Source organism: Tomitella gaofuii, from assembly GCF_014126825.1.
Classification (GTDB): domain Bacteria; phylum Actinomycetota; class Actinomycetes; order Mycobacteriales; family Mycobacteriaceae; genus Tomitella; species Tomitella gaofuii.
In genome coordinates, this window is record NZ_CP059900.1 from 1,605,561 (window position 1) to 1,830,793 (window position 225,233).

215 protein-coding genes, 4 tRNA genes, 10 pseudogenes and 1 riboswitch (2 of these 230 cut by a window edge) are annotated in these 225,233 nt (G+C 70.9%); of the genes and pseudogenes, 135 read left to right on the top strand and 94 right to left on the bottom strand.

Annotated elements, in window-relative coordinates:
* On the top strand, positions 1-228 hold the 3' portion of the coding sequence (locus H4F70_RS07505) for a universal stress protein (protein WP_182359700.1). 705 nt of this gene lie to the left of the window's left edge; 228 of the gene's 933 nt are visible here — the last part of the coding sequence; its start codon lies off the left edge, out of view; the stop codon is at positions 226-228.
* Positions 229-274: 46 nt separating this feature from the next.
* Here H4F70_RS07505 and H4F70_RS07510 read toward each other — a convergent pair whose 3' ends face one another.
* Complete coding sequence (locus H4F70_RS07510; RefSeq protein WP_182359701.1) at positions 275-955, bottom strand: alpha-ketoglutarate-dependent dioxygenase AlkB; 681 nt, start codon at positions 953-955, stop codon at positions 275-277.
* A gap of 73 nt (positions 956-1,028) precedes the next feature.
* A complete protein-coding gene (locus H4F70_RS07515; RefSeq protein WP_182360242.1) occupies positions 1,029-1,847 on the bottom strand; it encodes a pirin family protein in 819 nt (272 codons plus the stop codon).
* A gap of 141 nt (positions 1,848-1,988) precedes the next feature.
* Here H4F70_RS07515 and H4F70_RS20810 point away from each other — a divergent pair, with 141 nt between their 5' ends.
* From H4F70_RS20810 to H4F70_RS07540, 7 genes and pseudogenes are all read left to right on the top strand, one after another.
* Entirely contained in the window at positions 1,989-3,296 is a 1,308-nt protein-coding gene (locus H4F70_RS20810; RefSeq protein WP_268968366.1) for a magnesium transporter CorA family protein, read from the top strand.
* A gap of 176 nt (positions 3,297-3,472) precedes the next feature.
* A pseudogene (locus H4F70_RS21125) lies at positions 3,473-3,658 on the top strand (2'-5' RNA ligase family protein); the annotation flags it as partial.
* A 70-nt stretch (positions 3,659-3,728) separates the two neighbouring features.
* Positions 3,729-3,923, top strand: coding sequence for a hypothetical protein (locus H4F70_RS20450; protein WP_235681392.1), 195 nt, complete (start codon positions 3,729-3,731; stop codon positions 3,921-3,923).
* Between the two features lie 95 nt (positions 3,924-4,018).
* A complete protein-coding gene (locus H4F70_RS20455) occupies positions 4,019-4,657 on the top strand; it encodes a hypothetical protein (RefSeq protein ID WP_235681393.1) in 639 nt (212 codons plus the stop codon).
* Between the two features lie 229 nt (positions 4,658-4,886).
* Positions 4,887-5,885, top strand: coding sequence for an SGNH/GDSL hydrolase family protein (locus H4F70_RS07530; RefSeq protein ID WP_182359703.1), 999 nt, complete (start codon positions 4,887-4,889; stop codon positions 5,883-5,885).
* 110 nt (positions 5,886-5,995) lie between these two features.
* The gene (locus H4F70_RS07535) at positions 5,996-6,661 is read left to right on the top strand and encodes a HEAT repeat domain-containing protein (protein WP_182359704.1); all 666 of its coding nucleotides are present in this window, start codon (positions 5,996-5,998) and stop codon (positions 6,659-6,661) included.
* Entirely contained in the window at positions 6,661-7,695 is a 1,035-nt protein-coding gene (locus tag H4F70_RS07540; protein ID WP_182359705.1) for a HEAT repeat domain-containing protein, read from the top strand. The genes H4F70_RS07535 and H4F70_RS07540 overlap by 1 nt, the downstream gene beginning before the upstream one ends.
* Before the next feature lie 21 nt (positions 7,696-7,716).
* Here H4F70_RS07540 and H4F70_RS07545 read toward each other — a convergent pair whose 3' ends face one another.
* Positions 7,717-8,169: a hypothetical protein gene (locus H4F70_RS07545; protein WP_182345723.1), complete on the bottom strand. Its 453-nt coding sequence runs from the start codon at positions 8,167-8,169 to the stop codon at positions 7,717-7,719.
* 200 nt (positions 8,170-8,369) lie between these two features.
* Here H4F70_RS07545 and H4F70_RS07550 point away from each other — a divergent pair, with 200 nt between their 5' ends.
* From H4F70_RS07550 to H4F70_RS07600, 11 genes are all read left to right on the top strand, one after another.
* On the top strand, positions 8,370-9,518 hold the full coding sequence (locus H4F70_RS07550; protein WP_182359706.1) for a tyrosine-type recombinase/integrase: 1,149 nt from the start codon (positions 8,370-8,372) through the stop codon (positions 9,516-9,518).
* A 286-nt stretch (positions 9,519-9,804) separates the two neighbouring features.
* On the top strand, positions 9,805-10,023 hold the full coding sequence (locus H4F70_RS07555) for a helix-turn-helix domain-containing protein (RefSeq protein ID WP_182359707.1): 219 nt from the start codon (positions 9,805-9,807) through the stop codon (positions 10,021-10,023).
* Positions 10,024-10,116: 93 nt separating this feature from the next.
* Complete coding sequence (locus H4F70_RS07560) at positions 10,117-10,419, top strand: hypothetical protein (RefSeq protein ID WP_182359708.1); 303 nt, start codon at positions 10,117-10,119, stop codon at positions 10,417-10,419.
* Entirely contained in the window at positions 10,416-11,687 is a 1,272-nt protein-coding gene (locus H4F70_RS07565; RefSeq protein ID WP_235681394.1) for a hypothetical protein, read from the top strand. Before H4F70_RS07560 ends, H4F70_RS07565 begins: the two co-directional genes overlap by 4 nt.
* A gap of 110 nt (positions 11,688-11,797) precedes the next feature.
* On the top strand, positions 11,798-12,070 hold the full coding sequence (locus H4F70_RS07570; RefSeq protein ID WP_182359709.1) for a hypothetical protein: 273 nt from the start codon (positions 11,798-11,800) through the stop codon (positions 12,068-12,070).
* Positions 12,067-12,306, top strand: coding sequence for a hypothetical protein (locus H4F70_RS07575; RefSeq protein WP_182359710.1), 240 nt, complete (start codon positions 12,067-12,069; stop codon positions 12,304-12,306). The genes H4F70_RS07570 and H4F70_RS07575 overlap by 4 nt, the downstream gene beginning before the upstream one ends.
* 147 nt (positions 12,307-12,453) lie before the next feature.
* The gene (locus H4F70_RS07580) at positions 12,454-12,786 is read left to right on the top strand and encodes a hypothetical protein (RefSeq protein WP_182359711.1); all 333 of its coding nucleotides are present in this window, start codon (positions 12,454-12,456) and stop codon (positions 12,784-12,786) included.
* Positions 12,787-12,789: 3 nt separating this feature from the next.
* On the top strand, positions 12,790-12,981 hold the full coding sequence (locus tag H4F70_RS07585; protein WP_182359712.1) for a hypothetical protein: 192 nt from the start codon (positions 12,790-12,792) through the stop codon (positions 12,979-12,981).
* Positions 12,981-13,712 (top strand): hypothetical protein, encoded by a 732-nt coding sequence (locus H4F70_RS07590; protein WP_182359713.1) that lies wholly within the window; start codon positions 12,981-12,983, stop codon positions 13,710-13,712. The genes H4F70_RS07585 and H4F70_RS07590 overlap by 1 nt, the downstream gene beginning before the upstream one ends.
* Before the next feature lie 76 nt (positions 13,713-13,788).
* Positions 13,789-14,280 (top strand): HNH endonuclease, encoded by a 492-nt coding sequence (locus tag H4F70_RS07595; RefSeq protein ID WP_182359714.1) that lies wholly within the window; start codon positions 13,789-13,791, stop codon positions 14,278-14,280.
* Positions 14,281-14,519: 239 nt separating this feature from the next.
* Positions 14,520-14,738 (top strand): hypothetical protein, encoded by a 219-nt coding sequence (locus H4F70_RS07600; RefSeq protein WP_182359715.1) that lies wholly within the window; start codon positions 14,520-14,522, stop codon positions 14,736-14,738.
* 513 nt (positions 14,739-15,251) lie between these two features.
* Here the strand turns inward: H4F70_RS07600 and H4F70_RS07605 are convergent.
* The 6 genes from H4F70_RS07605 to H4F70_RS07630 form a co-directional block, all read right to left on the bottom strand.
* Positions 15,252-15,683 carry an HNH endonuclease gene (locus H4F70_RS07605; protein WP_182359716.1) on the bottom strand — a complete coding sequence of 144 codons (432 nt, stop codon included), beginning with the start codon at positions 15,681-15,683 and terminating at the stop codon, positions 15,252-15,254.
* Positions 15,680-15,991 (bottom strand): hypothetical protein, encoded by a 312-nt coding sequence (locus H4F70_RS07610; protein WP_182359717.1) that lies wholly within the window; start codon positions 15,989-15,991, stop codon positions 15,680-15,682. Before H4F70_RS07610 ends, H4F70_RS07605 begins: the two co-directional genes overlap by 4 nt.
* The gene (locus H4F70_RS07615) at positions 15,988-16,437 is read right to left on the bottom strand and encodes a hypothetical protein (protein ID WP_182359718.1); all 450 of its coding nucleotides are present in this window, start codon (positions 16,435-16,437) and stop codon (positions 15,988-15,990) included. The genes H4F70_RS07610 and H4F70_RS07615 overlap by 4 nt, the downstream gene beginning before the upstream one ends.
* Positions 16,434-16,685 carry a hypothetical protein gene (locus H4F70_RS07620; protein WP_182359719.1) on the bottom strand — a complete coding sequence of 84 codons (252 nt, stop codon included), beginning with the start codon at positions 16,683-16,685 and terminating at the stop codon, positions 16,434-16,436. Before H4F70_RS07620 ends, H4F70_RS07615 begins: the two co-directional genes overlap by 4 nt.
* On the bottom strand, positions 16,682-16,846 hold the full coding sequence (locus H4F70_RS07625) for a hypothetical protein (RefSeq protein ID WP_182359720.1): 165 nt from the start codon (positions 16,844-16,846) through the stop codon (positions 16,682-16,684). Before H4F70_RS07625 ends, H4F70_RS07620 begins: the two co-directional genes overlap by 4 nt.
* Positions 16,847-16,995: 149 nt before the next feature.
* Positions 16,996-17,068, bottom strand: a tRNA-Arg gene (locus tag H4F70_RS07630).
* Positions 17,069-17,325: 257 nt separating this feature from the next.
* Between H4F70_RS07630 and H4F70_RS07635 the strand changes: the two genes are divergently transcribed.
* The 3 genes from H4F70_RS07635 to H4F70_RS07645 all read left to right on the top strand — a co-directional run bounded on the left by H4F70_RS07635 (position 17,326) and on the right by H4F70_RS07645 (position 19,407).
* The gene (locus H4F70_RS07635; RefSeq protein WP_182345721.1) at positions 17,326-17,877 is read left to right on the top strand and encodes a hypothetical protein; all 552 of its coding nucleotides are present in this window, start codon (positions 17,326-17,328) and stop codon (positions 17,875-17,877) included.
* A gap of 4 nt (positions 17,878-17,881) precedes the next feature.
* Complete coding sequence (locus tag H4F70_RS07640; protein ID WP_182359721.1) at positions 17,882-18,892, top strand: NAD(P)H-dependent glycerol-3-phosphate dehydrogenase; 1,011 nt, start codon at positions 17,882-17,884, stop codon at positions 18,890-18,892.
* Positions 18,893-18,993: 101 nt separating this feature from the next.
* Positions 18,994-19,407: a plastocyanin/azurin family copper-binding protein gene (locus H4F70_RS07645; protein ID WP_235681395.1), complete on the top strand. Its 414-nt coding sequence runs from the start codon at positions 18,994-18,996 to the stop codon at positions 19,405-19,407.
* Between the two features lie 38 nt (positions 19,408-19,445).
* Here H4F70_RS07645 and H4F70_RS07650 read toward each other — a convergent pair whose 3' ends face one another.
* The 4 genes from H4F70_RS07650 to H4F70_RS07665 are packed head-to-tail and all read right to left on the bottom strand — an operon-like array spanning position 19,446 to position 21,980.
* A complete protein-coding gene (locus H4F70_RS07650; RefSeq protein ID WP_182345715.1) occupies positions 19,446-20,243 on the bottom strand; it encodes a glycoside hydrolase family 25 protein in 798 nt (265 codons plus the stop codon).
* Positions 20,244-20,269: 26 nt separating this feature from the next.
* Positions 20,270-20,608 (bottom strand): VanZ family protein, encoded by a 339-nt coding sequence (locus H4F70_RS07655; protein WP_182345713.1) that lies wholly within the window; start codon positions 20,606-20,608, stop codon positions 20,270-20,272.
* A gap of 29 nt (positions 20,609-20,637) precedes the next feature.
* A complete protein-coding gene (locus tag H4F70_RS07660; RefSeq protein WP_276520650.1) occupies positions 20,638-21,174 on the bottom strand; it encodes a dihydrofolate reductase in 537 nt (178 codons plus the stop codon).
* Between the two features lie 11 nt (positions 21,175-21,185).
* Positions 21,186-21,980: a thymidylate synthase gene (locus tag H4F70_RS07665; RefSeq protein ID WP_372497551.1), complete on the bottom strand. Its 795-nt coding sequence runs from the start codon at positions 21,978-21,980 to the stop codon at positions 21,186-21,188.
* A 121-nt stretch (positions 21,981-22,101) separates the two neighbouring features.
* Here H4F70_RS07665 and H4F70_RS07670 point away from each other — a divergent pair, with 121 nt between their 5' ends.
* Complete coding sequence (locus tag H4F70_RS07670; RefSeq protein ID WP_182359725.1) at positions 22,102-23,001, top strand: DNA-formamidopyrimidine glycosylase family protein; 900 nt, start codon at positions 22,102-22,104, stop codon at positions 22,999-23,001.
* A gap of 54 nt (positions 23,002-23,055) precedes the next feature.
* On the opposite strand, the gene pgi is transcribed toward H4F70_RS07670, so the two are convergent.
* The 5 genes from pgi to H4F70_RS07695 all read right to left on the bottom strand — a co-directional run bounded on the left by pgi (position 23,056) and on the right by H4F70_RS07695 (position 27,232).
* Positions 23,056-24,741, bottom strand: coding sequence for a glucose-6-phosphate isomerase (gene pgi, locus H4F70_RS07675; RefSeq protein WP_182359726.1), 1,686 nt, complete (start codon positions 24,739-24,741; stop codon positions 23,056-23,058).
* Positions 24,742-24,863: 122 nt separating this feature from the next.
* Entirely contained in the window at positions 24,864-25,559 is a 696-nt protein-coding gene (locus H4F70_RS07680) for an Rv0361 family membrane protein (RefSeq protein WP_182359727.1), read from the bottom strand.
* Between the two features lie 168 nt (positions 25,560-25,727).
* On the bottom strand, positions 25,728-26,279 hold the full coding sequence (locus H4F70_RS07685) for an Rv0361 family membrane protein (RefSeq protein WP_182359728.1): 552 nt from the start codon (positions 26,277-26,279) through the stop codon (positions 25,728-25,730).
* A gap of 145 nt (positions 26,280-26,424) precedes the next feature.
* Entirely contained in the window at positions 26,425-26,889 is a 465-nt protein-coding gene (locus H4F70_RS07690; protein WP_182359729.1) for an Rv0361 family membrane protein, read from the bottom strand.
* A 46-nt stretch (positions 26,890-26,935) separates the two neighbouring features.
* Positions 26,936-27,232: a chorismate mutase gene (locus H4F70_RS07695; protein ID WP_182346167.1), complete on the bottom strand. Its 297-nt coding sequence runs from the start codon at positions 27,230-27,232 to the stop codon at positions 26,936-26,938.
* A gap of 213 nt (positions 27,233-27,445) precedes the next feature.
* On the opposite strand from H4F70_RS07695, the gene H4F70_RS07700 reads away from it, so the two are divergent.
* Positions 27,446-29,998 carry a UvrD-helicase domain-containing protein gene (locus tag H4F70_RS07700; protein ID WP_182359730.1) on the top strand — a complete coding sequence of 851 codons (2,553 nt, stop codon included), beginning with the start codon at positions 27,446-27,448 and terminating at the stop codon, positions 29,996-29,998.
* Between the two features lie 164 nt (positions 29,999-30,162).
* Here H4F70_RS07700 and H4F70_RS07705 read toward each other — a convergent pair whose 3' ends face one another.
* Entirely contained in the window at positions 30,163-31,059 is an 897-nt protein-coding gene (locus tag H4F70_RS07705) for a M23 family metallopeptidase (protein ID WP_235681511.1), read from the bottom strand.
* Positions 31,060-31,708: 649 nt separating this feature from the next.
* Here H4F70_RS07705 and sucC point away from each other — a divergent pair.
* The 9 genes from sucC to H4F70_RS07750 all read left to right on the top strand — a co-directional run bounded on the left by sucC (position 31,709) and on the right by H4F70_RS07750 (position 44,487).
* Positions 31,709-32,872 (top strand): ADP-forming succinate--CoA ligase subunit beta, encoded by a 1,164-nt coding sequence (gene sucC, locus H4F70_RS07710; RefSeq protein WP_182359731.1) that lies wholly within the window; start codon positions 31,709-31,711, stop codon positions 32,870-32,872.
* Between the two features lie 11 nt (positions 32,873-32,883).
* Complete coding sequence (gene sucD / locus H4F70_RS07715; RefSeq protein ID WP_182345694.1) at positions 32,884-33,786, top strand: succinate--CoA ligase subunit alpha; 903 nt, start codon at positions 32,884-32,886, stop codon at positions 33,784-33,786.
* Between the two features lie 317 nt (positions 33,787-34,103).
* Positions 34,104-35,048 (top strand): DUF5336 domain-containing protein, encoded by a 945-nt coding sequence (locus H4F70_RS07720; RefSeq protein WP_220471780.1) that lies wholly within the window; start codon positions 34,104-34,106, stop codon positions 35,046-35,048.
* A gap of 90 nt (positions 35,049-35,138) precedes the next feature.
* Positions 35,139-36,563 carry a cell division protein PerM gene (locus tag H4F70_RS07725; RefSeq protein ID WP_182359733.1) on the top strand — a complete coding sequence of 475 codons (1,425 nt, stop codon included), beginning with the start codon at positions 35,139-35,141 and terminating at the stop codon, positions 36,561-36,563.
* A 96-nt stretch (positions 36,564-36,659) separates the two neighbouring features.
* Entirely contained in the window at positions 36,660-37,247 is a 588-nt protein-coding gene (gene purN / locus H4F70_RS07730) for a phosphoribosylglycinamide formyltransferase (RefSeq protein WP_372497548.1), read from the top strand.
* Entirely contained in the window at positions 37,244-38,845 is a 1,602-nt protein-coding gene (gene purH, locus H4F70_RS07735) for a bifunctional phosphoribosylaminoimidazolecarboxamide formyltransferase/IMP cyclohydrolase (protein ID WP_372497549.1), read from the top strand. Before purN ends, purH begins: the two co-directional genes overlap by 4 nt.
* A gap of 71 nt (positions 38,846-38,916) precedes the next feature.
* Positions 38,917-41,040, top strand: a complete 2,124-nt coding sequence (locus H4F70_RS07740) for an MMPL family transporter (RefSeq protein WP_182359734.1) — start codon at positions 38,917-38,919, stop codon at positions 41,038-41,040.
* A 19-nt stretch (positions 41,041-41,059) separates the two neighbouring features.
* Positions 41,060-42,472, top strand: coding sequence for an ATP-binding protein (locus tag H4F70_RS07745; RefSeq protein ID WP_372497552.1), 1,413 nt, complete (start codon positions 41,060-41,062; stop codon positions 42,470-42,472).
* Positions 42,472-44,487, top strand: a complete 2,016-nt coding sequence (locus H4F70_RS07750) for a vWA domain-containing protein (RefSeq protein WP_235681398.1) — start codon at positions 42,472-42,474, stop codon at positions 44,485-44,487. Before H4F70_RS07745 ends, H4F70_RS07750 begins: the two co-directional genes overlap by 1 nt.
* Before the next feature lie 16 nt (positions 44,488-44,503).
* Here the strand turns inward: H4F70_RS07750 and H4F70_RS07755 are convergent, their stop codons facing one another.
* Both H4F70_RS07755 and rpsR read right to left on the bottom strand, forming a co-directional pair.
* Positions 44,504-44,989, bottom strand: a complete 486-nt coding sequence (locus H4F70_RS07755) for a nuclear transport factor 2 family protein (protein WP_235681399.1) — start codon at positions 44,987-44,989, stop codon at positions 44,504-44,506.
* Positions 44,990-45,146: 157 nt separating this feature from the next.
* A complete protein-coding gene (rpsR, locus tag H4F70_RS07760) occupies positions 45,147-45,407 on the bottom strand; it encodes a 30S ribosomal protein S18 (RefSeq protein WP_182345686.1) in 261 nt (86 codons plus the stop codon).
* A gap of 318 nt (positions 45,408-45,725) precedes the next feature.
* Here rpsR and H4F70_RS07765 point away from each other — a divergent pair, with 318 nt between their 5' ends.
* The 6 genes from H4F70_RS07765 to H4F70_RS07790 all read left to right on the top strand — a co-directional run bounded on the left by H4F70_RS07765 (position 45,726) and on the right by H4F70_RS07790 (position 51,045).
* Positions 45,726-46,355 carry a trimeric intracellular cation channel family protein gene (locus tag H4F70_RS07765; RefSeq protein WP_182345684.1) on the top strand — a complete coding sequence of 210 codons (630 nt, stop codon included), beginning with the start codon at positions 45,726-45,728 and terminating at the stop codon, positions 46,353-46,355.
* A 15-nt stretch (positions 46,356-46,370) separates the two neighbouring features.
* A complete protein-coding gene (locus H4F70_RS07770) occupies positions 46,371-47,066 on the top strand; it encodes a response regulator transcription factor (RefSeq protein WP_182346161.1) in 696 nt (231 codons plus the stop codon).
* Entirely contained in the window at positions 47,063-48,484 is a 1,422-nt protein-coding gene (locus H4F70_RS07775) for a HAMP domain-containing sensor histidine kinase (protein ID WP_235681400.1), read from the top strand. Before H4F70_RS07770 ends, H4F70_RS07775 begins: the two co-directional genes overlap by 4 nt.
* 216 nt (positions 48,485-48,700) lie before the next feature.
* On the top strand, positions 48,701-50,170 hold the full coding sequence (locus H4F70_RS07780; RefSeq protein WP_182359735.1) for a S1C family serine protease: 1,470 nt from the start codon (positions 48,701-48,703) through the stop codon (positions 50,168-50,170).
* Positions 50,171-50,318: 148 nt separating this feature from the next.
* Entirely contained in the window at positions 50,319-50,816 is a 498-nt protein-coding gene (locus H4F70_RS07785; protein ID WP_182346159.1) for a MogA/MoaB family molybdenum cofactor biosynthesis protein, read from the top strand.
* Positions 50,803-51,045 (top strand): hypothetical protein, encoded by a 243-nt coding sequence (locus H4F70_RS07790; protein WP_220471843.1) that lies wholly within the window; start codon positions 50,803-50,805, stop codon positions 51,043-51,045. Before H4F70_RS07785 ends, H4F70_RS07790 begins: the two co-directional genes overlap by 14 nt.
* 43 nt (positions 51,046-51,088) lie before the next feature.
* Here H4F70_RS07790 and H4F70_RS07795 read toward each other — a convergent pair whose 3' ends face one another.
* From H4F70_RS07795 to H4F70_RS07805, 3 genes are all read right to left on the bottom strand, one after another.
* On the bottom strand, positions 51,089-51,856 hold the full coding sequence (locus tag H4F70_RS07795; RefSeq protein ID WP_235681401.1) for an SAF domain-containing protein: 768 nt from the start codon (positions 51,854-51,856) through the stop codon (positions 51,089-51,091).
* Positions 51,857-52,005: 149 nt separating this feature from the next.
* Complete coding sequence (locus H4F70_RS07800; protein WP_182359736.1) at positions 52,006-52,356, bottom strand: FmdB family zinc ribbon protein; 351 nt, start codon at positions 52,354-52,356, stop codon at positions 52,006-52,008.
* 199 nt (positions 52,357-52,555) lie between these two features.
* Positions 52,556-53,230 (bottom strand): 5-formyltetrahydrofolate cyclo-ligase, encoded by a 675-nt coding sequence (locus tag H4F70_RS07805; RefSeq protein WP_182359737.1) that lies wholly within the window; start codon positions 53,228-53,230, stop codon positions 52,556-52,558.
* A gap of 148 nt (positions 53,231-53,378) precedes the next feature.
* Here H4F70_RS07805 and H4F70_RS07810 point away from each other — a divergent pair, with 148 nt between their 5' ends.
* From H4F70_RS07810 to H4F70_RS07835, 6 genes are all read left to right on the top strand, one after another.
* Positions 53,379-54,335, top strand: coding sequence for a UTP--glucose-1-phosphate uridylyltransferase (locus H4F70_RS07810; protein WP_182359738.1), 957 nt, complete (start codon positions 53,379-53,381; stop codon positions 54,333-54,335).
* A gap of 88 nt (positions 54,336-54,423) precedes the next feature.
* The gene (glp, locus tag H4F70_RS07815; RefSeq protein WP_182345674.1) at positions 54,424-55,683 is read left to right on the top strand and encodes a molybdotransferase-like divisome protein Glp; all 1,260 of its coding nucleotides are present in this window, start codon (positions 54,424-54,426) and stop codon (positions 55,681-55,683) included.
* An 8-nt stretch (positions 55,684-55,691) separates the two neighbouring features.
* Positions 55,692-56,363, top strand: coding sequence for a GNAT family N-acetyltransferase (locus tag H4F70_RS07820; RefSeq protein ID WP_235681402.1), 672 nt, complete (start codon positions 55,692-55,694; stop codon positions 56,361-56,363).
* A 140-nt stretch (positions 56,364-56,503) separates the two neighbouring features.
* Positions 56,504-57,526, top strand: coding sequence for a divisome protein SepX/GlpR (sepX, locus tag H4F70_RS07825; RefSeq protein WP_182359739.1), 1,023 nt, complete (start codon positions 56,504-56,506; stop codon positions 57,524-57,526).
* Positions 57,527-57,605: 79 nt separating this feature from the next.
* Positions 57,606-57,678: transfer RNA gene (locus H4F70_RS07830), tRNA-Ala, on the top strand.
* Between the two features lie 251 nt (positions 57,679-57,929).
* Entirely contained in the window at positions 57,930-58,535 is a 606-nt protein-coding gene (locus tag H4F70_RS07835; RefSeq protein ID WP_182359740.1) for a CueP family metal-binding protein, read from the top strand.
* Between the two features lie 5 nt (positions 58,536-58,540).
* Here H4F70_RS07835 and H4F70_RS20460 read toward each other — a convergent pair whose 3' ends face one another.
* The 3 genes and pseudogenes from H4F70_RS20460 to H4F70_RS07845 form a co-directional block, all read right to left on the bottom strand.
* Positions 58,541-58,705, bottom strand: a complete 165-nt coding sequence (locus H4F70_RS20460) for a hypothetical protein (protein ID WP_235681403.1) — start codon at positions 58,703-58,705, stop codon at positions 58,541-58,543.
* A gap of 22 nt (positions 58,706-58,727) precedes the next feature.
* Positions 58,728-59,552 (bottom strand): annotated as a pseudogene (locus H4F70_RS20965) (alpha/beta fold hydrolase); the annotation flags it as partial.
* A 73-nt stretch (positions 59,553-59,625) separates the two neighbouring features.
* The gene (locus tag H4F70_RS07845) at positions 59,626-59,994 is read right to left on the bottom strand and encodes a RidA family protein (protein WP_182360252.1); all 369 of its coding nucleotides are present in this window, start codon (positions 59,992-59,994) and stop codon (positions 59,626-59,628) included.
* Between the two features lie 200 nt (positions 59,995-60,194).
* On the opposite strand from H4F70_RS07845, the gene H4F70_RS07850 reads away from it, so the two are divergent.
* The 3 genes from H4F70_RS07850 to H4F70_RS20475 all read left to right on the top strand — a co-directional run bounded on the left by H4F70_RS07850 (position 60,195) and on the right by H4F70_RS20475 (position 62,005).
* The gene (locus H4F70_RS07850; protein WP_182359741.1) at positions 60,195-60,659 is read left to right on the top strand and encodes a nucleoside deaminase; all 465 of its coding nucleotides are present in this window, start codon (positions 60,195-60,197) and stop codon (positions 60,657-60,659) included.
* A 110-nt stretch (positions 60,660-60,769) separates the two neighbouring features.
* On the top strand, positions 60,770-61,609 hold the full coding sequence (locus H4F70_RS07855) for a hypothetical protein (protein WP_182359742.1): 840 nt from the start codon (positions 60,770-60,772) through the stop codon (positions 61,607-61,609).
* Between the two features lie 111 nt (positions 61,610-61,720).
* Complete coding sequence (locus H4F70_RS20475) at positions 61,721-62,005, top strand: hypothetical protein (RefSeq protein ID WP_308316609.1); 285 nt, start codon at positions 61,721-61,723, stop codon at positions 62,003-62,005.
* A 16-nt stretch (positions 62,006-62,021) separates the two neighbouring features.
* Here the strand turns inward: H4F70_RS20475 and H4F70_RS07865 are convergent, their stop codons facing one another.
* From H4F70_RS07865 to H4F70_RS07875, 3 genes are read right to left on the bottom strand one after another with little or no spacing between them, the layout of a single operon-like run.
* The gene (locus tag H4F70_RS07865) at positions 62,022-63,164 is read right to left on the bottom strand and encodes a sulfotransferase family protein (protein ID WP_182359743.1); all 1,143 of its coding nucleotides are present in this window, start codon (positions 63,162-63,164) and stop codon (positions 62,022-62,024) included.
* A gap of 35 nt (positions 63,165-63,199) precedes the next feature.
* Positions 63,200-64,003, bottom strand: a complete 804-nt coding sequence (locus H4F70_RS07870) for an SDR family oxidoreductase (RefSeq protein WP_182345658.1) — start codon at positions 64,001-64,003, stop codon at positions 63,200-63,202.
* Positions 64,000-65,133, bottom strand: a complete 1,134-nt coding sequence (locus H4F70_RS07875) for a hypothetical protein (RefSeq protein ID WP_182360253.1) — start codon at positions 65,131-65,133, stop codon at positions 64,000-64,002. The genes H4F70_RS07870 and H4F70_RS07875 overlap by 4 nt, the downstream gene beginning before the upstream one ends.
* Before the next feature lie 267 nt (positions 65,134-65,400).
* Between H4F70_RS07875 and H4F70_RS07880 the strand changes: the two genes are divergently transcribed.
* The 4 genes from H4F70_RS07880 (at position 65,401) to H4F70_RS07895 (ending at position 68,848) form a co-directional block, all read left to right on the top strand.
* Entirely contained in the window at positions 65,401-66,342 is a 942-nt protein-coding gene (locus H4F70_RS07880) for an IclR family transcriptional regulator (RefSeq protein ID WP_182359744.1), read from the top strand.
* 103 nt (positions 66,343-66,445) lie between these two features.
* Complete coding sequence (locus H4F70_RS07885; RefSeq protein WP_182359745.1) at positions 66,446-67,087, top strand: hypothetical protein; 642 nt, start codon at positions 66,446-66,448, stop codon at positions 67,085-67,087.
* A 140-nt stretch (positions 67,088-67,227) separates the two neighbouring features.
* Positions 67,228-67,710, top strand: coding sequence for a hypothetical protein (locus H4F70_RS07890; RefSeq protein ID WP_182345654.1), 483 nt, complete (start codon positions 67,228-67,230; stop codon positions 67,708-67,710).
* A gap of 184 nt (positions 67,711-67,894) precedes the next feature.
* A complete protein-coding gene (locus H4F70_RS07895) occupies positions 67,895-68,848 on the top strand; it encodes an SDR family NAD(P)-dependent oxidoreductase (protein ID WP_182359746.1) in 954 nt (317 codons plus the stop codon).
* Positions 68,849-68,894: 46 nt separating this feature from the next.
* On the opposite strand, the gene H4F70_RS07900 is transcribed toward H4F70_RS07895, so the two are convergent.
* The 3 genes from H4F70_RS07900 to H4F70_RS07910 all read right to left on the bottom strand — a co-directional run bounded on the left by H4F70_RS07900 (position 68,895) and on the right by H4F70_RS07910 (position 71,647).
* Positions 68,895-69,464, bottom strand: coding sequence for a DinB family protein (locus H4F70_RS07900; protein WP_220471781.1), 570 nt, complete (start codon positions 69,462-69,464; stop codon positions 68,895-68,897).
* Positions 69,465-69,543: 79 nt separating this feature from the next.
* Positions 69,544-69,909 carry a GntR family transcriptional regulator gene (locus tag H4F70_RS07905; RefSeq protein ID WP_182359747.1) on the bottom strand — a complete coding sequence of 122 codons (366 nt, stop codon included), beginning with the start codon at positions 69,907-69,909 and terminating at the stop codon, positions 69,544-69,546.
* A gap of 16 nt (positions 69,910-69,925) precedes the next feature.
* Positions 69,926-71,647, bottom strand: a complete 1,722-nt coding sequence (locus H4F70_RS07910) for a dolichyl-phosphate-mannose--protein mannosyltransferase (protein WP_182360255.1) — start codon at positions 71,645-71,647, stop codon at positions 69,926-69,928.
* Positions 71,648-71,662: 15 nt separating this feature from the next.
* Here H4F70_RS07910 and rsmI point away from each other — a divergent pair, with 15 nt between their 5' ends.
* Positions 71,663-72,661: a 16S rRNA (cytidine(1402)-2'-O)-methyltransferase gene (gene rsmI, locus H4F70_RS07915; RefSeq protein WP_182359748.1), complete on the top strand. Its 999-nt coding sequence runs from the start codon at positions 71,663-71,665 to the stop codon at positions 72,659-72,661.
* Here the strand turns inward: rsmI and H4F70_RS07920 are convergent.
* Together H4F70_RS07920 and H4F70_RS07925 are read right to left on the bottom strand one after the other, a co-directional pair.
* Complete coding sequence (locus tag H4F70_RS07920) at positions 72,645-73,952, bottom strand: aminodeoxychorismate synthase component I (RefSeq protein ID WP_182359749.1); 1,308 nt, start codon at positions 73,950-73,952, stop codon at positions 72,645-72,647. The two genes, rsmI and H4F70_RS07920, sit on opposite strands and share 17 nt — an antisense overlap.
* Positions 73,953-74,013: 61 nt before the next feature.
* Positions 74,014-75,258, bottom strand: a complete 1,245-nt coding sequence (locus tag H4F70_RS07925) for a DUF2786 domain-containing protein (RefSeq protein ID WP_182359750.1) — start codon at positions 75,256-75,258, stop codon at positions 74,014-74,016.
* Positions 75,259-75,631: 373 nt separating this feature from the next.
* Here H4F70_RS07925 and metG point away from each other — a divergent pair, with 373 nt between their 5' ends.
* The 7 genes and pseudogenes from metG (at position 75,632) to H4F70_RS07960 (ending at position 84,715) form a co-directional block, all read left to right on the top strand.
* A complete protein-coding gene (gene metG / locus H4F70_RS07930; protein ID WP_182359751.1) occupies positions 75,632-77,476 on the top strand; it encodes a methionine--tRNA ligase in 1,845 nt (614 codons plus the stop codon).
* The gene (locus H4F70_RS07935; protein ID WP_182359752.1) at positions 77,473-78,321 is read left to right on the top strand and encodes a TatD family hydrolase; all 849 of its coding nucleotides are present in this window, start codon (positions 77,473-77,475) and stop codon (positions 78,319-78,321) included. Before metG ends, H4F70_RS07935 begins: the two co-directional genes overlap by 4 nt.
* A 312-nt stretch (positions 78,322-78,633) precedes the next feature.
* Complete coding sequence (locus tag H4F70_RS07940; RefSeq protein ID WP_182359753.1) at positions 78,634-79,752, top strand: resuscitation-promoting factor; 1,119 nt, start codon at positions 78,634-78,636, stop codon at positions 79,750-79,752.
* Positions 79,753-79,761: 9 nt separating this feature from the next.
* Positions 79,762-80,687, top strand: a pseudogene (gene rsmA / locus H4F70_RS07945) (16S rRNA (adenine(1518)-N(6)/adenine(1519)-N(6))-dimethyltransferase RsmA).
* Between the two features lie 10 nt (positions 80,688-80,697).
* Positions 80,698-81,696 (top strand): 4-(cytidine 5'-diphospho)-2-C-methyl-D-erythritol kinase, encoded by a 999-nt coding sequence (locus H4F70_RS07950; RefSeq protein WP_182359754.1) that lies wholly within the window; start codon positions 80,698-80,700, stop codon positions 81,694-81,696.
* Positions 81,696-83,573: pseudogene (locus H4F70_RS07955) on the top strand (ABC-F family ATP-binding cassette domain-containing protein). Before H4F70_RS07950 ends, H4F70_RS07955 begins: the two are co-directional and overlap by 1 nt.
* Positions 83,574-83,695: 122 nt before the next feature.
* The gene (locus H4F70_RS07960; RefSeq protein WP_182359755.1) at positions 83,696-84,715 is read left to right on the top strand and encodes an enoyl-CoA hydratase/isomerase family protein; all 1,020 of its coding nucleotides are present in this window, start codon (positions 83,696-83,698) and stop codon (positions 84,713-84,715) included.
* A 39-nt stretch (positions 84,716-84,754) separates the two neighbouring features.
* On the opposite strand, the gene H4F70_RS07965 is transcribed toward H4F70_RS07960, so the two are convergent.
* From H4F70_RS07965 to H4F70_RS08005, 9 genes are all read right to left on the bottom strand, one after another.
* Positions 84,755-84,976, bottom strand: a complete 222-nt coding sequence (locus H4F70_RS07965; protein ID WP_182359756.1) for a hypothetical protein — start codon at positions 84,974-84,976, stop codon at positions 84,755-84,757.
* Positions 84,977-84,980: 4 nt separating this feature from the next.
* Positions 84,981-85,949 (bottom strand): non-homologous end joining protein Ku, encoded by a 969-nt coding sequence (gene ku / locus H4F70_RS07970; protein WP_182359757.1) that lies wholly within the window; start codon positions 85,947-85,949, stop codon positions 84,981-84,983.
* Between the two features lie 88 nt (positions 85,950-86,037).
* Entirely contained in the window at positions 86,038-88,542 is a 2,505-nt protein-coding gene (locus H4F70_RS07975; RefSeq protein WP_182359758.1) for an ATP-dependent DNA ligase, read from the bottom strand.
* Between the two features lie 120 nt (positions 88,543-88,662).
* Entirely contained in the window at positions 88,663-90,309 is a 1,647-nt protein-coding gene (locus tag H4F70_RS07980; protein ID WP_182359759.1) for a peptide chain release factor 3, read from the bottom strand.
* Between the two features lie 199 nt (positions 90,310-90,508).
* Entirely contained in the window at positions 90,509-91,117 is a 609-nt protein-coding gene (pth, locus tag H4F70_RS07985; protein WP_276520699.1) for an aminoacyl-tRNA hydrolase, read from the bottom strand.
* A gap of 134 nt (positions 91,118-91,251) precedes the next feature.
* Positions 91,252-91,854 (bottom strand): 50S ribosomal protein L25/general stress protein Ctc, encoded by a 603-nt coding sequence (locus tag H4F70_RS07990; protein WP_182359760.1) that lies wholly within the window; start codon positions 91,852-91,854, stop codon positions 91,252-91,254.
* Positions 91,855-92,070: 216 nt separating this feature from the next.
* Positions 92,071-93,012 carry an oxidoreductase gene (locus H4F70_RS07995; protein ID WP_182359761.1) on the bottom strand — a complete coding sequence of 314 codons (942 nt, stop codon included), beginning with the start codon at positions 93,010-93,012 and terminating at the stop codon, positions 92,071-92,073.
* Positions 93,009-93,368 (bottom strand): arsenate reductase (glutaredoxin), encoded by a 360-nt coding sequence (gene arsC / locus H4F70_RS08000; protein ID WP_182345614.1) that lies wholly within the window; start codon positions 93,366-93,368, stop codon positions 93,009-93,011. Before arsC ends, H4F70_RS07995 begins: the two co-directional genes overlap by 4 nt.
* Before the next feature lie 54 nt (positions 93,369-93,422).
* Entirely contained in the window at positions 93,423-94,946 is a 1,524-nt protein-coding gene (locus H4F70_RS08005) for an FAD-dependent oxidoreductase (RefSeq protein WP_235681406.1), read from the bottom strand.
* 204 nt (positions 94,947-95,150) lie between these two features.
* Between H4F70_RS08005 and H4F70_RS20480 the strand changes: the two genes are divergently transcribed.
* From H4F70_RS20480 to egtD, 5 genes are all read left to right on the top strand, one after another.
* Positions 95,151-96,074: a glutamate-cysteine ligase family protein gene (locus H4F70_RS20480; RefSeq protein ID WP_235681407.1), complete on the top strand. Its 924-nt coding sequence runs from the start codon at positions 95,151-95,153 to the stop codon at positions 96,072-96,074.
* A gap of 101 nt (positions 96,075-96,175) precedes the next feature.
* Positions 96,176-96,637: a hypothetical protein gene (locus tag H4F70_RS20485; RefSeq protein ID WP_235681408.1), complete on the top strand. Its 462-nt coding sequence runs from the start codon at positions 96,176-96,178 to the stop codon at positions 96,635-96,637.
* The gene (gene egtB, locus H4F70_RS08015; protein ID WP_182359762.1) at positions 96,546-98,066 is read left to right on the top strand and encodes an ergothioneine biosynthesis protein EgtB; all 1,521 of its coding nucleotides are present in this window, start codon (positions 96,546-96,548) and stop codon (positions 98,064-98,066) included. Before H4F70_RS20485 ends, egtB begins: the two co-directional genes overlap by 92 nt.
* On the top strand, positions 98,066-98,884 hold the full coding sequence (locus H4F70_RS08020; RefSeq protein WP_182359763.1) for a class II glutamine amidotransferase domain-containing protein: 819 nt from the start codon (positions 98,066-98,068) through the stop codon (positions 98,882-98,884). The genes egtB and H4F70_RS08020 overlap by 1 nt, the downstream gene beginning before the upstream one ends.
* Before the next feature lie 16 nt (positions 98,885-98,900).
* A complete protein-coding gene (egtD, locus tag H4F70_RS08025; protein WP_182359764.1) occupies positions 98,901-99,875 on the top strand; it encodes an L-histidine N(alpha)-methyltransferase in 975 nt (324 codons plus the stop codon).
* Positions 99,876-99,887: 12 nt separating this feature from the next.
* Here egtD and H4F70_RS20180 read toward each other — a convergent pair whose 3' ends face one another.
* The 3 genes from H4F70_RS20180 to H4F70_RS08040 form a co-directional block, all read right to left on the bottom strand.
* Entirely contained in the window at positions 99,888-100,361 is a 474-nt protein-coding gene (locus tag H4F70_RS20180) for a hypothetical protein (protein WP_220471783.1), read from the bottom strand.
* Entirely contained in the window at positions 100,361-101,158 is a 798-nt protein-coding gene (locus H4F70_RS08035; protein WP_182359765.1) for an AIM24 family protein, read from the bottom strand. Before H4F70_RS08035 ends, H4F70_RS20180 begins: the two co-directional genes overlap by 1 nt.
* 129 nt (positions 101,159-101,287) lie before the next feature.
* Entirely contained in the window at positions 101,288-102,082 is a 795-nt protein-coding gene (locus tag H4F70_RS08040; protein ID WP_182359766.1) for a cyclase family protein, read from the bottom strand.
* 198 nt (positions 102,083-102,280) lie between these two features.
* Here H4F70_RS08040 and H4F70_RS08045 point away from each other — a divergent pair, with 198 nt between their 5' ends.
* From H4F70_RS08045 to H4F70_RS08055, 3 genes are all read left to right on the top strand, one after another.
* Positions 102,281-103,153 carry a sulfite exporter TauE/SafE family protein gene (locus H4F70_RS08045; protein ID WP_182359767.1) on the top strand — a complete coding sequence of 291 codons (873 nt, stop codon included), beginning with the start codon at positions 102,281-102,283 and terminating at the stop codon, positions 103,151-103,153.
* 3 nt (positions 103,154-103,156) lie between these two features.
* A complete protein-coding gene (locus H4F70_RS08050) occupies positions 103,157-103,834 on the top strand; it encodes a FadR/GntR family transcriptional regulator (protein ID WP_182359768.1) in 678 nt (225 codons plus the stop codon).
* Between the two features lie 68 nt (positions 103,835-103,902).
* The gene (locus H4F70_RS08055) at positions 103,903-104,715 is read left to right on the top strand and encodes an ABC transporter ATP-binding protein (protein WP_182360258.1); all 813 of its coding nucleotides are present in this window, start codon (positions 103,903-103,905) and stop codon (positions 104,713-104,715) included.
* A gap of 11 nt (positions 104,716-104,726) precedes the next feature.
* Here H4F70_RS08055 and H4F70_RS08060 read toward each other — a convergent pair whose 3' ends face one another.
* The 5 genes from H4F70_RS08060 to H4F70_RS08080 form a co-directional block, all read right to left on the bottom strand.
* On the bottom strand, positions 104,727-105,461 hold the full coding sequence (locus H4F70_RS08060) for a hypothetical protein (RefSeq protein WP_235681409.1): 735 nt from the start codon (positions 105,459-105,461) through the stop codon (positions 104,727-104,729).
* Between the two features lie 118 nt (positions 105,462-105,579).
* Positions 105,580-106,257: a DUF2461 domain-containing protein gene (locus H4F70_RS08065; protein WP_182359769.1), complete on the bottom strand. Its 678-nt coding sequence runs from the start codon at positions 106,255-106,257 to the stop codon at positions 105,580-105,582.
* 29 nt (positions 106,258-106,286) lie between these two features.
* A complete protein-coding gene (locus tag H4F70_RS08070; protein ID WP_182345595.1) occupies positions 106,287-107,267 on the bottom strand; it encodes a ribose-phosphate diphosphokinase in 981 nt (326 codons plus the stop codon).
* A complete protein-coding gene (gene glmU / locus H4F70_RS08075; RefSeq protein ID WP_182359770.1) occupies positions 107,264-108,751 on the bottom strand; it encodes a bifunctional UDP-N-acetylglucosamine diphosphorylase/glucosamine-1-phosphate N-acetyltransferase GlmU in 1,488 nt (495 codons plus the stop codon). The genes H4F70_RS08070 and glmU overlap by 4 nt, the downstream gene beginning before the upstream one ends.
* A 145-nt stretch (positions 108,752-108,896) precedes the next feature.
* Positions 108,897-109,211 (bottom strand): DMT family transporter, encoded by a 315-nt coding sequence (locus H4F70_RS08080; RefSeq protein WP_182359771.1) that lies wholly within the window; start codon positions 109,209-109,211, stop codon positions 108,897-108,899.
* Positions 109,212-109,222: 11 nt separating this feature from the next.
* Positions 109,223-109,286, bottom strand: a riboswitch (guanidine-III (ykkC-III) riboswitch).
* A 175-nt stretch (positions 109,287-109,461) separates the two neighbouring features.
* Here H4F70_RS08080 and H4F70_RS08085 point away from each other — a divergent pair.
* A tRNA-Gln gene (locus H4F70_RS08085) sits at positions 109,462-109,532 on the top strand.
* Positions 109,533-109,578: 46 nt separating this feature from the next.
* Here H4F70_RS08085 and H4F70_RS08090 read toward each other — a convergent pair.
* Both H4F70_RS08090 and H4F70_RS08095 read right to left on the bottom strand, forming a co-directional pair.
* Positions 109,579-109,920 (bottom strand): DUF3703 domain-containing protein, encoded by a 342-nt coding sequence (locus H4F70_RS08090; protein WP_182359772.1) that lies wholly within the window; start codon positions 109,918-109,920, stop codon positions 109,579-109,581.
* A complete protein-coding gene (locus tag H4F70_RS08095) occupies positions 109,920-110,243 on the bottom strand; it encodes an ArsR/SmtB family transcription factor (RefSeq protein WP_182359773.1) in 324 nt (107 codons plus the stop codon). The genes H4F70_RS08090 and H4F70_RS08095 overlap by 1 nt, the downstream gene beginning before the upstream one ends.
* 196 nt (positions 110,244-110,439) lie before the next feature.
* On the opposite strand from H4F70_RS08095, the gene H4F70_RS08100 reads away from it, so the two are divergent.
* The 5 genes from H4F70_RS08100 (at position 110,440) to H4F70_RS08120 (ending at position 118,598) form a co-directional block, all read left to right on the top strand.
* Positions 110,440-111,165, top strand: a complete 726-nt coding sequence (locus tag H4F70_RS08100) for a TetR/AcrR family transcriptional regulator (RefSeq protein WP_235681410.1) — start codon at positions 110,440-110,442, stop codon at positions 111,163-111,165.
* Positions 111,166-111,575: 410 nt separating this feature from the next.
* The gene (gene mfd, locus H4F70_RS08105; protein WP_182360260.1) at positions 111,576-115,172 is read left to right on the top strand and encodes a transcription-repair coupling factor; all 3,597 of its coding nucleotides are present in this window, start codon (positions 111,576-111,578) and stop codon (positions 115,170-115,172) included.
* Positions 115,169-115,849, top strand: coding sequence for a MazG nucleotide pyrophosphohydrolase domain-containing protein (locus H4F70_RS08110; protein WP_182359774.1), 681 nt, complete (start codon positions 115,169-115,171; stop codon positions 115,847-115,849). Before mfd ends, H4F70_RS08110 begins: the two co-directional genes overlap by 4 nt.
* Positions 115,850-116,108: 259 nt before the next feature.
* Positions 116,109-116,834 carry a lytic transglycosylase domain-containing protein gene (locus tag H4F70_RS08115; protein WP_182360261.1) on the top strand — a complete coding sequence of 242 codons (726 nt, stop codon included), beginning with the start codon at positions 116,109-116,111 and terminating at the stop codon, positions 116,832-116,834.
* 1,017 nt (positions 116,835-117,851) lie between these two features.
* Positions 117,852-118,598 (top strand): hypothetical protein, encoded by a 747-nt coding sequence (locus H4F70_RS08120; RefSeq protein WP_182359775.1) that lies wholly within the window; start codon positions 117,852-117,854, stop codon positions 118,596-118,598.
* 87 nt (positions 118,599-118,685) lie between these two features.
* On the opposite strand, the gene H4F70_RS08125 is transcribed toward H4F70_RS08120, so the two are convergent.
* Together H4F70_RS08125 and H4F70_RS08130 are read right to left on the bottom strand one after the other, a co-directional pair.
* Positions 118,686-119,651: a TauD/TfdA dioxygenase family protein gene (locus H4F70_RS08125; protein ID WP_220471784.1), complete on the bottom strand. Its 966-nt coding sequence runs from the start codon at positions 119,649-119,651 to the stop codon at positions 118,686-118,688.
* Positions 119,648-120,427 carry a TetR/AcrR family transcriptional regulator gene (locus H4F70_RS08130; protein WP_182359776.1) on the bottom strand — a complete coding sequence of 260 codons (780 nt, stop codon included), beginning with the start codon at positions 120,425-120,427 and terminating at the stop codon, positions 119,648-119,650. The genes H4F70_RS08125 and H4F70_RS08130 overlap by 4 nt, the downstream gene beginning before the upstream one ends.
* 231 nt (positions 120,428-120,658) lie before the next feature.
* Here H4F70_RS08130 and eno point away from each other — a divergent pair, with 231 nt between their 5' ends.
* The 18 genes and pseudogenes from eno to H4F70_RS08210 form a co-directional block, all read left to right on the top strand.
* On the top strand, positions 120,659-121,951 hold the full coding sequence (gene eno / locus H4F70_RS08135) for a phosphopyruvate hydratase (protein WP_182359777.1): 1,293 nt from the start codon (positions 120,659-120,661) through the stop codon (positions 121,949-121,951).
* Positions 121,951-122,667 (top strand): septum formation initiator family protein, encoded by a 717-nt coding sequence (locus H4F70_RS08140; RefSeq protein ID WP_182359778.1) that lies wholly within the window; start codon positions 121,951-121,953, stop codon positions 122,665-122,667. Before eno ends, H4F70_RS08140 begins: the two co-directional genes overlap by 1 nt.
* Before the next feature lie 77 nt (positions 122,668-122,744).
* On the top strand, positions 122,745-123,332 hold the full coding sequence (locus H4F70_RS08145; RefSeq protein ID WP_235681411.1) for a DUF501 domain-containing protein: 588 nt from the start codon (positions 122,745-122,747) through the stop codon (positions 123,330-123,332).
* Positions 123,329-124,288 carry a Ppx/GppA phosphatase family protein gene (locus tag H4F70_RS08150; RefSeq protein ID WP_182359780.1) on the top strand — a complete coding sequence of 320 codons (960 nt, stop codon included), beginning with the start codon at positions 123,329-123,331 and terminating at the stop codon, positions 124,286-124,288. Before H4F70_RS08145 ends, H4F70_RS08150 begins: the two co-directional genes overlap by 4 nt.
* A gap of 482 nt (positions 124,289-124,770) precedes the next feature.
* Positions 124,771-124,847 (top strand) — tRNA-Leu (locus H4F70_RS08155).
* 175 nt (positions 124,848-125,022) lie between these two features.
* On the top strand, positions 125,023-125,430 hold the full coding sequence (locus H4F70_RS08160; RefSeq protein ID WP_182359781.1) for a DUF6788 family protein: 408 nt from the start codon (positions 125,023-125,025) through the stop codon (positions 125,428-125,430).
* Complete coding sequence (locus H4F70_RS08165; RefSeq protein WP_182359782.1) at positions 125,427-126,791, top strand: ISKra4 family transposase; 1,365 nt, start codon at positions 125,427-125,429, stop codon at positions 126,789-126,791. The genes H4F70_RS08160 and H4F70_RS08165 overlap by 4 nt, the downstream gene beginning before the upstream one ends.
* A 139-nt stretch (positions 126,792-126,930) precedes the next feature.
* Positions 126,931-127,338, top strand: a complete 408-nt coding sequence (locus tag H4F70_RS08170) for a DUF6788 family protein (RefSeq protein WP_182359781.1) — start codon at positions 126,931-126,933, stop codon at positions 127,336-127,338.
* Positions 127,335-128,552: an ISKra4 family transposase gene (locus tag H4F70_RS08175; RefSeq protein ID WP_182359783.1), complete on the top strand. Its 1,218-nt coding sequence runs from the start codon at positions 127,335-127,337 to the stop codon at positions 128,550-128,552. Before H4F70_RS08170 ends, H4F70_RS08175 begins: the two co-directional genes overlap by 4 nt.
* Positions 128,553-128,586: 34 nt before the next feature.
* Entirely contained in the window at positions 128,587-128,907 is a 321-nt protein-coding gene (locus H4F70_RS08180) for a transposase (protein ID WP_182359784.1), read from the top strand.
* Entirely contained in the window at positions 128,904-129,323 is a 420-nt protein-coding gene (locus tag H4F70_RS08185) for an IS3 family transposase (protein WP_182359785.1), read from the top strand. The genes H4F70_RS08180 and H4F70_RS08185 overlap by 4 nt, the downstream gene beginning before the upstream one ends.
* An 883-nt stretch (positions 129,324-130,206) precedes the next feature.
* Entirely contained in the window at positions 130,207-130,353 is a 147-nt protein-coding gene (locus tag H4F70_RS21130) for a tyrosine-type recombinase/integrase (protein WP_420883142.1), read from the top strand.
* A 614-nt stretch (positions 130,354-130,967) separates the two neighbouring features.
* Positions 130,968-131,276, top strand: a complete 309-nt coding sequence (locus H4F70_RS20190) for a tyrosine-type recombinase/integrase (RefSeq protein ID WP_220471786.1) — start codon at positions 130,968-130,970, stop codon at positions 131,274-131,276.
* Between the two features lie 372 nt (positions 131,277-131,648).
* Entirely contained in the window at positions 131,649-131,891 is a 243-nt protein-coding gene (locus tag H4F70_RS20495; protein WP_235681413.1) for a site-specific integrase, read from the top strand.
* A 79-nt stretch (positions 131,892-131,970) separates the two neighbouring features.
* Positions 131,971-132,312, top strand: a pseudogene (locus H4F70_RS20815) (tyrosine-type recombinase/integrase); the annotation flags it as partial.
* Between the two features lie 100 nt (positions 132,313-132,412).
* The gene (locus H4F70_RS20820; RefSeq protein WP_268968367.1) at positions 132,413-132,640 is read left to right on the top strand and encodes a tyrosine-type recombinase/integrase; all 228 of its coding nucleotides are present in this window, start codon (positions 132,413-132,415) and stop codon (positions 132,638-132,640) included.
* Positions 132,641-132,725: 85 nt separating this feature from the next.
* Positions 132,726-133,232, top strand: coding sequence for an IS3 family transposase (locus H4F70_RS08205; protein ID WP_372497577.1), 507 nt, complete (start codon positions 132,726-132,728; stop codon positions 133,230-133,232).
* A 260-nt stretch (positions 133,233-133,492) separates the two neighbouring features.
* Positions 133,493-133,801, top strand: a pseudogene (locus H4F70_RS08210) (transposase); the annotation flags it as partial.
* A 143-nt stretch (positions 133,802-133,944) separates the two neighbouring features.
* Here the strand turns inward: H4F70_RS08210 and H4F70_RS08215 are convergent.
* Positions 133,945-134,463 (bottom strand): annotated as a pseudogene (locus H4F70_RS08215) (helix-turn-helix domain-containing protein); the annotation flags it as partial.
* A 675-nt stretch (positions 134,464-135,138) separates the two neighbouring features.
* Positions 135,139-135,846: an SOS response-associated peptidase gene (locus tag H4F70_RS08220; RefSeq protein ID WP_182359786.1), complete on the bottom strand. Its 708-nt coding sequence runs from the start codon at positions 135,844-135,846 to the stop codon at positions 135,139-135,141.
* A 275-nt stretch (positions 135,847-136,121) separates the two neighbouring features.
* Between H4F70_RS08220 and H4F70_RS08225 the strand changes: the two genes are divergently transcribed.
* Positions 136,122-137,018: a Bax inhibitor-1/YccA family protein gene (locus H4F70_RS08225; protein ID WP_182348198.1), complete on the top strand. Its 897-nt coding sequence runs from the start codon at positions 136,122-136,124 to the stop codon at positions 137,016-137,018.
* A 403-nt stretch (positions 137,019-137,421) separates the two neighbouring features.
* Here the strand turns inward: H4F70_RS08225 and H4F70_RS08230 are convergent, their stop codons facing one another.
* A complete protein-coding gene (locus H4F70_RS08230; protein WP_182359787.1) occupies positions 137,422-138,639 on the bottom strand; it encodes an acetyl-CoA C-acetyltransferase in 1,218 nt (405 codons plus the stop codon).
* Between the two features lie 148 nt (positions 138,640-138,787).
* Positions 138,788-139,756, bottom strand: coding sequence for an SGNH/GDSL hydrolase family protein (locus tag H4F70_RS08235; RefSeq protein WP_372497578.1), 969 nt, complete (start codon positions 139,754-139,756; stop codon positions 138,788-138,790).
* 209 nt (positions 139,757-139,965) lie between these two features.
* Between H4F70_RS08235 and H4F70_RS08240 the strand changes: the two genes are divergently transcribed.
* Positions 139,966-142,581: a helix-turn-helix transcriptional regulator gene (locus H4F70_RS08240; RefSeq protein WP_182359788.1), complete on the top strand. Its 2,616-nt coding sequence runs from the start codon at positions 139,966-139,968 to the stop codon at positions 142,579-142,581.
* Positions 142,582-142,620: 39 nt separating this feature from the next.
* Here the strand turns inward: H4F70_RS08240 and H4F70_RS08245 are convergent, their stop codons facing one another.
* Positions 142,621-143,079, bottom strand: a complete 459-nt coding sequence (locus H4F70_RS08245; RefSeq protein WP_182359789.1) for a hypothetical protein — start codon at positions 143,077-143,079, stop codon at positions 142,621-142,623.
* Positions 143,080-143,260: 181 nt separating this feature from the next.
* Between H4F70_RS08245 and H4F70_RS08250 the strand changes: the two genes are divergently transcribed.
* The gene (locus H4F70_RS08250) at positions 143,261-144,643 is read left to right on the top strand and encodes a cystathionine beta-synthase (protein WP_182348202.1); all 1,383 of its coding nucleotides are present in this window, start codon (positions 143,261-143,263) and stop codon (positions 144,641-144,643) included.
* A 78-nt stretch (positions 144,644-144,721) separates the two neighbouring features.
* Positions 144,722-145,900, top strand: coding sequence for a cystathionine gamma-synthase (locus tag H4F70_RS08255; RefSeq protein ID WP_182359790.1), 1,179 nt, complete (start codon positions 144,722-144,724; stop codon positions 145,898-145,900).
* A 65-nt stretch (positions 145,901-145,965) separates the two neighbouring features.
* Here the strand turns inward: H4F70_RS08255 and H4F70_RS08260 are convergent, their stop codons facing one another.
* Positions 145,966-147,858, bottom strand: a complete 1,893-nt coding sequence (locus H4F70_RS08260; RefSeq protein WP_182359791.1) for a hypothetical protein — start codon at positions 147,856-147,858, stop codon at positions 145,966-145,968.
* 323 nt (positions 147,859-148,181) lie between these two features.
* On the opposite strand from H4F70_RS08260, the gene H4F70_RS08265 reads away from it, so the two are divergent.
* On the top strand, positions 148,182-149,717 hold the full coding sequence (locus H4F70_RS08265) for a flavin-containing monooxygenase (protein ID WP_182359792.1): 1,536 nt from the start codon (positions 148,182-148,184) through the stop codon (positions 149,715-149,717).
* Here the strand turns inward: H4F70_RS08265 and H4F70_RS08270 are convergent.
* Positions 149,678-150,238, bottom strand: coding sequence for a GbsR/MarR family transcriptional regulator (locus tag H4F70_RS08270; RefSeq protein WP_182359793.1), 561 nt, complete (start codon positions 150,236-150,238; stop codon positions 149,678-149,680). The genes H4F70_RS08265 and H4F70_RS08270 overlap by 40 nt on opposite strands.
* Before the next feature lie 140 nt (positions 150,239-150,378).
* On the opposite strand from H4F70_RS08270, the gene H4F70_RS08275 reads away from it, so the two are divergent.
* From H4F70_RS08275 to H4F70_RS08285, 3 genes are read left to right on the top strand one after another with little or no spacing between them, the layout of a single operon-like run.
* Entirely contained in the window at positions 150,379-151,347 is a 969-nt protein-coding gene (locus tag H4F70_RS08275; protein ID WP_182359794.1) for an ABC transporter ATP-binding protein, read from the top strand.
* A complete protein-coding gene (locus H4F70_RS08280; protein WP_182359795.1) occupies positions 151,344-153,005 on the top strand; it encodes an ABC transporter permease in 1,662 nt (553 codons plus the stop codon). Before H4F70_RS08275 ends, H4F70_RS08280 begins: the two co-directional genes overlap by 4 nt.
* A gap of 60 nt (positions 153,006-153,065) precedes the next feature.
* On the top strand, positions 153,066-154,415 hold the full coding sequence (locus tag H4F70_RS08285) for an outer membrane protein assembly factor BamB family protein (RefSeq protein ID WP_182359796.1): 1,350 nt from the start codon (positions 153,066-153,068) through the stop codon (positions 154,413-154,415).
* Here H4F70_RS08285 and H4F70_RS08290 read toward each other — a convergent pair.
* The gene (locus H4F70_RS08290) at positions 154,373-155,710 is read right to left on the bottom strand and encodes an MFS transporter (RefSeq protein WP_182359797.1); all 1,338 of its coding nucleotides are present in this window, start codon (positions 155,708-155,710) and stop codon (positions 154,373-154,375) included. The genes H4F70_RS08285 and H4F70_RS08290 overlap by 43 nt on opposite strands.
* A complete protein-coding gene (locus H4F70_RS08295) occupies positions 155,707-156,399 on the bottom strand; it encodes a GntR family transcriptional regulator (protein WP_235681415.1) in 693 nt (230 codons plus the stop codon). The genes H4F70_RS08290 and H4F70_RS08295 overlap by 4 nt, the downstream gene beginning before the upstream one ends.
* 199 nt (positions 156,400-156,598) lie before the next feature.
* On the opposite strand from H4F70_RS08295, the gene H4F70_RS08300 reads away from it, so the two are divergent.
* From H4F70_RS08300 to H4F70_RS08310, 3 genes are all read left to right on the top strand, one after another.
* Positions 156,599-158,284, top strand: coding sequence for an AMP-binding protein (locus H4F70_RS08300; RefSeq protein WP_182359799.1), 1,686 nt, complete (start codon positions 156,599-156,601; stop codon positions 158,282-158,284).
* 76 nt (positions 158,285-158,360) lie between these two features.
* Entirely contained in the window at positions 158,361-160,856 is a 2,496-nt protein-coding gene (locus H4F70_RS08305; RefSeq protein ID WP_182359800.1) for an SEC-C metal-binding domain-containing protein, read from the top strand.
* Between the two features lie 125 nt (positions 160,857-160,981).
* Positions 160,982-161,836 carry a hypothetical protein gene (locus H4F70_RS08310; protein WP_182359801.1) on the top strand — a complete coding sequence of 285 codons (855 nt, stop codon included), beginning with the start codon at positions 160,982-160,984 and terminating at the stop codon, positions 161,834-161,836.
* A 25-nt stretch (positions 161,837-161,861) separates the two neighbouring features.
* Here H4F70_RS08310 and H4F70_RS08315 read toward each other — a convergent pair whose 3' ends face one another.
* Positions 161,862-162,062: a hypothetical protein gene (locus H4F70_RS08315; protein WP_182359802.1), complete on the bottom strand. Its 201-nt coding sequence runs from the start codon at positions 162,060-162,062 to the stop codon at positions 161,862-161,864.
* Positions 162,063-162,106: 44 nt separating this feature from the next.
* Here H4F70_RS08315 and relB point away from each other — a divergent pair, with 44 nt between their 5' ends.
* Positions 162,107-162,322 carry a type II toxin-antitoxin system RelB family antitoxin gene (relB, locus tag H4F70_RS08320; RefSeq protein WP_220471787.1) on the top strand — a complete coding sequence of 72 codons (216 nt, stop codon included), beginning with the start codon at positions 162,107-162,109 and terminating at the stop codon, positions 162,320-162,322.
* A complete protein-coding gene (locus H4F70_RS08325) occupies positions 162,319-162,591 on the top strand; it encodes a type II toxin-antitoxin system RelE family toxin (protein WP_182359803.1) in 273 nt (90 codons plus the stop codon). The genes relB and H4F70_RS08325 overlap by 4 nt, the downstream gene beginning before the upstream one ends.
* Positions 162,592-162,597: 6 nt before the next feature.
* Here H4F70_RS08325 and H4F70_RS08330 read toward each other — a convergent pair whose 3' ends face one another.
* On the bottom strand, positions 162,598-163,092 hold the full coding sequence (locus H4F70_RS08330) for a protein NO VEIN domain-containing protein (RefSeq protein WP_268968369.1): 495 nt from the start codon (positions 163,090-163,092) through the stop codon (positions 162,598-162,600).
* A 44-nt stretch (positions 163,093-163,136) separates the two neighbouring features.
* On the opposite strand from H4F70_RS08330, the gene H4F70_RS08335 reads away from it, so the two are divergent.
* Together H4F70_RS08335 and H4F70_RS08340 are read left to right on the top strand one after the other, a co-directional pair.
* Positions 163,137-163,538, top strand: coding sequence for a helix-turn-helix transcriptional regulator (locus tag H4F70_RS08335; RefSeq protein WP_182359805.1), 402 nt, complete (start codon positions 163,137-163,139; stop codon positions 163,536-163,538).
* A 42-nt stretch (positions 163,539-163,580) separates the two neighbouring features.
* On the top strand, positions 163,581-163,727 hold the full coding sequence (locus H4F70_RS08340) for a hypothetical protein (protein ID WP_182359806.1): 147 nt from the start codon (positions 163,581-163,583) through the stop codon (positions 163,725-163,727).
* Here the strand turns inward: H4F70_RS08340 and H4F70_RS08345 are convergent.
* Positions 163,703-163,906, bottom strand: coding sequence for a hypothetical protein (locus H4F70_RS08345; RefSeq protein ID WP_182348219.1), 204 nt, complete (start codon positions 163,904-163,906; stop codon positions 163,703-163,705). The two genes, H4F70_RS08340 and H4F70_RS08345, sit on opposite strands and share 25 nt — an antisense overlap.
* A 223-nt stretch (positions 163,907-164,129) precedes the next feature.
* Here H4F70_RS08345 and H4F70_RS08350 point away from each other — a divergent pair, with 223 nt between their 5' ends.
* Positions 164,130-164,600: a cupin domain-containing protein gene (locus tag H4F70_RS08350; protein ID WP_182359807.1), complete on the top strand. Its 471-nt coding sequence runs from the start codon at positions 164,130-164,132 to the stop codon at positions 164,598-164,600.
* A 90-nt stretch (positions 164,601-164,690) separates the two neighbouring features.
* Here the strand turns inward: H4F70_RS08350 and greA are convergent, their stop codons facing one another.
* Positions 164,691-165,185 (bottom strand): transcription elongation factor GreA, encoded by a 495-nt coding sequence (gene greA / locus H4F70_RS08355; RefSeq protein WP_182348221.1) that lies wholly within the window; start codon positions 165,183-165,185, stop codon positions 164,691-164,693.
* A gap of 350 nt (positions 165,186-165,535) precedes the next feature.
* Positions 165,536-166,021 carry a DUF4307 domain-containing protein gene (locus H4F70_RS08360; protein ID WP_182359808.1) on the bottom strand — a complete coding sequence of 162 codons (486 nt, stop codon included), beginning with the start codon at positions 166,019-166,021 and terminating at the stop codon, positions 165,536-165,538.
* 270 nt (positions 166,022-166,291) lie between these two features.
* On the opposite strand from H4F70_RS08360, the gene mca reads away from it, so the two are divergent.
* Both mca and H4F70_RS21135 read left to right on the top strand, forming a co-directional pair.
* The gene (gene mca / locus H4F70_RS08365; protein WP_182360265.1) at positions 166,292-167,170 is read left to right on the top strand and encodes a mycothiol conjugate amidase Mca; all 879 of its coding nucleotides are present in this window, start codon (positions 166,292-166,294) and stop codon (positions 167,168-167,170) included.
* Positions 167,167-167,706, top strand: coding sequence for a DUF255 domain-containing protein (locus H4F70_RS21135; protein ID WP_182359809.1), 540 nt, complete (start codon positions 167,167-167,169; stop codon positions 167,704-167,706). Before mca ends, H4F70_RS21135 begins: the two co-directional genes overlap by 4 nt.
* A 176-nt stretch (positions 167,707-167,882) precedes the next feature.
* On the opposite strand, the gene H4F70_RS08375 is transcribed toward H4F70_RS21135, so the two are convergent.
* Together H4F70_RS08375 and H4F70_RS08380 are read right to left on the bottom strand one after the other, a co-directional pair.
* A complete protein-coding gene (locus H4F70_RS08375; protein ID WP_182359810.1) occupies positions 167,883-168,695 on the bottom strand; it encodes a GSU2403 family nucleotidyltransferase fold protein in 813 nt (270 codons plus the stop codon).
* A complete protein-coding gene (locus tag H4F70_RS08380; protein WP_182359811.1) occupies positions 168,667-169,815 on the bottom strand; it encodes a hypothetical protein in 1,149 nt (382 codons plus the stop codon). The genes H4F70_RS08375 and H4F70_RS08380 overlap by 29 nt, the downstream gene beginning before the upstream one ends.
* A gap of 376 nt (positions 169,816-170,191) precedes the next feature.
* Between H4F70_RS08380 and H4F70_RS08385 the strand changes: the two are divergent.
* A pseudogene (locus H4F70_RS08385) lies at positions 170,192-172,293 on the top strand (thioredoxin domain-containing protein); the annotation flags it as partial.
* 95 nt (positions 172,294-172,388) lie between these two features.
* Here H4F70_RS08385 and H4F70_RS08390 read toward each other — a convergent pair.
* Positions 172,389-173,519, bottom strand: a complete 1,131-nt coding sequence (locus H4F70_RS08390) for a 3-deoxy-7-phosphoheptulonate synthase (protein ID WP_182359812.1) — start codon at positions 173,517-173,519, stop codon at positions 172,389-172,391.
* Positions 173,520-173,921: 402 nt separating this feature from the next.
* On the opposite strand from H4F70_RS08390, the gene H4F70_RS08395 reads away from it, so the two are divergent.
* Positions 173,922-174,689, top strand: coding sequence for an isoprenyl transferase (locus H4F70_RS08395; RefSeq protein WP_182348226.1), 768 nt, complete (start codon positions 173,922-173,924; stop codon positions 174,687-174,689).
* 35 nt (positions 174,690-174,724) lie between these two features.
* Here H4F70_RS08395 and H4F70_RS08400 read toward each other — a convergent pair whose 3' ends face one another.
* From H4F70_RS08400 to H4F70_RS08410, 3 genes are read right to left on the bottom strand one after another with little or no spacing between them, the layout of a single operon-like run.
* Positions 174,725-175,762, bottom strand: coding sequence for an alcohol dehydrogenase catalytic domain-containing protein (locus tag H4F70_RS08400; RefSeq protein ID WP_182360266.1), 1,038 nt, complete (start codon positions 175,760-175,762; stop codon positions 174,725-174,727).
* Positions 175,763-175,791: 29 nt separating this feature from the next.
* A complete protein-coding gene (locus tag H4F70_RS08405) occupies positions 175,792-176,985 on the bottom strand; it encodes a serine hydrolase domain-containing protein (protein WP_235681416.1) in 1,194 nt (397 codons plus the stop codon).
* Entirely contained in the window at positions 176,982-178,349 is a 1,368-nt protein-coding gene (locus H4F70_RS08410) for a flavin-containing monooxygenase (protein ID WP_182359813.1), read from the bottom strand. Before H4F70_RS08410 ends, H4F70_RS08405 begins: the two co-directional genes overlap by 4 nt.
* Before the next feature lie 256 nt (positions 178,350-178,605).
* Between H4F70_RS08410 and H4F70_RS08415 the strand changes: the two genes are divergently transcribed.
* Positions 178,606-179,250 carry a TetR/AcrR family transcriptional regulator gene (locus H4F70_RS08415; protein WP_235681417.1) on the top strand — a complete coding sequence of 215 codons (645 nt, stop codon included), beginning with the start codon at positions 178,606-178,608 and terminating at the stop codon, positions 179,248-179,250.
* Positions 179,251-179,253: 3 nt separating this feature from the next.
* On the opposite strand, the gene coaA is transcribed toward H4F70_RS08415, so the two are convergent.
* Positions 179,254-180,186 carry a type I pantothenate kinase gene (gene coaA, locus H4F70_RS08420; RefSeq protein WP_182348229.1) on the bottom strand — a complete coding sequence of 311 codons (933 nt, stop codon included), beginning with the start codon at positions 180,184-180,186 and terminating at the stop codon, positions 179,254-179,256.
* 195 nt (positions 180,187-180,381) lie between these two features.
* Between coaA and H4F70_RS08425 the strand changes: the two genes are divergently transcribed.
* Entirely contained in the window at positions 180,382-181,593 is a 1,212-nt protein-coding gene (locus H4F70_RS08425) for a DUF885 domain-containing protein (RefSeq protein WP_182359814.1), read from the top strand.
* 65 nt (positions 181,594-181,658) lie between these two features.
* Positions 181,659-182,981 (top strand): serine hydroxymethyltransferase, encoded by a 1,323-nt coding sequence (glyA, locus tag H4F70_RS08430; RefSeq protein WP_372497573.1) that lies wholly within the window; start codon positions 181,659-181,661, stop codon positions 182,979-182,981.
* Between the two features lie 172 nt (positions 182,982-183,153).
* Here the strand turns inward: glyA and H4F70_RS08435 are convergent, their stop codons facing one another.
* Positions 183,154-183,876 (bottom strand): TetR/AcrR family transcriptional regulator, encoded by a 723-nt coding sequence (locus tag H4F70_RS08435; protein ID WP_182359815.1) that lies wholly within the window; start codon positions 183,874-183,876, stop codon positions 183,154-183,156.
* 156 nt (positions 183,877-184,032) lie between these two features.
* On the opposite strand from H4F70_RS08435, the gene H4F70_RS08440 reads away from it, so the two are divergent.
* On the top strand, positions 184,033-184,977 hold the full coding sequence (locus H4F70_RS08440; protein WP_182359816.1) for an NAD-dependent epimerase/dehydratase family protein: 945 nt from the start codon (positions 184,033-184,035) through the stop codon (positions 184,975-184,977).
* Positions 184,978-185,032: 55 nt separating this feature from the next.
* Here H4F70_RS08440 and H4F70_RS08445 read toward each other — a convergent pair whose 3' ends face one another.
* Positions 185,033-185,794 (bottom strand): hypothetical protein, encoded by a 762-nt coding sequence (locus H4F70_RS08445; protein WP_182359817.1) that lies wholly within the window; start codon positions 185,792-185,794, stop codon positions 185,033-185,035.
* 450 nt (positions 185,795-186,244) lie between these two features.
* Here H4F70_RS08445 and H4F70_RS08450 point away from each other — a divergent pair, with 450 nt between their 5' ends.
* The 3 genes from H4F70_RS08450 to H4F70_RS08460 all read left to right on the top strand — a co-directional run bounded on the left by H4F70_RS08450 (position 186,245) and on the right by H4F70_RS08460 (position 188,253).
* A complete protein-coding gene (locus H4F70_RS08450) occupies positions 186,245-187,555 on the top strand; it encodes a PhoH family protein (protein ID WP_182359818.1) in 1,311 nt (436 codons plus the stop codon).
* A gap of 66 nt (positions 187,556-187,621) precedes the next feature.
* The gene (locus tag H4F70_RS08455) at positions 187,622-187,858 is read left to right on the top strand and encodes a type II toxin-antitoxin system Phd/YefM family antitoxin (protein ID WP_182359819.1); all 237 of its coding nucleotides are present in this window, start codon (positions 187,622-187,624) and stop codon (positions 187,856-187,858) included.
* On the top strand, positions 187,855-188,253 hold the full coding sequence (locus tag H4F70_RS08460) for a type II toxin-antitoxin system VapC family toxin (RefSeq protein ID WP_182359820.1): 399 nt from the start codon (positions 187,855-187,857) through the stop codon (positions 188,251-188,253). The genes H4F70_RS08455 and H4F70_RS08460 overlap by 4 nt, the downstream gene beginning before the upstream one ends.
* A gap of 82 nt (positions 188,254-188,335) precedes the next feature.
* Here the strand turns inward: H4F70_RS08460 and H4F70_RS08465 are convergent, their stop codons facing one another.
* The 5 genes from H4F70_RS08465 to H4F70_RS08485 form a co-directional block, all read right to left on the bottom strand.
* Entirely contained in the window at positions 188,336-189,091 is a 756-nt protein-coding gene (locus tag H4F70_RS08465) for a 3'(2'),5'-bisphosphate nucleotidase CysQ (RefSeq protein ID WP_182348236.1), read from the bottom strand.
* A gap of 127 nt (positions 189,092-189,218) precedes the next feature.
* On the bottom strand, positions 189,219-190,937 hold the full coding sequence (locus H4F70_RS08470; protein ID WP_182359821.1) for a serine hydrolase domain-containing protein: 1,719 nt from the start codon (positions 190,935-190,937) through the stop codon (positions 189,219-189,221).
* Complete coding sequence (locus tag H4F70_RS08475) at positions 190,934-191,950, bottom strand: carbon-nitrogen hydrolase family protein (RefSeq protein ID WP_182359822.1); 1,017 nt, start codon at positions 191,948-191,950, stop codon at positions 190,934-190,936. The genes H4F70_RS08470 and H4F70_RS08475 overlap by 4 nt, the downstream gene beginning before the upstream one ends.
* Entirely contained in the window at positions 191,947-193,368 is a 1,422-nt protein-coding gene (locus H4F70_RS08480) for a class II fumarate hydratase (RefSeq protein WP_182359823.1), read from the bottom strand. The genes H4F70_RS08475 and H4F70_RS08480 overlap by 4 nt, the downstream gene beginning before the upstream one ends.
* Positions 193,369-193,445: 77 nt before the next feature.
* Positions 193,446-194,075, bottom strand: a complete 630-nt coding sequence (locus H4F70_RS08485) for a TetR/AcrR family transcriptional regulator (RefSeq protein ID WP_220471788.1) — start codon at positions 194,073-194,075, stop codon at positions 193,446-193,448.
* Positions 194,076-194,127: 52 nt separating this feature from the next.
* On the opposite strand from H4F70_RS08485, the gene H4F70_RS08490 reads away from it, so the two are divergent.
* Both H4F70_RS08490 and H4F70_RS08495 read left to right on the top strand, forming a co-directional pair.
* Positions 194,128-195,345, top strand: coding sequence for a cytochrome P450 (locus tag H4F70_RS08490; RefSeq protein ID WP_182348240.1), 1,218 nt, complete (start codon positions 194,128-194,130; stop codon positions 195,343-195,345).
* A 153-nt stretch (positions 195,346-195,498) separates the two neighbouring features.
* Entirely contained in the window at positions 195,499-196,035 is a 537-nt protein-coding gene (locus tag H4F70_RS08495; RefSeq protein WP_182359824.1) for a hypothetical protein, read from the top strand.
* 107 nt (positions 196,036-196,142) lie between these two features.
* Here the strand turns inward: H4F70_RS08495 and glpX are convergent, their stop codons facing one another.
* A complete protein-coding gene (gene glpX, locus H4F70_RS08500; RefSeq protein ID WP_182348242.1) occupies positions 196,143-197,156 on the bottom strand; it encodes a class II fructose-bisphosphatase in 1,014 nt (337 codons plus the stop codon).
* A 104-nt stretch (positions 197,157-197,260) separates the two neighbouring features.
* Between glpX and H4F70_RS08505 the strand changes: the two genes are divergently transcribed.
* The gene (locus tag H4F70_RS08505; protein WP_182359825.1) at positions 197,261-197,833 is read left to right on the top strand and encodes a DUF4245 domain-containing protein; all 573 of its coding nucleotides are present in this window, start codon (positions 197,261-197,263) and stop codon (positions 197,831-197,833) included.
* Positions 197,834-197,897: 64 nt separating this feature from the next.
* Here H4F70_RS08505 and H4F70_RS08510 read toward each other — a convergent pair whose 3' ends face one another.
* The 4 genes and pseudogenes from H4F70_RS08510 to H4F70_RS08525 form a co-directional block, all read right to left on the bottom strand.
* Complete coding sequence (locus H4F70_RS08510) at positions 197,898-198,485, bottom strand: TIGR03086 family metal-binding protein (protein WP_182359826.1); 588 nt, start codon at positions 198,483-198,485, stop codon at positions 197,898-197,900.
* 40 nt (positions 198,486-198,525) lie between these two features.
* Entirely contained in the window at positions 198,526-198,768 is a 243-nt protein-coding gene (locus H4F70_RS08515) for an exodeoxyribonuclease VII small subunit (protein ID WP_182348245.1), read from the bottom strand.
* An 82-nt stretch (positions 198,769-198,850) separates the two neighbouring features.
* Positions 198,851-200,043 (bottom strand): annotated as a pseudogene (gene xseA, locus H4F70_RS08520) (exodeoxyribonuclease VII large subunit).
* Positions 200,044-200,135: 92 nt separating this feature from the next.
* Complete coding sequence (locus tag H4F70_RS08525; protein WP_182359827.1) at positions 200,136-200,753, bottom strand: lipid droplet-associated protein; 618 nt, start codon at positions 200,751-200,753, stop codon at positions 200,136-200,138.
* Between the two features lie 77 nt (positions 200,754-200,830).
* Between H4F70_RS08525 and H4F70_RS08530 the strand changes: the two genes are divergently transcribed.
* A complete protein-coding gene (locus H4F70_RS08530) occupies positions 200,831-201,853 on the top strand; it encodes a 4-hydroxy-3-methylbut-2-enyl diphosphate reductase (RefSeq protein WP_182359828.1) in 1,023 nt (340 codons plus the stop codon).
* A gap of 116 nt (positions 201,854-201,969) precedes the next feature.
* Here H4F70_RS08530 and H4F70_RS08535 read toward each other — a convergent pair whose 3' ends face one another.
* Together H4F70_RS08535 and H4F70_RS08540 are read right to left on the bottom strand one after the other, a co-directional pair.
* The gene (locus H4F70_RS08535; RefSeq protein ID WP_182359829.1) at positions 201,970-202,968 is read right to left on the bottom strand and encodes a DUF6542 domain-containing protein; all 999 of its coding nucleotides are present in this window, start codon (positions 202,966-202,968) and stop codon (positions 201,970-201,972) included.
* Entirely contained in the window at positions 202,965-204,179 is a 1,215-nt protein-coding gene (locus tag H4F70_RS08540; RefSeq protein WP_182360270.1) for a DNA recombination protein RmuC, read from the bottom strand. The genes H4F70_RS08535 and H4F70_RS08540 overlap by 4 nt, the downstream gene beginning before the upstream one ends.
* Before the next feature lie 127 nt (positions 204,180-204,306).
* Here H4F70_RS08540 and H4F70_RS08545 point away from each other — a divergent pair, with 127 nt between their 5' ends.
* Positions 204,307-205,464 (top strand): exonuclease SbcCD subunit D, encoded by a 1,158-nt coding sequence (locus H4F70_RS08545; RefSeq protein ID WP_182359830.1) that lies wholly within the window; start codon positions 204,307-204,309, stop codon positions 205,462-205,464.
* Entirely contained in the window at positions 205,461-208,541 is a 3,081-nt protein-coding gene (locus H4F70_RS08550) for an AAA family ATPase (RefSeq protein WP_182359831.1), read from the top strand. Before H4F70_RS08545 ends, H4F70_RS08550 begins: the two co-directional genes overlap by 4 nt.
* 18 nt (positions 208,542-208,559) lie before the next feature.
* On the opposite strand, the gene H4F70_RS08555 is transcribed toward H4F70_RS08550, so the two are convergent.
* Positions 208,560-209,804 (bottom strand): AI-2E family transporter, encoded by a 1,245-nt coding sequence (locus H4F70_RS08555; protein ID WP_182359832.1) that lies wholly within the window; start codon positions 209,802-209,804, stop codon positions 208,560-208,562.
* Between the two features lie 162 nt (positions 209,805-209,966).
* Here H4F70_RS08555 and H4F70_RS08560 point away from each other — a divergent pair.
* The 4 genes and pseudogenes from H4F70_RS08560 to H4F70_RS08570 form a co-directional block, all read left to right on the top strand.
* Positions 209,967-211,385 (top strand): annotated as a pseudogene (locus tag H4F70_RS08560) (chloride channel protein); the annotation flags it as partial.
* Positions 211,386-211,436: 51 nt separating this feature from the next.
* The gene (locus H4F70_RS20970) at positions 211,437-212,081 is read left to right on the top strand and encodes a CBS domain-containing protein (protein WP_338064916.1); all 645 of its coding nucleotides are present in this window, start codon (positions 211,437-211,439) and stop codon (positions 212,079-212,081) included.
* Between the two features lie 12 nt (positions 212,082-212,093).
* Positions 212,094-213,173, top strand: coding sequence for a redox-regulated ATPase YchF (gene ychF, locus H4F70_RS08565; RefSeq protein ID WP_182359834.1), 1,080 nt, complete (start codon positions 212,094-212,096; stop codon positions 213,171-213,173).
* A 386-nt stretch (positions 213,174-213,559) separates the two neighbouring features.
* A complete protein-coding gene (locus H4F70_RS08570; RefSeq protein WP_182359835.1) occupies positions 213,560-214,675 on the top strand; it encodes an IS256 family transposase in 1,116 nt (371 codons plus the stop codon).
* Positions 214,676-214,795: 120 nt separating this feature from the next.
* Here H4F70_RS08570 and H4F70_RS08575 read toward each other — a convergent pair whose 3' ends face one another.
* Complete coding sequence (locus H4F70_RS08575) at positions 214,796-215,140, bottom strand: transposase (RefSeq protein WP_220471789.1); 345 nt, start codon at positions 215,138-215,140, stop codon at positions 214,796-214,798.
* A gap of 161 nt (positions 215,141-215,301) precedes the next feature.
* Here H4F70_RS08575 and istA point away from each other — a divergent pair, with 161 nt between their 5' ends.
* The 6 genes from istA (at position 215,302) to H4F70_RS08605 (ending at position 225,090) form a co-directional block, all read left to right on the top strand.
* Entirely contained in the window at positions 215,302-216,876 is a 1,575-nt protein-coding gene (istA, locus tag H4F70_RS08580) for an IS21 family transposase (RefSeq protein WP_182359837.1), read from the top strand.
* Complete coding sequence (istB, locus tag H4F70_RS08585) at positions 216,873-217,709, top strand: IS21-like element helper ATPase IstB (protein ID WP_182359838.1); 837 nt, start codon at positions 216,873-216,875, stop codon at positions 217,707-217,709. Before istA ends, istB begins: the two co-directional genes overlap by 4 nt.
* Before the next feature lie 738 nt (positions 217,710-218,447).
* Positions 218,448-218,663 carry a helix-turn-helix domain-containing protein gene (locus tag H4F70_RS08590; RefSeq protein WP_182359839.1) on the top strand — a complete coding sequence of 72 codons (216 nt, stop codon included), beginning with the start codon at positions 218,448-218,450 and terminating at the stop codon, positions 218,661-218,663.
* A gap of 198 nt (positions 218,664-218,861) precedes the next feature.
* Complete coding sequence (locus H4F70_RS08595) at positions 218,862-220,832, top strand: type I restriction-modification system subunit M (protein WP_182359840.1); 1,971 nt, start codon at positions 218,862-218,864, stop codon at positions 220,830-220,832.
* On the top strand, positions 220,832-222,154 hold the full coding sequence (locus H4F70_RS08600; protein WP_182359841.1) for a restriction endonuclease subunit S: 1,323 nt from the start codon (positions 220,832-220,834) through the stop codon (positions 222,152-222,154). Before H4F70_RS08595 ends, H4F70_RS08600 begins: the two co-directional genes overlap by 1 nt.
* Before the next feature lie 2 nt (positions 222,155-222,156).
* Positions 222,157-225,090 carry a type I restriction endonuclease subunit R gene (locus H4F70_RS08605; protein WP_182359842.1) on the top strand — a complete coding sequence of 978 codons (2,934 nt, stop codon included), beginning with the start codon at positions 222,157-222,159 and terminating at the stop codon, positions 225,088-225,090.
* A gap of 131 nt (positions 225,091-225,221) precedes the next feature.
* On the opposite strand, the gene H4F70_RS08610 is transcribed toward H4F70_RS08605, so the two are convergent.
* Positions 225,222-225,233, bottom strand: the 3' end of a protein-coding gene (locus H4F70_RS08610; protein WP_182359843.1) for a DUF4411 family protein. Its footprint extends 450 nt past the window's final position; the window shows 12 of its 462 coding nt (coding positions 451-462); the start codon falls outside the window, past its right edge; the stop codon is at positions 225,222-225,224.

The following is a 225,233-nucleotide window of genomic DNA, read 5'->3' on the forward strand; positions in this document are numbered from 1 at the left end:
CGCGGCCTGGTCGACGAGCGGGCCGCGCAGCATCCGGGGACATGGGTACGGCAGGTGGTCGAACGCGAGAACCCGGCGAAGATCCTCACCGAGTGGTCGGCGGACGCGCAGCTGGTCGTCACCGGCAGCAGGGGCCGCGGCGGGTTCGCGGGTCTGGTGCTCGGCTCCACCAGCCACGCTCTCCTGCACCGGACCAAGTGTCCGCTGGTCGTAGTACGGCCACGTTGACAGTGCGGTCCGGGCGGGCGCCGGGCCGCCGGGATTCAGTGGCCGGTCATCGCACGCCGCGCGGGCGGAACTGCACGCTGATCCGGGAGCCGCGCACGCGGGCCGACTTGGGTATGCAATGTTCCCAGGTGCGCTGGCAGCTGCCGCCCATGACGATGAGGTCGCCGTGCCCCAGCGGGAACCGCAGCGATGCCGAGCGGCCCGCGCCGTCGGCCCGCCGCCGCGGGCGGAGCAGGAGCGTCCGCGCTGTGCCCAGCGACAGGATAGCGACCATGGTGTCCTCGGTGCGGCCGCGGCCGATGTCGTCCCCGTGCCAGGCGACGCTGTCGGCCCCGTCGCGGTATCGGCACATCCCGACGGTGCGGAACGGCTCGCCGAGCTCCGCGCCGAAGTGGTCCGACAACAGTGACAGCCCCTGTGCGATGAGCGGGTGGGGGAGCGGCTCCCCCTCGCCGTAGAAACGGACCAGCCGCGGCACGTCCACCACGCGGTCGTACATCGTCCGTCGCTCCGCGCGCCAGTCCACCGTCTGCACTAGCCGGCCCGGGAGGGCCTGCGCGCCGCGCAGCCAGTTCGGGTGCAACTCCACCCACGCGCCGTCGGAGAGCGGTGTGCGCGTCCCGGCCCCGACGGAGTCGCCCGCGGCGGGGGCGGCCGGCGGCAGGGGGCGGAAGCAGGGGCGCTCCACTGCCGAGTCGAACAGTGTCGGTTGGAAGGCCGCCGTCATGATGCGAGCATACATTCGAATCGAACACCTGCGCTAGAACCGTGCCGGGCGGGTGTCGGCGGCGGCCGGACGCTCAGACGGGTCCGCCGAGTCCCGCGTGCATCTCCCAGACGATCACCTCGGCGTCGGGTCCGTCCGTGCCGGGAGCGGCCACCGGCGACAGGCGCACGCCACCGTCGCCGGTGATCCGCACGGCGTCGCCCTCGGCCAGCGGGCCCGCACCCTCGAGGTCGACCGGTCCGCGCGCCACGAACACGTGCAGCAGCGGGGCGTCGGGGAGCGTGACCGGTCGGGCGTCGGGCCGGAGCCTGACGACGTGCATCGCGGCGTGCCGGTTGTGGATGCGGATCGCCGCGTGGTCGCGGTACGCGTCCATACCGGAGGCGACGGTGACCATTCCGCCGCGCAGCAGCGCATCGTCGACCTCGAGCTGTTCGTAGCCCGGCGTGAGGCCCGGCTCGTCCGGCACCACCCACATCTGGATGAGGCGGACCGCCTCATCGTGCTCGCGCGAGAACTCCGCGGTGACGCCGTCGAGGCGCCACGCGTCGTTCTTCTCGGAGTGCAGAACGCCGGTGCCCGCGCTCATCCGCTGTGCGAGCCCCGGATAGATCACCCCGGAATTTCCCATGGAGTCCTGGTGCACCAGAGAACCGCGCAGAACCCAGGTGACGATCTCCATGTCGCGATGCGGATGGGTGTCGAAGCCCCGGCCCGACGCTACGACGTCGTCGTTGTTGACCATCAGCACCCCATGGTGGGTGTTGGCGGGGTCGTAGTGGTGGCCGAAGGAGAACGAATGGTGCGAATCGAGCCAGTCGATCCGCGTGGAGAAGCGGTCCGCTGCGCGGCGCACATCCATGCGCGGAACGCGGGCGCCCGAAGGGGGCATGGTCACTGGGGGCTCCTTCACGCTGTCGGCACCGCGGCCGAGCCCGTGCCGCGATGCCGGGCCCGGAACCGATTGTACGCAGCGGCATCCGGGTCCCGTGGTTCCAGGACGTGCGATGCCGCGCACCGGCACACTGTGGTCATGACGGACAGCTTTCCCACCGTGCCCGCCCCGACCGTTCCCGCCTCCGCCGCCCCGCCCGAGCCCCGCTTCCGTGGGATGCTGTGGCGTGCGGACGGGGGCGCCGTCGAGGGGCTGTCCGCGCGGGAACTGGCCGACGCGACGCGAGGCGGCGAGCGGGGCGCGACGTTCTGGATCGATGTGCTGTGGCCGGACGAGGAGGTGCTCGGCGAGCTCACGCAGACGTTCAACCTGGACACCAATGCGATCGAGGACACCATCGCCTACGACGAGCGGCCCAAGGCCACACGGCACGCCGGCCACCTGTTCGTCACCGCCTACGCGACAGGCATCGACGACGGGCTGGACGGACGTGCCGGCCCCGCCGGAGCACCCGCGGCGCCCGGGCGAACGGACATGGCGCTGCAGGAGGACGCGGCGGCGAATGCCGCGTTCGCGCAGTGGGCCGACACAGGCAACGGGGATCCCGCCGGCAACGGGGTTGCTCCGGGGGCGGGGCCGGGCGCCGGGGAGGCGGCCGGCGATGGGGCGGACGCGGCCGTGCGGCGCCGGCGTCGGCGCAGGCACCGGCGCCGGCGCGGCGAGGGCGCTGCGCCGACGAGCCTGCGCGCCAGCCGGGTCTCGATGTTCGTGCTCCCGCGCGGCGTCATCACGGTCCGGCGCGACGACCGCTTCGACGTCGATCGGGCCGTCGCACGGTGGCGGAACGGCACCGCCGGTGGGGCGGAGGGGCCGCTGGGGTTGCTGCACGCGATCCTCGACGTCATCGTCGACGGCCACCTGGACACGGCGGAGCAGTTCGACGACGCGCTGGAGGACATCGAGGACCGGCTGTTCGACGAGCGCATCCACGATCGTGCGGTGCAGCGGACCAACTACCGGTTACGCAAGGAGCTCGTGCACTTCCGGCGCCTGGTTCTGCCTATGCGCGACGTGGTCGGCGCGATCGTCCGGCACCGGGACGACCATGACGGCGACGCCTGGTCCAAGGAACTCAGCAGCGATTTCGCGGACCTGTTCGACCACGTGCTCCGCGTCGCCGAATGGACGGAGTCGCTGCGTGAGCTCGTGACGACGATCTTCGAGACCAATCTTTCGCTGCAGGACGCCCGGTTGAACACGGTGATGAAGAAGCTCACCGGCTGGGCGGCCATCATCGCCGTGCCCACCGCCATCACCGGGTGGTTCGGGCAGAACGTGCCCTACCCGGGCTCGGACCAGGTCTCCGGGCTCATCGCCAGCACGGTCGCCATCGCCACCCTGGCGCTGTTGCTGTTCGTGGTGTTCCGCCGCAAAGACTGGATCTGACGGTGAACGGCGTCGTGGACGATTCCGAAGACCCCGCGGCGGACGCTGTGGAGGCCGCGGCGGACAGGCGCTCACGCCGGCTGTTCACGGCGCTGGTCCCGCCTGTCGCCGTCCGGGCCGCTGTCGTCGCGGCGCTGCCCGGGGACCTGGGCGTGCGGTGGACGCGCGCAGAGCAGATGCACGTCACCCTCGCCTTCCACGGTGCCGTGCGCGACGTCGGGTCGCTGGTCGAGCGGATCTCCACGGCCGCCGCGGGGCATCCTCCGATCCGGCTGCGGATCGGCGGCGCAGGCAGCTTCGACCACCACGGCGGCAGCGTCGTCTGGCTCGGTGCGGACGGGGCCACGGCGGCGGACCGCGCGGAACTGCGCGCCCTCGCCGAGGGCTGCGGCGCGTCACGGCGGTTCACCCCCGCACCTCACGCTGGCCCGGGTGCGGCGCTCGCAGGCGGCGTCGGCGCTCACCGTCGCGGCGGCCGTCGAGCCCGTCGAGATCGCGGTGCACGAGGTGAGCATCGTCGAATCTCTGCTGGGGGCGGGGGAGGGCGGGCGTGCGCTGTACACGGTGGTGGCGCGGCCCGGGCTGAGCGGGTGCGCGGGCACGGAAGGGCCGCCGCGGCGGGAGTGACGGACAGGGGCACGGCCGCGACCCTGTGGCAGGAGGACGGCGGCGGGTGCCATACTTGCGCGGGCTCCGGGGGGAGCCTGCTTCAGGGGGGGATCATGCACACGACAGGTCATTCGACACCGGTGGACGCGGCGGGGGTGCCTGTGCACAGTCCGCGCTTCGCCGACCCGGGCCGAAGCTCCTGGTTCCACATCGTCACCGCGCTCGTCGCCGCGCTGCTGCCGCTCGCCGCGCTCGGAACCTTTCTCCCGGCGAGTTGGTGGGTCTCGGGGCTGTTCCTGTTCTTCACAGCCGTTCTCTGGGTGCCCGGCTACCTGACCGTTCTGTGGATCGCGTTCCGCATGGCGCAGTCCCGCAATTCCGGTCCGCGGTACTTCCACCGCGCGCCGCGCCTCGTGAAGTCGGTGACGGCCGCCGCATTGTGGGTGATGGCGTTGTCGTCACTCTTCTGCGCATTCATCATGCACCACGAGGAGTACGCGGGCACCGATGCGCACTCGCTCGCCGAGTACGTGGGCTTCAGTCGCGGTGAGACCGCCGAAGAGCTCTTCTACTCGGTTGCCGGGATTGGCGTTATCGGCGGATTCGTTGTCGCAGTCGTGGGGTACGTGAGCGCGATTCTGGTCGGATCCCACGCGCAGGGTCGGGCGAGGACGCAAGCGCTCGCCGCGCACGGCGTCGCCTTTCCCGTCCATTCCACGAAACGCGGGGTGAGCGAGCGGGAACGGCGTTAGTGTCGACGTGCCGCGCGGGACTGTGGGCCTGGCGAGGTGCGCGGTCGGTGCGCGCCGCTGCGCGGGTCGGCCTCCGCAGGGCACAGGCCCGGCACAATGCGCAATGGACTGTATCGGAGGCGGCCGCATGATCGGTGGAACGGCGACACGGCGGCACGAACACGGCTCGGCACCGCACACTGCGCACGGTGCAGGCACACAGGTTCGGCGTGCCGCGATCACGGTGGTGGTGGGGGCCCTCGTTGCCGCCGGGACGTTCCTGACCGCGGGCCCGGCGTCGGCAGCACCCGAGACCACCTACTACGTGTCGCTGGGGGATTCGCTGTCCACCGGTTACCAGCCGGACAGCGATACCGACGAGCCCATCGCCTACAGCGACCGGATCTTCGCGGCGCTCAGTGCCGACGAGCCGGGCCTCGAGCTCAAAAAGTTCGGCTGCGACGGCGAGACGTCGGTATCCATGGTGGAGGGCGGTCACTGCAGCCAGTACCAGCAGCAATCGCAGTTGGACGCGGCGGCTGAGTTCATCGAGGCGCATCCCGGCCAGATCGCCTACGTCACCAACGACATCGGCGCCAACGACATCTTCCCGTGTGTCTCGGGCGGGGCAGGGGGCGGCGGCTCGCTCTCTCCGTCGTCGGGCTCGGCGGGCTCAGGCTCGGCGGGGGCGTCGGTGCTGCCGATGGCGGGGTGCGTCGCGGAGAAGCTCGGCGTCATCCGGACCAACCTGGCCCGGATCGACGCCCGTATCCGCAATGCGGGCGGCGACGGCCCGGTGTACGTGGGAATGACCTACTACAACCCGATGCTCGCCGCGTGGCTGCAGGGCGGGATGCAACGGGCGCTCGCGGCGGCGACGGTCTCCGCGGACAACCTGCTCTCCGCGGTGATCACCAGCACCAACGCTCGGTACGGGTGGAAGACGGCCGACGTGACCGCCGCATTCGACACCAATGATTTCACCGGTGACATCGCGTTGCCCGGCGCCGGGACCGTGCCGACGAACGTCGCGCGGATCTGCACGTGGACGTGGATGTGCAGTCTCGGCGACATCCACGCGAACCCGGCCGGGCACCAGGTCATCGCGGACACCTTCCTGCCGCTGCTCACCGGTGAGAACGGTGCGGACGGCTCGCTCGGCTCCGCGGGCTCTGTCGCCGACGGACCCAGCGGGTCGTCGGGTTCGCTGGGATCGGTGCGGGCGCTCACCGGCATGGGCGGCTCGTGATCGTCGCTCGGCCCGCCGGTCGCTGACCCCGGGTGCGTGGCATTCGTGCCGCAGGCTTGACCCTTACACGGTGTCAGCCCCTTCGATGGGAGTCGAAGGAGGCACTCGCCATGACACAACGGAGAACGATCGACACCCGCCGCGCCGCGGATGCGCTGGCACACCCGGACCCGTCCGTCCGGCTGCGGGCCGCCATGGCGGCGGGCTCGCGGCCGGACGCATCCCTTGCGCAGAACCTGGTGGACCGCTGCGCGGTGGAACCCGACTTCTACGTCCGCGACATGCTCACCTGGGCGCTGACCCGTCTGCCGACGGAGGTGACGGTGCCGCTGCTGCTGGACGCGCTCGGGTCGGCCGCGCCGCAGCCGCGAAGCCAGGCGCTGCACACGTTGTCGAAGATCGGCGATATCACGGCATGGCCGGCGGTCGCCGAGCATCTCGGCGCGGAGGACGACGAGGTGGCGCGCGCGTCGTGGCGCGCCTCCGTGTCGCTCGTGCCGATCGGCGCGGAGGCCGACCTCGCCGCACGGCTGGCAGGGGAGCTGGGCAGGGGCGGCCGGGAGGTGCAGCGTTCGCTCAGCCGCGCGCTCGCGGCACTCGGAGAGCACGGCGCGGCCGCCGCGGAGTCCGCGGGACGGTCCGGCGACGCGGACGTGCGCGGGCACGTCCGCGATACGCTGGCGCTCATGGCGGATCCCGACGCGGCGGCCGATGCGCAGGTGGATGCGGCACGGCGCGTGCGCGCGCTCGGACAGCGGGCGGTGCAGGGCGACTGATGCTGATCGGTGAGCTGGCGCGGCGGTCGGGAGTCAGTGTGCGCATGCTGCGCCACTACGACTCGCTCGGTCTCGTCAGCCCCAGCGGGAGGACGGCCGCCGGCTACCGCGAGTACGCCTCCGCCGACCTCCGCCGGCTCGTGCACGTCGAAAGCCTCCGGTCGCTGGGCATGCCGCTCGCGGCAGTCAAGCGGGCCCTGGACGACGACGGGTTCTCGCCCGCCGGCCTGCTCGACGAGCTCCGGGAGTCGACCCGCCGGCGGATCGCGGCGGACACCGAGCTGCTGGACCGGCTCGACGAACTGCGGTCGGCCGAGCCCACGGGCTGGCAGGACGCGGTGCGGATCGTCATGTTGCTCACGGCGGTGCGGTCGGGCTCCGGCGCGCGCAGGCAGCAGGCGGTGCTGGCGCACGGCGACGGTGTCGCCGCCGTTCCGGGGGCCGCGCTGGCCGAGGCGCTGCTCGCCGAGGAGGACGCCAACGTGGCCGGGGCGTTGCGCTGGGCGCTGGCGAAGAGTCCCGCCGGAGCAATCGACGTGCTGGAGACGGGGTCGGTTGCGTCGGACCCGGCCGTGCGACGACGGGCGGTCTCCGCGTTGGCGGAGCTGGGCGGCCCCGACGCGATCGCGGTATTGCAGGGGGTGCTCGACGATGGCGACGCGGACGTGCGTGAGCGTGCCGCCGTCGCGGTGGGTGCCGCCGGGGGCGCCGTCGCGGCACCGGCCCTCGTGCGGATGGTGATCGACGGGCGGCGGGACGTGGAGGCCTCCGAGACGCTGGCGGGCCTGGTACGCGCAGGCACGGTCACCGCCGACGAGGTCGTCGCAGCGCTGACGAGCGCCGCCGAGGCCGGCGGCGAAGCGGGGGGACCCGGCCCGGTCGACGAGCTCGTGCGGGTGGCGCAGGCGATGGCCGAGCTGGGCGGGCGGGCGTCGCGGCGGGCCCTCGAGAGGCTGACGCACCACCCGGATCGTTTCGTGTCGCAGACCGCCGAAGTCAACCTTCGGCGGGCCCCGGACGACGGCGCGAGCTGAGCGGCGGCGGGATCCGCAGAGTCATTCCGCCACGGTGATCATGGTGAGCACCATGAGGACGATCGTCGCCACCGCGAGGGCGCCGTGCCCCACGACCAGGACGAACGGCAGATTGCGGCGCCGCGGCCGGTGCGGCCGGCGATGATGGCGGCCGCGTGGTGCGGGCGGAGTGCTGCGGTAGCCGGGGATCCAGCGCACGAACATCGTGATGCCGATGGCCGCCGTCATCGCGATCATGCCGAGGCCAGCCCAGGCGAAAGCGTTGCGGCCCCACAAGGCGAAGACACCCCACACGAGCAGTCCTGCGGCGGCGACGGAGAGGTGGCTGAGGACGAGGCTCGGCGGAAGCCGCCGGTGCCTGCCGCCGCGCGTGCGGGCCGTGCGCACGGACGGCGTCGTCAGCCAGGCGCCGAGCAGGGCGAGCCCGCTGAGCGCGGTCACCGCCCACGCCCAGAGCACGATCACAGCGAGCATGGGAGCGGCTCCGGGGTCGGCGGATACTGTGTGCCCCCGGCAGGATTCGAACCTGCGGTGACGCCACCTGTAGTTGTACTGTCCACCAGCGCGGATGATGCTCGATCGCTGGTAGCAGCAGAATCTACACGTAGACATAAACGGACACAAGGCCGCGTAGGATGTCACCAGTTCAGCACGCATTCTGCACGGGGAGCATCATGGCCAAGCGCACGAGGCGATCTTTCGGTGGTCTGCGCAAGCTGCCCAGCGGCCGCTGGCAGGCCAACTACACCGGACCGGACGGGCGGCTGCACAAGGCACCGCGTACGTACCCGTCAAAAGACGAGGCGATCGGATGGCTCAACCATGAGCGCCGCCTGATCGATCTCGACGCGTGGACGCCGCCCGCCCAGCGCGCCGCCGAGAATCGGCCGGCACCGCGCCTCACGCTCGCCGCCTACGGCACGCAGTGGATCGCTCAGCGGAAGCTCAAGGAGACGACGCGTGAGCTCTACAGCGGCATGTTCACCCGGTACGTCGAGCACGACGAGATCGCCACGGTGCCGCTGACCGAACTCACGCCCGAACGCATCCGGGTCTGGTACTCCGAGCTGGTGGCCCAGCCGGGGCCGAACAAGCGCGCCACGGGCAAGACTCGCAACGCCCGCGTGTATGCGCTGCTGAAGACGATTCTGGGCACGGCCGTGGACGACGGCATTATCGACGCGAACCCGTGCCGGATCCCGCGGGCCGGCCGCGCCGAGCGCAGCTCTGAGATTCGGTTGCTCACCACCGATGAGCTGGCCGCGCTCACCGCTGAGATGCCGGACCACCTACAGGTGCTCGTCACGGTCGGGGCGTGGTGCGGGATGCGTCGGGGCGAACTACTCGAGCTGCGCCGCGGCGACATCGAGCCGGACGCGTCCGTGATCCGTATCCGGCGGGCCGTGACATTCGTCGGTGGCGACGAGGTGGTGGGAAAGCCTAAGTCGTCGGCAGGCATCCGGGACGTCGTGACGCCGCCGCATATCCGTCCTGCCATCCTCGATCACCTCGACGCGCACGTGGGCAAGGGCGCGCGGGCGCTGGTGTTCACGCACAAGGGCGGCCGCGTGGACGAGTGGACGCTCAGGTTCTACTTCAAGCGCGCCGCCGAGCGCATCGGACGCGCGGACGTACGGCTACACGACCTGCGCCACCTTGGTGCGGTCATGGCCGCACAGGCGGGCGCGACCACGAAGGAACTCATGGCACGGCTTGGACACACGACCCCTGCAATGAGCATGAAGTACCAGCACGTGGCGCAAGGCCGCGACGCGCAGATCGCGGAACGGCTGAGCAAGCTCGCGGGTGGCGACACGCCGTAGCGTCGCAGGATGTGACGTAAATAACATCCCCACGGATTCTGGTTAACCGTGATGAACGGTGATGAACGGTGATGAACCGTGGTTAATCCCGCGCAACGGACTTCCTGCTGCACGGGCCGCGCAAGGACCACGGTGTCAAACGCGGACGTGCGTAGACGGATACCTTTATCTCAGTGCCACGGAAGCACAGGAGAACCGAACGGTTCACCGCACATAGAACGGGGCCGGACCCCCACTCGCCAAAGTTCAGGTCCGGCCCCACCACCGACACCTAAGAGGGGCATCGATGTCCGAATCCTCGCGCGCCGCCGCGCCCACGTCAAATACCACGGCCGTTGCCGCCGAGTACGTCTCGATCGCCACCGCCGCCGAGCTCACCGACTGCTCGATCCGCACCATGCGTCGCCTCATCGCCTCTGGCGAGCTCCGCGCCCGCCGAGTCGGGCCGCGGATGCTCCGCATCTCGCGCGCCGAGCTCGACCGCGTTTTCGCGCCCGCGTCCTGATCCCCCGCGCGGCATAGACCGCGCATCCCCCGCTGGACAACGAGGAAACCCCGGGCGGATAAGGCCCGGGGTTTCGGAAGAGGTTCGCACCCTGTGTCAGACCATACCACCCAACTCGCCCGCCGCCGCGCCGCGGCCCGGCGACTTCCCCCGCTCCCGTGTGGACGCCGTGACCCACTGATCCCCGACCGGTACGCCGACGTCGACCTGATCGACCCCTCCGGTCTCTGGCAGGCCCCGCCGCACGGCCGGTACGACCCGCCGCCGCAGCCGCCGAGCGCGCTCGATCATCTGCGCACCGCGCACGCGCTCGCCCTGGACGACGACGAACGGAAGTGCATCGCCGCCGCCGGCCGGTCGATTCAGAATCACCGGCGGAAGGGGGCGGGGGCATGACGACGATCGACCGCAGCGACGAAATGCAGGACCTGTTCAACCCCGACGGAACCGACCGCGAACCCGAGGACGACGACGACTTTTGGACCGTCCGCCCCGTCCTTGCCCACATCCGCACATCGGCCCGCGCCCGGCGCGTCGCACCGTGGGGACTGCTCGGAGTCTCACTGCTCCGGGTGCTCGCCACCGTGGAACCGTCCGTACATCTACCGGCCATCGTCGGCGGCACCGCCTCGCTCAACCTGTTCATCGGCCTCGTCGGCCGCAGCGGTGGCGGCAAAGGCGCCACCGAGGCCGCCGCACTCGACGCACTCGACATCACCGGGCCGATCATGGACGCGCCGAGCCTGCCCGTCGGCTCAGGGGAAGGCATCGGCCGCACCTACCGGCCGCACGGCACAGAGTCGGACGCACCGAACCCCGTGAGGTCCGCGATCTTCACCGCCGGGGAGGTGGACACGCTCGCCGCACTCGGCAGCCGCACCGGCTCAACGCTCATGGGGCAGCTCCGCCACATGTACATGGGCGAGACCCTCGGATTCAGCAACGCCGGTCAATCGACACGGATCACGGTCGCCAGGCACACCTACCGCGCCGGCCTCATCGTCGGTATCCAGCCGCTCAAAGCGGCGGTATTGCTCGACGACGCCGACGGCGGCACCCCGCAGCGGTTCGTCTGGCTCCCGGTCACCGATCCGCGAGCGCCGAGCACACGGCCGGACGCGCCACCACCCATGACGATCACGGTGCCACGCGCCGCCGCCACGCCGATGCCCGTAGCCGAGACGGCCCGCGCCGCCATCGATGCGCACCGTCTCGCCACGCTCAGGGGCGAGGACGTGGACCCGCTCGACGGACACAAGCTGCTGTGCCAACTCAAGGTTGCGGCGGCGCTCGCATTGCTCGACGAACGCGATGCCGTCGGCGAAGCCGATTGGTCGCTCGCCGCGGTCGTCATGGGCGTGTCCGCCATGACGCGGGAGGCGTGCCGGCGGGCCGTGGACGAACGCAGGCGGCGTGCCAACCGGGCGCGGGCGCACGACGATGCCGAACGGGCCGAGATCGTCGCCGAGAAGGAGGACGAACGTCTCGACCGTCGCGCCCGTGAAGGCATCATCCGGCACCTGGATCGGCACCCCGATTCGACGCGGGCACCGATCCGCAGATCGCTCAAGTTTGAGCTGCGAACCCGGTTCGATTCAGCGCTCGACGACCTCATTGCACAGGAGGTGGTCACCTCGATCGGCGACACCTTCCGATTGGCGTAGGGGGTGTACCCGTACACCCCCTGTACACCCCCATATCCGCAGGTCAAATGGGGTGGACCGAAGTACACCGGTACACCCCGCCCCAGCCGTACACCTATCCAGGAGATGACATGACGGACACCGCCACCGCTCGTGAGTACCCGACCGTCTATGCCGATCGAAGCGACGACGGATCGCAGCTCGTATTCCACTGCGAGCACTGCTACCGCGACCACACCCACGGCCGTCACAACCCCTACTCCGGGTGCGCCTACTCACCCCGCGGCGGCGGCGTGTGCACGTGCCCCACCGGTACCGGCGACGGGCATCGGGCCGCACATTGCCACGACCGCAGCGGCCCTTACCGGAACGGCTACATCGTCAAGGAGCGGCCGACCACATGACCGCCACCGATCCGCCCCGCACCCGCAACCCCCGCCGCCGACCCGGCGGAGAACTCGACCTGCTCGAGCAGATCCTCGACGGCCGGCCGAACCTCCCCGACGCCTTATGCATCGGCAAGCACGACCTCTACGACCGGGCCCGCGCCGGAGACGCCGACGCGCTCAGGGTGGCGGGCTGGCTATGCCGCCGATGCCCACATCGGGCCGAGTGCCCGGACCAGACCACGACCCCGTAGGAGAACCATGCAGGACCACATCGCCATCGCCCGCCGCACCCGTAAGCGCCCGCCGCGGCGATGCCGGCAGACCGGGTGCCCACACCTCACACGCCACCGCCAGCAGCTCTGCCCCGACCACCGCCACGGCGCGACCGGGCGAACGTCATGAAGCCCGTCACCCGCCACGCCGACCTCATCCTCGTAAGCGGGGAGGGACTGCGCACCCTCGACCGCATGATCGTCCAGACACGACTCACCGCCCGCCGCAACGGTGTTCCCCTCCCGGCCGCAGTGGCCGAGCTCGCGGTGCAGGTCACTGCCGCACTCGACGCCGCGCGGACATTGCGCGGACACGCCGAGGATGCGGACGGCAACACTTGGATTACCACCAGCGAATACGCCCGGCGCACAGGATGTTCCGAACGATCCGCCCGCCGCCACGCGCAGCGATGCGGACGCAGGGCGGGCAGCCGGTGGCAGATCCCGATCAAGGAGTAGGACATGGCCAAGACCGAACAGACCGACACGCAGCCCGTCGACCGCCGCACCGCGGCGCTTGAGTACGTCGCGGCCCTCGACGGCGACGCACTCCGCGACTTCCTCATCGAAGCACTCACCGGCACGGACCCTGCCGAGGGTGACCCCGAGAAGCTCGCAGACCGTATCCCGCGCGGCGGATTCCGGAGCCTGTGATGGCCACCAGCGCACACCGGGCTGGCCAGGCCCGCGACATCCTCGCCGCCGCAGTGGACCTCGGATACGACGCAAAGAGCCTCAAACCGGCAACGGACGTGCTCGACCGCGCCGAGGTCGTGTCGGCGACGGCCGGGAGCTTCGTCGCCGAGGATCAGGCCGCCGAGATCATCGCGCAGATCGTCGCCGGCAAGCTCTCACCCGGCGCGGGTGCCGCGCAGCTCGCAGACGCCCCCCGGCCCGACGAGCAGGCCGAGCGCGTGCGCGCCGGTCTCGACGCGGCGGTGGCCGAGCTGGAGACCCAGGGCATCGTCCGGCTCTCCGGGGCGGTGGGCGACGGGATCGCCCGATGGCTGGACGCCCAGGTTCGCACCGCCGCCGAGGAGGTCGTCGGGCACGCCGGGGCCATCGCCGGGATGGACGCGGCAAAGGCGATCAAGTCGCAGGGCACCAGGGCCGCATACGCCGCGGTCGCCGATGCCTACGACGTGGTGCAGGCGTGCTGGTCGCTGGCCAGGGACATGCGGGTCGCCGGAGTCGCCGGCAGCGGACAGCGGGGCGCCGTGGCGGAGCAGTTCCAGTTCGCCCACCCGGAGCGTCTGCGCCCCGGCGCACCGGGTGCGGATCGCGTCGGCCAGTTCGCCGCCGACGTGGCATCCGGCGCGCAGCCCGCGGTGAACCGCGTACCCGCCCCACTGCCCGACGGCGGCCGCGTGTCGCTGCCCGCCTAGACCGGGCTGGCTGTGCAGCCCCCGCGCCCCCGGTGATCTCGGCACCGGGGGCGCACCCCTTACCGGAAGGATCACCATGCCAGCAGCCCCACGCCGCGACGCCAACGGTGCGCAGTGGCGCAAGGCCCGCGCCCGCCTGAAGCGCACCGCCATGCGGAACGGGGACCCGTGTCATATCTGCGGAAACCTCATCGACTTCGACGCCCACCCTTCGACGCCGTGGTCGTTCAGCGCCGATCACATCGTCGCCACCGCCAGCACCGGCCGGGCAGACAACAGTGCGTCCAACCTCGCCCCGGCCCACCGCTGGTGCAATGGCTGGCGACAGCACCGGCCGCTCGAGCAGGCCCGCGCCGACGTCGGACGCGCACTTGCGGTCAAGCGGGCCGCCGACGAGTACGACGCCCACCGGCCCACCGGCGGCACCACCGCCACCGGCGACTACGCCGCGCCCGCCACCGCGTGCCGAACCTGTGACCGCGGGGAGACGCTGCCGATCAGCCGCGATTGGCTGGGCGACGCCACCGGGTGTGCCCGCGGGATGCTGCACCGCCCGGCCGAGGTATAACCGCAGGTCACGCAAGGGGTGGGGGGTGCCTCCGAACGGCTACACAGGGGCGCGGGCTCCGCCATAGCGCCGTCTCTCTCCCCACGCGATTTCAAACCGGACCCCGCCGCCGCATCACCCCCATGCGGCACCCCGGCGCGCCGAGCGTGGGCTGGGGGTTGCGATCCGGGAGGGGCAGGCGCGGGGGGGAGGTTGCGGGGATGGGAGGAGACCGGAGATCAAACGCATCGTCGATGCACTTGATCTCGCCTAACGAGCTGGTGCCGCGTAACGAGCTGGCAGGAAGAGGTCCAGACGGCATCTACTCCCTCACCGACAACGTCACCCCCGACGCCTTCGAGGCCGCGATCACCGAGGCGCGCGACGAGGGCAACCTGTCGCGGGGGCCGGCCTCATCCTCGACCACGCCCCGGCTCTCGCCCGCACGGGCCGCACGACTCGCTGTGACCTACTCGTAGGGGTGCCTGTCGGCTACCACCCCGCCCGCACGGGCCGCACCCTTCCCCACCAGCACCCCACCACCGCGCCCCCAGCGGATCGACACACCTTAGAGGGAGGGCAGCGGAGGGAGGGCAGGGCGTCCCCCGTCCGCGTGCGGACAGGGGACACCCGACAACGCACCTCGTCGGTCGGTTGCGTCGGTCGGTTGGTGTGTCCACGGCACCGGGTATTACTCGGCTGGCCGTCAGGACCGGGATGTTCACGCGGGTACTACGGCCACCACAGCCGTCCCCGTCCGGGTCTGCCTTCACCGGGTGCCCCTACGTGATCGGAGATTGGTGCTCTGGCCCCTCTGACGGGCGACGGCCACGCTGGTAAGGCGTGCCACCCGTGGGAGAGCTACGGGCGCAGAGCGTCGTGCTGGTGCGCGGCGGACGGTGACCGGAACGGGCCGTGCCGTGCGTGTGGGGGCTGTATGCCCACCGGCTCCGCTCAGGCCGCGTGCGTGGCGATGAGCGGGCCGGAATGGCCTACAGGCGGGAGTGTCGGCGGGTGCGCCGTTGGCGACGCAGTGACCGGCGGGCGTACTTCCGAATGTCGGTGCAGTTGCAGCGGGAGACGTCCGGGCATCGGTCGATGCGGGACACGTCCCCGTACTGCCGGCACTGGTAGCAGTACCCCCACCCCTCGACGGGCCGGTCCGGGTCGCAGTCGGCGCAGGAGGCGCCCACCGGCGGGCGGGTCGTGTGGTCGTCGGCGGTGGTGCTGGTGCCCCGTGTGAGGTTGCAGCGGGCGCACAGCGGCCGCAGGTTGGCCGTCGTGTCGTCGCCGCCCTGTGACCACGGCACGACGTGATCTAGGTGCAGCTCGCCGCGCGCACCGCAGAGCGCGCACGCCGCGCCGTCGCGGGCGTAGACGAGCCACCGGACGTGTCGGGGGAGGGTGCGGCGTGTGCGCGTCACGCGCCCGCCCCCTCGTGCCGTGCCAGCCATTCCCGGTGGTATTCGTCGTCCATCAGCAGCACGTCCTGCAGCTCGCCCGGCTTGCACCAGCCGGTGATGCCGCGCCGTAGTCCCGGTAGGTGCTGTTCGACCGCCACCGCGCCCGCCGGCCTGCCGTACGCGCCTACGGGATCGAAGTAGACGACGGTCCGCGCGCCGCACTGCCACCGGATCGTGGCGGCACCGCCGCGCTCGAGGGTGGTGGTGTGCACCAGGTCCCGGCGCTCAGTGGCGAGGCGTTCTACCGTCTGCCAGATGTCGAAGTTCACGACATCACCTCCGGGGTCTCGAATGCCGCCACCAGGACACGCCGTACGTCGTCGCCGTCGGTAGCGCCCTGCCACTTCCCGGCCTGCCAGGAATGCCCTACGGGCATGTTCCGGTGGTAGCGGCGGTTGACGATGAACACCTGGCCGTTCGGCAGCCACACCTGCACGGCCGCGCCCTTGTGATCCGCCGATGTCCACTCTGTGTCCTCTGGCAGCTCGCCCACCGCGACCATCGCTCTCACCAGCGCCACGGGCGGTGCGGGCGGGCCGGATGGGGCAGGCGCATCGGCGCGCCGGGAGTATCCGCAGTCGCACCTGTAGAGCACCGTCGACAGTCCGGGCGGCACGTGCACCGACGACCACCCGACGCCGGTAGGGGACGGTTCATGGCATTGCTTGCACACGTAGCCGGTGGGGCCGGTATCGGGGCGGATCGTGGGAATCATGCGGGTACCTCCGGGATCAGCGTTGCCACGTCCACACCCCGCTCTATGGCCGTGACGATCAGGTCCTCGACCAGCACCGCGCGGGCGTCCGGGATGATCCCCAGCTCGACGGCGCGGGCGTAGTAGGCGGCATAGACGCGCGGCGGGCCGTAGCGGGCGAACTGAGGCAGCAGCTCGCGCACGTCGGCGGCGGTGGGCGTGGTGGCCAGCACCGCGGGCGGCGCGGTTGGCAGCGGGTAGGTGCTCACGCGGACCACCCCCACGCGATCGCGGTGGCGACGATGCCGACGCACAGAAGGTAGGTGCCCACCAGGACGACGGCGAGGACGGCGAGCAGACGCGCCCATGCAAGGGCGGGGGAGACGCGCTGACGATGGCGCGCATGGGTAGTATCCGGGGAACGGTTCATCGGACTCACTTCCGGTAGCCGAGGCCCTGGAAGGTGTGGGAAGCACCGACCGGGGCCGTTCTTATGGCATCACCGGGAGGAATCTGCACGGTTTCTGCACCGGGCAGGCGATGAGGGGCTGAAACTAGCGTTTACCTGCGTAAACTCTGTGCCCCCGGCAGGATTCGAACCTGCGACACCCGCTTTAGGAGAGCGGTGCTCTATCCCCTGAGCTACGAGGGCATGGGACGCGGCCGGACGGAGTCGCGGTCACCGGGCTCCGGCCGTGATCGCGGTTGTGCGTCGCGTCGCCGTGCATGTGTTGTTGTGCGCGCCCGGGCCGGGCGCGTGTTCGTGCGTGTGTGAGTGTAGCGGCTCGCGGGTTCGCCTCACGCCGCGGCAGGAGTGCCGGTTTGTTCAATGTGGTGGACACCACTTCCGGGCGGTGAAAGACTCTGCTCGTGTCGACGAGGAAGAGGGGCGGAGTGCGGAGCAGTGTCATGACCAGGACCGGGGTTCTCGTGAGCGCCGTGCTCGTCGCCGGTGCTGTCCTCGCGGGGTGCTCGGATACGCCCGCCCCGCCCAGCGACGCCCAATTGGAGGCGATCACGCTGCCCAGTCCCGAGCTCCCTCCGAACTCGGACAGCGACTCCGGCCCGTGCGCACTGCTGACGGGCGACGAGATCACCCAGAAGACGGGCGTGGCCATCGTACGGACCAGCCAGGTGGCGGGCGGCTGCGTCTGGCAGGGGGATGCGGGCGGAACGCTGCCCGTGGTGGACCTCGAAGTGAAGAACGACGGCGACGGGGACATCATGCGCGTCTACGGCGAGGTGGAGCGGACCGCGCAACAGAGCGGCGAGGTGCAGGACATCGACGGTCTCGGCGAGCGGGCGTTCACCACCTCGGTGTCGGCTCCCACAGTGTGGTGGGTGCAGAACGGCAGCGTCTACGGGTTGTCGATGATGCTTCCGCCGGGGCAGGGGACCCACAGCGGCCCCACCGCCGCCTTGGACCTGGCACGGTTGGCGTCGAGCAGGATCGAGGGGTGATCGCATGTCCCGTCCGGTGCGGGTAGTGGTGTTGGGGTCCGGGTCGTGGGGGACGACCGTGGCGAGCCTGGCCGCGCACAACACGCGGACCACGCTCTGGTGCCGGCGTCCCGAGGTCGCCAAGGAGATCAACGGTGATCGCCGCAATCGGCAGTACCTGGGGGAGCGGCCGCTGCCGGACTCCCTCGACGCGACCGACGACATCGAGTTCGCCGCGTCTTCGGCCGACGTGCTCGTCGTGGGGGTGCCGTCGTCGGCGGTCCGAGCCACGCTCACCGAGGTGGCGCCGACCCTGCGCGCCTGGGTGCCCGTGCTCTCGCTGGTGAAGGGGCTCGAGGCCGGCAGCCGCATGCGTCCCACCCAGGTGGTGGGCGAGTGCCTGCGGGGACACCCTGTCGGTCTGCTGGCGGGCCCCAACATCGCGAGCGAGATCATCGACGGAATGGCCGCGGCGGCGGTCATCGCCACCCAGGACGAACACGTCGCCACCGCGCTGCAGCCGCTGTTCGCCGCGCCGCGTTTCCGCGTCTACCGCAATACGGATGTGCTCGGCTGCGAGCTCGGCGGGGTCCTCAAGAACATCGTCGCCATCGCTGCCGGGATGGCGGAGGGACTCAAGGTCGGCGACAACACCCGGGCGATGGTGCTGGCGCGGGGGCTGGCGGAGATGATGCGGCTCGGCGAGGCGATGGGCGCCGACCCGCGCACGTTCATGGGGCTCACAGGCATGGGCGATCTCATCGCGACATGCATGAGTCCGGCGTCGCGCAACCGCCGCATCGGCGAGGCGCTGGCGCGGGGACTGTCCGCGGCCGAGGCGGCGAAGGAGCTCGGCCAGGTGGCGGAAGGGGTGAAGACGGCGCCGATCGTGATGCAGCTTGCCGAGGAGTACGGGATAGACATGCCCATCGCCGCCGAGGTCGAAGCCGTCGTCGCCGGCCGCCACACGCCGGAACAGGCCTACGCGGGACTCGGGACCGTTCCGCCGGGCACCGACGAACACGAGAGCACCTAGAGCGCGGCTGAGCGGCCAGGGAGCGGCGCGGGGCAGAGGGGAGCGCCTGCACGTCCGGGTGCGGCGCCGGTGCACAATCGTCCCGTTGCACAATGGGGTGCGTGTACACCGAGACTCGTCCCGACCGTCCCCACGCCCGCCCGCGCACCGTCGCCGCGCTGCTGTGCGCGGTGCTCGCCTTCATCGCGCTCGCGGCCTGCTCGAGCGGTGGCGGTGCGACCGCATCGCTCGACGACGTGCCGCCGGGGACCGTCATCATCACCGGCATGCAGTTCACGCCTGCCGAGATCACCGTGCAGGTGGGGGACACCGTCACCTGGCAGTTCCGCGACAACGGCGTGCCCCACGACGTGACCAGCACGGACGACTCCGGTGCCGTCTCCGCGGATCCGGTTCTGGACAGCGGGCAGAAGAAGCGCGGCGAGTACACCCACACCTTCACCGAGCCCGGCCGCTACACCTACATGTGCACGCTGCACCCGGGCATGACCGGGGTGGTCACCGTGACGCCGTGACGGGTCTGTGCGCCGCCACGTGGCCGCCCCCGTGAGACCTAGGAACCCGCTCGGTTTCCGAGGATGCCGGCCACTCCGGCGGACGCCGCGGAGCCGAGGGACCCCAGCGAGCCGAGCGCGTCGCTGTTGGACAGCCGCGAGAACGGGCCGGCCGCGCCGCTGTAGTGGTTCACGTCCACATTGCCGCTGATCCCCGGGACGCTGCCGGCATCGGAGTACTGCCAGAAAGCCCAGTCCTGCCAGCCGCCCGGCAGCGGCAGGGTGGGGCCGTCGCCGCCGTTGTAGTCGGCGATCCACAGCGGATACTCGGAGAACTCCGTCGTGTTGGCCATGTGGGTCCGCCAGAACCATGCGCCGGTGTAGATCATCGGCTGGCGCCCGGTCAGCGCCTGGACGGTGTCCAGGTACGCGTGCAGCCAGCCGATGATGTGCTGTGCGGACTGGCCGCGCGCGTCCTCCAGGTCGATCACCGGCGGGAGGTCGAGCGGGCCGTTCTGTCCCAGGACGACGGTCGAATAGAAGGCCGCCTGCGCCACCGGGTCGGCCGTGACGTCCGCATAGTGGTAGGTGCCGCGCGCCAGGCCGGCGGCGCGGATGCCCAGGGAATCCTGCACGAAGAACGGGTTGACGTAGTACAGGCCCTCGGTGGCCTTGACCATGGCGAACTGCTGTCCGCTGCCACGCACCGAAAACCAGTTGATGCCCTGTCCTCCGGGATGCTGCCAGGACGAGACGTCCACGCCCTGCTCCGCTGCGGCGGTTCCGGGGGCGAGTGCCAGCAGCATCGCCGCGGCGGACAGCGGTACCAGTGAGCGACGCACCAGTTTCTTCAGCATGACGATGATCGTAGGTAACGAATCGGTCACTTGCCAAGGAAAGTGCGAAATCGGCGGACGAGGAACACGAGCGCGATCCCGCACGCGACCCCCACGGCGTCGGCGAGGAGATCGCGCAGATCACCGTTGCGGTGGATGGGCAGGACGTTTTGCAGCACCTCCGACACGGCCGCGTAGGCGAGAAGTGATGCGGCGGCGGTCCGCCATCCGGCGCCCGCGATGATCGCCGCGACCGCCAGTGCGGCGAACAGCCCCGCGTGTACGACTTTGTCCGAGTTCGGCGGGCCGCTGGGGACGGTCGAACCGGGGGAGAACAGCATCACGAGGCTGACGGGGATGAGCACCGCCAGCGGCAGAAACCGCATGCGACCGACGGGCACGGGCGGCGGCCGCCTCATCCGGCGTCGGCGCGGCCGGAGTCGGCCCCCACGGCAGAGGAGCCGGGCGCGTGCCGCCGCAGCGTCCGGAACCGGTAGCGCAGGCCGGACCGTGCGGACACCTGCCACTCTGCGGGTGCGACGTCGACCCACTGCGCGTCGAGTGCGGGGGCGAGGGTGTCGCCGTCGACGTCGACGTCGATATCCGTCACCGCGCAGAGATCCGCATGCGGAAGCAGCGCGGAATAGATCTGCGCGCCGCCCGTCACCCAGACCTCGCGCGCAGCGGCGGAACGTGCCTCTTCCAGCGCCTCCATGGTCGAGTGCACGGCCGTGGCGCCGTCGGCCCGCCAGCCGTGGTCGCGGGTGACCACGATGTTGCGGCGGCCCGGCAGGGGACGGAACCGCGGCGGAAGCGAATCCCACGTGGCGCGCCCCATGATCACAGGGTGCTCGGCGGTGACCGCTTTGAAGTGGGCCAGGTCCTCGGGAAGGTGCCACGGCATGGCCCCGCCCGCGCCGATCACGCCTCCGCGGGCCTGGGCCCAGATCATCCCCAGCACGGTCAGACCGCCACGGGGGCGGAAATCCGCGGATGGTGGCGGTAGTCGACCAGCTCGACGTCCTCGTAGGTGTACTCGGAGATCGAGGGGCGCTGCGTCAGACGCAGGGTGGGGAAGGGGTACGCCTCGCGCGCCAGCTGTGTGTGCACCTGCTCCACGTGATTGTCGTAGATGTGGCAGTCGCCGCCGGTCCAGATGAACTCGCCGGGCTCCAGGCCCGCCTGCTGCGCCACCATGTGGGTCAGCAGCGCATAGCTGGCGATGTTGAAGGGGACGCCCAGGAACAGGTCTGCGCTCCGCTGGTACAGCTGGCAGGAGAGTCGGCCGTCGGCGGCATAGAACTGGAAGAACGCGTGGCACGGGGGCAGGGCCATCTGCGGGATCTCCCCGACGTTCCACGCGGAGACGAGCATGCGGCGCGAATCGGGGTCGGACCTGAGCGTCTCGATGACCTGGGCGATCTGATCCACGTGCTCCCCGGACGGGGTGGGCCAGGAACGCCACTGCACGCCGTAGATGGGGCCCAGCGAGCCGTCGGGGCGGGCCCACTCGTCCCAGATGCGCACCCCGTGGTCCTGCAGGTACTGCACGTTGGAATCGCCGCGCAGGAACCACAGCAGTTCGTAGACGATGGACTTGAGATGCACGCGCTTGGTGGTGACCAGCGGGAAGCCGGCCTGCAGATCGAAACGCATCTGATGGCCGAACACCGAACGCGTGCCGGTGCCGGTGCGGTCGGACTTGGGGGTGCCGTGCTCGAGGACATGCCGCAGCAGGTCCTCGTAGGCCGTCGTGATCGCCACGCCGACGAGTCTAACCGTGCCCGGCCAGGCGCCGGCGCGGCCGCGTGCCCGTGCGCCGACGCGCTGTTCCGTCGCATCTGCTGCGCGGCGGCGGCCGCACAGGCACACTCGTGGCATGCCCGAACTTCCCGAGATCGAGGCGCTGGCGCATTTTCTGCGCGAGCACGCTGTGGGACGCAAGGTGGAGAGGGTCGACGTCGCCGCCCTCAGCGTGGTCAAGACGTTCGAGCCGCCGATCTCTGCGCTGCAGGGGCGCGTGATCGACCGGGCGGGGCGTGCGGGCAAGTACCTGATGCTCGACTGCGAAGGTCTGTTCCTGGTCCTGCACTTCGCCCGCGCCGGGTGGCTGCGGTGGTCCGATGAGCTGTCGCCTCGGCCCGTGCGGCCGGGGCGCGGCCCGTTGGCGCTGCGCGTGCACCTGGGCGCCGGGGCGGCGGACGGTGGCGCAGCGGATGGCGGTGCTGACGGGACAGCAGGTTTCGACGTCACCGAGGCCGGCACCCGAAAGTCGCTGGCGGCCTGGGTGGTGGCCGATCCGCTGGATGTCCCCGGGGTGGCCCGGATCGGCCCCGATGCCGCCGCCGTCGGACACGAGGAGCTGGCGGAGATCATCGCCGACGCAGAGGGCCGGCAGGTGCGCACCGTCCTCACCGACCAGCGGGCGCTGGCGGGGGTCGGCGGCGCCTACGCGGACGAGATCCTGCACCGTGCGCGGCTGTCGCCGTTCGCCCCCGCGGAGGGGCTGAGCACGCAGCAGGTGGCGGCGCTGCACGCGGCGATCGGAGACGTGCTGGGCGCAGCGCTGCGCGAGTGCGTCGACGCCGACGCCGCGCGCGTGAAATCGCACAAGCGCGCCGGGCTCGCGGTGCACGGCCGCGCCGGCGAGCAGTGCCCGGTGTGCGGGGATGTGATCCGCCAAGTGGTTTTCGAGGAACGTTCGCTCCAGTACTGTCCCGCCTGCCAGACCGGCGGCAGGGTCCTCGCCGACCGGCGGCTGTCGCGGTTGCTCAAGTAGGACTCGCGCAGACCGTCGCCCGGGCCGGTGCGTGCGGGCAGGGATGCTCTCCGCTCACCGTCCGCGTCCGGCGCGGTAACGCCGGACGAGCTCCGTGGTGGACGAATCGCCGAGGTCGGAAGGAGACTCGGATCCGGTCAGCGCCGGCATCAACTCGATCGCCTGCTGCTTGCCCAGCTCGACGCCCCACTGGTCGAACGAGTCGATCCCCCAGATGACGCCTTCGACGAACACCGTGTGCTCGTACAGCGCGATGAGCTGGCCGAGCACCGACGGCGTGAGACGCGGGGCGAGGATCGTCGTGGACGGCCTGTTTCCGGGCATCACCTTGTGCGGGACCAGGGCCTCGTCCGTGCCCTCCGCCCGGATCTCGTCGGCGGTCCTGCCGAACGCGAGCACCTTGGACTGGGCGAAAAGGTTCGACATGAGCAGGTCGTGCATCATCTCGGTGCCGTCGGCGGTCGGCAAGTCGTCATTGGGTTCGACGAACCCGATGAAGTCCACGGGGATGAGCCGCGTGCCCTGGTGCAGAAGCTGGTAGAACGCGTGCTGGCCGTTGGTGCCGGGTTCGCCCCAGTAGATCTCGCCGGTGGACGAGTGCACCGGCGTGCCGTCGGAGCGCACCGACTTGCCGTTGGACTCCATCGTGAGCTGCTGCAAATACGCCGGGAACCGCTTCAGATCATTGGAGTAGGGCAGGACGGCCCTGGACTCGCTGCCGAAGAAGTTGGTGTACCAGACACCCAGCAGCGCGGCGATCACCGGAGCATTGCGGTGCAGCGGGGCCGTCGCGAAGTGCTCGTCGACGGCGTGGAAGCCGGCGAGGAACCGGTGGAAGCCGTCCACGCCGATCGCGAGCATGAGCGACAGGCCCACAGCGGAATCCACCGAATAGCGTCCGCCCACCCAATCCCAGAAGCCGAACATGTTGGCCGGGTCGATGCCGAACCCGCGGACACGGCCCTCGTGGGTGGACACCGCGGCGAAGTGCTTCGACACCGCGGCCGCGGCTTCGTCTGTCAGGTGCTCGCCGGAGTCGATCCCCAGCCCGTCCAAGAGCCATCGCCGCGCCGCCGTCGCGTTGGTGAGGGTCTCGATCGTCGAGAACGTCTTGGAGACGACGATGACCAGAGTGGTCTCCGGGTCGAGTCCGTCCAAGCGGGCGACGGCGTCGGCCGGGTCGGCGTTGGAGATGAAGCGGATGTCGACGGTGTCCGCGTGGCTCCGCAGAGCACGGTAGGTCATGACGGGGCCGAGGTCCGAGCCGCCGATCCCGATGTTGACCACTGTCGCGATGCGCTTGCCGGTATGGCCGCGCCACGCGCCCGAGCGGACGTCGTCGGCGAAGCGGCCCATCGACCGCAGCACACCGTGCACCTCTGGCACGACGTCGACGCCGTCGACGACCAGCGAGGAGCCCTCGGGCAGCCGCAGCGCGGTGTGCAGTACGGAGCGGTCCTCGCTGGTATTGATGCGGTCGCCGCGCAGCATGGCGTCCCGGTGCTGTGCCACGCCACGTTCCTCGGCGAGGGCCACCAGCAGATCGAGCGTCTCGTCGTCCACCCGGTGCTTGCTGTAGTCGACGTGCAGGTCGGCCGCGTCCACCGTCAACCGTGCGCCACGCTCAGGATCATCCGCGAAGAGCGTGCGGATCGATACGTCGTGGATGTCCTCGTAATGGCTGCGCAGCGCCGCCCAGGCCGGTGTCTCGTCGGTGACGTGCGGTTGTCCGTTGGTCATGGGGCGACTGCCACTCCTTAGCCGGGTCCGGTGCTGCATCCGTGCCCACCCTAGCCGGGGCGTGGCGTGTCGCACCCTTGAAATCCCAGCGGCCGCGGACCCTTGTCCGCGGCCGCTGCGACTCAGTTGCCTTGTCCGGCGGGCGCTTGGTCGGCCGGCGCCTGCGGGGCGGGCGCTTGGTCGGCCGGCGCCTGCGGGGCGGGCGCCTGGTCGGCGGGGGCCTGCTGCGCGGGCGCCTGCTCGGGCGGCGCGAGCGACGGGCAGACCTTCCAGGCGTCGCCCTCCTTCTTGTACCCGAGGGTCAGGGTCTGCTGGTCGGGCTTGCCGTCCGCGGTCTTGGCCGACGCCGTGACCTCCGCGGTCGCCGTGGAGCCGTCGATGCTCACGCCGCCGACCCGCTCCACGGTGATCGGGTTGGTGCTGCCCTGGCCGTCCTTCAGGCCGTCCAACTGTTTCGCGTCGTCCTGGCAGATCGCGCCCCGGAGGTCATCGACCTTCTGGGAGTTGAATGCATTGACGTATTCCTTGGTGGCGGCTTCGATGTCCGCGTCGCCCGAGGAGTTGAACGGCGCGGTCCCGGTTCCGTAAAGCACCGCGAAGACCACGGCCACCACGACCGCGACCGCTGCGACACCGCCGCCGACGAAGAGTCCGGTGCGCTTGCGGGGGGTGTCCGCCGGCGTCCCGTCGGCATCGGGCCCGCCGTCCATCTCTGAGCCCTGTGCTGAATCGAAACCCCACTCCGGAGACTCGGAGCTCGGGGTGCGGCGGGGATCGTCGTCGGGTGTGGGGGACTGGGGGTCGTCGGGGGTGCTCATCTGCTGGCAGCTCCTCAAGGTCGTGATGGTCGGAGTAGGTGGTCGTATCGGTCGATGTGCGATCGGCCGGCATGCGATGCGCCGGACGGTCGTTCGGTAGGGGACTGCTGGCTTTTCGTCGGGTAGTGCATGTGCCGCCGGGCCATGGGCCTCAGCGGAGATGATCGGTCATCGGGGCGCTTGCGCGGTGCCCGCGGATTGGCAGACCTTCCAGGTGCCGGCCTCGTCCTTGTATCCCAGCGAGAAATCCTGGGTCTGCGTGTTCTGTCCTGTTCCCACGGATGCCGTCATCGTCGCCGTGGCGGTGGCGCCGGTGACGACCACGTCGTGCACCGAGTCGATGCGGACCGGCTCGGCCACCGGAGGCTTGTCCTGCGTGTCTGCGAACTTGGCCTGGTCTCCGGCGCACACGGAGTCGCGCATGCGCTGGACGTTCTGCGAGTTCATCGCGTCCACCCACGTCTGAGTTGCCTGCGTGATGGCGGCGTTCGGCGTCTGCCCCGGGTCGTCGAACGGTGCTGTTCCGGTCTCATAGAGCGCGCCGAACACGGCGGCGACGACGATACCGACACCGGCGAACGCCCCGCCGAGAATCAACGCCACCCGGCGCCCATCGGCCTTCGTCGGCCGGGAGGGAGACCGCACCTCGTCGGTCGCGGGGGCGCCGGAGCCGACGGGCCGCCCGATGGGGCGGTCCGTTCCGCTGTCGGGCTCTGTCATGCGGTCTCCTCGTCGATAGCGCAACCGGAAACGTGGGTCCGGAGTGCGGCGCGTCCGGCGTCAGGACTCTACCTGTACACGCCGGTAGGGTGAAGGAGTCGCAGCTCAGGGGATATTTCTTTGGTGATGAGGCCGTGTCGGACCGTCACGGGACCTGGCACAGCCGCCAGCCGTCGATGTTCCGGAAGTGGACCGTCTCCGTGTCGTCGTCGGCGCCCTCGCGGCGCACGGTCACCGACGCCGTGGCGGCGTCGCCGTCGACGGAGATGTCGCTGATCGCGACGGGCGTGACGGGGCTGTCCAACGGTTCCCGGTCGGCGATCCGGCCGAACGCCTCGGCCATGTCCGGGCAGATCGTCGTTCTGAACGCCGCAGCATCGCCGCTGTTGAGCGCGTCGAAGTAACTGTGGGTGACCTCGGTGATGGCGGACTGCTGCTGCGCGTCGGCGGGGTGCGGGCCGTCGTCGTCGAAAGGCGGCGCCCCGGTGGCGGCGAGGATCGCGAAGACGATCCCGATCACGACGGCGACGGCGACGAGCGCCGCGAGCGGCCACAGCCACGCGGGGCGCCCCCGGCCGACGGTGCTGTCTCCGGTGCGGGATCCGGGCATACTCGGCGTTCCTTTCCTCGGTGCGGCCGCGGCCGTGCCGGATCGTTCAGTGGCCGAGGCGCCCGCGCCCCAGGCGGAGCAGCAGCATCGCGAGCGTGTGCCCCTCCTGGCCGAGTTCGCTGTAGCGCTCGATGACGGCCATCTCACGGTTGTGCACGAGGCGCGTGCCGCCCTCCGCCATACGTGTGCGGCCGATGCGCTTCGACACCTCGGCGCGGCGTTTGACGGCGGCGAGGATCTCGGCGTCGAGCCGGTCGATCTCTTCGCGGAGCTCGGCGATGTCGACCTTGTCGGCGCCGGGAGGGTCGTGAACCTCGTCTCCGGACGATTCGCCGCCTGCCATCGTCGTCACCCGCCCTCTCGCCGCTGGGAATCGGTGCTTGCCGCACTCTTGGCCGCGTCCGAGGAACGGGCGGCCACAGCACATAGTGCCACGCCGGCAGGCCGTGCTGAGCGGGGCGCCGCCGGACGCGATCGGCGGCCGATCCCGCAGGCGTGTCGAGGAGCCCGCATCCGCGGCGGAGACGTCGGTCCCGGCCGGTACGGTTGACGTGCGATGAATACGATCTCCTCAGCCCCAGAGTCCGCCCGGTCCGGGCAGGTGTCCTCCCCTTCGGCGCGGGCTTCCGCCCGCCGCGGCCCGGCCGAGGAGCGTGACCCGGCCGAGCAGCTTCTGGAGGGCCTCAACCAGCCGCAGCGGCAGGCCGTGGTGCATGAGGGCGGCCCGCTGCTCATCGTCGCGGGAGCGGGGTCGGGCAAGACCACGGTGCTCACGAGGCGTATCGCCTACCTTCTCGCGGAGCGCGGGGTGCTGCCGGGGCAGGTGCTCGCGATCACGTTCACCAACAAGGCGGCAGCGGAGATGCGCGAGCGCGTCGCGGCGCTGGTAGGCCCGCGCGCCGGTGCCATGTGGGTGGCCACCTTCCACTCGACGTGCGTGCGGATCCTCCGCAGCCAGGCGGGACTGGTGGACGGAATCAACACCAACTTCTCCATCTACGACGCGGACGACTCGCGCAGGCTCGTGACGATGATCGCCAAGGACCTCGACATCGACGTCAAGAAGCACGCTCCGCGCGCGTTGACGGCCGCCATCTCGGCGTTGAAGAACGAACTCGTGGGTCCGGAGCAGGCGGCGGCCGATGCCGCGGCGTCCGGCGGCGGGCCCGGGCGGACGGGCTTCGCCGGGCTCGTCGCACAGGTCTACGCGTCCTACCAGCAGCGGCTGCGGGCGGCGAACGCGCTCGACTTCGACGACCTGATCGGTGAGACCGTCGCGATGTTCCGGAATCACCCGCAGGTCGCGGAATACTACCGTCGACGGTTCCGCCACGTGCTCGTGGACGAGTACCAGGACACCAACCACGCGCAGTACGTGCTGGTACGCGAGCTGGTCGGTGCGCACGCGGCCGACGCGCAGGACCCCGCAGGTGTGGGATCCGTTGGCCCGGGGCCGTCGGAGCTGTGCGTGGTGGGCGATGCGGACCAGTCCATCTACGCCTTCCGGGGCGCCACCATCCGCAACATCGTCGAGTTCGAGCGCGACTATCCCGATGCCAGAACTATCCTGCTGGAGCAGAACTACCGCTCTACGCAGAACATCCTGTCTGCCGCCAACGCGCTGATCTCCCGCAACAGCGGGCGGCGCGAGAAGAGCCTGTGGACGGACGAGGGCGACGGCGAACGCATCGTCGGCTATGTCGCGGACAACGAGCACGACGAGGCCTCGTTCATCGCCACCGAGATCGACCGGCTCGTCGACGCCGGCCAGGCCCGTTACAGCGACGTGGCGGTGTTCTACCGCACCAACAACGCCTCGCGGGCCATCGAAGAGGTCTTCATCAGGCTCGGCGTTCCGTACCGCGTGGTCGGGGGCGTGCGCTTCTACGAGCGCAAGGAGATCCGCGACGTCGTGGCCTACCTGCGCGTGCTGCTGAACGAGGAGGACACGGTCAGTGTGCGCCGCATCCTCAACACGCCGCGACGGGGTATCGGCGACCGCGCAGAGGCCTGCGTGTCGGTGCACGCGGAGTCCGCCGGGGTGGGCTTCGGCGGTGCACTGCGCGATGCCGCCGCCGGCGAGGTGGCGTTCCTCAACACCCGTGCGCGGAACGCGATCTCAGGGTTCGTCGAGCTCCTCGACGGGCTGCGTGCGTTCGCCGCCGGCGGGCAGGGCGACGGGACGGGCGCGGAGCCTCCCTCCGTCGGCGACATCGTCGAGGCGGTGCTGGACCGCACGGGGTACCGGGCGGAGCTCGAGGCCAGCAGCGACCCGCAGGACGGCGCCCGCCTCGACAACCTCAACGAGCTCGTCAGCGTCGCACACGAGTTCAGCGTGGACGCGGTCAACGCGGCGGCCGCCGCCGCCGACGATGAGCGCGAGGAGACCGCGGGCGATGAGCGCGAGGAGGCCGGGGACGACGACGGCCAGCCCGCCCCCGGATCGCTGGCGGCATTCCTGGAGCGTGTGTCTCTGGTCGCCGATGCCGACCAGATTCCCGACTCCGATGACGGCATGGTCACGCTCATGACCCTCCACACCGCGAAGGGCCTCGAGTTCCCTGTCGCATTTCTCACCGGATGGGAGGACGGCCAGTTCCCGCACATGCGGGCGCTCGGTGATCCGAAGGAACTCGCCGAGGAGCGCCGACTCGCCTACGTGGGCATCACCCGTGCGCGGCGGCGGCTCTACCTGAGCCGGGCGGTGCTGCGTTCGGCATGGGGCCAGCCCATCACCAACCCGGAATCCCGCTTCGTCCAGGAGATCCCGGTGGAGCTGCTCGAGTGGCGACGGGAGGATCCGGGCACCGGCGGGTCGGGCGGATTCGGATCGGGGGCCGGCGCGCGCGGCGGGGCGATGGGGGACAGGCTGCGCGGCGGGCGCGCCATCGGCGACGGCAGGCGGTCGGAAGGCTTCGGCAGCGCACGCCCCCGCAACACCGATCTTGTTCTGGCGGTGGGCGACCGGGTCAACCACGACAAGTACGGTCTCGGGACGGTCATCGCCTGCGACGGGGTGGGCAACCGGGCCACGGCGACGATCGACTTCGGCAGTGCCGGAAAAGTGCGGCTGATGCTCATCGGCGGGGTTCCGATGACCAAGTTGTGAGGACGCGGGGCCGGTCGGCAGGCGCCGGGCGGCCTACTCTGTGCGTGTGCGGAGGCTCCCGCGGGGAAGGGGCCGCCTGGCAGGTGGGGGGATTCTGCAGGCAGGGGCTTCGCGGCGTGAGTGGTCTCGGCACGGGCGGGGCGCCCGCGGGGGAGGCGGGGCTTCTAGCCCGCCACCGAGATGCCGCGCTGCGCGAGCCAGGGCTGCGGGTCGATCCGCTGGGTGCCGTTCTCCCACACCTCGAAGTGCAGGTGGGGACCGGTGGAGAAGCCCCGGTTGCCCATTTTCGCGATCTCGTCGCCGGCGAGCACGCGCTGGCCCTCGCTGACCTCGATGGTCTCGATGTGGCCGTAGACGGTGACGGTACCGTCGTCGGCCCGCACCCGGATCCACTGGCCGAACCCGCTGGCCGGCCCGGCGTCGATCACTTCGCCGTCGGTAGCGGCGTAGATGGGGGTGCCGATGGCGTTGGCGATGTCGATCCCGCCATGGATGGCGCCCCACCGATTGCCGTAGTGGGACGTCAGCTGCCCTGATGCCGGCTTGACGTACAGCGGCCGCCGCGCCATCGCCTCGGCGGCCGCGCGCTCTGCGGCGTACCGCGCGCCGGCGGCCAGCTGCCGGGCGGTCTCGGCCGCCTGCTCGACCTGCTCGGGCACCGCGAGCACCTGCGCGCTGCCGCCTACGCTGCCGGCTCCCGCGTTGGCGGGGGTGGCGGCGTCCTCCAGTGCGGTCGCGGCGTTGTCGGCGGCTTGAGCGGTGCCTGTCGCGATGTCCGAGAGGATCATGCTCGACCCGGAGGCGAGGGCGATCGCGTCGGAGGAATCGGCGGCCGGGGAGCCCGTCGCACCGTCGGTCAACGTCTGCCCGGCGGCGACCACTGCGCCGGCGGCGACGGCCACGACGGCCGCGCGGCCTTTGACGGCGTGCGGCGGCTGCGGAACGCGGTGCGCTCCGCCGCGCGGGGAACGGGAACCGGGAAGGGTGCGTAGATCGCGGAATGCAGGGACTTCGGCTGCGTCTGCGGCGGGGACGTCGCCTGCGGAGTTCTCGCGATGCACGGTCAAGAGTCAGGTCCTCGTATGTGGCGGATATCTGGCGGATCGGTTCGATCGAGGGCTCGGTCCGCGGCGTTACACACCGTCACAACTCGTGACCTGATCGTGATATTTACCTGGCTGACCGTAACGAAACGGTCGCGGAGGGGCAAGCGCCTCTCCGTGATCTATGACTGGACGATTGTTCCAGTCCGCGCGCCACCTGGAGCGACGCCGGTCACAAAGGCTTTGATTGTGTCCGTTGTCACACTGAAGCGGTGAAGTTCCAGCTTGTGGCGGGTGCGCAGACCGCCTGCGTGCGGCCCTGTAGGGCCGCCGGTCGGTCGTCGGGGGTAACAATAACGGCACTTCGCCGATGCGCGCGAAGCCGGCCTGCCGGGGCGTGTCCGACGACGGCCGCCGCCCGCGTGGGCGGCCGCGCCGATGTGATGGTGTCCGGCGTCTCAGTCCATGAGGCGGTCACCGCGCGCATCGCGCCGCGGGGTCTCGCTTAAGGTGGGTGGGCCCATGTTCGCGGCGCGGTGCGGCCTGTGATCGGCTGCACAAACCGCCAGGGCATGAGATCGACCACGCTGAATCGGCCGATATTGTCCCGAACACACCCGCTCGGACCCATGGGCGGGGCTCCAAACGTAGACGAGACGGTGAACACATGGATCTCTTCGAATACCAGGCGAAGGAACTCTTCGCCAAGCACGAAGTGCCGACGTCGCCCGGGCGTGTTACCGACACCCCCGCCGATGCGCGCACGATCGCCGAGGAAGTCGGCAAGCCGGTCATGGTCAAGGCCCAGGTGAAGGTCGGCGGCCGCGGCAAGGCGGGCGGCGTCAAGTACGCGGCCACGCCGGATGACGCCCAGAAGTACGCCCAGGACATCCTCGGGATGGACATCAAGGGGCACACCGTCAAGCGCCTGCTGGTCGCCGAGGCCAGCGAGATCGCGGAGGAGTACTACATCTCCTTCCTGCTCGATCGCGCGAACCGCACCTACCTGGCCATGTGCTCGGTCGAGGGCGGCATGGAGATCGAAGAGGTCGCCGCCACCAAGCCGGAGCGTCTCGCGAAGGTGCCGGTCGACGCCGTGAAGGGCGTCGATCTCGCGTTTGCGCGCAGCATCGCCGAGCAGGGCCACCTGCCCGCCGAGGTGCTCGACGCCGCAGCCGTGACGATCCAGAAGCTGTGGGAGGTCTTCATCAAGGAAGACGCCACGCTGGTCGAGGTCAACCCGCTGGTGCGCACGCCGGACGACCAGATCCTGGCGCTCGACGGCAAGGTGACCTTGGACGCCAACGCCGACTTCCGCCAGCCCGGCCATGCGGAGTTCGAGGACACCGCCGCCGCCGATCCGCTGGAGCTCAAGGCGAAGGAGAACGACCTCAACTACGTCAAGCTCGACGGCCAGGTCGGCGTCATCGGCAACGGCGCCGGGCTCGTCATGTCGACGCTCGACGTGGTGGCCTACGCGGGTGAGAAGCACGGCGGCGTCAAGCCGGCCAACTTCCTCGACATCGGTGGCGGAGCCTCGGCGACGATCATGGCGGCCGGGCTCGACGTCATCTTGGGCGACGAGCAGGTCAAGAGCGTGTTCGTCAACGTCTTCGGCGGCATCACCTCGTGCGTCGCCGTCGCCGAGGGCATCATCGAAGCCCTCAAGACCCTGGGCGATGCAGCGAACAAGCCGCTGGTCGTCCGCCTCGACGGCAACAGCGTCGAGGACGGGCGCCGCATCCTGGCCGAGGCGAACCACCCGCTCGTCACGGTCGTCGGAACCATGGACGAGGCGGCCGACAAGGCCGCCGAGCTCGCCGCAAAGTAAGGGACGCATACATGTCAATCTTCCTGAACAAGGACTCCAAGGTCATCGTCCAGGGCATCACCGGCGGCGAGGGAACCAAGCACACCGCGCTGATGCTCAAGGCGGGCACCAACATCGTCGGCGGCGTCAACGCGCGCAAGGCCGGTACCACGGTGGCCCACAAGGCCGCCGACGGAGCGGACGTCGAGCTTCCGGTGTTCGGATCGGTCTCCGAGGCGATGGAGAAGACCGGCGCCGACGTGTCCGTCGTTTTCGTGCCGCCGAAGTTCGCCAAGGACGCGATCATCGAGGCGATCGACGCCGGGATCGGCCTGCTGGTCGTCATCACTGAGGGCATCCCCGTGCAGGACAGCGCATTCGCGTGGGCCTACAACGTGGAGAAGGGCGAGAAGACCCGCATCGTCGGCCCGAACTGCCCCGGCATCATCACCCCGGGCGAGGCCCTCGCCGGCATCACCCCGGCCAACATCACCGGCAAGGGGCCGATCGGTCTCGTCTCGAAGTCCGGCACGCTGACCTACCAGCTCATGAACGAGCTCAACGACCTGGGCTTCTCCACCGCCATCGGCATCGGCGGCGACCCGGTCATCGGCACCACCCACATCGACGCCATCAAGGCGTTCGAGGAGGATCCGGAGACCAAGCTCATCGTCATGATCGGTGAGATCGGCGGCGACGCCGAGGAGCGCGCCGCGGAGTACGTCAAGGCCAACGTCACCAAGCCGGTCGTCGGCTACGTGGCGGGCTTCACCGCGCCGGAGGGCAAGACGATGGGCCACGCGGGCGCCATCGTGTCCGGCTCGTCGGGCACCGCGCAGGCCAAGAAGGAGGCCCTCGAGGCCGCGGGCGTCAAGGTCGGCAAGACGCCGTCCGAGACGGCCGAGCTGGCCCGTGAGCTCTACAAGGCGCTCTGACCGGGAACCCGTAGGAACTCCGCCCCGACACGCATCCGCGTGCCGTGGCGGAGTTCGCTTTCCGGTGGCCTTCCGTATCGTGCACTGTGAAGCAGCCTGCATGCACAGTCGAGCGAGGGGAAGCGATGTCGTATCCGCAGCAAGGGGGCTATGACGCTCCGGGTTCTCCGGGCGCTCCGCAGTCGGGCCCGCAGTGGCGGCCGGGGCCGTCGGGACAGCCCGGTGGGCAGAATCGCCCGGGCCCCGCCGGGCCGCACTTCGGTCCGCAGCCTGGGCAGGCGCCCTTCGGCGTCCGGCGGCAGGGAGGCGGCCGTGACGTGCTCGCGCGGGCGGTCGCGGCGGCGCCCGCGGTGGTGGCGCTGTCGGGTGTGGCCGGCTTCTTCTTCGGCTTCGGCCCGTATCTCGGCGCGGACGACGGGTACGCCCCCAACTTCTTCGGTTCGATGTTCGGCAACCCGCTGGTGGTCGCGCTCGTGCTCATCGCCGGGCTGATCGCCGCGCTGGGCCTGCTGCCGAAGCGCACGCCGAACCTCGGTGCGTCCGCGGTCGCCAGCGCCACGGCCGTACTCGTGCTTCTGTGCTCGCTGGGCTTCTCCGACATCAACAACTTCTTCGGCGGGATCAGCAGGAATCTCGACCCCGGTGTGGGCGCCGGCTGGGCGTTCTGGGTGGTGCTCGGCATCGCCGTGGTGCAGACGGGATTCGCGGCGGTCGCGGTGCTCGTCGACGCCGGCGTCCTGCGTGCGGGCTCCGCGTCGGCGTCCGGTGCCTGGGGTCGGGGACGGCAGGACCACCGGTACCCGGGGCAGCCTCCGTACGGGTACGGCGGTCCGCCGCAGCAGGGCTACGCGGCGCCTCCCTGGCAGGACCCGCGCTACGCCCAGCAGCCCCCGGTGCCGCCGCGGCCGCAGTACGGGCCGGGGGGATACCCGCCGCAGGCGTTCACCCAGGGCTACGGGCCGCAGCCGGGCTACGCCGGGCCGCCGACCGGCGGCGGCGATCCCCGGTACGGCTACGGCCAGGCCGGACCGCAGTGGGGCGCGGAGCAGACCTACGGGGGAGCGCGACCGGACTACGCGGGGCCGCCGCAACCGGGCGCCGGGCCGTCGCAGGAGCCCCCGCAGCCGGAGGGGACCGAGGACCCCACCCACATGTTCCGCGCCGCTTCGTCCGGGGACACGCCGACGGGCGGGGTCCCGGACGAGGGCCGCGGCGGTGAGGGGACGTCCGGCGCCGGCAGGCGGGACGATACGGCGGACTGACGCCGGCGAGCGCGCACGCCGGAGTCGAGCCCGTCACACCCCGGCGCGCCTGCGGTCGCATCGCGGTGGGGGATGGGACGCTGGCCGGTGATGAACACGTTGCTCAGGCGCCGCGTGCCCCGGCGGGGCGATGTCCCGCACGGTGCGCAGTCCCACGACGACGGACGGGCCGGGTCCGGTCGTGATCGTTCGCTCGTGCTCGTGGCGTTCGTTCCCGGTGGCGCTGCGGCGGCCTGCGCGCTCGCGGTGTCGCTGCTGGTGCTCCTCACCGCGGGCGGCGGGATGGGCGGTCTGCCCGGCGCCGTCGGTGCGATGTGGCTGGTGCTGCATCAGGCGCCGGTCTACATCGGCGATCTGCAACTGGGCGCGCTGCCCCTGCTGCCCACGGCGCTGCTGGCGGCGGCGGTGGCCGCCTACGCGCACCGCAGCATCGCCGCCGACGACCCGCCGCTGCGACACTTGTCCGTCATCGGCGCCGCGGCGGGCGGGCCGGCGGTGATCACGGTCGTCGCGGTGCTGCTCATCGACGACGCCTCCGCCACGATGCCCGTCACCACCATCGGCGCCGTGCCGTCGGTGCTCATCGTCGCCGCAGTGCACGCCGTTGCCGCTGCGGTGGGCATCGGTTTGGGCGCCACGCGCCGGTACACCGTCGAGTGGGGGCTGCCGGAATCGGTCCGACCGGTGCTGCGTGCGGCGGCGGTGGCATTGGGCGCGCTGCTCGCGGCCGGCGCCGTCCTCGTGGTCCTCGGCCTGCTCACCGGGTGGACCCGCGTGCAGGACGGTTTCGCCGCGGAGCCCTCCGCCGTCGGCATGATCGGCCTGCTGGTGCTGTCGGTGCTGTATCTGCCCAACATGGCCATCGGCGGCGCCGCCGTCCTGGTGGGCACGGTGGCGCACGTGGGTGCGGCCGATTTCAGCCTGTTCGCCGTCACTCCGGGTCCGGCGCCCGCGCTGCCGGTGCTGGGGGTGCTTCCCGCCGCGCCGATCAGCCCGCTGTGGGCCGCCGCGCTGGTCGTCCCCGCGGCGATCGCCGTCTGGTGTGCGGCGGTGAGCGGCGTCCGTGGACGCAGGCTGGCCGACCAGGCCCGGTACGTGGTGTCGGTCGCCGCGGTCTCGGCCGCCGGCGCGTTGCTGCTCGGATACCTGGCGGGCGGGACGGTGGGGATCTTCGATCCGTTCGGCGTCGACGCGCCGATGTTCGCCCTCGCTGTGCTCGGGTGGAATGCGGCCGCGGGCGCCGTCGTGCTGCTCCTGCGGGGCCGGGTGCCCGTCCCGGCGTGGCCGACCGGCCGCATGCCGGGGCGGTGGAGGACGCGCCGCACCGTCGACGGTGCGGACGCGGTTCCGGCGGACGGGGGCCCGGCGGGCGGCGGGACGGACGGCGACGGGGACCCGGACGATGCGGCGGAGGGGTCCGCCACCGCGACGGCCGGCGAGGAGGCAGTGGACGGCCCGTCGGGGAGCGGTCGCCCGCCCTCCCCGACGGGCGACGACGGCGAGGGATTATCCTGAAAGCGGCCTGCAACGCGCCGCTGATCCGTCGAGCACACCCCGGGAGTCCGAGCCCTGTACACCTCCGCTGACCCGGCACGGGAGCGCGCCCGCATCGTGGTGCTGGCCTCCGGATCCGGCACCCTGCTCCAAGCACTGCTCGACGCCGCCGCCGACCCCGCGTTCCCCGCGGGGATCGAGGCGGTGGTCACGGACAGGGAGTGCGTGGCGCTCGACCGCGCGGCACAGGGCGGGGCCGCCGCGCTGACAGTGCCGCTCGGCGCGTACGCGGAACGCCCGCTCTGGGACGATGCCCTCGCCGAGGCCGTCGCCGCGCATCGCCCGGATCTCGTCGTGTCGGCGGGCTTCATGAAGATCCTCGGGCCGCGTTTCGTCGCCCGGTTCGACGGCAGGATCGTCAACACGCACCCGGCGCTGCTGCCCTCGTTCCCGGGGGCGCACGCGGTGCGCGACGCGCTGGCGTACGGCGTGAAGGTCACCGGCTCCACCGTCCACCTCGTCGACACGGGTGTGGACACGGGTCCGGTGCTCGCGCAGGAGCCGGTGCCCGTCGACGCCGACGATGACGAGGCCACCCTGCATGAGCGCATCAAGACCGTGGAGCGGCGATTGCTGGTCGAGGTCGTCTCGGCCATCGCGGCGCGCGGTGTCACCATCGACGGACGGAAGGCCGTGATCTTGTGAGTGAGGTTCCAGTGGGCGGGCGGAGCGACGCGGGCCGGCGGCCGATCAGGCGCGCGTTGGTCAGCGTCTACGACAAGACCGGCCTGGAGGACCTCGCCCGGCGACTGCAGGAGGCGGGGGTCGAGATCGTCTCCACCGGCTCCACCGCGCAGGCGATCGCTGGCGCCGGCGTCCCGGTCACCAAGGTGGAGGAACTCACCGGCTTCCCCGAGGTGCTCGAGGGGCGGGTGAAGACCCTGCACCCCCGCGTGCACGCGGGGATCCTCGCCGACACCCGCAAGGCCGATCACCTCGACCAGATCGCGGACCTCGGCGTCGCGGCGTTCGAGCTCGTGGTGGTGAACCTGTACCCGTTCGCCGACACGGTCGCGTCCGGCGCGTCCGAGGCCGACTGCATCGAGAAGATCGACATCGGCGGGCCGTCGATGGTGCGCGCCGCGGCCAAGAACCACCCCTCGGTGGCGGTGGTGGTGGACCCGGCCCGCTACGGCGACGTCGGCGACGCGGTGCGGGCGGGCGGGTTCACACTGTCCGAACGCACCGCGCTCGCGGCGGCGGCGTACCGGCACACCGCCGATTACGACGTGGCCGTGGCGGAATGGATGACGGCGCTGACCGAACCGGAGACGCCGGAGGGGCTCACCTCCTGGCAGGGCGCGACGTGGCGCCGGGCCGCGTCGCTGCGCTACGGCGAGAACCCGCACCAGCGGGCGGCGCTGTACGTGGGGCAGGGCGGCCCGGTCGGGTTGGCGCAGGCGGAGCAGTTGCACGGCAAGGAGATGTCGTACAACAACTACACGGACTCCGACGCGGCGTGGCGCTCCGCGTTCGACCACGCGCAGCCGTGCGTCGCCGTGATCAAGCACGCCAACCCGTGCGGCATCGCCATCGGCACGCAGGAAGGCCCCGGCGCCATCGCCGAGGCGCACCGCAAGGCCCACGCATGCGACCCGGTCAGCGCCTTCGGCGGCGTGATCGCCGCCAACCGTGAGGTCACGGTGGAGATGGCGGAGCAGGTCGCCGAGATCTTCACCGAGGTCATCATCGCCCCGTCGTACGAAGACGGCGCGGTAGAGGTGCTCACCCGCAAGAAGAACATCCGCGTGCTGGTGGCCCCGGCGCCCGCGGCTGCCGGGCTCGAGATGAAGCCGATCGGCGGCGGGCTGCTGGTGCAGGAGCGCGACGTGCTCACCGCGGCGGGCGACGATCCGTCCGGTTGGACGCTGGCCACCGGTGCTCCGGCCGACGACGCCACCCTCGTGGACCTGGCGTTCGCGTGGCGCACGTGCCGTGCGGTCAAGTCCAACGCGATCCTGCTGGCGCACGACGGCGCCACGGTCGGCGTCGGGATGGGCCAGGTCAACCGGGTGGACTCCTCGCGGCTGGCGGTGAGCCGGGCAGGGGAGCGTGCGCGGGGCGCGGTGGCCGCCTCGGACGCGTTCTTCCCGTTCCCGGACGGCCTCGAGGTGCTCACCGAGGCCGGCGTGCGCGCCGTCGTCCAGCCTGGCGGTTCGGTCCGTGACGAGCTGGTGATCGAGGCCGCGAAGGCGGCCGGCGTGACGATGTACCTGACCGGGGCGCGCCACTTCGCGCACTGACACCGTCGTCGTAGCGGCCGTAGCGGCCGTAGCGGCCGTGGCGCCGGGCGCGGCGGGTTACGGTCGTGGGCGTGGAGCCCCGCAGTCCGGTACCGGCGCGTCGCCGCCGGCGTCTGCTGCTGTCAGCGCTGGTGTTGCTCGCCTGGGTGGCGCTGGTGGGGGTCGGCGCCGGCGCGATCGGTGCGCTGTCCGGCCTGCAGCAGAACAACAGTGCGGCCTGGCTTCCGGAGGACGCGGAATCGGCGCACGTGCTGCGCGACGTCGAGCAGATCCGCGGGTCGGACACCGCCTCGGTGGCGGTGGTGGCCCAGCGCGCGTCCGGGATCACCCCGGCGGATGAGGCCTTCCTGGCGCGGGTGCTGCGATCGACGGCGGGTACCGGCGGCTTCGGGGACGACGTGCTGGGCCCGGTGCGGTCGGCCGACGGTGCGGCCATGGTGGGCGGGCTCGGCGTGGTTCCGGACGACGGTATGCCGGGCGAGGTGTCGCGCCTGCGTGACGCGCTCGAGTCGGGCGCGCCCGCCGGGCTCTCGGTGCACATCGGCGGCGAGGCGGGCGTCGTCGCCGATTTCACCAGCGCGATAGCCGGGATCGACGGGATGCTCCTGGTGGTGGCCGGGTGCGTGGTGTTGGTGATCCTCGTGGTCGTCTACCGCAGCCCGCTGCTGCCGGTCACGGTGCTGCTGTCGGCTGTGGGGGCGCTCGCGTCGTCGTCTCTCGTGGTCTACGCGCTGGCCGACCACAACGTGGTGACCATCGATGCGCAGAGCCAGGGCATCATGTTCATCCTGGTGTTCGGCGCCGCCACGGACTACGCCCTGCTGCTGGTGGCCCGCTATCGCGAGGAGCTCGCGCTGACGCCGGACCGCTTCACGGCGATGCGCCGCGCCTGGCGCGCGACCCTCGCGCCCGTCGCGGCTTCCGGGGGAACCGTGATCCTGGGACTGTTGTGCATGCTGCTGTCTGAGCTGCAGTCCAACCGCAGCCTCGGCCCCATCGCGGCGATCGGCATCGTCGGATCCCTGCTGGCCACGATGACGTTCCTGCCGGCGATGCTGCTTCCGCTCGGCAGGCGCGTCTTCTGGCCGCGGGTGCCGCGGGTGCTGCCCGGGGCCGCGGCGGACGCCGATCCGGATGCGATCGTGGCCGCGGAACATCCGCGCTGGTGGCGGCTGTCGCGGAGCGTGTGCGACCATCCCCGCCGATACGTCGCCGGGGCGTTGGTCGTCCTGTTTGTGCTCGCCGCCTTCGCGCCGCAGTTCCGGGCGGGCGGGGTTCCCCAGTCGGAGGTGTTCCTGCGCGAGGTCGATTCGAAGGTGGCGCAGCGGATCATCGGCGAGCACTTCCCCGCGGGGGCGTCCGCCCCCGCGATCATCGTCACCGACGACGGCGACGCCGCCGCGGTGACGGCGGCGGCCCGGCGGGTCGACGGGGTGGTGATCGTGCGGACGGTCGCGAGCGCGGGCGGCGACACCGAGATCGACGCGGTGCTCGCCGACCCGCCCGATTCCGACGCCGCGCTCGACACGGTGGTCCGATTGCGCGACGCGGTGCACGCGGTGCCCGGGGCGGACGCCATGGTCGGCGGGATGTCGGCGGTGCAGGTGGATGTGCGGGCGACGTCGGTCCGGGATCGGACGGTGATCATCCCCGTGGTGCTCGCCGTCGTGCTGGCGGTGCTCATGCTGCTGTTGCGGGCGGTGGTGGCGCCGGTGATGCTCATCGGCACCGTGGTGCTGTCGTTCGCGTCCGCGTTGGGCGCGTCGGCACTGGTGTTCAATCACCTGCTCGATTTCCCCGGTTCGGATCCGGCGATGCCGCTGTTCGGCTTCGTCTTCCTCGTGGCGCTCGGGATCGACTACAACATCTTCCTCATGACGCGTGGGCGCGAGGAATCGGCGTGCGACGGGACGGAGGCGGGAGTGCCGCGGGCCCTGGCCGTGACGGGCGGGGTGATCACCTCGGCGGGGGCGGTGCTCGCGGCCACTTTCGCGTCGCTGTCGGTGATTCCGCTGTTGTTCCTGGCGCAGATCTCGTTCATCGTGGCCTTCGGCGTCCTGCTGGACACCATCGTGGTGCGCACGCTGCTCGTACCGGCGCTGTCCGTGCAGATCGGCGACCGGATCTGGTGGCCCGGCGCGCTGGGGCGGCGCCGGCAGGGCGGAACGGTGGGCAATCCCGGTGCGGGCTCGTAGCCTGGGACAGGTGACGGCGATCTCTTCTCGAACACCCACCGCTGCGGCTCCCCCCGCCCCCACCACCGTCGGCCGGCTCCGCGCGTCGGGCCACCGCAGGGAAAGCGTGAAGTCGGAGATGCGGCGCAACCTGCTCGGCGCGCTGCGCGACGGGCGGGACCCCGCGCCCGGCCTGCTCGGATTCGGCGCGACCGTGCTGCCGCAGCTCGAGCGCGCCCTGCTGGCCGGTCACGACATCGTCCTGCTCGGCGAGCGCGGCCAAGGCAAGTCGCGCCTGCTGCGCACGCTGCCGCTCCTGCTGGACGAGTGGACCCCGGTCATCGACGGCGCGGAGTTGGGCGAGCACCCGTTCGACCCCATCACCCCGGAGTCGCGGCGACGGGCCGCGGAGTTGGGCGACGCGCTGCCCGTCGCGTGGCGCCACCGCGACGATCGGTACCTGGAGAAGCTCGCCACCCCGGACACCTCGGTGGGCGACCTGGTGGGCGACGTCGACCCGGTCAAGGTGGCGGAGGGGCGCAGCCTGGGCGACCCGGAGACCATCCACTTCGGCCTGGTGCCGCGCGCGCACCGGGGGATCATGGCCGTCAACGAACTGCCGGACCTCGCCGAGCGCATCCAGGTGGCGCTGCTCAACGTCATGGAAGAGCGCGACATCCAAGTGCGCGGGCACTCGCTGCGGCTGCCGCTGGACGTGTTGCTGGTGGCCAGCTCCAACCCCGAGGACTACACCAACCGCGGCCGCATCATCACGCCCCTCAAGGACCGCTTCGGCGCCGAGGTCCGCACGCACTACCCGCTCGAGCTGGACGACGAGGTGGCGGTCATCCGCCAGGAGTCGCAGCTGGTGGGGGAGGTGCCGGACCACCTGCTGGAGGTGCTGGCACGGTTCACGCGGCTGCTGCGCGAGTCCACCTCCGTCGACCAGAGTTCGGGCGTATCCGCGCGCTTCTCCATCGCCGCCGCCGAGACGGTGGCCGCCGCGGCGTTGCGGCGCTCCGCGATCCTGCACGAACCGGGCGAGCGGGCGGTGGCGCGCCCGGTCGATCTCGACGCGGTGATACCGGTGCTGCGGGGCAAGCTCGAGTTCGAATCCGGCGAGGAGGGGCGCGAAGACGCGGTGCTCGAGCATCTGCTCCGCCGGGCCACCGCCGACACGGTGCGCGGGCGGCTCGGCGGTATCGACCTCGGCCCGCTGGTGTCGCTGATCGATCAGGGGACGCAGGTGGTCACCGGCGACGACGTGTCCGCGGCCGAGCTGCTGGGCTCGCTCGCCGACGCGGAGACCGTCGCCCCTGTGATCGAACGGCTCGGAGCACGCACCGAGGGCGAGCGGGCTTCGGCGGTGGAGCTGGCGCTCGAGGGCCTGTTCCTGGCGCGCCGGGTGGCCAAGGACACCGGCGACGACGACGGCAGGACGGTGTACGGCTGATGGCCGCGCCCGATCCGCGCCGCCGCGGGCACGGCGGCCGCGACGCGGGCGGCCCGCACGCCGACCTGCGCCACGCCCGGTACGGCCGGTATCGGGGCGGCCCGGATCCGCTTGCCCCGCCGGTGGACCTGCGCGAGGCGCTCGCCGACATCGGCGAGCAGGTCATGGCGGGCACCTCGCCGCGCCGCGCGGTACGGGAGTTGCTGCGCCGCGGCGTGCGCGGGACGGCGGGGCTCGACGAGCTGCGCCGCCGCGCCGTTCGGCGCCGGCGCGAGCTGCTCGACAGGGGCAACCTGTCCGGCACCCTCGAGGAGGCGCGCAGGCTGCTGGACGAGGCGGTGCTCGAGGAGCGCAAGGCCCTGGCACGTGCGCTCGACGACGACGCGCGGTTCCAGGAGATGCAGCTGGCCGAGCTGCCGCCGTCCACGGCCAAGGCCGTCGAGGAGCTCGGCGCCTATCCGTGGCGGAGCGCCGAGGCGCGGGACACCTACGAGCAGATCAAGGACCTCCTGGGCCGCGAGATGCTCGATCAGAGGTTTGCGGGGATGAAACAGGCGCTGCAGAACGCCACCGACGAGGACCGCCGGCGCGTCGAGCAGATGCTGGAGGCGCTGTCCCGCCTCCTGGACGCGCACAACCGGGGCGAGGACACCACCGCACGGTTCGCGGAGTTCATGGACGAGTACGGCGACTTCTTCCCGGAGGGGCCCGCGAGCGTCGACGAACTCATCGACTCGCTCGCGGCGCGCGCCGCGGCGGCGCAGCGGCTGCGCAACTCGCTGTCGGAGGAGCAGCGCGCCGAGCTGGACGCGCTCGCACAGCAGGCGTTCGGCAGCCCCGGCATCGCCGAGCAGCTCGCGCGCCTCGACGCGCAGCTGCAGGCGGCGCGCCCCGGCGCCGGGTGGTCCGGTGACGAGGATTTCAGCGGGCCCGAGGGGATGGGCCTCGGCGAGGGCACGTCGGCGATCCAGCAGATCGGTGACCTCGACGCGTTGTCGGAGACGCTGTCGCAGCAGTACCCGGGCGCGACGATGGACGACGTCGACCTCGACGAGCTGGCCCGGCTGCTGGGGGACGAGGCCGCCGTGGACGCGCGCACTCTCGCGGAACTCGAGCGCGCGCTGCACGAGCAGGGACTGGTGGACCGGGGGCCCGACGGCGACCTGCGCCTGTCGCCGGCCGCGATGCGCAAACTCGGACAGGCCGCGCTGCGCGACGTCGCACGCAGCCTCTCGTCGCGGGCCGGCGGCCGCGAAACGCACCGTGCGGGTGCGGCGGGCGAACCGACGGGCGCTGCGCGGCCGTGGCGGTTCGGCGACACCGAGCCGTGGGACACCACCCGCACGGTCGTCAACGCGGTCCTGCGCACGGCGGGGACCGGCTCGGGGCCCCCGGTGCGGTTGAGCGTGGACGACGTGGAGGTGGTCGAGACCGAACAGCGCACCCGCGCGGCGGTGGCGCTGTTGGTGGACATCTCGTTCTCGATGGTCATGGACGGCCGGTGGGTGCCCATGAAGCGCACGGCGCTGGCGCTCGAGCACTTCGTGCGCACCCGCTTCCGCGGGGACCACCTGCAGATCATCGCCTTCGGGCGGCACGCGCGCACGATGACAGTGCCGGAGCTCGCCGGCCTGGACGAGATCTTCGAGCAGGGAACCAACCTGCACCACGGGCTGCTGCTGGCCGGGCGGCACGTGCGCCGATACCCGGACGCGCAGCCGGTGGTGCTGGTGGTGACCGACGGCGAGCCCACCGCCCACCTGCAGCCGGGCGGCGACGCGTTCTTCGACTACCCGCCGCACCCGGTCACGCTCGCGCACACCGTGGAGGAACTCGACGCGCTCGGCAGGCTCGACGCGCAGGTGACGTTCTTCCGGCTCGGCGACGACCCGGGTCTGGGGCGTTTCGTCGACACGATGGCGCGTCGCGTGTCCGGCCGCGTCGTCGCCCCCGACGCCGACGGGCTGGGGGCTGCGGTGGTGGGCGACTATCTCCGGTCGCGGCACAGGCGGTGAGCCGGTCCGCCCGCCGTCACGCCCACTTGTTGGCGGTGACGGTGAAGCTGGGCAGATCCTCCAGCTTCACCACGTACTCGTAGGCGCGTTCGTACCCGGTGCGGGTGATGCGCCACTGCCCGTCCTCGCCGCGCGCATAGTCGTCGTCGTAGACGGCCGCGCCGCGCAGCATCACGCCCTGCGAGGGGATGAGCACGGTGTCGCTGAGATGCCAATAGCCGTGCGCCGAGTCGCCGTCGACGGTGATCTCGGGGTGTGCGGCGAAATGCTCGGTGAGCATCTCCTTGCGGCCCATGTGCTTGCGCATGAACGCCACCAGCGCGTCACGGTCGTCGAAGGTGTACTTGCCGTACTTGGCCGTGATCGCCGGCGCGAGGGTGTCGGTGAACGGCTCCCAGTCCTTGCCGTCGAGGCAGCGCAGGTAGCGGTGCTTGAGCCGCTTGATCTCCTCGATGGCGACGAGGGTGGCCAGGGCCGGGTCGGCCGGGGCTGCGTGGGTCACGTGCTGCTCCTGTGGCGGGGTGTCGGTTCGGCGGGTGCTTGCGGCCCGGCGCGTGAACGCAAGGAGCCGGGCAGGACGAACGCTACGTCCTGCCCGGCTCCCGCCGGAGTGGTGCTCCCGATCACCGGGCCCGGCCGCTCGGCGCGGGCGGCGGCGGTCAGTGCGTGGTGTACGGCAGCAGCGCCATCTCACGCGCGTTCTTGACGGCGGTGGCGACCTGCCGCTGCTGCTGCGGGCTCAGCCCGGTCACGCGGCGCGAGCGGATCTTGCCGCGGTCCGAGATGAACGTGCGCAGCAGGTTGATGTCCTTGTAGTCGACCGTGGCGATGCCCGCGGCGGTCAACGGGTTCTTCTTGGGCTTGCGGGGCGCGTCGTTGCGGTTCTTGCGGGACGACGACGAATTCCTCTTGCCAGCCATCTTGTGCGGCCTCCTAGCGGCGTTTCGGTGCGGCGCGGCGCGGTGGTGCGACGCCGTGGGTGGGTGTGACTCGACCTGTGACAGGACCTTCGGGCTGTGACAGGACTTCCGGGCAGCTCTACCCGCGGGGAGGCCCGGCGGGCACACCCGTGACCAGACAAACCTACGCGAGGGCGCCTCCCGCGGTCCACTCAGGGGGTGCGCCCTCGGCCCGGCCGGCGCCCGGGCGTCCGGATGCTGGGCAGTGATCCCGATGGTTGGGCACGGCCGGGCATAATCGCGTAGGCCCGCGCTTGACCCGCCCGCGAACGGTGAACGATGAAGGAGGCCGCAGTGCTCACCACGCTCGACCTCGTCGGCACGGCGGCGTTCGCCGCCTCCGGCGCGTCGATCGGGGTGTTCAAGCGTCTGGACTTGTTCGGGGTGTGCGTCGTCGGCATCACCACGGGCATCGGCGGCGGCATCACCAGGGATGTCCTGCTGGGCGTGCACCCGCCCACGTCCCTGGTGCAGTGGCCCGATTTCGTCGTCGCGCTCACCTTCTCGCTGGGGGTGTTCCTCCTGCACCCGCTGATGGGGCACGTGCAGACCGCGGTGCTGTGGCTCGACGCGCTGGGGATGGGGGTGTTCGCCACCACCGGTGCGGCGACGGCGCTGCACCACGATGCCGAGTGGTGGGCCGCGATCCTCATCGGCGCGATCTCGGCGATCGGCGGCGGGGTGCTGCGTGACGTGCTCGTCAACGAGATGCCACTATTGCTGCATCGCGACCTGTATGCGACTCCGGCGCTGGTCGGGGCGACGATCGTCGTCGGGTTCGAGCTGGGCGCAGTGCCGTATCCGTGGGGGCTGGTGGCGGGGACGGTCATCGCCACGGTGCTGCGCCTGGCTGCGCTGGCGCGCGGGTGGAACCTGCCATCGCCGCCGCAGTGGGACCGGACCTCGTAGGCTTTGCGTGTGGCGGTGAACATTCTGGTGGTCGACGACGACCGTGCGGTGCGCGATTCGCTGCGCCGGTCGCTCACGTTCAACGGCTACGCGGTCGAGACCGCACACGACGGTCTCGACGCGTTGGAGAAGATCGACGCGGCACGGCCCGACGCCGTCGTGCTGGACGTGATGATGCCGCGCGTCGACGGGCTGGAGGTGTGCCGGCGCCTGCGCGGCACCGGCGACGACCTTCCGGTGCTGATGCTCACGGCGCGCGATTCCGTCTCGGAGCGGGTGGCGGGGCTGGACGTCGGCGCGGACGACTACCTGCCGAAGCCGTTCGCCATGGAGGAGCTCCTGGCCCGGCTGCGCGCCCTGCTGCGCCGCGCCAATCCGGAGGAGGATGCGGACGGCGAACCCGCCGAGACACTCGCATTCGCCGACCTCACCCTGGACCAGGGCAGCCGTGAGATCACGCGCGGCGACCGCCCCATCAGCCTCACACGCACGGAGTTCTCGCTGCTGGAGATGCTGCTGGCGAACCCGAAGCGGGTGCTCACACGGGGCAGGATCCTGGAGGAGGTGTGGGGCTACGACTTCCCCACGTCCGGCAATGCACTGGAGGTGTACATCGGCTATCTGCGCCGCAAGACCGAGGCCGGCGGCGAGCCGCGCCTGATCCACACCGTCCGCGGCGTCGGCTACGTGCTGCGGGAAAGCCCCCCGTGACGCAGCACCTGCGTCCGCATCCGCGCGCGTGGCTCGCGCATCTGCGCCGCGTATCGCTGCGCGGACGTGTCACAGCGCTGGCGACGACGGTCGCGGTGGTGCTGGTGGCGGCGATGGCGGTCTCGACGTACTTCGTGGTCCGCTCCGCCCTGTACACGTCGGTGGACACCCAGTTGCGCGCGCGTGCCGCGACCTTCGTCGACAGCTCTGCGCTGGCACTGGACCCCAGCTTCGTCCTCACGCTCGCACGGGCGTTCACCTCGGACATCAGCGTGGCGCTGATCTACCCGGACGGCTCGGTGTACGCGCCCGGACCACGCATCCCCATCGGCGGGCCGGAGGTCGCGGTGGCGAGCGGGCACGACCAGTCGTCCCTGCGCACCGCGGGAGGCCAGCGCATCCTCGCGGAACGCTCCCAATCCGGGGTCACCCTGGTGCTCTCGCAGAGGCTGGCGCCCACGCAGCGGGTGCTCGACCGGTTGGCACTGGTGCTCGGCATCGTCGGCGGCATCGGCGTCGTGGTCGCGGCGGCGGCCGGTACCGCCGTCGGCAGGACCGGTCTGCGCCCGGTCAGCCGGCTCACCGCAGCGGCCGAGCGCGTCGCGCGCACCGACGACCTCACCCCGATCCCCGTCTCCGGCAACGACGAGCTGGCACGGCTCACGATGAGCTTCAACGCGATGCTGCGCGCCCTGGCGGACTCGCGTGAACGGCAGAGCCGGCTGGTCGCCGACGCCGGTCACGAGCTCAAGACGCCGTTGACCTCGCTGCGCACCAACGCCGAGCTGCTCATCGCCGCGGGGCGACCCGGAGCGCCCGCCTTGCCCCCGGGGGAGACCGAGGCGATACGTGACGACGTGCTGGCGCAGATCGAGGAGTTGTCGACCCTCGTGGCGGATCTGGTGGACCTTGCGCGGGAGGACAGCCCGGAGACGGTCCGGCAGCGCATCGACCTGCGCGAGGTGCTCGACGGGGCGCTCGACCGCGTGCAGCGCCGCCGCTCCGACGTGCAGTTCGAGGTATGGGCGGTGTCGTGGTTCGTCTACGGCGACGCCGGCGGATTCGGCCGTGCGGTGCTGAACATCCTCGACAACGCGGCCAAGTGGAGTCCGCCGGGGGAGAAGGTGCACGTGGCGCTCCGCCAGGTGGGGCCGCACCTGGCGGAGCTCACGGTGGCCGACGCCGGGCCAGGGATACCCGAGCAGGACAGGCAGCTGGTGTTCGAGCGGTTCTACCGGTCGGACACCGCCCGTTCGATGCCCGGTTCGGGCCTGGGCCTGGCGATCGTGCGGCAGGTCGTCGTCAAACACGGCGGTGTCATCACCGCGGACGTGTCCGACCGTGGGGGCGCGTTGATCCGCATCGCGCTGCCGGGCGAGCCGGCTTCGGCGCCGGCGGCGACGCCGCGCGTGGACTGAATCCACGCCCGTAAGGTTCGGAATTCTTTCCACGGGGAATCACCAGTGTGCTCTCAGTGCGCTCTCAGCAACGTGCACCAGTCTGAATGTCAGAGGTCGCCGCCACGCCCCGGAGCGTGGCGCGGCGCGGGGGCCGGGCCGCCGGCATCGTCTGCCGGCGCGGCGGCATCCGAAGAACGCGGCGGCGTGGGGCGCCGCCAGGGAGAGAGGCCGAGAATGGACGACAAGCGCAATCCTGACGGGCGCGATCCCGAGGGGCACGATCCCGACCGCGGATCCGGCGGCGTGGAGCACGGCCGTGAGCCCGGCGACGGCGGGGGCCGGGGCGGTACGCAGGGCCCTCCACCGCAGTACGGCCCGCAGGCGGGCGCGCCGGAGGGGCCGCACCCCACCGAGGAGCTCCACGGACTGGGGACGCCGCCGCCCGCACACTATCCGGGCCCCGGCCCCTACCAGGCACCCGGGCCGTATCCGCAGGGCGGCGCATACCAGGGCGCGTATCCGGGGCCGGGTCCCCAGCACTACCCGGGCCCGCAGCATGGCGGGTCGGCCACGGCACCGGCGCCGCAGGCGGCGAAACCTCCGCGCCGCAGGCCGGGCGCGGTCGTGCTCGTCGCGGGAGCGCTCGCGTTCGCCCTCGTCGGCGGGGCCATCGGCGGCGTGACCGGCGCGTACTTCGCGACCAGCGACGATTCCGGTTCCGCCTCGGTGGTGCAGGCGCTCAACGATTCGACCACCAAGGCGCAGCCCACCGCGGCCGCCCCCAGCGGTTCGGTGCAGCAGGTGGCGCAGAAGGTGCTGCCGAGTGTCGTCGAGATCAAGGTGGCCACGCGCGGCGGGGGCGGTGAAGGCTCCGGCATCATCCTGTCGCAGGACGGGATGATCCTCACCAACAACCATGTCGCCACCGCCGAGTCCTCCGGACCGGTGCAGATCCAGGTGACATTCGCGGACGGGTCCACGAGCCCCGCGAAGATCGTCGCCGCCGACCCGGTCACCGACATCGCGGTGATCAAGGCCGACAAGACCGGACTCACGCCGATCGAGCTCGGCTCGTCGTCCAACCTCCAGGTGGGTCAGCAGGTGGTCGCCATCGGCTCGCCCCTGGGCCTGTCCGGCACCGTCACGTCGGGGATCATCAGCGCACTCAACCGGCCGGTGTCCACCAGCGGCAACAGTGGCGACCAGGCGACGGTGATCGACGCGATCCAAACCGATGCCGCGATCAACCCGGGCAACTCGGGCGGCGCGCTGGTGAACATGAAGGGCCAGCTGATCGGCATGAACACCGCCATCGCCTCGCTCGGCGAGGGCATGGGTCAGCAGTCCGGCTCCATCGGCCTCGGCTTCGCCATCCCGGTCGAGCAGGTCAAGCAGATCTCACAGGACCTGATCACCACCGGACACGCCCAGCACGCGCAGATCGGCATCACCGTCCCCGTCCGTTCCAACGCCCCCGGCGCACTGGTGATGTCGGTGCTGCCGGGCGGGCCGGCCGACCAGGCGGGCATCAAGAAGGGGCAGGTGATCACGAAGGTCGACGACCGGGTCGTCAGCGGCGGTGACGGGCTGATCGCGGCGGTCCGCTCCCACGCGCCCGGCGACAAGGTCACCGTCACGGTCACCGACGAGAACGGCGGGAATCCGCACACCGTCGACGTGACGCTCGGCCAAGCGGAGAACTGACCGGCCGGACAGGCCGCATCACCGACAATCGGAGCATCAGGAGCACAGCGACGTGATCATCATCGACAACGACACCGAGGCCAACGGATTCCGCCTGACCGACGACGGAATCGCCGCGACGGCACTGCTGGGCACTACGGTGGACCGTATGGACAGACTGAACACTCTCGCGGGGCGGGCGCTGATCGTCGTCGTCGACGACCGGACGGCCCACGGCGACGTCGAAGACGAGTCCGGCCCCCTGGTGGGCGAGCTGCTGCGGGAGGACGGTTTCCTCGTCGACGGGACCGTGGTCGTCGCCTCGGACGAGGTGGAGATCCGCAAGGCCCTCAACACCGCCGTGATCGGCGGCGTGGACCTGGTCGTGTCCGTCGGCGGCACCGGGGTGTCGCCGCGGGACGTGACGCCCGAGGTCACGATAGAGATCCTCGACCGCGAGATCCCGGGGATCGCCGAGGCACTGCGGTCCTCGGCGCTGTCCGCGGGCTCCATCGAGGGCGGCCTCTCGCGCGGCGTCGCGGGCATCTCCGGGAGCACGCTCGTGGTCAATCTGGCGGGGACCCGCGAATCGATCCGCGACGGGATGGCGACCCTCGCGCGCCTGGCCCGGCACGTGATCGGAGACCTTTCGCGTGTCGACGAGTAGCGATGCCGACGGCTGCGCCCCGGAGATGCTGCGGTCCGGTGACGATCCGGCGGCCGCGGCGGACCTGGCGCGTCGGCGCGCCGCCCGGCGCGCCAGGATCGACCGCATCTTCGGTGACAACCTGCCCGACGCCGGCGTCGACGAGGTCGCGCGGAACCGCGTGCGCGAGCGCGGTCGCGACGGCGCCGAGGACTGGCTGCGCAGCAATGTGCCGCCGCACCACGGCTGATCTGCCCGGCCTCTCCATCGCCCGGGTGCGGTGGTGCCTGCCGTCAGTGCATGGTGACGGTCATGGCGCGGGTCATCGACGCGGATGCCACGCGGGCGGCTTCCTGCGCGGGGAGCGCGACCAGAAGGATCCGCCCGCGGCGTGACCGAGCGTCGGCGGCCGGGGGCACCAGCACGACCGGTGCTGCGATGGCCATCGTCAGCGGGGAACCATCGCGCCGGGGGCCGGCCGGCGGGAGCCTTCCGGCCCGCCCCGGGACGGCGGCGGTGGGACCGGTCGCCGGAGACTGATCATCGGGTGGTGCGGCGATGATGTCGACAAGATCTCCTGCATGCACCACCTCGGCGAGCGCCGGGTCTGCGAGGCGGACGGTGACCAGGCGGGCGTCTTGCACCCCCGCAGCCGCCCTGGCCAGGGGTTCTCCCAGCAGTCGCACATCGGTCAGCGCCTCGCCGGCGCGGACGGGGGCGGCGATCATGCGGCCCAGCGCGCGCTCCTGCGTCGACAGTGCGCCCCGCGGCACGGCCCGCGCAGCTCGCTGCACCACGGCCAGATCCGCGGCGGTGACCTCCGCGCCGGGGGACAGGTCACGTGCGGCAATGACGACGTCGACCTCGTCCGCGGCGGGATCTCCGCGGACGGCGAGGACCACCGCCGTGACCGCCAGCACCGCCGCCGCGCAGCGACGCAGGGCGACGACGCGCGGCCAACCGGGCGCCCACGCCGCGCGCATCCGCTGGAACGGCCCGGCACGCAAGTCCCGCGTCCGATGCGCCGCGTCCGATGCTCCGCGGCCGAATCCCCCCGCCATGTGCAACCCCCGTCGTGTTCCCCACTGCTCCGGGCTCCCCGTGCCCTGCCGGGACCACGGTACGGGCGCGGCGGCGGCGCGGCGAACGAAAGCCGGCGCGGTTGTGGATAACCGCGCCGGCCGTGCACAGCGAAGGGGTGGGCGGTGCCTCAGCCCGCGGCGGACCCCGAGGCTGCGGGCGCGGGGCTGGACTGGGCGCCCGAGCCGGACTTGGCGCCGCCTGCGGCCGAACCCGACGAGCCCGACGACGACCCCGAACCCGACGAGTCCGAGGACGACCCCGACGACGACGAGTCGGAGGACGCGCCGGCAGGCACGGTGCCCGAGCGACTGTCGGTGCGGTAGAAGCCGCTGCCCTTGAATACGATGCCCACCGAGTTGAACAGCTTGCGCAGCCGGCCGCCGCAGTCCGAGCACACCGTGAGCGCATCGTCGCTGAACTTCTGGACGATGTCGAAGCTGTTGCCGCACTCGGTGCAGGCGTACGAATAGGTGGGCACGGGCGGACCTCCCGGGGTGGGCCGCGCGGGACGCGGCGGGCTGGTTTCGCGGCGGAGCGCGGGCGGCTCGGGCCGGGGCACCGCGCCGGGCGGGGTTGTCCACCTCGCTGCGCCGCAGTTCCGGCCTTTTCAGCACTCCGATTGCATGAGTGCCAACGCATTCATGGTAATGGTTGTTCCCCGTGCCGTCGGTGCCGGTCTACTTCCGGACGACGCGGAACACCCCTTCGCCGGGGGTGAGCACCGTGCCGATCCGTACGTCATGCGGATCCTCGGGGAGTTCGTCGACCAGTTCATCGTCGCCGACGGCGCAGACCATCGCCGCCCCCGGCGCGGCCGCGGGGAGCGTCCGGTCGTAGTAGCCGGCGCCCCGCCCGAGTCGCACCCCGCGCCGGTCCACCGCCACGGCCGGCACCAGGATCAGCGCGGCCTCGGCGATGACGGAGGGATCCAGAACGGGCCCCGGCGGCTCGAGCAGCCCGTAACGGGCAGTGCGCAGAGCAGTGCGGCCCGTGTGCGGCGCCCAGGACAGCGGCCCCGGCGCGCCGGTGACCGGGAGGAGCACGCGCAGACCGGCGGCCAGGGCGTCGTCGAGCATGCGCATGTCGCCCGGCTCCGCGTCGGTGGGCACGTACGCGCAGATCGTCGTCCCCCGCGGGAGTGTGGTGAGGATCTCGGTGCGCCACACCGCGGCGAGGGCGTCCGACTCGGCACGGAGTGCGTCGTGGCCGGCCGCGGCGCGCAGCGCACGGAAGCGCCTGCGCCATGCGTGCTTGTCGACGGCGACGGGCCGGGCGTCGCCGTAGGGCCGGCGGTCCGCATGCCGGGCCGCCGCGGCGTAAGCAGCCCCGTCGGACGGGTCGTTGCTGGACATCCGTGTTGCACCTCTCTCGCCGTGGACATCGCGCTCCGCCGCCCCTGGGGCGCCGGGCCCGGGGGAAGCGCCGGTATTAGCGCACACTGAACCCGGCGTCGCGCCGCTCGATCGCGGTGACACGCCGATCAATAGTTAGGGTAGGGCTATGACATCTCGGAGTGCGGCGGACGAGCCGGCGGTATCGCCGCAGTGGGGAGCGGGGCCGTTCCGCACGGCGATCGTTCCGGCGGCGGGACTGGGGACGCGGTTCCTGCCCGCCACCAAGACGGTGCCGAAGGAGCTGCTGCCCGTCGTGGACACGCCGGGCATCGAGCTCGTCGCAGGCGAAGCGGCGGAAGCCGGCGCCCGCCGCCTGATCATCATCACGAACGAGGGCAAGGACGGGGTGGTCGCGCACTTCCGCTCGGATCCGGAGCTCGAAGCCACGCTGGCCGAGCGCGGGAAGACGGAGCTGCTGGCCAAGGTGCGCCGCGCGCCGGAGCTCATCGACGTCAAGGCGGTCGTGCAGCCCTCGCCCCACGGGCTCGGTCACGCCATCGGGTGCGCCGAGTCCGCGCTCGCCGCCGACGAGGACGCGGTCGCCGTCCTGCTGCCGGACGACCTCGTGCTGCCCACCGGAGTCCTTGCGCAGATGGCCGCGGTGCGCAGCGAGCACGGCGGCTCGGTGCTGTGCGCGTTCGAGGTGCCGGAGGATCAAGTCAGCGCCTACGGGGTCTTCGCCGTCGAGCCAACCGGCGGCGCGGACGCGGACGTCCTGCGGGTGACGGGGATGGTGGAGAAGCCCGCGCCCCAGGACGCGCCGTCGTCGCTGGCCGCCGCCGGCCGGTACATCCTCGACCGGGCCGTGTTCGACGCGCTCAGGAGGATCGAGCCGGGGGCCGGCGGGGAACTCCAGATCACCGACGCCATCGCGCTGCTCATCGACGAGGGGCACCCGGTGCACGTGGTGGTGCACCGCGGCCGGCGCCACGACCTGGGCAACCCCGGCGGGTATGTGCGTGCGGCCGTCGATTTCGCACTGCAGTCCGACGAGTACGGGGCGGAGCTGCGGACCTGGCTGCTGGAACACCTCGGCGTGCCGCAGGAGGCCGCGCGGGCGTGAACGCCCGGCGTATCCGGATCGACCGTCGATCCCGGCGGCGCGTGCGACCATGACCCTCGGGTCGGCAGGCAAGGAAGGGGACAGCCGCTTGCGTTCGGTGGAAGAACAGCTCAGTCGCGTGACGGCATCGGCCGTGGCGCCGCGGCCGGTCCGCGTCGCGATCTCCGAGGCGCAGGGCTTGCTGTGCGCGGAGGAGGTCGTGGCCACGCGTCCGCTGCCCGGGTTCGACCAGGCGGCCATCGACGGCTACGCGGTGCGCAGCGTGGACGTGCGCGATGCGGGTTCGGCGGTCACGGGGCCGGAGGGCGCACCCTCCGAACTCACCCTGCCGGTGGTCGGCGAGGTCTCGGCCGGGTCGCGCCGGCCGACGCGACTGCAGCCCGGCCAGGTGGTGCGGGTGCGCACCGGCGCTCCGTTGCCGACGCTGGCGGACGCGGTGCTCCCCACCGGCTGGACCAACGGCGGCCACGCGCGCGTGGCCGTCTATCAGCCCGTGCTCTCCGGGGCCTACGTCCGACGCACCGGCGACGACGTCCAGCCGGGCGATGTCGCGGTGAAGGCCGGCACGATCATCGGCCCGGCGCAGGTGGGGCTGCTCGCCGCCGTCGGCCGCGACAAGGTGCTGGTGCATCCGCGCCCGCGCGTCGCGGTGATCTCCGTGGGCGGCGAGCTCGTGGACATCGACCGCACCCCGGGTACGGGCCAGGTGTTCGACGTCAACTCGTACGCGCTGGCCGCGGCTGCGCGCGACGCCGGAGCCGAGGTGTCGCGCGTCGGCATCGCAGGTTCCGAGCCCGCCGAGTTCCGCGACGCGGTGGAGAGCTACCTGCTGCGCTCGGAGATCATCGTCATCGCAGGCGCCGCCGGCGGCATGGCCTCCGAGCGGTATCACGACGTGCTCGCCGAGCTCGGTTCTCTCGAGGTCGCGCGGGTGGCGATGCATCCGGGGTCGGTGCAGGGGTACGGGTTGCTGGGGGCGGAGAGCGTGCCCACCTTCCTGCTGCCGGCCAACCCGGTGAGCGCGCTCGTCGTGTTCGAGGTGATGGTGCGTCCGCTCATCCGGATCGCGCTGGGGCGGCGCCGGCCCATGCGCCGCAAGGTGCGGGCACGCACGGTGGCGCCGATCAGCTCCATCGAGGGGCGTACCGCTTTCCTGCGCGGCCAGCTGATGCGCGACGAGACCACGAACGAGTATCTGGTGCAGGCGCTCGGCGGGGCCGCGGGGTCGTCGTCCCATCTGCTCGCGACGCTCGCCGAGGCGAACTGCTTCGTCACGATCCCACCGGAGGTCAGCTGGGTCGATACCGGCGACGAGGTCGAGGTCGTCTTCCTGGCGCAACAGGGCTAGGCCGCACAGTGTCGGCGACGGGGCGTCGACTGGGCGCCGGCGAACGCTCGGAGCATCCGGGCTGGCCCGCGCACATCGGAGCACTGCAGGTGCCTGCGGGCGTGGTGACGTTGCGGCCGGTGCGGATGCGCGACGCGAAGCAGTGGAGCAGGGCCCGTATCCGGGATGAGGACCACCTGCGGCCGTGGGAACCGACGGGGGCGGAACCGTGGGTACTCCGCCACCGGGCGGCGGCGTGGCCGGCGATCTGCATGCGGCTGCGGATCGCGGCACGCCACGGGGCGATCATTCCGATGGTCATCGAGGTGGACGGCAGGTACGCAGGCCAGCTGACGGTCGGCAACATCGTGCGTGGTCCGCTGCGGTCGGCGTGGATCGGGTACTGGGTGTCCACCGACTACAGCGGCAGGCGGGTGGCGTCGGCCGCGGTGGCGCTCGCGGTGGACCACTGCCTGTCCCGGGTGGGACTGCACCGGCTCGAGGCGACGGTGCGCCCGGAGAATCTGGCGAGCCGGTCCGTGCTGCGCCGGTCGGGGTTTCGGGAGGAGGGGCTGTTGCGCAACTACATGGACGTCGACGGCGCGTGGCGCGACCACATCCTCGTCGGGATGACCACGGAGGACTTCGCGGACACCGCGGCGGCGCGGATGGTGCGCGCGGGCCGCGCCCGATGGCATTGACCCGCACCGGATGCCGCCGGTCCGTGTGATCCGGGGCGCGCACGGCGTGGCACGTTCCGATGAGCCCGGTCTGCCTCTAGCCTGATATGCACGGCTACCCGTCCGGGTGTCGTCGGAGGAACAGTGGAGGGGGTCGCCGCGTGCCGAACTCGCTTGTATGGATCGGGTTGGTCGTCGTGTGGATCTTCGTGCTGTTCCCCATGGTCACCGGCCGCCGGAAGCCGGTGCGGCGCACGGGCGAGGCGACCCTCGCCACGCGCGTGCTGCATCGGGGAGGAATGGCACGGCCGATGCGCCGCGGGCCCGCGGCCGGCCACGCCGGAGATCCCGACTGGGTCCCCACTGCGGAGCAGGAGCGGGCGCGTCACCGGCAATTCGAGCACCCGGACACCACGCGAGCGGAGGCTCAGATGGACAGTGGCACAACCCGCTCCGGCGGGTCGGACGTGGACGACGAGATCCTCGATGCAGAGGTCGTGGAGGACGAGGCCGGCGGGCGTGTGCGCACGGCGCACCGTTCGGATTCGGCAGCCGGCACGGTGCATGGCGCGGCGCACGATGAGGACGCCGGCGCGGGTCGGCCGGATGAGGACGGGCCGGATGCGGACGCGCGCGGCGCGGCGGCGGACCGGCGCGCGGCCGACGCGGAGCCCGTCGCGTCGGGGCCCGCCGACGGCTCCGAACCTACCGTGTCGAAGGAACTGGACACGGTCGACTCCGACGCGGCGCCCCGCCGTACGGGCCGCGGGGGCTTCGATCCGCGGGCGGACGCGATCGCCAGCGCCGAGAGGTACCGCACCCGCCAGCGGGTGGTCTTGTCGATGGCCGGCGGCATCGTCGTCACCGCGGTCTTCGCGCTGTTGTTCCTGCCGTTGTTCTGGTGGGGCACCGCGGCCTTCGCAGGGGCGGTGACGCTGTACCTGGGGTATCTGCGTCGGCAGGTGCGGCTCGAGGAGCAGATCCGGCGCCGCCGCATGGCGCGGCTGCAGAAGGCGCGCACGCAGGAGCAGGTGGACCGCCGAGCACGGGCAACGGTGCCCGGGCCTCCGCAGCGTCGCGGCGTGGTGGTGCTCGAATCGGATGACGGCGACCCGGACTTCGAACACCTGCCGCCGTACGCGCCAGCTGCGCACGAGGACCTGCGGCACGCGTCGGGGCAATGAAAACTGCTGGTCAGGACTCGATTTCGTGCTCGAGTCCGAACCTGCTATTGTTTTTCCCAGCGGTCCACAAGACCGCTTCGGGGCTGTGGCGCAGTTGGTAGCGCGACTCGTTCGCATCGAGTAGGTCAGGGGTTCGATTCCCCTCAGCTCCACCCGGAGAATGCCGGGGCATCCGACGAGATGCCCCGGCATTCTCCGTTTTGCTCCCCGAACCTGCGGCGCATCCTGTTGCGCGCCCTCGGTCCGCGCACTCGTCCTGCAATGCCGGAACCACGTGAACTTAGGCGCCTTGTCGCCGGTGATCGTGCCAATCGGGTGCGCGGAGTCGAGCGAGCGCAGTGGACGCGGCGTGCGTGCGACCGCCCTCGCGGGTTCCGGTGAACCCGCTGGCTACTATGACGGCATGCGTTCACAGAAGGGGACTTTCCGGGCCCTCCTCGCACTGTTCTTCGCGTCGGTGTTCCTTGCCGGCTGCTCGTCCGCCGACTCCGCAGAGACCGCCGGGGGACGCGGTGCCGCAAGCGATCCGGCCGTCTGGTTGGCGGCTTACGGGCTCGATGGCCTCGACGGACGGGAGATCATCGACACCCTGGACCGGATGCCGGTCGCCGAGCGCCCGGACGGGCTGCTCGCATCGGTGCGCGCGGACCAGGTCGTGCTCACACACGAGGACGGCGGGGAGGTGGCCGTGCCGCTGCCGGCCGACGAGTTCTATGTGTCCGTCGCCCCGTACACGGACACCACGCACCGATGCTTCTACCACAGCCTCACCACCTGCCTGGGCGAGCTGCGCAACGCCGACGTGCGCGTGACGGCCACGGACTCGGATGGGACGCAGGTGATCTCCACTGTGGAGATGCGCACGTTCGACAACGGCTTCGTCGGACTGTGGCTTCCGCGCGGCTTCGACGGCACCGTCACCCTCGAGCAGGACGGGCGCACGGCCACCGTCCCGGTTGCGACCGGAGGCGACGATCCCACCTGCCTGACCACCGCGCGTCTGACGTAGCGGACTCAGTCGCCGTCGCCGGATCCGGCGACGAATTCGGCGACGGCATGCGCGATCAGTCCGGACGAATGGAACGGTAGCCAGTGGCCGGTGACCAGGTCGGTGCGCGACAGGTCGTGCACCCACCGTTCCACGTCCGAGTAGATCGCGGGCCCGCAGCGCGATGTCACGCCGGTTGACCAGGAGCCGCACCGGGACCGTCGTCTGGCGTGGGTCGGGCCGGCGCAGCCGGGGGATGATGTTGGCCGAGTAGATGCGCAGGCCGCTGATCATGTCGCGCTGGAGCGACGGGGCCAGATGGATCCGCTCGGCCGGCGTCCCGTCGATGACGCGCAGGAACCTGCGCCAGAGCGCGGGCCGTCCGACGCTGCGGAAGAACAGCCGCGGCACCGCCGGCGTCATGAAGAACCCCGTGTACGCCGACGATGCCAGTTGGCTGAGCGCCTGACCGATGCCGCGTGCGGTGGGGCGGCTCAGTCGTTCCCGCACCCACACGGCCAGGTGGTCCAGGCTGGGGCCGGAGATGGACGTGAACGTGGCGATCCGCTCGTCGGCGTCCGCGCGGCACACGGCCTCCCATCCCTGCACCGAGCCCCAGTCGTGGCCGACGAGGTGCACCTTGCGGTCCGGGCTGACCGCGTCGATGACGGCGTAGAGGTCGTCGGCCAACTGGTCCAGGCTGAACTCCGACACCGTTCCGGGGACGGTGGACTCGCCGTGACCGCGGGTGTCGTAGGTGACGACACGGTGGTGCTCTGCCAACGCGGGGACGACGCCGTCCCACAGGCGGTGGGTGTCCGGCCAGCCGTGCACGAGCAGCACTGCGGGCCCGTCGGGATCGCCCTGCTCGAACACTGCCAGGTTGATGTCGCCGCGGGTGACGGTCCTGCGGCGTGGTGACGGGCTGGTCATTGCGGTGCTCCTCGGGTGCTCGTGCGCGCCGGCGGTGCGGCGTGCCGGCCGCCGCCACGTTGTTATTGTCCTACTGTCTAACAGTGGGCGTGACGGAGTGCACATTCGGGGATGGCGACAGGGGTGTGGAAGACCGGCATGCGGATCGTCGGACGCGGCGGCGTGCGCCCGTACGCGGTCAAGCGTCGGCCAGCAGCGCGATGCAGTCGATCTCCACCGTGGCCCCGTAGGGCAGGGCGCTGACCTCGAGGAATGTCCGAGCGGGACGAGGGTGGGAGAAGATCCGCTCGAATTGGCGGTTGGCCTCCTCACGCAACGTGACGTCGGTGACGAAGTAGGTCAGCTTCACCGCATGCTCGAGCCGGCCGCCGACGGTCGCGAGCCGTTCGGTCATGCGGTCGAGGGCGGCGTCGAGGGCCTCGCTGCGGCCGGGAACCGCCGTGCCGTCGGCGTCCACGGACAGCGCACCCGATACGAAGGCGAATCCGCCCGCCGCGTAGGCCGGACTGTAGGGATGCGGGTCGGGGTGGTGGCCACGGCGCGGAATGCGGAGTCATCGGGGCTCCCTTGTCGTCGGAGGGCCCGCGGCATCGCCCTGTCGGCCGTGCCGGCGCGGGGAGCCGGGTCGCCTGCGGGCAGTGGAGTCGAGTCGTGCCGGATCCTACCGGCGCGGCGCGGTCAGCACCGCTGATCGGCATCGCCGCCAGAACCGTGACCGCCCGGGCGGCGACGCCCTATCCTCGGCTCATGGGTCCGAGGCGATGGAACCGAGCGGGCATCGACGCGGCTGTGCAGGAAGCCGCCGGAGGCCTGGACGACGGGGGCGTGCCCGTCGGTGCAGCGTTGGAGGTCGGCGGTGTGCTCGTCGCGGCCGGGCGGAATCTCCGGGTGCAGGCCGGCGATCCGACGGCGCACGGGGAGATCGCGTGCCTGCGCGCGGCGGGGCGCCGCGCCTCGTACCGCGATGCCGTCCTTTACACCACGCTCGCGCCGTGTGCTATGTGCGCCGGCGCGATCATCCAGTTCGGGATTCCGTTCGTGGTGGTGGGGGAGGAGCGCACCTTCGGCGGCGAGGTGGGCCTTCTGCGCAGCCGCGGGGTGCAGGTGGAGGTGCTGGACGACCGGCGCTGCGTCGACCTCATGTCCCGCTTCCAACGCGAGCATCCCGACGTCTGGGCGGAGGACATCGGCGAGCCTCCGCCGCGCGGCTGACGCTGCAGCGAGGCCCGTGGCGACGGTAGGATGGCGTTGAGGGCAGATGGAGCTCCCGGGGCATCCGGTGGGCCGATCACCCAGGGGTGCAGTGGAAAAGGGGGTGCGAGGTGGTTGCGCGCACGGTCGACACCGTCTTCGCGGACGTCTCCGGATACCAGCGCCCCGTCGACGACAGTTATCCCCACCGTGTGCTGTCCATCAAATCCAACGACGGCACCATCCGCGATCCGAACTTCCCCGAGAACTACCGGTGGATGCGTGACGCGCTCGATGCCGGCCGGCTGGAGTTCGGCATCGTGTACTTCTTCTGGCGGCCCAACTGGCGGACGTGCGTGTCGGTGCAGCAGTCGATGATCGAGGCGGCCGGCGGCCTGCACCCGCGGATCGTCTGCATGATCGACGTCGAGTCCGACCGTTCCCAGTACGGGGACCACTCCGCGGGGATCAACGGCGCATTCGGACTGTTGGCGCAGTGGCTGGGTGACCGGCGGCGCGTCATCGGATATGCCAATGCGGGCGATTTCCAGTCGATGTGGCCGGACCGCCCCGCGGGTCTCCGCGTGATCGGCGCGGGCTACCCGGTGGACCCTCGCCTGCCCGGCGAGATCGCGCACCAGTACACCGACGGCAGACTCGGCGGCATCCCCGGCTACCCGATGGGGGCACCCCCGTTCGGGCCCTGCGACATGAACCTCGCGGCAGGCGTGAGCGCAGCGGAGGTTGCCGCCGAGTGCGGCATCGCGGCCCCCGCGCTGGATTCGCGTGCCGTCGACCGGTACAAGGCCGCGTTCATGAGTGCAGTCGGGTCCGATGTCAAGGATGTCCGCGAGCAGCTGTACGGCGAGGATGCGCGCGACGAGGGCGAGTACACGGGGTGGCCGCAGCTCGGGGGCCGTACCGTGACAGACGGTGTCGCGGCGGTACTGACGGCGCTGCGTGACAGGTGATCCCGGCGGCCTGAGTGCTGTGGTGGTGCTGGATGCACGCTGCAGCGAACGAACATGCGAGGGCAGAGCACATGCGAGGTTGTGCGCACAGACGATGAGGAGGCGGGCGATATGACGAGTCAGGTTGATCGGGTCAACGCGTTCACGGCCGCATTCGACGGCGCGATAGGCAGCGACGTCAAGGATGTGCGCGAGCAGTTGTGCGGCAAAGGCGCGCGGGATGCGGGCGAGTACACGGGGTGGCCGCAGCTCGGCGGCCGCACGGTGGTGGACGCGCTCGCCGCCATCGGCGCCGCGCTCGGCGTGCCAGGCATGTACGACCCGCACGCCGAGCAGCAGACAGGGCGGCAACCCGGACAGCAGGCCGCGCAGCGATCGCAACAGCGGTCCGCCTAACCCCGCGATCCCTCACTCAGAGGCCGAAGCGGTCCGCCACCTGCGCGCGCGTCAGCCCGAAATCCTCGAGCGTGTACTGGTGCGCGGGTTTGCGGGCGCCGGAACGGCTCTCGGCGTGCATGGCCTCCATCGCACGCTGCGCCCCGGCGTTCAGCGTGATCCCGAACCTGTCGTACACCGCCGTGACGGTGCCGAGCGGGTCGGCGACGAAGTCGGAGTAGTCGACGTCCACGAACTGTGCAGGGTCGTACCGGGCGCGCGCGGTGTTGAACGTGTCGAGCCCCCGCGCCCACAGCTCCAGCTGGCCGGGGCCGATGTTCTCGCCGCGGAACACCTCCGACCATCCGTCGGTGGCGTGCGAGGCGAGGCTGCACGCGGAGGCCATCGCGGTCACCGGGTCGCGGTGGGTCTGGATGATGAGCGCGTCCGGATACACCGCCATGATCTCGTCGAGCGCGAACAGGTGGCTGGGGTTCTTGAGCACCCAGCGCTTGTCCTGGTCGTTCAGGCCGATCAGCTGCAGGTTGCGCTTGTGCCGGGCGTAGGCGCCGGTCCAGTCCTGCCCGGCCAGCCACGCCGAGTAGGAGGGCAGGTGGCCCAGGCATTCGTAGGAGACGGACAGGAACGTCTGGCGCAGCAGTTGCCAGCATTCCTCGACCTCGGCGGCCGACATGTAGTGCACGCCCATGAACTCGGGGTTCTCCACGTGATGCCGGCGGAAGCCCTCCTCGATGGCGCTGAACACCGGATCGGACTCCCAGCTCTCGCGCGGCGGCCTGGGCTGGGGCATCTCGGTCAGCCACATCTCGAGGCCCTGGTGGCCGGGGTCGGCATTGAGGAGTCGATGCAGCGCTGTGGTCCCTGTGCGCGGCAGGCCGGTGACGAAGATCGGGCGTTCGATCGCGACGTCGGCGTGTTCGGGGTGCTGCTTCCACGCCGCCTCGGACAGCAGTCGCGCGATGAGGGCGCCGCGGAGGAACACCCGGGACATCTTGCTGCCGAGCGGCGTGAGCACCTCGTCGCGGGCATAGGAGTCCAACAGCACCCCGAGCGCCTCGGAATAGTCGTCCGCACCGAAATCGTCCAGGCCGGTCTTGGCGGTCGCGGATGTGTGGAGGTCGTCGATCGTCCCGACGGTGGTGCGGTCGGTGGAGGTCATCGTGGGCCTTCCCTGGTGTCGTGGGCCGGGGCCCGTCAGTGGTGGTATTCGCCGCAGTTGACGTCGAGGCATTGGCCGGTGATGGCGGCCGCCATCGGCGAGGCGAGGAAGACGACGGCATCGGCGATCTGGTCCGGCTCGGGCAGCCGGCGCAGGTCGGAACCCGCGGCGGTGTGGGCATAGATCTGCTCGACGGTGGTGCCGTACTTGTCGGCTTGGTGCGCGAAGTACCCCTGCAGCGTGGGCCCCCAGATGAAGCCGGGGGCGACGGAGTTCACGCGGATGCCCTGCGGCCCCAGCTCGGTGGCGAGGGATTGCGACATCGACAGCAGCGCGGACTTGGCCAGCTTGTAGCTGCCGTAGCGCTCCTGGGAGTGGCGCAGCACCATCGAGTTGATGTTCACGACCGCACCGGCGGATTCTGTCAGCGCATCCGTGAAAAGCTGCGTGAGCCGCAGCGCGCCGAACACCGTGAGCTCGATGGCGTCGCGGATGTGGGCGAAGTCGGTCTGCGCGAAGGGCTTGCGTGACGGGATCGTGAAGGCGTTGTTGACCAGCGTGTCGACCCGCCCGAACTCGGCCGTCGCGGCGTCGCGGAGGGCCGCGGCGGAATCGGCGTCCGTGATGTCGGTGGGCACGACGAGCGCACGCCGGCCGAGGGCGCGCACCTGCCCGGCGACCTCGTCGAGGCGGTCCTTGGTCCGTGCTGCGAGCACGACGTCGGCACCCTGGCCGGCGCACCGCAGGGCGATGGCCTGTCCCAGGCCGGGGCCGACGCCGGACACGACGACGACCGTCCCGTCGAGCAGGCCTGCGCCCGCGTGCGGCTGTGCGCTCATCCCAGCATCCTTTCGGCGAACTGCGCCTGGCGCAGGGCGATCCGCTCGGCGTAGGCGTCGGCGGTGATGGTGTTCTGCGAGTAGTACGGCAGGTGCGCGGCGACGTCGTCGAACGGCACCACCGCCACCGTCGGGCCGTCGTCCGGGGTGTACTCGCGGGAGGTCCGCTGCCAGCGGAATTGCAGATACCCGCGCTCGTGTCCGAGGGTCTCCACGCGGTTGACGACGCCCGGGTCGCGCTCGGAGACCACGATCCGGATCATCCCGTCCGGATCCACCTGCGCCTGGGCGTTGTTCAGCGAGGTCTGGTGGTGCACGTAGTCGAGCGAGATATACCACATGCTGCCCAGCTGGAACCCCTGGTAGGGCGCGTCCGAGCGGGGCACGGTGATGATCATCGCCTGGTCGCCGGCCAGCTCGTAGTGCCCCACCGACGAATACTGTGTGGCCAGGCCGCCCGGGGTCAGCCGCGGCGCGGACATCGTGTTCACCGGCAGGTTGAGGTAGAACCATTCCGGAAACTGCAGCCACGTGCGCACGCGCTGCACCAGGGCGCGTCCGGCGCGCTCATAGCGCTTGTGCGCATCGGCCACGGTGAACGGCGCCGGCGCGGTGCCCGCGGTGTCCTCCCGGCGCACCCGCACCGACAACGGCGATCGTGCCTGGCCCCAGTCGCTGTAGACCTCGCGGATCACCAGCTGACGCGACCCCTCCGGCAGGGCGAAGTAGTTGCGCTCCGCCGCCGCGCGGCCCTCGTCGGGCCCGAAGCGCACCTCGAACGCGCCGCCGGAGTCGATGTCCAGCTCGCGGTCGTCGAAGGCGAGGGAGCTCGGCGGCACCTCGGAGTCGGTGTAGGAACCCCCGATGACCTGGAAGCTGATATCGGCAGCGTCGCCGCGGCGGCCGCTCACGATGTACTCGCACCCGGCCTCGACGGCGCATCCGTAGTAGAGGGTGTCCGGGTTGTCCAGGCCCATCTTGGTGTAGGGGCCGGTGCCCTGCATGAGGACGGGATGCGTACGCACCGGCGCCCACGCGCCGTGCAGTGTGGATGCGATGCAGCCGGCGAGGTACTGCATGCCCTCCACCAGGTCCTGGTCGGTGCGCACATGCGGGGCGCCGGCGACCAGACGCTCCGCCTCGGCGACGGCATCGGTGAACGGCCGGGTGCACCGTCCGGCGTCCGGGGCGGCGTTCGCGGCGGGGCCGTCGCCGCGTTGCTCGGTGGCTGGCACGTCGTCTCCTCGTCGGGTCGGGGAAGGTCCGGGGCCGCGCGGCCGGGACGGCGGTGCGGCGGCGCCTCGCGCGGAGGTCGCGATGCTGGTACAAATATGTACCGACCCGGTAGCTTTTGCAATGCGATCCTGTCACCGGGACGCGGGGAAGGTCAATGGGTGATGCGGATGTCGGACGCGCAGCCGGACGAGGAGGCCCGCGGCGGTCGTGGCGTACGGCGGTCGCCGCCCGCCCGCCGCGTGATCCGCGTCCTCGACCACTTCGTGCAGCACCCGGACCGGCGCTACGGACTGTCCGAACTGGCCCGCCGCCTGGAGATCAGCAAGCCCACATGCCTCGGGATCCTCACGGAACTCTGCGAAGCCGGATACCTGGTGCGCGACGATGCAGACACCACCTACGGGCCGGGGCCGTCGCTCATCGCCGCGGGCCGCGCGGCCGGCGACGGGCTGCCCATCGGGGTGGTGGCCCGCCGGCACCTCGAACGCCTGGCCGCCGACCACCACTCCGTGTGCACCGCGTCGGCGGTGGCCGGCGGCAGGATCGTCGTCCTCGAATCCGCCGGCGCCTTGCCGGAGGGCGGGCGGCCGGCCACCGGCAAGACCTACCCGTTCGCGCCGCCGGTGGGCTTGATGTACGCGCTGTGGGAACCGGACGCGGTGTTCGAGCAGTGGCTCTCGCGCGCGCCGACGGCGCCCGTCCGTCTCGACCGCGATCGGCTGCGCAGCGTGGTGGCGCAGTGCCGTGCACGCGGGTACCTGGTGGACAGGCTCACCCCGGCGGGCCAGCGGCTCTACCGGTTGATGGCCGGCTTCGACACCACCGAACTGCCGGAGGAGGTGCGCGGGCTGGTGGGCGAGATGGTCACGAGCCTGGGTGAGCGCGTGTACCTGCCCGACGCGGACGGCGGGGCGGACGGGCCGCATCGCGTCAATGTCATCGCGGCGCCGGTGTTCCACGCGTCCGGGCGCCAGGCGATGGTGGTGACCTTGCATGTCGGCGCCGAGATCGCGCGCGCGGAGATCGAGCGCAAGGCCGCGGCGCTGCGTGCCACTGCGGCGGCGGTGACGGCGGAGCTGCACGGCATGGACCCGTTCGCGTAGCCGGCACCGCCAGGGCGGGGGTGTGTGCAGGGTCCGGAGTGTTTGCCGCGGCGCGGGGGCGGGTAATCGGCGTCCACGGTTCTTCCGACCGAGGGAGGTCGACATGTGGACCCGGGATTCTGCGGCGGACCGCGAAGGCCTGCTGACCATGCCGCGCAGCCGCGGCGCGGTCAGCGGGATACTGCTGATACTTCTGGGCGCGTGGGGTGCGATCATCCCCTTCGTCGGCCCCCTGTTCGGCTTCGCCTTCACGCCGGACACCGCGTGGCAGTGGACGGCGGCGCGCGGCTGGCTCGAGGTGCTGCCGGGCGCCGCGGCGATCCTCGGCGGACTGATCCTCATCGGCAGCGGAAGCCGGGCGTCCGCGTCGCTGGGCGCCTGGCTGGCGGCGGCCGCCGGAGCCTGGTTCGTCATCGGCCGGACGCTCGCCGACCCCTGGGGTATCGGCGATGTGGGAGTGCCGACGGGGACGAGCAGCGGGATGCGCGCCCTCGAGGAGCTGGCGTTCTTCAGTCTGCTGGGCGTGGTGATCGTCTTCCTCGCCGCGGCCGCGCAGGGCCGTGTGTCCGTGCGCGGCCGCCGCGCGGTGGGCACGCGGCGACCCGCCGCGGAGGCGGAGCCGCGCACGCCGGCGACCGGCGTGGAGGCGGAACCGGAGACCGGGTTCGAGCGCAGGGGCGCCCATGAGTACGGGCCTGCACAGGGTGGCCACGAAACAGGGGGATCAGCGACACCCGGTCGCTGAGGCGCCGGGCGGGCGGCCGGTGCACAGGTACCGTGCAAGGTGGCGTGCCGCCCGGGCCTTCCGGTGCGGACCCCGGGACTCCCGCGCTGGGCCCCGGCGGCCGGCTTCGGCACGCCTGTCCGCGTCGAGGAAGGGGACCGATGGGCTTTGTCATGAAGAACCAGAAGACGGGGCTGGATCAGGTGCGCTCCGACGGCGCACGCAGCGCGCCCGACGTGTCCGCGGTGGGCGGTGCGGCGTCGATCGCGGTGACGGTGTCCTACCCTCACGCGGCGGACGGGGATGAGTGCCGCCTCGCGTTCTACCCGCGCGGAGCGGATGCCCCGTTGCAGGCCTTCGTGCGTCCCGCCCCCATCGCCGAGGCCGCGGTGGCGTTGACGTCCGCGCAGCCGTCCGCCTCCCACAGCTTCGACGACGTCGCGGCAGGCGACTACGACGTCTACTACCACCTGCGGACCAGCCGCGGCGACGCCACCGTGTGGACGAACATCGCCCCGGACCGTCTCGAGGACACGCCCGCGCCGATCCGCGTCACTGTCGGCAGCGTCACCCAGCGGGGCATCTCCGACGTCGGCGGCTTCTTCGGCGGCGGAGCCGGCGGCGGTGTGACGCTGGGTTTCTAGGCGCTGGGTTTCCCGGCGCGACGGGGACCGGAGGCGCGGGAAGCCCGATGCGTTCCGCGGCATTCCCGGTGCGTGAGAACCGGTCTGCGCGCGGTACGGCGCGGCTGCTGTCATCGGACGGACCGGCCGATCGGATGCGCTCACCCGGCGGGCGGGTCGATCGGCGGAACGGAACGGAGCACGGATGACCGCGGATGCACCGAAATTGCCCGGCGGCGCGCAGGCCACGGCCCAAGAGGCGACCGCCGGTGCGGACTGCACCGGCATGACCGCCCTGGTGACCGGTGCGGGCGGCGGACTGGGGGAGGAGACCGCGCGGGCGCTCGCGCTGGCCGGGGCCCGGGTGATCCTCGCCGCCCGGCGCGGTGCGGGCGGCGAGGCGGCGGCGCAGCGCATCCGGGACACGGTCCCGGGTGCCGGGGTGGAGACCCTGAAGCTGGACCTCGCCGACCTGCGCAGCGTCGCCGCCGCGGCGGCGGCCGTATCCGCGCGGACCGGCGGGCTGAATATGCTGGTCAACAACGCTGGCGTGATGTACACGCCGCTGTCGCGCACGGCCGACGGATTCGAGTCGCAGTTCGGCACCAACCATCTCGGGCACTTCCTGCTCACGACGATGCTGCTGCCCGCGCTGCGCGTGGGCGCCGAGCGAGGGAGACCGTCGCGTGTCATCGCCGTCTCGTCCGACGGGCACCGCAGCTACCCGGTGGATCTCGACGATCCCCACTTCCGCACGCGCGAGTACGACAAGTTCGCCGCCTACGGGCAGTCGAAGTCGGCGAACGCACTGATGGCCGTGGAACTCGAGGCGCGCTTCGCGGAATCCGGAGTGCATGCCTTCGCGGTGCATCCCGGCTCGTGCAGGACGAGGCTCGCGCGACACATGGACCGCGGCGACTTCGCGCGGATGCGGAAATTGGTCGCGGACCGCGGCTCTTCGGCGCTCGACACGCTCAAGTCGCCCGCGCAGGGCGCCGCGACCTCCGTGTGGGCCGCGACCGCGCCCGGCCTCGACCGTCATGGCGGCGCCTACCTGTCGGACTGCGCGATCGGGCAGGCGGCTGCGCACGCCCGTGACCCGGAGACCGCGGAGACGCTGTGGGAGCGCTCCGACACGCTGGTGGCAGAAGCTCGCTGAGGCCGCTTGTGCGGGTGCAGCTCTGCGTCAGCGCGGCGGCGCGGCGTCAGCCGTCGACGTCGATCAGATGATGTTCGAGGTCGTGGACGAGGTACGCAGCCAGTGAGAGGGCGGTGAACCGCGCGCCGTCGCCGCGGGCGCCCTCCCGCCGCCATGCGTCGCCGTGCACCGCGGCGAAACCGTCCGCCAATGCCGCAGCGGCCGCAGCGTATTCGTCCACCACTGCGTCGGGGTCCTGCGCGTTGTAGCGGCCGCCCGCCTGCGCGGCATTTTGATCCCAGTCCGGGAAGCGAGCGGGCGGAGCCTCGGGCGGGGTGCGGACGATGAGATCCAGGCGTTGCGCGAATGTACGGCAGACGTCGCGCACGTGGCACGTGTACTCCAGCGGCGACCACACGTCCGGGGAGGGCCGGACGGTGCTTCCCACGCGCCCGGGCACCCGCGCCCACCGCGGGATCGTGGCGCGGATGCGGCCGGGCACCGCCGCAGGGGTGACGGTGGACGGGTCGAATCCGCATTCCGCGCATGGCTCGCGGGTGATCGTCGTCCAGTCGCGCGCCTCCGGGGGCACGGGTTCGGCGGGATCGTGCATAGGGGGTTCTGGCGCGGTCGGCATGCCACCATCATCGCCCGGGGCGCCGCGGCGCGCACCACCCGCCGCTCAGCCGGATCGGGGCGGGGGCTGCCGGCGGCCGTCAGTCCAGCGCGGACTCGAGGAAGCCGCGGATCGCGGCGTCGTCGAAGCCCAATGCGCGGACCGTGCGGACGAATTCGACGGCCGCCAACTCCGCCGAGCGACGCGTGACGTCGCCGGCGCCGACGATGAAGGTGCCCTTGCGCCCGCGCGTCTCGACGACTCCTGCGGCCTCGAGCTCGCGATAGGAACGTGCCGCGGTGTTCGCGGCGATGCCGAGGGTCTGCGCCAACTCACGGACGGCCGGCAGCTTCTGCCCGGCGATGAGCCCGCCGTCGCGCACGAGGGCGATGATCTGCAGCCGCACCTGGTCGAACGGGGCGGTCGGCGAGTCATGGTCGATGGTGATCGAACCGATGCCGGTCATGGTCTTCTCCTCGCGGTCAGCGCCAACTGGGCAGCCACAGTTCCATTTGCCAGTGTGCTTCGGAGATGGTGCCGCCGGTGAGGATCGGCCACAGCCACACGTAGTTGGCGATGACGAGGGCGACGTAGCCGCAGACGATCGCGAGGCCGAGCCGCCGGCGTTCGCCGGGGCGGTAGGCCCGCGGATCCGGGGCGGGGGGCGCGGGCGCGGGTCCGGTCGGGTGCGGCGGGGGGTGCGGCCTCCGCGTGCCGAGGATCTCGCCGAGGACGAGGGTGATCGCCAGGATGAGGAACGGGGCCAGGCCCACCGAGTAGAAGAAGTACATCTGCCGGTCGAGGTTGAGGAACCATGGCAGGTAGCCGGCCGCGTAGCCGACGAGGATCCACGTGTAGCGCCAGTCGCGCCGCGTGGCGATCCGCCACACGGCCCACGCGGCCACCGGCAGCGACAACCACCACATCGCCGGGGTGCCGACGATCATCATCGCGCTCACACACTTGTCCGAGCCGCAGCCGGTCACCTTGTCGCCGTCGGCGAAGTAGTACAGCAGCGGCCGCAGGCTCATCGGCCAGGTCCACGGCTTGGACTCCCACGGGTGCCGGTTGCCGGCGGAGTTGGTGAGGTGTTCATGGAACTCGAGCACGTGGGCGCTGTAGTACCAGAGGCTGCGCAACGCGTCGGGCACGAAGGCGAAGTCGCCGCCGGTCCCGATCTTCCACCCCACGGCGTGCCGGTCCACGCCCACTTCGCTCGCGAACCATGCCCACCAGGACCCCAGGTAGGTGAGCAGGGGCACCAGTACGAGGCTGGCCAGCGCGGCCGGGGTGTCGCGCACGAGCGCGCCCGCCCACGGGCGCCGCACCCCGAAGCGCCGGCGCGCCGCAACGTCGGACATCACGCAGAGCAGCCCGAAGAACGCGACGTAGTAGAGGCCGCCCCACTTCGCGGCGCAGGAGAGTCCCAGCAGGACCCCGGCGCCGAACCGCCACCACCGGAAGCCCAGCCGCGGGCCGAACGCCGAGTCGTGGATCCGACCCTCGGCCGCGACGAGCGACATCCTGTCGAGCACCTGCTCGCGGTCCCGCAGCAGGCAGGCGAACGCGGCGACCATGAAGACGGTGAGGAAGATGTCGAGCAGCGCGGTCCGCGACGACACAGTGAGCACGCCGTCGGCGGTGGCCAGCAGCCCCGCGACGGCGCCGAGCATCGTCGACCCGGTCATCCGCCGCGCGATCCGGATGATGAGCAGCACCAGCACCGTGCCCGCCACCGCGGAGGCGAAGCGCCACCCGAAGCCGTCATAGCCGAACATCCATTGCCCCAGGGCCATCAGCTGTTTGGCGAGGGGCGGATGCACCACCAGCTCGTACCCGGGGTTGTCCTCGATCCACCCGCCGCCGAGCATCTGCCACGCCTGCGGTGCGTAGTGCTTCTCGTCGAACACGGGGGTGCCGGCGTCCGTCGGGTTGCCCAGCGTGACGAACCGGGTGACGCCCGCGATCGCCGTGATGACGAGCGTGGTGATCCAGCCGCGGAGCCTGTCGGTGGGCGCCGCCTCCGGCGAGGGCGACGGCCGATGCGGGCCGCCGTCCTCGTGGGTGCCGCGAAGCCGGGTGCGGCTCGGCGCGGTCCCCGGCGGCGTCGCACGCCGGCCGAATGCGGCGTGCTCCGGGGTCGAGGGCCGGGGCACCGGCGCCGACGCGTCGCCCGTGGCGGCAGCACTGCGGGCGGTGGTCATCGGCGGCACACGACGATGGTAGGCGTTGCGTCGCGGGCGCCGGATGTCCGTAGGCTCAGCTGGCATGGACGAGAGCGACACCGGGACGGACGCCGGCAGGGCGAACGCGACGATGTCGGCGCCGACGCCTCCGGCGCGCCGCGCGGCGGGTCGCCTGATCGCGATGCGGCGACCGGGGGCGGAGACGGCGGGCGCCTGGTGCTGGCGGCGACGCCGCTGGGGGAGACCGCTGACGCCTCACCGCGCCTGCGCGCGGCGCTCGCGGACGCGGACGTGGTGGCGGCCGAGGACACGCGGCGTACGCGGGCGCTCGCCGCAGCGCTGGGGGTGGCCATCGGCGGGCGGGTGGTCAGCTTCTACGACCAGGTCGAGTCGGCCCGGATACCCGCGCTGGTGGAGGCGATCGCCGCCGGGGAGACGGTGCTGTTGGTGACCGACGCGGGGATGCCGTCGGTGAGCGACCCGGGCTACAGCGTGGTCGACGCGACCATCACCGCGGGCCACCGGGTGACCTGCCTTCCGGGACCGTCCGCGGTGACGACGGCCCTCGCTCTGTCCGGCCTGCCCGTGGACAGGTTCTGCTTCGACGGGTTCGCGCCGCGCAAGCAGGGGAAGCGCCGCGAGTTCCTCACGACGCTGCGCGACGAACCGCGCGCGAGCGTGTTCTTTGAGTCGCCCCACCGGCTCGCCGCGTGCCTCGAGGACGCGGTCGCTGTGCTCGGCCCCGACCGGCGCGCCGCGGTGTGCCGGGAGATGACGAAGACCTACGAGGAGGTGCGCCGCGGCACGCTCGGCGAGCTGGCAGCGTGGGCCGCAGAGGGGGTGCGTGGCGAGATCTCCGTCGTACTCGCCGGCGCGGCGCCCCGCCGACGCTCGGCGGCGGAGCTGGTGGGGGAGGTGGAACTCCGCGTGGACGGCGGAGCTCGGCTCAAGGACGCCTGCGCGCAGGTGGGCGAGGAGCACGGGGTGTCGAAAAGGCAGCTCTACCAGGCGGTCCTCACCGCGCGGGGATGACGGGATGCGCATCGCCGGTGATGCATGACGGCACGAGGCCGACGATGCTCGCCGCCTTGTCCAGGCACTCCTGCCATTCCGACTCGGGGTCCGAGTCCGCGGTGATCCCCCCGCCGACGCCCAGCACCGCCTCCCCGTCGGGGCGGAACTCGACCGTGCGGATGGCCACGTTGAGTTCGAGGCCGGCGGCCGGAGAGAGCATGCCGACCGTGCCGCAGTAAACGCCGCGGGGCCGGTTCTCCCACCCGTCGAGGAGGTCGCGTGCCCGGGCCTTGGGCGTTCCGGTGACCGACGCCGGGGGGAACGCCGCGGCGATCAGGTCGGCGTCGGCCGTTCCCGGCCGGAGCGTCGCGGCCACTGTGGAGACCAGGTGCCACACGCCGGGCGCCCGCTGCACCTCCAACAGGCGTCGGGCGCGCACCGAGCCGGTGGCGGCGACGCGGCCGAGGTCGTTGCGCACCAGGTCGACGATCATGATGTTCTCGGCCACGTCCTTGACGGATCGGCGGAGCGCGCCCGGCGGTGCGGTCAGCGGGGCGGTCCCCTTGATGGGGCTCGACTCGACCCGGTCCCCGCTGCGGCTGAGGAAGGTCTCGGGCGACAGTGAGGCGACCGCGCCGCCGGGGCCGTCGATGTATGCGGCGCGCAGGGGCGTGGTGGCGGCCGTGGCGTCGGCGAAGAACCCCAACGGCGACCCCGCGAAGCGCCCCGTGAAGGCGGTGCACACGCACGCCTGGTAGATCTCCCCGGCCGCGATGGCCTCGAGGCACGCGGTGACGTTGCGGCGATGCCGCGTCTCGTCGGGGCGGTGCCAGTCCACGGACCAGTCCGGCCCCGGGGCACCACCGTCGTCGGTGTGCGCGGTGAGCGCGGCGATGTCGCTCGGGCAACGCGCATCGGTCAGCGACTCCCACCACCAGCATCCGCCGGTGTCGAGTACGAGCACGCTGTCCGTCCAGGCCCCGGCGGCGGGGGGAAGCCCGGTGTGGCGGGTGGTCGCGCGAGCGCCGTCGGGGTAGGACAGGTAACCGATCCAGCCGCCACCGATCGCGGGGCGACCCGCTGCGGGGGCATCTCCCGCTGACGCAGTGGGCCGGTGCGCGGCGACGCCGAATGCGTTTCGGGGTTCGACAGGGAGTGCCCGGCACTCGGCTGCGATCACTGCCGCGGCCCCGAACCACCGGCCGGTCAGCGCGGCGGGTCCCGCAGTGGCGCGGCGGACGGCCCGTGCGCCGAGGCCCCGGAGCACCGCGGACACGGACGCTCCGGGGCCCAGGCACTGTTGCAGCATCGCATCAGGGTGTCACGGCCACTGTCCGGGTGCGAACGGGCCACGACCGGGCCCGCCGCTGTCACGCGCCGGGAAGCGGGACGCGGCCCGGGATTCGGCGGCCGCCGGCGGTGATGGTCGCGGTTTCCGCGGCGTCCGTACCGGCGCACCAGCCGACGGGGTCGACCTTTCCCGCGTGCGTGGGGCGTGAATGCGGGAACAAGCGCTGGGCCTCCTTGCGCACAGCGTCATCCTGAGCGCGCAGAACGGGGACGAGGGCCCCGTCGCACACGCCTGCGTCGGCGGCCGCGTCCCGGGTCGCCTGCCGGTGCGATTCGGCCAACCGCTGCCCGATCCGCGTGGCGAATCCGACGAGGAACGACCGACGGAATGCGGCGGTGCGCCCGGGCCCGACGGCGCCCGGGGACCGGGCCTGCATGGCACGCGTGCACTGCACCAGCAGCGACGTGTAGAGCAGTTCCACCTGTTCCAGTGCGTCCTCGGTGCCGATCACGGTCGCGATGGCCAGCCGCTTGGACCAGACGGTCCGCACCGTGTTCACCCGGCCGATGACGGAGAGCAGCGTCACCTTTTCACGCAGGTACGGGTTGTTCAGATGGATCCGCCGTGCGGACACGGCGAACCCGTCCGCGTCAGCGTCCGTGTCGCGGTGGAGCAGCGCGGTGTCGACCGCATGCCGGGTGATCAATTCCTGGGCCTTCGCCGTCAGTGCCTCGGCCTCGTGCGGGAAGTCGGTGGATTCCGCCTTGGCGAGCAGGCCCCGGATGCGGGCGGGCACCTTGGGATCGACCGCGCGCGGCCCGGAGTCCGCCGCCGGAGTGCCTCCTGCGGGGCCGGCCGACGCGGCGTGCGGGCTCCACAGCGAGGGCGGCGGGCACAGGTGCGGCCAGTCCGGCAGCGATTCCCACAGCAGTACGAGCCCGCCGGCGGAGAAACGGTCCGCGGCGGACCCGATGCCGGGCAGCGATGGATGGCCGGCGCCGCCTCCCGGCCGTTCCCTGCTGCCGCACCCCGGTCGGCCGTGCTCTGCGGCCGACCCCGCGTACCGGCGCGCCGCGGCGTCCGCCGTGGGCTCGGCGAGCGCCATCGCGCGGATCTGATCCGACCACGCCGGGGGAGCCCAGGCCAGCGGGGTGACCCGATAGGCATGGGCGAGGAGCAACGACGCGATCAGCCCGGCCTTGACGTCGGAGAAGTGCCGGCCGGTGACGTGCAGGACGTCCTGCGGCTGCCAGCCCCGCTCGTAGACGTCGGTGAGGGCGCCCAGCACGAGCGCGGCCGAGTGCCGCGCGGAACCGTCGGCCACGCAGCCGTGATCCCCGCAGCCGTATCCCTCGCAGCACAGGTCTTCGGTGTAGCCCCTGTCATAGTGATCCCCCCCGTGCGGGCCCGTGCGGCGCCCGTGGCGATCGCGGTGCGCCGTGCTGGAAGCGGGCCCGGTAGCGGCTCGGTACATGATCGTGCTCCCCCTCGTGCTCGATGTGCGCGTGCCTGTGTGCGGCCGATGCGGCGGATCCCCACGGCGGTCTCCCACTGCCGTCACCCGCGCGGATCCGCACCGGGATCCGCACGGGTGACCGGAAACCGTCATCCATACATGTGTTCTATCGATCGCACGTTCGCAATCATGCATGAACCCACCGACAAGTTCTGCGCCCCGCACGCAATAAGCTGTGCGCATGTCTTCCTCTGTGCTCACCGCCGTCGCGTGGCCCTACGCCAACGGGCCGCGTCACATCGGCCACGTGTCCGGCTTCGGGGTGCCCTCCGACGTCTTCTCGCGCTATCAGCGGATGATCGGGAACCGCGTTCTGATGGTCTCGGGCACGGACGAGCACGGCACGCCGATCCTGGTGCAGGCGGACGCGGAGGGCATCGCACCGATGGACCTGGCGGACCGCTACAACCGCGTCATCGTGGACGACCTGCAGGGCCTCGGCCTGAGCTACGATCTGTTCACCCGCACCACCACGCGCAACCATTACGCGGTGGTGCAGGAGCTGTTCCGCACGCTGCACAAGAACGGCTACCTGGTGCCGAAGACCACCACGGGCGCGATCAGCCCGTCCACCGGCCGCACGCTTCCGGACAGGTTCGTCGAGGGCACGTGCCCCATCTGCGGGTACGACGGTGCCCGCGGCGACCAGTGCGACAACTGCGGAAATCAGCTCGACCCCGCAGACCTGATCAACCCGCGCAGCAAGATCAACGGGGAGACACCGAAGTTCGTCGAGTCCGAGCACTGGTTCCTCGATCTGCCCGCGCTGGCGGACTCGCTGGGCGACTGGCTCAAGGGCCGGACCGGGTGGCGGCCGAACGTGCTGCGCTTCAGCCTCAACCTCATCGACGACATGCGCCCGCGCGCGATGAGCCGCGATATCGACTGGGGCATCCCCATCCCGCTCGAGGGGTGGCAGGACCGCGGAGACAAGAAGCTCTACGTCTGGTTCGATGCCGTCATCGGATACCTGTCCGCGTCGATGGAATGGGCCGCGCGCACCGGGGATCCCGAGGCGTGGCGCGAGTGGTGGACGGACCCGAATGCCGTCAGCAATTACTTCATGGGCAAGGACAACATCACCTTCCACTCGCAGATCTGGCCGTCGGAGCTGCTGGGCTACCGGGGCGACGGCGCCAACGGCGGCGAGCCCGGTCCGCTCGGCGCGCTGAACCTGCCCACCGAGGTGGTGTCCTCGGAGTTCCTCACGATGAGCGGATCGAAGTTCTCGACCTCCCGCGGCACGGTCATCTACGTGCGGGACTTCTTGCGCGAGTTCGGCCCCGACGCGTTGCGTTACTTCATCTCCGTGGCCGGCCCGGAGACGCAGGACACGGACTTCACCTGGGAGGAGTTCGTCCGCCGGACCAACTTCGAGCTGGCCAACGAGTGGGGCAACCTGGTCAACCGGTCGGTGTCCATGGCGTTCAAGAATTTCGGCGCCGTTCCGCGGCCCGGCACGGTGACCGACGCCGACGCGGAGCTGCTGCGGACCGCGCACGCGGCGTTCGACACCGTCGGAGCAGACCTGGCGCGCAGCAGGTTCCGCTCGGCGGCGTCCGAGGCGATGCGCGTGGTGTCGGCCGCCAACAAGTACATCTCCGACACCGAACCGTGGAAGCTGGCCAAGGACCCGGCGCAGGCCGACAGGCTCGCCACCGTGCTGCACACCTCGCTGCAGGTGGTCTCCGATGCCAACGCGCTGCTCACGCCGTTCCTCCCGCACTCGGCGCAGTCCGTGCACGAGCTGCTCGGCGGCAGCGGCGTGTGGGCGGCGCAGCCGGAGGTCCGCGAGGTCGACGATCTTGTCTCGCCGTCCCTGCCGGAGGGGCCGGTAGGCGCCGGTCTGCCCGCGGAGGGGCGCAGCTACCCCGTGCTCATGGGCGATTACGCCGCCGAGCAGGCGGCGTGGCGGCGCACCGAGGTGCAGCCGGGCACGCCGCTGTCCAAGCCCGCCCCGCTGTTCCGCAAGCTGGCGCCGGAACTGGGGGAGACCGGCCCGGAGTGGGCCCCGGTGGACAAGTGAAGCGCGAGCGCCCGGCGCCGCCGGTACCGGAACCGGCCGGCGACTTGATCGACGCGCACACGCACTTGGACGCGTGCGGCGTGCACGACGAGGCCTCGCTGGCCGCGGTGCTCGACCGCGCCGGCCGGGCGGGGGTGGGGCGCGTCGTGACCATCGCCGACGACCTCGAGGCGGCGCGTTTCGCGGTGCGCGCGGCGCACTGGGACGAACGCGTCCACGCCGCGGTGGCGCTGCATCCCACCCGTGCGAACGCGTTGGACGACGCGGCGCGTGCGGAGCTGGAGGCGCTGGCCGCAGACGACCGGGTGGTGGCGGTCGGCGAAACCGGGCTGGACTGGTACTGGCCCGGGAAGATGGACGGGTGCGCCGAGCGTGGAGACCAGCTCGAGGCCTTCGCATGGCACATTGACCTCGCCAAGCGCACCGGCCTGCCGCTGATGATCCACAACCGCGAGGCCGACGACGACGTGCTGGCCGTGCTGGCATCCGAGGGAGCGCCGGACACGGTGATCTTCCACTGCTTCTCGTCGGGCCCGGAGACCGCGCGCCGGTGTGTGGACGCCGGTTACGTGCTGAGTTTCTCGGGGACGGTGAGCTTCCGCAACGCCAAGGAGCTGCATGCCGCGGCGGCGATCCCGCCGGATGACGGTTTCCTGCTCGAGACCGACGCGCCGTTCCTCACTCCGCACCCGTACCGCGGGGCGCCCAACGAGCCGTACTGCCTGCCGTACACCGCCCGCGCGCTGGCTCATCTGCGCGGCGTGGCCGCGGAAGAGGTCGCCGCGTGCGCGACGGCCAACGCCGAGCGCGTGTACGGCATCGGCGGCCGCGACCTGCACCTGTAGTTCCGGTCGAGGGTTCCGGCTCCGGGCCTGCAGTGCGACACGCCCGCGCAGCGGGACGGTGTGATACTTCACAACCGCGTCGTTTCTCCTGTGTGCAGGGCTGTCGTGCGGGGTCGGCGCCCGAATGCGGTGGCGGTGGATTGCAGTACCGATACCCGTTCGTTACCGTCCTGTGATCGTGATAGCCGGGATGGGGAAGTCCCGGGCGCCACGGCGGGGCTTGCGCCCGCACGCCGAAGACCGACGGTCCGCTGGGATGCGGCCATCCGGTGGTGCCCGACCCCTGCCCGGAACTGCCACCACAGGAAACCGATGTCAGCGTTCGCCCGGATCAATCGCGCCCCGTCCCTCCTTCTGCGTGCCGTGCTGGGGGCGCTGCTGCTGACTCTCGTGGCCGGGGGCGCTGCGGTGGCGGCGATGCTCAAGACGGTCACACTCGACGTCGACGGCCAGCAGATCCAGGTGCGGACCATGGCCTCGTCGGTGCAGGGCGTCATCGAGGACGCCGGATACACCGTGGGGGGCCGCGACGTGGTGGCCCCGGCGACGGGCGAGGACGTCGCCTCGGGCGACACGATCGTGCTGCGCAACGCCAAGCCGCTGACGATCACCGTCGACGGTGCACAGCGCGAGGTCTGGACCACCGCCAGCACGGTCTCGGAGGCGCTGGCCCAGTTCGACGCCGCGACCGCCGGCGCCAAGGTGTCCGCGTCGCGCTCGCACCGGTTGCCCCTGGACGGTATGGCGCTCGAGGTCACCACGCCCAAGCGGGTGACGCTGGCCGACGGCGGCCAGACCATCGAGGTGCACAGCGCCGACGCGACCGTGGGCGACATGCTGGCCGCCCTCGGCACCCCGCTGGACACCGACGATGTCGTGGAGCCGGCCGCGTCGACCCCGGTGACCGAGGGGATGACCGTGACGGTCAAACGCATCGCCGTCGAGACCGAGACGGTCACCGAGTCCTTCGAACCGCCGGCGGTGAAGACCGACGACGAGGGGCTCGCCAAGGGCAAGACCGAGGTGACCGCCCCCGGCGAGCCCGGCAGCCGCGAGGTCACCTACCGGGTGACGACGGTCGACGGCAAGGAGACCGAGCGCGTCAAGCTGGATGAGAAGGTGCTCGATCCGGGCGTCCCGGCCGAGGTCCGTGTCGGTACCAAGTCGGTGCCGTCGGTGCCGCACGGCGGCGTGTGGGATGCGCTGGCGCAGTGCGAGGCCACCGGCAACTGGTCGATCAACTCCGGAAACGGCTTCTACGGTGGGCTGCAGTTCACTCAGCAGACGTGGCAGGCCTTCGGCGGCGGACAGTACGCCGCGCGGGCGGACCTGGCGACGCGCGAGCAGCAGATCGCCGTCGCGAAGAAGGTGCAGGCCGCGCAGGGGTGGGGTGCCTGGCCGCTGTGCAGCAGCAAGATCGGTGCACGCTAGATTCTGAGGATGCCCGACACTTCTGACGATGGCGGCGCGGCCACGGGCCGCGCCGCCCTTCTCGGCCCCGCCGAGGTCCGTGTGCTCGCCGAACGGCTGGGCGTCCGGCCGACCAAGACGCTCGGCCAGAACTTCGTGCACGACGCGAACACCGTGCGGCGGATCGTGGAGAAGGCCGACGTGCGGGCGGACGACACGGTGCTCGAGGTGGGGCCCGGGCTCGGGTCGCTCACGCTGGCGCTGCTCGACGCGGCCGCCGCGGTGGTGGCCGTCGAGATCGATCCGGTGCTGGCGCGGCAGTTGCCGGCCACGGCGGCCGAGAGGGCGCCGCACGCGGCCGACCGTCTCACCGTCGTGGAGGCCGACGCGCTGCGGGTGCGCCGCGAGGACCTGCCCGCCGCGCCGACGGTGCTCGTCGCGAACCTCCCCTACAACGTCGCCGTCCCGGTGCTGCTGCATCTGCTCGCGGAGGTCCCGTCGTTGCGCGGTGCGCTCGTGATGGTGCAGGAGGAGGTCGCCGACCGGCTCGCGGCCGGTCCGGGCAGCCGCACGTACGGGGTGCCCAGCGTGAAGGCGGGGTTCTTCGGGACCGTCCGGCGAGCCGGCTCGGTGGGCAGGGCGGTGTTCTGGCCGGTCCCCAAAGTGGAGTCGGGTCTGGTGCGCATCGACCGGTACGCCGCCGCCCCGTGGCCGACCGACGAGACGCATCGGCGCGTGGTCTTCGAGGTGGTCGACGCGGCGTTCGCGCAGCGCCGCAAGACCTGCGCGCCGCGCTGGCCGGCTGGGCGGGCGGGGCGGCCGAGGCCGAGCGACGCCTGCGGGCGGCGGGGATCGACCCGTCCGCCCGGGGGGAACGGATCGACACGGCCGGATTCGTGCGACTGGCCGCGGCCGGGGCGCCGCGCGCCCCGGAGCCCGGCGGGACGCTCGACTAGGCTGTGGGCCGTGCTGACAGTCGTTCACGAACCCGTGGTGGTGCAGGTGCCGGCCAAGGTCAACCTGCATCTGGGCGTGGGGGGCCTGCGTGCCGACGGCTATCACGAGTTGACCACCGTCTTCCAGGCGCTGTCGCTGCATGACACCGTCAGCGTCGTCCCTGCGCACGGCCTGGAGGTGCGCGTGCGGGGCGAGGGCGCCCGGTTCGTCCCCACCGACCGCCGCAACCTGGTGTGGCGTGCCGCGGAGGCGATCGCCGCGTACGCCGGCCGCGAGCCGAAGGCCCGGATCACGGTGGACAAGGGGATCCCCGTCGCGGGGGGCATGGCGGGCGGCAGCGCGGACGCCGCCGGCACGCTGGTGGCGCTCGACGCGATGTGGGGGCTCGACCTGCCGCGCGACGAACTGCGGCGGATCGCGGCCGGGTTGGGCAGCGACGTCCCCTTCATCCTGTTCGGCGGCACGGCGCTCGGCACGGGGCGCGGGGAGGACCTGACGACGGTGCTCACGCGCAACGACTGCCACTGGGTCCTGGCCTTCGCCAAGGGCGGGCTGCGCACACCCGACGTCTTCGCCGAGCTCGACCGGCTGCGTGCCAAAGGCGATTCGGACGCTTCCGGGGACGAGGTGTCCGGCGGACGGCGGTCCGGGCCGCGGCGGCTCGGCTCCGCCGACGACCTCCTGCAGGCTCTGGCCGCGGGGGACGTGCACAGGCTCGGCCCCGTCCTGGGCAACGATCTGCAGGCGGCGGCGCTGTCGCTGCGGCCGGACCTGCGGCGCACGCTCGCGGCCGGGGAACGGGCCGGGGCGCTGCGCGGCATCGTCTCCGGTTCGGGTCCCACGTGCGCGTTCCTGTGCGCGGACGAGGACGCCGCCCTGGCGGTGAGCCTGGAGCTCGCCGGCGAGGGCGTGTGCCGCACCGTGCGCGTCGCATCCGGGCCGGTGGCGGGCGCGCGCGTGCTCAGCGACGACCACAACGACTACGACGACCCCGAGGATCTTGCCTGATGGCCCACCGAGTCCTGGTCAACCTCGAATCCGTGTCGAAGAGCTTCGGCATCACATCCCTCCTCGACGACGTGTCGGCCGGGGTGCACGAGGGCGACCGCATCGGGGTCGTCGGGCTCAACGGGGGCGGCAAGACGACGCTGCTGGAGGTGCTCACCGGGCTGGAGCCGCCGGACGCGGGCCGCGTCAGCCGCGCGGGCGACCTGCGCCTCGCGGTGGTGACCCAGCGGGGCGACCTGCCGCCGGGGGCGACGGTGGGCGAGGTGGTGTTCGGTCCGCTGGGCCTGGCGGAACACGAGTGGGCGTCGGATCGCCGCATCCGCGACATCCTGCACGGCATCGGGTTCGGCGCGGAACTGGGCGGCGCCACCGCGAGCGGTGCGGATCCGGAGGGCAGGCGTCTGCACACCCCGGTCGACGAACTCTCCGGCGGCGAGCGGCGACGGGTGGCGCTGGCCGCGGCGCTCGTCCAGGACCTCGACCTGCTCGTCCTGGACGAGCCGACCAACCACCTGGACGTGGAGGGCGTGCGCTGGCTGGCCGAGCACCTTCTGTCGCGGAGGAGCGCCCTGGTGGTGGTCACGCACGACCGCTGGTTCCTCGACACCGTCGCCACGCGCACCTGGGAGGTCGTCGGTGGAAAAGTCGAGGGCTACGAGGGCGGCTACAACGATTGGGTCTTCGCACGCGCCGAGCGGGCACGCCAGGCCGACGCAGCAGAGGAACGCCGGCGCAACCTGGCACGCAAGGAACTCGCGTGGCTGCGCGCCGGGGCGCGCCGGCCCGCACGTCCAAGCCGCGCTATCGGGTGGAGGCGGCCGAGGCGCTCATCGCCGACGTGCCGCCGCCGCGCGACTCCATCGCGCTGAGCTCGTTCGCGCGCCGGCGCCTCGGCAAAGTGGTGATCGAGCTCGAGGACGCCGAACTGCGCGCCCCGGCGGCGGGGCGCGGGGGAACAGGGCCGCGTGCTGGCGCGCGACCTCACCTGGAGGCTGGCGCCCGGCGAGCGCGTGGGACTGGTCGGGGTCAACGGTTCGGGCAAGACGACGCTGCTGCGGACCCTCGGCGGCGAATGGCCCCTGGCGTCGGGCACGAGGATCCAGGGAAAGACGGTGCGGATCGGCTGGCTGCGTCAGGAACTCGATGACCTGCCCACCGACATGCGCCTGCTCGAGGCCGTCGAGGACGTGGCACGCGTCGTCCAGCTGGGCGACCGCGAGTTGTCGGCGTCCCAGCTGGCCGAACGGCTCGGTTTCAGCCCCGCTCGGCAGCGCACTCCGGTGGGCGACCTGTCCGGCGGCGAGCGGCGCCGACTCCAGCTCACCCGCGTGCTCATGGGCGAGCCGAACGTGCTGCTGCTCGACGAGCCGACCAACGACCTCGACATCGACACGCTGCAGCAGCTCGAGGACCTGCTCGACGGTTGGGCCGGAACGATGGTCGTGATCAGCCACGACCGCTACCTCATCGAGCGGATCTGCGATTCGGTGTGGGCGCTGTTCGGCGACGGCCGGCTCACCCACCTGCCGCGGGGCATCGCGCAGTACCTGGAGCGGCGCGAGGAACTCGCCGCGCAGACGGGGTCCACCGCTGGAAACGCGGGCACGGCGCCGGACCGGGCGCCGCAGGACGGCGCCGGGACCGCCGACGCGGGACCGTCCGCGGCCGAGCACCGCTCGATGACCAAGGAGCTCGGCAGGCTCGAACGTTCGGTGGCCAAGCTGGATACGCGGATCGCCGCTCTGCACGCCCGGCTGGCGGAGGCCGCCACCGACCCCGACCGGCTCATCGAGCTCAACGCCGACCTGGCGCAGGCGGTCGGGGAGAAGGACGCGGCGGAGGAGCGGTGGATGGAGATCGCCGCCGAGATCGGGTGAGCGGCCGTGCCCGACGAGCACAGCGTGACGCTGAGACGTGCATCACTCACGCGGGTCCCTCGTGCTCCGCTCACACGTCCCGGGCTTAGGGTGCGGGATACGACTTTCTGAGGGGAGCTGCGTTGAGTTCATATGTGGAGAGCACCATCGACGGCACGGTCGGACAGATCGTCCTCAATCGGCCGTCCGCCCTGAACGCCCTGGACACCCCCATGATCCGCGAGCTCTACGCGGTGCTGGTGGGGTGGAAGGACGACGACGCGGTGCAGACCGTGCTCGTGCGCAGCGCCTCGGACAAGGCGTTTTGCGCGGGCGGCGACATCCGCTCGGTGCGCGAGTCGGTCCTGGCCGACATGAACGGCGAGGTCTACGGGTTCTTCTCGGAGGAGTACCGGCTCAACCAGCTCATCGCCGACTACCCCAAGCCGTACGTGTCGCTGATCGACGGCGTCAACATGGGCGGGGGCCTCGGCATCTCCGTGCACGGGGCTGTCCGGGTGGTCACCGAGCGCGCGATGTTCGCGATGCCGGAAACCGCCATCGGATTCATTCCGGACGTGGGCGCCAGCTGGTTCCTGCCCCGTATCCCCGGGGCCGCGGGACTGTACGCGGGCCTGACCGGCGCCCGCCTGAACGCCGGAGACGCCCTGGAGCTCGGCCTCGCGACGCATTTCGTACCCTCCGCGGGGCTCGACGCCTTCGCGAAGTCCGTCGTCGCCGAAGGGCTGGAGGCGGCTCTCGGGAAGCTCGACGCCACGCAGGCCCCGGAGTCCGCCATCGCAGCGGTGCGCCCGGCCATCGACGAGGCGTTCGCCGGATACGACCTGGCCGTCATCTCCCAGCGGGTGGCCCAGGGCGATGAGCCGTGGCGGGTCGCTGCGCGTGAGGCGCTGGCCTCGGCGTCGCCGTGGTCGCTGTCGGTGAGCACCGAGCTGCTGCGCCGCGGCGGCGAGTCCGCGACGCTGGAGGAGTGCCTGGGCCGCGAGCTGCGCGCCGCGGTGAAGATGACCGCCTGCCCGGACTTCGCCGAGGGAGTGCGCGCGGTGCTGGTGGACAAGGACCGGAACCCGGCCTGGACCCCGGCTGCGATCGCGGAGGTGTCGACAGACGCGGTGAACGAGGTCTTCGACTCGCCGATCTGATCGGGTTCTCTCCGGCGGGTCGTGCCGATCCGTTGCCTCTTACGTGCCGGGGGCGGCCACGTCGCCGCACCCGCACGGGGGCACGATCTCCCCGCACTCGACGACCAGCGCGTGGCGCACTCGATCGAGTGCGGTGCAGCCCGCATCGGTGCACTCCATGACCACATCACGGTGGACGATCAGCGTGCCGTGGCAATGATCCAGGTCAGCGGCGCACAGTGGGCATGCCTTCTCGCTCGCCGCGCCGTCGTCGCGGGCCATGCGATCACGCTCCCTTCGAGGTGCGCGGCTTGCTGTTCGCGGTCTTCTTCTTCGACGCTGCTGTGCGGCCTGTGGAGGTGGTGGCGCTCTTCTTCGCAGCGGCCGGCTTCTTGCGGGTGCCCGACTTTTTCGGGCTGGACTTGTTCGTGCCGGACTTCGAGCCCGACCCGGAGTCGTCGACGCTGGCGCTGAGGGCGCGAAGGAGGTCGGACACGTCCTCGTCCTCTCCGCTGCCTTTGCCCTTTCCCGATCGGCTCCGATGGCGTGCGCCGTCGGACGCGTGTGTCCGGTTGTCGGTCAGCTTCTCTTCGACGAGTGCGGCGACCGCGTCCCGGTACCGGTCGTGATAGGCCGCCGGGTCGAAGACGTCGTCGGCCATGTGGTCGACCAAGGTCATGGCCATCGACATCTCTTCACCGCCTGCCTGCGGGTGCTCTTCGTGAAGAAAGGGGAAGGTCGGGGTGCGGACCTCGTCCGCCCAGTGCATCGTGCTGAGCATGATCACGTCGGACGCCACCCGCAGCACGGCCATCGCCTCACGGTTGCGCAGGGTGATCCGCACGATGGCGACACGGTCGGACTTGTGGAGCACGTCGCGCAGCAGCAAATAGGGCCGGACGGCGGATTTCTGCGGCTCGAGATAGTAGGTCTTGTCGTAGTAGATGGGGTCGATGGACTCGAGCGGGACGAACTCGACCACCTGCGCCGAGCGTGAAGACTGCGGCTCGGCGCCCGCGAGTTCTTCGGGCGTGATGACGACGAGTTCGCCGCCCTCAGTCTGATACCCCTTGGCGATCTCCGAGTACGGAACCTCCTCGCCGTCCTCGGAGCACACGCGCTGATACCGGATCTGCCCGCCGTCCTGCGCGTGCACCTGCCGGAATCTGACGCTGTTGTTCTCCGTGGCCGCATACAGTCGGATAGGGATGCTGACCAGACCGAACTCGACCTGCCCGTTCCAGATCGATCTCATGGGGACCACCTCCCGTGGCGGCGCCGCACTCGGCGGCGCCGGGCGTCGACGCCGAACGTACTCGCACAGTTGCGCATACGCGTGACCATCACAGATCGACGGGCGACTTGTCGCTGCGCAGGCTGCGCCACGACGGGTGCCGGAAGCGCCCTGCCTCGGTGCGGCCGGAATGGCGGATCTCGCCGACGAGCCGCGGAGTGACCCATAAAGGGTCGGGGGCGTCGGAGCGGGGTACCGCATCATTGAACGGACTGGTCTTGCGGCGGATCCGGTGCATCGAGGCGGTCAGTCGCACGAGCTCGTGCTCGTCGAAGCCGGTGCCCACTTTGCCGGCGTAGCGCAGCCGCCCGCCGCCGTCGGGTTCGCCCAACAGCAGCGCGCCGAATGTCTCCGCCCGCGAGCCGCTTCCGCGGGTGTAACCGCCGATCACCAGCTCGTCACTGGCGAAGTGCTTGTGCTTGATCCACGCGTCGGAGCGCCTGCCGTCGGCATACCGGGAACCGAGCCGCTTGGCGATGATGCCCTCCAGGCCGTCGTCGCTGCTGCGGCGCATCGCTTCACGAGGTCCGCAGTCATACGGTGCGGGTACCTCGGCGGTGTGCAGCAGCGGGGCGAGGGCGTCGAGGACCTTGCGGCGATTGCGGTAGGCGACGCGCAGCAGCGATCGCCCGTCGAGGTGGAGGATGTCGAACACGTAGAGCCGCAGTTCGGTGGCCGCGGTGCGGCGCTGCAAGCGCGCGAAGTCGGGGATGCCGCGCGCGCCGGGCGCCACCAGTTCGGCGTCGAGTACGGCGTCGTGACCGTCGAGATCCTCGGCCAGGGCGGCGAACCGGCCGAGCTCGTCGGTCACGTCGCGACCGTTGCGGCTGTGCAATCGCACCGCTGCGTCGCGGACCTCGATGATCACGCGGTGCCCGTCCCACTTGCCCTCGAACGCCCACTCATCCGGATCGAGTCCGATGATGTCGCCGGGCGTCGCGAGCATGGGCCGGAGTCCGCGCGGGAACGGCGCCCGCGATCCCCGGCGGGTCGCGGTGGTCTGCCCGGCGCCGTCGCCGGATGGCTTACCGGTGGAGGGTCGGTCACCGGAGCCGTGCGTGCCGGGCGGCCGGATTTCCGGTTGATCCTGCATCAGGTGCACCAGCCAATGGGTGCCGGACGCGTGACCGCCGTCAGCACCGTCACCGCCGGACTTCGTCCCGCGTCGGCCCCTGCGTCGGCCGACCCCGGGCGTGTGGATGAGGGCGTACCGTCCGCGCAGGCGTTCACCGTGCAGGTCCACGACCACCTCGTCGTCGCGCCACTTCACCGTCGAATAGGGGCCCGAGTCCCAGATCTCGACCCGGCCCCCGCCGTACTGGTCCTGCGGGATCTCGCCCTCGAACGAGGCGTACTCGAGGGGATGGTCCTCGGTGTGCACCGCGAGGCGGTCCTGGCCGGTGCTAACGGGGAGGTTCTGCGGGACCGCCCACGACACGAGCACGCCGTCGCGTTCCAGCCGGAAGTCCCAGTGCAGCGTGCTGGCGTGGTGTTCCTGGATGACGAATCCGGCTCCGCCGTCCGCGCCGCGCGAGTCCGTTTCCGGCAGCGGCTCGGGGGTGCGTCCCGAATGCCGGCGCGCGCGGTATTCGCCCAACCGGCCGGTACCGCCACGGGTTCCGTACGCGTGGCCCGTGCCCCGGCTACGGTCCGGGCCAGAGCCCTTCACCAGGTCGGCCAACAGGTCGCCGTGCTCGTCCACGCGGCGCAGCACCTCGTCGAAGGTGAGCTGGCGGAGTGCCGGCCCCTCGATCTCCTCCCAGGTGCGCGGCGCGGCGACCGTGGGGCGGGCCCGCCCGCGCAGCGAATACGGCGCGACGGTGGTCTTGGCGCCGTTGTTCTGGCTCCAGTCGATGAACACCTTTCCGCGGCGCTCCGACTTCCGCATCGTCGTGGTGACGGTGCGAGGGTGGCGCCCGGCGACCTCATCGGCGACCCGTCGGGCGACGTCCACCGCGTCATCCGAGGTCACCGGGCGGTCCAGGGCCACGTACAGGTGGATGCCCTTGCTTCCCGACGTGACGGGGTGGCAGGTGAGTCCGTTCGATTCGGTGAGGTCGCGTATCGCCGTCGCCACCCGCGCACAGTCGGTGAGGCCGGTCTGTTCTCCGGGGTCGAGGTCGAACACCAGGCGGTCGGCGAGGAACGCGCCGGGGGAGTCCGGTGCATCCGAACCGGGGTCGGGACGGTCGTGTCGCCACTGAGGGACGTGCAGCTCCAGCGCCGCCTGCTGGCCGAGCCACGTCAGGGTCGCCTCGGAATCGGCCATCGGATAGGTGGTCCGGTGCGTGCGGTGGACCAGAGTGCAGTGGTCGATCCAGTCGGGCGCGGAGGACGGCAGCTGCTTTTCGAAGAACGACTCCTCGGCTACGCCGCGCGGCCAGCGCTTGCGGGTGACCGGCCGTTCACACAGGAGGGGCAGAATCACGGGTGCGATCTCGCGGTAGTAGCCGACGACGTCCGACTTCGTCACCGCGCCGGACCGCCCCCGCGCCGGGTAGAACTCACGGTCGGGGTGGGTGATCGCCACGCTGCGGCCGCCTACGGTGACCATGACTGAGGGTAGCCGGGATCCGCGCCCGCAAACCCGACGATCGCCGACGGCAGCGTTGGGGTCGCCGGCCGCAGTGCTTCAGTCGCTCGCCGCGGCGTTTCAGTCGCTCGCCGCTGTGTTTCAGTCGCTGGCAGCAACGAGAGGCCGCAGCGTGAGCTCCGGGTTCTCCTTCTCGATGTACTGCAACCGCCACTTGTCGCTGAACAGCGCGAGGATGGCGCCGTCGGAACGGGTGAATACCTCGACGCCGCGCTGGCGGTCCAGTCCGGGCGCGGATTCCTTGTCGGTCTCGCGCGCGACGGTGTAGCCGAGATTGTTCACGACGGTCTCCACGCCGAACTCGGCCTGCATCCGCGCGGTGACCACCTCGAACTGCATCGGGCCGACGGCGGCCATCACCGGGGAGGCATCGCCACGGGCGTCGTTGCGCAGCACCTGGACCACGCCCTCGGTGTCGAGCTGGTCGATTGCCTTGCGGAATTGCTTGTACTTGCCGGCGCTGCGGGCGCTGATCATCGCGAAGTGTTCGGGCGCGAACGACGGGATGGGCGCGAACTCGACGCGCGGATCGCTGTAGAGGGTGTGCCCGGGGGCGAGCGCGTTGGCATTGACGAGGCCCACGATGTCGCCCGGGTAGGCGTCTTCGACGGTATTGCGGTCGCGTCCGAACACGGTGAGCGCGTACTTGGTGGCGAACGGGCGGCCGGTCTGCGCGTGCGTGACCACCATGCCCCGCTCGAATGTCCCGGAGACCACCCGCATGAACGCGAGCCTGTCGCGGTGTGCGGTGTCCATGCCCGCCTGCACCTTGAACACGACGGCGCTGAACGGGTCGCTCACCTGGCGTGACGTCCCGTCGACGCCTTCGCGTGCGCGCGGCGGCGGGGCGTAAGCGACGAGCGTGTCGAGGATCTGCCGCACGCCGAAATTCAGCATGGCCGACGCGAAGATCACCGGGGACGTCTGCCCGGCCAGGTACATCTCCTGGTCGTGGTCGGCCCCGGTCTCCGAGAGCAGCTCGCTCTCTTCGACGGCCGACTGCCACGCGTCGCCCTCGCGGGCCGCGGCGGCGTCGGCGTCCAGGTGCTCCTCGGGGGCGACGGTGGCGCCGCCGGAGGTGCGCGTGAAGCGGATGAAGCCTTCGTCGCTGCGGCGCAGCAGGCCGCGGAAATCGCCCGCGATGCCCACCGGCCAGTACAGGGGGGTCGGGATGAGACCGATGCGCTCCTCGATCTCGTCGAGCAGCTCCAGCGGCGACCGGCCGGGCCGATCCCACTTGTTGATGACGGTGACCACCGGAATGCCGCGGTGCTTGCACACTTGGAAAAGTTTGAGCGTCTGCGGCTCGAGTCCCTTGCCCGCGTCGATGAGCATCACCGCGGCGTCGACGGCCGTGAGCACCCGGTAGGTGTCCTCGGAGAAATCGGAGTGGCCGGGGGTGTCGACGAGGTTGATCACGTGGTCGTCATAGGTGAATTGCAGGGCCGTCGAACTGACCGAGATGCCGCGGGCCTTCTCCATCTCCATCCAGTCCGACACCGTGGACTTGCGACCCGCCTTGCCGTGCACCGCGCCGGCCTCGGAGATCACCCGGGCGTGCAGCGCCAGCGCCTCGGTGAGCGTCGACTTGCCGGCGTCGGGGTGCGAGATCACCGCGAACGTGCGCCGGCGCCGCGCCTCGGCGCCCGCGCCGTCGCCAGGGGAGTGCGCCCCGCTCGCCGCCGTCGCGGGATCGGTGTTGAGGTGCGAGGCGTGCTCGGTGGTCACCGGGGGTCCTTCCGGGATAGCGGGTGGTGCGGCACCGGCGGTGCGGCATGCGCTGATGCGCTGCACCGGGGACGGTGATGGCGCGCGGCAGGTCTCTCAGCGGGGTCCGCTCTCGGTGGAATCCGTCCGCGGCGGCCCTGGCGAACCGCGTTCCGCGCAGCCGTCGGCCGAGTTTACCCGGCGCTGGGGACGTTGCGGTTCACGCCCCGTGCAGGCGGTTCTGCGCGAAGCCGAGCCCCCGCTCGGCCACGAGCTCTGCGGCATCGGCGGCCTCCTCGCAGAACACGCCGAGCTCTTTGCGTTCTGCCGCCGAGAACGGCTTGAGGACGTAGGAGGCCGGATCCATCCGCCCGGGCGGGCGCCCGATGCCCGCGCGCACGCGCAGGTAGTCGCGTGTGCCCAGCGACGACGACACCGAGCGCAGTCCGTTGTGTCCGCCTTCGCCGCCACCGGATTTCACCCGGACCGTGCCGAAGTCCAGGTCCAGCTCGTCGTGCACGACGAGGACCCTGTCCGCGGGCACGGAGAAGAACTTGGCCGCGGCCGCCACCTGCCGCCCGGAGACGTTCATGAACGCGCGGGGCTTGACCACGGTCACGGGGCGCCCCGCCAGGCGGCCCTGCGCGATCTGCGCTCCGCTGCGCTTGTGCACCGTGAACCGCGCGGACATGCGGTCGGCGAGCACGTCTGCCACCAGAGAACCGATGTTGTGCCGGGTGCGCTCGTACTCAGGGCCCGGATTGCCCAGCCCCGCGATGACCAGGGGACGGGTGTCCGGGCCGTCGGGGTCGGTGATGGCGGATCCCAGCGTGTTCACGGGGAGCATCATCGCATCCCGGCCTCCCGGTGCCGCATCCCGATAGCACGCGACGACGGTGTCCCGCCCCCAGGCGGGGGACGGGACACCGTCGTCGCGTAATGGCTGTCAGGTGAAGGGCCGGGTCACTCCGCGGCGGCCTCGCCCGCCTCGCCCTCGGCGGCCTCGTCCTCGTCGGGCGCGGACCGCTGCTCGGCGACGTTCACCAGCAGAAGCTCGGCGTCGTCTTCGAGCTCGGTGCCCGCGGGAATCTGCACGTCGCCGGCGACGACCTGGGCCCCGACCTCGGCGCCCTCGATCGAGACCTCGATCTCCTCGGGGATGGACAGGGCGTCGGCCTGCAGGCGCAGCGTGGTGACTTCGTGGAAGACGATGGTGCCGGGCGCGGCTTCGCCGGTGACGACCAGCGGAACCTCGACGACGACCTTCTCGCCGCGCTTGACGGTGAGCAGGTCGGCGTGCTCGATGTAGTTGCGCACGGGGTGGATCCTGACCTCCTTGGTCAGGGCCATGTGCTCCTTGCCGTCGATGTCCAGCGTGACGATGGCGTTGGTGCCGTGATTGCGCACGACCGCGGCGAACTCGAGGGAGGGGAGGTTCAGGTGGATCGGGTCGGCCCCGTGGCCGTAAAGGACGGCCGGAACCAGGCCTTCGCGGCGGGCGCGGCGCGAGGGACCCTTACCGAACTCGGTGCGGGGCGTGGCGGCGATGCGCAGTTTGTCGGCCATCGGTGTCTCCTTGGAAGAAGTGCGGTTGCGGGGTGCTCGGCTGCGAGCGCCGACCGCGCGCCGCGCCGCGCACCGGACACACCGGTGACACCGCTGGTCGCGTCGATAACGGTCCGCCCGGGCCGGTGATCGGCCGCGAGCCACCCTCGCCGAGACAACGTCGATGAGAATACCCGGTGGCGCGGGTCCGCGAGTGAGTGGGCCCGCGGGCCCCGGTCACAGCGGGAACTCTGTGCCCGTCAGCTTCTCGGACAGCGCCCACAGGCGCGCCGCGGCGGCCTCGTCCAGCGCGCGCACGGAGCGGCCGACGGCGGTGGGCGCGCCGCGCAACTGGAACAGCCCGCGGGGGCCGACGTACGTGTCGCCGGGGACGTCCTCGACGGCCGCGAACAGCGTGGGCAGGGCGCCGCCGCCGGCGTCCTGCCCGACGAACCTGCTGCCGAACCGGAACAGCGCCGTCGCGCCGGGGACGGACAGCTGGTCGCCGAGCCCGGTCGACGAGGCGCCGGGATGCGCGGCCACCGAGCGCACCGGGGAACCGACATCGGCGAGCCGGCGCTGCAGGTGCGCCGCGCACAGCAGGTTCGCCAGCTTCGCCTGACCATACGCCCGGGCCCGAGAGTAGGGACGGCGCTCGTAGTTGAGGTCGTCCAGGTCGAGCCGCCCCGCCCGCTCCGCCAGCGACGCCACCGTCACCACCCGGTCGCGCACGTGCGGCAGGAGCAGATTGGTCAGAGCGAAGTGGCCCAGGTGGTTGGTCCCCATCTGCATCTCGAAACCGTCGGCAGTGCGCTGCAGCGGCGGCGTCATCACTCCGGCGTTGTTCACGAGCACGTCGATCGGGCCGGTCCAGTCCTGCGCGAACCTGCGTACGGATGCGAGATCCGCCAGGTCCAGCGCCCGGACCGAGACCGCGCCCGGCGCCGGCCAGGGTGCGCCGCGCGGGCGCGCGGCGATGGCATCGGCGACGGCGCGGCCCTTGACCTCGTTGCGCACGGCCAGCGTGACGTCCGCGCCGGCCGCGTACAGGGCTGCCGCCGTCTCGAGGCCGATTCCGCTGGTGGCACCGGTGACAACGAACGTCCTGCCCGTCAGCGCCGGAACGTCACGCGCGGACCACCTGCCACCGCGCCGGACCCGTGCGGGGCCCCGTTTCACCGGGGCAGGATCTCCTCGACGTTCTGGATGGGCCGTGCCAGCCGGACCCCGAGGTCCGTCACCACCAGCGGGCGCTCGATGAGGATCGGATGGGCGGCCATCGCGTCGAGCAATGCGTCGTCATCGGCATCCGCGAGGCCGAGCTCCTTGTAGACGGCCTCCTTGGTGCGGATCGCCTGGCGCGGGGTCAGACCCGCCTTCTCGATGAGCCGGGCGAGCTCGCTGCGGGTGGGCGGCGTGTCGAGATACTTGACGATCGTGGGCTCGATGCCGTTGTCCCGCAGCAATTGGAGGGTGTTCCGGGAGGTGCTGCAGCGCGGGTTGTGGTAGATCGTCGCGGACGTGTCGTCGGACATGGAACCTCCTGGTGTGGGGCGTGCGGAGCCGCTGCGGATGCCGTCGGAACAACCCTAGCGGGCGGCCGCGGCGCTGAGTCCGGCCCGGCGGCCGAAGTAGCTGCCGTCGCCCAGCGACGCGCCGCTCGCGTAGCCCCAGGCGGCGAGGCCCGACGTGCACCGGCCCGCGGCGAACAGGCCCGGCACGGGGTCGCCGTCCACGTGCAGCACCCGGGAGTCGGGGTCGGTGCGCAGCCCGCCCAGGGCGAAGCCGCCGGTGCGTCCGCGCAGGTCGATGACGGCGATGTTGCCCTCGAGGGGACGCAGCCACTGCGCGTCCTTCCCGAACATCGGGTCCTCGCCGCGCGCCGCGTGCCGGTTGTACAACGCCACCGTCGCCTGCAAGGAACCTTCGGGCAGTCCCGCCTCCGACTCGACTTCCGCGACCGTCTCGCCCACCCACTTCGGGCGGAAACGCAGAAACGGGGTGGCGCTGACGGTGGTTCCCGCCTCCTCGTATGCGCGTTCGTCGATGACGAGGTAGGCCTCGTTGCCCTGGTGCAGTGCCATCTCCTGGCCGATGCGCCCCGGGTAGGTGTCCTCCGTGACGAAGCGTTGGCCGCGCCCGTTGACGAGGATGCCGCGCACCATCATCTGCGGGTCGCAGTGGATCGCCACCTCGGCGGCGTCCATGTGCATCAGGTCGGCGCCGACGGCCTGGCCCATCCGGATGGCGCGGCCGTCGTGCTGCTCCACCGCCGAGCCGGGGCGGCCGGCGAGCAGTGGCACGTGCGCGCGCATCATCGCGTCGTTGTAGGTGAAGCTGCCGGCGGCCAGCACCACGCCGCGGCGGGCCCGCACAGTCATTTCGGCACCGAAGCGCGTGCCGACGACCCCGACGACCCTGTCGGAGCCGTCAGCGTCGGCGGACACGACGAGGCGGCGGGTCGTCACGTCGTACTCGCTGCGCACGCCCAGCTCGGCGATGCGCTCGGACAGCGGGGTCATGAGCATCAGCCCCGCGCTCTGCTCGCCGGCCTTCTTCGCGCTCATCTGCGGCACGTGGCCGCGCGGGGCCGGCGTGGTGACGGTGTTGAACGGTGCCGCATTCTCCCCGCCCGTATACATCAGGCCGTCGTCGGCCGGGGGCTCCCAGCCGGGCTCGCCGAAGAAGGCGGGCTTGAAGCGCACCCCTGCGTCCACCAGCCAGTCGTAGTGAGCGACGCTGCCTTCGCAGTAGGCGTCGATCTTCGCCTGGTCCGCCCCGGGGCCCATCGCGGCCGACAGGAACGCCTTCATATTCTCGACGTCGTCGTCGAAACCCAGCTCGCGCTGCAGCCCAGTGCCGCCGCCCATGTAGATGAACCCGCCGGCCAGGGCCGCGGCACCGCCCCATCCGCCGGCGCGCTCGAGGATCACGACCTCCGCGCCCGCCCTGGCCGCCTCGATCGCCGCGCAAGCGCCCGCGATGCCGTAGCCCACGACCACGACGTCGGCCTCGATGTCCCACTCGGGGGCGTCGACGAGGGCGCCGATGCGCAGGGGGCGGACCGATTCGGGCGAGACCGGCGCGCCGGTGCGCGGTGCGGTGTGCATCATGCAACGGGTATATCCGAGCCGCCGTCGAAGTGCGGAGGGGGTCTCCCGTGCACTGAGATCGGTCGCGGGGACGGGTGTCGGTGAATACGGCGGGAGCCGCCGGGGTAGGACTGGTCGATGATGCTCGGATCGCCCCGCCCGGGGCCGCGGACGGTTACTGTCGGTGGGGACCCGCGTTCGCGTGAATCGAGGCGCCCAACTGAGATGTCCCACCCCACCGAAACGACGCACCCCACCGGATCGGCCGGGCCGACCGTAGCCGGCCGGACGGCCGGGGCAGGACACCGCGACGCTCCGGCCACCGCGGACGAAGGGCGCGCGCCTGTCGCGGCGGATACCGCCCGGGACCGCATCGTCCAGCGGTGCTTCGGACTGCGCCCGCCGCGCCTGGTCGGCGCTGAACTCGAGTGGTGCACCCGGACCGCGACGGGGAGCAGGCCCGCGGCTGCGCACCTGGTGGAGGCGCTGGGCGCGCACGCCCCCCGCAGCATCGCCCCGGGGTCGCCGCATACGCCACTGCCGGCCGGGGGCGCGGTCACTGTCGAACCGGGCGGGCAGGTGGAGATATCCAGCCTTCCGCTGGCAGACGTCGACGGGCTCTGCGCCGCGTTGGCCGCGGACGCTGCGGCGCTGCGCACGCTGCTCGGCGCCCGGGGCATCGAGATGCTCCCGGGCGCCGTCGACCATGTACGGGAGCCTTCCCGCATCCTGACTGTGCCGCGCTACGCGGCCATGCAGGAGCGCTTCGACCGGAGAGGCCCGCGGGGGGCGCAGATGATGTGCAACACCGCGGCCATCCACGTGAGCGTCGATTGCGGGGCCCACCGCGAGGATCTGGCGCTGCGGTGGCGGATGCTCAATGCGGTGGGGCCCGCGCTGGTGGCGGCGTTCGCCGACGGTGGCTCCACTGCGGGCGCCGAAGACGGGCACGGAGGTAGCGCACCCGTCGGGCCGATGGGCGTCGGAACGCATGCGCACCTGGCTGACACTCGACCCGTCCCGTACCGGGCTCGACGCCGCGGCGCCCGGGGCGTCCGCCGACCCCGTCGCCTCCTACACCCGGTGGGCGCTGGGAGCGCCGCTGCTGTGCGTCCGGCGTGGGAACGGCGATTGGTCCGTCCCCGGTGACGTGACCTTCCGCCCAGTGGATCGCGGGTGACGCCGGCGCGCCGGACCGCGAGCCCACGATCGCCGACCTCGACTACCACCTCACCACCCTCTTTCCGCCGGTGCGCCCGTGCGGGCATCTCGAGGTGCGCTACCTCGACGCACAGCCGGCGGGACCCCGCGGCGGGCCAGGAGAGGAATTCTGGCGGGCGCCGGTCGCCGTGGTCGCCGCGCTGGCCGGAACGCCGGACGCCGCGCGGCGGGCGGCTGCGATCGCGGAATCGACGCGCGGGGAGTGGCGTCGCGCGGCACGCCACGGCCTCGCCGACGCAGAGTTGCGGGAGACCGCGCGCGCGTTGCTCGACCTCGCGGCCGAGGCGGCCTCCGGCGTCCGCGCGGCGGAGACGACGGCGGCGATCGAGTCGGCGGCCCGGCGCATCCCGGGCCGGGCCGGGCCCCCCGGCCCCCGCACGCGCCGGAGAAGCGTCGACGGTGGAAACCGGTGCCGCATTGCGGGCCGCATGCCGTCGAGCGCTGGAACGGGCCCGCAGCCGGACGCGGGTCCTCACGGACATTCCCGATGATCAACTGACGGCGCAGCATTCCGAACTCATGTCGCCACTGGTGTGGGACCTGGCGCATATCGGCAACCAGGAGGACCGGTGGCTGGTGCGCGCCGCGGGCCGGCGCGCTGCCACCCCGGCACGCACCGGAGGCCATGATCCGTCCGGTCCGGACGGTGCACCTGGCCCGGATGCGGTGTCCGGTCTGGATGCGGTGTCCGGTCTGGATGCGGTGTCCGGTCTGGATGCGGTGTCCGGTCTGGATGACCTATACGACGCTTTCCAGCATCCCCGCAGCACGCGTCCGTCGCTTCCGATCCTGGGACCGGCGGAGGCGCGTGCCTATACCGAGTCCGTCAGGACCCGCGCATTCGACGTGCTCGATCACAGCGGGTTCGACGGCGACGCGCTCACCGCGGACGGCTTCGTGTTCGGCATGGTCGCACAGCATGAGCAGCAGCACGACGAGACCATGCTCGCCACCCATCAGTTGCGCACGGGGCCGGCGCTGCTGCACGCCCCGGCGGCCCCGCGCGCCCGCGCGACCGCAGGTCCCGTTGCCGCCGACCACGATCCGGCCGTTGTCGATTCCGCGTCCGAGGTCGTCGTGCCCGGGGGCGCGTTCACCATGGGCACCGACGGCACGGCCGGGCCGGAATCGTGGGCGCTGGACAACGAACGCCCGGCGCACCGTGTGGAAGTCGCCGCGTTCGCCATCGAGGCGCTGCCCGTGACCAACCGCCGGTATGCGCGCTTCATCGCCGACGGCGGCTACCGGCGCCGCGCGTTGTGGTCCGAGCGGGGATGGCGCCACCGTGTGGAGGAGGGGCTGGAGGCGCCGCAGTTCTGGAGCCGCGACGGCGACGGCCGTTGGCTGCGCCGCCGGTTCGGGGTGACGGTGGAGCTCGAGCCGGACGAGCCGGTGGTGCACGTGAGCTACTTCGAGGCGCAGGCGTTCGCGGCGTGGGCCGGGAAGCGGCTGCCCACCGAGGCCGAGTGGGAGAAGGCCGCACGACACGACGCGGTGGCCGGGCGTTCGCGCCCCTATCCCTGGGGAGACGCCGAGCCCACCGAGCACCACGCGAATCTGGGGCAACGGCATCTGTCGCCCGCCGGGGTGGGTGCCTACCCGGCCGGGGCCACCGCGTCCGGAATCCACCAGCTCATCGGCGACGTGTGGGAGTGGACCTCGTCCGGCTTCGAGGCCTATCCGGGCTTTCGGGCCTTCCCGTACCGCGAGTACTCGGAGGTGTTCTTCGGGGGCGACTACAGGGTGCTGCGCGGCGGCTCGTTCGGCACGGACGCGGTCGCCTGCCGCGGCACGTTCCGCAACTGGGACCACCCCATGCGGCGGCAGATCTTCGCGGGCATCCGGCTCGCACGCGACTGCCCGGCGAAACACGGCGACGGCACCGCCGCAGCTCCCGACACCGACGGTGCGCGCGGCTGATGTGCCGTCATCTGGTGTGCCTGGGGCCCGCGCGCACAGTGGCCTCGGCGGCGACGCACGGCCGGCATGCGCTGGCCCGGCAGGCGTGGGCACCGCAGCAGATGCGCGGCGGCGGCACGATCAACGCCGACGGGTTCGGCGCCTGCTGGTGGGCCTCCGACGGCCCGCCGGGAGTGGGGCAGCACCGCACCACGCTGCCGATCTGGTCCGACCCGGCACTGGGCCGCGCGGTGGCCGGCGACGGGGCCGACGCCGGGGAGGGCGACGGCCCGGCTGTGCGCGGGGCGCTCGAGCAGATCCGGGCGACGGCGATCCTCGCAGCCGTACGCTCGGCGACCGCGGGCATGGCGGTGTCGGCGCAGGCGTGCGCGCCGTTCACCGACGGCCGGTGGGCGTTCAGCCACAACGGGGTCGTCCGCGGGTGGCCCGGCTCCGTGGCCGGCCTGGCGGCCGAGATCCCGGCGGCCGAGGCGATGCGGTCGGAGGCCGCCACCGATTCGGTCTTTCTCTGGCAGCTGTTCCGTGCGCGTATCGCGGCGGGCCTGGACGCTGCGGACGCGGCGGCGACGCTGGTGCAGGACGTCGAGGCGCGCGCCCCCGGATCCCGGCTGAACCTGCTCGCCACCGACGGCGAACGCGTTGTCGGCACCGCCTGGCGCCATTCCCTGTGGGTGCACGACATGCCGGACGAGCTGTGGATCGCCTCGGAGCCGACCACCGACGCGGGGTGGTCGGAGGTGGACGACGGGGCGCTCGTCGATGCGCGGATCGGACACGTCCGGTCGGAACCGATTTCCATGGCAGCGACCAGCCGGTGAAGGGAGCCCGCAACCGATGACGACGACCCTGGTGGACGTGCACCTGACCGAGGCGGACTTGGAGGAACAGTTGCGGGCCGACGTCGCATCGGGCCTGGCCGCGCACCCGAAGAGTCTGCCCCCCAAGTGGTTCTACGATGAGCGTGGCGGCGAGCTGTTCGAGGCGATCACACGGCTACCCGAGTATTACCCGACGCGGACCGAGCGTGCGCTGCTGGTGCGGGCTGCGCCGGAGATCGCCGCCGCGAGCGAGGCCACGACCCTTGTCGAGCTCGGCTCGGGGTCCTCGGAGAAGACGCGGCTGCTGCTCACCGCTTTCGCCGAGCACGAGGGCCTGGAGATGTATGTGCCGCAGGACGTCTCGGAATCGTCCATCCGTCTCGCCGCGGACGCGCTGGCGATCGAGTTCCCCGACCTGCCGGTGCGGGGGGTGGTCGGCGATTTCACGGACACGACGGCGTCGCTGCCGAGGGCGGGGCGCCGCCTCGTCGCGTTCCTGGGCGGCACCATCGGCAACCTGGAACCGGGCCCCAGGGCCGCCTTTCTGCACGGCGTCGCAGGGGCTCTGGATCCTGGGGAATGCCTGCTGGTCGGAATCGGACTCGTGGCCGACCCCCCGGTGATGATCGCCGCATACGACGACGCGGAGGGCGTCACCGCGGAGTTCAACCGCAACGTGCTGCACGTGCTCAACCGGCGCCTGGGTGCCGACTTCGTGCCGCACATGTTCGACCATGTCGCACTGTGGAACGCGGCGGACAGCTGGATCGAGATGCGTCTGCGCGCCCGGCGCGCGATGCGCGTGCACATCCCCGCGGTGGAGATCGGGGTCGACTTCGCCGCGGGGGAGGAGCTGCGCACCGAGATTTCCGCCAAGTTCACGCTCGACGCGTTCGGCCGCGAACTCGCCGCGGCCGGCCTCGACCCGGCCCGCACCTGGACCGACGAGGCGGGGCGCTTTTCCCTGGTGCTGGCGCGCCGTCGCCGCTGACGATGCGGAAGGTCAGAGCCCGTCCAGGGTGAACCCGCCGGGCGGCTCGCGTCGCGGCTCGTCGCGGCCGCCCTGTCCCGGCGGCGACGGAGGCGGCGGCTCCGGCGGGCCGGGATGCGGCGGGCGCGGCCCGGGGCCGGCGGCAGGAGGAGCCGGGGGCGGGGGAGCCTGCGGCGGGGGCGGTCCTCCGGGCCCCGGCGGCGGAGGGGGCGGCGCGCCGGCGGTGCCGGCGTCCGGGGGCGGCGCCCCGGCCGGGCCGGACTGCGCGTGCCATTGGTCGAGACGCGCAAGCGCGTCCACCACATCCTGGCGCGGGCCGCCGGAACGCTGTTCGGCGTAGAAGGCCTCGCCCAGTGCGCGATACATATCGCTCGCCTCGCGCTGCTGCTGGTACTCGTCGAGCTTCTGCTGGCCCTGATCCAGGCCCTGCTGCGCCATGGCCGCCGCGCGCTCGGCAGCCTCTTTGGCCTTGTCCATGAACCCCATCAGTCCATACTTCCAGAGAACAGCCCGCCGGTGAATCCCTTGCGGTCCTCGTCCGGCCCCACGTTCTTCATCAGCGCCTGCGCTATACCGGCCGTCGTCATCGATTGGATGATCACCCGGCCGTCGCCCTCCAGCGTGGCCAGGTGCACGCCCTCGCCGCCGAAAGCCATGTTCATCACACCCTTCATGTCCAGGCCGCCCACGCGCTCCACCCCGTACTTGACGGAGCTCTCGAACGCGACGATGCACCCGGTGTCCACCTGGATCTTGCCGCCGTAGTCGGCGGGGTTGAGGTCGACGAAGTCGCCGGCGCCGGCGATGAACGCCGTGCCGGTGCCGCCGAGCTTCTCCAGGATGAAGCCCTCGCCGCCCCAACGGCCGGTCTTGCCTCCGGAGAAGGCGATGTCGAAGTCGATCGTGGATTCGGCGGCGACGAAGGCGTCCTTCTGCGCCAGCCATTGCGTGGACCCGTCGAGTTCGAGCGCACGGACCTGTCCGGGCAGCACGCCGGCGAAGGCGACGAGGCCGGGCTGCTGCTGCGCCGAGTACACCTGCACTGCGAGCGACTCGCCGGCGATCATCCGCTTGCCGACGTTCTTGGCGAGCCCCAGCAGCGATGACGCGGTGGTCGGGCCGCCGCCGGGGTTGCCGGACGGCGCCCCGAGGGTGGTGCGGACGTCCACGTTGGTGGTTTTCCACAGGAACTTGCCGGGTTCGCAGAACACCGATTGGCCTTGCGCTAGTTGGCAGGCCACCATCTGCATGGAGCCGCCGACGAGCTTGTGCGTGACTGTCATGGGCGCTCCTCGATCGTTGCGTGTGCGGCGACGCACACTGTAATTCGTGCCCGTGAAGTATAGGGCGCGGCACGCGCGCGTGGCAGGCGATCCTCGTTGGAGCCGTTCCGATCCGCGGCGTGGCGCCGTTCAATCGAGCAGCGCGAGAACCCGCGCGGGCCCGCCGGAGCCGCCGCGGTGTTTGAGCGGCGCCACCACGATCGTCGCGCCCACGGGCGGCAGTGTGCGGAGTGCGGCGAGCATCTCGATGGCGTAGCGCCCGGCGCCCAGGACGGCGTGGTGGGCGGGGAAGTCGGCGGACGCTCCGCAGTCGATGCTGGGCGCGTCGGTGCCGACGGCGACGACGGCCCGTCGGTGCACCAGGTACTCGACGGACTCGCGCGAGAACCCCGGCCAGTGCGCATCACCGGCGGCATCGGGTGTCAACGATCGTGCCAGCACACCCACTTCCGCATCGCCGTCCGGGGCCGCGTGCGGCGCCGGCTCCGCGGCGGATCTGGGCCCCGCGGGTGCGGGCCTGGTGATGAGCGCGACGAGGGCGCCGCCCGGGATGCGTCCGTGCAGCGATTCCCAGGCGGCGATGTCCGCAGGCGTGGCGAGGGCGTCGGGCTCGGACTCGGCGCGGCCGGCGATGTCGATGAGCACGAGTGGGGCGACGAGGTCGTCGACGCGGATCCTGTCGACGCCGGCCCCGCCGGGTGCGCAGTGCAGGGGCGCGTCGACGTGGGTGCCGGTGTGTTCGCCGAAGCAGAGCTCGTGCACGACGAACCCGGGCGATGCGGGGACGCGGCGCATACGGAAGAGCGGATCGCCGGGCCACAGTGGGAAGTGCTCATCGAGAGTGTGGGTGAGGTCGACGATCCGGCGGGGGCGAGCGGTGGGCGTGGCGGCGGACTGGTGGTGGTGCACAGACACAGTCTGCATGCCGGGCCGGCCCGGCCCAGACCGGTTCCGTATGGACAAGGCAGTCAAGCACCTGTCTGACAAGTGCTAGTGTTCCCATCTGAACTGACGACTCAGATGAAGGGGCCCCTTGTCATGTCCTATGAACAAAGGTCGGAAGGCGCCGTGTCCTTGCGGGGAGCCCGCGCCACCTCGTGGACAGGGGGCACGGGGGTGCGGATGGAACTCGCAGTCGGAGGGATCGGCGGCGTCATCGGCGGACTTCTCGGCGGCGGGAGCGGCGTGTTCTACGTCCCGGCACTGGAAAAGCTCACCTCGCTGCCGCGGCCAGCGCTCCACGGCACCGCCGGCGCAGCGAACATCGCCGTCACCGGCATCGGCGCCGCGACGTTCGCGGTCGTGGGCGGTTCCATCGACCTGAGGGCGGGGACCGGACTCGTCGTCGGCGGTACGCTCGGCGCCTTCTTCGGGGCGCGGCTCATCCTGCGCATCTCGCGCCGGCTCTTGCGGTGGCTGTTCGTGATCATCCTGATGGCCACGTGCCTCAAGCTCCTCCTTGACGTCGTAGGCGCCGACCCGTTGCGCGGATCGGCGATCGTGCCGGAGCACTTGATCGACAACCTGTGGTTCACCGTGCCCGTCTCCCTGGCGCTGGGGATCGTCATCGGTGCATGGTCGGCGGGTATGGGCCTCGGCGGCGGACTTCTGGCGGTGCCGGTGCTCATGATGCTGTTCGGCGCGGATCTCGTCACTGCGGAGGGGACGTCTCTTCTGATGTTCTTCCCCAACGCGGTCGTCGGAACGGTCGTCCACATGCGCCAGGGGACCGCCGACCCGCGGCTGGCTACCGTGCTGAATATCGGTGCACTTCCTGGGACGGTCATCGGCGTGTTGCTGGCGCTGACGATGGACATGAAGATCCTCAGCGTCGTCTTCGCAGTCTTCGCATTGGTCATCGCGATGCGCGAGTTGTACCGGATGTTCGACCGGCAGCGTCACGGCGCGGAGGAGCAGGATCGCACCGGTGATCGCGGACCCGGAGCCGCGCGATGGAAGGTTAAACTGTCAGACAACCGGATGACTAAGGGATAATGAATGGAATCACTGACGCGCGTACCCCTGTCACAGCAGGCCGCCGATGCGATGCTCGACGCGATCGGCTCCGGCCGTTGGGAGGTCGGAGAGCAATTGCCGGGCGAGCTCGCTCTCGCGGGCGAGCTCAAGGTGAGCCGCTCGACGATCCGCGAGGCCATTCGCCAGCTCGCCGCGCGGGGCGTGCTCACCAGCAGGCAGGGGATCGGCGTGTTCGTCACGTCGGCCACGCCTACGGACGGGTGGGACCGCCTCGCCCGGCTCGGGGCCATCGCCGAGGTGGTGCAGGTGCGGATCGCGATCGAGTCGCGTGCAGCCGCGCTCGCCGCGGCGGAGCATGACGGATCCGACGCGGAGACGATCCGGCGTGCCCTCGCCGAACGCAACACGATGGCGGGTCGGGCAGTGCCCGCGGAGCTCGCTCAGGCGGACATCGCCTTCCACCGCGCAGTGGTCGCCGCGGCCCGCAACGAGCTGCTGCTGGCCCTGTTCGACAGCCTCCGGCCGCGGCTGGTGGCGTCGATGGCGGACCTGCTGGAGATCGTGGACGTCACAGAAAACGATGCGCACGAGCACACCGCGATCGTCGAGGCGATCCTCGCGCGCCGTGCCGACCGTGCGGAGGTGCTGACCCGCGGGCATCTGCTGGGACTGGCCGACGCGCTGCGGAGGCGGTCGTGAGCGCGGCGGAGGCGGTTGTGGGCACCGCGCACAGCGGCGCCGTGCTGTGCGTGGACGGCGTGACGGTCATGCGCCAGGGGAGGGCACTGGTCGATGCGGTCTCCGTCGAGGTCCATGCCGGCGAACACTGGGCGGTGATCGGTCCGAACGGCGCGGGAAAGTCGACGCTGCTCGCGCTGTGCGGCGCGAAGCTGCATCCGACCAGCGGCACGGTGCACGTGCTGGGACACCGGCTGGGCCGCGTCGACATGCGGGAGCTGCGCACGCATATCGGGCACATCGACCCGCGCACCCGTATCGAGGCGGACCTCTCCGTGCGGGAGGCGGTGCTGACCGGTCTGGTCGCGGCCTCGGACCTGCCCGCGCGGTGGGCGCCGACCGCCGCGGACACTGCGCTGGCCGACGAGCTGACAGAAACGCTCGGGCTCACCGCCCGCCTGGCCACGCGCTGGTCGGTGCTCTCGCAGGGGGAACGCGGCCGCGTACTCATCGCGCGGGCGCTGATGACGCGGCCGCAGCTGCTCCTGCTCGACGAGCCGACGACGGGCCTGGACCTGGCCGCGCGGGAGATCCTCCTCGATGTGCTCTCCGGGCTCCGCGAGGCGCATCCCCGGTTGTCGACGCTGTTGGTCACGCACCATCTGGAGGAGCTTCCGGCGTCTACGACACACGTGCTGGTCCTCGCCGCGGGCCGGGTGCTCACGTCCGGTCCGGCCGGGCAGGTGCTCACCTCGGCGACCATCACCGAGGCCTTCGGCTATCCCATCGCTGTCGAGCGGCGAGCAGGCAGGTGGACCGCGTCCAGCGCGGCGACGGGGCAACGTGACGTCCTCGCCGGGAACGGCACCGGAAACGAGGCCGGGATCGTGCGGATCCCGTGATCGAGCGGGGGCTATCCCGTCTGCAGCCGGCGCGCCTTCTCCAAGGCGGCGAGGGTGTGCAGGACGGTGGTGCGCTGGCGCTCGAGGTCCTTGATGCGCGCGCGGGCGGCGAGGCCTCCCGAGGCGGACTTCTCGGTGATCTGCGCATCGATGGCGCCGAGCTTGTCGAGCAGTGTGGTCACCCGGGACTCGAGCGTCTGCAGGTCGACGTCCGTCGCCGGTGACGACGCCTTGCGCGTGGGCCGCGCGCGGCCCGCGCCGGTTCCGGATCCGGTCTTGCGCGGGGCGCGGCTCGGAGCCGGCTTCTGGGCGTCCTGCGGCTGCGGCGTGGCGTTCCCGGCGTCGACGTCGATCGACTCGACGCGCTCGACGGCGCTGCTGCGCGCGCCCGTCATGGCCTTGCGGATCTGCTCGCGGCTCGGCGGCTCGGCCAGGCGCCGCGCGTTGAGCGCGGCGCGGGCGTCGCGCGCGGCGACCCGATGCTCGCGCTCCTCCTCGTCCTCGGAATCGAGGGACCCGCCCAGCGGGCGCAGGCCGTACATGCCCAGGAAATCGCGCGCCTCCGCGACGATGTTCTCGTGCTGACGGCAAGTGGCGCAACGATGTTCGTTCTTGTAGACCTCGATGGAATCCTCGCCGCCGCACCACACGCACAGGCCGGGGGACCAGTGGCGCGCGGGGGTGGAAAGTGCTGAGGAGCCGGATGCGGTGGAACAGTGCGTGGGGAGATCCTGAGCGAGAGTCACGAGCGGCAACACTAGGTGACTGTTGGAACACTGTCGACACCGGGACCGCCCTGGCGTTGCCGAAGTCACACGGGCAGTGTGGGCCGCCAAGAGTCGTACGTCCGTCCGACTTTGGGGTTCAGCCCACCACCTGCGTCAGCCACTCGACCAGCGGGCCGACGGCGCGCCAGGATGCGCGGACACGGTCGAGCGCGACCGGAGTCTGCACCCACTCGGGGCAGCCGTGGTCGCGCCGCGCGGTGAGGGATCGGTGACGCAGCAACCGGATCCGCGGATGGTCGGCGGGAAACCCGCGAGGGTGCGTCTTGAGGCGGTCGCCGCCGATCGTGAAACCGGCGTGTGCGAGTGCGTCGACGATGCCCTCGAGCTCGGCGCCGCGCACGTCGTCGTCGACCGCGGTGCGCAGCCGCGCGAGCTGCTCCGGAGCCAGCGCGTACGAGCCGCCCGCCGTCGACAGCCCGGCGGCGTCGATCTGCGCGTAGTAGCCCGTGCCCGGCGCGGTGGCCACGAACAGGCCCTGGTGCGTCTTGTAGGGCGTCTTGTCCTTGCTGAATCGCACGTCCCGGTACGGGCGGAACACCTTGGCGGTGCCGAACTCGTCCTCCAGCGCGGCGGCGAGCGCCTCCACGGGTGCCCGGACGGTGTCGCGGTAGAAGTCCTTGTGCGCCTGCCACCACACCCGGGAGTTGTCGGCTTCGAGGTCCTCGTAGAAGTCCAGGGCGGCGAACGGGATCCCCGCGAAGCCCCCGCCGCCGTCATCCTCGGCGGCGGCGGCGGGGGCTTCGGCCGGTGGCATGTGCGCGAGCTCGCGGAGTCGGCGCGGACTCAGGCGATGCCGTTGAACAGCGAGGTCACCGAGCCGTTGTCGAAGACCTCGCGGATGGTGCGGGCCAGCAGCGGCGCGATGGACAGCACGGTGAGGTTGTCGAACTGCTTGTCCCCGTTGATCGGCAGTGTGTCGGTGACGATGACCTCCCGCGCGCCGCAGTTCGCCAGGCGTTCGGCGGCCGGGTCGGAGAGCACACCGTGCGTGGCGGCGATGATGACGTCGGCCGCGCCGGCCTCCTTGAGCACCCGGACGGCGCCGGCGATGGTCCCGCCGGTGTCGATCATGTCGTCGATGAGCACGCACGTGCGACCCTCGACGTCGCCCACGACACGGTTGGATTTGACCTGATTGGGCACCAGCGGGTCACGGGTCTTGTGGATGAACGCCAGCGGGGCGCCGTCGAACGAGTCCGCCCACTTCTCCGCCACGCGTACGCGGCCGGAATCGGGGGAGACGACGGTCATGTTGTCGGTGCCGTAGCGCTCGCGCACGTAGTCGCCCAGCTGGCCCTGCGCGTGCATGTGGTCCACCGGGCCGTCGAAGAAACCCTGGATCTGGTCGGTGTGCAGGTCGACGGTGATGATGCGGTCGGCGCCCGCGGTCTTGAGCAGGTCGGCGACGAGGCGGGCGGAGATAGGCTCGCGGCCGCGATGCTTCTTGTCCTGGCGGGCGTAAGGGTAGAACGGCAGGATCGCGGTGATCCGTTTGGCGGAGCCGCGCTTGAGCGCGTCGATCATGATGAGCTGTTCCATGATCCACTGGTTGAGCGGATACGGGTTGCTCTGCAGCACGAAGGCGTCGCTGCCGCGCACCGACTCCTCGAAGCGTACGAAGATCTCGCCGTTGGCGAACTCGCGGGCCGTCTGCGGGGTGAGTTCCACACCCAGTTCCTTGGCCACCCGCTCCGCCAGCTCCGGGTGGGCGCGGCCACCGAAGAGCATCAGGTTCTTGTGGTTGTCCGCCGAAAGTGCGCTCACTGGTCTCCGCCGTCCTCGTGATCGTCCTGTTGTTTCTGCGCAAGCCGCGCGGCGTCGGCCGACGCAGTCTGCGGCCACCTCCGCCCGACCCAACCCTCGAGGTTGCGCTGCGCCCCGACCGTCATGGCCAGGGCCCCCGGGGGGACGTCCTTGCGTACGACGGTGCCGGCGGCCGTGTAGGCGCCGTCGCCGATCGTCAGGGGGGCCACGAACATCGTGTCCGACCCTGCGCGCACGTACGAGCCGACGGTCGTGTGGTGCTTCTCGAGGCCGTCGTAGTTGACGAATACGCAGGACGCGCCGATGTTGGTGTGCTCGCCGATCGTCGCGTCGCCCACGTACGTCAGGTGGGGCACCTTGGAGGCCACGCCGATGTCGGCGTTCTTCGTCTCACAGAAAGCGCCGATCTTGCCGCCCGCGCCGAGGACCGTGCCGGGGCGCAGGTATGCGAACGGCCCGACGGAGGCACCGGGGGCGATCCGTGCGCCGGTGCCGTGCGTGCGGATCACCGTCGCACCGGCGCCCACCTCGACGTCGGTCAATGTGGTGTCGGGGCCCACCGCGGCACCCTCATCGACGACGGTGGCGCCGTGCAGCTGCACGCCCGGATGCACCGTGACATCGGGGGCCAGGCGCACTCCGACGTCGATGTGCGTGGTGGCGGGATCGACCACTGTGACCCCGGCCCGCATCCACTCCTCGACGATGCGCCGGTTGAGCTCGGCGCTGAGTGAGGACAACTGGACGCGGTCGTTGACCCCGGCGACCAGGTGGGCGTCGTCGACGTGTGTGGCGCCCACGCCGAGGCCGGCGGCGCGGGCCGCGGACACCGTGTCGGTGAGGTAGATCTCGCCCTGCGCGTTGTCGGAATCGAGCCGGCCCAGCGCGCCGCGCAGGAACGGCGCGTCGAACGCGTACACGCCGGAGTTCACCTCGCGGATCGCGCGCTGGCCCTCGTCGGCGTCGGACTGTTCGACGATGCCGACCACCGCGCCGTCGGCGTCGCGGATGATCCGGCCGTACCCCGTGGGGTCGGCGAGCGTGGTGGTGAGCAGCGACACTGCGGCCGCAGTGGCGCGGTGCTCGGCGACGAGTGCGCGCAGGGTCGCGGCGTCGAGCAACGGCACGTCGCCGGCGGTCACGACGACAGTTCCGGCGAAGTCCGCGGGAAGCCCCTCGAGTCCGTGGGCGACGGCGTGGCCGGTGCCGTCCTGGCTGGGCTGGACGACGCCGGTCACCGGGGTGCCGAGCTGCGCCCCCACGCGCTGCGCCTCGGCGGAGACCGCCTCGGCCTGGTGGCCGAGCACCGTGACCAGGTGCGCAGGGGAGGCTCCGGCGGCGGCGTGGAGCGCGTGCGCGAGCATCGAGCGCCCGGCGAGCGTGTGCAGGACCTTGGGGGTGGCCGAACGCATCCGGGTGCCGGCCCCGGCGGCGAGGACGATCACGGCGAGCGCGTCATCAGGTGATGATGCCTGCTCAGGCATGAAGCTCCCTTGCGTATAGCGGGCTGATGCGACGGCGGGCGCATCGAGACAGCGACGATCTTACGGAACACGGAGAAGATCGCAGGCCCGGGGTCGGCGCGCACGCCCGCCGGTGAAAGCGGTGGTCGGCGCGCGGACCGACGGCTCAGTCGACCAGCTTGAGGCCGATCACGCAGCCGATGATACCCGTCAGTAACAGTACCTTGACCAGGGATGCGGACTCGTCGCCCGTCGCCATGGCGTAGACGACGGTGGCGCACGCGCCGACGGCGACCCAGATCGCGTAGGACGTGCCGGTGGGCAGTTCCCGCATGGCGTACGCCAGGCCGCCCATGCTCACTGCGACGGCGGCCGCGAAGATCAACGAGGGCCACAGGCGGGTGAACCCCTCCGACTTGCCCAGCGCCGTCGCCCACACGGCCTCGAACAGGCCGGAGATGATCAGTACGAGCCAGTGCATCGTGCGCTCCTGTGAGGCCGTCTTGTCGCGCACCGGGTACGGCCCCGCTCGTCCGGGAGCCCGGACGGGCCCTGCCCGAGATGGTCGCACATGCCGCCCCCGGACCCACAGACCGTCCGCGACCGCGGGATGCGCGCGGCTTCGGCGCCCCGAGGCGGCTTCACTTCGGCGGCCGCGGCATGACACCATCTAGGCTGTGAGCCGCGTGCGGCGCAGCGCGGGAGCGATTCCGCGGCGCGCGGCGGCGCGTTCCGCCGTGGTGTAATGGCAGCACCTCTGATTTTGGTTCAGATAGTTCAGGTTCGAGTCCTGGCGGCGGAGCAAGTGCACTCTGACCTGCACCAGGGGCTCTGAGGGGGGCTCGGTCTCACTCGGCTAGCGCGGAGGCAAGATCGGCCGGGATACGCATCGGCGTCATCAGCCCTGCGCTCACCCTGCCGGTGTTGCCCTCGGGGTAGCGGCCCGCGAACGAACCGGGCGCCGCGACGAGGATCCGCAGCACCTGGCCGAGCGCTTCGCGTCGATCGCGTTGTCGCAGTGCCAAGGCGAGCATCGCCGCATGATTGCAGGTGTGCAGCCAGGGGTCGGCTTGGGAAGCGATGTGGGCGCGTTCGAGGTGCCGCCACCGGTCATCGCCCGCCGCAGCGGCCTTCGCCGCCGTCATTTCGTGTCGGTACGCCTTGCGGGCGCTTTCGGTCATCGATGCCATCAGGCCTGTTCTTTCTCTCCGGGGCAGCAGGACGGGTCGACCACCACGACGAGGCCGAGTAGATCGTCCAGGGCGTGCCCGATGCGAGGATCCGCGAGCTGGTACCGGCTTCTTCGGCCTTCCCGAACAGTGACGACGAGCCCGCAGCCGCGTAGGCACGCCAGGTGATTGGACAGCGTCTGCCGTGATACGCCGATCTGCTCCGCCAACGCGGACGGATAGCCCGGGCCGTCCCGCAGCGACAGCAGGATCCGCGTCCGCGTGGCGTCGGACAGCGCATACCCGAAGCGGGCGAGAGCGTCGCGGTGCGGGACCGATTCCATGCCCGAACAGTACATGAGTGAGTGTATTCACAAGAATCTGTATCAACGTGAGTCGGGCCGGGCGGGTGCATCGACTAGTGTTCGCCATGTTCAGGTTCGAGTCCTGGCGGCGGAGCAGACGGACGCACCCGGCCGGCACCGGGCAGTGCGGTGGTGACGGCCCTCTCCGTACGCCCGCGGCGAAGGGTGGGAAACCATGGCGGAGACGGTCGGGCAGGACACCGCCCAGAAGAACGGGCCACGGCCCCGCAAGCGGATGTCCGGCACCGAGCGCCGGGAGCAGCTCATCGCCATCGGCAGGTCGCTGTTCTCCGAGCGAGGCTACGAGGCCACCGCCATCGAGGAGATCGCGCAGCGCGCCCACGTCTCCAAGCCCGTCGTGTACGAGCACTTCGGCGGCAAGGAAGGGCTGTACGCGGTGGTCGTGGACCGCGAGATGGCCACGCTGCACAAAGCCATCACCGCCTCACTGTCCACGCACAGGAACCTGGCCCCGCACAGTTCCCGGCTGCGGCTCGAGCGGGTGACGCTGGCGCTGCTCACCTACGTCGAGGAGCACTCCGAGGGGTTCCGCATCCTGGTGCGCGATTCGCCGGTGGCGGCGGCGGACGGCACGTACTCGAGCCTGCTCAACGAGGCCATCGGTCAGGTGGAATACCTGCTGGCCGCCGACTTCGCGCGCCGGTCCCTGGACCCGGACCTTGCGGCGCTGTACGCGCAGGCGCTGGTGGGTGTCGTGTCGTCGTCGGCCACCTGGTGGCTGGACGTGCGCCGTCCCTCCAAGGAAGCCATGGCCACACACCTGGTGAACCTGTGTTGGAACGGGTTGGCGCACCTGTCCGCCGAGCCCACCCTGGACCCGCGCACCCTCGAGTTCGGTGCTCGCGGCGCAGGGCTCGCCCCGGCTGCGGAACCCGACTGAACGCAGTCGGCCGGGCACGGCTCCCGTCGACCAAGCGGAAAATGCACGATCGGCGGCGAAAATGTGCACCGATTGCTTGATCGACGGCCGGCGGGCGGCCGCCGTGCAGTAGGCGCGACGGGCGCGCCGCCGCCGGGGACTAGAATCGGCCACGGCCGCGTTGCGCACCATGAGAGTCCTGCCCGCACCATGAGAGTCCTGTCGCCGGGCAGGCACGTCATCGCCGCCGCAGCATCGACCCGCCCCTAGACGCCTATGCCGGTCCCGGCCGTATCGCGCCGGCCGGTCCGACGCCGTGCCGCACATTTACGAATCGGGCCGGCCCGAGTCCACCGCACTGCGGCCCGGGCAGCCCGCGAGGAGCCTTCTCGTTGTCCACCATCGCCCCGTCGTCGACCCCCGCCACCCCGATGTCCGCGCTCGCAGACGTCGCCCTGTCCGACCATGCGCTGTGCGAGTTCGCGGACATGGCGGGGCGGCCGGAACTGTCCGTCGTCGCCCCGTCCGCGGCGCGGTCGCTGCTCGCGGCCGCCCTGGGCCGGCGCGCGCCGGTGCTGCTCGTCACGGCGAGCGGCCGGGAGGCGGACGACCGCACCCGCGAGCTGCAGGAGATCCTGGGCGACGCGGTCGCCCAGTTCCCGTCGTGGGAGACGCTGCCGCATGAGCGGCTGTCCCCGGGCGCGGACACCGTGGGCCGCCGTCTGTCGGTGCTGCGCCGGCTGGCGCGCCCCGGGGACGCCGTCTACGGTCCGCCGCTGCAGGTCATCGTCGCCACGGTGCGCTCGCTGGTGCAGCCGATGGCCCCGGGGCTCGGCGAGATCGAGCCGGTGATCGTGCGCGAGGACGAGGAACACGACCTGGAGGGCCTCGTCGCGCGCCTGGTCGAGCTGGCCTACACCCGGGTGGACATGGTGGGAAAGCGCGGCGAGTTCGCCGTGCGCGGCGGCATCCTCGACGTCTTTCCGCCCACCTCCGACCACGCGGTGCGTATCGAGTTCTGGGGCGACGAGGTCTCCGAGCTGCGCCCGTTCTCGGTGGCCGACCAGCGTTCCATCACAGAGGTGGAGGTGCCGGTGCTCATCGCGCCGCCCTGCCGTGAGCTGCTGCTCACCGCGGACGTGCGCGAGCGTGCCGCGGCGCTCGCTGCCGGGCATCCCGAGGACGCCGCGCTGGTCGAATTGCTCGAATCCCTGGCCCAGGGGATCCCCGCCGAGGGCATGGAGGCGCTCATCCCCGCGCTGGTCCCGGGCGGCACCACGTTGCTCACCGACGTGCTTCCCGCTGGCGCCCACGTGCTGATCGCCGATCCGGAACGTGTCCGTACCCGGGCGACGGACCTGGTCAAGACGGGCAAGGAGTTCTTGGAAGCGTCGTGGAGCGCGGCCTCGGTGGGCGGCGACGCGCCGTTGGACACTTCCCGGCTCGATCTGGGCGACACCGCCTACCGCTCGCTACGGCAGGTGCACGAGGCGGCCGTGGAAGCGGGCGTCCCGTGGTGGACGGTGAGCCCGCTCGCGTCGGGCGACGACGGCGAGTACGTGCCGGAGCTGTCCGCATCGCCCACGGCGCGCGGGTCGGAGGAGCAGATCGCCACCATTTTCGCGACGCTGCGGGCACACGTCACCGGCGGCGGCCGGGCGGCGTTGATCGTCGGCGGCGCGGGGACCGTGACGCGCCTGCTGCAGCGGCTCGCGGAGGCCGAGGTCCCCGCGGTGCGCGCGGGCACGCACGACGATGTTGCGCCGGGGCGCGTCGCGGTGCTCCGCGGTGCGATGCAGGACGGCCTTGTGTTGCCCGACGCCGAGCTGGTGCTCATCACCGAGGCCGACCTGACCGGCAACCGGGTCGCCGCGGTGGGCGACGGCAAGCGAATGCCGCCCAAGCGGCGCAATCAGGTGGATCCGCTGGCGCTGACCGCGGGCGACCTGGTGGTGCACGACCAGCACGGCATCGGCCGGTTCGTGGAGATGACCTCGCGCACCGTCTCCGGGGCGCGCCGCGAATATCTGGTGCTCGAGTATGCGGGCAAACGCGGCCAGCCGGGCGACAAGCTGTTCGTCCCCATGGAGTCGCTCGACCAGCTCTCGCGCTATGTGGGCGGCGAGCTGCCGTCGCTGAGCAAGCTTGGCGGGTCGGACTGGAAGAACACCAAACGCAAAGCGCGCAAGGCGGTCCGCGAGATCGCCGGAGAACTGGTGCAGCTCTACGCCAAGCGCCAGGCGGCGCCCGGCCACCGGTTCGCGTCGGACAGCCCGTGGCAGCGCGAGATGGAGGACGCATTCGCCTTCACCGAGACCGGCGACCAGCTCACCGCCATCGACGAGGTCAAGTCCGACATGGAGAAGGCCGTGCCGATGGACCGCGTCATCTGCGGCGACGTGGGCTACGGCAAGACGGAGATCGCGGTGCGCGCCGCGTTCAAGGCGGTGCAGGACGGCAAACAGGTGGCGGTACTGGTGCCGACGACGCTGCTGGCGCAGCAGCATCAGCAGACGTTCGAGGACCGCATGGCCGGTTTCCCCGTCACCATCAAGGGACTCTCGCGCTTCACCGACCCGGCCGAGTCACGCACCACCGTCGAGCAGTTGGCCACCGGGGAGGTCGACGTGGTCATCGGCACGCACCGGCTGCTGCAGACGGGCGTGCGGTGGAAGGACCTGGGTCTGGTCATCGTCGACGAGGAGCAGCGCTTCGGCGTGGAGCACAAGGAGCACATCAAGGCGCTGCGCAGCCACGTGGACGTGCTCACCATGTCCGCCACGCCCATCCCCCGCACTTTGGAGATGAGCCTGGCCGGCATCCGCGAGATGTCGACCATCCTCACCCCGCCCGAGGAGCGCCACCCCATCCTCACCTACGTGGGCGCGTATGCGGACAAGCAGGTGGCGGCCGCGATCCGGCGCGAGCTGCTGCGCGACGGCCAGGTGTTCTACGTGCACAACCGGGTCAGTTCCATCGACAAGGCGGCGGCGCGGCTGCGCGAACTGGTGCCGGAGGCCCGGGTGGTGACCGCGCACGGCCAGATGAACGAGGAGATGCTCGAGCAGACCGTGCAGGGGTTCTGGAACCGCGAGTTCGACGTGCTGGTGTGCACGACCATCATCGAGACGGGCCTGGACATCTCCAACGCGAACACCCTGATCGTGGAGCGGGCCGACGCGCTGGGCCTGGCGCAGCTGCACCAGCTGCGCGGCCGGGTGGGCCGCGGGCGCGAACGGGGCTACGCCTACTTCTTGTATCCGCCGGAGAAGCCGCTGACGGAGACCGCCTACGACAGGCTCACCACCATCGCCCGCAACAACGAACTGGGTGCGGGCATGGCGGTGGCCATGAAGGACCTCGAATTGCGCGGCGCCGGCAACGTGCTGGGCGCCGAGCAGTCCGGGCACGTCGCGGGGGTCGGCTTCGACCTGTATGTGCGGCTGGTGGGGGAGGCCGTGGAGGCATACCGGGCGGTGGCCGACGGCGCCCCCGTGGCCGCCGCAGAGGAGACCAAGGAGGTGCACGTGGACCTGCCGGTGGACGCGCACATCCCGCCGGACTACATCGACGGCGACCGCCTGCGCCTCGAGGCCTACCGCAAGATCGCCGCGGCCGCCGATGAGGCCGGGATCGCCGCGGTGGTCGACGAGCTGGTCGACCGCTACGGCCCCGTTCCGGAGGAGGTGCGGCGCCTGGTCGCCGTGGCGCGGCTGCGCCTGCTGTGCCGGCAGTACGGCGTCACGGACGTCGGCGTCAGCGGCACCCAGGTGCGGCTCTCGCCGATGCCCCTCGCCGATTCCAAGCAGCTCCGGCTCAAGCGGCTCTACAAGGGCGCGGCGTACCGGGCGACCACCTCGACGGTGCAGATCCCGCTGCCGCGTACGGGCGGCCTGGGGTCGGCCCGTCTGCGTGACACCGAGCTGCTGCAGTTCGTCGTCGACTTCCTCCTGGCGCTCGACGGCAAGCCGGCCGGGATGGTAGATCTGTCCGCGAGTCTGGGCACGGCGGCCCCGGCGCCGGCATGACGGGGCCGGACGGCACGCCGCGGGAAGGAGCCCGGCTGCTTGACGCGGTGGCGCTCATGGACACGCTGTGCACCGACGGCGCGTGGGAATCGCAGCAGACGCACTCCAGCCTCACCGGCTACCTCGTGGAGGAGACCTACGAGCTGCTTGACGCCATCGCCTCCGGGAACCGCGACGAGATGGTGGCCGAGTTGGGCGACGTGCTGCTCCAAGTGCTTTTCCACGCCCGCATCGGCGCGGACTTCACCATCGACGACGTGGCCGAGTCGTTCATCCGCAAGGTAACGGCGCGTTCCGCCGGGGTGCTGGCCGGCGGCGTGGACCTGGCCACCCAGGTCGACGACTGGGAACGCGCCAAGTCCCGGGAACGGCCCGACGCGTCGGCCATGGACGGCATCCCGGCGGCCCAGCCTGCGCTGGCGCTCGCCGCGAAGGTCCTCGCCAGGGCGCGCGACGCCGGAGTGCCCGCCGACGCGATCCCGGCAGCACTGACCACAGTGACCGTGAGCCCCGACGGGGGCGCTGAGGAACGACTGCGCTCCGAGGCCCTGGAGTTCGCGCGACGGATCCGGGCGGCCGAGCGTGCGATGCGGGCGTGTGGCGCGGGGACGGACCGCGAAGGTGGGGAGCGGCGCGCGCGCCCCAGCGCCGACGAGTGGCGTGCCGCGTTGCGCTGATCCGTCGTCGCCGAGCCCCACCACCGAACGTGTTCGCGCGGCGAACCGGCATGCCGCCCCCGGGTCCGTAGCATGGGCTGGCCGCCGGCACCGGCGACGGTGCAGTGGGCTAGGTGCACGGCGGTGAGTGCAGTGCGGTGGGCGCAATGTGGTGGGCGCAGTGCAGGTGAGTGCAATGCAGGTGAGTGCAGTGCGGTGAAGACGAACCAGGAGGCCGACGGTGGGCGGTGCCAGACGAGTGCGCAGTCGCGCCGCGGCGATGATCGCCGCGGTGATGCCCGCCGTGGTGGTCAGCGGTGTCGTGGGCGCCGCCGTGGTCTCCTGTTCTCTGGTCGAGCGCCCGACAGTCCCCGACCTCAACCCGCCGGGCGCGGGTGCGCCGTTGCCGCCGATCGACGTGGAGGCGCCCGGACGCAGCGCCGATCAGCTGGCGGATTGGGCGTCGGGTCTGAGCGACCAGCTGGGTATCTCGCAGACGGCCCTCGAGGCGTACGGCTATGCGCAGGCGGTGATGGCGGTGGCGCGGCCCGATTGCCACCTGGGGTGGACGACCGTTGCGGGGATCGGGTCCGTGGAGAGCAAGCACGGGACGCACGGCGGCGCATCGGTGTCCGCAAACGGCCAGGTGAATCCGCCCATCCGGGGCGTGGCGCTGGACGGCAGTCCCGGCGTGGCGAAAATCGACGACACCGACGGCGGGGCCATGGACGGAGACCCGGTGCATGATCGGGCGATGGGGCCGATGCAGTTCATCCCGGAGACGTGGCAACGCTGGGGTGTGGACGCGAACGGCGACGGCATCGCCGACCCTGACAACCTCGACGACGCGGCGCTTACCGCGGGGCGCTATTTGTGCGGCTTCGGGCGCGATCTGTCCACCGCGGCGGGATGGACCGACGCGCTCGCCTCCTACAACATGTCGGAGGCGTACGCGCGTGAAGTGCAGTTCCGGGCCAACGCCTACTCGGTAGGCGTGCGGCCCTGACCGCAGCGGGGCATTAGACCGTTCGGCTGACATTTAGACGCACGTTTTTCGTAGTAACGATTACACAACATGTTCTACTCGGTGTGGTCACGGTGTGCTGTTCGGCCGAGGGTGCAGGTCGTATCGATGCTGGTTGCGGGCCCGGTTGTGGCAATGTGCGATGTTCGCGCGCTGGGCGGTATTGCCGTATTCGATATTGATCGAACGTCCAGTTATGCGTAATGAGGAGTACTCAAGTAGATGAACTGCGACAACGGTGTTAGCGTTTCACCAGGTCTTTGTGGTCGCCGCCGACCCGCGTCGGGTGTTGCGCTGGTCGCGATCCGGGAAGCGGCGGGGAGTAGTTGTTCGTACGTATGAATCGGTGTCCATACGTAAGGGTTCCGTGGCTCCCGGGCGGTGGCGTCGACGGCCGCATCGCCGAAGTCGTCCGGCGGGACACCGCCGGGAGTGACGACGCGGAAAGGGCTGTGCCGGCTGCTGCTCCCGCCCGAGCGGCGCCCCGGCCTCGACCGCGTCCGCGGGTGATCGTCCGCACCCGCATTCCGGGCCCGGCCCGCAGCCGTCCGCCAACGGCGCGGGGCGGGCCCGGGTCAGTTTCGCCGCCGGGGTGCTGTTCCGGAAACTCTCACGGTGCGACCGCCCGGAGGGGATCAGGTGCGTGGTGCGTTGTGATGCCCGGCCACTGATCTGCATCAGTGCGATTCGTGCGCGCTGCTTATGGCAATTTCTAGTGTCATCTGAACGACCTACAAAACCCCTTCAAGAGTCCGTAAACCGCAGTAACGGTATGAGGACTTGTCGGTGGCGGGGCCTAGTATTCGGCGTGTTCCTGATTCGCAGCGTGGAATCGGGGGCGGGAGCTGTGACAACCGGTGACGGTAACGGGCTTGACAACAGAGTTGGCCGCCCGGTCTTTTTGGAAACGAGTGGGAGATGAAAATGCGCGCGAAAAAGTTCGCCGGAGCCTCTGCGGCCGGCATCGCCTCAGTGGCTCTGGTGCTTGGAGGCACGGGTGTGGCAGGTGCCCTCCCGGGGGCCGGCAGCCTCGGATCGCTGACCGGCTCGGCCGGCGGCGACCAGTGCGGCACCACTGTGGTGACGCAGAACGATCTGCAGACGGACGGAAACGGTGCCACGCTTCCCGCGGGCACCTGGTACACCCCGGGCGACGAAAACCCCGCAGTGATCGGCGCGGCGACGGACGACGCGCACGGCACCGGAGTCCTCGAATTCACGCAGGATGCGTCGTTGGGCACGTCGCTGTACCGAGCGTCGGACCTGACGCTGGCCGAGCTGGCCGCTGAAGGACCTATCCAGTACGAGTTCACTGCGAGCAATGACAATGCGGCCAGCAGTAATACTCCTGCGCTGCAGATCCGCGTGCTCGGTGCGGCGACCGGGTCAGACGACGGTTTTGCCACCATCGTCTGGTCGCCACCCGCCGCTGAAGGCGAATGGGTGACGGCCAAGGCGGAGGCGACCGACGGTTCCTTCTGGGTCACCCGGGACATCCTCGACGGGAACGGGGATGTCGTACTCGAGAGTGGTGCTCCGGCGACGCTGCACCAGATTGCCGAGTGGAACCCGGACGCGACGATCCTCGGCGTCGGCGTCCAGCAGACGAAGGGGAACGACTCCACCGATGTCAAGGTGGACAACTTCACCATCGGCTGCCAGGTCACCGATTTCGAGGTGACCGCACCCGGTCCGTTCGGTTCGTTGGCCGGCCTGTTCGGGAGTTTCGGTTCGAGCGAACAGTGACGATCCCCGTGACCGTTGATCTTCCGTCACCGGTCACGGAAAGACACACGGGCGCCCCGCCGGTCCAGCGGGGCGCCCGGGCACGCGTCAGTCCCCGATGCCCACCGGCACGTCGCCGACGATCGAGATCCGGTCCATCACACGCTTCTGCGGGAAGTAGTCGCTCGCCGCATAGTGCTGGCAGGTGCGGTTGTCCCACATGGCCACCGTGTCGGGGCGCCAGCGCAGCCGCACCTGGAACTCGGGCCGCTGCACGTGCCGGTAGATCACCGAGAGGATCTCGTCCGACTCCTCCTGCGGGATGCCGAGCACGCGGGTGGTGAATACCTGGCAGGCGAACAGCACCCGCCGGCCGGACTCGGGGATCACCCGCACCAGCGGATGCTGCACCGCAGGCAGGTGCGGCCGCAGCATCTCCACGGCCTCGGACGGCATCGACGTGCCGAAGGCCTGCATCCAGTCGTGTTCGGCGACGAGCCCGTCGATGCGCTCGCGGAACGCGGCGGGCAGGGTGTCGTAGGCGGCGGCCGTGTCGGTCCACAGGGTGTCGCCGCCGCTCGCGGGCAGCTCCACCGCGCGCAGAACTGCGCCGAAGGAGGGAGTGGCGCTCCACGTCACATCGTTGTGCCAGGAGTTCTCGACGCCCGCGCTCGCCATCCCCTTGGCGAGCGTGGTCACGTCGACGTCCGTCTGTCCCGGCTGGGTGTACTTGAAGAAGGGGTGCTGCTCGAGCTCGCCCCACAGCTCGGCGAAGGCGCGGTGGTCCGCGCGGCTGATGTGCTGGTCGCGGAAGAACAGCACCTTCCATTCCAGCAGGGCGCGGCGAAGCTCGGCCAGCGTGGCCGCGTCGAGGTCGCCGCCGAGGCGCAGGCCCGACACCTCGGCGCCGATGGTGGTGCCGGCGGGCGCCACGGTGATGTGTTCGTAGGGCCGCGGTTCGGCGCCCCCGGGCAGGCGGTCGGCCACGATGGGCCCGTACATGAGCAGCGGGTCGGTGGTGGAGTCGCCGTAGATGGTCGAGGTGGGGACTGCGGGGGCGTCGGTGGCGGTCATCGGTGTTCCTCCTGGATCGGTGGTGGGGTGTGCGGGGCGAGGGAGTGCAGGTCGAGCGTGTCCGGACCGGCGGGCGCGGTGAGCAGGCCGTGGCACGTGTCGACGAGCCGCGCCGTGACACGGCCGGGCGACGTCGCGGCGCCGGGGACGGGGAACGACGGCGGGGGGAACGGGAACGCGGGGGAGTGCACGGCGCCGTCGGCCGCGGCCTCGGCGGCGGCGAGAGCGCCCACCACGTGCCCCAGCAGGCCGGCGGTGCGCCAGCGCGCGGTCTCCTCGTCGAGGCCGGGTCGGGTGCCTGCGGCGGTGAGCACCGCGACCATGCGCCTGCGCGTCTCTTCGACGGTGAACAGGGTGCTGTGTTCGGTGATGAGGCCGGCGAGCTCGGGCGAGACCATCGATTGCGCGAGAAAGCGCGCGTACGCCGAGCCGGGGACGAGCAGAACTCGACGGGCCAGCGGCACCACGAACGCCTCGGCCAGGGCGCGCAGCATCGCCTCGGGGTGCGTCGGCGGGTCGGCGTCGAGCGCGTCGAGCATGGCCTGGCGGTGTACGGCGATGGGGTCCATGCGCTCGGCCAACACCGCGCCGACCAGGCCGTCGCGGGTCCCGAAGTGGTAATTGGCGGCCGACTTGTTGGACTGGCCGGCGGCCTCCTGCACGGCGCGCAGAGTGAGGCCCGTGAGCCCGCGCTCGGCGACGATGCGCTCGGCGGCGTCGATCATCGCGGCGCGGGCGGGGGAGTCGCGTCGGGCGGTGGCGCTGGTCGGTGTCACACCTCACATATTAAGGATTAGTCCTTAATGCGGCAATCGCCGGGCAGCGGGGAACCTCCGATCGCCTGCCCCATCCCGCCGCGTGCCTGCGAGACGCGGCTCGGTGGGGCAGATAAGCTGACCCGAGTTGCGCGGGCCCGCGCGGAACCGCCACATCGACGATCGACAACCGACGACACCGATCGATGAACATCGACAAACAACGACACCGACAGACTGAGGAGTACGCCCGTGGCCGTCATCGAACAGGTCGGAGCACGCGAGATCCTGGACTCCCGTGGCAACCCCACGGTCGAGGTCGAGGTGGCCCTCGACGACGGGACCTTCGCGCGCGCCGCCGTCCCGTCGGGCGCCTCCACCGGTGAGCATGAGGCCGTGGAGCTGCGCGACGGCGGCGAGCGCTACGGCGGCAAGGGCGTCACGCAGGCGGTCGAGGGCGTGCTGGGCGAGCTCGCCCCCGCGGTCATCGGGCTGCCGGCGGAGGAGCAACGGCTGGTGGACCAGGCGCTGCTGGACGCCGACGGCACGCCGGACAAGTCGCGCCTGGGCGCCAACGCGCTGCTCGGCGTCTCGCTGGCCGTGGCCAAGGCGGGCGCCGAGTCGTCCGACCTCGAGCTCTTCCGCTACCTGGGCGGCCCCAACGGCCACGTGCTGCCGGTGCCGATGATGAACATCCTCAACGGCGGCGCGCATGCGGACACGGGCGTGGACGTGCAGGAGTTCATGGTGGCGCCCATCGGCGCGCCCAGCTTCAAGGAGTCGCTGCGCTGGGGTGCCGAGGTCTACCACTCGCTCAAGGCCGTGCTGAAGAAGAAGGGCCTGTCGACGGGGCTGGGCGACGAGGGCGGCTTCGCGCCGGACGTCGCCGGTACGCGCGAGGCGCTCGACGTCATCTCCGACGCGGTCGCCGCCACGGGGCTGGTGCTGGGCCGTGACGTGGCGCTGGCGCTCGACGTGGCCGCCACCGAATTCCATTCCGAGGCCGGCTACGCCTTCGAGGGCACCACCAAAACCGCGGCGCAGATGGCGGAGTTCTACCGCGAGCTGCTGGGCTCGTATCCGCTGGTGTCCGTCGAGGACCCGCTCAGCGAGGACGACTGGGACGGGTGGGCCGAGCTCACCGCGGCGATCGGCGACAAGATCCAGATCGTGGGCGACGACCTCTTCGTCACCAACCCGGCGCGCCTGCGCACCGGCATCGACAAGGGCGCCGCCAATGCGCTGCTGGTCAAGGTCAACCAGATCGGCACGCTCACCGAAACGAACGACGCCGTCGACCTCGCCCACCGCAGCGGGTTCCGCACGATGATGAGCCACCGTTCCGGTGAGACCGAGGACACCACCATCGCCGATCTCGCCGTGGCCCTGAACTGCGGGCAGATCAAGACGGGCGCGCCCGCGCGCAGTGAGCGCGTCGCCAAGTACAACCAGCTTCTGCGCATCGAGGAGTCGCTGGGCGACGCCGGCCGCTACGCCGGTGCCGGCGCCTTCCCGCGCTTCCGTGCGGAGGGCAGCGCGAACTGATGGCGGAGCGGGGCAGGCGGCGGCCGGCGGGCAGCCCGGGCGGCAGGGAACCGGGGCGCAGTGCGCGCACCCGGGACTCGCGTTCGCGCGCGTCCGGCCGCGCGCAGGCCCCGCGGTCGTCGTCGGCCCGGCGCACCGCCACGGCGGCGCAGGCGCGCCGGGGGGCGTCGACCCGGCCGGGCACCGCCGTACGGCCGGGCGCGTCGGCGCGCGCCGGGTCCGCGCCGCTCACGGCGCGCGCCTCGAGCGCCTGGCGGCGGATGTCCGAGCGGACGGAGGGTTCGGGCCAGGGCATGTCTCCGCGCCGCGTCGTCGTCGTCATCGTCATGGTGTGTTTTCTGGCGCTGGCACTGGCCAACCCGGTGCGGACCTACTTCACCCAGCGCCAGGACGCGGCGGAGGCTGCGGCACACCACGCCGAACTGGTGGCGCAGATCGCCGAGTTGAAGAAGAAGGAAAAGCTCCTCGAGGACCCCGACTACATCCGCGCCCAGGCGCGCGACCGGCTGGGATTCGTCGAAGCCGGCCGCACCCCGTACATCGTCGAGTTGCCGGGGGATCCGGTCGAGGCACAAGTCCAGCACGACAAGGCCGAGGCCGCGAATCGTCCCTGGTACGGGTCCGTGTGGGATTCCATCTCGCATGCCGCCGAGGACGACGCCGACGTGCCGGTGCCCAACGTGATCCCGGCCCCGGCACCCCCGCCCGGAGAGTGACGCGCGTCCGGCCGGCGTCCGGCGCGGGCGAGGGGTCGGCAGCAATGACATACCGCAACCGGAGAGGCGATCCACCGGTGAACGAACCAGACAACGACCCTGCGCTCGCGGCCGATCTCGCCGTCGTCGCCGAGCAGCTCGGCCGCATTCCGCGCGGCGTGCTGGCCGTGGCGTACCGCTGCCCGGACGGCGTGCCCGCAGTGGTCCGCACGGCCCCGCGGCTCCCGGACGGCACGCCGTTCCCCACGCTGTACTACCTGACAGAGCCGCGGCTCACGGCGGCCGTGGGCAGGCTCGAATCGGCCGGGCTCATGCGGGAGATGAGCGTCAGGCTCACGCGGGATCCGGCGCTGGCCGCGGCGTACCGGTGCGCGCACGAGGACTACCTGGCCGAGCGCAACGCGCTCGAGGACCTCGGCACCGACTTCACCGGGGGCGGCATGCCCGAGCGGGTCAAGTGCCTGCACGTGCTCGCCGCCCATGCGCTGGTGCGCGGGCCCGGCACCAACCCGCTGGGCGACGAGGCGGTCGCGCTCGTCGCGGACGGTGAGCACGGGGGAGCGGTGCTGCGCGGAACCGCGGTCCCCGCCGACTGGCCGCGACTGGCGGAGCTGCCGTTCCGGGCGGGCGCCGGCGCCGCCGACGGGGCGAAGGAGGGCCGATGACGAGGGTGGCAGCCGTCGACTGCGGCACGAACTCGATCCGGCTTCTCGTCGCCGACGTCGACGGCGGCTCCGGGGGTACTGCGGGCCCGCTCACGGACGTCGCCCGGGAGATGCGGGTGGTGCGGCTCGGCCAGGGGGTCGACGCCACCGGAGCGTTCGTGCCCGAGGCGATCGCGCGCACGCGGGCGGCCCTCGAAGAGTATGCGGGGATCATCGCGGACACCGGGGCGACGGCCGTGCGCATGGTGGCGACATCCGCGACCCGCGACGCCGCGAACCGCGACGAGTTCTTCGACATGACCGCAGAGGTGCTGGGGGCTGTGATCCCCGGGGCTGTCGCCGAGGTCATCAGCGGCGACGAGGAGGCCGAACTCTCTTTCGCGGGCGCCGTCGGCGAGCTCGACGCGGACGGCGGGCCGTTCGCGGTGGTGGACCTGGGTGGGGGCTCCACGGAGATCGTGCTCGGCAACGGTGCGGGGGTGCACGCGGCGCGGTCGTCGGACATCGGTTGCGTCCGCGTCACCGAACGGTGCCTGCCCGGTGATCCGCCCGGCGCCGGCGAGGTGGCGGCCGCCGAAGAGTTCATCGCCGAGAGGTTCGCCGCCGCGCTCGACGTCGTGCCGGTGGAGCAGGCCCGGACGTGGGTGGGGGTCGCCGGGACGATGACGACCATCGCTGCCATCGCGCTGGGCCTGGACCGCTATGACCCCGAGCGGATCCACTTGGCGCGCATTCCGTTCGGGCAGTTGCGGGACGTGTGCGACAGGCTCGTCGCCATGACCCGTGCGGAGCGTGCCGCGCTGCCGGTGATGCACCCGGGCCGCGTGGACGTGATCGGCGGGGGCGCGCTGATCACGCGGGCGCTGGCGACGGTGTTCGAGGAGCGCGCTGGCATCGGCGAACTCGTGGTGAGTGAACACGACATCCTCGACGGGATCGCACTGTCGATCGGTTAGAGGCGTCGGCGGGGGGCAGACGGAGCGTGCGCGGGAAGGTCGTGCTGCGCGAGAGTGCCGTGGTGAGTGGTGGGGCCCCGGCCGCTTCCCTCGGCCGGGACCGGTTCCATGATAGAACATGCATTCGGATATCGGCCAGTGCGGGGTGTGAACCTCCGGGTCCTTTTCATCTCCTGCGGAAAGAGCGACTGCCGCTCCCCATGTCCGGGGAGCGGCAGTCCGTGACGAGTGTGAGCGCAGCCCGTCAGTGTCCGCCTCGCGTCGGCCGACGGCGCGGAGGCGTGCGATCGCGGGGCGGAACACCCGCCGCCCGAAGGAGTCCCGGCGGCGGGGAGACCCGCCCGCCCAGCGATAGCATGAGGTTAGCCTAGCCTTCTCTATGAGTGCAAGTCCTTTCTCCGGGCGCGGTGGTCGCGCCGTCGGAGCCCCGCCGCACGATAAGCTGCACGCGTCCCGCGGGCATCCGACGGCTGTCCGCGTGGGCCCCCATAGCCCAATTGGCAGAGGCGGCGGACTTAAAATCCGCGCAGTGTCGGTTCGAGTCCGACTGGGGGCACCACGAAAGCCCAGGTCAGAGGCGATCTCGTTGGTCTGCCCTCAGCTACCACGTCGGCCACCCCGGCATTACCCCGGCGCGTGCGGGGGGTGTGCGACACGTTTGTAGGTTCCGCCGGTTGGCGCTGCTAGCGTGAAAGTCTGGTTGTGGTAGTGGCAACCAGATGATGGAGGCAGCGATGCCAGGGCCCTCACTCGAAGAGTTAGAGACGCGACGAGCACGGTTGTATGAGCAGTTGGTGCAGGTCGGAGACTTCCGCCGCGGCTCGGTCAGTGAGAATTACCGGCGCTGCGGCAAGCGGAACTGCGCCTGCGCCCGCGCGGGCCATCCCGGGCATGGTCCGCGGCTGTTGTGGACCCGGTCGGTGCCCGGCCAGGGCACCCGGGGCCGGCAACTCGCGCGCGGGGAAGTCGCCAAGGTCCGCGCGGAGTTGGCGGCCTATGAACGGTTCGCCGCGTTGACCGCGCAACTCACTGAGGTCAACGAGCTGATCTGCGAGGCGCGGCCGCCCGATACGCCGGCGCAGAGCCCGCCGGCGTCGGCAGACGCCGAAAAAGGGGGCTCGTCGACACGCTCGCCGCCGTGATCATCGGCGAGGTCGAGGACCTGGCGGCGCTCGCGGCCCGCCCGCTACGGCCCGCCGCCTCCGCCGACGGAGGCGGTGGCGGCACCGGTATGGCGGCGATCGAACAGGCGGTGCGCGCGGCGATGCTGCGGGTCGGGGCGGTGGTGCTCGAAGAGCTGTTGGGCGCCGACGCGGGGTATCGCGGCCCGCGGATCGACTGTGGCGGTGGGCATACCGCACGGTTTATCGGGTACCGGGACAAGTCGATCGACACGGTTGTTGGGCGGATCCGGTTGCGGCGGGCCTATTACCACTGCGCCTGCTGCGGCAGCGGTGTGGTGCCGCGGGACGCCGAGGCGGGTGTGGCCGGCCGGTCGTGTTCGCCGGGGCTGGCGGGCGCGTGTGCCCGGGCCGGGGCGGCCATGCCGTTTGCGGCGGCGGCGGCGCTGGTCGGCGATTTGGCCGGCATCGAGGTCGGGGCCAAACGACTCGAACGTGCCGCCGAGGCGTCCGGGGCTGTGGTGGCGGCGGCCGTCGATGCCGAGGCCGCCGCGATCACGGCCGGGCGTCTGGCGGTGTTGCCGCCTCCGGGGCGACCGGACATGCTCTACATCGCCGTTGATGGCACCGGGGTTCCGATGCGTCCGGCCGAGACGGCGGGGCGGGCCGGAAAGTATCCGGACGGGCGGGCGCGGACCCGGGAGGTGAAACTGGCGTGCGTGTTCACCCAGACCGGGTGCGACCGTGACGGGAGTCCGGTCCGCGACGCCGATTCGACGAGTTATGTGGCCACGTTCGCCCCGGCCGACCAGTTCGGCGCACTCGCCCGGGCCGAGGCCGCCCGCCGCGGCAGCGAGCATGTGCGCCAGCTCGTGGTCCTCGGTGACGGGGCGCCGTGGATCTGGAACCAGGCCACCGCCCGCTGGCCCGAAGCCACCCAGATCGTCGATCTCTACCATGCCCGGGAACACCTCTACGAGATCGCCGGGCTGCTCGCCGACACGCTCGGCGACGATCTGGAGGCGTGGACGGGCGAACGGATCGCTGAGCTCGACGCCGGGCACATCGATGCCCTCGTCGCGGCGGCACGCCGGCCCCTGGCCCGTGAGGGCAAATGCCACATCGTCGACAAGGCCCTGCCGTATTTCCAGCGCAACGCCCACCGCATGCAGTACGCCCGGTTCCGACGGCTGGGCATGTTCGTCGGTTCGGGCACCGTCGAGGCCGGCTGCAAGTCGATCATCGGGGCAAGACTCAAGCAGTCCGGGATGCGCTGGTCGATCCGCGGGGCTACCGACATCATCGCCCTGCGTTGCGCCGCGGGCAGCGGCCGGTGGGACCACGTCGGTACCCCGGACAACAACCAGATGGCCACCGCATGAGACCTACCCGCCAGTCACCAACAAAACTGACGCACACCCGCGTGCGGGGGGTGTGCGACACGTTTGTAGGTTCCGCCGGTTGGCGCTGCTAGCGTGAAAGTCTGGTTGTGGTAGTGGCAACCAGATGATGGAGGCAGCGATGCCAGGGCCCTCACTCGAAGAGTTAGAGACGCGACGAGCACGGTTGTATGAGCAGTTGGTGCAGGTCGGAGACTTCCGCCGCGGCTCGGTCAGTGAGAATTACCGGCGCTGCGGCAAGCGGAACTGCGCCTGCGCCCGCGCGGGCCATCCCGGGCATGGTCCGCGGCTGTTGTGGACCCGGTCGGTGCCCGGCCAGGGCACCCGGGGCCGGCAACTCGCGCGCGGGGAAGTCGCCAAGGTCCGCGCGGAGTTGGCGGCCTATGAACGGTTCGCCGCGTTGACCGCGCAACTCACTGAGGTCAACGAGCTGATCTGCGAGGCGCGGCCGCCCGATACGCCGGCGCAGAGCCCGCCGGCGTCGGCAGACGCCGAAAAAGGGGGCTCGTCGACACGCTCGCCGCCGTGATCATCGGCGAGGTCGAGGACCTGGCGGCGCTCGCGGCCCGCCCGCTACGGCCCGCCGCCTCCGCCGACGGAGGCGGTGGCGGCACCGGTATGGCGGCGATCGAACAGGCGGTGCGCGCGGCGATGCTGCGGGTCGGGGCGGTGGTGCTCGAAGAGCTGTTGGGCGCCGACGCGGGGTATCGCGGCCCGCGGATCGACTGTGGCGGTGGGCATACCGCACGGTTTATCGGGTACCGGGACAAGTCGATCGACACGGTTGTTGGGCGGATCCGGTTGCGGCGGGCCTATTACCACTGCGCCTGCTGCGGCAGCGGTGTGGTGCCGCGGGACGCCGAGGCGGGTGTGGCCGGCCGGTCGTGTTCGCCGGGGCTGGCGGGCGCGTGTGCCCGGGCCGGGGCGGCCATGCCGTTTGCGGCGGCGGCGGCGCTGGTCGGCGATTTGGCCGGCATCGAGGTCGGGGCCAAACGACTCGAACGTGCCGCCGAGGCGTCCGGGGCTGTGGTGGCGGCGGCCGTCGATGCCGAGGCCGCCGCGATCACGGCCGGGCGTCTGGCGGTGTTGCCGCCTCCGGGGCGACCGGACATGCTCTACATCGCCGTTGATGGCACCGGGGTTCCGATGCGTCCGGCCGAGACGGCGGGGCGGGCCGGAAAGTATCCGGACGGGCGGGCGCGGACCCGGGAGGTGAAACTGGCGTGCGTGTTCACCCAGACCGGGTGCGACCGTGACGGGAGTCCGGTCCGCGACGCCGATTCGACGAGTTATGTGGCCACGTTCGCCCCGGCCGACCAGTTCGGCGCACTCGCCCGGGCCGAGGCCGCCCGCCGCGGCAGCGAGCATGTGCGCCAGCTCGTGGTCCTCGGTGACGGGGCGCCGTGGATCTGGAACCAGGCCACCGCCCGCTGGCCCGAAGCCACCCAGATCGTCGATCTCTACCATGCCCGGGAACACCTCTACGAGATCGCCGGGCTGCTCGCCGACACGCTCGGCGACGATCTGGAGGCGTGGACGGGCGAACGGATCGCTGAGCTCGACGCCGGGCACATCGATGCCCTCGTCGCGGCGGCACGCCGGCCCCTGGCCCGTGAGGGCAAATGCCACATCGTCGACAAGGCCCTGCCGTATTTCCAGCGCAACGCCCACCGCATGCAGTACGCCCGGTTCCGACGGCTGGGCATGTTCGTCGGTTCGGGCACTGAACCGTCTCGGGTTTGATGGAGGGTAGTTAACACGGAAGGACCGCTCCTCCATGCCCCGCCCATCGAAGTACCCCGCCGAGCTCCGCGACCGCGCCACCCGCATGACCGTCGAGGCCCGCAAGGACCCCGAGACGCGCACCGGCGCGATCCGGCGGATCGCCGAACAACTCGGCGTGCATCCTGAAGCCCTGCGCAACTGGGTCAAACAAGTCGAGTCCGGCCAGGCCGACCTTCCCGGCCTGGCCACGGTGTCCGACCTGGAACGGATCCGCCAACTCGAGCAGGAGAACCGGGAGTTGCGCCGCGCCAACGACATCCTGAAGTCCGCATCGGCTTTCTTCGCGGCGGAGCCAGGTCGCCCACATCGGTGATCGTCGCGTTCATCGACGACCACAAGCACGAGTGGGGAATCGAGCCGATCTGCAGAGTGCTCACCGAGCACGGCTGCCCGATCGCCCCCTCGACCTACTACGCCGCCAAGCAGCGCACGCCCTCGGCCCGCGCCGTACGGGACGGCGAGCTCACAGAGCTGATCATGGAGATCTACAACGACTCCAAGCAGGTGTACGGCATCCGCAAGATCCACGCCGAACTGCGCCGACGCGGCACCAAAGTCGCCCAGTGCACCGTGGAACGGCTCTGCCGCGACCTCGGGATACGCGGTGTCGTGCGCGGCAAGTTCCCGCGCAGGCCACGCCTCGCGCCGGAGACCGACCGGCCCGACGACCGAGTCGAGCGCGAGTTCACCGCAGACGGTCTGAACGAGCTGTGGGTCGCCGACATCTAATGCCGACGTCGGCATTAGATGTCCTATGCCGACCTCGGGACTATGCCGATCATCCGGGTGAGGGGGCAGGTCAGCCGGATGCTGGGAGTTGAAAGGTCGGCATAGTCAGGTCGTCGGGGCGACGCTTCAGGCACAGGTTGCCTGGAGGTGAGGTCAATGACGCAGAGATCTGCGACGGCGCGGCCGTATGCGGACCGGGTTCCGCGGATACCGGTGGGGCCCTTGGCATCGACAGTGCTGGAGGAGTGCCGACGGTGGCTGGTGGCACAGGGGTATTCGCCGGGCTCATCGACCCCGGTGGTGAACCTGCTGGCACGCCTGAGCGTGTGGATGCAGGAGGTCGGTGCCGGGATCGACGACATCGACGAGGAGCTGCTGGACCGGTTCGTCGTCCGGGAACGATCTCGGGTGGTCGTGTGCACCACGGTGAAGTGCTCCTGGAACACGATGCGCAAGTTCTTGACCGCTGCCGGGTACCTGGCCCCGGCCCCGGGCGAGGTTGACCCGGTCACGCCGGCGCAGGTCGCGGTCACGACATGGTGCTCGTGGATGCGGTACGAGTGCGAGCTGAGCGAGCAGACCATCAATGCTCGTCGCCGTTACGCTGGCGGGCTGCTGGAGGCGATCACCGGAGCCGACGGCAGCCTGGACTGGGACAGGCTCGACACCGACGTGGTCAATGATTACGTCGCCGGGCGTGGTCGCCCCTACGGTCAGGCGGCGCGTGTTCATATCGTCGGCGCGGTCCGCAGCCTGCTGCGTTGGGCGTTGAGCACCGGCCGTCTCGATCGGGATATCAACGCCGGGATCCTGCAGCCTGCCTTCGACCGGGCGCGGGTTGCCGAAAGGAGTGAGCAGCGAGCAGGTCGGTGCCCTGCTGGCCGTGTGCGATCCTGCCACGCCGATCGGGGCCAGGGACCGCGCGGTCATCACCGTCCTGGTCCGCCTGGGCCTGCGCGCCGGTGAAGTCGCCCGCCTGCGGCTGGAGGATATCGACTGGGCCAACGGGACAACTGAAGGTCACCGGTAAGGGCCGTGAGCACGCGCTGCCGATCCCTTGCGACGTCGGTCAGGCGCTGACGGTCTGGCTTCGGGTGCGCCCGGCCGCCCTGGACCGGGCGTGTTCGTGCGGATGCGGGCACCACGGAAGATGATGACGACCCAGGGGCTCTCCGGGATCGTCGCCCGGCTGTCCGGCCTGGCGGGGATCGACCCCATCTACGCTCATCGCCTGCGGCACACCGCGGCGATGGACGTCCTGGCCGCGCGGCGGGACCCTGACCGAGGCCAGGGAACTCCTCGGCCACGCCTACACGGTCACCACGATGTCCTACGCGAAGGTCGAGACCTGGTCTCGCTGCGCGAGCTGGCCGTCCCGTTCGGCGCAGGTGCCCCGATGACGACTCTTCGCCAGCACCTGGGCCGGTACCTGGCGCTGCGCCGCGGATCTGGGCTTCCAGCTCGACGACGTCGAACGTCAGGTCGGACTGTTCTGCACCTGGCTCGAAGCTCGTGGCCAGGTGGACACCTTCACCATCGAGGACGCGGTGACCTGGGCCCGGGCCAACCCCGAAGCGCATCCGTCGTGGTGGGCCACCCAGCTGTCGCTGGTGCGCCGCTTCGCGGCCCACCTGCACGCCAACGGTGTCGACGTGCCGGTCATCCCTCTCCGGGCTGCTGCCGGCCCGCAAGCCGCGGGCGGTGCCCTTCATCTACAGCCAGGACGACGTCGACGCCCTCCTTGTCGCCTGCGAGGCCGAGTTCACCGACGAACGGATCGCGGCCACCGTGCGCACCGTCATCGGGCTGCTGGCGTGCACAGGCCTGCGGATCGGCGAGGCGCTGGCCCTGGGCGTCGACGACGTCGACCTCGACAACCACGTCCTGGTCGTCCAGGCCGGCAAGTCTGCCCAGCGGCTCGTGCCCGTGCACCCTCGACCATCACAGCGTTAGAGGACTACCTGGCCCTGCCGGCCCGGGTGGCCACGAATCCCGACCCCCACGGCCCGGTCTTCGTGACCGCCAAGGGCACCGGGTACGTCTACGTTTCCTTTTACGCCCTGTTCAAACGAGCCCGCGAGGCTGCCGGCCTCCTCCCACGCGGCAGGGCCCGCCCCCGCCTGCACGACCTGAGGCACACCTTCGCCACGGCCCACATGACCGCGGCCTACGCCACGGCCACGATCCCGAGCGGGTCCTGTCCCTGCTGGCGACCTGGCTCGGGCACTCCGACGCCGCGCACACCTACTGGTACCTGACCTCGACGGCGGACCTGATGGCCCTGGCCGCCGGCCGACTCGAACCCGCCGACGAGAGCGAAACCTCATGACCGCCCTGGCTACCAGCCTGCAGACCTACTTCACCACCTTCGCCCGCACCCAGCGTGACCTGTCGGCGAACACGATCAGCTCCTACCGCGACACCTGGCGGATGCTGCTAAAGCACCTGAGTACCACGCTAGGAACCCCGGTCGACGCCCTCGACCTGGAGGACCTGACCGCGGCCAACGTCACCGCCTTCCTGGAGCACCTGCAGCGAGCGCGGCAACAACGCAAAGAAGACCCGTAACACCCGTCTGACCGCGATCCGCTCGGTCCTGGCCCGTGCCCTGCCCGACCATCCCGAGCACGCCGCGACCATCACCCAGGTGCTTGCAATCCCACCACGGCGCACCACCAGGCCCGTCATCGAGTTCCTCACCCCCGCCGAGACCCAGGCCCTGCTCAACGCGCCCGACCAGCAGACCTGGACCGGGCATCGCGACCACGCGCTGCTCCTCATGGCTGTGCAGACCGGACTTCGCGTCAGCGAGATCACCTCGCTGACCTACGACGACATCCACCTCGGCTCCGGACCCCACATCGCCTGCACCGGCAAGGGACGACGCCAGCGCATCACTCCGCTGACGAAGACGACAGTGACCACGATGACGAACTACCTCACCGAGCGCAGGTCCCGACTCGGGAACGCGCTGTTCTGCGGACCGCACGGACAACAACTGTCCCGCGACGCCCTCGAGCGCCGCCTGGCCCCGACACGTCAGCACCGCCACGACCACCTGCCCCAGCATCGGCGCCAAGCACGTCACCATGCACACCCTGCGACACACCGCAGCGATGAACCTCCTCGCCGCAGGCGTCGACGTCTCCGTCATCGCGCTCTGGCTCGGCCACGCCGACACCCACAGCACCGCCGCCTACCTGCACGCCGACATGGCCACCAAACAAGCCGCCCTCGACCGGACCCGACCACCAGACGTCACCCCCGGCACCTACCAGCCCGCCCCCGACCTCCTGGCCTGGCTCACCGCCCTATGACTATGCCGACCTTTCAACTCCCAGCGTCCGGCTGGCCTGCCCCCTCACCCGGATGATCGGCATAGTCCCGAGGTCGGCATAGGACATCACCTACGTCCGCACCGCGGCCGGCTGGGTGTACGTCGCGTTCGTCCTGGACGTGTTCTCGCGCATGATCGTCGGCTGGCAGTCCTCGACGCGCATGTTCGCCGACCTCGCGATCGATGCGCTCGCGATGGCACTATGGAACCGGAAACGATACGGGCACAGCGTCGTTGGTCTCGTCCATCACTCGGACCGCGGAGTGCAGTACCGGGCTATCCGCTACACCGAGCACCTCGCCGAAGCCCGTGCGGTGACTTCCGTGGGTTCCCGCGGGGATGCGTACGACAACGCGATGGCCGAAGCGCTGAACTCGCTGTACAAGCACGAACTGATCCACCGATACCGCTGGCAATGCGCCGAGGACGTCGAGTACGCCACCGCCGAATGGGTGTCCTGGTACAACAACGATCGCCTGCACAGCGAGCTCGGCTACGTCCCGCCGGCCGAGTACGAAGCCGCCTACTGGAAACGCGAGAACACGACGCAACCCGCCGCGGCGACAACCTAACTGAACAACCGATCAGCCTCCACCAAACTCGGGACTTGACAGCCCGCCGACTCGGCCAACTGCAGGACCGGGACCAGCCCGGCGGCCGACACGAGATTGCGGTCGTCGAAAACCGGGTGGATCGTGTGAGAAGCTTTCACCTACGAGGTGCCCTCTCCGTGCTGGTGGGTGTGGATGTCGCAATCAACATCTTCCCAGCACAGAAGGGCACCTCGTCCTCATGACACGCCCGAACCGACCATCACCACCGGTGGATCAGGGGTCAGTACACGTCGATCGCGTTCTCCACCGAGCTCCGCGAGGCCGGGATCACCGGGTCGATCGGCTCCGTCGGCGATGCGCTCGACAACGCGTTGATGGAGTCGACGATTGGCTTGTACAAGACCGAGCTGATCGACGTCGAACGATCCCGGCCCTGGACAGGGCGGGCCGAGGTGGAGCGGGAGACCGCGGCCTGGGTCCACTGGTACAACACCGAGCGTCTGCACTCGTCGATCGGTTACGCCTCGCCGATCGAGCATGAGGAGCGCTACCGTCAGAACGTCGCCTCGACACCCGAGGTGGCCTAATCAAGGTCTCCGACCGGACCAGGACGTTTCAGCTCCCACCCTCCCCAGCGTTCCCTGGATCAGGCTGCCGCCAGCTTCACCCCGCCACTACGACGACCGGGCGATCAAGGTCTTTCACCTCCATCCGGAAAAAGCAGCGCCTCGTGGCGCACTTTGTGCTCGTCGACGCCGAGGTGCCGTACGCCGTCGAGATAGCCGCCGTCGTAGACCATGGACCGGGCGGCGTCCACGGCGATCTGGTTGACGGTCTTCCAGGCGATGCCCAGGTTGGCGGCGACCGCGGCGACGCTCATCTTGTCGATCGCGATGCGCTGCAGGATCCACCGCTCGGTCCGGGTCGTGACCACCGACCGCGGCGACGCGATACCGGTGATATCGGCCCGGAAGATCGACCGCGGGCACCCCGACGTCAGGCACTCGAACCGCGGGACTGCCACGTGCAGCTCGACCGGGTGCCCGGCAGCCGGGGTGTCGGTGAGGATCCTCTCGGCATGATCACGCAGTTGACCTGCGATATGACACTCGGGGCACCGCGGATCGGGGTCGATGACGCTGCACCAGATGTGGGTGCGGTCCTTACTGTCGGCGGCCGCTCCTGTGATCGTGACGCCGAGTTCGACGGTTCGGCAGATCGTGTCGGCGACGGTGTCAGTACAGTGCAAGGCGGCTCCTGTGGTGGTCGATGGGGAGCTTCGCAACTCTCCTCTTCACACCGCAGGACCCGCCTACATGTTGTGGTCCCCACTCACCTCACTGGACACCCGTCCACGCACTCTGCATTCCGTAGAGCCGAAAAAGGGGCGAGAGTTCCAGTGCCGATTGTCGGCGGGGCGGGTGAGAGACATGAGGTGCTCCAATTCGGTAGCGGATGACTGACGAGAAATCGCCGACACTCGCCGGCGAACGTCGGTCGCTGACCGAACGGACCTATTCACCTTGGAGACGAACTCAACCCGATCCCGTATTACTGCTGCGCTCTGCGAACCTGTCTAGCTTCTAGCTGCGGTGCGAGCGACCACCGGCTGCGGGCGCTGCCCGGCGCGCGGCGGTATGGCTGCCACCGTAAACCCACCGTCCGACGGGACGCCACCCCGGCACCACCCCGGCCACTGCGGGGAATCCGGCGGTGATTCAGCGGTAGCCGCCGGTACGCCGCTAGTAGTCAATCATAGGCTTTGAACTGCGTCGATTCGTCGAGCGTCAGTTTGAACGCGCTGGTGGCGTTACTCGGAGAACCCCAGACCGTACGTACTTAAAATCCGCGCAGCGTCGGTTCGAGTCCGACTGGGGGCACTGCGTTTCCGCGCGGACGGCCGACCGGCGTCGCGCAGTTCTGATCACACCGGCGAGAGCAGATCCGGGTTGTTGTTGCGCGGGCTGTTCACCGCGGTGGAGACCTCGTACGAGGTGAGCTGCGGGTCGGGGATCGAGTTGATCAGCGCCTGCACGTCGTCCTTTTCGGCCAGCCCGCGGTCCAGCCACGGCGCCCAGAACTGCTCCGGCAGCACCACGGGGCAACGGTCGTGGATGTGGCCGTGCTCGTCGGTGGCGGGACGCGTGAGGATCGTCGCCGTCCACAGCCAGCGGTCCGGGTCGTCGTCGGCCTTGTCCGGGTCGCGCCACATCTCGTAGAGCCCCGCCATGGCCAGCACGCCCTCCGGGTGCAGGTAGTGCGGAACTTTCCCGCCGTCGCGCTTCTCCCACTCGTAGTAGCCGTCGGCGGGCAGGATCGCGCGGCGCGACTTCGCGGCCGACCGGAACGACGGCTTGGCCGTCACCGTCTCCGAGCGCGCATTGATGAGCCTGTTCCCGATCGACCGGTCCTTGGCCCACGAGGGGACGAGCCCCCAGCGGGCGGTGCGGATCTGGCGGACCGGCTCGTCCTCCTCGCCGGCGGGCGGGCGCTCGAGGACCATCCGCACCGGCTGGGTGGGCGCGACGTTGTAGGAGGCGGGCAGCTCCTCGCCCACCACCTCCGCCTCGTCCACGTCGAACATCGAGCGCATCTCCCGGTCCGTGATCGTGGTGGCGAACCTTCCGCACATCGCGGCCTCCTGCGGTGCTCGATCCCGGCGGTCACCTCCATTGAACAGCACATCGCGGTCCACCGCGGGGCGCGCGGACTCGGGTGCGCGCACGTTGCGGCGCGGCCTGGGGACTCCCGGTTGATCCGGGCGTCCGGGTAGGTAGGCTCACACCACACCTGTCCGGCGTCCGGGAACTGTACGCAGGCCGCGCTCGTTGAGCAGGTGAGAGGCCGGAAGACCCCGGCACGGCGCCGTGTGCAACGCGGTGAACCACCACAGGAGGGACAGGCGCGGTGCGTCAAAGCAGCAACCCCGTGTTCAAGGATCTGGACAAGGAGTACGGCCGCTACGCCACATTCGGAGGCAACGCGGCAGGGGGTGCGCCCCAGGCCGGCCGCGGGATGGCCGGCCAGTACCCGCAGGGCCAGTTCCCGCAGGGCGGGCAGTATCCGGGCCAGCCGGCCCCCGAGCAGTACCGCGCCGAGCCCAGCGGCCGCGCGATGACCATCGACGACATCGTCACCAAGACCGCGATGACGCTGGGCGTGCTCACCATCGCGGCGGTCATCTCGTTCGTCCTGGTGCACGGCAACGAGTCGCTGGCCATGCCGCTCACATTCGGCGGCATGATCGTGGGCCTGGGGCTGTCGCTGTTCGCCATCTTCACCCGCCGCACGGACAAGCCGGCGCTGGTGCTGTCCTACGCGGCGGCCGAGGGCGTTTTCCTGGGGGCGATCTCCTACCTGTTCGCCAACTTCGCCATCGGCGACGGGGGCCCGCCCGGGAACACGATCATCATCCAGGCGGTAGTCGGCACGTTCGGCGTGTTCTTCGGCATGCTCGTCGTCTACAAGACCGGCGCCATCCGCGTCACGCCCAAGTTCACCAAGATGGTCGTGGGCGCGCTGTTCGGCGTGCTCGCGCTCATGGTCGTCAACCTCATCGCGGGCTTCTTCATGGACGGCGGCCTGGGCCTGCGCGACGGCGGCCCCATCGCCATCATTTTCAGCCTGGTGTGCATCGGGCTGGCGGCCATGAGCTTCCTCATCGACTTCGACGAGGCCGACAAGCTCATCCGCATGGGCGCGCCGGAGAAGACCGCGTGGTCGGTGTCCTTCGGGCTGACGATCACCCTGGTGTGGCTGTACCTGGAGATCCTGCGTCTGCTCAGCTACTTCAGCAGCGACTAGTCACGGCTCCGGGCCCCGATGGGCCCGCCATACGTGCAGTCCAGGCCCCGCCCACGGTCACCGTGGGCGGGGCTCTGCTGCGTCGAGGCGGGCTGCTTGGGACGATCACAGGGTTCTCCGCACCGGCTTCCGCAGCGCGCGCCCGTTCCCACGCCGCGCGCGCATCATCCGGCCGCTCGCGTAGTGACTCGGCGTGTTGTCGCAACCGGCGCCGGCGGGCCGCGGGACAGGCAACCGGCGCGCGGCAGGGCAGCGACATCACGCGCGCGGATGGCAGAGACCGCGTGCGCGCACCCACTCGCCGAAATGCGAAGCGGGCGCCGCGCGACGGATGATCCCATCGCGCGGCGCCCGCTTGCACCGGTCGACCCGCCCGGCAGCCCAATGCGGACGGGGCGGTCGGTCAGCTGAGGCGCTCGAGCACCATCGCCATGCCCTGGCCGCCGCCGACGCACATCGTCTCGACGCCGAACGTCTTGTCCTGCTCGCGCAGGTTGTTCAGCAGCGTGTTCGTGATGCGGGCGCCGGTCATGCCGAACGGGTGGCCCAGCGCGATGGCCCCGCCGGAGACGTTGAGCTTGTCCTCGTCGATGCCGAGCTCGCGCTGCGACCCGATGACCTGCACCGCGAAGGCCTCGTTGATCTCGAACAGGTCGATGTCGGAGACCGACATGCCGGTGGTCTTGAGCACCTTGCGGGTGGCCTCGATGGGGCCCAGGCCCATGATCTCCGGAGAGAGGCCGGTGGCGGCCGTGCCCACGACGCGGGCGAGCGGGGTGAGCCCGAGCGCCTTGGCCTTGGTGTCGGACATGATCACCAGCGCCGACGCGCCGTCGTTGAGCGGGCAGGCGTTGCCGGCGGTGACGGTGCCGTCGGGGCGGAACACCGGCTTGAGCTGGGAGACCTTCTCGTAGCTGGTGCCCGGGCGGGGGCCATCGTCCGTGGAGACCACGGTGCCGTCGGGCAGGGTCACCGGGGTGATCTCGCGCTCGAAGAAGGCGCGGTTGATGGCCTCCTCGGCGCGGTTCTGGCTGCGCACGCCCCAGCGGTCCTGGTCCTCGCGGGAGATGCCGGTGAGCGAGGCGACGTTCTCGGCGGTCTGGCCCATGGAGACGTAGATGTCGGGCAGGTTGCCCTCGTCGCGCGGATCCGACCAGGCAGTGCCGCCCTCGGCGAGCTTCGCGGTACGGGCCTCGGCGTCGGCGAACAGCGGGTTGTGGGTATTCGGCCAGCCGTCGGCGTTGCCGGTGGCGAAGCTCGAGACCGATTCGACGCCGGCGGAGATGAACACGTCGCCCTCGCCCGCGCGGATGGCGTGCATGGCCATGCGGGTGGTCTGCAGCGACGACGAGCAGTAACGGTTGACGGTGACGCCGGGCACGTGGTCGAAGCCGAGCTGTGTGGCCACCACGCGGGCGATGTTGAAGCCGGACTGGCCGCCGGGCTGGCCGCAGCCCATGTGCAGGTCTTCGATGTCGGCGGGGTCCAGCTCGGGGATCTTGTCCAGGGCGGCACGCACCATCTGGGTGGCGAGGTCGTCCGGGCGCATGTCCTTGAGCGAACCCTTGCCTGCACGGCCGATGGGCGAGCGGGTCGCGGAGACGATGACAGCCTCTGGCATGAGGACTCCTTTGCAGGTGGCGGACCCCGTCAGGGGCCGGTGTGTGATCGACGCCTACGTGCCGTCGAGGTGCAACCGCGTTGCCGGCCGGCGGCGACGCGACTCAGCGCATACATTACGTGTCCGCGAATCGCAGTTGAACCCGAGCTCATATTGCGGGGGTGCGGCGTGCGAGCCGGTCGAGGCCGCGGCGGAGGCGGGCGACGGGCCGACGGGATTCGACGGCGGCGGACACGGTGGGCAATTCGGCGAGCGGCCCGCCGTCCCATACGCCCAGCTCGGAGCACAGTGCCGGAAGGAGCTGTTCGGCGGCGAGCGCGTAGCCGGCGGCGGAGGGGTGGAAGCGGTCGGGCGACAGCAGCGTGTCGGGTGTCGCGAGGAACTCCGGGGCCAGCAGGTCGGCGAGGGGGACCGGACGTCCGCCGGCCGCGCGGGTGGCGGAAGCCTGCAGGTATGCGAGCCGCAGACCCCACCGGCGGGTGACTGTGCGCAATGGCTGGGGGATGGCGGTGATCACGCCCAGGTCGGGGCAGGTGCCGACGACGACGGCGGCGCCGCCGTCGTGCAGGCGCTGCACCGCGTCGCCCAAACGCGCGGCCGCCTTGCGGGGCGACTGCGCCGTCGTGACGTCGTTGGCCCCGACCAGGATCACCGCGGCGTCCGGCGGCGGTCCGGCGATGAACATGGCGTCGACCTGGCTGGCGAGCCCCCGCGAGGTGGCGCCGACGATGGCCTTCGTACTCAGACGCACCCGCCCGCCGGTCTCGTCCGCGAGCCCGCGCGCGAGCATGACGCCTGGAACCTCGTCCGGCACAGTGCAACCCAGTCCGGCGGCCGTCGAATCCCCGAAGACCATCAAGTTCAGGTCGGATGCGCCGAAGCGTTCCGGCGGCAGCAGGCCCCCGTCCGTGGCGGCGGGGGAGTAGACGCCGTCGGCGCGGGGCGGGCGCCCGCGTGGCCGGCCGATGACGGTGCGCGCCTGCTGCGCCTGGCTCTGCAGGTAGTTGTAGCCCGCCCAGGTGGCGGCGCCGACGCCCGCGCCGGAACCGAGCGCCGCGGCCCCCACCTTGACGCCGGTGATGAGCGTGTCGTGGCGCCGGGCGGCGGGCGTTGGGATCCGCACGGCGGCGGCGGCGAAGCCGGATCTGCGCAGCGGTGGCAGGGGGACGTCGATGACGACCACCTCCCTCGGACTGCGCGGCCAGCAGGAATGACGGCTTCAAATCTATCCTCCGCTGCGGGGGCGCGGCACTGCACGCGTGCTCTGTGCACGGTCGCCGCGCGCGGGGTATGGCATCCGCGCGACCCGGGCAGTATTATTTCAAGATGGAAAGCGCCTGGCCGCTGACCGGCCGAGGAGCCGAGATGCGCCGGATCGGGCAGGCCGTTCGGGGCGGCGGTGGGGCTGTCCTCGTGGGCGAGGTCGGCGCGGGAAAGACGCGGCTGGTCACCGCGGCACTGGACCGCGCCGAGCGCGACGGCCTGCGCACCTGCCGGCTGGTCGCTTCGCCGGCGTCCAGGGCGGTGCCGCTCGGGGTGCTCGACCAGATCGCGGGGGACGCCGACGGGGACCCGACGCAGCGCATGCATCGCGTTTTCGACTGGCTCGCGCGCCCCGGCGCGCCGCCCGCAGTCGTCGGGATCGATGACGCCCACCACCTCGACGAGGCGTCGGCCTTCGTCGTCCAGCAGATTGTGGCGCGGCGCGTCGCCCCGGTGCTCATCACCTTGTGCACCGGTTCCCGCACGCCGAACGCGATCACGTCGCTGTGGGCCGACGATCGGCTGTGGCGCGTCGACGTCGACCCGCTCTCGTTCGACCGGACCCGGACACTGTTGGAAAGGGTCCTGCAGGCGCCGCTCGAGGCCGGCAGCGCGCGGAGGCTCTACAGGTTGACCCGCGGCAACGTGCTCTACCTGCGAGGGCTGCTGGAGGACGAGGTGGCCTGCGGCCGGATGGCGCAGTATGCGGGCGTGTGGGTGTGGAGCGGCGCGCCCACCTTCACGCCCAAGTTGTACGACCTGATCGCGGCGAAGATGGGCCGCATCCCGGACGAGGTCGCCGACGTCGTGGACCTCCTCGCCGTGGGCGGGCCGCTTCCCGTCGCGGTCCTGGCGCGCATCGCGACCGCCCGCGCCGTCGAGTCGGCGGAGGAGTCGGGCCTTGTCACGGTGGACGGAAGCGCGCATCCCACTGCGCGTCTCACGCACCCGCTGTTCGGTGAGGTGCGCCGTGCCCACGGAAGCACGCTCCGGATGCGCAGGATGAGCGGTGCCGTGGCGCGCGATCTCGCGGCCAGAGGTCGACGCGACGCGCACACCGTGGTGCGGCGTGCGGAGCTGATGCTGGCGTCGGACGACGAGGCGTCGCCGGGACTGCTCGCCGTGGCGGCCCGCTGCGCCATGCATCTGGGCGATTTCGAGCTGGCGGACAGGATGCTCGCGGAGGTCGAGTCCCGGGACGCGACGGTCGACGTCCTGCTGCCGCGCATTGCTTGCCTGGTGGCGCTCGGTCATGCCGAGGAGGCCGTCGACGTCTGCACGAGGGCGGAGCACTCCGGTGGCACGGAGTCCCGGCAGGCGGTGGTGCGCACTATCCACGCGTCCATCCTGGTGTGGATCCTCGCCCGGCCCGACGAGGCGCAGCGCGTGCTCGACGATGCGCGGGATCTGTGCCGGCGCTCGGGACGGATCGCGGAGCATCATGCGGTCTCCGCGGCGCTGTGCGCCGTGCGCGGCCGCCCGCGGGAGGCCGCGGCGGAGGCGGCGGAGGCGATGGCGGCGCCTCGGCTGGCGAGGATCCACGCGCAGATCGCGGCGGCCGCGCAGGTCAGTGCGCTCGGAAGCCTCGGGAGGGGCGACGAGGCCGTACGCGCGGCGCGGAGCCTGGGCGACTCCCGACCGCGGACCGGTGAAGCGGCGGGACTCCGGTGCAGTCTCGGCGTGAACGTCGCCATCGCGCTGCGGCTCGCCGGCGACCTCGCGGCGGTCCGGGGTGCCGCGGAGGAATACTTTCCGAGTGACGCGGCACAGCCGCAACACGGGTGGCGCTTCGCGGCGAAGACGGCGCTGCACGGGGTGATCCGTCTCGACGACGGTCGCGTGGCGGACGCGGTTCGGCTGCTGCGCGAAGCGGTGGCCCAGACGGCGGCGTCGGGGGAGTGCACGACGATGCACCGCTACTGTTCGATGCTCCTCGCCGAGGCGCAGGGCAGGTCGGGGGCGGCGCGGGAGGGCCGGGCGACGCTGCAGCGCATCGACGCTGCGCGTCCGGCGGGCTTCGTGTGGGCGGACAGCCACGTGTCGGTGGCCCGTGCATGGGTGTATGCGGCAGAAGGCGTGGTGACCGAGGCCGTGGCGGAGGCGCGGGCCGCCGCCGCGCGCGCGGCGGATTGCGGCCGGATCGCGGACCAGGTGTTCTGCCTGCAGGCCGCCGTCCAATTCGGTGACACGACGGCGGTCGGGGAGCTCGCAGCGGTGGCAGGCCGGGTCCATGGGCCCCGCGCAGCAGCTGTGCTCGGACACGCGGCGGCGTTGGCGGCCTCCGACGGTGACGCGCTTCTGTCGGCGTCCGCAACGTATGAGGAGTTCGGCGACGTGCTCGCCGCAGCCGATGCGGCGGCGCAGGCGGCGGCCGTGTTCCGCGCGCAGGGCAGGCGCGGCTCCGCCTTGACGGCGCGGTCGGTGGCCGACCGTGTGACGGCGGGCCGCACCGGCGTGGATTCACCCGCGCTGCGGGCGATGGCGATGCCGTACGGGCTCACGGCGCGGCAGCGGGAGATCGCGGGGCTCGTCGCACAGGGGCTGAGCAATCGCGAGGTGGCCGACCGCCTCCACCTGTCGGTGCGCACCGTAGAGGGACACCTGTATCGGGCTTGCCTCGCCGTGGACGTGGACAGCAGGGACGGTCTTGCGGCGGTGCTGGGCGGCGCCGCCGAGTGATCGGCGACGCCGCCCGGCAGGGGTACCCGGGGGCGCCCGTCACGGGAGTACCAGGCAGACGCTCCCCAGGTTGACGCCATTGCCCACTTCCACAGTCTGCGTGGCGCTCTGGAAGCCGTCGTCGGCGACGAGAACGTGCGTGCCGGCGCTTGCGGGCGTCCACGAGATCGTGACCGGGCCGAGGGAGCCCGGCGCCCACGCGGACCCGATGTAGACGCCGTTGTCGAAGAAGTCGACCTCGTTGCCGTGCTCCGCCTGGGCGGTCACGTCGTACGCGCAGCCGGTCCCGTAGGGCCCGGCGCCGAGGCTGCCGAAGCCCATGCCGGGGGCGACGGACAGCGATTGGACGTGTGCGGACGCATTGGGCGCGGTGAGCACCAGTGCCGTCGCCGTGACGCCGAGGGCGGTGACGCCGGCCTGGAGCCCGCGGCGGACGCGGCGCGTCGGCGGGGCGCCGTGGATGCGGGTGCTGGTGCGGGGCTTGCGGGGCGTGTTCATGATCATCGGCTCCTCGTCGCGCTGGATGCTGGCACAGCCATCGTCGAACCGGCCTGCCGCCCGGGAGCGAGTAGTCGACTACCCGAATCTTCCGGGGGCCGCTCCGACCACTCGTGCATAGCGTCCGGGGCGCGCACGGTCCGGCATCACGGCGTGCAGCACGATCTGGGATCATGGGGGCATGCGCATTGCTGATCACGTGGTCGATCTCATCGGCGACACCCCGCTGGTCCGTCTCAACAAGGTCACCGAGGGGACGCCGGGCATCGTCGCCGCGAAGGTGGAGTACTTCAATCCCGGCGCCAGCTCCAAGGACCGGATCGCGGTGAAGATGATCGACGAGGCGGAAAAGGCGGGGCTGCTGAAGCCCGGCGGCACCATCGTCGAACCCACCTCCGGCAACACCGGTGTGGGGCTGGCGCTCGTGGCGCAGCAGCGCGGCTACCGGTGCGTGTTCGTCTGCCCCGACAAGGTCAGTGAGGACAAGCGCGACGTGCTCAAGGCCTACGGCGCCGAGGTCGTGGTGTGCCCCACGTCGGTGCCGCCGGAGCACCCGGACAGCTACTACAACGTCTCCGACAGGCTGGCCGAGGAGATCCCCGGCGGGTGGAAGCCGGACCAGTACTCCAACATGGCCGGCCCGGCCAGCCACTACGAGACCACCGGCCCGGAGATCTGGCGCGATACCGACGGCAAGGTCACGCACTTCGTCGCCGGCGTGGGCACCGGCGGCACCATCACGGGCACGGGCCGCTACCTCAAGGAGGTCTCCGGCGGTGCGGTGAAGGTCGTCGGCGTGGACCCGGAGGGGTCGGTGTACTCGGGCGGGACGGGGCGCCCCTACCTGGTCGAGGGGGTCGGCGAGGACTTCTGGCCCAAGGCGTACGACCCGGCGATCCCCGATGAGATCATCGCGGTCTCCGACGCCGACTCGTTCGAGATGACCCGCCGCCTGGCCCGCGAGGAGGGCCTGCTGGTCGGGGGCAGCTGCGGCATGGTGATCGTCGCGGCGCTCGAGGTGGCCGAGAGGGAGGGGCCGGACGCCGTCATCGTCGCCCTGCTGCCCGACGGCGGCCGCGGATACCTGTCGAAGATCTTCAACGACAAGTGGATGGCCTCCTACGGTTTCCTGCGCACCCCGCTCGACGGCAAGGAGAAGCAGTCCACGGTGGGCGACGTGCTCCGCGGCAAGTCGGGCGAGCTGCCCGCGCTGGTGCACACGCACCCGTCGGAGACGGTGCGCGATGCCATCGAGATCCTGCGCGAGTACGGGGTCTCGCAGATGCCCGTCGTCGGCGCCGAGCCGCCCGTCATGGCCGGCGAAGTGGCGGGCAGCGTGTCCGAGCGCGAGCTGCTCAGCGCCGTGTTCGAGGGGCGGGCGCAGCTCGCCGATTCGGTGGCCAAGCACATGGAGAGGGCGCTGCCTCTCATCGGCTCGGGCGAGCCGGTGGACGCGGCCACCAAGGCGCTTGGCGAGACCGACGCGCTCATGGTGATCGAGGGCGGCAAGCCGGTGGGCGTCATCACCCGGCACGACGTGCTCGGATTCATCAGCAAGGCATAGGAGGCCGCTCCCAGTGGGCCCGGCTGTGCCCGTCGCCCGGGATCGGCGGCGGCGGGCCCGGTCGGTAGTGTGTGCCGCATGAGCGAGCAGCGCAGCCAGGCCGATTCCGCATCGTGGCAGGGGTTCTCCACCCGCGCCATCCACGCAGGCTATGAGCCGGATCCGCGGACCGGCGCGGTGAACGTCCCCATCTACGCCTCGTCCACCTTCGCGCAGGACGGCGTCGGCGGCATGCGCGACGGCTTCGAGTATGCGCGCACGGGCAACCCCACCCGCCGGCCGCTGGAGGCGAACCTGGCGGCGATCGAGGCGGGCACCTTCGGCCGGGCGTTCGGCTCGGGCATGGCCGCGACGGACACGATGATCCGCGCGGCGCTGCGCCCCGGCGATCACCTCGTCATCCCCAACGACGCCTACGGCGGCACGTTCCGGCTCATCGACAAGGTCTTCACGCAGTGGGGCATCGAGTACACGCCCGCGGCCGTCAATGACGTCGACGCCGTCCGTGCGGCCATGCGGCCCAACACCAAGCTGGTGTGGCTGGAGACGCCCACCAACCCGCTGCTCAACGTGGGCGACATCGCCGCGCTGGCGCAGGCGGCCCACGACGGCGGGGCGAAGCTGGTGGTGGACAACACCTTCGCGTCGCCCTACCTGCAGAACCCGCTGACGCTGGGTGCCGATGTGGTCCTGCATTCCACCACCAAGTACATCGGTGGCCACTCGGACGTGGTCGGCGGCGCATTGGTGACCGACGACGAAGAGCTGGACGCGGCGTTCGCGTTCCTGCAGAACGGCGCGGGGGCGGTGCCCGGCCCGTTCGACGCGTTCCTCACGCTGCGCGGCATCAAGACGCTCGAGGTGCGCATGGAGCGGCACTGCGACAACGCGGAGAAGCTGGTCCAGTTCTTCACCGGGCACCCGGCAGTCGAGAAGGTTCTCTACCCGGGGCTCGCCGAGCACCCGGGTCACCAGGTCGCGGCGACGCAGATGCGGCGCTTCGGCGGCATGGTGTCGGTGCAGCTCGCCGGCGGCAAGCAGGCGGCGCTCGACTTCTGCTCGCGTACCGAGATCTTCACGTTGGCCGAGTCGCTGGGCGGCGTCGAATCGCTCATCGAGCACCCGGGCGCGATGACCCACGCCTCGACGGCCGGGTCGCTGCTGGAGGTGCCGGAGAACCTGGTGCGCCTGTCCGTGGGGATCGAGGACGGCGGCGATCTGCTGGGCGACGTCGAGCAGGCGCTCGAGGGCCTCTGACCTGCTGCTCTGACCTGCTATCCTGATCCGGCGCCGCCCTGGCTTTCCGCCACGGCGGCGCCGGCTCAGTTGGTGGACTGGTTGGGTAGGTGCGCGCCGATGTAGCCGACGTAGACGGTGCCGGAGCATCCGGTGTCGTCGTAATAGTGCAGGCGCGGGCTGACGGTGCTCCCGCCGCCCACGCGGAAGTGTCCGCCCATGAAGATCGCGCCGTCGGGGTGCACCGATTCCGGCACCGGCAGCACGCGCGGTTCCCGGAATGCCGCCGCGCGCGTGGTCGTGTCGCTCTCCACCGCGGCATGGTCGTGGACGGAGAATCCGCGGCAGCCGGGCGGCGTCTGCGTGAGGTAGTTGTGCACGCCGGGCGGCCCGGTGCCGGTGGTGCGCGATTCCGCGTAGTCGGACAGCGCGAGCAGCGCCTTCCACGTCTTGTGCACGTATCCACGGGCGTTCGACTGCCGGTCCAGGCGCAGCGCAGGCTGCGGGTCGCCGGTGAATCGCACGTGCGGAATCCCGTCGAGGCGGTCGAGGAGTTCGGCGAACGTGTCCGGCGCGGCGGAGTCCTGCGTACCCGGCATCGGCCCCGGCGCCGCCGGCCCCGGTGTGCCGCGCAGATCGTCGATGATGCGCTGCGCAGCGTCGAGGGCGCGGTGCGCGGTGGCGAGCTCGTGGCGCAGCCGTCGGATCTCGTCGCGGTCGCGGCGGTGTTCGCGGGTGCGGCGGAGGCCGCGCCGGGCGACGATGCGCAGGCTCTCCAGCGAGTCCGTGTCGATGGCGCGGTCGCCGAGGACGTCCTCGAGGATGTCGCCGAGCAGTGACCCGAGCGGCCCGCCGGGCAGCCCGCCGGAACGGGTGCGCGGGATCGTGTGGCCGGGCGCCACGTGTGCGCCCGGTTTCGGCGGCACGGAATCCGGCGTCGGCGCGGAGTCATCCGACGCGGTAGTGGACTCCCCGGGGGCAGGCCGGGCCTCGGCGGCGGACGGAGCCTCCCTGCACCGATCTATGAGGCTGCTCAGCTGTGCGTCGGCCTCCTCGACGGCCGGCGGCAGCGCGGCGGCGAGGGCATAACGCAGCGCCAGGTGCCACAGCTCGCGGCGCAGGCCGTACTCGTCGGAGACGAGCCTGTCCGCCCCGATGACGCTGTGGTGCACGGGGAAGCCGGCTTCCGTCGGATCCGGAGCAGGTGCGCCGTCCTCCGGCACGGCGGGGCCGTCGGCCGCGGCGGGCGTGGATGGCGGGAAGACCGCTCCCGTGCCCGGGCCGATCCGCAGCGCCGCCGGCACCGCCTCGTTGAACTGTGCGGTGGCCGGCGCGTCGAGGACCCGCGCGACGAGGAGCGTTTCCGCGTCGGCCGTCAGGGACGCGACGAGGTCGGCGAGCCTGCGCACCGGGAACCCGTGGTCGGTGCCGACGACCAGGACGGGCCGCGCGCGGCCGGGATCGCGCAACGCGTCGAGGAGCTCCGGGACGTCCGGCCGCTGCGCGATGGGGACGCCCGTCGTCAGCGGGTGCGCGCCGTCACGGGCGCCCAGCTCGGCGGCCAGCGCGGCGGCGACGCGGGGCGCGCGGGTGGGCGGCGCCTCCGAGCATTCGCGGACCAGCACCCAGCCGTGCCGGCCGAAACGGTCGACCTCGTAGGTGATCGAAGTGGTGCGCGGTCCGTCCGCGGGTGTGTCGGTGCGCGGACCGCCGCCCGGGACGGGCCCGGGCTTGCGTTCCGGCGCCCCGCCGGCCTCGGTGCCGCGCGTGAGGGTGATCCGCCCGGCACGGCGGCCGCTGCCGCGGTCGACGCGGCCGGCGCGCGCCGCGTGCGAGGCCGCGTCGAGGGTGACGCGTTCGCCGGGTGCCGGGACGCGGCCCTCCCAGCCGGCTTCCGCGAACCAGTCGCCGAGGGCCCTGTCGATGATCGCGAGGGCGCCGGGGACGTCGAAGCGGAAGTAGATCGGGCACTGGTGCACGGGTCTGCTCCTCGGTCCTCGTGGGCGTGGTTTCACGTACGCAGCGTTTTCACGTACGCAGCGGTTTCTCTGCCGACACGCATTGTCACACGAGATCCCCGTGCGCAATCCGCGGAGCGGGCCGCCGTGGTCGGATTGTGACGGTGTGCACCGGTGCTTTCCCCGCAGGTGGAGTAGGCGAGGAAGCAGGGAGGGTGACGCACGCCGCGCTCTGTGACACACTTAACGGTGAACGCATGGTTACATTTAAATCGACCAGCGAGCCGGGCGCCGGCACGAAACAGGGTGCGGTGTGCGGGTGCGATGGCGAGGGGAGCGGCCGGATGGGAAACGTGGACACGCCGGGCGGGGCGGACCGGCCGCAGTACGAGGCCGTCATCGTCGGCGCCGGTTTCGGGGGCATGGGCGCGGCGATCGCGCTGCAGCGTCTCGGCATCGACGACGTGCTCATCCTCGAGCGCGAGGATGACCTGGGCGGCACCTGGCACGTCAACCACTACCCGGGCCTGGCGGTGGACATCGCTTCGGTCACCTACTCGTTCTCGTTCGAGCCCAACCCGTACTGGTCACGCCTGTTCGCGCCCGGCGCGGAGCTCAAGCAGTACGCCGAGCACGTGGCCGGCAAGTACGACCTGCGCCGGCGGATGCGTTTTGGCCAGGTCGTCGAAGGCGCACGGTGGAACGAGGACGGCCGCTTCTGGTCGGTGGCGATCCGCGGTGGGCACGCCGTCACCGCGCGCTACCTGCTCACCGCCACCGGGTTCCTCTCGCAGCCGCAGATGCCCGCCATCGACGGCATCGACGAGTTCGCCGGCACCGTGCTGCACACCACCGCGTGGGACGACGAGGCGGACATGCGCGGCCGTCGCGTCGGGATCATCGGGACCGGCGCCACCGCCGTGCAGCTGATCCCCGAGCTCGCCGAAGCCGCATCCGCGCTCACCGTCTACCAGCGCACGCCCATCTGGGTGGTGCCCAAGGTCGATTTCCCCATCCCGCGCCCAGTACAGCGCCTGTTCGCGCGTGTGCCGCTGACGCAGAAGGCTGCGCGGCTGGCCAACACCGCGGTGCTCGAGGCGATGATGGTCAGCGCGGTGCTGCACTACCGGCAGAGCCGCTTCCTCAACGCCGGGGCGGCCTTGCTGGCCAAGGGACACCTGCGCCGCCAGGTGCGTGACAGGAACCTGCGCCGCAAGCTCACGCCCGCCTACGACTTCGGGTGCAAGCGGCCGACGTTCTCCAACCACTACTTCCGCGCGTTCACCCGCCCGAACGTGGAGTTGGAGACAGACTCGATCGCGCGCATCGACGCCGGCGGCATCGTCACCGCGGACGGGCGCCGCACCGATATCGACACCCTCGTGCTGGCCACCGGGTTCAACCTGTGGGACGTGAACTTCCCCGCCATCGAGGTGATCGGACGCGGCGGCAGGAACCTGGGCGCCTGGTGGCGGGACAACCGGTTCCAGGCGTACGAGGGCGTGTCGGTGCCGCGGTTCCCCAACTTCCTCACGCTCTCCAGCCCGTACTCGTACAGCGGCCTGTCGTACTTCACCACCATCGAGGCGCAGATGAAGCACCTCACCCGCCTGTTCCAGGGCATGCGGGCGGCGGGGGCGGACACCTTCGAGGTGACCGAGAGCGCCAACACCGCGTTCCTGGACCGGGTCACCGACCTGCTCGGCGATTCGGTGTTCTACCGCGGCGCCTGCGAGGGCTCGCGCAGCTACTACTTCAACCAGCATGGCGAGGCGGCGATCCTGCGGCCCACCTCGACGGCGAACGCACTGTGGGAAGCGGGCAGGTTTCCGTTGGCGGACTACGCGTTCAGCGCGTCGCCGGTGCCGGCCTCGTCGTGACCTGACCTGTCCTGGCCCGCGCCCCCGCGGCGCCGTCGCAGCGCCCGCCACCGTTCGAGTATGCCGGGCAGCTCGCCCTCGAGGAACTCGAAGAACTCCAGGGCCTCCGCCATGCGCCGCCCGGCCGGCGAGTCCGCGCCGAGCGCCGCGACGCCGTCGCGCAGGTCGTTCCGCCACGCCCGCAGCGCGCGCATGTCCTGGAGCATCAGGTTGACGAACGAGTCCGACTCGGCGATGTAGAGGTCCTGCCGGGTGCCGCTGACGGTGCCGCGGGTGATGAAGCCGACCTGCGCCAGCCAGCGGACCGCGCCGGAGACCGCGCCCGCGCTCACGCCCAACGCGTCCTTGAGTTGCGCCGCCGTCAGGCCCCGTGACGGTGCCGCCATCAGCGTGGCGAAGACCCGCGACGCCATCCGCGGCAGCCCGGAGGTGGTCATCGACGAGGCGAAGCGCTCGACGAACTCGGCCGCCGCGTCCTCCAGGCGGGCCGCGGGTTCCGCTGCGGCACGTCCATCCGGCATGGGCACCTCCGGGAGCGGGTCGTAGGGGCGGCTAGGGGCGGGGCGTCCCGGCGGTCGGGTCGGGCGACATCACCGCCCTCCCAGTGTTTCACCTTTTTCTCAGTGTTCACAACATACTGAAAGATATGTACGCTGGGGCCATGGACGCGGTGATCGAAGCCCGGGGGCTCCGCAAGACGTTCGGAGCGGTCCGGGCCCTGGACGGGCTGGAACTACGGGTGCGGCGGGGGGAGGTGCACGGTTTCCTCGGGCCCAACGGCGCCGGGAAGTCCACCACCATCCGGGTTCTGCTGGGACTGTTGCGCGCGGACCCCGGCGGCACCGTCCGCCTGCTGGGCGGCGACCCGTGGGCGGACGCGACCGCACTGCACCGGCGGCTCGCATACGTGCCGGGGGATGTGGCCCTGTGGCCCAACCTCAGCGGCGGCGAGGTCATCGACCTGCTCGGGCGGCTGCGCGGCGGGGTGGACCCGGCCCGGCGCGCGGAGCTGCTGGAGCGGTTCGACCTGGACCCGCGCAAGAAGGCCCGCACCTACTCCAAGGGAAACCGGCAGAAGGTGGCGCTGGTGGCGGCGCTGGCCGCGGACGTGGAGCTGCTCGTCCTCGACGAGCCCACCTCCGGCCTGGACCCCCTGATGGAGGAGGTGTTCCAGGACTGCATCCGCGAGGCCCGTGCGGCCGGGCGCACCGTGCTGTTGTCCAGCCACATCCTCGCCGAGGTGGAGTCGCTGTGCGACACAGTGAGCATCATCCGGGCCGGCCGCACCGTGGAGAGCGGCACGCTCGCAGACCTGCGGCACCTGACCCGCACGACGGTGACGGTGGAGACCGCGCGCCCGCTCGACGCGCTGGCGGGGCATCCGGCGGTGATGGGCTTCAAGACGGACGGGCCGCGCGCGTCGTTCGAGGTGGAATCGGACCGGCTCGACGCGGTGATGCGCACCGTCGCCGAGGGCGGCATCCGCTCGCTGGTCAGCCACCCGCCCACGCTGGAGGAGCTGTTCCTGCGCCACTACAACGATCGGCCCGGCGATCAGCCCGAAATTCAGGCGGACGGCCGGTCGGCGGGAGCCGGTCGGGCACCGGCGGACAGCGCGGTGCGGTCATGAGCGCCGCACCCGCCGCCGGCCTGCCGCGGATGCCCGCAGGGACGCGCGCCGCCCGCCCCGGCGGGGGAGCCATCGCCTCGGCCACGGCCGGCGTCGCCGCGCTGATCCGGCCGCACCTGCGGCGCGACCGCATCCGGCTGGGCGTGTGGATCGCCGGGCTCATCGCGGTGACCGGCGCGTCGGCCAACGCGGTCCAGGGCGTCTACGGGGACGCCGCCGAGCGCGCCGCCTACGCCTCGACCATGGACTCCAGCCCCGCCACGATCGCGATGAGCGGCCCGCCCGTCGCGCTCGAGACAACGGGCGGCATCACGGTGTTCGAGACCAACGCGGTGGCGCTCGTCGGCGTCGCGCTCATGGCCGTGTTCCTCACAGTGCGCTACACGCGCGGCGAGGAGGAGACGGGCCGCACGGAACTGCTGCTGGCCGGGGTGCTGGGGCCGCGGGCGCCGCTGACGGCGGCCGGCCTGCTGGTGGCGGCGGCGTCGATACTGGTGGGGGCCGGTGTGGCCGTGGCGTTCCTGGCGCTGGGGCTTTCGGCCGCCGGCTCAGTGCTGTTCGGTGCAGAGGTGGCCGTCACCGGCATGGTGTTCACGGCGCTGTCGCTGGTGTGCGCACAAGTACTCGCACACGCCCGCGCCGCGGCGGGGCTGGGCGCGGGGCTCGTGGGGGCGGCGTTCGCCGTGCGCGCGGTCGGCGACGTCGGCGGCGGCACGCTGTCATGGATCTCGCCCATCGGGTGGGCGCAAGCCGCCCACCCGTTCGGCGGCGACCGCTGGTGGCCCCTGGGCCTCCCGCTGCTGCTCGCGGTGGCGGCGGCGGGCGTGGCCTGGCGCCTGGACGGCATCCGCGACGTCGGCGGATCCCTCGTCGCCCCGCGCCTGGGACCGGCGTCCGCGCCGCGGGGCCTGGCGAGCGTGCCGGCGTGGGCCTTCCGGATGCAGCGGGCGTCGATCGCAGGCTGGGCGGCTGGCATGGTGCTGGCGGGCGCGGCACTGGGGTCGGTGGGCAGCCAGGTCGCGGACATGGTGCGTGGCAACGAGCAGATGGAGAAGGTGTTCGGCGGCGCGGAAGGGATCGTCGACCAGTACTTCGCCATGGTGGCCCTGCTGCTGGGGCTGCTGGCGGCGGGCTTCGCGGCGTCGACGGTACTGCGCCTGCGCGGCGAGGAGACGTCCGGGCGGGCGGAGGCGCTGCTGGTGGCGGGGGCGTCGCGGCGGCGTTGGATGGGCGGCTGGCTCGCGGTGACGTCCGTCGCCGCGGTGGGGCTGACGGCGTGCGGCGCGGTCGGCGCCGCGTCCGCCGACGCACTGGCCACCGGCGACGCGGCGCAGCTGCCGCGGATCTTCGGCGCGATGCTCGTGCCGCTCGCCTCCATCGCGGTGGTCATCGGTCTCGCCGCCGCGCTCGTGGGATTCGCGCCGCGGGCCCAGTACGCCACGTGGGCCGTGGTGGCCTGGGCGTTCATCGCCGGCTGGTTCGGCGACCTGCTGGGCCTGCCGGGCTGGGCCGTCGATCTGTCGCCGTTCTCGTGGGTGGCGCAGGCGCCCGCCGAGCCGATGGGGTGGGGCGCGTGGCTGCTCACTCTCGCCGTCGGCACTGCACTCGCGGCCGCCGGCGTCGAGGGGCTGCGCCGGCGGGACCTGCAGGCGCAGTGATGGACCGGCGGCGCTCTCCGGCGGCCGACCGGGGAGCGCGATCCGCTAGGCTCGCGTCCCATGCGCCTGATCCGCCCCGCGGCGAGTCTCGTGACCGCAGCCGCCATCGCCTTGGCCCTCTCGAATGCTCCGGCCTCGGCAGCCGGGCAGGGCGAGTGGACCCAGTACCGCTATGCGCCCACCAAGAATGCGAACGTGCATGCGGGGCAGGCGGTGTTCACCGGGGCCATCCCCACCGCGAACGAGGTGCGCGCGACACCGGTCGTGGCCGACGGGACGATCTTCGTCGGCAGTCACGGCACCGGCGAGCTGCAGGCGTTCGACCTGGCCACCGGTGCGCTGCGCTGGCAGGCGCAGGCACCCAACTGGGTGCACTCGGAGATGATCCACTCCGGCGGAACGGTGTTCGTGGGCTTCGGCAACCGGTTCGCCGGCGACGACGGCAACCGCGGCACCGGCGCGAGCGGCGTGCTGGCACTGGACGCGGACACGGGGGAGACCCTGTGGCGCTTCGACACCCCCGGCGAGGTCATGCCCACGCCGGTGCTGGTGGGTGGCGCGCTGTATGCGGTGACGGGGGACAAACACCTCTACACGCTCGACCCGGCCACCGGCGCCGAACTGAAGAAGGTGCCGCTGGGGCACGTGGTCAGCATGTCCTCGCCCGCAGAGGAATCCGGGATCCTCTACTTCGGCAGCGGGACGCCGGAGCCCTACACGTTCTTCGCCTACGACACCGCGGCGGGCGATTTCGCCTGGACGCGGGACTTCGGCGAGTTCAACCGAGGACTCGACGACGTGCCGCCCGCCGTCGCCGAGGGCGTCGTCGTCACCACCGCCAACACCGCCCTGCCGCCGGACATCGTCGGCACCCCGATGGAGGAGCACACCATCGTCGCGATGGACTCCGCCACCGGCGAGGTCCTGTGGCGCGACCGGCTCGGCGCGGGGCCGGCGCCGGTGAACAACCGCTCCGGGGCGCCGATGATCCACGACGGCATGGTGTTCGTCGGCAGCCCCACCACCGGCACCTCCTACGCCTACGACCTGCACACCGGTCAGCGGCTGTGGAACAAGTACACCGGGCCGGTCAAGGCGGCGCCGGCGGCGAGCGGCGGCACGGTCTTCTTCACCACGACCACCGGCGAGGTGCTCGCCATGGACGCCGGCACCGGGGAGCTCACCGGCCGGCTCCGTCTCGACGGGGCCCTCGTGCCGGCCGGTCCGGTCGTCGTCGACGACACCTACCTGGTGATCCCCAGCCAGAGCCGCGAGGTGGTCATCACGCGCATCGACGCGATCCCGCCGGCCTCCTGGGGAGCGACGGGAAGCCTCGGGTCGGCCGGGTCGCTCGACAACATCGGCGGCTATCTGGGGTCCGCGGAGGGGCTGGTCGGCTCCTCGTCGTGATCCCGCATGCGGCGCGGCTGCGCGGGCGCCTGTCCGTCCACCACGAGCGTGCGCCCCTCCGGGATGTGCTTGCGCGACGAGACCGCCAGCGCCGCCCAGCACGCTGCGGCCAGGGCGGTGAGCACCAGGAAGACCACGCCCAGCGGGACGGGTCCTGCCACCGCGGAGATCAGCGTCGGGGTGAGGAAGCCCAGGTAGGCGGCGGCGTAGAACACGCCGGTGAGCCCCGCCAGGTCTCTGTCGCCCGCGATGCGTTGCACCTCGATGAGCCCGGAGACCAGGCCGATGCCGATGCCCGCGCCGACCACCACGTTGGAGGCGAGGCCCATGGCCACCGACTGCAAATCGATCGCCAGCCAGACCAGCCCGATGCCGGCGGCCATGATCACCAGGGCGGCCGACAGCCCGCGGGCCGACGACATCGAGTGCACGCGCTTGGCGACGGGCTGGATCGCCGAGGACACCCCGAGGGCGATGACGGTGGCCGCGGTGGCGAACACCAGGCCCTGTTCGCCGGTGGCGTCGCGTAGCTTCGTCGGCAGGTACCCGTAGGCGATGGCGGCGGAGCCGAAGATCCAGGGCGCCGCCACCAGCACCACGCGCAGAAATCGTGGATGCCGTGCGCTGTCGATGCGCAGCTGTCGCAGCAGCGACGAGGAGGTGTCGGGCGCGTGCGTTTCGGGGGTGCGCAGCACGACGACGGCGAACGGGACCGCGACGACGATGTGCACCAGGAACGGCAGGACGTCGGGGAGCGGACCCCACTGGGCCAGCAGCCCCGCCACCAGCGCGCCGCCCGCGGAGCCGAGGGTGAACGCCAGCGAGGCGCGGCGGGGGCCGGCGGTGCGGCCCGCGCGCGGGTCGTGCGGGGCCTGCGAGAGCTCCTTGACCCAGCTGTTGCCCACCGCCATCGCGATGCCGATGGTGAACCCGGAGAACAGCCTTCCCGCGGCGATGAATCCGGGGCCATAGTGCCCCAGCGCCAGCAGGGCGCTGCCGAGCACGGCGGTGCCCACCCCGGCGAGCATGAGCGGCCTGCGGCCGTACCTGTCCGACAGCGGCCCGGCCACCAGCAGGGCGGGCGCGAGGCCCAGGACGTAGACGCCGAGCAGCAGGTTCACCAGAAACGACGAGTAGTCCTGCCGGTCCTCGTACATCACCAGCAGCGGGCTGAACTGGTTGCCGGCCCACGAGGCGACGAACACCACGCCCCAGACCGCCAGCCAGGGCGGGACGGCGCGGCGGGGCGAACGCGGGGTGGTCGGCGTGCGGTCGTCGGTGAGCGCGGTGGTCACAGGATCCCTTGGTGCATGGCGATGTGTTCGGACAGGACGGAGGCGTATCCGTCGGCGTCGCCCGCGGCCAGGGCCGCGGCCAGGCGCCGGTGCTGGTCCAGCGCGGGCCGCAGCTGGTCGGGGTGCACACGCATGAGCTGGTGGCGCAGCCGCTGCTGGCGGTCGCGCAGCAGGCCGGTGAAGTGCAGCGCAATGGGGTTGCGCGACGCGTCGACGACGGCGGTGTGGAAGGCGTCGTCGGCGGCGACGAACGCCTCGATCGCGGCGGCATCGGGCGGATCGGACCGACCGGCGGCGAGCGCCCGCTCCTGGCGCCGCAGCGCCTCGTCGAGCGCGGGCGCCGCCTCGGCGGCCCGGCCGTCGGCGATGGCGCGGCGGGCGGCGGACGCCTCGACGGCCTCGCGCATCTCGAGGACGTCCGCGGCCTCGCTCGGTGCCATGGGACGCACCAGGGCGCCCTTGCGGGAGGCGAGGGTGAGCAGGTTCTCGGCGGCCAGGCGCAGGAACGCCTCATGCACCGGGGTGCGGCTGAGGCCGAGCTCCGAGCACACCGTGACCTCGCTGAGGGCGGTGCCGCCGGGCAGTTCGCCGCGGATGATCGCGTCCTTGGTGTGCTGGTAGGCGCGGTCGGCGGCGGACGGGGGCACCGGAACAGACGGGGGCGCCGGGGCGCGCTCAGGGGAAGTCACCCGCACGACGATAACGTTGCATGCATCCATGCATGCAAGCGGGGCGTGTCCAGATTCTGCACACCTGCCGGCCGCGGGGACGCGCGATCATCGGTGCACGGCGAGCAAGTCTGCGAGCATCGCCCCTGTGACCCCGGCCGGCGCCGTGTGGACGATCCGGCGCCGGCCGGTTCCATACCGCGGCACACGAGGAGGGCCCATGCCAACCCAGTCGACGGAGCGGTTCCGCGCCGCACGGGATTTCCTGCTGGACCACGGCGACGACTACGCGGCGGCCTGTGCAGGGTTCGAGTGGCCGCGGCCCGCCGAGTTCAACTGGGCCCTCGACTGGTTCGACCGGATCGCCGACGGCAACGAGCGCCCGGCGCTGTGGATCGTCGAGGAGGACGGCAGCGAGGGCAAGTGGTCGTTCGCGGAGATGAAGCGGCGCTCCGACCAAGTGGCCGTCTGGCTGCGCGGGCTGGGCGTGCGCCGCGGCGACCGGATCCTGCTGATGCTCGCGAACCAGGTGGAGCTGTGGGAGACGATGCTCGCCGCGATGAAACTCGGCGCGGTCATCATCCCCGCGACCACGCTGCTGGTGGAGGCGGATCTGCGTGACCGCGTCGAGCGGGGCGGCGCCGGGTTCGCCGTCGCCCGCGCGGGCGACGCGGACAAGTTCGCCGCGCTCGCCGGGATCACCCGCATCGCCGTGGGGGCCACGCCCGCACCGGACGGGTGGGTCGACTACGCCGACTCGGAGGAGGCGCCGGACGACTTCGCGCCGGACGGGCCCACCCGCGCCGACGACACGCTGCTGCTGTACTTCACCTCCGGCACCACCTCGCGGCCCAAGCTGGTCGAGCACACGCACATCTCCTACCCGGTCGGCCACCTGTCGACGATGTACTGGATCGGCATGCGGCCGGGGGACGTGCACCTCAACATCTCCTCGCCCGGCTGGGCCAAGCACGCCTGGAGCAACGTCTTCGCCCCGTGGAACGCCGAGGCCACCGTGTTCCTGTTCAACTACGCACGGTTCGACGCCGAGCGGCTCATGCGCGAGATGGACCGGTGCGGGGTGACGAGCTTCTGCGCACCGCCGACGGTGTGGCGGATGCTCATCCAGGCCGACCTGGGCAAGCTGCGCACGCCGCCGCGCACCGTCGTCGGTGCCGGCGAGCCGCTCAATCCCGAGGTGATCGCGCGGGTGCAGCAGGCCTGGGGCGTGCAGATCCGCGACGGGTACGGGCAGACCGAGACGACGGTGCAGGTGGCGAACACGCCCGGCCAGCCCGTCAAGGCCGGGTCGATGGGCAAACCGGCGCCCGGATTCCGGATCGTGCTCGTCGACCCGGCGACGGGCGCGCACGGCGACGACGGGGAGATCTGCATCGACCTCGCCGAACGGCCGGTGGGGCTCATGGCCGGCTACTACGGCGACCGGGAGCGCACCGCGGCGGCGATGGAGGGCGGCGTCTACCACACCGGCGACGTCGGTTCCCGCGACGAGAACGGCTACATCACCTACGTGGGGCGCACCGATGACGTGTTCAAGTCGTCGGACTACCGGATCTCGCCGTTCGAGCTGGAGAGCGTGCTCATCGAGCACGAGGCGGTGGCGGAGGCCGCGGTGATCCCGGCGGACGACCCGGTGCGGCTCGCGGTGCCGAAGGCGTACGTGGTGCTCACCGGCGGGTGGACGCCGGGAGAGGACACCGCCGCGGCGTTGTTCGCGCACTGCCGCGAGCACCTGTCGCCGTACAAGTGGATCCGCCGCATCCAGTTCGCGGAGCTGCCGAAGACGATCTCGGGCAAGATCCGGCGCGTCGAACTGCGCGCGGCCGAGCGCGCCGCGCCGCAGCGGGGCGTCGACGAGTTCTGGGAGGAGGACCTGCGGGGGTGACGGGGCGAGGTGGTGCTGGGTGCCTGCGCTCTGGTCAGTCGGTCCGGGTGTTCGGCACGCCCGGTACCGTCGCGGCGTGACGGACTACCAGAGCGACCCGGACGCGGACGACGCCGTCGAGCTGCTCCGCGAACACGAGCCCATCACCGGCGCAGAGTGGATCGAGCTGCTCGTCGGCGCAGGTTGGCGGCGCTCCGACGCGAAGGCCTACGTGCACAACCCGCCGGAGCCCTACGTCGTCGAGTTCGCCGACGGACGCACGGTCGTGATGGACCGGATCGCGGACAGCATGGTCGTCACCCGCCGCGTCACTGACGCAGAGATCGCGGCCGATATCCTGGCGGACGGCCCGGATCTGGTGGCGCTGACGATCTTGCGCCCGAACGCGCCCGTCGAGCTGCCGGTGCTCGGCGATTACGCCGTGTTCGAGGAACGCGGCGCGGAGGAGCTCGCCGAGTCGATCGAGGCCGGTCTGATCCTGGAGCCGGGAACGCTCGCCCGGTACCGGCCGGGAGACCTCGTCGGAGTGTGCATCGGCGAGGACGGCGCGGTGTCGGTGGAACCGGTTCCGACGCCGGCGGAGGTGGACCTGCGCCCGGTCTTCGACGCGGCCGTCGCGCCCGGCGAGTCGGTGTACGTCGACGACATCCTGCACCAGCAGACGTGGGACCACGGGCTGCTGTGCACGCCCACGCTGCCCGTGTCCGAGCTGGTCGAGAACGCGGGATACGTACTGGACAACGGGCATCTCGCCCGCTCGCATGCGGATCTCGAGTCTTCCCGCCGCGAGTTGCGTGAGAGCATGCTCGCCGGCGAGGGCCCGGATGGCGGGGTGGGGCTGCGGCTGCTCATGTTCTCCCGGATGGCGTCGGCGGAACGGGAAGAGGCGATGCGCGCGGCGCTGGTGCGCAACCCGCAGGCCTTCGACGGCCTCGACGATTACGACGAGGTCATCGACATGCTCGCGATGATCGACCAGTCGGTGCTGCACGCGGCGGCCGAGGAGGACGATCCCGACGCCGACCGGGAGTACGGAGCCCTTCCCGCCGACGCGGTCCGCCTGTATTCCGGGTTGCGCGAGACCGGCGTGCTGGTGGCCCGCTTCGCCCCCACATACTCCCGGCCCGCGGCCCTGTACCTGGCCTCCGCCGCGGCGTCGCGGCTCAAGGACGTGGCCGGCGCTGAGTCACTGCTGCGCGACGCGTACGCCGCCGACGAGACCTGGTTGCTGAGCGTGCACGACCTCTTCGCGTTCGCGCTGATCCGGTCCGACTACGAACAGGCGCTTTCGTTCCTCCGCCTTCTACCCGATCCGGAAGAGAACCCGCTGATCCCGTTCCTCCAGGACATTCTCGCGCAGGCGTCGCCGGAGCCCGGGCGCAACGACCCGTGCTGGTGCGGGTCCGGCCGCAAGTACAAAAAATGCCACCGCGGCACGCCCCGCGTGAGCCCCAAACAGCGGAATCAGCTGCTGCAGACCAAGGCCTTCGCCTTCGCCCGGATGAGCCAGTTCGGGGTCGTCATCGATGCGCTCGAGGAGATGCGCGCCGAGAGCGTGGGCGCGCAGGCTGCGCCGCAGATGGCCGGCGACCCGCTGGCCGCCGACGTCGCCTTGATCGAGGGGCGGCTGCTGGAGGTGTTCCTCGACTACTGCGGGCCGCTGCTGACCGACGAGGACACAATGCTGGTGGCGCAGTGGATGCTGGTCGAGCGGTCGGTGTACGAGGTGCTCGAATCGCGCCCGGGCGAGGGCTTCACGCTGCGTGACGCGCGCACCGGCGAGCGGGTGGAGGTGACCGAACGCGCCGGGTCGCGGCAGATCAGCTCCGGCATGTTCCTCTGTGTCCGCGTCGTCCCCGAGGGAGACGAGAACGTCATCTACGGCGGCATTGAGACGATCGACCCGGCGCTGCGCGGCGAGCTCATCGACATCCTCGACGAGCCCGCCGACGCGTTCGGGCTCATCGAGCTGCTCGGCCGCCGCTACGCCCCGGTGCAGATGCGCACCGCCACCGGCGAGGAAATGGTGATCTGCACGGGCACGTTCAACATCCCCGACGCGACCGGTGTGGCCCGCAAGCTCAGCCGCCGTTACGGCAAACGTGAGGGCGACGAGTGGACCTGGCTGGACGGGACGCGCGTCCTCGGCACGGTCACGCAGATCCCCGCGGAGGACGACGGGCTGGCGCTGACCGTCGACGCGATGAGCGAGGAGCGCTACGAGGCGATGACCGAGCACCTGCTCTCCATCGCCCCGGGGGCCGAGCTGGTCGACGAGTCGCGCAGCAGCGCCGCCGAGCTGATGGACCGGGCGGAGTCGGACGGTGCGGCGGAGTTGCCCGCGCCGGAGCTGGATCCCGCTGCGGCGGAGGCGCTGGAGGAGTTCGTGCGCGATTACGAACGCAAGTGGGCCGACGAGTCCATTCCGGCACTGCAGGGGCGCACCCCGCGCGAGGCGGCCGAGGATCCCACCACCCGCGACGACGTGATCCGGCTGCTCGACTCGTTCCCGGAGGCCACCGGGCCCGGCGGGATGAGCCCGGCCCGGCTGCGGGAGATGCTGGGGCTGTAGCGGTGCCGGTCCGTGTTCCGTGACCGGTGAGCGCGCGCCTACGATCTGCGCCGCAGACCGTAGGCACGCGCTCACTGGTTTGTGCCGGGCGCTGAGCCCGCCGAAGTTGTCGCCCCTCGCCCGTAGTGTCGCGGTCGTCAGGGGAGACCGAGGGGGAGGACGAGACGGTGGAGCAGACGTTCTGCGAACACTGCGGCGGCTACGGCGCCGCTGAAGACTGGGACGACGAGGACGCTTGGGACTGGCTGGGGGCCGACGACGCGCACCGGGAGTTGTTGCGCGCCGCGCACGACGAGGATGCGCTGCGCCACCTCGGCGAGCACGGGCCGCTCGGCGAGCCGGATCTTTTGCGCCTGCTTGCGCGGGACGGGTGGGAATCGGAGGTGACGGAGAACTTCTTCGACGACGTGCCCGCGCACGGGATCGGCGTGTTTCCGGACGGCCGGATCGCGCTGATGGACGAGGCCGTCGACCGGACGGTGCTCACCCGGAGACTCACCGCGCACGAGATCGCCACCGACACCATCGTCGCCGCTCCGGACCTCACCGCGATCACCGAGATCCGGCATATCCGCGACTGGGGCATGGCCGCGCTCGCGGAGTTCTTCAGGAAGGTCTCGGGGGTACGCGACAGCGGCCGGCTGGGTGAGGTCACCGAAGATTCGCTCATGCTCGCACGCGGGTCGCTGTCCCGGTGCACGTCGGGCGACCTCGTCTCAGTGCGGATCCTGCGCAACGGTGCTGTGCGGTTCGCGCGGGTACCCGACGATCCGGAGCCTACGGATATGCGGCCGGCGCTCGACGAGGCCGCGGAAGGGCTCGGCTACTGCGAACTGCTGCCGGTGCTGTGGGAGAAGATGTGGAAGGGAAGCCTCTTCCGCGCGCCCACGCTTCCGGTGTCGGAGCTCGTGAGCGCCGCCGGTTACGCCCTGCAACGCGGCTGGGCGGTGCGCGATGGAGTGCGCCTGCCTGGGTGCTGACGCGCGCTGGCCGGAAGTCGGACGGTCAATCGAAGGTGAAGTGCACCGCCACCTGTCCGTTGACGCCGTGTTTGGCCAGCCCCGTCGCGGCGTGTGCCTCGGCCCCTGCGGCGAGCGTCGCAGGGGCCGGGGTGCCGGTGAAGTTGCGCCACCGGCTCTTCTGGTTCGGCGCGGCGGCCTCCCACATGTCGCGCCACTTGGCCTCGATGCTGGTGGCGGCGTCCACCACCTCCTGCGATACTTGTATCGCAGGAGGTGGTGGGGTTGTCCATGTCGATCAGGCTCACATCGGAGGAAGAGGCACGTTTGGATCGTCTTGCCAAACGCACCGGCCGTTCGAAGTCGTTCTATGTGCGCGAGGCGCTTCGGGAGCACCTCGACGAGTTGGAAGAGAAGTACTGGGGGGATGCCGTCGTGCAGGAGTGGGAAGCATCGGACAAGACGAGCCGGCCGGCCCAGGAACTCTGGGATGAGCTGGGGGTGTGACGGGCTGGCAACTCCGAACCACCACCAGGTTCGATAGAGCAGCCCGAAAACTCGATCGACAGGTCCTGCGGCGGGTGCGGACGTATCTGGACGAGGTGTGCCAGCTCGATGACCCGCGACTTCGCGGCAAGCCGCTCACCGCTGGACTATCCGGGTACTGGCGATATCGCATTGGTGATTGGCGTGTGATCGCTGAAATTCGTGAATCGGAACTGATTGTTCTCGCAATCGGCCTCGGCCATAGGTCCGAAATTTACGGCAACGACTGACCTGCTTCACACCGGTGCACCACCGGCCTCCCACACGTCGCGCCACTTGGCCTCGATGCCGGTGGCGGCGAACAAGCCGAAGTTCCAGTGCCGGAACGCATCCACGATGTACCGGAGCTGATCGTGCTCGGGTCCCTCGGGGCTCACGGCGACCAGCGCCAGCCGGTGCTCCTTGCCCGCATTCCGCCCGGTGGTCACCTCGTTGCGCGTGACGAAGAACGTGTCCGCACCCATCACCCGGCCCTTCACTTCGATGAAGATGGTCCGGCCGTCGGCGGTGGTGGTGCGGACGTCGAAGCCCGGGTTGTTGTGCGGCATCTCCTCGGGCCTTCGGCCCAGCGCGCGCTCGGCGGCCAGCACCATGGCGATCGCACGGCGGTCCGAGGTGACCGTGTCGACGGCGTGCCGCGGCGGCGGGGTGGAAGATTCCGGAAGCCGGCGCGGTTCCGCGGAACCGTTCCCGTCGTCGCTGCCGCAGCGAACATCACACTCTCTGCACAACGTACTGTGCAGACTTTGCGGGTGCGCTGGGCGAACGTAATCGCGTGGCGAGAACCGATGATGTGCTGGAGTGGCCGAGTTACGGCTTCTCGTTCAGCCGTCGGCTCCGCTACATCCGCCGCCACCGTGACCTCACCCAGGAGCAGCTGGCGCATCTGAGCGGGATGCACCGCAACCAGGTGTCCAATCTGGAGCGCAACACCAGCCGCGACGGCGGCTCGGCGGACCCGCACCTGTCCACCGTGTACAGCCTGGCGCGGGTGCTGCGCGTGCCGCCGGAGATGCTCATGCCGGACGTGGCGAGCGCGGTGACGCTGCGCTCGCGGGAGACCGCCGATGACATCGCGTGGGGTGCCGTGGAAGTGGAGTTGCGCCGGCAGCTCATCACGGAGCTGCCGCGCGAAGAAACGCCGCCACGGCCACTCGAGGCGCGGCGGCGCGACTGACCGGTGGCGGGGGGATGGATGAAGAGTCTCCGGGACGGCGTCATGATCCCGACTGTCCTGGCGATCGCGATCTTCGCGATGACGAGCGTGGCCGTCATCGAATTCGATGACGGCCACGTGGATCGCCGGGATCCGGACGTCGCGTCGGAAGAGCGGTGGGCCGCCTACACCGCCCGCACGACGATGTAGATGATGGCGGCCAGGATCAGCAGGTAGCTGATCACCATGACCACCCGGGTGGTGAGCTCACTGGTGGGAGGGAACATCCCCTTCAGCGGGTGATCCGTCAGGTACTCCGCCATGGTCCGCGTACGCACCCGGTTGCCTGAACGGGCGTCGAACTCGTCTTCCCGCACTGTCGAATCCATGTCGCTACCACCCTTTCCATGTGAAGCCGCTGTTCGCGCTGGGCGCTCCCGGAGGCGGATGTGCACACCGGGGCCCTGCCGAGTGTTGGGCTCACCTTGATTGTAACGCTGTTTCCGCAGGGGTGGTGAAGCTCGTCACAGAGCTGTGACGTGACGGCCGCCGGGACGTGACTGCAGCCGCCCCGCGCATGCACCCGGGCCCCGGATGCGGTGTGATCGAGGCATGGACGCCCGCAATGACGCGACGACTTCTCCGCTGCCGGATTGGGCCCGGGGGCTCGAGCTGGAGCCGCACCCGGAGGGCGGATGGTTCCGCGAGACGTGGCGCAGCGGGACCACGCTGCCCGCCGACGTGCTCCCGGCCGGCTTCCCGGGGCCGCGCTCGGCGGGCACCTGCATCCTGTTTCTGCTGGTGCCCGGGCAGCGCTCAGCATGGCATCGTGTGCCCGGCGCGGAGCTGTGGCTGCATCACCGGGGCGGACCTATCGCCCTCGAACTGGGCGGGACGGGCGACGTGCCGCGCGAGTCCGTCGTCCGCGTGGTCGGCTCGGACGTGGAGCGCGGTGAATCGCCGCAGGCCGTCGTGCCCGAGTGGTGCTGGCAGCGCGCGCAGCCGCTCGGCGGCGAGGCCGGACTCGTCGGCTGCGTCGTCGTCCCCGGCTTCGACTTCGCGGACTTTCGCATGCTCGACTGACGGGCCCGGCAGGCCACGTGGAGACGACGGCAGCCCGGCACCTGAAGGTGCCGGGCTGCCGTGCGGCGGTCGCTCGTCGCCGAGAGGTGGTCAGCCCTTGTACGGCTCCGCACTCAGGAGCGTGACCTTCATCGTCCGGCCGCTGGGCACGAGGTACTCGCGGGTCTCGCCGACCTTGGCGTCGATGAGGGCGCCGCCCAGCGGCGAGCTGGGGGAGTAGATCTGCATCTCGTCCTCGGCAGACGCCTCCTCGCGGGTGGCGATGAGGAACTTCTCCGTGTCGGACTCGTCGTCGCCGTAGTAGACCTCGACGACGGAGCCGGGGAGGGCGACGCCCGACTTGGTGGGGGCCACGCCCACGTTGGCATTGCCGAGCAGCTCCTGCAGCTGGCGGATGCGCGCCTCCTGCTGGCCCTGCTCCTCGCGGGCCGCGTGGTAGCCGCCGTTCTCCTTGAGGTCGCCTTCTTCACGGCGTTCGTTGATCTCGGCGGCGATCACGGGACGATTCGCGACGAGACCATCCAGTTCCGCCTTGAGCCGGTCGTACGACTCCTGGGTGAGCCAGGTCTCCTGCGTATCAGTCATGTCGGTCGCTCCATGGTCGTTCGTGGCCGTAGGCGAGCCGCCGGCGGAAAGCGCCGACTGCCCGGACGGCCTCGACCCGTGACGGCCGGATGTCCGCCACGGGGATCGGTTCGGTGTCGGGGTCCGCGCCGAATCCCCCGGCGCGTCCCCGGCAGCCGCAGCGAATGCAGCTGCCGTTAATGCAGCAGTACACGACTCGCCCGGAGCCGTGTACGACATCAATGTACCACCGAAACGCGTGGCGTAAACGTATCCGCCGGTACGCCGGGCCGCCGCGTCGTCGTCCGGGCGGTCCGGTTCGGTGTACCGGCGTCCGCCGAGGGGCGGACCGTCACGTCATCGCCGGTGCATCAACTCCCCGGAGGCGTGTCGGCGCCCAGGTAGGCGGGGACGTCGTAGGTGCATCCGTACACGTCCACGACACCGCCGAGGGAGGAGGTGCGCAGCTTTGTGGTGACGACGGTGGAGTCGAACTGGGTGGGCGGGAAGTAGACCTCCCGGCGCGCCACCTCGAAACCCTCGCGGTTGCGCGCGCGGATGACGCACATCGCGGGATCGGAAGGATCGTCGCGGCTCAGCGAGATGTCGGCCGTCATCTCCGTGTCGTCCAGGGCCTCGTAACGGATGGCCTGGCCCTCCAGGTCGGTACTGCCGAGGGAGGAGTAGTACGAATACGCGGCTCCCGCGCCGAGCAGGACCACGCCGATGACGAGGACGATGAGCACGGCCTTGCGCCCCTTGGGGGAGAGCCGGCCGGTCTCGTACCGCGCCGACGGCGCCGGCCCGCCGGTGGCGTTCCCGCGAGCGGGGGGAGCGTTCCCATCGGTGGAGTTCATGGCCTCGTCCTGAGCATTCATGTCAGACCGTTCTTACCATGTCCGCGGCGGCGGAGGCCGCCGCAGGCAGGCCGGGGTAGACGCGGGTCACACAGGTGGGCCGGTGGCGGGCGCCCCCGTGGGGATGGGACCATGGAAAGGGTGCATGTGGTATCCGCGGGAGCGGGTGCCGGTGCTGCGGGGCCGCCACCGGAACGGGACCCGCCGCCTGTGCGTGCACTCCGTCCCACCAGCCATCCGGTCCGCACAGATTTCGAGGTGAAGATTCCAGTGAGCTCCTACCGGCTCATGGCGGTGCATGCCCACCCCGACGACGAGTCGAGCAAGGGCGCGGCGACCATGGCGAAGTACGCCGCCGAGGGCAACGACGTCCTGGTGGTCACCCTGACCGGCGGCGAACGCGGCGACATCCTCAATCCTGCGATGGACGTAGAGGGGGTCCGCGACCGGATGCCGGAGGTGCGGCGCGAGGAGATGGCCGCCGCGGCCGGGATCCTCGGCGTGCAGCAGACGTGGCTGGGCTTCGTCGATTCGGGGCTGCCGCAGGGCGACCCGCTGCCGCCGCTGCCGGACGGCTGCTTTGCGCTGGAGCCGCTCGAGGTCCCCACGGAGGCGCTCGTGCGGCAGATTCGCGCGTTCCGGCCGCACGTGATGATCACCTACGACGAGAACGGCGGCTACCCGCACCCCGATCACATCAAATGCCACGAGGTGTCGATGGCGGCCTTCGAGGCGGCGGCCGACCCCGAGGCCTACCCGGACGCCGGCGAGCCCTGGCAGGTCAGCAAGGTCTACTACACGCACGGCTTCATCCGTAAGCGCCTGCAGCTGTTCGGCGAGGCGATGGAGGAGGCCGGCAAGGCCAACCCGTTTGCGGCCTGGCTGGACCGGTGGAAGACCGAGCAGGGCGACCTGATGGCCCGTGTCACCACGCAGGTCGAGTGCGCGGAGTTCTTTCCCCACCGGGACAAGGCCCTCATCGCGCACGCCACCCAGATCGATCCCAACGGCAATTTCTTCGTGGTGCCGTTGGAGACGCAGCAGCGGCTGTGGCCCACCGAGGAGTTCGAGCTGGCCAAGACCACCGTGCGGACCGCCATCCCCGAAAGCGACCTGTTCGCCGGGCTGGACGGGGAGGCGGCGTCGTGATCGGCGCCATGTCCCTGGCTGCGACACAGGGCGCCGTCGTGCTGGCGGACTGGGGCAACAAGGACCTCACCGGCGGGCGCGGCGCGGAGTTCGGCAAAGCGTCGCCGCTGGGGCTGCTGCTCATCCTGGCGCTGCTGGTGGGCATCGTCTTCCTCATGCGGTCGATGAACCGTCAGCTCAAGAAGGTGCCCAAGTCGTTCGACGATGATGACGACCAGCGCGGCGCCGGCGACGGCGGCGAGTCCGGCGGTGGCGCCGGGGGCGGTCCCGACGGAGGCGACCCCGACGGCGGGGCGCGGTGGGCCCGGACGGGAAGCCTGCAGGCGACGGCACCGGGCCGGCCGGCGGCCCCGGAAGACCGGGGGCGTAACGCGGCGGCGGCCGGATCCCGCCCCCGCGCCCGGCCACGCGGCATAGCGTGGAGGTATGACCAACGCACTGGCCGACGCCGCGTCCCCGTCCTGCTGTCCATCGGGTACTCGTCGTGCCACTGGTGCCACGAGGTTCGCCAGTTGGCGGCTGTCAGCAGAGTTTGACGAAAGCACAGTTCAAGGGGTGCGGCGGTTCGGGGTGACTTACGCGAGAGCGCCGTTGGACACCGATTCCCGGGCTTCGTCCATCACTCGGGCGCTTCCGCGAGTTGTCCGGCCATCTGACATGTCCGATGGGGCATCAAACCCGCCGGTTCAGAACCACGGGGACCCGTCCCCGATCACGCCAGGGCTGACAGCAGGTCCTGCGCGAGGAAGGTGACCGAAGCCGAAACGGTCTCTGGCTGGCCGACTCCTTCCTCGGCGCGGCCGGCCATCGTGGCACCGAGGGCATGTGCGCTTGCGAAGAGTTGCTCCAAGTAGGTCAACGACTGTGTTGTGGCCCCTTGGGAGATCTCGTCGGCGTGAAGCCGATGGATGGTCTCGGCGAGTTCGGGGGTCTCGGTCGCGACCAGCAGTCGGTAGATGTCGTGTGCGTCCTTGTCGTTGAGACGGTCGGGAGTGTCGACCCGTTCGCCCAGTTTGTGGAGCTTTGCGATGAGCAGGGCCGCTGGACCTGCGACGTTGACGACGGAGTCCCGACCGTCGCCGTCCAGGGAGTCGACGGTCATCGGTGAGTTGTCGATGATCGCCGCCTCCAGCCCCGCCGCCCGGCGTGCAGAATGTCTGGAGTGGGGCGGGATGCGAACCCCGCGCCGGCTTCCGGAGCCGGCGAGGTGCTCAGGCACCATCAGGTCGACGGGTATGCCGTTGGCCGACATCCAGGCCCCTGGCTGGCGGCTGACCGGGTTGAGGACGAAGCCTGCACGGGTCATGGCCTCTTCTAGCCGCGGATCCTCACCGAGGTTCCGCGGGTCGATGGCAAGGTCGGAGTCCTTGGTTGCCTCTGCGAGGGCGAAGGCGGCGTTGCCTGTGCGAAGGTAGATCGCCTGCGCGCCGATGAGGATCACCGAGTCCTTGTGGGCGTCGAGGGCTTCGACCGCATCGAGCAGGGCGGCGCGTGCTTCAACGATCAGGTTGCCGGCGCCAGGCATCCGGGTTCTCCTTCATCCAGTCCAGCAGATACTCACCTTCGCCGGGATTCCGGCCGGGGCCGCCGAGGAGGTCGGCGGCTGCCTGACTCGGAGCGACGATGGTGATGTCTCTCCAGGCCGAAGTGCGTTCGAAGACGACGGGGGAGCGCGGCGCTGCGAGGATCACGTTGGCGCCGGCGTCCACTGGGCGCAGCCCAAGGTCCGACGCGAGGTGCAGTGGGTCGGCCGCGTAGATGAGCCCCAACCGGGCTTCGGCGTAGGAAGCATAGGGTCGGGTGGCCAACGAGCCACTCACCGCGTAGCGCTGCGACGGCGTCTGCTTGCCGAGCTTCTCGACGAAGCCGTCAAGCCCGCGCGGCTCGAGGAAACCACGCCTCGTGCTGGTGTCGAGATATCGGGCGTCCCGGCTCCATCGCCGAAGCAGCTCGGGCCAGTCGACATCCGTGATAGGCCCCCGTTCTCTGCGGGTGAGCAGTCCTTGGCCTACGAGATAGTCGCTGAGGCGGTAGGCAGCGCCGAGCGATGCGCCGGCCAGATCGGCGAGGTCGGCGACGGAGTACGGCGGGACGAAGTCGGCCAACGCGCGCACGAGCCGGGCGGCAGGGAGGCCCTTCAGGCTGGTCCTCGGGCGTCCGGGACCTCGCCACGGATCGGAGCTCGCCCCTCGATCGGATAGCAGGACCAGCGGGTCTTCCGAGGCCAGGTGCAGATTACCGGTGGCGTCGGCAAAGGCGATGCCCCGTTCTTGCAGCACCCGCTGCTGCTGGGGGCTGAGGTAGCGAGCGATCAGCATCGGCCGCATTCGGACCGAATCGTCGCTCGTCAGTGCGAGGAGTTGATTGATGGCGGGGAGCAGGTTGCTCGAAGCCAGGACGCGTTTGGCCTCGACAGCGTAGGTCGCCGCGGTTCTGCCGTGTCGAACGAGGGCGAGCCGTGCGTCACAGCGGCGGGAGGTGCCGGCCGGCCCGCTGAACGCGGTGTTGTCAGCTTGGACCGTCCAGCCTGCGGGGAGTGCTGCTCGGATGCGCGCTGCCGCGATCAGAAGGAGGTCTGCCTCGGTCTTGGGTTCGTCGCCGTAGCCTTCCGAGGGTAGGGCGAGGTTGTGCTCAGCTCCGACCATTTCTCGATAATAGCTCGATTCCGCATGTTGCGGAAGAGTCTTATTTCCAGGAAGACACGCGAATGCATCACGCTGGCCGCCGTCGCGTGGGGCAGGGAGCGGGATGTGCCAGAGGTCGGCTCACGATTGGGCTCGACCAGTGTCCTCAGGGGTGACTGTGCCGCAGTGCGCCTACAGCAACCCGACGAGTGAGTTCTGGGACGTCACACTGCAGACCCGAGAGCGTGCCGACCGAGTCGCGGAGTGCGGTGGGGCCGGACGCGACGCCCGCCGGTGACGGCGCCCGCGGGGCCGGCGGCCCCGGAAGACCGGGGGCATAGCCCGGCGGCGGCCGGATCCCGCCCCCGCGCCCGGCCACGCGGCCTAGCGTGGAGGTATGACCAACGTACTGGCCGACGCCACCTCTCCGTATCTGCGTCAGCACGCCGGCAACCCGGTGCACTGGCGGCAGTGGGGTGACGCTCCGTTCGCCGAGGCGCGCGAACGTGACGTCCCCGTCCTGCTGTCCATCGGGTACTCGTCGTGCCACTGGTGCCATGTGATGGCCCACGAGTCCTTCGAGGACCCGGCGGTGGCGCAGGTGATGAACGACAACTTCGTGTGCATCAAGGTCGACCGCGAGGAGCGGCCCGACCTGGACGCGGTGTACATGAACGCCACCGTCGCGTTGACCGGGCAGGGCGGCTGGCCCATGACGTGCTTCCTCACCCCGGACGACGCCGCGCCGTTCTACGCGGGCACCTACTATCCGCCGGCCCCGCGCGGCGGCATGCCCGGCTTCGTGCAATTGCTCACCGCCATCAGCGACACCTGGGCCACCCGCCGCGACGACGTGCGCACCGCCGCGGCCTCGGTGGTCGAACACCTGCAGGCGGCGGCGCAGGTACTGCCCGACGGCACCCGGCCCGTGGGCGCGGCGCTGCTCGACGACGCGGTGGGCGCGATCCTCGAAGATGAGGACACCGTGCACGGCGGGTTCGGCGGCGCCCCCAAGTTCCCGCCCAGCGCGCTGCTCGAGGGGCTGTTGCGCCATCACGAGCGCACGGGCTCGGTGCCGGCGCTGCAGGCGGTGCGCCGTACCGCCGACGTGATGGCGTGCGGCGGCATCCACGACCAGCTCGCCGGCGGCTTCGCGCGGTACTCGGTGGATCCCGGGTGGGTGGTGCCGCACTTCGAGAAGATGCTCTACGACAATGCGCTGCTGCTGCGGGTGTATGCGCACCTGGCCCGGCGCACGGGGTCGGCGGTGGCGGGCCGCGTGGCGGGCGACTGCGCGGAGTTCCTGCTGCGTGATCTCCGCACGCCCGAAGGCGGTTTCGCTTCGGCGCTGGACGCTGATACCAACGGTGTCGAGGGTGCCACCTACGTCTGGACGCCGGACGAACTCGCCGCTGCGGTGGGGGACGACGACGGGGCGTGGGCGGCCAAGCTGCTCGGCGTCACCGAGTCCGGCACGTTCGAGGCGGGCGCCTCGGTGCTGCAGCTGCGCGACGAGCCGGACGACCCGGCGCGGTGGGCCGGCGTGCGTGCGCGTCTGCTGCGCGCCCGGGACGGCAGGCCGCAACCGGGCCGCGACGACAAGGTGGTCACCGCGTGGAACGGGATGGCCATCCTGGCGCTGGTCGAGGCGTGGTCGTGGCGCGCGAGTGCGCGCGACTCGGCGGGCGCGGGCGACGACGAGGGTCCGGGCATCGGTGCCGGCGACGGCACACGACCTTCAGAAGAATCTGACGCCGCCGCGGACGTGTGGCTGACGGCGGCGGAGGAGTGCGCGCGCCTGCTGCTGGGCACGCACAAGGTCGACGGTCGGCTGCGGCGGTCGTCGCTGGGTGGACGCGTGGGCGCGGCCGACGCGGTGCTCGAGGACTATGCGTACCTGGCGTCGGGCCTGCTGGCGCTGCACTGCGCGACGGGCGCGCAGGAGTGGCTCACCGAGGCGCAGGACCTCATCGACACCGCCGTCGATCTCTTCGCCGACCCGGACTCGCCCGGCAGCTGGTTCGATACCGCCGCGGACGCGGAGACTCTGGTGCACCGGCCGCGCGACCCGGTGGACGGCGCCACGCCCTCCGGCGCCTCGGCGATCACCGACGCGCTGCTGACGGCGTCCGCCCTGGCCGACGCCGGCTCTGCGGCCGGGTACCGCACGGCTGCGGAGGCGTCGCTCACCCGCGCGGGCGTGCTGCTCGAGCGCGCGCCGCGGTCGGCGGGCAATTGGCTGGCGGTCGCCGAGGCGGCCGAGCACGGCCCGGTGCAGGTGGCCATCGCGCACGCCCCGGGCGACAGCGGCCTGGTGGCGCTGGCGCGGCGCCTCGCGCCGGGCGGCGCGGTGGTGGTGGGGGCGGCCCGCGGGACTCCACGCCGCTGCTGGCGGACCGCCCGCTGCTGCGCGACCAGGCGACCGCCTACGTGTGCCGGCACTTCGTGTGCGACAGGCCGTCCACGTCGGAGGCGGAACTGCGGGGCCTGCTCGAGGCGTCGCTGCGCGGCCCCGCCGGGGACCGTGGGGCCGCGCACCGCGCCGATTCGGCAGCCGACCGGCTGCTGTTCCCGCCGCCGGGCACCGAACCCGGTCAGACGTTCATTTGACCGGCGGCCGGCGCGCCAAGCGCCGCGGTGCCGCGCGCCTGCCGTGCGGTGCGCACCGCCGCGGCGAACTCGCGGACCAGGTCGGCGGTGTCGCCCCAGGCCATGCACTTGTCGGTGACCGACTTGCCGTACACGAGCGGCTCGGCGTCGAGGCCCTGGTTGCCGGCCTCGATGAAGCTCTCGAGCATGACCGCGGCGATCGCGTCCTCGCCGGCCGCGATCCGGCCGGCGATCTCGCGGGCGACGGCGACCTGACGCACGTCGTCCTTGCCGCTGTTGGCGTGGCTCGCGTCGATCATGACCCGCTCGGCCAGTCCGGCGGCCCGCAGCCGCTCGACGGCGCCGGCCACGTCCCCGGCCGCGTAGTTGCTGCCGCCGCGGCCGCCGCGCAAGATCACGTGCCCTTCGGCGTTCCCGCGGGTGCGGACGATCGCGGTGCGGCCGTCCTCGGTGCTGCCGAAGAATACGTGCGGGGCGCGCGCGGCGCCGCAGCCGTCGACTGCCACTTGCACGTTGCCGTCGGTGGCGTTCTTGAACCCGATGGGCATCGACAGCCCGGACGCGAGCTGGCGGTGCACCTGGCTCTCGGTGGTGCGCGCGCCGATGGCGCCCCACGACACGGCGTCGGCGATGTATTGGGGGCTGATGGGCTCGAGGAACTCGCAGCCTACGGGCAGGCCCGCGTCGAGCACGTCCAGCAGCAGCTCGCGGGCCATGCGCAGGCCGCGGGGCACGTCGAACGTCTCGTCCAGACCGGGGTCGTTGATGAGGCCCTTCCATCCGGTGGTGGTGCGCGGCTTCTCGAAGTACACGCGCATCACCACGAGGACGTCGTCGCGGACCTCGCGGGCCACCGATGCGAGCCGGGCGGCGTAGTCGCGGGCCGCGTCGGGGTCGTGGACGGAGCACGGGCCGACGACGAGCAGCACGCGGTCGTCGGTGCCGTCGAGCACGCGGGCGATCTCGTCGCGGCTGCGTTCCACCAGGCGGGCACGGTCCGCGCCCAGCGGCTGCGCGCCCACGAGCTCGCGGGGCGTGGGCAGGTGGTCGAAGCCCGCCACGTTGCGGTCGGTGGTGCTCGCGGCTCCGGCGGGGGTGTCGAGGATCGTGGTCACGGTCAGGGCCTTTCGGTGTGGTGGGGGAACTGCTCTGCGGAGCGGGCCCCGTCCGCGATCCGGTCCGGAAGCCCGTCTTTCACGACGAAAGGCAGAGACCGTGGGTCTCTGCCTTGGGCTCCGGATGCGGAAGTTGATCAGCGTGCACGACCAACGGCCCCATCCGGAGCCGTGGTAAAGCGCCAATAGGCGCGCGCGCTGAGTCGATTGATCACGCCGACGACCGTACCAGAGAGGCGTGCCGCGGTTCCGGCGGGCGCTTCCGGCGGACACGGCGGCCGGTCCCGGAACCCGGCGCCTGCGCCGGGTGTCCAGGTACGGCGCGCCGCGGGGCGGGGCGTAGGCTCAGCCGGGGCGGACCGGGCCCGCGGACAGCCCGGCCGGTGCATCGACGAATAGGCGGTGAACGTGCGCAACCCGTTGTACCGGCTCTATGAGCAGCATCTTCGGCGAGGGCTCGAGGGCAGGCCGCGGCCGCGGCACGTCGGGGTGGTGTGCGACGGCAACCGCCGGTGGGCCCGCGAGAACGGCTTCGACGACATCAGCCACGGACACCGTATGGGGGCGCGTAAGATCGCCGAGATGCTCGACTGGTGCGACAGCGCGGGCGTCGAGATGGCCACCATCTACCTGCTGTCCACGGAGAATCTCAACCGCGACCCTGCCGAACTCGAGGTGCTCTTCGAGATCATCACCGACGTGGTGGACGAGCTCTCCGGGCCGGAACGCAACTGGCGCGTGTGCATCGTGGGAGCGCTCGAGCTGCTGCCGGATGACCAGGCCAAGCGTCTGCGCGCCGCGTCGGAGCGTACGGAGGGGTGCACGGGAACGCAGGTGAACATCGCCGTGGGCTACGGCGGCCGCCAGGAGATCTGCTACGCCGTCAAGTCGCTGCTGCGCAAGGAGCTCGCAGACGGGGCCGCCGGCGAGCAGCTGGTGGATTCGATCACGCCGGAGGCCATCGGCGCCCATCTTTACACCTCCGGCCAGCCCGATCCGGACCTGCTGATCCGCACCTCGGGGGAGCAGCGCCTATCCGGGTTCCTCCTGTGGCAGAGCGCGTACTCGGAGATCTGGTTCACCGAGGTGTACTGGCCGGAGTTCCGCCGCGTCGACTTCCTGCGCGCCCTGCGCGACTACTCCGCGCGGCACCGCCGGTACGGGGCCTGACACAGGATCAGACCCCGCACGGAGTCAGCGCCTCCTCACGGAATCAGTACCGCCCGGCCCAGGATCGCGCCGCGTTCCAGCCGCGCGAACACCGACGGCCCCTCCGCGAGCGGGAACGTCTCGATCTCCGCGCGGATCGCGCCCGCCGCGGCCAGCGCCAGCGATTCGACGAGGTCGTTGCGGGTGCCGGCGTAGGCCTTCGTGACGCTGGCGCCCCAGGGCCAGCCGTCGCCGAGCGCGCCGTCGGCGGCGATGCCCGGGACCCCGCCGCCGAGGCCCACCATCCGGTAGGCGCCGCCGGGCGCCACCGCGCGGACCGCCAGCTGCGCGGTCGCGTCCACGCCGACGAAGTCGAACACCGCCTCCGCCCCGCGGCCCCCGGTGAGCCGCAGGATCGTCTCCGCAGCGGCGTCGTCGGCGGCGAGGGCGACGTCCGCGCCCAGTCGCGCGGCGGCGTCGAGCTTGTCCCGGGCCAGGTCGACGGCGATCACGCGCACCGGGCTGACGGCGCGCAGGATCTGCACCGCGATGTGGCCGAGGCCGCCGACGCCGATCACCACCGCGGTGCCGCCGGGGCGCAGGTGCGCGCGTGCACCGTCGATGGCGTGGTAGCTCGTCAACGCCGCATCGGCCAGCGGCGCGGCCTGCGCCGGTGCGATGTCGGTGGGCACGAACGCCGTCGTCGGCACCACGACGTACTCGGCCATGCCGCCGTCGTGGCCCATCAGACCCGGGCACGGCGGCATGGCGGAGCGCCCGGCGGCCAGGCACAGGTTCTGCCGGCCGGCGGTGCATTCGCGGCAGGCTCCGCACGACCAGCACAGGTAGACGACTCCCGCCGTGCCGACGGGGATCGGGGACTCGGCGTCCCCGGCCGCGGCGACGGTGCCTGCGATCTCGTGCCCGAGGGTCATCGGCGCCGGGCGCTGCCGGTCCGCGTGCAGCACGTGCAGATCCGAGTGGCAGACCCCGGCCGCCGCCACCCGCACCAGCAGCTGGCCCGCGCCCGGTGCGGGCACCGGGACCTCGCGCAGCTCGAGCCTGCCCGGCCCGGTGATCTGCAGGGCGCGCATGGTCGGGCCGGGCGCCGCCGATCCGCCGGTCACAGCGCCTCGTAGATGGCGTCGAGGTAGGCGTTGGGCCGTGGCGCCCCGATGAGGCCGGGGCCCATCTTGTTCATCACGTACGCGACGCTGATGCCGCGGTCGACATCGGCGGTGACCACCGAACCGCCGAATCCGGTCCACCAGCACACCCGCCCCGGGCGCACGCCGGGCATCGACGGGGTCGGCAGTCCCCAGCCCAGACCGAAGCGCACGGGGACGCCCAGGACGCGGTCGACCCCGTCGGCCTGGACCTCGAAGATCCGGTCGATGGTCGCGGGCGCGAGGAACCGGCGTCCGCTCACCGTCCCGCCGCAGGCGATGACCGATTGCAGCAGTGCGACCGAGCGCGCATTGCCCTGGCCGTTGGCGGCGCCGAGCTCGGCGGCCAGGAAGGCGGGGTCGGTGGTGAGCGCCGGCGCGAACGCGGGATTGGTGAGGGTGCGCCGCAGGACGCTGTCCGCAGGAAGGGAGGCGTAGTCGAATCCGCTGGGCGGGGGCGGCACCATCGACGCGACGCGCTCGGGGGCGTCGAGGAGCGCACGGGGAGCGCCGATCCAGTAGTCGGCGCCCAACGGCTCCGCCAGTTCGTCGGCGAGGAATGCACCCAGCGTCCGTCCGGTGATGCGCCGCACCAACTCGCCGACCAGCGTGCCGAACGACATCGCGTGGTAGCCGGACCCGTCGTCCGGCGTCCACCACGGCTTCTGGCCCGCCAGCAGCGCCGCGGCGGCCGGGCCGTCGTAGAGGTCGTCCACCGCCATCGCCCGGTCCCAGCCGGACAGGCCGCTGGTGTGCCCCAGGATGTGGCGGACCAGCACGGTCTGCGGCCCGTCCGGGCCCTTGCCGGCCGCGGCGAACTCCGGCCAGTAGTCGGACACCGGCGCGTCCGGGGCGAGCAGGCCGCGGTCGACCAGCAGCAGCGCGCACAGCGCCGTCACGGTCTTCGTCAGCGAGTAGGTGTTGACGACGGTGTCGCGCGTCCACGGGCGGCCGGTCGCGGCGTCGGCGGTGCCGCCCCACAGGTCGACGACCACCTCCTCGCCGCGCATCACGCACAGCGAGGCCCCCAGCTCCGCGCCCGTCGCCAGGTTGCGGCCCAGCAGCTCGCGTACGCCCTCGAACCCCGGCGCGCACGTGCCCTCCAGCGCCCCGGCCCCCGCCTCCACTGAGGTGCGCGCGGGCCCGCTCACCGGGCCCCCGCCAGCGCACTGGCCCGCTGCTCGCCCGCCTCGATCTCGGCGTGCAGGTCGCGCGCGTACCGGGCGAAGTCGATCTGGATCGTGTGCCGCGGCGCGTTGTAGTACTGCGCCAGGTGCTTGTTCTCGTCGTGGACGATGAGCTCCCGCATCCGCTGCTCCGACGGGGCCTTGTACATGCCCTTGAGGTGCTTGGCGATGAACTTGCTCTGCTGCTCGGCCAGGTTGACGATGGTGGGCGACGATTGCGCCAGGCCCGCGTAGTAGAGGTCGTCCACGCCCGGCTTCATGATGCGCTTGAACAGCGGATACCGGTGTTCGGAGTCGGGCTGCAGGTCCGGGGTGTCGAAGAACGGGAAGGTCATCTGATAGCCGGTGGCGCAGACGATGACGTCGGCCTCGATGCGCCGTCCGTCGGTGAGCACCACCGCATCGCCGTCGAGACGTTCGATGGCGGGCACGCAGGTGAGGTCGCCGGAGCCGGACTTCTCGAGGAAATCGATGCTCACCGAGGGGTGCGCGGCGAGGGGCTCGTGGTCGGGGGCGGGCAGGCCGTAGTCCTCCATGTTGCCGACGATCTTGCGGATGGCCCGCCGGGAGATCTTGAGCCCCAGCTTCTTCGGCATCCAGGGCGGCATCATCATCTTGTCGGCCGGCTTGCCGCCGCGGTACTTCGACAGCACCCAGACGCCCCGTCGCGCGGACACCCACACGTGCTCGGCGACGGTGCGGTTGGACAGCTCGGAGGCCACATCCAGCCCCGAATTGCCCATGCCCACCACGACGACGCGCTTGCCGTGCATGTCCACCGGTTCGAACGGGCTGCGGTAGTCGTGGCTGTGGATGATGGTGCCGTCGAAGGTGCCGGGATAGTCGGGGAAGCGGGGATTCCAGTGGTGGCCGTTGGCGACCACGAGCGCGTCGTACGTGCGCGTCTCGCCCGTGCTCAGCCGGACATCCCAGCCTCCGCCCGGGCGCCGCGCCGCGTGCTCGACGGACGTGTTGAACGTGATGGTTTCGCGCAGGCCGAAGTGGTCGACGTAGTCGCGGAAGTACTGGTGCATGAGCGAGTGGTGCGGGAAGTCGGGCCAGTCCGGATCGGCGGGGAACTCCTCGAACTCCAGCCGCGTGGTGGAGGTGTCGATGTGCAGGGACTGGTAACAGGCCGACTTGCCGTTGGGGTTGTTGTAATACCAGTTGCCACCCACGTCGTCGGACATCTCGAAGCAGTCGTAGGCGATGCCGTAATCCTTGAGCCGCTTGGCCGTGGTGAACCCGGAGCACCCTGCCCCGATGATGCACACCGTGCGATCCGATGCGGCGTTGCCGGGGAATGCCGGCCGGAAGTCCGTCGTCACTGGTCCGTCCTTTCTCGTCGCTCCCGCAGTGGCGCCCGCGGAGCGTCTATGACCCACTTCACATATACTGCTTCACTGACACTGTGTCTAGTGAGTGATCGTTTTGTAGAGTCGGCGACGGGGCTCGGCGCCGCGCGGCGATGCGACCCCGCGTTTGGTGGACACTCGGTTGGAAATCGGCGGAAAAGCAGCCAGAAGTCCACCAAACGCGGCGCAGGCTTTGGCGGCAGGATCAGCGGCAGAAGGAGGAGGCGGCGTGACGGAGCAGGCCCGATCCGTCGATATCCACGGGAATGGCGGCAGGCCGCGCACCCTGCGTGATGAGCAGAAGGCGCGCACGCGCACGGCGCTGCTCACCGCGGCGCGGCGGCTGTTCGTGGCGCGCGGCTACGCCACCGTCACCGTGGACGACATCACCCGCGAAGTCGGGTGCAGCCGGGCCACGTTCTACCTGCACTTCGCCGGCAAAATGGACGTGCTCGCCCGGATCAGTGCGGAGACGATGCAGCAGCGCGCCGCCGGCGTCTACCGAGACCTCGACGCCGTCCTCGAAACCGGCTCGCGCGCGGAGTTCGCGGCGTGGGTGGTGCGGGCGCTCGACTGGTTCGACCGCAACCGCGAGATCCTGCCCACCTGGGACGAGGCGTTGGCCGCGGAGCCGGAGTTCCAGGCCGTCGGCCGCCGCTCCATCGTGGAGCTCACCGCCGCCATGCCGCAGTACCTCGCCCGGTGGCCGGAGGACAGGCGGGACGAGGCGCGGTTCCGGGTGGAACTGCTGGTGACTCAGCTCGAGCGGTACTTCACCCGCTCGGCCGTGCAGGGGACCATCGAGTTCACAGGGGACGCCGCCGCGGAGATCCTCGCCGACATCTGGTTCCCCGCGCTGCAGGCCCCCGGCTGAGCTTCAGAGCTTGCGCAGGCGCACCCGGTTGATCGAATGGTCGGCGTCCTTGCGCAGCACCAGCGTCGCGCGCGGGCGGGTGGGGAGGATGTTCTCCACCAGGTTCGGCCGGTTGGTGGTGTGCCAGATTTCCTGGGCCGCGATCGTCGCGTGCTCGTCGGACAGCTGCGAATAGTGGTGGAAGTGCGCCTCGGGGTCGGCGAAGGCGGTGCCGCGCAAAGCCAGGAAGCGCTTGACGTACCAGTTCTCGATGTTCTCGATGCGCGCGTCCACGTAGATCGAGAAGTCGAACAGGTCGGAGACCATCAGGCGCGGGCCGGTCTGGAGCACGTTGAGGCCCTCGAGGATGAGGATGTCCGGCTGCCGCACCACCTGCTTTTCGCCGGGCACGATGTCGTAGGAGATGTGCGAGTACACCGGCGCCGACACTTCGCGCGCCCCCGATTTGACCTCGGTGACGAACCGCAGCAGCGCCCGCCGGTCGTAGCTCTCCGGAAAGCCCTTGCGGTGCATGATGCCCCGCCGCACCAGTTCCCTCGTCGAGTGCAGGAACCCGTCGGTGGTCACCAGGTCCACGCGAGGATGAGTGTCCCAGCGCGCGAGCAGCGCCTGCAGCACGCGGGCGGTGGTGGACTTGCCGACGGCGACGCTGCCGGCGACGCCGATGATGAACGGCACCTGGCGCTCCGGGTGCTTCTCGCCGAGGAACGTGGCGGTGGCGGCGAACAGCCGCTGACGGGCCGCCACCTGCAGGTGGATCAGACGCGACAGCGGCAGATAGACCTCCGCGACCTCCTTGAGGTCGATCTGCTCGCCCAGACCGCGCAGCTTGTACAGGTCGTCCTCGGTGAGCACCTGGGGCGTCGACATGCGCAGTGCCCGCCAGCTGCGACGGTCGAACTCGATGTACGGGCTGGGCTCGGTCATCCGCGACACGGGCGCACCCCCAGGGCGCGCGCGGGCGCGGCGTCCACGCGCGCTGCGGCGCGGGCCCGCCGCGGTGAGGGGCCCGGGGCGAGGGCAGACGGTGGCTTGTCGAGTCGCCGTACATGCGGGTAAGTCAACACCCTTCGGCAGTGCGGGCGCGATCCGGGTCGCGCCCCCGGCGGGTGCGACTAGGCTCCATCGACTGTGGACACCTTCGACCTGATCCGCCGATATCAACTGCTGGGCCTGCGCTTCGACCGCATCGAAGAGGGCTTCGTCGACGCCTTCACCGGCGACCCCGCGCTGCGGGCCGCTGTGGACGACGAGCCGGCGCCGCACCCCGCCGAGCTGGCACGCTCCGCGGCGGCGCTGCGCGCCGAGGTGCTCGCGGCCACCGACCTGGCGCAACGCCGGCGCGATTTCATCGCCGCGCACCTGCGGGCGCTCGAATGCTCGGCGCGCAAGTTCGCCGGCGAACGGATCGGGTTCGTCGACGAGGTCGAGGCCTACTTCGACGTCCGCATCGGGCTGGGGGACCCGGACCGCTACCGCGAGGCGCACCGGACGCTCGACGAGGTGCTCGACGGCGAGGGCAGCGTCGAGCAGCGGCTGCAGGCGTTCCGCGCGGCCGACGAGATCCCGCCGGAACGGCTCACAGAATGCGTCCACGCGTTCTCCTCGGCGCTGCGCGACAAGGTGCGCACGATCTACCCGCTTCCCGAGCAGGAGACGGTGGACTATCAGGTCGTCACCGACAAGCCCTGGTCCGGGTTCAACTACTACCTGGGCGGATTCACGTCCACGGTGGCCATCAACGCCGACCTGAAACAGCGCATGGCCAACCTGCCGCACCTCATCGCCCACGAGGCCTACCCCGGCCACCACACCGAGCACTGCCGCAAGGAGTCCGGGCTGGTCGCGGCGGGGGAGGACGAGCAGACGCTGTTCCTGGTCAACACGCCGCAGTGCCTCATGGCCGAGGGGCTCGCGGACCTGGCGCTGCAGGCCGTCGTCGGGCCCGGCTGGGGCGCCTGGGCCCGGGAGATCTTCGCCGACCTGGGGTTGCGCTTCGCCGGTGAACAGGCCGAGCGCATCGCCGACGCCTCGGCACAGCTCATCGGAGTACGTCAGGACGCGGCGCTGATGCTGCACGACCGCGGCCGGTCCGAGGACGATGTCGCCGCCTTCCTGCAGCGGTGGACCCTGGTGACGCCCGACCGGGCCCGCCAGCAGCTCCGTTTTCTCACCTCGCCGCTGTGGCGCGCCTACATCAGCACCTATGTGGAGGGCTACCGTCTGCTCGGCGCGTGGCTGGCGGATCGCCCCGAGTGGGTCGACGGCACCGAGCGGTTCGGCCGCCTGCTGGACGAGCCGCTGCTGCCCTCGCACCTGCGCGCCGAGCTCGCCGCCGTGTGACGGGGACAACCTCGTAGAATGATCGGCGACCCATGCCGCATGACCCACATCAGGGAGCACATTCGATGACGACTGCTGCGTCCAGCTCAGCCTCGCCCGCCACCGCCGCGAGCATGACAGCCCCGCTCGCCGAGCTCGACCCCGAGGTGGCGCAGGCGATGGGCGGTGAGCTGGCCCGCCAGCGCGACACGCTCGAGATGATCGCCTCGGAGAATTTCGTGCCCCGCGCGGTGCTGCAGGCACAAGGCTCCGTGCTCACCAACAAGTACGCCGAGGGCTACCCGGGGCGCCGGTACTACGGCGGCTGCGAGAACGTCGACATCGTCGAGAACCTCGCGCGCGAGCGGGCCAAGGCGCTGTTCGACGCCGAGTTCGCCAACGTGCAGCCGCACGCCGGGGCGCAGGCCAACGCGGCCGTGCTCATGGCGCTGATGAACCCGGGCGAGAAGCTGCTGGGCATGAACCTGGCCCACGGCGGCCACCTCACCCACGGGATGAAGCTCAACTTCTCCGGCAAGCTCTACCAGGTCGCCGCCTACGGGGTGGACGAGACGACGCACCGCGTGGACATGGACCAGGTGCGCAAGGTCGCGCTCGAGGAGCGCCCGCAGGTCATCGTCGCCGGCTGGTCGGCGTACCCGCGCCAGCTCGACTTCGCCGCGTTCCGCGAGATCGCCGACGAAGTGGGCGCCAAGCTGTGGGTGGACATGGCGCACTTCGCGGGCCTGGTCGCCACCGGCCTGCACCCGTCGCCGGTCCCGCACGCCGACGTCGTCTCCAGCACCGTCCACAAGACGCTCGGCGGGCCGCGCTCCGGGCTCATCCTGGCCAAGAAGGACTGGGCCAAGAAGCTCAACTCGGCCGTGTTCCCCGGACAGCAGGGCGGGCCGCTCATGCACGCGATCGCCGCCAAGGCTGTCGCCCTCAAGATCGCCGCCTCCGAAGAGTTCGCCGAGCGCCAGCAGCGGGTCCTCGCCGGCTCGAAGATCCTCGCCGAGCGCCTGAGCGCCGCCGACGTGGCCGGCAACGGGATCTCGGTGCTCACCGGCGGCACCGACGTGCACCTGGTGCTCGTGGATCTGCGCAACTCCGAGCTCGACGGTCAGCAGGGCGAAGACCTGCTGCACGAGGTCGGCATCACCGTCAACCGCAACGCGGTGCCCTTCGACCCGCGCCCGCCGATGAACCCCTCGGGCCTGCGCATCGGCACGCCCGCGCTCGCCTCGCGCGGGTTCGACGAGGCCGCCTTCACCGAGGTGGCCGACATCATCGGCACCGCCCTCGCGGCCGGGAAGGGTGCCGACGTGGCGGCCCTGCGCGCCCGGGTGAGCAAGCTGGCCCAGGACTACCCGCTCTACGAGGGGCTCGAGGACTGGAAGATCGTGTGACCGCGGCGGCCGCGTAGAGTCGGCCGTCACGTTCGAGCGCGCGGCCCGCACCCGTTTCCAGGGTGCGGGCCGCGTCGTGTCGTGGGGGTGCTGAGGTGGTGGCGTGCGCACCCCCTGCGTGTCGCGTTCGCAGTCCGAGCGCGACGTGAGGTGGGACTGGCGCGCAGGCCCCTCAGAGCCCGGCCATCTGTGCCAGGTGCGCCAGGTGCAGCTCGAAGAGCGCGCCGGGGTCGGTGAACGTGTCGGAGCCGTACTGGTCGAACACCTCGAAGCTGACGGCCCCGAACAGCGCGGCCCACGTGAGAACCCCGCGCGCCAGGGCATCGTCGGGCAGGGTGAGGCCGAACTCTTCGCGGATCCGCGCGAAGTCGGCGGTGAGGTGGCCCGAGGTACCGGCTCCCTCCTCGGCGGGCATCGCCGGCGGCGTCGCGACGCGCCCATCTACCCGACCCGTCCTCTGCAGGTGGGCCCTCTCGAGGACCGCCATGAGCCCGACGATCACGCGGGTGCCCGGCGCGATCGTCTGCTCGCCGGGCGCCTCGTAGCCGGGGACGGGCGTGCCGTACAGGAGCGCGTAGCGGGCGGGTTCGCCCAGCGCCCACGCCCGCACCGCCCGCCCGAGTTGCCGGAACTGCTCGGGCGGTGCGGCATTCGGATCCACGGCGGAGTCCACGGCGTCGCCGAGCTCGTCGTAGGCGTCGACCACCAGCAGCGTCAGCAGCTCGTCGCGGTTGCGCACGTACCGATACACCGCGGAAGAGACGACGCCCAGGTCGCGCGCCACGGCCCGAAGTGACAGCGCCGCCGGGCCGGAGGCGACGAGGTGCTCGCGTCCGATACGGACGATGTCGCGCATGGTCTGCTCGCGCGCCCGGGTGCGTGGTGTCGACGTCATGCGCCCAGGATTCCCGATGCCAAGAGCACCGTCAACTGAAGAGAGCAGTGCTCTTGACACGTGCTCGGTGTGCGCGCATCCTGAAGGAGAGAGCAGTGCTCTCGAATGTGGGGGACCGGAATCGCCGGCCCGTCACCCGTCAGGAGAGGATTCGTCATGACTGAAACGCATGCCGTGGTCACCGGCGCCGGACCCGTCGGCACCACCATCGCGTTGCAGCTCGCCGGGGAGGGCAGGCCGGTCCGCCTGCTCACCCGGTCCGGTAGCGGCCCCGAGCACTCATTGATCGAGCGGGTCCGTGCGGACGTCGCTCAGCCCGGCGAGCTGGCCCGGCACCTGGAGGGCGCCGACGCGCTGTTCCACTGCATCCACGGCAGCGCCTACAGCGCCAAGGCGTGGGCGCGGGAACTTCCGCAGGCGGACTCGATCGCGATGGATGCGGCCGCCGCGGCAGCGGTGCCCGTCGTGTTCCCGGAGAGCCTGTACTCCTACGACCTGTCGGCGATGCCGATGACCGAGGAGAACCCGCGCGCGGCGCGGCGCGGGAAGGGCGGGGTGCGGGCCGGGCTGCTGCGCGCCCGGGCGGAGCACGCGGCCGCGACCGTCAGCGTCGTCGCCTCCGACTTCTACGGGCCCCACGTGCGCATGGCCCACGCCGGCGATCGGATGGTCCCGCTGGTGCTGGAGGGAAAGAAGATCACGGTGATGGGGTCGGCCGACGTGCCGCACTCGTTCACCTACGTCCCCGACCTGGCGGCCGCGATGATCGCCGCCGCCGGCGAGCGCGCCGCATGGAACCGGGTGCTCCACGCGCCCACCGCGCCGGCCGTGACCCAGCGCCGGATGGTCGAGGAGTTCGCCGCGGCCGCCGGGGTGCCGGCGCCCAGGGTGGCGGTGCTGCCCGCCTGGGCGCTGCAGGCGGTCGGCGTCGTGATGCCGTCCGTGCGTGAGCTGGCGGAGACGATGCCGCAGTTCACCGCGGAGTTCGTCATCGACTCCGCGGCCACCGAACGGTTGCTGGGGCGCGCCCCGACCCCGCTCGCCGACGGGGCGGCGGAGACGGTGCGGTGGTGGCGCGCGGCGGAGCGGCTCGCGGCGTGAGAGCCCGCGCGGGCCGGCGCCGGGACGTACGGGGAATCCCGCGCCGGCCGACGGTTCAGGAGCCGGACTCGGAGCCGAACGCCGCCGTGCTGCCGGCCTCCGGCGCGGGGCACGCGGAGTCCTGGCCGCCCAAGCTGCCGAGACTGCCCAGGCTGCCGAACAGGCTGCCGAGGCTTCCGGCGGGCGAGGGCGTGTCAGTGCAGTCGGCGGTGAGCGTCCACACGAAGTCCGCAACGAAGTTGCTGCCCATGCTTTCCCGGTGCTGCTCGTCGGGCATGCCGACGTGGTCGGTGACCTCCACGACCTGCCCCGGTTCCAGCTCAATGGTGTTGAGCACCTGGCCTTCCTCGAGCGGGGGGCCGAGGTGGACCAGCGAGTCGCCGAACTCCGGTCCGTACACGACGAACGTGTCGCCGTCGGCGCCGTCGATCGTGTTCCACACGGTGAACAGCGCATACTCCGACTTCTGCAGGTTCTCGATGCTCAGCTCCAGCGTGCCGGGCGCGTCGCCGGAGTTCTTGATGTAGTAGGTGCGGCTGCCGGAGTCGCCGGGGCTGAGGTTGTCGATGCCCTGCCACTGGCCGACGCCGTCCGCGGCGGCGTCGTGCCAGGTTTCGCCGTCGGGCGAGAACTGGAGCGTGCCCTCGCTGCGGATGGTGGGATCTCCCTCCACGGGCTCCGCGGCGGCGGGGCCGACCGCGGCGACGGTGAACGCGGCGATCAAGGCGATGGCCGCGGCGACGACGGCGAGGACTGTGGCGGGCGATCCCCTCCGTCCGGCTCGTCGCGTGAGTGTCAGGGGGTGTTCGACAGTCATGGCGCGGACCTCCATCCGAGACTGCGCGCCGCGATGGAGTGTCGCGCCGTGCGCAGTATCGGGTGTGACGTGGAGCACGGGGCGTGCTCGGGTCCGAATCATCCTGCCCGGGACCGGGGAAAGAGTCCAGCCGTCCCGTACACGGGTCGATTCCGGGTGGGCCGGCCGGACGGGTTCCGAGGACTGTGCGACGAGGCCGGCGCGGTGTTCACGGGCCGTTGCCCGGGGTGTGCGTGTCGATTCACCGGAAAGTGGTGCAGGTCACGTAGCGTTCAAGGCATCGGGCAGCGGGGAAGCTGCCCGTCCGGGAGGTCCGAACCGTGGCTGACGTGAACGCCGGGGAGGGCCGGGAACCGGCCCCGCCGGCGGGGAGCGTGTGCGCCGCGGCAGGGGCGGCCCGGTCCTGCAACCGATGCCCATCCGGGGGCCGGGTGGGCGTAGGAGTCCGACGTGACTGGTACGAACGACCGCTGCACCTTCGTTGTCGACACCTCGGTGCTGCTGTCCGACCCGTGGGCGGTGACCCGCTTCGCCGAGCATGAGGTGGTGCTGCCGCTGGTGGTGATCGGCGAACTCGAAGGCAAGCGCCATCACCACGAGCTCGGCTGGTTCGCACGCGAGGCGCTGCGGCTGCTCGACGACCTGCGCATGGAACACCGGCGGCTCGACGTCCCCATCCCCATCGGCGGCGACGGCGGCACTCTGCGTGTGGAGCTCAACCACAGCGACCAGTCGGTGCTGCCGTCGGGGTTCCGCGCCGACACCAACGACGCACGCATCCTCGCCTGCGCGCTGAACCTGCAGGCGGAGGGCCGCCGGGTCACGCTGGTCACCAAGGACACGCCGCTGCGCGTCAAGGCCGGCGCGGTGGGGCTGGCGGCGGACGAGTACCACGCGCAGGACGTCGCGGCGAGCGGATGGACCGGCATGGTCGATGCGGAGGTGCCGTCGGCCGAGATCGACATGCTCTTCGCCGACGGCACGCTGGACGCCGACGAGTTCCGCGACCTGCCCTGCCACACCGGAGTGCGGCTGGTGGGCGAATCGTCCAGCGCGCTCGGCAGGGTGACCGCCGACAAGCGGGTGCGGTTGGTGCGCGGCGACCGCGAGGCGTTCGGCATCCGGGGCCGGTCCGCCGAGCAGCGCATCGCGCTCGACCTGCTCATGGATGAGTCGGTGGGGATCGTGTCGCTCGGCGGGCGTGCAGGCACGGGCAAGTCGGCGCTCGCGTTGTGCGCGGGGCTGGAGGCCGTGCTGGAGCGGCGGCGGCACCGCAAGGTGGTCGTGTTCCGGCCGCTGTACGCGGTCGGTGGCCAGAACCTCGGCTACTTGCCGGGCAGCGAGTCGGAGAAGATGGGGCCCTGGGCGCAGGCCGTGTTCGACACCCTGGAGGGCCTGGCCGAGCCGCACACCATCGAGGAGATCGTGGCGCGCGGAATGCTCGAGGTGCTGCCGTTGACGCACATCCGCGGGCGGTCGCTGCACGACTCGTTCGTCATCGTCGACGAGGCGCAGTCGCTCGAGCGCAACGTGCTCCTCACCGTGCTCTCTCGGCTGGGCACCGGTTCGCGGGTGGTGCTCACACACGACGTCGCCCAGCGCGACAACCTGCGGGTGGGCCGGCACGACGGGGTGTCCGCGGTGATCGAGAAGCTCAAGGGGCATCCGCTGTTCGCGCACATCACCCTGCACCGTAGCGAGCGCTCCGAGATCGCCGAGCTGGTCACCGAGATGCTCGAGGAATTCACGCCGGGGGCGTGACGGGGCCGGTGCTCCTGCGTCGCCCGATGACTATTCGGACTAGTCTTCCAGGGCTATAATCATGGTATGCGGTCTATCAGCAGTACCGACGCGAAGGCACGCCTCAACGCGGTGCTGGCAGAGGTGGAGCAGACCGGCGTCCCGGTGATGATCACCACCAGGGGACGGCCGGTCGCGGTGCTGTCCCCGGCGGGCGATCGCCCGCGTGAGTTCGGGAAAGTGCCGGGCATGCGGATTCCGGCGGATTTCGACGGCCCGCTTTCCGAGGCGGATCTCGCCGCATGGGAGGGTCAGGCCGAGTGACCTCGATCCTTCTGGATACGAACGCGCTGTTGTGGCTGGCAGCGGAGCCCGAACGCGTCGGCGGGACCGCAATGGGCGTCCTCGCCGACAGGAATAACGACCTGTTCGTTTCCGCGGTATCGGCATGGGAGATCGCCATCAAGACGGCCTCGGGCAGGCTGGACGGAGATCCGCTGCTGCGATCGTGGGCAGAGCTCGTCCCGAGTATGGGCATGGACGACGTCGCCGTCGACTGGGCGGACGCGGTGATGGCCGGCCGCCTTCCATGGGAACACCGCGACCCGTTCGACCGCATGATCGTGGCGCAGGCTGCGCGGCGGGGGTGGACGGTGGCGACAAGCGATCGGAAGGTGCTCGGCGGCGCGCTCACGCCGGTGCTCGATACGCGGGTCTGAGGAGCGCATTGCGGCCAGTGCCGGGGGCCGGCGGCCGAACGGAATTTCCAGGCTGTCCGCGCCGCCGGGGCCGTCCCCGGCGTCACCCCGCCGCGGCGATCGCCTTCTCCGCCAGCTCCGGCCGGCAGATGAGCAGGTCGGGCAGCCACGGGTCCTCGGCGTTGTACCGGATGGGGGAGCCGTCGATGCGCGAGGTGTGCAATCCTGCCGCCTGTGCCACGGCCACCGGGGCACACGAGTCCCACTCGTACATCCCGCCGGCGTGCGCGTAGATGTCGGCGTCGCCGCGCACCACCGCCATCGCCTTGGCGCCCGCCGAGCCTTTGCGCAGCACCTCGGCGCCCAGCGCGTCGGCGATCCGGGTGACGCGGTCGTTGCGGCGGTTGCGGCTGATGATCATGCGCACCCTGTCGCCCAGCATCGGCGGCACCGGCGCCACGGTGCCGCTGCTGTAGGTCACGCCCAGGGCGGGGACGGCGACGGCGCCGAGCACCACGCGGTGGTCGACGACGAGCGCCACGTGCACCGCCCAGTCGTCGTGGTCGAGCAGGCCGAACTCGTTGGTGCCGTCGAGCGGGTCCACGATCCACGTGCGGTCCGCAGTGAGGCGTGCGCCGGTGTCCGTGCCCTCCTCGGACAGCACCGCATCGTCGGGGAAGTGCTCGGCCAGGCGTGCGGCGATGTACTCATGGGCCTCCCGGTCACCGCTGTCGCGCAGCACGTAGGGGTCGATGGCCGACGAGTCGGAGCGCAGTTGCAGCAGCAGCTTCCCGGTGCTCTCGGCGATGTCGGCGGCGAGCGCCGCATCGGCGACCGGATCGTTGGTGTGCGCGCTCATCGTCTGCTCCCTCGCCCCGGTGCCGTGTCGTCTGGATCGACCCTAACGGGCCGCGGGGTCGGGCAGGCGGCGATCCGCGGGGAAACAGGGTGGAGACGGACCCCGTGCCGTGTCGGCATCGAGCGCGTCACCGAAGGAATGGCCCGGCTTGGTCGAGGAAGCTGATCGTGAGGGCGTCGCCGTCGAAGGAGGCGACCGCGTCCGGGTGTTCCCGGCGGAACGCCGCGGCGCCGGGTGCCGCGGCGTCGGCGGCAGCGACGGCGAATGTGGTGTCGCCGGTGCGCGTCATCCGGAACGTCTTCCGTCCCGGGCCGACGGTGAGGGTCGTCGTGTCGTTGCTCGTGCGGACAGTGGCCTCACCGTAGAAGGGGTTGGTGTAGACGCCGTCGAACGCGGGCAGCGGTGCTTTCCCGTTCGCCGGTGCAGCAGTTCCTGGTGGTGCGACGGCGCCCGGCGGTGCAGCCTCGTCGGCCGGGGCCGACCGGGTGAACCAGGCCGCCCAGTCCCGTTGCACCTCGCCGAACTGGACCAGGTCGGCGAACGTGGCGTTGACCGCTTGCGCCGCCGCGACCGGCCGTTCGGAAGTCGACACCCCGTTCGTCAGGGTGACGATGCCGACGCCGGCCGACGGGATCAGCGTCACGGCGGCGTCGGGGCCGGTCGGAGCGTCGGCGCCGGCGGTCCCGCCGCCGGTGATGACCACCCGGCCGGCGGCCGAATCGGTCACGCCGAATCCGTAGCCGCGGGCGACGCCGCGCGCGTCGATGGCGTCGGCGGCCTCGGTCGCCGTCTCCGGGGCCACCGCCTGCGGTGACAGCGCTGCGGCCAGCGGCTCGGCGGGGATGACGCGCACCCCCTGGTGCATGCCGCCGGAGAGCAGGAGACGCATCCATTGCGCCATGTCATGCGCAGAAGAGCTCAGCCCCCGTGCAGGTGCGACGGCGTCGGACCACGCGCGGTCGACGGAGGCGACGGTGCCGTCTGCGCCGACGAGTACCGGCGCGGAGCCGTCCGTGCGGGCGGCGAAATCCTGCGCACGGTAGCTCGTCGAGTCCATGCCGAGCCGATGGAACAGGCTCCTGGAGGACAGCGTCGCCCAATCGGTGCCGGCGGCGCGGGCGACGGCCTCGCCCGCGATCGTCGGCCCCAGAGCGCCGGGCCGGGCCGTAGTACGGAATCCGTCAAGCGGCAGCGACTCCAGACCGTCCAGCATCGTCTGGCGGTCCACGCCGATGTGGGCCGCGCTGATGGCGGCGTCCTCGGGCAGCCCCGCCATGCCCGTGAAGAGGTCGCCGAGGGTCGCGTGTGCGGTGACGTACGGGTCGGCCACCGCGAACTGCGGCATGAGTGCCCGGACGGGGGTCGACCAGGTCCGGCCCTCCGTCAATTGGGTGGCGACGACGGTGGCGGCGACCGGCGTGGACAGGGCGCCCAGCGGGAACACGGTGTTCGCGTCCACCCTCGCGCCGTCGGCGTCCGACGATCCCGAGCCCGGCGTTCCCGCCGCCGGAGCAGTTGCAGGGGCGGGCGGGGTGCGCGCACCGTAGCCCCGTTCGAAGACCACCGTGCCGTCGTGCACCACCGCGACCGCCATGCCGGTGACATCCGGGTTGCGCATCGCGTCGGCGGCGACGGCGTCGAGCCGGCCCACCGCATCGTCGATCCGTCCGTCGGGGATCGGGATCCCGGCGACCTGCCCGGGGACCGGCTCGGGGGTGGCCGCGGACCCGGTGGCGTCGGGCGCGGGGCCGGGGAGCGGCTGCGGCGTCGTGGTGCACGCGCCCGCCGCGGCAGCGATCGCGACCAGCCCCGCGACCGCGGCCAGCGCGCGGCGGCGTGCGGTCATCCGTGGGCCTCCGCACCCGGAATCCTGGTGTGCGCGGCGTAGTACCGGCGGCCGTGCGCGCGCTGGTAATGCCAGGCGACGGTGGGCACCGGCCCTCGCCGGTGCAGCCAGTAGCGTCGCGGCAGGGGCTCGGCCGGCCGGGTGCGGCCCACCTTGATCCGTGCGGTGACCACGCCCGGGCCCTCGTCCCCTGCGCGTTCGGCCAGCACGTGACCGTTCGCGTCGGCGATGAGCGTCGCGCCCTCGAGCCGCCCGCGGTACCGCAGCGGAGTCCACGGAAGGCGGCAGTCGACGGGGCCGCAGTGGGCGGCATGCACCAGTGGTGCGCCGACGTAGCGGGAGAAGTCGGCGGCGGCGCGGCGTGCGGTGGCCTCGTTGCGCGCCTCCCACCGGTCGAACAGCCCGCGGGGCCGCCACCGCGGCACGGTCCACCATCCCGAGCCGCTCATCATGACGTCGACGCGCCCACGCAGCCGCCGAGCGGTCCCGGTGCGCATGAGCTCCCAGCACACAGCCGCGCCCGCGGTCGCGCCGGCGAGGGCGCCGCCGGGGGAGCCGTCCGGCACGTCGATGAGTCCCGGGTCGTCGCCGCCGATGTAGAAGGAGTTCTCCCACATCGTCGGCAGGTCTTTGTCGTGCCGGCCGAGCAGTGCGCCGTCCGGTGCCGCGAGGAAGTACGCGTTGCGCACCTCGCCGTCGTCGTCCCGGCACAGGAACGAACCGCCCACCCACGCGCGGTGGCGCCGGGCCAGCCGCTGTAGCAGCGAGGTCGCCCTGCCGTCGGGACGCAGCGCCGCATGCGAGAGTGCGGGATCGAAGGCGATGCCGGTGGTGAAGAACTCGGGCAGCGCGATGATCCGTGCACCGCGTGCGCCGGCCTCGTCCGCCAGGTCCTCGCAGCGTCGCAGATTGTGGTCGACGTCCGCGGTCCGCGCATCCAACTGGACGGCCGCGGCCAGAACCCCCGCGGGCGCTGCGGAGCCCGGCCCGGGGGCTGCCGGGTCTCCGATCATGCGCCGCGGGCGGACTCGCCCGACTCGGCGCGGGTCATCGCGAGCACGTCGAGCCTGCGGTCGAGTTCCTCCTCGGTGATCGAGTCCGGAACCAGTCCGCTGTCCAGTACGGCCTGGCGAATGGTGGTCTTGTCGGCCAGCGCCTTCTTGGCCACCTTGGCCGCGGTCTCGTAGCCGATGGCGGAATTGAGCGGCGTGACGATGGACGGGGAACTCTCCGCCTGGGCGCGCAAGTGCTCCTCGTCGGCCTCGAGCCCGGCGATGCACCTGTCGGCGAAAAGCCGGGACACGTTCGAGAGCAGGCGCAGCGATTCGAGGACGTTGCGCGCCATCACGGGGATGTACACATTGAGCTCGAAGGCGCCGCCCGCGCCGGCCCACGCGACGGCCGCGTCGTTGCCCACCACCTGCGCCGCCACCTGGGTGACGGCCTCGGGCAGGACCGGGTTGACCTTGCCGGGCATGATCGAGCTGCCGGGCTGCAGGTCCGGCAGGCGGATCTCGGCGAGCCCGGTGAGCGGGCCGGAGCCCATCCACCGGACGTCGTTGGCGATCTTGGTCAACGACACCGCGACGGTGCGCAGCGCGCCGGAGGCCTCCACCAGGCCGTCGCGGGCCGCCTGCGCCTCGAACGAGTTGACGGCGGGGGACAGCATGTCGAGGTCCGCCGTGCGCCGGAGCTCCTCGACGACGCGGATGCCGAACCCGTCGGGGGCGTTGAGCCCGGTGCCCACGGCGGTGCCGCCGATGGGCAGCTCACCGAGGCGGGGGAGCGTCGCCCGCACCCGCTCGATCCCGGCCTGCACCTGACGCGCATAGCCGCTGAACTCCTGGCCCAGCGTGACCGGCACGGCGTCCATCAGGTGGGTGCGGCCGGATTTGACGACGGTCCACCATTCGGTGGCCTTGTCGGACAGGGCGCCGTCGAGGTGCTCCAGCGCGGGGATGAGCGTGTGCACCGCCATCTCCGCCGCGGCCAGGTGCACCGCGGTGGGGAAGGTGTCGTTGGACGACTGCGACATGTTGACGTGGTCATTGGGGTGCACCGTCACGCCGTCGGCGGCGGCGAGCGAGGCGATGACCTCGTTGGCGTTCATGTTGGAGCTGGTGCCGGAGCCGGTCTGGAACACGTCGATGGGGAACTGCGCGTCGTGGCGCCCCGCCGCGATCTGCTCGGCGGCGGCGATGATGGCGTCCGCCCGCGTCGCGTCGAGCAGGCCCAGCTCCTTGTTGACCCGCGCGCAGGCGGCCTTGAGCAGGCCCAGTGCGCGGATCTGCGCGCGCTCCAGGCCACGTCCGCTGATGGGGAAGTTCTCGACGGCGCGCTGCGTCTGCGCCCGCCACAGTGCATCGATGGGCACCCGGACCTCGCCCATCGTGTCGTGCTCGATCCGGAACCCGGCCGCGTCGTCGCTCATGGACTCCACCATGCCACCGACCGCGTGCGCGTGTGTGCGGGATGGCGCCCGGCGGCGGGCACGCGTCCGTCGGACGGTCACCGGCCCGCGCCGCCGCCGGGCCGCAGCGGGGCGCGGACGGCGGCGGCGAGCATGGCCACCGCAGTGTCGACGAAGTCCTCGTGCGCGAGCAGCACCGCCGGCTCCTCGTCGATGCGGCGCGCGCGGTCGGACAGCACGGCGGTGAGCATGCCGATGAGCATGGCCAGCCGCTCGCGCACCATCGGCTCCGGCAGCTCGCGGAGCAGGACATCGGCCAGCGCGTCGAGCTGGGCGCCGACGGAGCTGTGCCGCAGCGGCTGCGCCATCCGCCGCGTCGCGACTCCCGAGTGGCCGGCGAGTTGTGCGGTGATGCGCAGGAAATCCCTGCCGGACGGCGACCGCAGCTCACCGGAGACCGGCCGGACGATGATGTCCACAAGGCCGTCGGCGTCGCGTGGCAGGGGGCCGTGCGGTTGGCGGTCCTCGATGTCCGCCATGTGCCGGGCGATGATCGCCTGCAGCAGTCCGTGCCGAGAACCGAAGTGGTAATTGACCGCGGAATCGTTGCCCTGCCCGGCGGCCGCGACGATCTGCCGGGTCAGAGTGCCGTCGATGCCGTGGCGTGCGAAGAGACGCTCGCCGGCGGTCAGCAGCTTCTCGCGAGTGCTTCCGGAACGGTCGGCCATGGGCGTAGTCTAACAGTGACTGTTAATAACAGAAGCTGTTAGAGGAGTCGTCATGACCGTCACCGCAGGGCCCCGTGTCTACGATCCGTTCGACGAGGCGTTCCAGGCCGATCCGTACCCCGCCTACCGCGCGCTGCGCGACGACGACCCGGCGCACCGGCACGACGATCCGCCGTTCTGGGCGCTCTCGCGGTTCGAGGACGTCTGGCGCGCGGTCCGCGACAACGCGGCGTTCTCGTCGGAACAGGGGCTGACGTTCCACCCGGACGAGATCGGCGCGCTGGGCCTCGCCCCGACCATCGTCATGCTCGACCCGCCCCGGCACACGCGCTTGCGCAGCCTCATCGCGAAGGGGTTCACGCCGCACCGCGTCATGTCGATGGAGCCGGACATCCGCGCGTTCGTGCGTGCGCGGCTCGACGATGCGGGCGCCAGGGCCGCGGCCGGCGAGGACGTCGACCTGCACCGCGAGTTCTCCTCGCCCATACCGACGTTCGTCCTCGCCGAACTGTTCGGCCTTCCCGACGGCGACCGCGGGTTGTTCGACCCGTGGGTGCGGGCGCTCACCGCCATCCAGGACGGGGGCTTCGACCTGGGCGTGCTGGACGCGAAGGATGCGGTCGCGGAGATGTTCGGGTACTTCTCCGAGCTCATCAAGGAGCGGCGGGCGCATCCGGGCGAGGACATGATCAGCGTGCTCACCCAGGCCGAACTGGACGGGGAACGGCTCACCGACTGGGACATCCTGGGCTTCTGCTTCGTGCTGGTGGCCGGCGGCAATGACACCACCGGCAATCTCATCAGCCACGGCGTGATGCTGCTCGACTCGGACCACCGCCAGCGCGAACTGGTCGCGGCGGACAAGGACCTCATCCCCGGCGCGCTGCTGGAGTTTCTGAGGCTGGAGGGCTCCGTGCAGGGGCTGGCCCGCACCACGCTGCAACCGGTCCGCATCCACGGCATCGAGATCCCGGAGGGGCAGAAGGTGATGATGCTCTACGGCTCGGCCAACCGCGACGAGCGCGAGTTCGGGCCCGACGCGGACGCGCTCGACGTCACCCGGAAGATTCCGCGCCACCTGGGATTCAGCAGCGGCGTGCACTTCTGCATCGGCTCGCACCTGGCGCGCCTGCAGGCGCGCATCGCCTTCGAAGAACTGCTGGCCCGGCACCCGCACGTGGGCGTGGACCTGGGCCGCGCGGAACGCCTCCGCTCGGCATTCACCCGCGGCTGGGTGCGGCTGCCCGCCACCGGGCTCGACGCGACCTGACGACGCGACCTGACGACGCGGTGTGACGACGACGCCGCACGGCGGGGCCGACGGTGCGCGGATCAGGGCGGGCGATTATCCTCGCGCCGGCCGGGCGAAAGCGCCTGCGCAGTGCAAGCACGGTGGCCCGCAGCGGCCGGAAAGAGGGGACGAGTGCGCGTCTCGAGCGGGAACAGGAATGCCGGGCTCATCGCCGGGGCGGTGGCGGCCGTGGCGCTGACGGTGACGGGATGTTCGTCGGGCGACGGGGGCGACGCCGCTGCGGCGAGCGCCACGACGGCGCCCACCGCATCGCCGGAGGCGGGAACGGCCGGACCGTCGGCCACGTGGACCCCGGCGCCCGCCCCGTCCGGCACACCGGTCCTCGCGCCGTCCGGGGCGGCCCCCGCACCGGACGGCGGGGATGAGGGCGACAGTGCACAACAGGAAGGCGGTGCACAGGCCGGCGGCGCACAGGGTGGCCAGGAACTGACGCGCGATCAGGTCACCGAGCAGCTCAAAATGCTGCTGGGCGATCCGGACGAGGCGCGCTGGGAAGGCGACACGTTGCGTGTCACGATGAGCTGGGGCTCGGCGGACGTGGAAGGGATGGACGGCGTCTGCCAGGGTGCCCAAATGATCCTGCAGCAGTACAAGGGGACGCTGACCATGGACTTCCCCGACGGCACCACACGCACGTGCACACAGTGAACGGTTCCCGGTGATCATCCGCGACTGTTGACGACGAACGCCGAGGGGCGGTCCGGTGATCCGGGCCGCCCCTCGGCGTTCGGCCGACGCTGCCGCGTCCGGCGGCGTCAGTGCTGGAAGTCCGGGGTGGTGTACTCGCGCAGCTTGGACAGCCGGTGCTGGGCGTCGATCATCCGCACGGTGCCGGACTTGGACCGCATGACGATGGACTGCGTGGAGGCGCCGCCCGCGCGGTAGCGCACACCACGCAGCAGGTCGCCGTCGGTGACGCCGGTGGCGCAGAAGAAGATGTTCTCGCCGGTCACCAGCTCCTCGGTGGTGAGGACCCGGGACACGTCGTGGCCGGCGTCGACGGCCTTCTGCCGCTCGGCGTCGTCGGTGGGGGCCAGGCGGCCGTGCAGCGCGCCGCCCATGCAGCGCAGCGCCGCGGCGGCGATGATGCCCTCGGGCGTGCCGCCGATGCCGACGAGCATGTCCACCCCCGAGTCCGGGCGCGCGGCAGCGATGGCGCCGGCCACGTCGCCGTCGGAGATCAGGCGGATCCGGGCGCCCGTGTCGCGGACATCCTGGATGAGCTGCGCGTGCCGGGGCCGGTCCAGGATGCACACGGTGACGTCGGAGACGTCCGAATGCTTGGTCTTGGCCACCCGGCGGATGTTCTCGGCCGTCGGCGCCGTGATGTCGATGACGTCCGCGGCGTCGGGCCCCACGGCGATCTTCTCCATGTAGAACACGGCCGACGGGTCGAACATCGCGCCGCGCTCGGCGCACGCCAGCACGGCGATGGAGTTCGGCATGCCCTTGGCCATGAGGGTGGTGCCGTCGATGGGGTCCACCGCCACGTCGCAATCGGGCCCGTCGCCGTTGCCGACCTCCTCGCCGTTGAACAGCATGGGCGCCTCGTCCTTCTCGCCCTCGCCGATGACGACCACGCCATGCATCGACACGGAGCTGATCATGTGGCGCATGGCGTCGACGGCGGCGCCGTCCCCGCCCTCCTTGTCGCCGCGCCCCACCCAGCGTCCGGCGGCCATCGCCGCGGATTCCGTCACGCGGACCAGCTCCATTGCGAGGTTGCGGTCCGGGGCCTCACGGTGGGTGGGTTGCGCGCTGGTCGTCATCGGGCGATACCTCCTGGGAGCGTGTGGGATGGATTCTCGCAGAGTGTGCCACGAGGGGTGGCACCGGACTCGGTGTGCGGAACGGCGGCTGCGATACTGGTGTCGTGGCAGCCGACAAGCCGAGACTTTTCCACAGCAACCGCGACCTGGCGCTGTCGCTCATCCCATTGGTGATCATCTGCCTGGTCGTCGCGGGGCTCGCCGGCCAGTGCTCGTTCAGTCCCGGCGGACCTTCGCAGGGGCAGATCCCCCATTACGAGGCGGGTCCGGTGCTGCGCACCGACGCGATGAGGTACCAGTTCCCCATCCGCGAGCCCGCCAAGCCCGAGGGCTGGCACACCAACTCGGGCGGCAACGACGCGATCGACGGCAACGACGGCGGCGTCGCGGTGCGTGTGGGGTACATCACCGACTCCGGCGACTACCTCGAGGTGGTGCAGACCAACGCACGGCCGGCGGCGCTCGTCCGCTACATGGTGGACGAGAACCGCCCCGCGACCGGCAGCGAGTCCGTGGCAGGCGTCGAATGGACGGTGTACGCCCGCGAGGGTGCGGAGCCTGTATGGGCGGCCGATCGCGGCGACGTCCGATGGGGCATGACGGGCAGGGCGGGGGAGTCGGACCTGCGCCGGATGGCGACGGAACTGGCGCAGGCGCCCCCGCTGCCGGACCAGTGACCGACGCCGGACCGGTGTCCGATACCCGGCGGGGTGCCGCGTTCCGGCGGCGACGTATCGCAGCTCACACGGGCCGCGGGTCGCGGCCGAGGAACCCCAGGAACCGCTCGTAGGCGGTGGCATCGGGTCCTACGTCCACCGGATCGGCGAACATGCCGGGGGCGCGGATCGGGCCGCTCGTGGACGACAGGGCGAATGCCAGCGCCTCGGGGTCCACGTCGATGGGCGCACCGACGGCGCTGCCGATGTCCCAGGCGTGGGCCAGCAGGTCGGCGACGAGGATGGTGGCGAAATCCCCGGCCGTGGCCTCAGGCTTGGCTCTGCGCAGAAACTCCGGACCCGGCAGCCCCAGCCCGCCCGTCGCCATCGCCGCATCCGCCGCCCGCCGGGCCCGGTGGAACTCGACAGCCGGGTCCGCGCCGCCGAGGTGTTGCCCCGGCGACGGGGTGCCGGGCGTGCCCCAGGGCGCGATCTCGTCCTGCCCGCCGGCAGCAGCAGTGATCACGTCCCGGCCCCAGACGACGTGGGCGGCCACATCGCGCAGTGTCCATTCGGGGCAGCGCGAGGTGCGGTCCCACGCGTCCGGTGGGACGGCGGCCAGGACCTTGTCGACGGTGTCTGCGGCGCTGCGATTGGCTGCGATCACGTCCATGGGTCGATCATGCTCCGAACGTGCGGCCGCGGTGACGGTTTTATGCTTCCCCGGCGTCCCCGGCCTGGTCGGGTTCATCCTCCTGCAGTGCCTTCTCGATGCGGCGGCGCGCGCCGTCGAGGTGGAATTCGCAGCGCTTCGCCAGTTTCTCGCCGCGCTCCCACAGCGCGAGGGAGGCGTCGAGGTCCAGTCCGCCCTGCTCGAGCACGCGGACCACGTCGACGAGCTCGTCGCGCGCTTGCTCGTAGCCGAGATCTTCCACGGGCGTCTCAGTTTCGTTCACGTGCCTGTTCCCCTGTCATCGACTGCTTGAAGTCTGCGGACCCGTGCGGGCCCGTCCGGTGATGCCGGCGGTGCGCGTGCGGTCAGGTGTCACGGTTGATCACCGCGGCCCGCACCGCGCCGTCCGCCACCCGCACCCGCAGCTGCGCGCCCGGCGGCGCGTCGTCGACAGTGCGGAGAACCTCCGCCGTGCCGTCCGCGCGGATGTGCTGGACCACGGCGTAACCGCGGTCGAGCGTGGCCGAGGGGCCCAGCGTGGCCAGGCGTGCGCGCAAATGCTCGACCGACTGCCGCTCCGAGTCGACCGCGCGCCGCACGTCCCGCCGCACCGCGTCACGCAGCCGCAGCACCTCGTCGTCCAGACGTGCTATCGCGCCGAGCGGATCGGCCAGGACGGGGCGGCTGCGGATCTGCTCCAGCCCGCGGACCTCCCGGTCCACCCAGCCGCGCAGGGCCCCGCGCTGCGGGTGCGCAGCTCCGCCAGCAGCGCCCGCTCCGCCGCGACGTCCGGGACAACGCGCTTCGCCGCGTCGGTGGGCGTGGCGGCGCGGAGGTCGGCGACGAGGTCCAGCAGCGGGCTGTCGGGCTCGTGCCCGATCGCGCTGACCACGGGAGTGGTGGCGGCGGCGACCGCCCGGCACAGCGCCTCGTCGGAGAACGGCAGCAGGTCCTCCACGCTCCCGCCGCCGCGGGCGATGATGATCACCTCGACCTCGGGGTCGGCGTCGAGCTCGCGGAGTGCGTCCACCACCTGCGGTACCGCGGACGTGCCCTGCACGGCGGTGTTGCGCACCGTGAACCGCACGTCGGCCCAGCGTTGCTGTGCGACGGAGAGCACGTCACGCTCGGCGGCGCTCGCCCGGCCGGTGATCAGCCCGATCGTCCCCGGCAGGAACGGCAAGGGGCGCTTGAGGCGCGGATCGAACATGCCCTCCGCTGCGAGGAGCTTGCGCAGCCGCTCGATGCGGGCGAGCAGCTCGCCGATGCCCACGGCCCGGATCTCGGTGACCCGCAGCGACAACGTGCCCCGGCCGGTGTAGAAGGTCGGCTTGCCGTACACCACCACCCGGCTGCCCTCGGTGAGGGGGACGGGCGCATCGCGCAGCAGCGTGGGGGAACACGTGACCTGCAGCGACATGTTGGCGGACGGGTCGCGCAGGACGACGAACGCCATCCGTGTGCCGGGACGGGCGTTGATCTGGGTGATCTCGCCCTCCACCCAGATCGAGCCCAGCCGGTTGATCCACTCGGAGATCTTCGTCGCGACGACGCGCACCGGCCACGGCTGCTCGGCACTGCTCGCTTGCGCCGATCCGGCCGGCCGGCCGCGGACGGCGCCCGCGGCGGCCGGCTGGCCGTCGGCGCCGGTCACTTGCCCGCGACGCTGGTCAGCCGGTTCTCCAGCATCGTCAGGTACGGCGCGCGGGCCGACCCGGCGCGTTCGTAGTCCAGCAGGGCCGACAGGTCGCCGGTGCCCATGGCGCGCAGGCGCGTGCGCAGCTGGGCCAGCGTCAGGTCGTCGTACCCGATCTCGTCCGCGATCGCCGGGGCGCCGGGTTCGGCTACGTCCACGACGGCGGCCTCCCGGGCGCGGCCCCGGGTGGCCGCGCCCGGGGTGGAGTAGAGCGCGAACCTGCCGAGCGATCCATTGCCGTCGGCTGCCGGGCCCCGCCGCTCCGCGGCGTCCGCTCCCCCGGGAGTCGGGACGGAGCGTGCGGCCGGTGCGGGATCGCCGGCGTCGTCCGCCTCGTCGTCGAACACCGCCCACGCAGGCTTTTCCTTGGCCGGATACAAGAACGCAAAGGCGTCGTCGCCCCGGATGGCCAGACTGGTCATGGTCTGCTGCAAGCGCATGCTGCTCTGCAGCAGCAGACTCACCGAGGTCATCGGGAGTGCGACGGCGGTCGTCGGCAGCTGGCGGACCTCGTCGGCGACGGTGAGCACGATTCCGGCGGCGACGCGCGCCATGAACGGGGGACGGATCATGCCTCCAGGGTGCACTATGCGTGTCGCACCGGAAAGCGCAAGGTGTGTTCTGTCGTGTCGGTACGTACCCTGGGGGCATGTCTGCTTCTGTTGATGCTGTCGGCCGGAATGCTGTCGGCCGGGATGGTGCCGGCGGTGGGAAACGCGTACTCCTTGCGGAACCGCGCGGATACTGCGCCGGTGTCGACCGGGCCGTGGAGACGGTCGAGCGCGCGCTGGAGAAGCACGGCGCCCCCGTTTACGTGCGCAAGGAGATCGTGCACAACCGGCACGTGGTGGACACGCTGACCGAGCGCGGTGTGGTGTTCGTCGATGAGACGGACGAGGTCCCCGAGGGGGCGATCCTCGTGTTCTCCGCGCATGGCGTATCGCCGGCGGTGCGGGACTCCGCGGACGAGCGCAGCCTGCACACTATCGACGCGACCTGCCCGCTGGTCACCAAGGTGCACCAGGAGGCCAAACGGTTCGCCCGCGGCGACTACGACATCCTTCTCATCGGCCACGACGGTCACGAAGAGGTCGAGGGGACCGCAGGCGAGGCGCCGGAGCATGTGCAGCTGGTCAGCGGGCCGGAGGCCGTGGGCTCGGTCACGGTGCGCGACGAGGACAAGGTCATCTGGATCTCGCAGACCACCCTCAGCGTGGACGAGACGATGGAGACCGTGCGCAAGCTGCGCGAGCGCTTCCCCAAGTTGCAGGACCCGCCGTCGGACGATATCTGCTATGCGACGCAGAACCGGCAGGTGGCGGTGAAGGAGATGGCGCCGCGGTGCGACCTGGTGATCGTCGTCGGCTCGCGCAACTCATCCAATTCGGTGCGACTCGTGGAGGTCGCGCTGCAGGCGGGCGCCCAGGCGGCGCACCTGGTGGATTACGCACGCGAGGTCGACCCGGCCTGGCTGAAGGGCGTGACGACGGTGGGCGTCACCTCTGGTGCTTCCGTGCCTGAGGTGCTCGTCCGCGGCGTGCTCGATCTGCTGAGCGAGCACGGCTTCGGCGATATCGAGACGGTGCGCACCGCGCAGGAGTCGTTGGTCTTCTCACTTCCACGGGAGCTGCGGCCCAGCCGGATGCTCAAGGTGGCGGACGTCACCAGCTGACCGTCGATCCTGGTCCGCTCCGCGGAGCGCAGTCGAGGATCCAGACGCCGATGCGGCCCGCGCGAAGCACGCGCGGGCCGCATTTTCTGTCCGTCGATTCGTGGCGCGGTGCGGGTTCAGTCGCCCCGGTAGCGCACATGGGGGACGGGATGCGCGGGATCTGCGTCGTGCATACGCGCGGCGCCGCGGTGCCCGTCCGCGGCGTGCCCGACGGCGACTCTGCGGGCTGCGCGCGCCGCAGTGCCGTCGGGCGACGATGTCCGTGGCATGCGCCGGGACTCGACCCGCGCAGCCGCGGCGACTTCGCCGGAGGTCGTCCTTCGTCGGGGGCTCGTGCCGGCACGCGGCGGCACGGGATTCGACCGGGGCGTGCCGCCGGCGTCGCGCGGCCCGCCGGGCTCGAAGGGAGGATCCGCCGCCGCGGCGCGGCGGCGGGACCGCCCGGGATCGCCGCCGGAGCGTGTTCGGCCCTGCGCGCGTGTGCGTTCGTCTCGGCTGTCGGCCGCAGCCGTTGCGGAGCGCGCCGCCCTGCCGCGGTCGACGCGGCGTGCACCTCGTGCCGGCCTCTGCCGGTTTCCTCCCGGCGAGGGCGTGTCGTCTGCTGCCGGTCCGCCGGCCGACGTCTTCTTCGCCGGGTTCTTGGTCGTTCCACGGGCGGCGACCCGCCGTTCCTGCACGTAGAGCGTGAGCCGGAATGCGCCGATGACGACCACGATGACGGTCGTCACGATCATCGTGGGGAACCTGTCGATCAGCGGGAGCGCCATATCGAACAGGATTCCCTTGAGCCCCGCGGCAGGGTTGTCCGCGAAACTCCGGTACGCCAGGGGCACCGCGACGAGCAGAATCAGAGGCGGTTGCGCCATCGCGGTGAACAGCGACCGGTTGCGCACCATCAGCACCGCCGCGACGCATCCGAGGAAGTACAGGACTGTGAAGATCCACGTCAGCTGGCTGCCGCGGGCGGAGTCGACGAGGAACCCGACAAGGGTGGCCGCGACCGCGCAGGCCAGAGCGCCCCACCAGGGCACGCCGGGCGTCGTGGCCAGGACTGAGCGTTGGTCCAGGGGTACCCGGCCGCGGCGTCGCGGCGAGGTGCGCGGTGAATCGGTCACCTACCGAGGTTAACCGTTCCTCCGCTCGCGGCGCCGTCGGCCGCATCGTCGGCGTTGTGCGTGTCCGCCCATCCGACGACCCGCGGAACCGACTCGACCTGGCGAATCGGCGGCAGATCTGTATCGCTCATCTGCAGCTCGGAGAGACGGCGTGCGGTCACCATCACCCGCGACTCGAAGGACGCGGCGGTGGAATTGAACGATTCGACGGCCTTGCCGAGGCGGTCGCCGACGCGGTCGAAGTGACGCGCCATCGTGTCCAGCCGGCGGGCCAGTTCCGTGCCCAGCGAGTGGATGGTGCGGGCTTCCTGGGACAGCGCCTCCTGACGCCAGCCCAAAGCAACGGTGCGCAGAAGCGCGACGAGGGTGGTGGGGGTGGCGAGCACGACGTTCTTCGCCATCGCGTACTCGAACAGACCTTTGTCGGTGGATACTGCGGCGTCGAGGAACGGATCGCCGGGGACGAAGAGCACCACGAACTCCGGAGTGGGGTCGAATGCGCGCCAGTAGGCTTTGGCCGCGAGCTTGTCGACGTGCGCACGCAGCTGCGAGGCGTGGGAGAACATCAACTTCTGGCGTTCTTGCTCGCGGGTCGCGGACAGGGCGTCGAGGTAGGCGGACAACGGGACCTTCGCGTCGACGACGATCCGGCGGCCGCCGGAGAGGCGGATGATCATGTCGGGACGCACGCGCGCGGTAGGGCCGTCGTCGGCGGCGTCGGCGGTGACCTGAGTGTCGAAATCACAGTGCCGCGCCATCCCCGCGAGTTCCACCACGCGCTCGAGCTGAAGCTCGCCCCATCTGCCGCGCACCTGCGGGGCGCGTAGCGCGGAGACCAGGCGGGTGGTCTGGGTGGACAGTTCGCGGTTGGAATGATGCATGGCGGCCACTTGCTCGCTGATGCCCGCGTAGGCGCCGACACGGTCGTGCTCGAGCAACCGCAGCTGCTCGCTGAGAGCGCCCAGCGCATCCTGCAGGGGCGCGACCACCTGCCCCATCCGCTCGCCGATCTCCCCGGCGTTGCGGCGGGCCGCCTCGTCGTTGACCGACCCCAGCGACGCCTCCCAGGTCCGGCGGCCCTCCTCGCGGGCGTCCATGGTGGCCTCTGCGCGCGCCAGCCGGTCTCCGACACGCGCCGCATGCGCCAGCCAGCCGACGATGGCGCCGATTGCCAGTGCAGCGACCAGCATGACGGCCGTGATCACATCCATGGCCACGATCCTGCACGACGGGTCCGACAATTCGGCGCGGCCCACGCCGTCCGCCGCGGCGCGCACGTCCGGCACCGGACGATCACCGGCCGCGGAGTTGTCGGTGCGGTGCTCTACCGTCGGCGGCATGAGGATCCTGCACACTTCCGACTGGCACATCGGCCGGACCTTCCACGGCGTGGACCTGCTGGCGGACCAGGAGAGCGTCCTCGCGGAGATCGCCGGCATCGTCAGCCGCGAACAAGTGGACGTGGTGGTCCTGGCGGGAGACGTGTACGACCGTTCGGTGCCGGGCGCGGAGGCGGTGCGGGCCTGCAACCGTGCGCTGGTGGCATTGCGGGAGGCGGGTGCGACGATCGTTGCGACGTCGGGCAACCATGATTCGCCGGCGCGCTTGGGAGCGGGCGCCGACTTCGCGGCCGCCGGGGGCCTGCATCTGTTCACCACCGTCGGCGGTGTGACACGTCCGGTCGTTCTGGAGGATGAGCACGGTCCGGTCCGGTTCTACGGCGTGCCCTTTCTGGAACCGGACGTCTGCCGGCGCGAGCTCGGTGTTCCCGCCGCCCGCACGCACGAGGACGTGCTGACGGCCGCGATGGACCTGGTGCGCGCAGATCTCACGGCCGCCGCGGCCGTGAACGAGGGGGCACGATCCGTGGTCATAGCGCACGCCTTCGTCGTCGGCGGCGATGCCACCGATTCCGAACGGTCCATCTCCGTGGGGGGAGTGGAGACGGTGCCCGCAGCGGCGTTCGAGGGGGTGGACTACGCGGCGCTCGGGCACCTGCACACTCCGCAAGAGATCCGTTCCTGGCTGCGCTATTCAGGTAGCCCGTTGCCCTACTCCTTCGGTGAGCGCAGCGACGCGAAGGGTGTGTGGATCGTGGATCTCGGCGCCGAGGGGCTGGAGTCGGTGCGCAAGGTGCCACTGACCTCCGTGCGGGGCTTGAGCCGCCTCACCGGCACGCTGCAGGACTTGCTGGACGGTGAGGAATATGCGGACGCGGAGCAGGACTACGTGTCGGCGCTGCTGGTGGACGAGCGCCGTCCGCAGGATCCGATGCGCCGGCTGCGCGAGCGATTCCCGCACGCGGTGCACCTGGAGTGGGAGCGGCCGGGCGGCAACCCGGAGCTGCGCTATCGCGAGCGGGTGCGGGGGCGTGATGACGTCCAGATCGTCCGCGCATTCCTCGACGATATGCGGGGCGAGGCGACGGACGAGGAGATGTCGCTGGTGTCGCAGGCGCTGGCGGCCGTCACCGCGGAGAAGGAGGGGGAGCGGTGAGACTGCATTCGCTCGCGATGACCGGGTTCGGTCCGTTCGCGGACACCCAACATGTGGACTTCGGCGCATTGGGCGCGGACGGGTTGTTCCTGTTGCATGGGCAAACCGGCGCCGGCAAGACCACCGTGCTCGACGCCGTGGCCTTCGCGCTGTACGGCACCGTGCCCGGGGCACGCCAGGACGGGCGCCGACTGCGCTCCGACCACGCCGCGCCCGGGACGCCCACCGAGGTGTCCCTCGAAGCGACTATCGGCGGCCGGCACCTGCGGATCCGTCGCAGCCCCGAGTACATGCGCCCGAAGAAGCGTGGTGAGGGCGAGACCAAGGAGAACGCGAAGGCCACCCTGGAATGGCTCGACGGCCACGGCGAGAACCTCAGCCGCGTTAACGATATCGGGGGCAAGATAGCTTCCTTGCTGGGCATGAGCGCCGAGCAGTTCTTCCAGGTCGTGCTGCTGCCGCAAGGGGAGTTCGCGAAGTTCCTCAAGGCGGAGACCAGCACCCGCGCGTCCCTGCTGGAGAAGCTCTTCGACACGGCACGGTTCAGCGATGTCGAGCAGTGGTTCGCGGAGCGGCGGCGTGCGGTGTCCGGGGCGTTCGAACACGGAAGGCAGGCGGTCGCCGTCGCGGTCGACGGACTCACCACCGCGGCCGGTGACCTCGCGGCGGCCCCGTCCGACGCGTCCGGGAACGGTGACGGCGAAAGCGGCGACGACGGTGTCGACACGGAAGGCGCCGTGTCGGGCGACGGGCTGCGGGACGTCGATCCGGTCTCGTGGGCGGAATCCGTGCGGGAGCGTGCTGAATCCGCTGCCGCGCGCACGGAGGACGAGCTGCACACGCTGCGGAAGACGGCTGCGGAGGCCCGCACGCGGGCGGATCGCGAGCGGGAACGGGCGCAAGCGCAACGTCGGCGTGCGGAGGCGTGTGCCGCGGTCGCGGAGTTCGAGCAGGGGCACGAGGCCAGGGCGCGCGCGACGGCGGAACTCGGCGCCGCGCGTCGTGCAGTGCAGGCAGGGTGGGCGGAGCGATCCAGGAGCGCGGCCGAATCGGACCGGGATGCGGCCGTGACGCGCCGCGACGCGCTCGCCGCCGCCTTCGCCGCTCACGACGAGGAATCCGCCGCCGTCCTGGAAGCGGCGACGTCCGACGACGGTGGCATCGACTCGGTCGCGCTCGAGGCTGGTACACGCCGGCTCGATGAGGAACTCGTCCGTCTGGACGCCGCCGCAGAAGACGAGGTCGCGTTGACCGGCCTCATCTCGGAGCAGTCGCAGGCGACGGAACGATGCGAACGTGCCGGGGCCGAGCTGCAGGCCGTCCTGGGCCAGTCGGAGGCGTTGCCCGCGTTGATCGAGCGGGTACGTGATGAGCGTGACCGCGCGTCGCAGGCGGCGACTGTGCTGCCGGCACAGGCCGAGGCTTTGGACGCGGCGAGGACGATTGAAGAAGCGGCGCTGGCGATTCCGGCTGCGCGGGCCGCGCAGGAGCGCGAGGCCGCTGCCGTCGCAGACGTCGAGTCCCGTTACAACGATGCGCGTGAGCACGCGCTGAACCTACGGGAGCGGCGGCTTGACGGCATGGCCGCGGAACTCGCCGGCGAACTTCGTGCGGGGGAGCCGTGTGCAGTGTGTGGATCCGAGCAGCACCCGAGGCCGGCGGTGGCAGCGGAGGGGTCGGTGACTCAGCAGGACGAGGACTCCGCGACGCGCGAAGTCGACACGCTCGCACGGCGATGGGACGCGGCACGCCGGTCGCTGCGGGATGCCGAGATGGAACTCGCCGCCCAGGTGCAGAAGGCGGACGGCGTGGGCGCCGACGATGCAGCGCGACGTCGCGTGGCGGCAGAGGAGGCCCACGCGGAGAGCGCGCGCCTCGCGGGACGGCTCGACGAGGCCACATCGCGGCTCGAGAGCCTGGAGCTGCAGCGGGGAGCGCTGCAGGCGGACATTGAAACGCGGCGGCAGGCGAAGTCCGAACTGGACTCGCGTGCTGCGGGACTGAGTGCGCGGATCGACGCGGTCCGTGAGCGGTTGCACGCCGCGGTGGGGCGGCACACGGGCGTACGCGAGCGCGCCGTGGAGCTCCGTGCGATCCGTGCGAGGGCGGAGGAACTGCGCGGGGCCGTCGCGGAAACCGACGCCGCGGCGGAGGCGTTGCGCAAGGCGCAGAAGGCGGTGGTGGATGCGGCCGTCGAGGCCGGTTTCGAGGGCGCCGACGAGGCTCTCGCGGCGGTGCGCACGGCGTCGCGGTGCGCTGAGATCGATGCCGAGCTGGCGGCCGCCCACGAGGCCGTCGCCAGTGCCCGCTCGGTGCTCGAAGAGCCTGACATCGTCGCTGTCGCCGACCTGCCGCCCGCCGACACCGCATCGGCCTCGGCGGCGTCCACGGAGGCCGACGACCGGCTCGAGGCGGCCGTGCGTGCGCAGGACCAGGCGCGCACGCGGCTGACGGCAGTGACCGAGCAGGCGGAACGCGTGGGCAAGGCCGTCGCGGCGCTCGCCCCGTTGCGGGACGAGCACGTGCGGCTCTCCGCGCTCGCGGACGTGATGAAAGGTGACGGCGAGAATGCGCGCCGGATGTCACTGCGGTCCTACGTTCTCGCTGCACGACTCGAGGAAGTCGCATTGGTGGCGTCGCAGCGACTGCGTGTGATGTCCGGAGGCCGCTACGAATTCGTTCACACCGAGGCGACCATCAAACGCGAGCGGCGAGGAGGGCTGGGCCTCGATATCCTCGATGCCAACACCGGCGCCGTCCGGCCGACGTCCACCCTCTCCGGCGGTGAGACTTTCATGGCGTCGCTGTCGCTGGCGCTCGGGCTGGCCGACGTGGTGTCGGAAGAATCCGGCGGCATCCGTCTGGAGACGCTGTTCATCGACGAGGGTTTCGGCACTCTCGACGCCGAAACCCTCGACGTGGTGATGGGCGTGCTCGATGAGCTGCGCGACGGGGGCAGGGCAGTGGGCATCGTCAGCCACGTCGCCGAGATGCGGCACCGTATTCCCAGCAGGCTGCACGTGGTCAAGGGGGAGGCCGGTTCGTCGCTGCAGACGGCGGGCGCGCGCGTCGGCTGAGTCCGTGCGCGGCGGTGCTCAACCGTCGCCGCGGCTGCGGCGGATGAGCCGTTCCACCAGCGAACCGCGGGGTTCCTCCGCCCCGGCCGACTCGGAGCGATCCGTGTCCTCCGGGGGCGGCTCGCCGGCGCCGGCCGTTCCCGAAGCTTCGGGCAGCCCCACACCGCCGGCGGCCGGCAACGGCGAAACCTGGGCGTCGACGTGCTCACTGATATAGCGCACGAACACCGCTACCACTGCGGCGACGGGCACCGCGAGGAACGCGCCGACGATGCCCCAGAGGCTGCCGCCGGCCGTCACGGCCAGCAGCACCACCACCGGGTGCAAGTCCATGGACCTGCTCTGCAGCATCGGGCTCAGCACGTTTCCCTCGAGCTGCTGCACGGCGATGATGAGCGCAAGCACGATCAGCGCGGTGGTCCAGCCGTTCGCCACCAGCGCGACGAGCACCGCCAATGCTCCCGCGACGAAGGCGCCGACGATGGGGATGAAACCGCCGAAGAATGTGATCACCGCCAGCACGCCGGCCAGCGGTACGCCGATGATCACCAGGCCGACGCCGATGAACAGCGCGTCGATGAAGGCGACGAGCGCCTGTGTGCGGATGAAGCCGCCGAGCGTCGACCACATCCGCTGCAGCACCTCTTCGACATGGTGCGAGGCGGGACCGCCGGTGGATCGGTGCATCCACGGAAGGAACTTGGGGCCGTCCTTGATGAAGAAGAACACCAGCACCACGATCAGCAGCAACGTCACGACCACCGAGCCTGCGGTGCTCACTCCGGTGAACACGCCCTGCGCGATCGTCGAGGCGCTGGACTGCACCTTGCTGGTGATGGCGTGGACGGCCTCGTTGATCTGCTCGGGACGGATGTTGAACGGCGGCCCCGTCAGCCAATCCTGAACCTTGTTGACGCCCTCGACCGTCCTGTCGGCGAGCGGGCCGATCTGGTTCATGACCGACGGCACGATGCCGGCGATGACGGCGGCGAGCACGATCAGCCCGCCCACCATCGTGGTCAACGCGGCCACTGCGGGCGGAACCCGGTGCCGTTGCATCCAACCGCTGATGGGCCACAGCACGGTCGCCATGATGGTGGCGATGAGCACCGGGAGGACGATCACCCAGATCTTGCCCAACAGGTAGTCGATCAGCCACAGGGCTCCGAGAATGAGGATGATGCGCAGGCTCCACTCGGCGAGCCACCGACCGCCGCGTCCGATCACCTCGCCGCGCGTGCGTGCAGGGGTGTGCTGCGACATCAATCCTCATTTCACAATCGGGGTACAGCGGAAGACACGCCGATGGAGCGCACGCCGCTGATCGTCTCCCATCATCGCCGATGATCGGCCGCGGATAGGCGAATCCGCCCGCGTGTCACGCATCTCGGCCCCGCGGCGGACGGAGCGGGCTACGGTGAGCCGATGACCGTTCGGGGAGGTGGCGGCCGGATCGTCTCCGTGGCCCGCGATGCGGGTCGCCGCGCGGGCCGCATCCTGGGTACGGCGTCGTATCTGCAGAAATGGCTCGTCCTCGGCGTGCTCATCGGCGTGATCGCAGGCCTCGGCGCGATCGGCTTCTATTGGCTGCTGACGCACGCGACGGATCTGCTGCTCGTGGGCCTGGGTGGCTATACGCCGCCCCATCCCGATGCCGCCGGCGGTGGTGCCCCCGGCGGCATCGGCTTCTCCGACTTCACGCGGCCGTGGGCGATTCCGCTCGTCGTCGGCGGCGGCGCGCTGGCGTCCGGCCTGCTGGTCTTCACTTTGGCACCGGAGGCCGAGGGGCATGGCACCGATGCGGCGATTGCGGCGATCCACCGCAACCCCCGCCAGATCGCGGTGCGCACGGTGATCGTGAAGATCGTCGCCTCGGCGTTGACGATCGGCTCCGGCGGATCCGGCGGACGCGAGGGGCCGACGGCGCAGATCTCGGCCGGGTTCGCCTCGTTGCTCACGCGGTTTCTGGACCTGCGGCCGGCGGACGGCCGGATCGCCGTGGGCGTGGGCATCGGATCCGGCATCGGCGCGATCTTCGGAGCTCCTCTGGGCGGCGCGGTGCTGTCCGCGTCGATCGCCTACAAGAACGACGTCGACAGCCGGATGCTCATCCCCGGATTCATCACGTCGATCACCGCCTATGCGGTTTTCGGCAGCGTCGAGGGGTACACGCCGCTGTTCGGCGATGCCACCGTCGGATACGTCTTCGACGACCCGGTCCACTTGGTCTGGTTCGCCGTCATCGGTGTTCTGGCCGGGGTGGTGGGGATCGCCTACAGCCGCACCTTCTATGCGACGGCCCGGCTGACGAAGCGGCTGCCGGGCGCGGGCCGCGCGGCACGCATCGGCAAGGCCACCGTGGGCGGGATCCTGGTGGGCCTGCTCGCGCTGGCCGTCCCGCAGGTGCTCGGAAGCGGATACGGGTGGGCGCAGATGGCGCTGGACCGGTCCGGACTGCTGTCGTTGCCATTGTGGATCGTGCTCGTTCTCCCCGCCGCGAAGATCCTGGCCACCGCGCTGTCGATCGGGTCGGGCGGCTCCGGCGGAATCTTCGGTCCCGGCATGGTGATCGGCGCCTTCGTCGGCGGGGCGGTGTGGCGGGTGCTGGAGGCGGTGGGCGCACCGTCGGTTCCCGACAATCCGGCGGTGTTCGTCGTCGTGGGCATGATGGCGTGCTTCGGCAGCGTGGCACGAGTACCGCTGGCGGTGATGCTCATGGTGGGGGAGATGACCGGCAGTTACACAGTGCTCGTGCCCGCGATGCTGGCCGTCGGTCTGGCATACCTGATCGTGCGGCAGGCAGGCGACACGATCTACAGCGAGCAGGCGGACAGCCGTGAGACCGAATACGCTGCGCGCGTCGGCTCCGCGCTTCCACTGCTGGACCGTGTGTCGGTGCGCAGCGTCGTTTCTGCGGCACCGGTCGTACTGTCCTCCCGCGATACCTGGCGCGACGCCGAATCGACACTGCGCGCCGCCGGCGTCGTCAGTGCGCCGGTCACGGACGCGGACGGTCGTTTCGTCGGCGTGCTCGCCGCCGCGCGGCGCATCGGATCGGCCGATTCGGGCATCGGGCCCTCCATCGACCGCGTCGCGGCGGCCGTGGGAATCGACCGGAATCTGGACGAGGCGCTCACGGTGCTGCCTGCGGGAATGGAGTCGGCTCAGAGGTGGGCGCCGGTGGTGGATGAGGAGCGAATGCTGCGCGGGGTGGTCACCGTGCACGGCGTCGTGCGTGGCTACAAGGCCGCGCTGCATACCGACGCCACGCGCTTCCACGGCGTCTCCAAGAACGCCGATGTGGTGGACGTTCCGATAGCCGCGGGCTCGACGTTGGTGGGGGCAGGCGTGGCCGGCCCGGAGGTACCGGACGAGGTGATCGTGCTGTCGGTCCTGCGTGGCGGAGCGGTCCTGCAGGGCGCGGACGGGGTCGCTTTCCAGGAGGGGGACGTGGTGACCGTGCTCGGACCTCCCCGCAGGCTGACCGAGTTTCGTGACTGCGCGTTCGGCGCCGACGAGGTGCGAACGACCACAACGTAGACTCTGGAGATCGTGAGTCTGACCCTCGGTATCGTCGGCCTGCCCAACGTCGGCAAGTCCACGCTGTTCAACGCCCTTACCCGTAACGACGTGCTCGCTGCGAACTACCCGTTCGCCACCATCGAGCCCAACGTCGGCGTCGTCGAGCTTCCGGACGCGCGGCTGCTCCGGCTCGCGGAGATCTTCTCGTCGGAGCGGATCCTGCCCGCCACCGTGTCGTTCGTCGATATCGCCGGCATCGTCAAGGGCGCCTCCGAGGGGGAGGGGATGGGCAACCAGTTCCTCGCCAACATCCGCGAGGCCGACGCCATCTGCCAGGTGGTGCGCGTGTTCGACGACGGCGACGTGGTGCACGTGGACGGGCGCATCGACCCGCTCGCCGATATCCAGGTGATCGAGACCGAGCTGATCCTGGCCGATATCCAGACATTGGAGAAGGCCCTGCCGCGCCTGGAGAAGGAGGCGCGCAAGAATAAGGACCTCGCCGAGACCGTCGCCGCGGCCAAGCAGGCGCAGGAGATCCTCGACGCGGGGCGCACCCTGTTCTCGGCGCAGGACGAGATCGACGGGCCTGCGCTGCGCGAGCTGCATCTGATGACGACGAAGCCGTTCCTGTACGTGTTCAACGCGGACGAGGGCGTCCTCACCGACGAGGATCGCAAGACCGAGCTGCGCAAGGCGGTCGCGCCCGCCGACGCGGTCTTCCTCGACGCGAAGGTCGAGTCCGAACTCCTCGAGCTCGACGCCGAAGACGCGCTGGAGCTGCTCGAATCGGTGGGACAGGCCGAGCCGGGGCTGGACTCGCTGGCGCGAGCCGGCTTCCACACCCTGGGGTTGCAGACGTATCTCACCGCAGGACCGAAGGAATCGCGCGCGTGGACCATCCGCAAGGGCGATACCGCCCCCAAGGCCGCCGGCGTGATCCACACGGATTTCGAGAAGGGCTTCATCAAAGCGGAGATCGTCTCTTTTTCCGAGCTCGACGAGGCCGGATCCATGGCCGCCGCAAAGGCCGCCGGCAAGGTGCGCATGGAGGGCAAGGACTATGTCATGGCCGACGGGGACGTGGTCGAGTTCAGGTTCAATGTCTAAAAAAGACCGTCTGACCAGGGGTTTTACCTTCGCAGCTACCGATCTGGCTCGGCGGACGAGTTCCGATCTGCCATTAGTTGCTAAGCGTTTGCCCCGCTGACCTGGGACTTTCATCGGCCCCCGCGGAACTTCCGCAGGGGTCAATTCTCGTTTCCGCGGTGCGGGAGCGTCTCTGGGGCGCAGCCTCGGCTGGCCTGCTCCGGGATGGGTTCGAGTCGTTCTACGCGCGATCTCTCGGCAGGTGCGCTGACTCAATGGAGTGAGTCCCCTGTGGTGGTGTAAATCGGGTCCTGGATCGTTCGGCGTGTCGAAGCCGGAGGTGAAGCGGCCACCGCGTGATGCTCTGTGAGTACCGATCAAAGAACTCACGAGGAAGCGACCACGCGATGGCCATGGACCAGTCTGCACTACTCGAGATCACCCGGATGCTCCAGTCCGCCGACGACGGCACGATGATCCGCACCCTGCTCGCCACGTTCCTGCAGGTGTTCGTCGACGCCGAAGCAACCGCCCACATCGGCGCCGACCGCTACCAGCGCAGCGACACGCGCACCACCAGCCGCAACGGCACCCGAGACAAGACGATCACCACCACCAGCGGCGACGTGACGGTGAAGATTCCGAAACTGCGGGCCGGGTCGTTCTTCCCGTCGCTGCTCGAGCCGCGCCGGCGTATCGACGTCGCCCTCAAGGCGGTGATCATGGAGGCGTACGTGCACGGCACCTCGACCCGCAAGGTCGACGAGCTGGTGTCCGCGCTCGGCGCCGACACGGGCATCTCCAAATCCGAGGTCTCGCGTATCTGCGCCGACCTGGACGAGGACGTGGCCGCGTTCAATACGCGCGAGCTGTCCGGCCAGCAGTTCCCGTACGTGTTCGTCGACGCCACCTACTGCAAGGCCCGTGTCGGGGGCGACCGAACGGGCAAGGGGTCGCGGGTGTGTTCGCAGGCGGTGGTCATCGCCACCGGAGTGAGCGTCGACGGCCGCCGCGAGGTCCTCGGCTGCGCCGTCGGCGACAGCGAGACCGAGGCGTTCTGGGCCGAGTTCCTGCGTGGGCTGCGCGGCCGTGGCCTGTCCGGGGTCCGCCTGGTGGTCTCCGATCACCACCTGGGGCTGATGAACGCCATCAGCGCCGTGTTCGTCGGCGCCGCGTGGCAGCGGTGCCGCGTCCATTTCATGCGCAATGTCCTCACCCGCGTACCCAAAGGGCATGCGGAGATGGTCGCCGCCGCGATCCGCACCGTGTTCTCCCAGCCCGATGCGCCCGCGGTACGCGGGCAGGTCGACGAGGTCGCCGGCATGCTCGAGCGGCAGTTCCCGGCGGTGGCCGACATGTTGTTGCGGTTGACCACGTGCGTGCTCATCGACGCCCATGACGAATGGCAGGCCACCGGCAGGCGCTACCTGTCGGAGGAATCGATGACCCTGCTCCGCGCGACCGTCAACACCGCCGTCGAGGCAACACCCGATACAGCGGAGGTGATGGACAAAGCCGCTTAGACTACCTCATACTGAATCAGTCACAGCGCAACGCGCACAACGGTTTACACCACGCTACGGGACTCCATCACTCAATGAGCAGTCTGACTCAAAAGTCGGTCGCCTCAACGCCGCCGCAGTTCACTGGGGCAGGTCTCGTTCCGCCAGAGTGCGAGTGATCTCCTCCCACTGGGAGCTCGCGATCAGTTGGTTGTGCCGGCGCACGGCGGTCTGCCACGAACCGAACTCCGCTGGGAGCTCGCGCCACGAGATGCCGGTGCGGGTCTTGTAGAGAGCCGCGTCGACGATCGTGCGTATGTCAGTGCGTGGCCGCCCGCGGCGAGGGCCGTCTTCTGTGTGAACGATGTGCTCGATCCAGCTCCATTGCTCATCTGTGAGTCGTTGATAGTCGGGCTCGGGGCCCTCGATGTCGCTGCTGTCGTCACCATGCTTCGCCTGGTCATCGATTCGCACGGCTTTGACCACGCCGCGGATGACAGCACACTCGGTGCATTGGGCGGTGAGTGTGACAGTCTGAAGTGGCCCCACCTGACCTGGTAGTGCTGGCCTGAAATGGCCCCACCCTCGACCGACCATCTCTAGCCTTCGTCGTGTCCGTCCAAAGACATCGGCGAGAGGGCCAGGGAGTGAAGGAACGATCGAGAGTGGAGCAATACGAACGTATCCGACGAGACCATCGTGATGAAGGCCTGTCGATCCGCGCACTGGCACGCAAACACAGGGTCCACCGCCGTGACGTGCGTCTGGCACTCGCCTCGGCGATACCGCCACCACGCAAGACCCCCGACCGGGCCGCCCCGGTCCTCGGCCCGCACGAGGCGACGATCCGCCGGTGGCTGACCGAAGACCTCGACGCGCCGAAGAAACAACGCCACACCGCCCGCCGTATCTGGCAGCGGCTACTCGACGAACAAGGAGCAGACGTGGCCGAATCGAGTGTGCGGAACCTCGTCGCCCATCTGCGTGTCGAGATCGCCGGCGAGCAGGTGCAGGTGATGATCCCGCAGGCCCATGGGCCTGCCGAGGAAGCGGAGGTCGACTTCGGTGAGTTCACCGCCGTGATCGCCGGGATCGTGATGCGCCTGTTCATGTTCTGCATGCGCCTGTCGCATTCGGGCAAGGCCGTGCACGTCGCCTACGCGAACCAGGCCCAGGAGTCGTTCCTTGATGGGCATGTTCAGGCGTTCGCCGCGTTCGGCGGGGTGCCGATCGGGCAGGTGCGCTACGACAACCTGACCGCCGCGGTGGTCAAGGTGGCGCTCGGGCGTGAGCGGTTCGAGCATCCCCGGTTCATCGCCCTGCGCTCGCACTACGGCTACGACTCGTTTTACTGCATCCCCGGTATCGACGGGGCGCATGAGAAGGGTGGTGTCGAGGGCGAGATCGGCCGTTTCCGGCGCCGGCACCTGACCCCGGTGCCCCACGCCGGTTCGCTGGCCGAACTCAATCTCATACTCGCCGCCGCGGACGCCGCCGATGACGACCGGCGTATCGCCGCCCGGGCCGAGACCGTCGGGGCGGCGGCCGCCCGGGAGCTGCCGCTGCTGCGGCCTTTGCCCGATGCGCCGTTCGACGTGGCCGCGACGCTGTCGTGCCGGGTCGACGCGAAGGCGCGGGTGTGTGTGCGCCAGTCCTACTACTCGGTGCCGGCACGGTATGCCGGCCGGCGCCTGGAGGTGCGTCTCGGCGCCGACACGATCGAGGCACTTGACCCGGACACCGGCATGACCGGCGGGCGGGTCATCGCCCGGCATGTCCGGTCGCTGCTGGGGGGCAGCGAGGACCTGCTGCTCGATCACTACCTGGAGGTCCTCGAGCGCAAGCCCGGCGCCCTGGCCGGGGCGACCGCCCTGGCCACCGCCCGCTCGCGCGGCGTGTTCACCGCGGCCCATCAGCGGTTCTGGGTTGCCGCCCGCAATCAGCTCGGTGACGGGGCCGGCACCCGCGCGCTGATCGGGGTGCTGTTGTTGCACGGCACCATCGATGCCGACGCGATCGCCACGGGCATGACCGCGGCACGCGAGGCGGGCATGTTCTCCGCGGAGGTCGTCGCCGTCGAGGCCCGGCATGCCGCCGACGCGGCCAGGCCGGCCGTCCCGGTGGCCGTGCCGGACACGGCCGCGGCGGCGGCCGGCGAACGGCCGGTGCCGTCGCTGGCCGGCTACGACCGGCTCCTCACGACCGGCCGGGTGAGCGCATGACCACCGCCAGGAAGGCGCCGGCGGGTGCGGCGGTGGGCGCGTGGACCGATGAGGCTGCGTCGGCGGCGATAGCTTCTGCTGCAACGGTTTTGCGGCTGCCGACCGTGGGTGGGCATGCCCAGGGGATCGCCGCTGCGGCGGCCAAGCAGCGACTGTCGCATCTGGGGTTCCTCGCCGAGGTGCTCACCGCCGAATGCGACGAGCGGGACGCGCGGATGCGGATCCGCCGGGTCCGTGAGGCGAAGTTCCCGCGCACCAAACGCCTCGCCGACTTCGACGCCGCCCGCCTGCCGGCCCTGCCCGCGGCCACGCTGGCGCACCTGGCCGGCGGCTCCTGGATCGACAAGGGCGAGCCGTTGGTGCTGCTCGGCGACTCTGGCACTGGGAAGACGCACCTGCTGATCGCGCTGGGCACCGCGGCCGCCGAGCAGGGCCGCCGGGTCCGGTATGTCACCACCGCGGCGCTGGTCAACGAGCTGGCGGAGGCGGCCGACGCCCGGCAGCTGTCCCGCGTCGTCGCACGCTACGCCCGCCTGGACCTGCTCTGCCTCGACGAGGTGGGCTATGTGCATCTCGATCCGCGTGGGGCGGAGTTGTTGTTCCAGGTGATCACGGCCCGGGAGGAACGCGCCTCGATCGCGTGCGCATCGAACGCCCCGTTTTCCGAATGGGGAGCAACGTTCACCGACCCGCGTCTCGCGGCGGCGGTGGTCGACCGGCTCACGTTCAACGCGCACATCATCGCCACCGGCACCGACTCCTACCGGCTGGCCACCAGCGCCGCGCACACCACCGGCAACCAGGCGCCGAGGAAGGAGACCCACCCCGCCTGACCAGGCCCCCACGGCCACGTCATACCCGACTATCAACCGTGTCCGGGGTGGGGCCAAATCAGACCAGCACGCCGGGGCCAAATGAAGTTGTCATTCTCAGGGCGGTTGGTTCAACGTAGCGAGGGGAATGCCCGGCCAGGGTCTCGACGTGCCGACAGGTCAGTTCCACTCGCCAGGTGGCGCTGCGGTCGATGTGCAATGAGGGTGGGTATAGGAGCTGTCGGAGCTCATCGCGCTGAGCCGGCGAAAGTGGCGGGAATGGGCAGCACAGGTGGCAGTGCTCCACCCTGTTGTTCTCGAGACGCCAAACACCCATGTTGCATGCCGCGTGCTCGGCTCGGAACTCGGCATTGTCGGCGTCGATCCGCGCAAGGCTCTCTTCGTCCGTGCCCAGGCTCGGCTCGCCGAGAAGGGCGCGCCCACATGCGCGGCAGGGTTCGTCGGCTGCATAGGCTTCATACGGAAGCTGGAGGTCGTCGCATGCCCGCTCCATCTGCTTCGCCTCCTCTGCTTGCGCCCACGATTCCGAGAGCAGTGCCCTGCTGCGTGGTGTGTGCAGGACGCGGGGGGGGGAGAGCTGTCGAGCTCCCGTCGGGGTTCTGCCGCGAATCGGACATCGTCACGCTCTCCTTCGAGGTCTGATGCGGCCGCAATGCGAGTCGTGTGCAACCCGCCTCGACCGCAACTGGAAGCGATAACTTCCTGGAAGTCATGACTACCAGACCCGAGGCTGGTTGTGTGACAGAACCGCTGAAGAAGGTGCTCGGAGCGCAGGTGCGCGATGTGCGCCTTGCGCGCCGTCTGTCGCAGGAGGGTCTCGCCGAGGAGCTCGGCGTCTCGACTCGGTACCTCGCGGGCATCGAGCGTGGGGAGCGTAACCTCACTCTGGACTCCGTCGATGCTCTGGCGGAGCAACTAGGTGTTGAGGCGCAGGCACTGGTCGTCCGTCAGTGACGTTCGGCGCTCGAGTCACTCTTGCGCGGCGAACCGTGTGGGCATCATGGATGCCTGCCGGAGTACACACGACTTCGGGCGAGCTGAGAGAATGTCAGAGGTGCCGTCTACCTTCAGTGTTGGTTGGGCGGCATCACCAGTACCAGTCTCGTCGCCCCGCCGCTCGGCAGGTTGTCTAGTCACAAGTGAAGGATCCCGGTGCCACACAGCTCCATCAACCACGCGCGAATTGCGGCGCTCATCTGGAATATCGCTGACGATGTCCTCCGCGACCTCTACGTTCGAGGCAAATATCGGGACGTGATCCTTCCCTTCACGGTCCTGCGTCGCCTGGACAGCGTCCTTGGCCCGACGCGCGATGCAGTGATGGCGATGAAGAAGATGCTGGACGAGGCGGGCGTCGCTGACCAGGATGCACCGCTGCGCGATGCTGCCAAGCAGGACTTCTACAACACATCTGGTTTCTCGCTGCAGGATCTGCGGCACGTGTCGAACTCGACGCGCCTGCGGCAGAACTTCGAGGCGTACCTCGATGGCTTCTCGCCTAACGTGCAGGAGATCATCGACAACTTCGAGTTCCGTAACCAACTACCTCGGCTTACGAAGGCTGACGCGCTCGGTGCGTTGATCGAGAAGTTCCTCGCTCCAGACCTCGATCTCTCCCCAGCGGGCATGGACAACCACGGGATGGGCACCGTCTTCGAAGAGTTGGTGCGCCGCTTCAACGAGGAGAACAACGAAGAGGCCGGCGAGCACTGGACGCCGCGTGACGCTGTGCGCCTGATGACCCGGCTGATGTTCGAACCCATCGCAGACACGATCCCGTCGGGTACCTACCGGCTCTACGACGGTGCGATGGGCACCGGTGGCATGCTGACCGTCGCCGAAGAGACCCTGAAGCATCTGACGGAGCTGTCCGGCAAGAAGGTCTCCACGCACCTCTACGGGCAGGAGATCAACGCCGAGACGTACGCGATTGCGAAGGCCGACCTGATCCTCAAGGGCGACGGCAAGGCGGCCGACAACATTGTCGGCGGTCCGGAGTACTCCACCCTGTCGAACGACGCCTTTGCGGGGCAGGAGTTCGACTTCATGCTCTCCAACCCGCCGTATGGCAAGAGTTGGAAGACAGACCAGGACCGCCTCGGCGGCGCGAAGAAGATCATCGACCCACGGTTCGTTGTCAACCACGACAATGACAGCGAGTACTCGCTGGTGACGCGGAGCAGCGACGGGCAGCTGATGTTCCTCGCGAATCTGATCTCGAAGATGAAGCAGGGCACCGAGCTTGGTTCCCGGATCGCATCGGTGCACAACGGCTCCTCGCTGTTCACCGGTGATGCCGGCCAGGGCGAGAGCAACATCCGACGATGGATTATCGAGAACGACTGGCTCGAAGCGATCGTCGCGCTGCCGCTGAAGATGTTCTACAACACCGGTATCGCCACGTACGTGTGGGTGCTCTCCAACCGCAAGGAGGATCGCCGCAAGGGCAAGGTCCAGCTCATCGACGCCACGAGCTGGTTCACGCCGCTGCGCAAGAACCTGGGCGAGAAGGGCGTCGAGGTCAGCTCGACTGACGCCGACAAGGTGCTCGAGGCATTCAAAGCATTCGACGAGTACGAAGACACCGACCGCTCGAAGGTATTCGACGGCGTGGACTTCGGGTACCACAAGATCACCGTCGAACGGCCGTTGCGCATCGCCGGTGTCGACCCACACCGTGTCTACACGGCGAAGGAGATCAAGCAGCTAAAGGAGGACGGCGTGCGAGACGAGAGCGCGCCGCCTCTCATTCGCAAGGCACTGCCGTACGCGGCAACGCCGGATCCGCTGCACGGGAGGTACGAAGCCGTCATCGACGGCCGTGCCCGCGTCGTCGAGTACGAGCCCGACACCGAGCTGCGCGACACCGAACAGGTACCACTCAACGAGCCCGCGGGTGACTATGCCGACGGCGTCGAAGCATTCTTCCGTCGCGAAGTCGAGCCATACGCCCCTGATGCCTGGATTGACGACTCGAAGGCGAAGATCGGCTACGAGATCTCCTTTACTCGTCATTTCTACAAGCCCGCGCCGATGCGCACCCTGGCTGCGATTCAGGCCGACATTCGTGCGTTGGAGGCAGAGACTGAGGATCTGATCGCTGAGATCGCAGGTGAGGACTGATGGCAGTGTCATTGTTTTCTCCTCCGCGGCTGGATAGATCGGCGGATGCATGGAAAACCCGATCTCTTCGGTCACTCCTGGCTCCCCGCAGCGAAAGGGACAGGCCTGATCTTCCACTCCTGACGGTCGCTCGTGAACGCGGCGTATTCGTCCGTTCGGATGAAGATGCAAATCACAATGCGATTCCTGACGATCTCAGTAACTACAAAGTTGCACGGTCGGGAGACTTGGTCATAAACAAGATGAAGGCCTGGCAGGGCTCATTGGGGCTCGCCCCGGTCGACGGCATAGTTAGTCCTGCTTACTTCGTGTTCGAAGCCAACTTCGAGGTACCGCGTTTCGGTGAGTATCTTTTGCGAAGCAAGCCCTATGTGGCAAAATTCGGTGCAGCATCGGACGGCGTGCGGATCGGGCAGTGGGATCTCGACATTTCTCGCATGCGAAACATCGAAGTGTCGCTACCGCAGGCGGATGAGCAGGCGGCGATCGCGCAGTACCTAGCCCACGCGAACGCCCGAATCGACAGGGCTATCGCCGCTAAGCGCCGCCTGATCGCCCTCCTGGATGAGCAACGCGAGAAGGTACGGGCCGACCTATTCTTGGGGCTGCCAGGACACGCGGCTCGCCTCAAGGACGTTGCCACGATCCAGACCGGTCTGACCCTCGGCAAAGACTATGGGTCGCAGGAACTGACTGCTTACCCGTATTTGCGGGTGGCGAACGTTCAAATGGGAAGAGTCGACGCCTCGACCATTGCGCACGTTGCCGTGCCTGAGCGTGAAGCGGTCAGATCAACCCTCCGTGCTGGTGACGTACTCATGACCGAAGGCGGCGACATTGACAAACTAGGTCGAGGGGTGGTGTGGAATGGTCAGATTGAACCGTGCCTTCATCAGAATCACGTCTTTGCAGTCCGCTGCAAAGACGTGATTCTGCCCGAGTTCCTCGCCTCATGGCTTTCTGGACCGGTTGTCCGCGAATATTTCTACCTGACCGCGAAGAAAACTACGAATCTCGCGTCAACTAATTCGACGACGTTGGGGAAGCTGCCGGTCGTTCTACCGTCATTGGCAGAGCAAGGTCGTATATTGCGTGATATTGAAGACCGAACTGCGTCGATGGATGTGACGATCGGGAAGGCGGAACGGGAGGTCCTACTCCTTCAAGAGTTCCGGACTCGCCTCATTGCCGATGTCGTGACAGGCCAGGTCGATGTCCGCGCGATCGCAGCATCGTTGCCTGAAACCCTGGAACAGGACACCCATCTGGACGCGCTGTTGGATGATGACCTCGAGGATGAACTGGGCGAAAGCGAGGAGTGAGCATGCGGCGTCTCAATGAGGAGAGCTTGGAGGCACTTATCGTCGACCAGATGGTCGACGGGGGATGGGCCGAGGGCGCGCCGGCCGGCTACGTCGCGTCCTATGCGCTTGACCTCGGCCTGTTCACGAAGTTCATCGAGGCGACCCAGCCCGACCTCGTTGAGCCGCTTGGACTTACGTCGGAAACGCCTACGCGTCACAAGTTCCTTGCGCGGCTTCAGGGGGAGATCACGCGCCGTGGCGTCGTGCATATGCTGCGCAACGGCATCGACCACCTCGGTCTGCATGTTGATCTCTACTATCCGACGCCTGACGCGGCGAACCCGAAGGCTGCCGCTCTCTTCGAGGCGAACCGCTTTGTGGTCACCCGGCAGGTGCATCATAGTGTGAGCAACACGGGCGACGCTGTTGACCTCGTCGCGTTCGTCAACGGACTGCCGGTGTTCACGTTCGAATTGAAGAACAACATCACGAACCAGACGGTCGAGGACGCTGTACGGCAGTATCAGCGCGACCGCGACCCCCGTGAGCCGCTTTTCGCGTTCGGCCGGACCATCGCGCACTTCGCCCTCGACGACCAGCGAGCCCGATTCTGCACCCAGCTCAAGGGCGCTTCCTCCTGGTTCCTCCCCTTCGACCGGGGCTTCAACGACGGGGCCGGCAACCCGCCGAACCCCGACGGCGTAATGACCGATTACCTCTGGCGGCAGGTGCTTGCTCCGCTCAGTCTCGCGGGGATCATCGAGAACTACGCGCAGATCGTCGTTGAGAAGAACCAGAAGACTGGCAAGAAGGTCTCGAAGGCGATCTTCCCGCGCTACCACCAGCTCGACGTCGTCCGGAAACTACTCGCCGATGTCGAGGCGAACGGCGCGGGCCATCGGTACCTGATCCAGCACTCTGCAGGCAGCGGCAAGTCGAACTCGATCGCCTGGTTGACCCATCAGTTGACCGAGACGACCCATGACGGTCGCATCGCTTTCGACTCGATCATCGTCGTCACTGACCGCATCATCCTCGACAACCAGCTCACCCAGACCATCAAGTCGTTCCTGCAGGTGGGCTCAACAGTTGTCCACGCGGATCGGTCGGGGGACTTGCGCCGCGCGATCTCGGCCGGCAAGAAGATCATCGTGACGACGGTGCAGAAGTTCCCATACATCCTGGATGACATCGGAGCGGACCACCGGGACCGCACGTTCGCCATCGTGATCGACGAAGCACACTCGTCGCAGGGCTCGAAGACGTCGGCAGCAGTCTCCCGAGCTCTTGCCGGCGTGGACGACATCGAAGACGACAACGTCGAGGACCAGATCAACCGGATCATCGAGGGCAAGAAGCTGCTGCCGAACGCGAGCTACTTTGCGTTCACGGCGACTCCGAAGAACAAGACGCTCGAGATGTTCGGCGAGCCAGTACCGAACGCCGAGGGCGGCACGGGATTCCGACCCTTCCACTCGTACACGATGAAGCAGGCGATCCAAGAGGGCTTCATCGTCGATGTCCTCGCGAACTACACCCCCGTCGGCAGCTACTACAAACTGATGAAGACCGTCGAAGACGACCCCGAGTTCGACGCGAAGCGCGCATCGAAGAAGCTCCGCGCGTACGTCGAGGGCAACGAACACGCCATCGCGCAGAAGTCCACCATCATGGTCGAACACTTCCTCGCGCAAGTGGTGGCGAAGCGCAAGATCTCCGGGCAGGCCCGGGCCATGGTGGTGACGTCATCGATTGCACGCTGCATCGAGTACTTCCACGCGATCCGTGAGGCACTCGCCGCGCGCAAGAGCCCGTACCGAGCGGTCGTCGCCTTCTCCGGCGAGCACGAGTACAAGGGTATGAAGGTGACCGAAGCCAGCCTGAATGGCTTCCCCACCAACGCCATCGCTGAGCAGGTGAAGACCGATCCTTACCGGATCTTGGTGGTCGCCAACAAGTTCCAGACGGGATACGACGAACCGCTGCTGCACACGATGTACGTCGACAAGGCACTTTCCGGAGTGCTGGCGGTGCAAACACTGTCGCGCCTCAACCGTGCCCAGCCTGCCAAGCACGATACGTTCGTGCTCGACTTCGCCAACGACGCCGACGAGATCCAGCGTGCGTTCGAGCCGTATTACCGCACGACTGTGCTGGCCGAGGAGACCGACGCCAACAAGCTTCATGACCTGGTCAACGATCTCGACACCTTCGCCGTGTATACGATCGAACAGATCGACGAGTTCGTGAGTCGCTACCTGGCTGGCGAGAGCCGTGACCGGCTCGACCCGCTGCTCGATGTGAGTGTCGCGGAGTATATAGAGATGCCCGACGAAGACGATCAAGTGGCGTTCAAGGGCGGCGCGAAGGCGTTCCTTCGCACGTACAACTTCCTCTCGACTGTGCTGCCGTACGGGAGCAGCGAGTGGGAGAAGCGTTCAATCTTCCTCGACCACCTGGTGCCTAAGCTGCCCGCGCCGAAGGAGGAGGACCTCTCGGCCGGCATCCTGGAGAATATCGATCTGGAGTCGTATCGGGCCGAGAAGCTCAGTGCCATGAAGATCGTCCTTGACGATGAGGATGGCACTCTCGATCCAGTGCCGGCCGCCGGTGGTGGGCACCGCTCAGACCCAGACCTCGAGAGGCTCTCAGCGATTGTGCGGAGCTTCAACGATCACTTCGGCAACATCGAGTGGAACGATGCTGATCGCGTGAAGCGGTTCATCACCGAAGAGATCCCGCGGCTGGTGTCAGAGGACGAGGCCTACAAGAACGCGCAGGCCAACGACGATCCAGTCAACGCCCGCGTCGAGAGCGACCGCGCACTCAGCCAGGTCATGCTACGCCTCATCTCAGATGACACCCAGCTCTTCAAGGAGTTCCAGGACAACACCAGCTTCAAGCAGTGGCTCGCCAATGCGGTATTCAACGCGACCTACCGGAAGAGTGCTTGAGAACTTCTGTGCTGAAGGGTAAATCTCTCGGTATCAGCGGGCAGCAAACGTAGCCTGTTAAGGCTTGGTCTCGATACTCCGACTACCCCGTTGCTGTTCCTGCTGCGGGCGACCGCAGGCTTACATAGCGGCTAGAAAGACCA

What these genes read in the sequence shown, in the direction of transcription:
- H4F70_RS08150 (WP_182359780.1), top strand. Translation starts at nt 123,329, where the DNA reads ATGACGAGGGTGGCAGCCGTCGACTGCGGCACGAACTCGATCCGGCTT.
- glmU (WP_182359770.1), bottom strand. Translation starts at nt 108,751, where the DNA reads ATGCCTGAGCAGGCATCATCACCTGATGACGCGCTCGCCGTGATCGTC.
- H4F70_RS08080 (WP_182359771.1), bottom strand. Translation starts at nt 109,211, where the DNA reads ATGCACTGGCTCGTACTGATCATCTCCGGCCTGTTCGAGGCCGTGTGG.
- H4F70_RS08300 (WP_182359799.1), top strand. Translation starts at nt 156,599, where the DNA reads ATGCCAACCCAGTCGACGGAGCGGTTCCGCGCCGCACGGGATTTCCTG.
- H4F70_RS07910 (WP_182360255.1), bottom strand. Translation starts at nt 71,647, where the DNA reads ATGACCACCGCCCGCAGTGCTGCCGCCACGGGCGACGCGTCGGCGCCG.
- H4F70_RS07635 (WP_182345721.1), top strand. Translation starts at nt 17,326, where the DNA reads ATGACCAGGACCGGGGTTCTCGTGAGCGCCGTGCTCGTCGCCGGTGCT.
- H4F70_RS07580 (WP_182359711.1), top strand. Translation starts at nt 12,454, where the DNA reads ATGAAGCCCGTCACCCGCCACGCCGACCTCATCCTCGTAAGCGGGGAG.
- sucD (WP_182345694.1), top strand. Translation starts at nt 32,884, where the DNA reads ATGTCAATCTTCCTGAACAAGGACTCCAAGGTCATCGTCCAGGGCATC.
- H4F70_RS08490 (WP_182348240.1), top strand. Translation starts at nt 194,128, where the DNA reads ATGACCGTCACCGCAGGGCCCCGTGTCTACGATCCGTTCGACGAGGCG.
- H4F70_RS07780 (WP_182359735.1), top strand. Translation starts at nt 48,701, where the DNA reads ATGGACGACAAGCGCAATCCTGACGGGCGCGATCCCGAGGGGCACGAT.
- H4F70_RS20475 (WP_308316609.1), top strand. Translation starts at nt 61,721, where the DNA reads ATGACGAGTCAGGTTGATCGGGTCAACGCGTTCACGGCCGCATTCGAC.
- H4F70_RS07890 (WP_182345654.1), top strand. Translation starts at nt 67,228, where the DNA reads ATGGGCTTTGTCATGAAGAACCAGAAGACGGGGCTGGATCAGGTGCGC.
- H4F70_RS07535 (WP_182359704.1), top strand. Translation starts at nt 5,996, where the DNA reads ATGACACAACGGAGAACGATCGACACCCGCCGCGCCGCGGATGCGCTG.
- H4F70_RS07545 (WP_182345723.1), bottom strand. Translation starts at nt 8,169, where the DNA reads ATGCTCGCTGTGATCGTGCTCTGGGCGTGGGCGGTGACCGCGCTCAGC.
- H4F70_RS07880 (WP_182359744.1), top strand. Translation starts at nt 65,401, where the DNA reads ATGCGGATGTCGGACGCGCAGCCGGACGAGGAGGCCCGCGGCGGTCGT.
- H4F70_RS08125 (WP_220471784.1), bottom strand. Translation starts at nt 119,651, where the DNA reads ATGACCGCCACCGACGCCCCCGCAGTCCCCACCTCGACCATCTACGGC.
- pgi (WP_182359726.1), bottom strand. Translation starts at nt 24,741, where the DNA reads ATGACCAACGGACAACCGCACGTCACCGACGAGACACCGGCCTGGGCG.
- H4F70_RS07865 (WP_182359743.1), bottom strand. Translation starts at nt 63,164, where the DNA reads ATGACCTCCACCGACCGCACCACCGTCGGGACGATCGACGACCTCCAC.
- H4F70_RS08475 (WP_182359822.1), bottom strand. Translation starts at nt 191,950, where the DNA reads ATGATCGGAGACCCGGCAGCCCCCGGGCCGGGCTCCGCAGCGCCCGCG.
- H4F70_RS07570 (WP_182359709.1), top strand. Translation starts at nt 11,798, where the DNA reads ATGACGGACACCGCCACCGCTCGTGAGTACCCGACCGTCTATGCCGAT.
- rsmI (WP_182359748.1), top strand. Translation starts at nt 71,663, where the DNA reads ATGGTAGGCGTTGCGTCGCGGGCGCCGGATGTCCGTAGGCTCAGCTGG.
- H4F70_RS20480 (WP_235681407.1), top strand. Translation starts at nt 95,151, where the DNA reads ATGTCCCACCCCACCGAAACGACGCACCCCACCGGATCGGCCGGGCCG.
- H4F70_RS20455 (WP_235681393.1), top strand. Translation starts at nt 4,019, where the DNA reads ATGCACACGACAGGTCATTCGACACCGGTGGACGCGGCGGGGGTGCCT.
- H4F70_RS08170 (WP_182359781.1), top strand. Translation starts at nt 126,931, where the DNA reads ATGCCAGGGCCCTCACTCGAAGAGTTAGAGACGCGACGAGCACGGTTG.
- H4F70_RS08265 (WP_182359792.1), top strand. Translation starts at nt 148,182, where the DNA reads ATGGGAAACGTGGACACGCCGGGCGGGGCGGACCGGCCGCAGTACGAG.
- H4F70_RS07900 (WP_220471781.1), bottom strand. Translation starts at nt 69,464, where the DNA reads ATGCCGACCGCGCCAGAACCCCCTATGCACGATCCCGCCGAACCCGTG.
- H4F70_RS20495 (WP_235681413.1), top strand. Translation starts at nt 131,649, where the DNA reads ATGACCGCCCTGGCTACCAGCCTGCAGACCTACTTCACCACCTTCGCC.
- H4F70_RS08050 (WP_182359768.1), top strand. Translation starts at nt 103,157, where the DNA reads ATGGAATCACTGACGCGCGTACCCCTGTCACAGCAGGCCGCCGATGCG.
- H4F70_RS08525 (WP_182359827.1), bottom strand. Translation starts at nt 200,753, where the DNA reads ATGATCCGTCCCCCGTTCATGGCGCGCGTCGCCGCCGGAATCGTGCTC.
- H4F70_RS08005 (WP_235681406.1), bottom strand. Translation starts at nt 94,946, where the DNA reads ATGATGCACACCGCACCGCGCACCGGCGCGCCGGTCTCGCCCGAATCG.
- H4F70_RS07655 (WP_182345713.1), bottom strand. Translation starts at nt 20,608, where the DNA reads ATGCGGTTTCTGCCGCTGGCGGTGCTCATCCCCGTCAGCCTCGTGATG.
- H4F70_RS07700 (WP_182359730.1), top strand. Translation starts at nt 27,446, where the DNA reads ATGAATACGATCTCCTCAGCCCCAGAGTCCGCCCGGTCCGGGCAGGTG.
- H4F70_RS08510 (WP_182359826.1), bottom strand. Translation starts at nt 198,485, where the DNA reads ATGGACGTGATCGCAGCCAATCGCAGCGCCGCAGACACCGTCGACAAG.
- H4F70_RS08280 (WP_182359795.1), top strand. Translation starts at nt 151,344, where the DNA reads ATGAGCGCCGCACCCGCCGCCGGCCTGCCGCGGATGCCCGCAGGGACG.
- H4F70_RS08110 (WP_182359774.1), top strand. Translation starts at nt 115,169, where the DNA reads ATGACGGGGCCGGACGGCACGCCGCGGGAAGGAGCCCGGCTGCTTGAC.
- H4F70_RS07510 (WP_182359701.1), bottom strand. Translation starts at nt 955, where the DNA reads ATGACGGCGGCCTTCCAACCGACACTGTTCGACTCGGCAGTGGAGCGC.
- H4F70_RS08115 (WP_182360261.1), top strand. Translation starts at nt 116,109, where the DNA reads ATGATCGCCGCGGTGATGCCCGCCGTGGTGGTCAGCGGTGTCGTGGGC.
- H4F70_RS08380 (WP_182359811.1), bottom strand. Translation starts at nt 169,815, where the DNA reads ATGGTCGGAGCTGAGCACAACCTCGCCCTACCCTCGGAAGGCTACGGC.
- H4F70_RS07805 (WP_182359737.1), bottom strand. Translation starts at nt 53,230, where the DNA reads ATGTCCAGCAACGACCCGTCCGACGGGGCTGCTTACGCCGCGGCGGCC.
- H4F70_RS08160 (WP_182359781.1), top strand. Translation starts at nt 125,023, where the DNA reads ATGCCAGGGCCCTCACTCGAAGAGTTAGAGACGCGACGAGCACGGTTG.
- H4F70_RS07990 (WP_182359760.1), bottom strand. Translation starts at nt 91,854, where the DNA reads ATGGCCGACAAACTGCGCATCGCCGCCACGCCCCGCACCGAGTTCGGT.
- rpsR (WP_182345686.1), bottom strand. Translation starts at nt 45,407, where the DNA reads ATGGCTGGCAAGAGGAATTCGTCGTCGTCCCGCAAGAACCGCAACGAC.
- H4F70_RS07975 (WP_182359758.1), bottom strand. Translation starts at nt 88,542, where the DNA reads ATGGTCACCGTAGGCGGCCGCAGCGTGGCGATCACCCACCCCGACCGT.
- ku (WP_182359757.1), bottom strand. Translation starts at nt 85,949, where the DNA reads ATGAGATCGATCTGGAACGGGCAGGTCGAGTTCGGTCTGGTCAGCATC.
- glpX (WP_182348242.1), bottom strand. Translation starts at nt 197,156, where the DNA reads ATGACGACCAGCGCGCAACCCACCCACCGTGAGGCCCCGGACCGCAAC.
- H4F70_RS08455 (WP_182359819.1), top strand. Translation starts at nt 187,622, where the DNA reads ATGCGGTCTATCAGCAGTACCGACGCGAAGGCACGCCTCAACGCGGTG.
- H4F70_RS08245 (WP_182359789.1), bottom strand. Translation starts at nt 143,079, where the DNA reads ATGAACACGCCCCGCAAGCCCCGCACCAGCACCCGCATCCACGGCGCC.
- H4F70_RS08180 (WP_182359784.1), top strand. Translation starts at nt 128,587, where the DNA reads ATGCCCCGCCCATCGAAGTACCCCGCCGAGCTCCGCGACCGCGCCACC.
- H4F70_RS07540 (WP_182359705.1), top strand. Translation starts at nt 6,661, where the DNA reads ATGCTGATCGGTGAGCTGGCGCGGCGGTCGGGAGTCAGTGTGCGCATG.
- H4F70_RS07795 (WP_235681401.1), bottom strand. Translation starts at nt 51,856, where the DNA reads ATGGCGGGGGGATTCGGCCGCGGAGCATCGGACGCGGCGCATCGGACG.
- H4F70_RS08485 (WP_220471788.1), bottom strand. Translation starts at nt 194,075, where the DNA reads ATGGCCGACCGTTCCGGAAGCACTCGCGAGAAGCTGCTGACCGCCGGC.
- H4F70_RS07725 (WP_182359733.1), top strand. Translation starts at nt 35,139, where the DNA reads ATGAACACGTTGCTCAGGCGCCGCGTGCCCCGGCGGGGCGATGTCCCG.
- H4F70_RS07765 (WP_182345684.1), top strand. Translation starts at nt 45,726, where the DNA reads ATGAAGGAGGCCGCAGTGCTCACCACGCTCGACCTCGTCGGCACGGCG.
- H4F70_RS07585 (WP_182359712.1), top strand. Translation starts at nt 12,790, where the DNA reads ATGGCCAAGACCGAACAGACCGACACGCAGCCCGTCGACCGCCGCACC.
- H4F70_RS07590 (WP_182359713.1), top strand. Translation starts at nt 12,981, where the DNA reads ATGGCCACCAGCGCACACCGGGCTGGCCAGGCCCGCGACATCCTCGCC.
- H4F70_RS20820 (WP_268968367.1), top strand. Translation starts at nt 132,413, where the DNA reads ATGCACACCCTGCGACACACCGCAGCGATGAACCTCCTCGCCGCAGGC.
- H4F70_RS07565 (WP_235681394.1), top strand. Translation starts at nt 10,416, where the DNA reads ATGACGACGATCGACCGCAGCGACGAAATGCAGGACCTGTTCAACCCC.
- H4F70_RS07685 (WP_182359728.1), bottom strand. Translation starts at nt 26,279, where the DNA reads ATGACAGAGCCCGACAGCGGAACGGACCGCCCCATCGGGCGGCCCGTC.
- H4F70_RS07680 (WP_182359727.1), bottom strand. Translation starts at nt 25,559, where the DNA reads ATGAGCACCCCCGACGACCCCCAGTCCCCCACACCCGACGACGATCCC.
- H4F70_RS07595 (WP_182359714.1), top strand. Translation starts at nt 13,789, where the DNA reads ATGCCAGCAGCCCCACGCCGCGACGCCAACGGTGCGCAGTGGCGCAAG.
- H4F70_RS08065 (WP_182359769.1), bottom strand. Translation starts at nt 106,257, where the DNA reads ATGCCACCGGCCGAAGCCCCCGCCGCCGCCGCCGAGGATGACGGCGGC.
- H4F70_RS07810 (WP_182359738.1), top strand. Translation starts at nt 53,379, where the DNA reads ATGACATCTCGGAGTGCGGCGGACGAGCCGGCGGTATCGCCGCAGTGG.
- H4F70_RS07850 (WP_182359741.1), top strand. Translation starts at nt 60,195, where the DNA reads ATGGGTCCGAGGCGATGGAACCGAGCGGGCATCGACGCGGCTGTGCAG.
- H4F70_RS08480 (WP_182359823.1), bottom strand. Translation starts at nt 193,368, where the DNA reads ATGAGCGACGACGCGGCCGGGTTCCGGATCGAGCACGACACGATGGGC.
- H4F70_RS08220 (WP_182359786.1), bottom strand. Translation starts at nt 135,846, where the DNA reads ATGTGCGGAAGGTTCGCCACCACGATCACGGACCGGGAGATGCGCTCG.
- H4F70_RS07785 (WP_182346159.1), top strand. Translation starts at nt 50,319, where the DNA reads ATGGACAGACTGAACACTCTCGCGGGGCGGGCGCTGATCGTCGTCGTC.
- H4F70_RS07750 (WP_235681398.1), top strand. Translation starts at nt 42,472, where the DNA reads ATGGCCGCGCCCGATCCGCGCCGCCGCGGGCACGGCGGCCGCGACGCG.
- H4F70_RS07660 (WP_276520650.1), bottom strand. Translation starts at nt 21,174, where the DNA reads ATGATCTGGGCCCAGGCCCGCGGAGGCGTGATCGGCGCGGGCGGGGCC.
- H4F70_RS08350 (WP_182359807.1), top strand. Translation starts at nt 164,130, where the DNA reads ATGGACGCCCGCAATGACGCGACGACTTCTCCGCTGCCGGATTGGGCC.
- H4F70_RS07515 (WP_182360242.1), bottom strand. Translation starts at nt 1,847, where the DNA reads ATGCCCCCTTCGGGCGCCCGCGTTCCGCGCATGGATGTGCGCCGCGCA.
- H4F70_RS08240 (WP_182359788.1), top strand. Translation starts at nt 139,966, where the DNA reads ATGGAAAGCGCCTGGCCGCTGACCGGCCGAGGAGCCGAGATGCGCCGG.
- H4F70_RS07555 (WP_182359707.1), top strand. Translation starts at nt 9,805, where the DNA reads ATGTCCGAATCCTCGCGCGCCGCCGCGCCCACGTCAAATACCACGGCC.
- H4F70_RS08470 (WP_182359821.1), bottom strand. Translation starts at nt 190,937, where the DNA reads ATGACCGCACGCCGCCGCGCGCTGGCCGCGGTCGCGGGGCTGGTCGCG.
- H4F70_RS08250 (WP_182348202.1), top strand. Translation starts at nt 143,261, where the DNA reads ATGCGCATTGCTGATCACGTGGTCGATCTCATCGGCGACACCCCGCTG.
- H4F70_RS08035 (WP_182359765.1), bottom strand. Translation starts at nt 101,158, where the DNA reads ATGACAGTCACGCACAAGCTCGTCGGCGGCTCCATGCAGATGGTGGCC.
- H4F70_RS07940 (WP_182359753.1), top strand. Translation starts at nt 78,634, where the DNA reads ATGTCAGCGTTCGCCCGGATCAATCGCGCCCCGTCCCTCCTTCTGCGT.
- H4F70_RS08545 (WP_182359830.1), top strand. Translation starts at nt 204,307, where the DNA reads ATGAGGATCCTGCACACTTCCGACTGGCACATCGGCCGGACCTTCCAC.
- H4F70_RS08275 (WP_182359794.1), top strand. Translation starts at nt 150,379, where the DNA reads ATGGACGCGGTGATCGAAGCCCGGGGGCTCCGCAAGACGTTCGGAGCG.
- H4F70_RS08040 (WP_182359766.1), bottom strand. Translation starts at nt 102,082, where the DNA reads ATGCAGACTGTGTCTGTGCACCACCACCAGTCCGCCGCCACGCCCACC.
- H4F70_RS08375 (WP_182359810.1), bottom strand. Translation starts at nt 168,695, where the DNA reads ATGCCTGGCGCCGGCAACCTGATCGTTGAAGCACGCGCCGCCCTGCTC.
- H4F70_RS08555 (WP_182359832.1), bottom strand. Translation starts at nt 209,804, where the DNA reads ATGTCGCAGCACACCCCTGCACGCACGCGCGGCGAGGTGATCGGACGC.
- H4F70_RS08605 (WP_182359842.1), top strand. Translation starts at nt 222,157, where the DNA reads ATGCGGCGTCTCAATGAGGAGAGCTTGGAGGCACTTATCGTCGACCAG.
- H4F70_RS07885 (WP_182359745.1), top strand. Translation starts at nt 66,446, where the DNA reads ATGTGGACCCGGGATTCTGCGGCGGACCGCGAAGGCCTGCTGACCATG.
- H4F70_RS08465 (WP_182348236.1), bottom strand. Translation starts at nt 189,091, where the DNA reads ATGAGCGCGCACACCAACGATCCGGTCGCCGATGCGGCGCTCGCCGCC.
- arsC (WP_182345614.1), bottom strand. Translation starts at nt 93,368, where the DNA reads ATGTCCGACGACACGTCCGCGACGATCTACCACAACCCGCGCTGCAGC.
- H4F70_RS20180 (WP_220471783.1), bottom strand. Translation starts at nt 100,361, where the DNA reads ATGGGGTTCATGGACAAGGCCAAAGAGGCTGCCGAGCGCGCGGCGGCC.
- H4F70_RS07870 (WP_182345658.1), bottom strand. Translation starts at nt 64,003, where the DNA reads ATGAGCGCACAGCCGCACGCGGGCGCAGGCCTGCTCGACGGGACGGTC.
- H4F70_RS08090 (WP_182359772.1), bottom strand. Translation starts at nt 109,920, where the DNA reads ATGGCATCGATGACCGAAAGCGCCCGCAAGGCGTACCGACACGAAATG.
- H4F70_RS07690 (WP_182359729.1), bottom strand. Translation starts at nt 26,889, where the DNA reads ATGCCCGGATCCCGCACCGGAGACAGCACCGTCGGCCGGGGGCGCCCC.
- egtD (WP_182359764.1), top strand. Translation starts at nt 98,901, where the DNA reads ATGACGACGACCCTGGTGGACGTGCACCTGACCGAGGCGGACTTGGAG.
- H4F70_RS07640 (WP_182359721.1), top strand. Translation starts at nt 17,882, where the DNA reads ATGTCCCGTCCGGTGCGGGTAGTGGTGTTGGGGTCCGGGTCGTGGGGG.
- H4F70_RS07615 (WP_182359718.1), bottom strand. Translation starts at nt 16,437, where the DNA reads ATGATTCCCACGATCCGCCCCGATACCGGCCCCACCGGCTACGTGTGC.
- H4F70_RS07895 (WP_182359746.1), top strand. Translation starts at nt 67,895, where the DNA reads ATGACCGCGGATGCACCGAAATTGCCCGGCGGCGCGCAGGCCACGGCC.
- H4F70_RS08345 (WP_182348219.1), bottom strand. Translation starts at nt 163,906, where the DNA reads ATGGATTCGACAGTGCGGGAAGACGAGTTCGACGCCCGTTCAGGCAAC.
- H4F70_RS07650 (WP_182345715.1), bottom strand. Translation starts at nt 20,243, where the DNA reads ATGCTGAAGAAACTGGTGCGTCGCTCACTGGTACCGCTGTCCGCCGCG.
- H4F70_RS08530 (WP_182359828.1), top strand. Translation starts at nt 200,831, where the DNA reads ATGTCTGCTTCTGTTGATGCTGTCGGCCGGAATGCTGTCGGCCGGGAT.
- H4F70_RS08055 (WP_182360258.1), top strand. Translation starts at nt 103,903, where the DNA reads ATGCGCCAGGGGAGGGCACTGGTCGATGCGGTCTCCGTCGAGGTCCAT.
- H4F70_RS08230 (WP_182359787.1), bottom strand. Translation starts at nt 138,639, where the DNA reads ATGCCAGAGGCTGTCATCGTCTCCGCGACCCGCTCGCCCATCGGCCGT.
- metG (WP_182359751.1), top strand. Translation starts at nt 75,632, where the DNA reads ATGTCTTCCTCTGTGCTCACCGCCGTCGCGTGGCCCTACGCCAACGGG.
- H4F70_RS20810 (WP_268968366.1), top strand. Translation starts at nt 1,989, where the DNA reads ATGACGGACAGCTTTCCCACCGTGCCCGCCCCGACCGTTCCCGCCTCC.
- sucC (WP_182359731.1), top strand. Translation starts at nt 31,709, where the DNA reads ATGGATCTCTTCGAATACCAGGCGAAGGAACTCTTCGCCAAGCACGAA.
- H4F70_RS08340 (WP_182359806.1), top strand. Translation starts at nt 163,581, where the DNA reads ATGATCCCGACTGTCCTGGCGATCGCGATCTTCGCGATGACGAGCGTG.
- glyA (WP_372497573.1), top strand. Translation starts at nt 181,659, where the DNA reads ATGACGACTGCTGCGTCCAGCTCAGCCTCGCCCGCCACCGCCGCGAGC.
- relB (WP_220471787.1), top strand. Translation starts at nt 162,107, where the DNA reads ATGTCGATCAGGCTCACATCGGAGGAAGAGGCACGTTTGGATCGTCTT.
- H4F70_RS08440 (WP_182359816.1), top strand. Translation starts at nt 184,033, where the DNA reads ATGACTGAAACGCATGCCGTGGTCACCGGCGCCGGACCCGTCGGCACC.
- H4F70_RS07695 (WP_182346167.1), bottom strand. Translation starts at nt 27,232, where the DNA reads ATGGCAGGCGGCGAATCGTCCGGAGACGAGGTTCACGACCCTCCCGGC.
- H4F70_RS08045 (WP_182359767.1), top strand. Translation starts at nt 102,281, where the DNA reads ATGGAACTCGCAGTCGGAGGGATCGGCGGCGTCATCGGCGGACTTCTC.
- H4F70_RS07575 (WP_182359710.1), top strand. Translation starts at nt 12,067, where the DNA reads ATGACCGCCACCGATCCGCCCCGCACCCGCAACCCCCGCCGCCGACCC.
- H4F70_RS08285 (WP_182359796.1), top strand. Translation starts at nt 153,066, where the DNA reads ATGCGCCTGATCCGCCCCGCGGCGAGTCTCGTGACCGCAGCCGCCATC.
- istB (WP_182359838.1), top strand. Translation starts at nt 216,873, where the DNA reads ATGACCACCGCCAGGAAGGCGCCGGCGGGTGCGGCGGTGGGCGCGTGG.
- H4F70_RS08255 (WP_182359790.1), top strand. Translation starts at nt 144,722, where the DNA reads ATGAGCGAGCAGCGCAGCCAGGCCGATTCCGCATCGTGGCAGGGGTTC.
- H4F70_RS08270 (WP_182359793.1), bottom strand. Translation starts at nt 150,238, where the DNA reads ATGCCGGATGGACGTGCCGCAGCGGAACCCGCGGCCCGCCTGGAGGAC.
- H4F70_RS07920 (WP_182359749.1), bottom strand. Translation starts at nt 73,952, where the DNA reads ATGCTGCAACAGTGCCTGGGCCCCGGAGCGTCCGTGTCCGCGGTGCTC.
- H4F70_RS08435 (WP_182359815.1), bottom strand. Translation starts at nt 183,876, where the DNA reads ATGACGTCGACACCACGCACCCGGGCGCGCGAGCAGACCATGCGCGAC.
- H4F70_RS08570 (WP_182359835.1), top strand. Translation starts at nt 213,560, where the DNA reads ATGGCCATGGACCAGTCTGCACTACTCGAGATCACCCGGATGCTCCAG.
- H4F70_RS08100 (WP_235681410.1), top strand. Translation starts at nt 110,440, where the DNA reads ATGGCGGAGACGGTCGGGCAGGACACCGCCCAGAAGAACGGGCCACGG.
- mfd (WP_182360260.1), top strand. Translation starts at nt 111,576, where the DNA reads ATGTCCGCGCTCGCAGACGTCGCCCTGTCCGACCATGCGCTGTGCGAG.
- greA (WP_182348221.1), bottom strand. Translation starts at nt 165,185, where the DNA reads ATGACTGATACGCAGGAGACCTGGCTCACCCAGGAGTCGTACGACCGG.
- H4F70_RS08445 (WP_182359817.1), bottom strand. Translation starts at nt 185,794, where the DNA reads ATGACTGTCGAACACCCCCTGACACTCACGCGACGAGCCGGACGGAGG.
- H4F70_RS08600 (WP_182359841.1), top strand. Translation starts at nt 220,832, where the DNA reads ATGGCAGTGTCATTGTTTTCTCCTCCGCGGCTGGATAGATCGGCGGAT.
- H4F70_RS07550 (WP_182359706.1), top strand. Translation starts at nt 8,370, where the DNA reads ATGGCCAAGCGCACGAGGCGATCTTTCGGTGGTCTGCGCAAGCTGCCC.
- H4F70_RS08140 (WP_182359778.1), top strand. Translation starts at nt 121,951, where the DNA reads ATGGCGGAGCGGGGCAGGCGGCGGCCGGCGGGCAGCCCGGGCGGCAGG.
- H4F70_RS07965 (WP_182359756.1), bottom strand. Translation starts at nt 84,976, where the DNA reads ATGGCCCGCGACGACGGCGCGGCGAGCGAGAAGGCATGCCCACTGTGC.
- H4F70_RS08095 (WP_182359773.1), bottom strand. Translation starts at nt 110,243, where the DNA reads ATGGAATCGGTCCCGCACCGCGACGCTCTCGCCCGCTTCGGGTATGCG.
- H4F70_RS08540 (WP_182360270.1), bottom strand. Translation starts at nt 204,179, where the DNA reads ATGGATGTGATCACGGCCGTCATGCTGGTCGCTGCACTGGCAATCGGC.
- H4F70_RS08400 (WP_182360266.1), bottom strand. Translation starts at nt 175,762, where the DNA reads ATGCGCGCCCTGCAGATCACCGGGCCGGGCAGGCTCGAGCTGCGCGAG.
- H4F70_RS07670 (WP_182359725.1), top strand. Translation starts at nt 22,102, where the DNA reads ATGCCCGAACTTCCCGAGATCGAGGCGCTGGCGCATTTTCTGCGCGAG.
- H4F70_RS08020 (WP_182359763.1), top strand. Translation starts at nt 98,066, where the DNA reads ATGTGCCGTCATCTGGTGTGCCTGGGGCCCGCGCGCACAGTGGCCTCG.
- H4F70_RS07905 (WP_182359747.1), bottom strand. Translation starts at nt 69,909, where the DNA reads ATGACCGGCATCGGTTCGATCACCATCGACCATGACTCGCCGACCGCC.
- H4F70_RS07625 (WP_182359720.1), bottom strand. Translation starts at nt 16,846, where the DNA reads ATGAACCGTTCCCCGGATACTACCCATGCGCGCCATCGTCAGCGCGTC.
- H4F70_RS07835 (WP_182359740.1), top strand. Translation starts at nt 57,930, where the DNA reads ATGCGTTCACAGAAGGGGACTTTCCGGGCCCTCCTCGCACTGTTCTTC.
- H4F70_RS08360 (WP_182359808.1), bottom strand. Translation starts at nt 166,021, where the DNA reads ATGAACTCCACCGATGGGAACGCTCCCCCCGCTCGCGGGAACGCCACC.